The following is a 228,756-nucleotide window of genomic DNA, read 5'->3' as shown; positions in this document are numbered from 1 at the left end:
TGGTGGGGCTCGGCGGGCTCCTGCACCGCCCCGAGGTGGCGGATGTCCGCGCGGTGCTGGAATGCGCCCACGACCCCGGCCGCGGTGACGCCCTGATGCGCCTGCTGACCGGGCCCCGGCTCCGTCTCGGCGCCCGGGACCTCGCAGTGCTGGGCCGCTGGCGCGACCGGATGGGCTCCCGGCTGCGCCGGGAGGGGGAGGCACCGGGCGGCCAGGACGAGGCCGAGACGGTCTCGCTGGTCGATGCGGTCGACGACCTCCCGCCGCAGGACTGGACCGATCCCTCGGGACGCGGCCTGTCCACCACCGGCCGGGAGCGGCTGGCGCAGGTCCAGCAGCTCCTGCGGGAGATGCGCCGGCTGCTGCCGCTGCCGCTGCCGGACCTGGTCACCGCCGCGACCCGGCTGCTGGAGGTGGACCTCGCGCTGCTCGAGCGGGAACCGGACTCCCGGGCGCTCGCAGATCTCGAGGCCTTCCGCGACCATGCCGCCGCCTTCGACCGCACCGCGCGCCGCGGCGGGCTCGGCGCCTACCTCGACCTGCTCGAGATCAGCGAGGACGAGGAGGCCTCTCTCGCCGTCACCGCGGCCCCCGAGGCCTCCCGCGATCCCGCCGCGGTCACGATCGTCACCCTGCACTCGGCCAAGGGCCTGGAATGGGATCTGGTCGCGGTCGCCGGTCTCACCGAGGGCAGCGTCCCCTCCTACGACCTGCGCCGTGCGAAGACCGACGAGGCCGGACGGGTGCGGGTCCCGGCCGACGGCTGGCTCGGCAAGCTCGCCTCCGCCGCGGTGCCCACCGCCCTGCGCGGCGACGCGGACACCCTCCCGGAGCTGGCCTGGGCCGAGGCGGACACGCAGGTCGATGCCGAGTCCCTGATCCAGGAGTACCGCTTCGCCCAGGGCGAGGAGTCGCTGGCCGAGGACCGCCGGCTGATGTACGTCGCAGTGACCCGGGCCCGCAGCCGCCTGCTGCTGAGCTCCGCCGCCTGGCGCAGCGGCCTGGCCTCCGCCCGGCCCCGCTCGCGCTACCTCGCCGAGGTCACCGAGCTGGTGCCCGAGTCCTTCCGCACCGTGCAGGAGGTCCCCGAGCACAACCCGTTGGAGAGCGAGCGACCGCAGTCGTCCTGGCCCCCGGCCCCCGGAGAGAGCGAGCAGGCCCGGGCCCGTGCGGCGGAGCTGCTCGCCTCCGTCGCCGGGCAGGAACGGGCACCGGAGGATCCTGAGCTCGCGGAGCTGGTGCGGCGCGCGGTGGTGGACCTCGAGCAGCAGGCGGCCCCGCCCGTGGTCCACTCCCCGCCCCGGCTCTCCGCCTCCCAGGTGGTCCACCAGGCCCGCAGCCCCCGGGATGCGGCACTGGAGCTGCTGCGCCCCCTGCCCCGCCGGCCCTCCGCCGCCGCGGCGCGCGGCACCGCCTTCCACGCCTGGCTGGAGTCCCGCTTCGAGGGCGCGACCCTGCTGGATCTCGAGGACCTGCCGGACCTCGAGGAGACGGAGAGCGCAGACGGCACCGGCCTCGACGACCGCGCCCTGCGCGAGGCCTTCACCGCCTCCGAGTGGGCCGAGCGCTCCCCGCTCGCGGTCGAGCAGCCCGTCCACACCCGGGTCGGACAGATCGCGGTGCGCGGCATCATCGACGCCGTCTTCGCCGATCCCGAGGGCACGGACGGCAGCGCGGGCGTGCTCATCGTGGACTGGAAGACCGGCCGCGTGCCCCCACCCGCCCAGCTGCGGCAGCGCGCCCTGCAGCTCTCGCTGTACCGGCTCGCCTGGCACGAGCGCACCGGCCTGCCGCTGACGCGCATCCGCACCGCCTTCCACTTCGTGGCCGACGGGGTCACCCACGAGGTGCGCCGCCATCCCTCGCGCGAACGGATCGCGCAGCAGCTGGCGGGGGAGTGAGCGTCGCTCAGACCGACCCGTCCTCCCGCGCGCGCATCTCCTCGTAGGCCCGCTCGGCCTCCTCCCGCGCGAGCTGCGCGAGATCGGCATCGAGGTCGGCGATCATGCCGCGGGCGTCGGCGACGATCTCCTCATCGCCCACCTCCAGACCGTGGGCGAGCCATTCCGCGACGGCGAACTCGCCGAGGGCCTGTGCCCGCTCCACCAGCCGCGGATGCGTCGGGGTGGGCAGCTCCTCGCGGTAGGCGGCGTAGAGCTCGTCGAACCGCTCCGGGGCCAGCGAGGAGATCAGCCAGGCGAGGTCGGAGGCGGCGTCGGCGACCTTGGAGGAGGACCAGTCGCGGATCGCACTGACCTGTTCGTCGGCCGTGAACAGGCTCTCCTCGGAGAGGTCCCCGTGCACGAACTGCGGGGTGACCTCCCACAGCTCCTGGTCCTCGAGCAGCGCCTGCCAGCGCTGGGAGACCGCGGCGGGCAGGTGCCCGGCAGCGGTGACGGTGTCGATCCGGGCGCGATGGGCGGCCAGCATCGCCTCCGGGGTGAAGGTCTCCACCCCGGCCGCCTCGGCGGCGTAGCGCGGCACGGTGTGGATCCGGGCCAGCTTCTGGCCCAGGGACCCGGCGAGCACCGGACTGCCGGCGAGATCATCGAGCATCAGCGGGCGACCGACGGGGGCCTCCGTGACCGCGCAGCGCCCGCCCTCGGAGAGCTTCACGAAGCCGAGCACCGGAGGGATCACGCTGCGCAGCGAGGTGCCGGTGAGCGTGTCGGCGACCTTCAGGTCCCGCTCCAGACGGACCCCGGCGGCGGTCGAGCCGGGGGAGAGGACCATCACGCGTCGGCCGTCCTCGCCCACGATGCCGGCGACGTCGAGATCCTCGGCGGGGGTGGCGATCGGCATGGTCCGTGCCGGGACCAGCCCGGGGACCGCCGCCGCCGCAAGAGCAGCCAGGGAATAGGAGTTGCGATGCACGCGACCACCGTACCCGGCCAGGGTGCCTGCTCCACGTAGGCTCAGAGCATGGCGAAGCTCCGTGGTCCCCATCTCAGCACCCCCCTCACCCTCCTCGGCTCCGACCGGGACGCGCTGCAGCGCAGCGACCCGGGAGCGGTCGCCCCCGGTGAGGACGCCCGCTACCTGGTCACCCGGGCCGGGGCGGTCACCCTGCGCGAGGACGACGACGGCACCCTCCATGCCGTCCTGGCGGAGGCGGATCCCCGCGACGGCGCCCTGCAGCCGCTGGTGCTGCTGGGCCGGCGTGACGGATTCCGCGTGCTCGCCGCCGAGATCGCCGAGCCCAGCCCCGAGCTGGACGCCCCGGGTCGTGATCTGCGCGACCTCCGGCGCGTCGCCGATCAGCTGGCCGACAGCGACGCGGACCTCGCGGCCGCCGCCGTGGCGATGGGTGCCTGGCATCGTTCGATGCGCCACTGCCCGCAGTGCGGCAGCGCGCTGGAGCCGGAGATGGCCGGTTGGGTGCTGCGCTGCCGCGAGGACGGCACCGAGCAGTTCCCCCGCACCGATCCCGCCGTGATCATGGCGGTGCGCGACGGGCAGGACCGCCTCCTGCTGGCCCGCAACGCCCACTTCCCCAGCGGCTTCCACTCGGTGCTGGCAGGTTTCGTCGAGCCGGGCGAGAGCCTCGAGAACGCGGTGGCCCGCGAGGTCGCCGAGGAGGTCGGGATCACGGTCGAGGAGGTCGAGTACGTGGGCAGCCAGCCCTGGCCCTTCCCCCGCTCGCTGATGCTCGGCTACCGGGCCTGGGCGCCGGACGCCGGCGAGCTCGCGCTGCAGGAGGAGGAGATCGCCGAAGCCCGCTGGTTCAGCCGCGAGGAGCTCGCCGCCGCCCTGGAGGCGGGGGAGATCGCACTGCCCGGCACGGCCTCGATGGGCCGCGCGCTGATCGACGACTGGTTCGGCCGCTCCGCGCAGCGGTGAGCTCAGGTCTCGGCGGATGCTCGACGGGGTGGGGTGGGGCACCCGCCGTCCACAGCGGCCCGCAGGATGTCGCACCGTCCTGGCAGGATGATCGGTGATGACCGACCACGCCGCCCCCACCGACCGCGCCGCCGGCGGCGCCGACAGCAGTGCGCCGGCGCCCACCGACGCGGAGTCCCTGCTCACCGCGCTCGATCCCGAGCAGCGGGAGGTGGCCCGCAGCTTCGGCGCCCCCATGTGCGTGCTCGCCGGTGCCGGCACCGGCAAGACCCGCGCCATCACCCACCGCATCGCCTACGGCGTCGCGACCGGCCAGCTGAACCCCCGCCACGTGCTGGCGGTGACCTTCACCGCGAAAGCCGCGGCCGAGATGCGCTCCCGGCTGCGTGACCTCGGTGTGCCCGCGGTCCAGGCGCGCACCTTCCACTCCGCCGCCCTGCGCCAGCTGCGCCACTTCTGGCCGCGCGTGGTGGGCGGTCCGATGCCCGAGCTGCTGACGAACAAGTTCGCGGGCATCGGGGAGGCCTGTCAGCGGCTGCACCTGAGCGTCGACCGTGCGGCGCTGCGCGACATCGTCTCCGAGGTCGAATGGTCACGGGTCTCGATGCTCACCCCGGAGTCCTACCCGGAGGCCGCCCAGCAGGCCCGCCGGCCGGGCGTCGCGGGCTTCGACGCCCGCTCCATCTCCCGCATCCTCACCCAGTACGAGGAGGTGAAGAAGGAGCGCGGGGTGATCGACTTCGAGGACGTCCTGCTGCACATGGTCGGCTTCCTCACCGAGCGCGGCGATGTCGCCCGGGAGGTGCGAGAGCAGTACAAGCACTTCGTGGTCGACGAGTACCAGGACGTCTCCGCCCTCCAGCACGCCCTGCTGCGGCTCTGGCTGGGCACCTCCGACGATCTCTGCGTGGTCGGGGACGCCGCCCAGACGATCTACACCTTCGCCGGTGCCCGAGCCTCGTATCTGCTCGACTTCCGCTCCGAGTTCAAGCGCGCGCACGTCATCCGGCTCGAGCGGAACTACCGCTCCACCCCGGAGATCGTGCGGATGGCCAACACCGTGCTGGACGGGGCGCAGGGCCGCACCCGCGAGACCCGCCTGACCCTGGCCTCCCAGCGCGAGCCGGGCCCGCCGCCGCTGGTCGAGTCCTTCCCCGACGACTCCGCCGAGGCCGACGGCATCGCCGAGCGGATCGTCCACCTGATGACCGAGGGGCGCAGCGCCTCCGAGGCCGCGATCCTGTTCCGCACCAACAGCCAGTCCGAGGCCTTCGAGCAGGCGCTGACCTCCCGCGGCATCGGCTACCTGGTGCGCGGCGGCGACCGCTTCTTCGAACGCCAGGAGGTGCGCCGGGCCATGGTCTCCCTCCGCGCCGCGTCCCGGGTCGAGCAGCTCGATCCGGCCCGCGCGGTGCGCGACATCCTCTCCCAGCAGGGGTGGACGCCGACGGCCCCGGAGACCACCGGTGCCGTCCGCGACCGCTGGGACTCGCTGAACGCCCTCGTCGGCCTCACCGACACCATCACCGCCCGGCCGGGCACCACCATGACCGAGGTGGTGCGCGAGCTGGAGGAACGGGCGGAGTCGCAGGCCGCCCCGGTCGTCGACGGGGTCACCCTCGCCTCCGTGCACGCCGCCAAGGGCCTGGAATGGCCGGTGGTGTTCGTGGTCGGCGCCAGCGACGGCCTGCTGCCGATCTCGATGGCGAAGACCCCGGCCGAGGTCGAGGAGGAGCGTCGTCTGCTCTACGTCGCCCTCACCCGGGCCCGGGATCTGCTCACGGTGAGCTGGTCGGCCGCCCGCACCCCCGGGGCCCGCGGTTCGCGCAGGGCCTCCCGCTTCCTCGACGGGGTCCTCGCCCATCCCGAGTCCCCGCGGACCTCGCCGGGTGCGGGACCGCGCCGCACCGGTCGCCGCTCCGCCACCGTCTATGCGGAGTGCCGGGTGTGCGGGCAGGGCCTGGTCGCGCCGCGGGAGCAGCGGCTGGGCCGCCATGAGGGCTGCCCGTCGACCGCCGGGCAGGGGGTGCACGCCACGCTGCGCGCCTGGCGGCGCGAGCAGGCACGGCTGCGCGGGACCCCGCCCTACGCGATCCTCACCGATGCCGCGCTGACCGCGGTCGCCGAGCGTGCCCCGCGCAGCGAGCAGGAGCTGCTCGAGGTGCCGGGGATCGGCCCCGGCAAGGTCGCGAGCTTCGGCACGGAGCTGCTCGAGCTGCTCGCGACGGACGCCGAGAAATCCTGAAACCGCAGGTCAAAAAATAGTTTCGCCTTCCCGTGAACGGGTGTAGAGTCACACTCGTCAATCGTCCGCAGTCGTGGCCCGGGACACCGGGACGCGCGCTTTTGAAAGGGGGTGGCCTCAGTGATCGATATCCGGAATCTCGCAGGAGCAGGCCTGCGCCCCCTCGGCGCGCCCTCCCTCCTGTCGCGCGAACGGGGCCATGCCCCCGCGGTGCTCAGCCTGAGCTGACGAGGTCCTCCCTCGCTTCGGGTGCGGCACCGCTGCCGCGCCCCCGCCCCTCGGGCGGGTCCATCCTGACGGACCTCCGAAGCAGCGAGACGATGACTTCTCTTCTGACCACTTTCCCGAACCCCGCGGACACCTCCGCGACGATGCTCCCGTGCCATGACGCGGACGCCGCCGACCTCTTCTTCTCCGAGCGCCCCGCGGACCTCGAACGGGCCAAGTCCCTGTGCGCCGGCTGCCCTCTCATCGAGGAGTGCCGTCAGGGCGCCCTCGAGAGGGCCGAGCCCTGGGGTGTGTGGGGAGGCGCGATCTTCGAGAACGGCCGCATCATCGCCGTCAAGCGCGGCCGCGGCCGGCCCCGGAAGAACCGGGACCAGGAGGTCGCATGACCCGGGTCGAGCTCCGGCTCACCCGGTCCCTGCCCATCGCGAACATCGACGAGGGCCCCGGACCGCACGGTCCGGGGCCCTCGTCGATGCTGCACGAGGCAGCACATCGCTCAGCGGTGCGTCAGGCCTTGCCGAGGATCCGGTTCAGCTTGGTGCCGCACTCCGGGCACACAGCCTTGGCCATGCGGCGGCCGTTGGAGACGACGACGTTGCCTTCGGCCTCCCGCTTCTCACGGCACTTGACGCAGTAGAACTCTCCGGCATAGGTCTCGTCGGCCATATCCGCTCCTCGTTGCTTGTCGGTGATGTGCATTCCCGGATGCGCGGCGATGGCTGCGACGCCGGGACCGATCCACTGTAACGGCGCGGGAACTCGCTGCACGAATCGGGACGGTCGGATGTGGCCCGATCGGGGCGACCCGCCGCGCGCTTCGGGGGCAAGGGGCTCTGCGAGGAGCCGAGGAAGTGCGCGCGACGAGCCGACATCGGGGGCCCCGTGGACGGCATCAGGCCTCGAAGGGCCGTGGAACCCCGGGGGCGCTCAGCACCACGCGCACCTTCCCCGTGTGCGTCCTGCTAGTTATCCCGGGATCCCACGTGGAGGGAAACTTAGCCCCTGCGGTCACGACAGGTCAAAGTGCGTCAGGGGACCGGCTGTGGACAACAGGTCTCCTCCTGTGGACAGTGTGTCGATGAGCGTGTGCACAGTGTGGAGGAACAGATGATCTCGCCGGTCACGACGTTCTGACCGGCCATATCCCGATGCACAGATGTGGATGAATATTTTTCGTCGGCAGCACGTGCGAGGCTGTGACCCATGAACGATCTGGTCCTCCACGAGCACGTCGCCGGTCCTCGCGGTGAACGGGTGCTGGTGCGCCGCAGCGCCCGCCGTCGCCGCACCGTCTCGATCTCCCGTCGGGACGGCGATCTGCTGATCGCGATCCCTGCGACCTTCAGCGCGCGGCAGGAGCGGCAGTGGGTGACCAAGATGGTCGATCAGCTGGTCAGCAAGGAGGCCCGTCGGGCACCGGCGCGGCGCAGCGACGACGCCCTGCTGCGGATGGCGCGAGAGGTCAGCGAGCTCCACCTCGGCGGGCGGGCACATCCCTCCTCGGTGACCTGGTCCTCACGGCAGAATCAGCGCTGGGGCTCCTGCACCCCCACCGACGGCACCATCCGGCTCTCGCATCAGCTCCAGGGCATGCCGGACTACGTGGTGCGCTCGGTGATGATGCACGAGCTCGTCCACCTGCTGGTGCCGGGACATGGACCGGAGTTCAGGGCCCTGATGGCGAACTATCCGCTGGCGGAGAAGGCACAGGGCTTCCTCGACGGCGTCTCCTGGTCGAAGAACCTGCCGGGCAGCGGCCCCGAGGCCGATGACGGGGTCGACGACGGGGCCGACGACGGGGCCGCTGGGGCGGCCGCGGGCACGTCGCCGGCTCAGTCGGCCCGGCGCGCCAGGTAGAGCGCCAGCCCTTCGAGGGTCCCGGCCAGATCCGGCACCGTCCCGTCGGGCAGCGCGGTCTCGCGCTCGGGACCGAGCCCGTGCAGGGGCCACGGCACCCATCGCACCGCGGGCGACTCCTCGCTCATCGTGAGCGGCAGTTCGGCGGCCGGTGCCGGGGCGCGCAGCAGGTACTGCACGTCCCAGTGCTCCCAGCAGGCGCCGAAGGCCGCCTCGAGGGCGTGCCGGTGCAGCATCGCCGGTCCGTCGCCGATCCGCTGCAGACCGCCGAGCCCGATCTCCTCGGCGACCTCCCGGCGAGCGGCCTGCTCGAAGCTGGTCTCGCCCTCCTCGAGGTGGCCTCCGGGCTGCACCCAGAAGCGACCCTTGCGATGCCACAGGAGCGCCACGTGATCCCCGGGACGGTCGATCACGATCGCGCTCGCGGTGAGATGCCGCGGACCGCCGTCGCGGTGCATCAGCCGGGGATCGCCGGCCAGCAGCTCCTGGAACTCCTGGGCGACCGCCGGCCCCGAGACCGCCGCCTCGGCGCGCACCAGCTCGGCGAGCGCCGCCTCCGGGACCGCAGGGCCCCTGGCCGAGGGGCCCCGGCCGTCGGGCTCAGCGCTCATCGTCCCCGTCGGTGGAGGTGCCGCGTCCCTCGTCCCCGTCACCGCGGTCGTCGTCGAAGCGGTGCAGTCCGCCCTGCTCGTCCTCGCGCGGCGCGCGCTCCTGCCCGTCGCCGGACAGCAGCTTCTCCAGCTCGGCATCGAAGTCCTCGGGCAGGGCGACATCCGCCAGCCCATCGACCTCGTCCTCGGAGGCCCGGGGCTGCGGGGCCTGCGGACGGCCCGAGAGGACCTCCGGGGTGGGCAGCAGGTCCGGGTGGTCCCACTTCGCCTCGCGGCCGGCCTCGCCCTCGGTGTCCCGCACGCTCTCCCACCAGGAGAGCGCCTCCCGCACGCGCCGCGGTCGCAGCTCGATGCCGACGGTCTTCGAGAGCATCTCCTCGGCGGGCCCGCCGGAGGCGCGGCGCCGCCGCAGCACCTCGCGCATCGCCTCGAGATCGGGCAGCTTCCCGTCCAGCGCCTCGGTGGTGACGTGATCCACCCATGCCTCGACCAGGGCGAGGGTGGTGGCCAGCTCCTCGAGCGCACGCTCCTGCGAGGCGCGCCGGGTGAACACGAACATCTCCTCCGGGCGGCGGGCCTGCATCGCCTCCGGGTCCGACAGGTCCAGGTCGCGCACCATCTCGTCGAGCGCATCGAGGTCCAGGGTGATGCCGCGGGAGTAGTCCTCGATCGCGGAGAACAGCGCCTTGCCGAGCCAGGGGGTGGAGGCGAACAGCGCGGCATGAGCGATCTCGCGCGCTGCCAGGAAGATGCGGGCGGCGCCCGGGTCCAGGGAGTGCGCGGAGATCAGGTCCTCGACGTTGGCGGCGACCAGCGCCGGTTCCCCGTCGCGACCCAGCGGCAGGCCGAGGTCCGTGGTGCCCGCCGCCTCCCGGGCGAGGGAGCCGATGGCGTGTCCGAACTGGACCCCGAACATCGTCCCCCCGATGCGCTCCATCATGGCCGCCGGATCCCCGCCGGGCATCGGCATCCCGGCTCCGCCGAGCTCGCCCATCTGGCCCAGCTGGGCCGCGATCGCCTCGCCGATGGCGCCGGCCATGTACTTCGCGACCGGTTCGACGATCGGCTTCCAGCGCGGCAGCGTGCGGTGCAGCCAGGTCCCGCGGCTGTACACGCCCAGCTCGGTCGAGGGCACGTCGACCGAGATCACGGGGTCCAGCCACAACCGCGCCACCTGCGCGGCCTGGCGCAGCTCGGTGATCGTCGAGTCCGTCGGGCCCGGGTCGCCCGGGGTGCCGCTCGGGTCGGGCGCGCCGGGGATCCCGGCCTGGCCGGCCGCGGTCCGCCGCGCGATGTCCTCGGCCATGTCCCAGTTCACCGGGCTCTCGCCCTGGGCGGCGAACATGTTCTGCATCTGCGCGGCGGCCGCCCGCAGCTGGGCGGGATCCTGCGGCAGGTTCGCCTGCTGCGCGAGCGCCGACAGGTCCAGCCCGTCCAGGGCCCCCTCGGGGAGGGCGTCCCCGAAGGTCTCCTTCAGGAAGCGCTTCAGCGCCTCTTCGTCCATGTCACCGGGTTCACCCGGGATCGGGGCATCACTCATGGCCACCTCCAGCAGTCCGTGGGACCGCCAGCCTACCGATCCCTCCTGGGGGTCAGCGGCGAGTGGGGCACAATGTCGGGGTGATCGATGCCCCCGCCCGTCCCGCCCGCGCCCGACGAGCTCGAGCGCTCCTCGCCCGTTCGATCGATGATGCGCAGCTCGCCCGGCCGGTGACGGCACTGCTCTCCCTGGTGGTGCTGTGCGTGATGATCCTGGGCGGATCGCTGCTGCCGGTGCCCTATGTCATCGAGCGGCCGGGCCCGGCGATCGACGTGCTCGGCGAGTACGAGGACGAGGAGATCCTGGTCATCGACGGTGCCGAGACCCACCCGACCGAGGGGGCGCTGATGATGACCACCGTCTCCGTGGACGGCGGGCCCGGGTTCCGCGTCACCCCCGTGGAGGTCGTCGCCGCCTGGTTCGACCGCTCCAAGACGGTGCTGCCGAAGGAGGTGGTCTTCCCCGAGGGTCGCACCCGTGAGCAGACCACCCTGGCCAACACCGCGGCGATGAGCTCCTCCCAGCAGGGAGCCGTCGCCGTCGCCCTGGACGAGCTGGGCATCGAGTACCGGGATGTGGTGATGATCGCGGGAGTCCTGACCGACGGCGCGGCCGAGGGCACCCTCGAGGGCGGCGACGTGATCGTCTCGGTCGGCGGCGAGAGCGCCGGCGGGGTCGACGGGTACCAGCGGCTGATCGAAGCCGTCCCGGACGGGGAGCCGATCCCGATGACCGTACGGCGCGACGGCGAGGAGCTCGCGCTCCAGGTCCCCACGGCGCCGGTCGACGGCGCTCCCCGGATGGGCGTGATCCTCGCCCCGGGCCACGAGTTCCCGATGGACGTCGAGATCTCGGTGGGGGACATCGGCGGCCCCAGCGCCGGGATGATCTTCTCCCTCTCCGTCTACGACGAGCTGACCCCCGGGGCGCTGACCGGGGGCCACGACATCGCGGGCACCGGCACCATCGCCGCCGACGGCGCCGTCGGCCCCATCGGCGGCATCCGGCAGAAGATGGTCGGCGCGTCCGAGACCGGCGCCGAGTTCTTCCTGGCCCCCAGCAAGAACTGCGACGAGGCCGTGGGCCACGTGCCCGACGAGCTGGACGTGGTCGCGGTCTCCACCTTCGAGGACGCGCTGACCGCCACCGAGACCATCGCCGACACCGGCAGCACCGAAGGCCTTCCCACCTGTGAGGACGTGACCACCCGATGAGCAAGAAGAACCGTCGCCGCACACCCCCGAGGCCCACCGTGGTCTTCGACTTCGGGGGAGTGCTGAGCGCCGGCCACGACCCGGTGCCGGACGTCCACGAGCTCCTCGGCGGCGATGCCGAGGTGCTGGGCGAGGCCCTGTGGACCCAGCGCGACGCCTACGACCGCGGCGCGGTCAGCGCGGCCGAGTACTGGAGCGCGGTCGCCGCCGCCGTCGGCATCGAGCAGCTCTCCGCGGACGAGATCACCGAGCTGCAGGCCGCGGACGACCGCTATTTCCTGCGCCTGGACCCGGCAGCGCGCTCGCTGATCCATGACCTCGCCCGCAACCAGGTGCGCCTGGCACTGCTGTCCAATGCCTCCGAGGCCTTCGGCGAGTCGGTGCGCCGCGCCGACTGGTTCGAGGCCTTCACTCTCGCCGTCATCTCCGGCGAGGAGCGGACCGTCAAGCCGGGCCGGGAGCTCTTCGAGGTGCTGCTAGACGTCCTGGCGCACGAGACCGGGGGAGTGTCGATCCCCTCCGCGATCATCTTCTTCGACGACCGCCAGGAGAACGTCGACGCCGCGAGGGCGCTCGGCATCGACGCCCACCTGTGGCCGCGCAACGGCGAGGAGCACCCCGAGGGCACGGAGCACGGCGCGGCGACGGCACGCCGCGTCCTCGCCGGACGCGGCATCTCCCTGGACTGATCCGAGCCCGCACGGCCCGGAGGGTCGTCCCCGTCATGTTCCGGGCTCCGCGGCGCCGGGACGCGCAGGGATGCGGGTAGAGTCGGACGTCGTGACGTATCCCGTGCGGCACCGCTCTGCGGCGCGCCGGTGAGAATCCGCAGAACCCCCACTCCCGAACAGGAACACGAGTTGGCTGAATTCATCTTTTCCATGCACAAGGCCCGGAAGGCCGTGGGCGACAAGGTCATCCTCGATGACGTGTCCATGAGCTTCTACCCGGGGGCGAAGATCGGCATGGTCGGCCCCAACGGCGCCGGCAAGTCGACGATCCTCAAGATCATGGCGGGGCTGGACCATCCCTCCAACGGCGAGGCCCGCCTCAGCCCCGGCTACAGCGTCGGCATCCTGCTGCAGGAGCCGCCGCTGGACGAGTCCAAGACCGTCCTGGAGAACGTCCAGGAGGGCATGGGCGCGCTCTTCCAGAAGGTCCAGCGCTTCAACGCCATCGGCGAGGAGATGGCCGAGCCCGATGCGGACTTCGACGCGCTGATGACGGAGATGGGCTCGCTCCAGACCGACATCGATGCCGCGAACGGCTGGGACCTGGACTCCCAGCTCGAGCAGGCGATGGACGCCCTGCGCTGCCCGCCCGGCGACGAGCCCGTCACCCACCTCTCCGGTGGTGAGCGTCGCCGCGTGGCGCTGTGCAGGCTGCTGCTCCAGAAGCCCGACCTGCTGCTGCTGGACGAGCCCACCAACCACCTCGACGCCGAGAGCGTGCTCTGGCTCGAGCAGCACCTGCAGCAGTACGAGGGCGCCGTCATCGCCGTCACCCACGACCGGTACTTCCTGGACCACGTCGCCCAGTGGATCGCCGAGGTCGACCGCGGCCAGCTCTACCCCTACGAGGGCAACTACTCCACCTACCTGGAGAAGAAGGAGGAGCGGCTCAACGTCCAGGGCAAGAAGGACCAGAAGCTCGCCAAGCGCCTCAAGGAGGAGCTGGAGTGGGTCCGCTCGAGCGCCAAGGGCCGTCAGGCGAAGTCCAAGTCCCGTCTGGCCCGCTACGAGGAGATGGCCGCGGAGGCCGAGCGCACCCGCAAGCTCGACTTCGAGGAGATCACCATCCCGCCCGGTCCGCGGCTGGGCAACCAGGTCATCGACGCCAAGGACATCACCAAGGGCTTCGGCGAGCGGGTGCTCATCGACGGGCTCTCCTTCTCCCTGCCGCCCAACGGCATCGTCGGCGTCATCGGTCCCAACGGCGTCGGCAAGACCACGCTGTTCAAGACCATCGTCGGCCTGGAGCCGCTGGACGAGGGGGAGCTGAAGATCGGCCAGAGCGTGAAGCTCAGCTACGTCGACCAGAACCGCGAGAACATCGATCCGGACAAGAACCTCTGGGAGGTCGTCTCCGACGGCCTGGACTTTATCCAGGTCGGCAAGGTCGAGATCCCCTCGCGCGCCTACGTCTCCCAGTTCGGCTTCAAGGGCCCGGACCAGCAGAAGAAGGCCGGGATCCTCTCCGGTGGTGAGCGCAACCGCCTGAACCTGGCGCTGACCCTCAAGCAGGGCGGCAATGTGCTGCTGCTCGATGAGCCCACGAACGACCTGGACGTGCAGACCCTCGGCTCGCTCGAGAACGCCCTGCTGGAGTTCCCGGGCTGCGCCGTGGTCGTCTCCCACGACCGCTGGTTCCTGGACCGCGTGGCCACCCACATCCTGGCCTTCGAGGGCACCGCGGAGAACCCGGCGAACTGGTACTGGTTCGAGGGCAACTTCGAGGCCTACCAGGCCAACAAGGTCGAGCGTCTCGGCGAGGAGGCCGCGCGCCCGCATCGCGTGACCTACCGTCGCCTCACCCGCGACTGACGGCGACCCCGCGGCCGGCCGCCGGTCATCGGAGACGACGGACCCCTGCTCACCGGGCGTGAGCAGGGGTCCGTCGTCGTCCGGGGCCGTCTGGTCCCGGAGCCTGCTCAGACCGGTGCGGGATCGCCCGCCTGCGGGTCCAGGCTCGCGACCAGCTTGGCGGAGGGGGAGCCGGACTCGTTGCCCGGGGCCATCTCCCGGGTCACGAAGAGGCGCTGGTCGGTCGTGGTCGAGGTGAACTCGATGGTCCCGTCCTCCCCGAGCTCGAGCACGCCCAGGCTGCGCTGGACACCGTCGGTCTCGCCCCACAGCTCGAGGACCTCGCCCTGCCGGCCCGCGACCCCCTCGGCGCGCAGCGCGAGGCCGTCCTCGGTGAGGACCGCCTGCCAGGTGCCGTTGTCGCTGATCCCCGTGATGAGCTGAGCCCCGGGGGTCAGGGCGCGATCGGCCCAGGTCGCGGTGAAGGCCTCGGAGGCCTCGAGCTGACGGTGGCTCTCCAGCAGCAGTGCCCCCAGCACGAGCGCGGCGATCAGGGCTGCGGCGGCGAGCGATCGGGAGATCCACGGGAGGCCCCGGGCCCGCCGCTGCTCCCGCCGTCGGCTGCGCCGGGAGCGCTCCTTCTCATCGGTGGAGCGGAAGGCGAAGGCCGGGGCGGTCGCAGCCGGCTGCGAGCCCTGCGGCGGTGCGGCCGCAGAACCGGGGGTGGGCGGTGAGCCGGCGGACGGCTCTGCGGCGCTGCCGTGCAGCCCTCCCGCCACCGGTGGGGGGCCGACGACGCGGCGCTGGGTGTCGGTGCCGAGCACCGGGGTGGAGTAGGTGCCGCGGTAGGCCGCTTCGGCGTCCGCCGGAGTCGACGTCGCGGAGGTGCCGAATCCCTCGAGCACGGCGAGGCGCAGGTCCCTCGACGGGGGCACCGCGGTGAGCAGGGCGAGACGGGCGGCGGCCTCGATCGCACGGCGGTGGATGCCGGCCGTCTCCGGGGACCGCGTCAGCTCACGCAGGCGCAGCCGTTCGCCCGCGTCCGCCAGGGCCAGCGCGTCCAGCGAGCTCAGCCCCCGGGTCTCGGCATCGCCAGGGCCGCCGAAGGGCACCAGCGCATCGAGCACCCGGGAGAGGGTCACAGCCGGCTGCTGTCGCGCGGTGCCCATGAAGGGGAACCGCCCCTGAGCAGCGGATTCGACCAGGGCGCGCTGCGCCGGCGGAAGCTCCAGCAGCACCCGCAGCACGTCGACCTCCCGCCGGTCGCTGGTGCGATCGGTGGCCGGGCCCGGACCGGCCAGCGAGCGGACGTCGCCGGTGGGGCGGGTGGCCACGGCGGCACGTCGGGCGCGATCCAGCACCGCGGCCTCCCCGGGCAGTCCGCTGGTGGCGAGGTGCCCGGCATCCCGCAGGCAGGAGCGGAGCACGCTCACGGCGAGCTTCTCCGCACGGGCGGCGGAGCCGGTGACATGGACGGCCAGCCCGTGGATGCGCGGGCCCAGCACGTCGACCAGGGCCGCGGCGGCCCGCTGATCCCCGGCCGCGGTGCGTCGCAGCAGGGTCCGGACCGGGTCGAGTCGTTCCCCGAGATCGACCGTGTCCTCCCAGATGGCCGGCATCTCGTCGGTGCGTGCGTCGCTCCCCATCGGGCGCCTCCGTGCGTTCTGTGCTCAGTGCGGGGCACCGCCCCCCGCGGTGCCGCACCATTGTCGCAGGCAGTGCACCCGGGCGCGGAGGCCCGGGGGACGGAGCGCGGCAGCGGGCGGGCACCAGCCTCCAGAAAGTTCTTGCAAGTTCTGACGGACCCTGAGCTGCCCGTGGCGCCCAGCATCACAGCGAACTCCCATCACCGCTGGTGAATCGGGAACATGAGGAGTGTGACCTGGAGTCTGCGTGGCGCAAGTTCGCCGCAAGTTCGCGCGCCGGTCGGGTACCTTGGGGCCATGAAGCCGCTCTCCACGATCACGGTCTCCTCCGACCTCCCGGATGTCCTCGCGCCGCTGCGCGAGCTGGCGCTGAACCTGCGCTGGACCTGGCGTCGACAGACCGTCGATCTGTTCCGCTCCCTCGACCCCCGCGCCTTCGTGGCCAGCGGCGAGAACCCCATCGCCATGCTCTCGCTGGTGCCCGCCGGCCGTCTGGCCGAGGCCTCCCGCGACGAGGCCTTCCTCACGCGGATGCGCTCCGAGGTCGGCGACCTGCGCACCTACCTCGACTCCGGCCGCTGGTTCCAGCGGACCGTCCCGGGGGCGCAGGGCGGCGGTGACGGCACCTCGGTCGCCTACTTCTCCATGGAGTTCGGGATCACCCCCACCCTGCCGATCTATTCGGGAGGACTCGGCATCCTCGCCGGCGACCACCTGAAGTCCGCCTCGGACCTCGGCGTGCCGCTGGTCGCCGTCGGCCTGCTCTACCAGTGGGGCTACTTCTCCCAGTCGCTGGACCGCAGCGGCTGGCAGCAGGAGGAGTACCGGCTCAACGATCCCTCGCAGCTGCCCGTCGAGCCCGTCCGCGGCGCCGACGGCGAGCAGCTCACGGTCGCGGTCACGCTGCCCGGGGCGCGCGAGGTCGCGATCGCCGTGTGGACGGCGCAGGTGGGCCGGGTCCCGCTGCTGCTGCTGGACACCAACGTCGAGGTCAACGACGAGCAGGACCGGCAGATCACCGACCGGCTCTACGGCGGCGATCACGAGCATCGCATCCTCCAGGAGATCGTGCTGGGCATCGGCGGCGTCCGCGCCGTCGAGGCGTACAGCGCGCTGGGGGGCGCCCCGGCGCCGTCGGTGTTCCATCTCAACGAGGGCCACGCCGGCTTCTCCGGCCTGGAGCGGGTGGGACGGAGGATGCAGGCCGGCACCGGCTTCTCCGAGGCCGTGGCCGAGGTCCGGGCGGGCACCGTGTTCACCACCCACACCCCGGTGCCCGCCGGCATCGACCGCTTCGACGCCGCGCAGCTGCGCGGCCACCTCGACGCCGACGGATCGGGTCTGTCCCGCCTGATCCCCTCCCTGCCCGTCGAGGCGGCGCTCGCCCTCGGCATCGAGGAGGGCGGGGACGTGTTCAACATGGCCCAGCTCGGCTTCCGCATCGCGCAGCGCTCCAACGGTGTGGCCAAGCTCCACGGTGCGGTCTCCCGCGCGATGTTCCAGGACCTCTACCCGGGCTTCGACGTGCCCGAGGTGCCGATCGGCTCGGTCACCAACGGCGTCCACCGCCGCACCTGGACCTCCGACCATATGGACGATCTGTACACGAAGGCCCTGGGCGACGTCGACATCTCCTCGCTCAGCGACTGGAGCGCCCTGTCGACCCTCACCGATCATGAGCTCACCGAGACCCGCGATGCGCTGCGCGCGGAGCTGGTGACGATGGCGCGCCGTCACGTCAGGGACTCGTGGCTGCGTCGCGGCGCCGTCGAGGCCGAGCTCGCCTGGACCGACCACATCCTCGACCCGCATGCCCTGACCATCGGCTTCGCCCGACGGGTCTCGACCTACAAGCGGCTGACCCTGATGCTCTCGGATCCCGAGCGCCTCCAGCGGATCCTGCTCGACCAGACGCGTCCGGTGCAGATCGTGGTGGCGGGCAAGTCGCACCCCGCGGACCGCCCCGGCAAGGAGTTCCTCCAGCAGCTGGTGCAGTTCGCCGACGACCACGGGGTCCGCCATCGCATCGTCTTCCTGCCCGACTACGACATCCGCATGGCCTCCGTGCTGATCGCCGGCTCGGACGTCTGGCTGAACAACCCGGTCCGTCCGGAGGAGGCCTCCGGCACCTCCGGGATGAAGGCCGTCCTCAACGGCGGCCTCACCTTCTCCGTCTCCGACGGCTGGTGGGACGAGCTGAAGGACGATGACGCGGGGTGGACCATCCCCACCGCGGACGTCGAGGACCAGGTCCATCGCGATGCGGTCGAGGCGGAGGCCCTCTACGAGATCCTCGAGCAGTCGATCGTGCCGCTGTTCTACGAGCGCGATGCCCGCGGCATGCAGCGCGGCTGGATGACGAAGGTCCGCTCCTCGCTGGTGACGGTGGCGCCGCAGATCACCGCGGCCCGCATGGTCCGCGACTACGTCACGGACCTGTACCTGCCTGCCGCCAGGGCGGCCTCCGCCTTCACCGCGGACCCCGCGCGGGCCGGCGAGTTCACCGCCTGGAGGGCCGAGGTCCAGGACGCCTGGTCGGCCGTGTCCATCCAGCACGTCAGCCTCGAGGGCGCCCGGGGCGCCGCAGCCTCCACCGGCGACGAGCTCACCCTGGTCGCCGACGTCGAGCTGGGCCGGCTGCGCGACACGGACGTGCTGATCGAGGCGGTCCTCGGTGAGATCGGTGCCGGGGATGAGATCATCGAGCCTCAGCTGATCCCGCTGCAGCGCGGGGAGGACGGCCGCTGGGCCGCCCGCTTCGCGCTCGCCGCTCCCGGCGAGGTGGGCTTCACCGTGCGGATCACCCCGCAGCACCCGGTGCTGGCCTCCCGCGCCGAGCTCGGGCTGGTGGTCACCGCCTGAGCGGCGCCTCTGTCCGAGAGGCTCCGCAGCGCCCCGTTCGAAAGGACTCGACCCCGTGCCGACCCGTCGCCAGCTCCTGCTCTCCACCGCTGCGATGTCCCTGGCGGGGGTCGGGGCCCTCTCGGGCTGCGCGGACGACGCGCCCGTCGAGCTCGAGGACGGGGAGGCGCTGCGGATGCGGGTGTGGAGCGAGTCCGCGGCGACCGCCTACGAGGACTCCCTCGCCGCATTCACCGCGTCCACCGGCATCGAGGTGGCACTCGAGGTGCTGGGCTGGGCGGACTACTGGACCCAGCTCCCGCTGGACGTGGCCTCCGGTGAGCTGCCCGATGTGCTCTGGATGAACACCGCCAATCTCGCCCAGGCGCACGGCAGCGGGGCGCTGCTGGAGATCGGCGAGATCGTGGGCGACGGTGCCGCGGACTGGGAGAGCGCGGCGACGGACCTCTACCGGCTCGACAAGGGCCTGTGGGGGGTGCCGCAGCTGTGGGAGCAGAGCATCCTGGTGGCCCACGAGGGTCTCGTCGCCGCGGTCGAGGGTGATGCCTCGGCACTGACCTTCGATGCCGGAGCCGCCTCGGATCCGCTGCGGGAGCTCTCCCGCGCCCTCACCGTCGACGGCGAGGGACGCAGGCCCGGGGAGGCGGACTTCGACCCGGCCGCCCGCAAGACCTTCGGGTTCAGCGCCCATCCTGATCGCACTGCGGTGCTCGGCCCGTTCATCGCCGCGCAGGGCGGCAGCTGGCAGGACGAGGACGGCACCCCCATCTTCGCCTCCGACGAGGGCATCACGGCCGTGCAGTACCTGGCCGATCTCGCCTCGTCCCACCTGGCCCCGGCCGGGAAGGACACCGTCGCCGACCCGACGCTGTGCCGGACGCTGTTCCTGCAGGGCAAGCTCGGACTGCTGCAGACGGGGACCTACGATCTGCACGCCCTCGCCCAGGAGATCGACGACGCCTTCACCTGGGGGATCCATCCGGTGGTCGCGGGACCCGAGGGGGCGCGTCCGCTGGTGCACTCGATCGCCGCTCTCGGCGTCGACCCGGGGGACGAGGACCGGGAGGCGGCGATCGGCGAGCTGCTGCGCTGGCTCGGCGGCGTGGAGGGCCAGCGTCCGCTGGCCGAGAACCGGCTGGGGATCCCCGCCCACCGGGACCTGCGCGGGGCGTGGGAGAAGAGCTGGGACGCCGCCGGCGTGGACGTCTCGGTGATCGAGGTCCCCGAGGCCGTCGCCCTGCCCGAGATCGGGGACCGCTCGGCGATCGCGACCGGCACGGCGATGCCGATCATCGCCGAGGTCTTCCTCGGGGAGACCGACGCCGCCGAGGCCCTGCCCCGCGCGCAGCAGGCCGCGCGGGAGGCCATGGGCTGAGTGCCGGGGTGCGGCGGCGAGGGGGCGTGACAGCCCTGCTCCGATCGGGAAGACTCGGGTGCACGACCGTCCGAGCACTGAGGGAGGACCCGCCATGCCCGCAGCATCCCACCCCGCCCAGGAGGCCCTCCTGGCCCGGATCCGCTCCCTGCTCCCGCCCGGCAGGCCCGTCCGGGAGGTGGCGATGTTCGGCGGCCGGGCGGTGATGCTCGAGGAGGCGATGCTGGTCTCCGCCGGACGCGACGGCTCGCTGCTGGTGCGGATCGACCCGGCACGGCACGCCGAGCTGCTGACCCGGGACGGTGCCCGCCAGGCCGTGATGGGCACCGAGCGGACGATGGGGGAGGGCTGGCTCGAGGTGGAGCCCCGGGTGCTGGCCGAGGACGTCCAGCTGGGCCGCTGGCTGCAGGACGCGCTCGAGCACCACGATCGCTGAGCTCAGCCCTTCTGCCGCGTCCTGATCATGCCCTCCTGGGTGACCGTCGCGACCAGGTCGCCGCTGCGGTCGAACACCTGACCGTGGGTGAGCCCGCGCCCGCCCGAGGCGGACGGGGAGCGCTGCACGTACAGCAGCCATTCGTTGGCGCTGACGTGCTGGTGCCACCAGATCGCGTGGTTGATCGTGGCCATCTTCAGCCCGGGTGTCATCCAGCTCAGGCCCTGGCGGCGCAGGATCGGCTCGAAGGGCGTGTAGTCGCTGGCGAAGGCCAGGATCGCATCGTGCAGCAGCGGCTCGGCCTCGACGGGGGCGAGGGTGCGCATCCACACCATCTGCGCATCTGCGGTGTCGGAGGCGGGATCGGGCCGCAGGTAGATCGGATCGGTGACGTGCCGGATGTCGATGGGGCGCTGGGTGGCCCAGTACCGGGCCACCGGATGGTCGATCCCGGCGAGCGCCTCGGCCGTGGTGGGCAGCCCCTCGGGGTCCGGTGCCTCCGGTGCCCGTTCCTGGTGCTCCAGGCCGTCCTGGCTCTCCTGGAAGGAGGCGGTCATCGCGAGGATCGTGCGCTCCTCCTCATCGGCCTCCTTCCCGGGCTGGGTGGCCAGCACGCGCCGCACCGAGAAGGAGCCGCCGTCCCGCAGTGCATCGACCTGGAAGCGGATCGGATGCGCGGGGTCGCCCGGAGCGAGGAAGTAGGAGTACATCGAGTGGATCCGGCGCTCCGCGGACACCGTGCGCCCCACGGCGGTCACCGCCTGGCCCATCACCTGGCCGCCGAAGACGTGCCCGCCGGGATGCGGTGAGGAATCGCCCTGGTAGGCGGCGACGGTGGCGGGAGTGGAGAACTCTCCGGACGGCGCGACCTCGCGCAGGTCCAGCAGGTCCACCAGACCGGCGGCGATCTCCGAGGGGTCGGTGCGGGGGAACGTCATGGGCCCGATCGTACTGGTCGTGCGGCTTACGATGAGCACCATGTCGTCCCATAACGCTGCCGATGCTCCCGATCTCACGCCCGGACCGTTGGACATCCCGATCCCGGTCCGCTGGACGGATCTGGACGCCTACGGCCATGTGAACAACGCCGCCATGGTGCGTCTGCTCGAGGAGGCGCGCATCGCCGCCTTCTGGCAGCCGCCCGCCGAGCAGGTCGCGCTCGGGGCCCCGCGGCCCCCGGCGGCGCTGCCGATCAGCGGTGCCGGCGATGCTCTCAGCACCGTCATCGCCTCGCAGCGGGTCGAGTACGCCCGCTCCCTCGGCCACCGCCGCGACGGCGTGCTGGTGCGGCTGTGGCTCTCCCGGATCGGCGGGGCGAGCCTGAGCGTCGACTACCTGGTGCTCACGCGCGATGATCCCGAGGCCGCCGCGCCCTACGCCCGCGCCCGCACCGTGGTGGTGATGGTCGACGCGGCCTCCGGGGCACCGGTGCGGCTGGAGCAGGAGACCCGACGGATGCTCGAGCGGTTCTCCGGGGAGCCCCTGCGCTTCCGCGACTGAGGCGGGGGAGCCTCAGCTCAGCCTGCCCGGCACGTCCTGCCCGGCGGCCGGGGCCCGGCCGCCGTCGACGGTGTTGAGCAGCGAGTGCGCGGCCCGCTCGAGGTAGTCCCACAGCGTCTGCTCGTGCAGGGGCGCCAGCTCCAGGGTGTCCAGCGCGGTGCGCATGTGGCGCAGCCACGCATCCCGCGCCGAGGGGGAGACCGGGAACACGGCATGGCGCATCCGCAGTCGCGGGTGGCCCCGCTCCGCGCCGTACGTCTTCGGGCCGCCCCAGTACTGCTCGAGGAAGGTGCACAGGCGGTGCTTCGCGCCGGTGAGGTCCTCCTCGGGATACATCGGGCGCAGCTCGGGATCCTCGGCGACGCCCTCGTAGAAGCGGTCCACGAGCCGCGCGAAGGTCTCGTGGCCGCCGACGGCCTCATAGAAGCTGATCCGTGCGGGCTGCGGGGTGGAGCTGGTCATGTGCACGATCCTCCCATGACGGGGGCGGGGAGCGGGGAGATCAGGAGCGCACGGTCTCGACGAAGCGGGGCAGGGCGAAGGCGATGTCGGAGGCGGCGAAGCCGGCGCGGATGCGGGCACGCAGCTCGCGCTCCACGCCCCACTGCTGCCCGGGAGCGGTCTGGATCGTGACCCGGCGCTGGTAGCGGTTGCCGTCCACGTCCAGGATGCCCGTGAGGGCTGCGGGGGCGAGCACGGTGTCGCTCCACTCGGGATCCTCGAAGATCTCGGCGGAGACCTTCTCCACCACCTGGGTGACCTGCTCGTCGTCGGCCTCCGCGTCGATGTCGAGGATCACCACGGCGGTCGAGAAGCCGCGGGCGTAGTTGCCCACGCGGATGATCTCGCCGTTGCGCACGGTCCACAGCACCCCGTCGATGCCGCGCACCTGGGTGGCGCGCAGGTTGATCGACTCGACGGTGCCCTCGGCGTACTCGAGGTCGACCCAGTCGCCCACGGCGACGATGTCCTCGAAGAGCATGACCACACCCGCGACCACGTCCTTGATGATGGTCTGCGCACCGATGCCGGCCGCCAGGCCGACCACGCCGAGGCTCGCGATGACCGGTGCGATGTTCACGCCGATCTCGGAGAGGATCATCATCGTGGCGATCGCCCAGATCATCACGTGCGCGATGTTCCGCGCGACGTTCGACAGCGTGCTCGCGCGCTGTTCACGGCGGGCCTGGGCGGCCCGCTGCGACTTCGGGTCCCGGCGGATGACGGTGCCGGTCACGGTCGAGATCTTCGCCCCGGACTGCACCATGGTCCGGAAGAACCGGCGCAGGAACCAGCCGACGGCGAGGCTCAGCAGCGTGGCGGCCAGCATGATGATCACGATCTTGATGCCGCTGCTGAGCAGCCATCGCATCAGCTGGTCCATCAGGCTCAGCGCGTCGTCGGCGGTGGGGGCGGCCAGCAGCGGGCCGAGGTCCTGGGGGTCGTCCAACATGCCCTCGACGATAGTGCCCGACGATGCTGATGTCTGGGTCCGTCCTGGGCGAGGTGGGTCACCGTCCCGCCTCGCCCCCGAGGGCGTTCACCTCACTGGACGTCCGCGGCGCGGACCTTCTCCTGCCGGGCCACCGTGTCCCGGCCCTCGATGATGATGCGGCGCAGGCCGAAGGGCGCCTCCTCGGCGTCCGCCAACCAGGCGTCGGCGGCGTCGAGCACGCCCTGCCCGCCGTAGGAGTGCGGGAAGTAGCCGCTGACGAGACGGGTCGCGATCTCGTTCGAGCGCTCCGCCCACACCGCCCGGATCACGTCGAAGTAGCGCTGGCGGTAGGGGGCCAGCAGCGTCTCGTCGGTGACCCGGCGGAAGCCCTGGATCACGGCGGTGACCGATTCGTTGGCCAGGGTGTCCTTCTCGACCGTGCGACGCCACGCCTTGGCCTTGGAGACCTCGGTGGGCAGTGCGGCCCGGGCGGTCAGGGCGTGCTTCCGGCCCGACTGGGTGTCGTCCGCGGCGAGCTGCTCGTCGATCCCGGCGGCATCGATCCCGCCGAGGACCGCCAGCGAGATCACCAGCTTCCAGCGCAGGTCCGTGTCGATGTCCCGGCCGGGCAGGGCGATCGTGCCGCCCAGCAGCCCCTCCAGGGTGTGGCGGTGCTCCTCGGAGCGGGCCAGTCGGGCGAAGGACTCCACGTACTGCAGCTGCTCGTCGGAGCCGTCCGCGGCCGCCCGGGTGAGCTCCCAGACGGCGGTGGCCGCACTCTCGGTGCGCCGCTCCCGCTGGTCGACCGCGGCGTAGGCGCCCGCCACCGTCTCCAGCTGCTGCAGCAGGGTGCGCACCACCGAGGAGGAGTCCTCCCCGGTGAGGTTCGCGAGCACCAGCTGCTGGTAGCGGCGGCTGGGCAGCTCCCCGTCGCGCACCATGTCCCAGGCGGCGGACCACAGCAGGGTGCGGGCCAGGGAGTCGTCGAGGTCGCGCAGGTGCTCCATCGCCACCGCCAGGGACTGCGGATCCAGGCGGACCTTCGCGTAGGCGAGGTCGCCGTCGTTGAGCAGCCAGAGGTCCGCGCGCTTCCCGGTCAGCTCCGGGACCTCGGTGAGCTCGCCGTCGACGTCCAGCTCGACGGTCTCGGTGCGCACCAGGGCATCGCCGCGCAGCGAGAACCCGCCCACCTGCAGACGGTGCGGGCGCAGGGTCCGGTGCTCCTCGGGGGCGCTCTGGGAGATCGCGAACCGGGTCACGGTGCCCTCGCCGTCGCGCTCGATCACCGGGCGCAGGGTGTTCACCCCGGCCCGCTGCAGCCAGAGATCGGCCCAGCGGGAGAGGTCGCGGCCGCTGGTGGCCTCGAGCTCCACCAGCAGGTCGGTGAGCTCGGTGTTCCCCCAGGCGTGCTTGGCGAAGTAGGCGCGCACTCCGGCGAAGAACTCCTCGCGCCCCACATAGGCGACCAGTTGGCGCAGCACGGAGGCGCCCTTGGCGTAGGTGATGCCGTCGAAGTTGGTCTCGACCGCCTCGAAGTCGACCATGTCGGCCACCACGGGGTGGGTCGAGGGCAGCTGGTCCTGCTGGTAGGCCCAGCCCTTCTCGGACAGCGCGAAGGTGGTCCAGGAATCGCTCCAGCGGGTGGCCTCGGCGCTCGCGAGCGTGGAGGCGTACTCGGCGAAGGACTCGTTCAGCCACAGATCGTCCCACCAGCGCATGGTGACCAGGTCCCCGAACCACATGTGGGCCAGCTCGTGGAGGATCGTCAGGTCGCGGCGCTCGCGCACCGCATCGGAGACCTCGGAGCGGAACACATACGCTTCGACGTACGTGATCGCCCCGGGATTCTCCATCGCGCCCATGTTGTACTCCGGGACGAACACCTGGTCGTACTTGCGGAACGGGAAGTCCCGGTCGAAGGCCGCTTCGTAGAAGTCGATGCCGGCCGCGGTCACGTCGATGACGTTCTGCGCATCCACGTGCTCGGCGAGGGAGGCGCGGGCGAAGACGCCCATCGGGATCGTGCGCCCGTCGCGGGTGGTGATCTCCCCGGTGCCGCCCTGGTAGTTCCCGGCGATCAGCGCGACCAGGTAGGTGGAGATCCGCTCGGTGGGATCGAAGGCCCAGGTGGCGACGCCGTCCCCGACGGGGCTCGGCTCCGGGGTGGGGGCGTTGGAGATGACGCGCCAGTGGGCCGGGGCGGTGACGGTCAGGGCGAAGGCGCCCTTGAGGTCGGGCTGCTCGAAGCAGGCGAACATGCGCCGGGCGTCGGAGACCTCGAACTGGGAGTAGAGGTAGACCTCGTCGTCGACCGGGTCGACGAAGCGGTGCAGCCCCTCACCGGTGTTCATGTACCGGCCGGTGGCCAGGATCCGCACGGCGTTCTCGCCCTCGGCGAGGGAGGGCAGCTGCACCCGGGCGCCGTCGAAGCGGGAGGCCGGATCGGACAGCAGCTCGCCGTTGAGCTCGATCTCCTCGACGGACGCCGCGATGAGGTCCACGAAGGTGGGTCGGGCGGCGGTGGAGGAGAAGCGGATCGTGGTCTCGGTGAGGAACGTCCGCTCATCGGTGGTCAGATCCAGGCGGATGTCGTAGGAGTCGGTGCTGAGGAACGAGGCGCGGCTGCGGGCCTCGTCGCGAGTGAGGTTCTCGGATGACATGGGCTCCATCCTGCCACCCGACGGCGGTGGAGAAGACCCTTGTGCCCCGCTGTCCGGTCAGCGCGCGCTCAGCGCCTGGTGAGGTCGAGATCCCAGGAGTAGTGCTCGGGGAGCCGGGGGAGCGGCCAGGAGGGATCCGGGAAGAAGTACTCGTAGCCGGCGGAGAAGGGGTACCGCCAGTCGGCGATGTGCTGCTCCGCCTCCCGGCCCGCGGCCCGGATCCCGTCGATCTCCTCGGCGGAGAAGTACTCGGTGCGCTCGGCGCCCTCGAGCTCGTCCTCGTCCTTGTAGTGCCAGTCGCGACGCGGCAGCACCACCAGGTCCAGGACGAGATCGCGGGTGCACACCCCCTCCTCGGTCCGTTCGTACGGGGTCTCGAGGTTCACGTAGTAGCAGCCCAGGGTGCCGTCGTCCTTGAAGAACAGCCAGATCGAATAGGGAGTCTCCGGCAGGCCGATCATCAGGATGCCGTTGCCGGTCCACAGCTGCTTGGACTGCACGCGCGGGGCGGTGAACATGCCCTCGTCGCCGGCGCGGCGCAGCGCCGCACCGGTCTCCAGGACGGGCAGCAGCACCTCGGTGCCGGGCGCGATCCAGACCACCACTCCGCGGTCGTCGTCCAGCACGACGGTGCCGGGGCGGACGGTGCGGGTGGGGTGCTGAGGGGTGTAGTAGGTCCAGGTCACCTGGTCGCCGGGCGACCAGCGCGGGGTGGAAGACATGGTGGGGTCCCGGCCGGATCGGCCTCCACGGACGCCCCGTGCCGACCGGCCACCGGAGAGGGGCTGCGCTGCCCGTGAAGGGGTAGGCGTATGGGCCGACCATACCGCCTGCCCCGGGACCTCGTGGGCGACTCGCCGGTCCGGGCCCGGTCAGGAGATGGAGGCTCCGCGCAGCTGCGCCGCCAGCGGGCAGTCCATGGGATCGGCATGTCCCAGGCCCACCCGGTTGAGGTACCGGATGATGATCCCGTAGGAGGTCAGCAGGTTCGTCTCGGTGTAGATGATCCCGCGCTCGGCGCAGAACTGCTTGACGATCGGCTTCGCCCGGCGCAGGTTCGCCGAGGGCATGCGGGGGAACAGGTGGTGCTCGATCTGCAGGTCGAGCCCGCCCATCGCCCAGTTCATCAGCAGACCGCCCTTGATGTTGCGGCTGGTGAGGACCTGGCGGCGCAGGAAGTCGACCTGGAGGCCCTTCGGGATCAGCGGCATGCCCTTGTGGTTCGGGGCGAAGGAGGAGCCCATGTAGATGCCGAACACGGCCATCTGCACGCCCAGGAACGCCGCGCCCATGCCCAGTCCCAGGGTGGCCAGCACGATGGCCGGGAAGCCGATGACGCGCACCAGCACCAGTGCGAGTTCGATCCGGCGGTGCTTGGCCTTCTTGTTCTGGACCAGCGCCGTGATCCCCTCGTAGTGCAGCACGAAGCCGAACAGCGTGAGGATCGGGAAGAACGCCCAGCCCTGTCGCTTCGCGAACCAGGCCAGGAAGCCGGTGCGGTCGGCCATGTCCGCGGGGTCGAACACCAGGGTGCCGGCGGCGATGTCGCCGTCGCGGCCGACGGTGTTGGGGTTCGCGTGGTGCTTGTTGTGCTTGCGGGTCCACCAGGCGATGGCCAGGCCCACCACGAGGTTCCCGATGATGCGGGAGAACCAGGCGTTGCGGCGACCGGAGGAGAAGACCTGCTGGTGCGCGGCGTCATGGCCGAGGAACGCGGCCTGGGTGAACAGGATCCCGAACAGCGCCGCCACGGCGAGCTGCCACCAGGTGCTCCCCAGCGTCAGCAGCAGCACGAAGGCGCCGACGAGGGCGAGCGCGAGCACCGCCGTGCGCACCATGTAGGACCGCACGTTGCGCCCCATCAGCCCGGCGTCCTTCACCCGCTCGGAGAGCTCGAAGTAGTCCCGGGTCTGGGCATCGGCCCGAGGGCCCCGGGCAGGGGTGGCGCGGTCGACGCGCGTGGCGCGCGTGGGGCGCGATGTAGCAGTGGTGGTCATGCCCTCGACGCTAGAGCGCCGGGCGAGGCATGCGCGTCCCTCGCGGGAGCGAACCTGCACCCCCTACCGGGGTAGGGGGTCGGCGAGCGGGATCCGGGCGGTGACGGCGAAGCCGCCGTCGGCCGTCGGCCCCACCTCGACCGTGCCGCCCAGCGCCCGGACCCGCTCCTGCGTGCCGGACAGCCCCAGCCCCGAGCCCGGGATCGACTCCTGCGGATCGTGGGGGCGCTGGTTGCTCACCTCGACCAGGAGGGCGCCGCCGGAGGGTGCGACCCGCACCCGGATCGCCGCCCCGCGGGCATGGCGCAGCGCATTGCTCAGCCCCTCCTGGACCACCCGGTACGCGGTCAGGCCCACGGTGGGCGTCACCTCCGGCGGCGAGATCTCGGCGGTGATGGTCGCGCCCGAGGCACGGGTGGAGCGGAGCAGCTCCGCGAGGTCCTCGAGCCCCGGCATCGGCACCTCGTCGAGCACCTCGTCGGTGCGCAGGATCGCCAGCAGGGAGCGCATCTCTCCCAGGGCCTGTCGGGAGGAGGCGGCGATGTCCTCGAACTCCCGCTCGGTGCCCGCATCCAGGCCGGGCAGTCGGAACTTCGCCGTGCCCGCCTGCACCGTGATCACGGACATGGAGTGGGCGACGACGTCGTGCAGCTCGCGGGCGATGCGGCTGCGCTCCTCGAGCTCGTAGCGGCGCCGCACCTCCTCGGCGCTCAGCGTCTGCGCCCGCTCGATCTGCCCGCTGACCAGCACCCACTGTCGCACCGTGATGCCCAGCAGCACCACGCCGCCGCTGACCGCCAGCAGCACCACGCCGTTGGTCATCACCTCGCGCAGGCTGCCGCCGGGCATCGCGGAGGCATCGGTCAGCAGCAGCGCGACGAACGTGAGGAGCGCCCCGGCGGACCAGGTGGAGACGGTCCAGTACCACCGGTGGAGCACGGCGAGCACGAGCAGGGTCAGGCAGTGGGCGAGCAGGGCGGTGACCGGCCACGGCCAGGGCGCGGCCGCCTGGGCGGGGAGGGTCACGAGCATCATCGCCGCGATCGCCACCACCGACAGCGACAGCCCGGCCCAGGGCCAGCGCACCGCCAGCAGGGCGGCGACCGCGGCCGCGACCGTCACCAGCATCGCCGGTGCCGGATGCACCTCGTAGAGGGCTGCGGTGACGGGCCAGGCCACCACTGCCAGCACGAAGGCGAGGAAGGCGATCGTCATCCGGGTCCAGGCGCTCTCCCGCAGGCGGGCGTCGGCCTCCGCCGAGCGCGGCGGCGGGATCGCCCCGCGCAGGCTGGAGCCGGGCACCGCCCCGCCGAGCAGCGGCGCGGTGACCACGACGTCGAGCAGCGCCAGGGCGTGCACCATCGCCGGGAAGGAGAGGGCCAGCACCAGGCCGACGACCATGACCAGTGCCCACTGGCCGGGCAGGACGTCGTTCCGCTCCGGGAGCAGGGGCGACCACGCCCACCAGGTCAGCCCGCCCACCGCGCCGGTGATCCAGGCGATCGTGACCCCGGCGGTGAGCACCCGGACCGGGAGCGCGATCACGGCCTCGAAGGCCAGATCGAGCCAGCGCCGGGAGTCCGTGACCAGCCGCAGCATCCCGATGGCGCCGCGGCCGCGGGGCCGGTACCGCGGCGTGGTGACCTCGATGCCCCAGCGGTGCAGCCGGGCGCGGTCCAGCCGGGCCCAGGCGGAGGCGAGGGTCAGCGCCGGGGGGAGCAGGAGCACGCCCGCCCAGATGATCGAGAGCGCCGCCGAGACCGCGATCAGGGGCAGCAGCATCAGGGCGGCGAACAGCGTCAGCGGCAGTCCGGGGATCACCAGGGCCAGATCATGGCGGAGCCGGCGCAGCGCGTGACGATCAGGGATCAGGAACATCCACGCTCCTTCCAGCTGGGCGGGGATACGGTGTCGCCATGGAGCAGCCGGCGCGCACAGACATCCCCCTCATCCGGGTGCTGATCGTCGACGACCAGTCGATGATCCGCGGCGGCTTCGAGGCGCTGCTGAACGCGCAGGACGGCATGGAGGTGGTGGGTACCGCCTCCGACGGTGAGGGCATCGCCGCAGTGGTGGAGGAGCTGCGACCCGATGTGGTGCTGATGGACATCCGGATGCCGCAGGTCGGCGGGCTCGAGGCCACCCGGACGGTGCTCGAGCTGCCCGGGACCCCGCCGAAGATCATCATGCTGACCACCTTCGATGCCGATGAGTACGTCTTCGCCGCCCTGCGCGCCGGGGCCAGCGGGTTCCTGCTCAAGGATTCCACACCCCAGGAGCTGGTCCAGGCGGTGCGGGTGGTGGCCGCGGGGGAGTCGCTGCTCGCCCCACGGGTGACGCGCGCGCTGATCGCCGACTTCGTGGCCCGCCCCGAGCGCTCCCACGGTGGGGAGGCGAACCTGTCCGTGCTCACCGAGCGGGAGCTGGACGTGCTGCGACTGGTCGCGCGAGGTCTCGCCAACCGGGAGATCGCCGATTCGCTGGTGATGGCGGAGCAGACGGTCAAGACGCACGTCTCGCGGATCCTGGGCAAGCTGATGCTGCGCGATCGCACCCAGCTGGTGGTCGCCGCGTACGAATCCGGGCTGGTGCGGCCGGGGGAGTGAGCCGGCGCTCAGCTGAGCGCCGACCACAGCAGTGCGGTGGCGCCCGCGAAGGACAGCACCGCGATCAGCAGCAGCACCACCCCGGTCGCGGTCACCCCGCCGCGGCGGGGCGCAGGGCCGGACTGCGGTGCGGGAGTCGCCCGTGTCGGGCCCTGGACGAAGCGCTCGGTCGTGTTCCCGGACGGAGGGGTCATCGTCCCCACGGCCGCGGCCGGCTGCTGCACGGGCGGGGCACCGGCGGCGGAGGGGGCCGGCGGGGGCGAGGTCGCGGATCTCGATCTGGCGACCAGCCGCTCATGCAGGCGCGGTGCCATCCCGGCGAGGGTCTCGGGGCCCTCCAGGGGCACCTCCGGCAGCGCATCGGGAGCCTCGATCTGGTCGAGGATCAGGACGGGCCCGCCGTCGGCGGTGCGCACCCAGGCCGCCGGCGGGGACGTGGGCAGGGGGATGTGGTCCCGGGCCTGTGCCGCGGTGGGGCGTGCCGCCGGGTCGATGAGGAGCATCCGCTGCAGCAGCGCCTCGAGGGGCCGGGCGGCCGGGTCGGTGCAGTGTGCGAGCACCTCGCGCAGACGGGCGGGGAGCTCAGTCGGCTCGAGCCGCTCCCGCGGCGGCAGCGGTCCCAGCGCCTCGAGCGCGCAGGCCGCGGCCGCCCAGACGTCCTGCGCGGCCGAGGTGCCCGCCCCCTCGAGGATCTCCGGGGCCATGAACCCGGGGGTGCCGTGGGCGAAGCCGGTCTCCGTCAGCCGCACATCGGTCTCGTGCAGCGCGATCCCGAAGTCGGCCAGCAGCAGGTGCGGGGCGCCGTCGCCGGTGGCCTCCAGCAGCAGGTTCGCGGGCTTGAGGTCGCGATGGACCCAGTGCGATTCGTGCATCGCCGCGAGCGCGTCCAGCAGCTGGCGCAGCAGCTGCGCGACCAGCGAGGGGGACAGCGCACCGTGCTCGGCGAGGACCCCGGCGAGGGTGCCGCCATGGACCAGCGGCATCACCAGCACGATCGTGTCGTCCTCCGCGACCCAGGTGTACGGAGGCAGCAGGTGCGGGTGGCGTCCCAGGCCCTGCGCGGAGCCGACCGTCTGCTCGCGCACGAAGCGCAGCACGTCGGCGCCGTCGCGCTGACGCATCACCTTGGCCGCGCAGACCGCTCCGTACCGGCGGTCGATCGCACGCCACAGGGAGCCCGAGGCGCCCCGGGCGAGGGGATGGAGCAGCTCGATACGGCCGGCGATGACATCGGACATGATGACCGTCATGCTAGGGCACCGGTGCGCCCCGGGCGCTCCGGGAGCATCGGATCTGGCACCCTGGGCCCTGAGCCGTCCGGCCGTCGTCCCCGACCCCAGGAGTACGCATGACCCGCCCAGCGCGAGCACGCGGAGCACTCGCCCGCGCCACCGGGACGGTCGCGGCCGCACCGGTGGCGGCGCTGGCACTGACCCTCGCGCTCGCCCTGGGCGGAGCCGTGCCCGCGGCGCAGGCGGACCCGGCCGACGAGGCCGCGACGCCACCGGCCCACGCGTACCAGGCAGCCGGTCCCGAGGTCGCCGGCGCCGCCTCCCAGGCCCAGGCGCCGCTGCTCCTGCCCGGGGTCCATCTGGACACCTTCGCGCTCGGCGGGCAGAGCGAGGACGAGAGCACCGGGACCGCGAAGTACTACCGCATCGCCGTCAGCAGCGGTCAGCGGGTGCATGCCGCCGCGACCGTGGCCGCCCCGCCGTATGCCGACGGCATCCCCGAGACCGCGGACCAGCTGTCGATGGAGATCACCTTCCTCACCGCCGGCGGAGAGGCCTGTGAGGACAGCGGTGAGGACGGGAACGGCCCGTGGCGCACCGGGGACGGCCCCATCACCTCGAGCGCCGTCTCGGGAGTCGTGGGCTGGGACGGCTGTCCCGGGGAGGAGCTGTTCCTGCGGGTCACCCGGACGGGGACGCGCGCAGGGGACAGCCCGCTCCCGGTCGAGATCCAGGTCGCCGTCGAGCCCGCCGGGGTGGGCGGCGGATCGCCCGCGGTCACCGAGGAGGTCGAGGACTCCGGTGCCGGCCCGGTGCCGCCCGCCCGGGACGAGCCCTTCGAGGCGGGCCGCTCCTTCGCGACGGCGCCCGAGGTGGCACCGGGCTCCTACGTCATGGAGCTGGTGCCCGGCGAGGTGGGGGTCGTGCGGATCGACGTCCGGGAGGGCCAGCGGCTGCGCTGGCGCGTCGAGACGACATCCCAGCCCGAGGGCGCCGGGGAGCTCGCGCTGCGGGCCTTCAACGCCGTGCGGGAGCAGGTGACCGTCCACGGCGGCAGCTGGGTGATGTCCCCTGATGACCGGGTGACCGGCGGGGGCATGACCACCCCGGTCGACCGCGGCAACCGCGGCTCCGAGCTGCCCTCGGTCGCGACGGCCTGGCTGCCGGGCACCCACTACGTCACGCTGCAGCGCCTGCAGCGCCCCGCCGACGCCGAAGCGGCCGGCGCCGAGCCCGTCACCGTCGTGCTCACGCTCGAGGTCGCGGGGGCGGTGGCCGAGGACGCTCCCGAGGGATCGGTGCTCGAGCTCGGGGAGACCACCGTGACCACCGGCCCGCTGTCCTCGGTCGGGATCGACGCCTCGTGGGGCCGGCTCGCGATGTTCGGCGGCGCCGGGCTGCTGGCGCTGCTCGGCCTGCTCACCGGCATCGCCGGCATGCTGGTGCTGCGGATGCGCCGCGGCTGAGGATCAGCCGGCGTCTGTTGGCTGTTCTCCTGCCGTTCGTGCCTCAGCACGTCGATCAGGCTGCGGCCTCTGCCTGGTCTCCTGCCGTTCGTTCCTCACAGCACGTCGATCAGGAAGTCCACGCCTCCCAGAGGCGTGCGTAGTCCCCGCCGCGGGCGATCAGCGCGTCATGGGTGCCCTGCTCGACCACGGCACCGTCGGCCATCACCAGGATCTGATCGGCGATCCGCGCCTGGGAGAGGCGGTGGGCGACGATGATCGTGGTGCGGCCCCGGGCGACCTCGAGCGCGGCGCGCTCCAGGACCCGGGCCCCGGAGGAGCCCTCCTCGGCCGTGGCCTCGTCGAGGATCAGCACCGCCGGGTCCCGCAGGGCGACCCGGGCCAGGGCCAGCTGCTGGGACTGCTCGGCGGTGAGGCGCTCGCCCTTCTCGCCGACCTCCGTGTCCAGACCGTGGGGGAGCCGGTCCACCCAGGCCAGCGCGTCGACCCGGCGCAGAGCCCGGCGCAGCTCCTCGTCCTCCGCCCCGGGTGCGGCCAGCTGCAGGTCCTCGCGCAGGGTGCCGCGGAAGACGTGCACGTCCTGGCTGACGATCGCGGCGTGCGCGCGCACGGCCTCGAGATCGGCATGGACGAGGTCGACACCGCCGTGCAGCACCCGGCCGTGACGCGGGGCCAGGGTGCCGGCCAGGATCGCGGCGAGGGTCGACTTGCCGGCGCCCGAGGCGCCCACCAGCGAGACCACCTCACCCGCGGCGATGTCGAGGTCGATCGGTCGCAGCACGATCCGCTCGGCCCCGTCCGCATCCTCGCCGTAGGCGTGGGAGACCTGCTCGAGCCGGATCGAGGCGTCGGCGGGACGCTCCGTGCCGGGGGAGGAGGCGGGGTCGATCGAGGTGATCACCCCGATCATCCTCGCGAGGCTGGCCAGCGCCGACTGCACCTCGTCGAGGTTGAAGATCACCGCCATCATCGGCCAGAACAGGGTGACCAGGTAGACCGCTGCCGCGGTGACCAGCCCGATGGGGACCCCGCCGACCTGCACCATCACGAAGCCGAACAGCAGCACCATCGCCAACGCCAGGTTCTCGGGCACGTTCAGGCCCATCACCAGGCGACTGACCAGGAACATCACCCGCATGTTCAGCAGCGAGGCGGTCTCCGAGAGGACTGCGACATGGCGCGTCTCGCGCCGCTCGATGCCGTAGGCGTGCACGGTCGGGATGCCGTGGATCGCCGAGAGCAGCCCTTGGGCCCGGGCTCCCATCGCGATCCGCTCCCGACGGTAGAGGGGCCCGGTGCGCCGCAGGTACCAGAGGGCGGCGAGCACGTACATCGGCACGATGATCACCACCATCAGCAGCAGCCAGGGGGACAGCGTCGCCATCCCGACCAGGGTGATCAGCACCAGGAAGCCCAGCTGGATCAGGTTCGGGACCAGGTTGTTCACCGCGCGCGCGGCGACGTCCACGTCATCGGCGACCCGGGAGAGGGCATCGCCGATCCCGGTGGCCTCCATGGTCTGCGCCGGCAGGTCCAGCGCGCGATCGATGACGTCCTCCCGCATCCCGGCGAGGATGCGCTGACCGAGCGCCGAGATCATCGACCAGCCCAGCGCCATCAGCACCGCCTGGATCACACCCACGGCCAGGATCTGCCCGCCGAGCGTCCAGATCCGGTCGGTCGGCCCCCCGGCGGTGACCACGTCCACGGCCGAGCCGATCAGGCGGGGGAGGATCGCCGCGGCGACCGCACCGCCGATCGTGATCACCAGGGTGAGCAGCGTGGCGACCCGGTGCTCCCGCAATCGGGCCGCCATGAACCGCAGCGAGGTGCGGGCATCCGCGATCGGCAGCAGCTGCGCATGCTCGGCCAGCTGGCGGCGGGCCGTCGCGTCATCGCCGAGCACCTCCTGCAGCGGGCGGTTCCAGTCGAGCTCGCTCATCGCCGCACCGCCTCCCGGTACTCCTCGTGCCCCATCAGGTCCAGGTGGTCCCCCTCGGTGACGACCAGGCCGTCGCGCAGGAACACCACTCGGTCCGCCGCCTGCAGCAGGGCCGGCGCGCGGGTCACCAGCAGTGTCGCCCGGTCGGTGCGGCGGCGGGCGGCGATCAGCGCCTCGGCGATGTTCTGCTCGGTGACCGCGTCGACGGCGGTGGTGGGATCGTGCAGCACCAGCACCGGAGCGTCCGCGGCCACCGCCCTGGCCAGCGCGATGCGCTGGCGCTGCCCGCCCGAGAGGTTCGTGCCGCGATCCAGGATGCGGCTGTCATAGCCCTCGGGCAGGATCCGCAGCAGATCCCCGGCGCCGGCGGCGTGCAGGGCGGCGTCCGCCCAGGCGTCGTCCTCGATCGCGGTGCCCTCGGGGGCACGGGTCGCCAGCTGCTCGCGCAGAGTGCCGTCGAAGAGATCCACGACGTGGGGCTCGACCAGCAGGTCCGCGCGCAGGCCCAGCCTGCCCGCGGGTGTCAGCGGCGTATCGCCGATGCGTGCCCCGGCCTCGGCGCGGCCGTTGACGGCGTCGACCACGGCGTCCGCATCCCGGGCGTCGGCACAGGCCAGCGCCACGATCTCGCCGTCGGCGACCGAGAGCTGGGGGAGGTGCAGGCCGCCGGCGGCACCGCGTCGACCCTGCCGGGCACCGGTCTCGCCGCGGTCGTCGCGCTGGGTGGTCAGCACTGCCAGTGCCAGCTCCGGCTCGTCGACGGTGCGTCCGAGGTCCGTATAGAGGTCGCGCACGCGTCGCGCCGAGGTGGACATGCCCGCCCACCACACCGGGGCGCCGGAGAGACCCTGCAGCATGCCCATCACGTAGCGGGCCACGCCCACCACCGAGATCAGCACGCCGAGCGAGAGCGTTCCCTCGAGGGTGCGCAGCGCGGCGAGCACCACCACCACGGCGAGCATGCCCCCGGTGACCAGGGTGGTCAGCCCCGAGGAGATCCCCGAGTAGCGGGCGTTGATCAGCGCGGCCTGCAGCGCGGAGCGCGAGCGGCGACGGTAGGTGGCCCGGGCCCGGCGCTGCACGCCGAGGCCCTGCAGCACACGCAGTCCGTGGACCAGGTCCGTGGCGGTGGCGGCGGCCTCCGCGGCCTGCGACTGCTGGTCGTCGTAGCGGGCGGACAGGGTCGGGGTGATCACCCGGATCACGACCACCATCACCGCGATCCCGAGCAGCATCGCCAGCCCCAGCCACACGTCCATCGCCGCCAGGTATCCGGCCGCGGCCAGCACCGTCAGCAGCGAGGGCACCACCCACGGGAGCATGTCCATCAGGTCGGAGGCCTTGTCGGCGTCGGAGGTGGCGATCGAGAGCACCTCGCCGGCCGGGCGCCGCACCGGGCGCGAGCGGGGGTCGAGCACCGCGCCGGTCAGTCCCACCCGCAGGCGATGCCGCTCGAACATGCACGCCTTCTGCGTCTGGAGGAAGCACCAGGCCCACAGGACCACGCCCGCCAGACGGAGCAGGATCAGCCCCAGCGCGCCCAGCAGCGTGAGAGACAGGTCCCCGGCGAGCACGCCGTGGTCGATCACCAGGCCCAGCACGATCGGTGTCAGCAGCTCGACCCCTTCGGAGAGGGTCGCCAGCGGCAGCACGACGGCGAGCATCCGGCGATGGGCGCGCACGATCGAGGCCATCACCCCGGGCGCGGCGGCGCGGGGCGGAGCGGGCGCCGCGACGGCGGCGGAGCGGGAATCGAGCACCTCATGATCCAACCCGTCCCACCGGTGCAGTGCAATCTTTTTTGTCTCCCGGCGGTGTGGGCCCGGTCACCGCACCGACCAGCGCCCGCGCAGCGGTGACCAGTGACAGAATGGCCGCATCACCCCCGAACCGAGGAGTCTCCTTGTCTGTGCGCACCGTCGAGCTGTTCGTCGATCCCGTCTGCCCCTACGCCTGGATGACCAGCCGCTGGCTGCTGCATGCCGCCGAGGTCCGCGACATCGCCCCGAAGTACTCGGTGATGTCCCTGTCCGTCCTCAACGAGGGCGCCGAGCTCGATTCCGGCTACCGGGCGATGCTCGACGACTCCTGGGGCCCGGCGCGCCTGTCGATCGCGATCGACCGCGCCGAGGGCAATGCGGCCTTCTCCCGCTGGTACACCGCCTGGGGCGAGCGCTACCACGTCGGCGGGGAGCACCGAGACCGCCGGGCGACGGCAGTGGCCGCGCTCGCGGACGCGGAGCTGCCCGCGTCCCTGATCGAGGCCTACGACCCGGTCGCCGGCGATGAGACCGACGTCGCGCTGCGCGCCTCCCACGAGAAGGGGATCTCGCAGGTCGGCAACGACGTGGGCACCCCGGTGATCTCCTTCGGGGACGGCACCGCGTACTTCGGCCCGGTGGTCTCGCCCGCGCCCAAGGGCGAGGATGCCGGGAAGCTGCTCGATGCGCTCTCGACCATGGCCTCGCTCGAGGGCTTCTTCGAGCTCAAGCGCTCCCGCGGCGACGGCGTCGACTTCAGCTGACCCCCGCGTCCGCGCCCGTTCCGGCCCACCGAGAGAGAGACCCCCTGACATGCGCGTGCACATCGGCACCGACCACGCCGGCTTCGAGCTCAAGAACCGCCTGGTGGCGGTGCTGCAGCAGAAGGGGCACGAGGTCACCGACCACGGCGCCCACGCCTACGACGCCCTGGACGACTACCCGCCGTTCTGCACGGACGTCGGGGAGGCCGTGGTCGCGGACCCGGAATCCCTCGGCATCGTGATCGGCGGCTCCGGCAACGGCGAGCAGATCGCGGCGAACAAAGTCGCCGGCGTCCGCGCGGCCCTGGTGTGGAACGAGGACACGGCCCGCCTGGCTCGTCAGCACAACGACGCCAACGTCATCTCCGTCGGCGCGCGCCAGCACTCCGAGGACGAGCTCGAGGCGCTGATCGATCTGTTCCTCGCAGAGCCGTTCCCGGGCGAGGAGCGCCACCAGCGCAGGATCGACCTCGTGGGCCTCTACGAGCGCACCGGCGGGTACGCGAGCTCCGCCTCGTCGACGACCGAGTAATGCCGGAGGGGCATACCGTCCACCGGCTGGCCGCCGCTTTCGAGCGCGCCTTCGGCGGACAGCGGGTGCGGACCTCGAGCCCGCAGGGCCGGTTCTCCGAGGCGGCCCAGCTGGACCAGATGGTGCTGCTGGGCGCGGAGGCGGTCGGCAAGCACCTGTTCCTGCCCTTGGCCCCCACGGAGGACGTCGACCCGGGCGCGCCGGTGGTGCGGCACGTCCACATCCACCTGGGCCTGTACGGCTCCTGGACCTTCGCCGGTGAGCCCGGCTTCGCGGACGCGCATGCGATCGGCGCGCCGCGGCTGCGGAGGGGCGAGCAGGAGGAGGAGCTGGACGCTGCGGGAGTCACCGACTGGCGCCGCCTCGTGCCCCGGCCGACGGTGCGCCTGCGCATCGCCGGGGCCCGGGGGCTCGCGGACCTCACCGGTCCCACCGCCTGCGAGATCCTCGACGCCGACGGGCGCAGGGCCGTGCTGGAGCGGCTGGGCCCGGATCCTCTGCGCCCCGATCCCGTCGGCCGGGAGCGCCGCCGCTTCATCGAGGCCGTGCGCCGGTCCCGCACCACCATCGGAGCGCTGCTGATGAACCAGAAGGTCGTCGCCGGGATCGGCAACATCTACCGCGCCGAGCTGCTGTTCCGGGCCCGCCTCGACCCGCTGGTGCCGGGGAAGGACCTCAGCACCGGGATGCTCGCACAGATGTGGGAGGACCTGGTCGCGCTGATGACCTACGGCGCCCGCACCGGACGGATCGTCACCACCCAGCCGGAGCACCGGGAGCTCGAGGCGCGGATCGTCGAGCGCTCCCGCGGCACCCGGCAGAACGGGGACGAGGACCCGGACGTGGTGCCCCGGGAAGAATCCTTCTACGTCTACCACCGCCAGACCCTGCCCTGCCGGCTGTGCGGCACCACCGTGCGCTCGGCGGACCTCGCCGCCCGCACCGTGTTCTGGTGCCCGCGCTGCCAGAGCCGGCGCCGCCGCCGGGCGAGCTGGACCCGCGAGAACCCGGCCGCTCCCTGGGCGCTGGCCTCGGAGACGGCCGACGGGAAAGCTGCGTGAGCACCCCACCGCTTCCACCCCCGCCCGCCACGACCGCAGAGGGATTCCTCCCCGTCGGCGACGGACACGAGATCTTCTGGGAGGAGTCCGGCAGCGCCGACGGCGTGCCCACCCTCTACCTGCACGGCGGGCCGGGAGGCAGGCTCACCCCCGGCTATCGGCGGCAGTCCCCGGCCGGCCGTGCCCGGGTCATCGGCGTGTCCCAGCGGGGCGCCGGCCGCTCCGTGCCCGGGGCGGGAGCGCCCGGAGCTGTTGACCTGAGCACGAACACCACCGCGCACCTGGTCGCCGATCTCGAGCGGCTACGTGAGCATCTGGGGGTCACGTCCTGGGTCGTCCAGGGCGTCTCCTGGGGAAGCACCCTCGCCCTCGCCTACGCCCAGGCCCATCCCGAGCGGGTGCTGGGCGTGGTGCTGTTCGCCGTCACCTCTACCTCCCGTCGCGAGGTCGACTGGATCACGGAGGGGGTCGGCGCGCTCTATCCCGAGGCGTGGGATGCTCTCGCCTCCGTCGCCGAGACCCACGGAGGTTTCGACCGTCGTGACCGCTCCTCGCAGCGGCTGCGCCTGGTCGAGGCCTACCGGCGGATGCTCACCGGGCCGGACGGGGCCCTCGTCGATCACGCCGCCCGGGCCTGGATGACCTGGGAGGACGCGCACATCGGGATCGGCGGGGGAGGTCCCGCACAGCCGCATCCCGTGGAGGGGGATCGGAGCGTGTCCGAGTACGAGCGCGGCTTCGCCCGGCTCGTCAGCCACTACTGGGCCCACGACGGGTTCGTCGCCGACTGGGCGGGGGACTGGGGTGCCTCGCCCGGCGCAGGACTGCTCGGCGGGATGCCCCGCCTCGCCGGGATCCCCGGCGTGTTGATCCATGGCCGCCGCGACGTCTCGGGCCCGGCCCTGACCGCGTGGGAGCTGCATCGCGCCTGGCCGGACAGCGAGCTGGTGCTCGTCGAGGAGGAGGGTCACGGTGGACCGCTCATGGTCGACGCCTGGCGAGAGGCCCTCGGCCGTCTCCTCGGATGACGGCCCACCGTTCTCTCACGTCCGTTCCTCAGCGATCGAGCTCCGAGCTCTCCACCCCGATGTCCTCGCTCCAGATCTCCGGACGCTCCACGATCATCCGCTCCATCAGGGCCCGACAGCGCGCATCGTCCAGGACATCGACGCTCACCCCGCGCTCGCGCAGCAGCGCCTCGGACATCTCGAAGCTGCGGTTCTCGCCGACGACGACGCGCGGGATCCCGTACAGCAGTGCGGTGCCTGCGCACATCAGGCACGGCGACAGGGTCGTGTACAGGACGCTCTCGCGGTAGACGCCGGCGCTGAGCCGTCCGGCACGCTCGATGGTGTCGGTCTCGGCGTGCAGGATCGCGGAGCCCTTCTGCACCCGCTGGTTGTGCCCGGCGGCGAGGACCCTGCCCTGGTGGACCAGGACGGCACCGATCGGCACCCCGCCCTCGTCCCAGCTCATGGACGCCTGCTCGATCGCGAGGTCGAGGAAGCGCTGATCGTCCTCGGCGGTGGGGGACTGGGCCATGGGGGTCCTCTCGACGGTGGAGCGGCGTCCCTGCAGGATACGTCCGGGGGCGGGGTGCCGTACCGTGACCGCATGAACGACACGGACTCCAGCACCTGCGCGGTGCTGCGCCGGGCGGCCCTCGCCGAGATCGACCCGCGCACCCTGTACTTGCTGGCGAAGCTGCGCCAGGACGTCTTCGCGATCGAGCAGAGGGCCACAGATCCGGATCTCGACGGCCGGGACCTCGAGCCCGGCACCACGCTCATGTGGCTCGAGCTGCCGAGCGCGGAGGCCGCGGCGATGGGCCTCGCGGGCACACCGGTCGCGCATCTTCGGGTGCTGCATGAGCCGGACGGCATCGTGCGGATCGGTCGGGTGGCGGTGCACGGTGCGCACCGCCGCAGCGGGTATGGACGGCAGCTCATGACCGGAGCGCTCGAGCACCTCCGGGCGACGTCGCCGGGCGCTGGGGTGCACATCGATGCGCAGGCCTACCTCGAGCAGTGGTACGCGGCGATGGACTTCGAGACCGTGGGGGAGCCGTTCATGGAGGCCGGGATCGAGCACGTCGCGATGGTGCTGAGGCCCTCCCGGGCCTGACCCGGGCCGAGAACCCGGCCTATGCCCGGCGCGCCTGGATCAGGGAGAGGATCTCGGCGCGCTCGAAGTACGTCGCCGTCTCCAGTGCGCTGGGGCGGCCCAGGTCCGGATCGGCTCCCGCCTCCAGGAGCACCCGGGCGGCGTCGGTGAAGCCCTTGAAGGCCACGCCCGCGAGGGGGCTCTGGCCGCGGTCGTTCATGAGGTCGACATCGGCTCCGCGGGCGGCGAGCTCCCGGACCAGCTCGGCATGCCCGTGATAGGCGGCGAGCATCAGCGGGGAGTTCCCGGCCCCGTCGCGCAGGTTCACCGGGGCGCCCTGGTCGACCAGCGACAGGAGGGCGGCGGCGTCGCCGGTGCGGGCGGCGTCGAGCAGCGAGTGGGCCAGGGCGATGACGGCCTCGTCCTCGGCGCCGGCGGGGTTCTCAGGGCTGGTGGGCTGGGGCGGGGTGTCCTCGTTCACCGTTCCAGGGTACGACGTGCTCATCCCGCCAGGATCCCCGCGATCAGCGGCCAGACCAGGAAGCCTCCCGCGATCAGGGCGCCGAGCAGGTCCGCGCGGCCCAGCGTGCTGGGCTCGGCCCAGGTGCGGCGGTCCGCCCCGGCGAACCCGCGGGCATCCATCGCCAGGGCCTGCTGCTCCGCCCCGCGCAGCGTGTCCACCAGCAGTGCGAGCGTGGTCCCGGCGAGCAGCCGCGGGGACCGCGCGCCGCCCAGGCCCCGCCGCCTCCGGGCCCGGGCGATGATGTCCCACTGCCGGCCCAGGTGGCCGACCCGCACCAGCGCGGTCACCGAGGCGACGACCGGCCGGGCGGGCAGGCGCAGTCGCTGCCCCAGCGCGTCACCGAGCGCGGTGGCCTCCACACTGCCCAGCGCCAGCACCCCGGGGGCCACGAAGGCCGTGATCCGGGCGGCCTCCTTGAGCCCCAGCAGCCACGCCTGGGTCGACAGCGGTGGGGCATCGCCCAGCAGGGCCGTGGTCCAGGCGAGTCCCGCCGCCGAGAGCAGGATCGGGAGCAGCCGCAGGGCGCCGCCGCGCAGCGTCCGCACCGCCAGCGGCGCCAGCAGCACCGTCGGGAGCAGGGCGAGCAGTCCGCCCTGCCAGGTCTGGACGGCGAAGGAGCCGATCGCGGCGAGGATCCCGATCAGGGACAGGGTCAGCGGGTTCAGGGCGTCGGCCGGGATCCGGCGGCGCGGGGCAGGAGGCGGTCCGGCGGGATCCGGGGCCGGCAGCTCGAACCGGTCGGCGGCGGCCGCGATCAGCTCGGGGTCGTGGGTGGCGACCAGCACGGCGCAGCCGCGATCCGCGGCGTCGGCGAGCAGCGCCTGCACATCCCGGCGCCGCCGGGCGTCCAGGCCGACGGTGGGCTCGTCCAGCACCAGCAGGTCCGGGGACTGGGCGAGGGCGGCGGCGGTCGCGAGTCGGCGCTGCTCCCCGCCGGAGAGGCGGTGCGGGTGGGCACCGGCGAGGTGCGCCAGACCGGCGCGCTCCAGCAGCTGAGCGGCGAGCTCGGGATCGGTGGCCCAGGGGGAGGCGCTCAGCTCCGCCCGCACGGTGGTGGCGACGAAGGAATGCTCGGGGTTCTGGGGGACCGCCGCGATCCGTGCGGGCTCCGGCCGCTGGACCTCGCCGGTCGCAGGGGCGTCCGCGTCGAGCAGGGTGCCCAGCACGGTGGTCTTCCCCGCCCCGGAGGGGCCGGTGAGCACGCTGAGGCGACCGGCGCGCACCTCGAGGTCCAGGGGAGAGGTCAGCCCGCGGGCGGGGACGGTGACGCCGCACAGCGAGGCGACGACCGGCCCCGCCCCGGCTGATCGCGCCCCGGCTGATCGCGCAGCGCGCGTCTCCTCGGGGGCCAGCACCCCGATCTCCTGCAGCAGCTCGCGCTGCTCGCGCAGCACATCGCTCGGCGCCCCGTCGGCGAGGATCTGCGCCTGCTCGCCGAGCACCACCAACCGGTCCACATGAGCCAGCCAGGGCCCCAGCCGGTGCTCGGCGACGACCAGTCCGGCTCCGTCGGCGGCGGCGAGGATCGCCTCGCGCACCAGCTCGGCGGTCTCGGGGTCGAGCATGCTGGTGGGTTCGTCCAGCAGCAGCAGCTCGGGGCCCAGGGCCAGGCTGCCGGCCAGCGCGATGCGCTGCTGCTGCCCGCCGGAGACCTCGAGCGGCCCCCGCTCGGGATCCAGCCCCACCTGCGCCGCTGCGAGGGCCGCGGCCACCCGCTCATGGATCTCCGGCCGGGGCAGCGCGGCGTTCTCGGGCCCGAAGGCGACATCGCGGAAGACCGTCGCGGCGACCAGTGCATGGGAGGGGTTCTGCAGCAGCAGCCCGGCCTCCCCGGGCCGGGACGGCGGGGACAGCAGACCGGTGCCCTCGCCGGACTCCTCGTCCAGCAGCCCGGCGAGGGCACGCAGCACGGTCGACTTCCCGCTGCCGCTGGCACCCGCCAGCAGCACCCGCTGCTCGGCCGGGATCGTCAGGTCCAGCGAGGCGATCGTCGGCCGGGAGCGCGTCAGGGGTCGCCAGCTCAGACCGGTCAGCTGCCGACCGGTCGTGGCGGGGGAGCGGGGGAGGGCGATCGCGGCCGCCTGCTCAGGCCTCGGCGACCCGGGCGTGCTCGCGGCCGGCGGCGAGGGCGTCCACCGCGCCGGTGGAGACCAGCGCCCGGGTCGCCGCCCAGCCGAGCCCGCCGCACAGCAGCGCCCCGGAGAGCACGAAGCAGGCGAGCATCACGCCGGAGAAGGCCCAGCTCATCTCCTGGTAGTAGGCGAACTTCTCCCATCCCCACTCCAGCAGCGCGGCGAGCACGCCGCCCAGCACGGCGACCGGCAGGGTGAAGCGCCGGTAGCGGGTCAGCAGGAACGCGAGCTCGACGCCGCCGCCCTGCATCAGACCGGAGATCGCGGTGCCCCAGCCCCACTGGCTGCCCAGCAGCATCGAGAGCACGGCGGCGATCATCCCGGCCAGCAGGGCGGCACCGGGCTTGCGCACGATGAGCCCCGCGAGCATCGCCGGCAGGAACCAGATCCCGGCCAGCAGGCCCTCGGCGGGCTTGAACGCCGCGGTGAGCGGCCCGATCAGCGTGTACAGCTGGCCGTAGCCCAGGTACGCGACGCCGAAGGCGGCGCCGATCAGAACGGTGACCAGCAGGTCCACGGTGCGGAAACGAGTCATCACTTCTCCTTCCCTCTGGAAGGGGCGCGGGCACCGGCGGCGCTCCACGGATATCCCGACTCCCTACGCCGGTGTGAGCCGGATCAGGTTCGAGGGTCTGCGCAGGATGCGCACTCTCAGCACCTCGCGGTGCTCCCCTGTCAGTGGATGACGAGAGGTGAGTCTACCCGCTCAGCGCCGGGCGCGGATCGCCTGGTCGACGGCGGCCGCCGTGGCCTGCGGGTCCTCGGGGGAGAGGATGTAGTGGGTGGAGCCGCGGCCGATGATCTCGACCATCGTCCCCGACCGGGTGACCAGCATCCGGTAGGGCTGCTGGACCTGATCGAGGGTGAAGATCTTCCGCGACCCGACGGGGGTCAGCTCCGCGGGCTGCGGGGTCGTCGCCCGGCTGCGACGCCATCCATAGCCGCCGAGGGTCACGCCCACCCGCGAGCGCGGCAGCTCGCGCAGCTGGACGGTGCGGAAGTCCGCCAGCGGCCAGGGCTTGCGGGGCAGGAACCCTCCGAGGCTCACCGTCAGCCCGTGCTCGTCCACGATGAAGCGGGTCCACTGCCCCATCCAGGTCCACACCGCGAGGCCCAGGAACAGCACCGCCACCAGCAGGACGCCCGTCGGCGTGGAGCGCTGAGCCATCAGCATCGCGAGCACGGCCCCGGCCACCAGCGTGATCGCGATGCGGGTCCAGCCGATGGAGGAGGGCCGCGTGCGGCCCACGTAGAACGGGGGCTCGGGCCTCACCAGATGCTCACCCTCTCCTCGGGGGCGCGGTACATCGCATCACCCTCACGGACGTCGAAGGCGGTGTGGAACTCCTCGAGGTGGCCGGCGACCGTGTTGCAGCGGAACTCCATCGGGGCATGGGGATCCACCGCCAGACGGCGGATCGCCTCCTGGGTGCGATTCTTCCCGCGCCACACGGTGGCCCAGGACCAGAACACCCGCTGCAGGCCGGTGAAGCCGTCGATCTCGGTCTCCACCTCGGTGGCGTCGCGGCTGGCCAGGTAGGCCTTCACCCCGATGGACAGCCCGCCCAGGTCGCCGATGTTCTCACCGATGGTCAGCGCACCGTTGACGCGGTGGGCGTCATCGAGCTCCCGGGGGGAGAGTGCCGAGTACTGGGTGATGAGCTGCGCGGCCCGCGCGTCGAAGGACTCGCGGTCCTCGGGCGTCCACCAGGAGCGCAGGTTGCCGTCGCCGTCGTACTTCGAGCCCTGGTCGTCGAAGCCGTGGCCCACCTCGTGCCCGATCACCGCGCCGATCCCCCCGAAGTTCACGGCGTCGTCGGCCTCGGCGTCGAAGAACGGCGGCTGCAGGATCGCGGCGGGGAAGACGATCTCGTTGGCGCCGGGGTTGTAGTAGGCGTTGACCGTCTGCGGGGTCATGTGCCACTCGGTCTCGTCGATCGGCCCTCCCACCTTGGCGAACTCGTAGGCGGCCTCGAAACGGCGGGATGCGCGGGCGCTGGCGACCAGGTCGCCGGGGACGATCTCGAGGCCGTCGTACTCGCGCCACCGCTCGGGGTAGCCGATCTTCGGGGTGAACTTCTCGAGCTTGGCCAGTGCCTTCTGGCGGGTGGCCGGGGTCATCCACGGCAGGTCCTCGATGGAGTCGCGGTAGGCATCCATCAGCGCGTCGACCAGCTCGGTCATGCGCTCCTTGTGGGAGGCCGGGAAGTGGCGGGCGACGTACTCGCGGCCCACGGCGAATCCGACGGCACCCTCGACGAAGGCGACGGCGCGCTTCCACCGCTCCCGCAGCTCCTCAGCCCCCGAGAGGATCTTCCCGGAGAAGGCGAAGTCCTCGTCGACCAGGGCTGCCGGGCCGTAGGGGGCGTAGGAGGAGACGGCGTGGACGGCCAGCCACGAGCGCAGCACCGCGAGGTCCTCCCCGGCCAGCAGCTCGGCGGCGGCGGCGACGAACTCGGGCTGACCGATCGAGATCACCTCGAGGACCGGGGCCGGAGCGCCGGTGCCCTCGAGATAGGCGTCCCAGGGGAAGGCGGGAGCCAGCTCACCGCGCTGCGCGGCGTCCATCGGGTTGTAGGACTTCTCCCGGTCGCGCAGTCGCACCACGTCCAGGTGGCACGCGGCCAGCCGGGTCTCGAAGTCCATCACGGCGGCGGCGAGGTCCTCGGCGCTCCCGGCGATCAGCCCGTCGCGTCCGGGGAGCGCGGCGAGGCGGGCGAGGTTCGCGAGGTGCCGGGCGTAGGCCGTGCGGATCTCGGCGTAGCGCTCCTCGCGATAGTAGGACTCGTCCGGCAGGCCCAGCCCGCCCTGGTGGATCTTCACCTGGTAGCTCGTCGAGTCCATGTCGTCCGTCCAGACATAGGCCAGCAGCGCGGAGGCGCCCGAGTCCGGGGCGGCCATGGCACGCACGATCCCCTCGAGATCCGTGGTGGCGGTGACGGTGCCCAGCAGGTCCTCGAGCACGGCGAGGCCGGCCCGCTCGATCGCCTCGGTGTCCAGGAACATCCGGTACAGGGCGCCCACCCGCGCATGGTCGGTGGCGGGGACCCTGTCACCGCGCGGATCGCGGGTCTCCTCATCGGCCGCGGCCTCCTCGACGATCTCCCGCACCCGCTCCTCGGAGAGGTCGCGCAGGGCGTGGAAGGCGCCATCGCTCGAGCGGTCCGCGGGCATCTCGTGCTCGCGCAGCCACCGGCCGTTGACGTGACCGAAGAGGTCGTCCTGGAGGCGGACGGAGGTATCGACCTGGTCGAGGGAGAGTCCGGAGCGGCGGGCGGGCGTGGAGGGGGCGGGGGCAGTGGTCATCATTGGCTCCTGCGGGGTGGGGCGGACGGGAAGGATCAGAGGGCGAGCAGCCCGAAGGCGGCGAGCGCCAGGGTGAGCAGCCCCAGGCCCACGGGTACATAGGCCCAGGGGCTGCGGGAGCGCTCGGCCGGCGAGCGGCGGTGCAGCACCAGCGTGGAGAGCCCCACGCCGATTGAGAGCACGATCGTGCCGATCGCCAGCACCGGCGAGAGGATCACCAGCACCGTGGCACCGACCTGGAACATCACGGTGCCGGCCACGTCGAGCAGGCGCATCAGCACGGTGGAGCGGGCGCCGATCCGGTGCGCCAGCATCGTGGAGATCGCCTCCTTCGACCACTCCCCGGGACGGGCGATCCGCTGCCGGGTGGTGATGGTCTGGGCGGTGGCGAGGATCAGCCAGACCAGCGCGCAGCCGGCACCGACCCAGATGCCGAGCTCCGGGCGGACGTCCGCCGGCCACAGCAGGATCGCCATCAGCACCGCCGCGACCCGCAGCAGCTCCTCGACCGCGCTGCGCACCGCCAGCAGGCCCGGGTTCACGGCCAGCTGGGTGCGGGTGCGAGCCACGAACAGGCTGGTGGCCACCAACGAGATCAGCTGCGCGGCACCCAGCCCGATGCCCAGCAGCAGCGGGACCGGGGTGAGCGGCGCGAAGGGCAGGATCGCCAGCACCAGGACGAGCGCCAGCACGGGGATCAGCAGTGCCTGGATCGACAGGCCCTTGACGAGGTCCCGGACCAGGTCCGCGCCGGTGGGCGGATGGTCGTGGCCGGTGTGGTCGTGGGGGTCGTCGAAGTGCGGTGCGGAGGCCGCGGGGGTGTCGGTCATGGGGCTCCTTCTGGGTCCTCACCAGGGTACCGGGGCCGGACCGTGTGCAGTCCGCTGCCACCGGTGTGGAACCATGGGCGCGTGACGACGGATGCCATGAACTCCCCCTCGGAGGGCCTTTCTCCGGCCCAGCGCCAGCGTGCCGTCGGCACCGTCGTGGCAGCGGCGGCAGGAGATGCACTGGGTGCCCCCTACGAGTTCCAGCCGCCGGTGCCCGCTTCCGAGGACATCGACATGATCGGGGGCGGGGTCCTCGATTGGCAGCCGGGGGAGTGGACCGACGACACCGCGATGGCGATCGTGGTGCTGGAGGCGTCCCTCGCCGCCTCCGACGGGCATGACCTGCGGGTCGAGACGGCGCAGGACCACATCACACGGGAGTGGTACTCGTGGTCGCTGGGCACCCCGGACATCGGCACGCTCACCTCGCAGGTGGTCCGCACCGCGGCGGAGCTGGCCCGGGAGGACGGTCATTACGCGCCGCGGGCGAAGGATTTCCGGAGCGCCGCGGCCACCGCCCATGAGCAGCTTCCGGCCTCCGCGGGCAACGGGTCGCTGATGCGGGTGCACGTGACCGTGCTGCCGTACCTGCTGTCCCCAGTGGAGGACGCGGTCGAGGCGATCACCGCGGTGTGCCGCTTGACACACGTGCATCCCGACACGATCGAGGCGAACGTCCTGTGGGGACTGGCCGTGCGCCACGCCGTCCGCACCGGCGAGATCGATGTGCGGGTGGGGCTTCAGCGGCTTCCCGCCGACCGCCGCGCGGTGTGGCTCGAACGGATCGAGGAGGCGGAGCTCTCGACGCCGGTGATGTTCCGCCGCAACGGCTGGGTGGTCGGTGCCTTCCAGGCCGCCTGGGCGGCGATCGCCGGCGTCAGCCCGATCCCGGAGGGCAAGTTCGCCCAGCGGGATGCGCTCGGCGCGGCACTGCGGTCGGCGGTGCGCGCCGGCTACGACACCGACACGATCGCGTGCATCACCGGGGCACTGATGGGGGCGGCGCTCGGTCCCAAGGCGGTGCTGCCGGAATGGCGACGGATGCTCTTCGGGTGGCCGAGCTACGAGGTCGACGAGCTCAAGGGCCTGGTCGAGCGCGTGATCGCGCCGATGGTCCGCGACGACGGCGAGGGGAATCGCGCGTGAGGCGGGCGTCGTGGGAGCTGCGGATCCTCAGCTGGAACCTGTGGGAGCTGCGCGGGGACCTCGCCGCGCTGATCGGGGCCGCCGAGGACCTGCAGCCGGACGTGCTGCTGATCCAGGAGGCGCCGCGCTTCGTGCTGCCCACGGCCCGGCTGCAGTGGCTGGCCCGCCGCATCGGCCGACGGGTGCTGCTCGGCGGCGTCGGCGGTCGAGGCCTGGCGATCCTCGTCACCGACGAGGTCGCGGCCCAGGTGATCCGCCGCGGCGCGCACCCCGTGGCGCAGACGGTGTCGGATCTGAACTCGACCTATCCGCGCGGGATCGCCGCAGTGCGGCTCTCGGTCCCCGGCGGCGGCGCCGTGGTGGTCGCCGCGACGCATCTGGCGCTCCAGGAGGACAACCGGCAGCGGCACGCGGAGCACCTGGCCGCGCTGGTGCGCGGTGCCGGGGCGCCGGTCATCGTCGGCGGGGACCTCAACGAGACGGCCGACGGCGCGGCGCGCCGCTTCCTCGCGCCGCTGCTCAGGGATCCGGTGGACGATGCAGATCCCGCAGGCCACACCTTCCCGGCCGCGTCCCCGAGCCGTCGCATCGACGCGGTGCTGGTCACAGACGGGATCCGGGTGCAGGACGCCCGCGCCGTGCACTCCACCCGCACGGTCGAGGAGGCCCGGCTCGCCGGGGCCTCGGACCACCTGCCCACGCTGGTGGACGTCTCGCTCTGAGTCTCGGCCCGTCAGTCCCGCACGTGCAGTCCGGTGCGCAGCCGCACCACGTCGTCCTGCCCGCCGACATGGCGGATCGCGATGCCGCCCGGCTCCTCGCCGACGACGGTGAGCTGGGTGCGGTAGGAGTCCACCGCGCGCAGCACGACCTCCGCTGTGCCGGGATGGTCGCGCTCCCGGATGCCGGAGCCGGCCCCCGTCCCTGACCCGGTCCCTGCCCCGGTCCCGGAGCCGTCCGGGAGCACGCTGGCGATCTCGACCAGCGGGATCCCGGCGCGGGCACAGGCCGTGACGGCGACGTGATGCGCCCGGACGTGGTCGGGGTGCCCGTACGTCCCCTCGTCGTCGTACCCGATGACGGCATCCGGCCGCACCGCCTCGAGGAGCGCCACGAGGTCGGCGACGGCGTCCTCGAGCGGGCGGAGGGAGAAGCTGTCGGGCCCGGCGCTCTCCGAGGGGCCCGCGAGGCCCTCCTGCACCCACCGCATGCCCGAGTCCCGGTACCGGCGCGGCGCGGCACCGGGGGACAGGGCCGGGGCGGTGCCGAGCCAGTGCCGTTCGGCGACGCCCAGGGTGGAGGCCGCGGCGGCGATCTCAGCCTCGCGGACCTCTTCGAGAGGCCGGGACTCCTCGGCGTCGAGCGCCCCGGGCACGATCTCGCCCTCCTCCCCGCGGGTCGCCGTGACCAGCACCACCCGGGTCCCGGCCGACGTCAGCGAGGCGAGAAGGGGCCCGGTCGAGAGGGACTCGTCGTCCGGGTGCGCGTGCACGGCGAGGACCGTCGCGGCCTCGTCCAGCACCCGCCAGGGATCGGGGACCGGGACCGGGGCCTGGATCGCGGGATGCGCGATGACGGCGGCATAGAGTCCGGCGAGGGACTCCGCCGCGGCATCCCAGGTACGGGTCGCGGCGAACTCCCGAGCGGAGCGCACCGCGGTGCGGTAGCGGCCCGCGTCACCGAGCAGGGACTGCAGCGCCTCGGCCCAGACGTCGGGGTCACGGCTCTCGAGCACGAGCCCCTCGGGACCGACGGCCTCCTGCACCCCGCCCGCGCAGCGCCAGGCGAGCACCGGTGTGCCGCTGGCCTGGGCTTCCAGGGCGACCAGTCCGAAGGTCTCGGACCAGCTGGTCAGCAGCAGCGCACCCGCGCAGCGCATCGCCTCGGCCAGCTCGTCGCGACCCAGGGAGCCGACGAACTCCACCCGGTCCCCGACCCCGAGCTCGTCCGCCAGTGCCCGCAGCTCCTCGAGGTAGTCCGCGAAGTCCTCCGAGGTGCCGCCGGCGAGCACGAGTCGGGCACCGAGCGCCGGATCCAGGCGGGCGAGGACCTCGAGGGCGAGATCGGGCCCCTTCAACGGCTGCAGCCGGGCGGTGAACAGCACCGTGGGACCGAGCCGTCGCTCCTCCACATCGGGGCAGGGGCAGAAGCGTTCGATGTCCACGCCGGGACGGACCACGCTCAGCCGGGAGCCCGGGACCCCGTACCGCTCACCGACCGTGCGGGCCTCGGCCTCGGACACCGCGACCACCAGGTCGGAGCCGGTGGCGGCGAACTGCTCGCCCGGGATGCGGCCGTGGGACTCGGCGGGCTCCCCGGCATCGAGCGACCCGGCCCCCTCCGGGGCCGCCACCGAATGGAAGGACTGCAGATGCGGGATGCCGAGCTCGCGTGCGACGGGGAGGGCGGCGACCCCGCTGAACCAGTGATGGGAATGGACGAGGTCCCAGCCCCCGGCGGGGTCGTCGGCGGTGAGCACCGTGTGCAGGGCGGTGCGGAACGGTGCGATCGCCTGTTCCATCGCGCTCTTGGCCAGCGGCGCTGCAGGGCCCGCGTCGAGATGGTGCAGCCGCACCCCGGTGGTGATCTCGATGATGTCCGGGGCCAGGGGATCGCTGCGCCGGGTGAAGAGGTCGACGCGGTGCCCGAGGCGGGCGAGCGCGAGGGACTGCTCGAGCACGACCACGTTCATGCCGCCGGCATCGGCCCCGCCCGGATCCTCGAGGGGGGAGGTGTGCAGGGAGACCGCAGCGATGCGCAGGGAGGGGGCCGACATGCCCGCCATCCTAGGCGGGCGGTGCGGCCCAGGGTCGGCACAGCGGGGATCCGGTCGCCGTCCGGATTCCGGGGAGGGCGCAGTATGCCCGGGTGTTCGCCAGTGACGAAACTTGACGCGTCCTGCGTCACGGCAAGTTGAAATGGGCATCTGCATGATAGAGCCTGAAATGCATGGAGACGGCGGAGAAAGTTGACTGGGCAGCATTGAACGCCCATGCGGCGGGCCGCCCCGCTCGCCGCCTCGTGACCCAGGCGATCGCAGCGGTCGGTGGCGACCGCCAACCGGGGGTCGTGCTCGACCTCGGCGCTGGTGCCGGTGCCGACTCCCTGCAGTTCGCCCGTCACGGCTGGACGGTGCATGCCTACGACAGCGATGACACCCTCGCCGCCCGACTGGTGGAGAACGAGCGGATGTCCGGCTCGGTCCAGTTCCACCACACCGACATCGCGGACGTCCCGGTCTTCCCCTCCGCTCAGATCGTGTACTCGACCTACACGCTGGGCCTGCTGGGCCCGACGGCGCTGCCGGAGGTGTGGCGCAAGCTCGTGGCCTCGTTGCCGCGCGGCGGCGTGATGGCGGTGGACTTCTTCGGCACCAACGATTCCTGGGCGGAGCGTCCTGACGTGGCGACCCTGCCGCTCGAGGAGATCGACGCGATGTTCAGCGACTTCCAGGTGATCGATCGCTCGATGCGTGACGAGGACGGCCGCTTCCTGTCCGAGAAGAAGCACTGGCACGTCATCTCCACCCTCGCGCGCAAGCTCCGCTGAGCGGGCCCCGCCGACCGCTCATCCGGAGCGCGGGCCGAGCCGCCCGAGGCTCGCGGTGAGCATCCGATCGCGCCATCCGGCGGCCGATGACGTCATGGCCACTCGCAGCGTCGCCTCCGAGGCCAGCCGCCACCCCTGATCGGGCAGGGCACGGCGTGCAGCATGCCTCCGCAGCGAACGGCGCACTCCTGCCGCCGTTGCGTACGGAGCGGATCCGCGCCCCCGCTGCGCACGCACCGCGAGGGCCAGGGACTGCGCATCCTGGAGGGCCGTGTTCGCGCCGTGTCCGAGATTCGGTGCCATCGCGTGCGCCGCATCGCCCAGCAGCACGACGTTCTGCCGGACGGGCCACACCGGCCCCACCGTGTGGATGCCGTGCACGAGGGTGCGCTGCGGGGTGGCCGCCGCAAGGACCGCGTCGATCACCGCGCGATGCCCGCCCACCGTGCGTCGCAGATGTGCGAGGTCCTCGCGCCGGGAGCCGGTGCGGTGCTCGGGCACGCAGGCGAACCAGTTGGTGCCGATCCCGGCCAGGGGAGTGATGCCGAACAGCCAGCCCCGCCCCCAGGTCTCCGAGATCTCCGGCGGGGCGAGCGGCGTGGTCCCGCGCAGCACGGTCACGCCGTGGGAGCGGGCGGCCGCCCAGCCGGACCCGCCGGAGCGGCGCACGAGGGAGTGGACGCCATCGGCCCCGATCAGGAGGTCGGCCCCCTCACGCAGGGGACGGATGTCCTCGACGCGTCGCCTGGTGGTGGTGACGGCACCAGGGAGGGCGTCCAGCAGGATGCGTACCAGCTCGGAGCGGGAGGTGAGCAGAGCATCGCCCGCCGGGACGGTTGCGAGGACCTGCCCGTCGGAGGTGCGGAGCGTGCCGACCTCGGGGGCTGCTGAGAGCGTCCGCACCTCCCGCAGCACTCCGAGCCGGGCGAGCACGGACTGTGCGGGAGGGAACAGCGCGAGCGCGGTCCCGACGGCGGGAGTCGCGAAGTGCTCGTCGATCAGCTCGACCCGGTGCCCGTCCGTGGCGAGCAGGATCGCGGCGGCGAGCCCCGATACGCCGGCGCCGAGGATACGGATCGTGAGGGGGACGGACATGGTGCTTCTTCCACGAGGGTCACGAGGCGCGTGACGACAGATCGCCGCGGCCGTGATGACCAACCCTATGTCGGTGGCGGATCCGGCGGAGGATCGGAGGCCGGTGCCGGGCCCGGTGGCGCCTCCGGTGGTGGCGGGGCGAGCATCGGGGGAGTCCAGGAGATTCCCTGCGCTCCGTGCGGACTGGTCCAGAACCAGGCCGTGGGCGGCGACGATGCTGGGGGCGGCGCCGATGGCGTGCCCGGCGTGCCCGGCGTGCCGTCGGATGTCGGGGCCGATGCCGTGCTCGGTGCGCTCTCGCCGCTCAGGGGCGCGAGCACCCACAGTCCGTGCTCCTTGAGCAGGTTGCAGCGCACGCACAGCCCTTGACCATTCGCGTAGCTGGTCGCCCCGCCGCGGTGGAAGGGGAGGACATGGTCGCTCTGGCGGATCATCGCATTGCACCATGGGGTGCGGCAGGTGATGTCCCGCCAGCGGATCATGCGGGCCAGCCCGGCGGGAAACGCTCGGGAGCGCGACTCCATCGCGACCAGTTCTCCGGTGGTCGGGCTCGTGTAGAGGCGCCGGTAGAACGCGGAGACCTGTTCGTCGGGATGCTCGTCCTCACCATGGCGCAGGTGCCCCGGAGGCCTGCCGAGCAGGGAATCACGGGCGATGTGCGCCGGGATGATGCCGTACCCCTCGAGGTGAGCGCTCTCGGCGTCGTCGTCACGTCCCAGCAGGGCGGTGTCGGAGATGACGATGCCGACGTCGAGCCCGGGCTGCGGCCGCGGACGGCGAGGAGCCTGTGGCGCCTCATGAGAGGGCACCGGGACTGCGGAGGGGCCGCGGGTGAGCACGGCGTCGACCAGCAGGTCCGCCTCGAGGGCTTGGACGGAGTTCTTCTCCCCGGCGGCGCGCAGGGATCCGGCACCGGAGTGCAGGGCCTGCATCATCCCCACGGCATCGATGCCGCGCAGGACGGCGGTGACCCGGGCCATCCCGTCCGCCAGCGGTGTCATGGTCACATGCCGCTCCCGCGCGGCGCGCTCCGCGCGTTCCCGGGAGGTCTCGGGCTCCAGGCGCTGGACCATCTTCTCGATGTCCGAGCGCAGGCGCTTGTGCCCTTTCCCCTGGAGGGTCTGCGGATCCTGCTGGATGAGCTCGTCGATCCGACGGCAGGTCTCGGGCGAGGCCTTCGAGAGCGCGCCCGCGACCGTGGAGGCCTGCTGTGCGGTCACGGCGCCCTCCCAGAGGGAGTCGACCGTGCCGGGCATGTGCTGGAGGAGACGCCGAGCGGAGGCGAGGGAGAAGGAGGACGCGGCTGGGGAGATGCGGCGGGCCAGCGCGATCTCGCTGTGGGCACCTCTGCCCTGGTGTGACGCCGGGAGCCCGCGCTGGGCATCTGCGCGACGGATGCGCTGCTCCGCGGCGACCTGCCAGGTCGCATCCATCGCGGAGAGCGAGGAGCGCAGCTGATCGATCCCGGAGAGGACGGCGAGCGCCTCCTCAGCGGATCCGGCGGCGGTGTCGGGCAGGGGGTCGCGCACCGATCGGGTACGGGTGAAGGCCACGAGCGTGGCGCTGAGCACCTGTGCGAGCACGACCCGCGCCGCCGGGCTCGCCTCGACGTCGATCAGGGTGGAGGCCGCGGAGGCCAGGACGTCCACCGAGGGCGAAGCGCCGTCCCGGTGAGGCGCATCCTCACCGGGGCGGTCCCCGTCGTCGCTCGGTGTCGTCGATTCCATACCCGTAATCGTAGTCACGTGCGATATGCGTTGCCACCCCCAGCGCGGAATCTGTGGATAACTCCGCACGACGGCACAGAATGTGGAAGAAAGTGTGGAAAAGAATGTGGATGAAGATGCTCGGTGGAGGAACGGTCATCTCGGTGGGCGCAGTGCCCGCAGGGTTCGTGGGTGCGGGAGATCGCTTCGACGGTGCAGCCCCACCACGAGGAGCAGCGCGAATACAGGTGAGAGAACAATTTCGGGGCGCTGTCAAGAATGCCGGTGAGGATTGTGGATGATGCAGGGGTGGGGAGGAATGATCGTGCGATCTCCCACCGGGCAGGATCGCGCTCCGGGCGAGCAGTCTCTCAGCGAGCCAGCAGGGTCAGCACCGCGGTCACCCGGCGGTGCACGCCCGCATCCTCGCTGAGCCCGAGCTTCGCGAACAGGCGCTGCGTGTGCTTCTCCACCGCGCCGCCGCTGATGTACAGGCGCTGCGAGATGCCGGCATTGGTCAGCCCCTCACCCATCAGCTCCAGGACCTCGCGCTCGCGCGGTGTGAGCTCGTCCAACGGGGTGCGCCGACGCGAGGAGATCACCTGCCCGACCACGTCCGGGTCGATCGCCACGCCGCCGGCGGCCACCCGCTCGATCGATTCGAGGAAGGCCCTGATGTCGAAGACGCGGTCCTTGAGCAGGTAGCCCGTGGACTGCACCCCGGATTCGATCAGCTCGGTCGCATAGCCCACCACCACGTACTGGCTCAGCAGAACGATCGGCGCCTGCGGCCACTGCGCGCGGATCTGCTGGGCAGCCCGCAGGCCCTCATCGGTATGGGTGGGGGGGCATCCGGATGTCGGAGATGATCAGATCCGGGCGCAGCTCCAGCGCACGCGCCACCAGCTCGGTCCCGGTCGCGGCGGTGCCGACCACCTCGTGGTCGGCCTCCTCGAGCACCAGGCGCAGGCCTTCCCGGATCAGCGCGGAGTCGTCCGCGATCAGGACGCGCACGGGATCACCGCCTCGATCCGCGTGCCGTGGCCCGGCGGCGACGTCACCGTGAGCCGGCCCTCCAGGGAGGCGACGCGGCCGGTGAGGCCGGCCAGACCCCCGTCGGCGCGCATCTCGGCGCCCCCGCGCCCGTCATCCTCGATCCTCACCCGAGCATCATCGCCGATCCGGGCCAGCTCCACCCGGACGCTCCGGGCCCCGGAATGCTTGGCGGCATTGGTCAACGATTCGGAGACGACGTAGTACACACCGATCTCGACATGCTCGGGCAGCTCCAGCTCGGGGGCCTCGACCGTGGCGGGGATCGGGGAGATCGCCGCGAGCTCCGTGAGGGCGGCGGCGAGCCCGCGGTCCACCAGCACCGGCGGAGCGATGCCGCGGGAGAGGCGGCGGAGGTCATCGAGGGTCAGGCCCAGCTGCTCACGGGTCTCCCGCAGCACTGCCCGTGCCTTCTCAGGATCCTTCTGGGCGAGCGACTCCACCCGCGCGAGGTCCATCGAGGCGCGCACCAGGCGCTGCTGGGGCCCATCGTGCAGGTCCCGCTCGAGACGCCGCAGAGCGGCGGATTCCGCGGAGCGGCCCGCGGCGCGGGACTGCTCCGTGCGCAGCAGGCGCTGCTGATCCCGGTACCGCGAGCTCAGCAGACCGCGCGCGACCGATCGGTGCAGCGCGGTGAGCCCGCGCACCACCGGACCCAGCGTGAGCAGGAACAGCAGCCCGGCGAGGAACTGCAGGCTCACATCCACCGCCAGCGTGTACGGCTCAGCGACCCCCATCAGCGCAGCCAGGCCGCTGTCCTCCGCGGGTGGGAGGGTCTGCTCCAGGACCAGGGTCGCCACCGGCCCGCCCACCGTCGCGAGAGCGCCCACCGTCCAGGCCAGCGCCAGCGGGACGGTGATCAGCGCGAGCAGGAAATTGACCAGCACCCAGAGCGAATCCAGCCAGCTCTGGGGGTCCGTCAGCGGCGTGAGCAGGCGGCGCACCCTGCCGGCGCCCGCCGGAGCCCGGACCGGTGCCGGAGTGGGAAGCACGGTGCCCAGGATCGTGGACTGCAGAGTTCGTTCTGCCTTCGCGAAACCATGCGCCACCAGCACCCCGGCCACCAGGATCGGCAGCCCGATCCAGACGACGACGGTGGCCGCGCCGGCGGACAGCAGGCCGATCACGAGGGAGAAGCCGACGGCTCCCAGCACCGTGGCGAGGAAGCCGTAGGCGAGGAACCGTCCGATCCGGGCCGCCCAGCGGCGGATCGACCAGGGCCGAGCAGGCGCGGCGGGAGCAGAGGTGGGCGGGGTCTGCCCCTGGAGGGAGTCGGGCACGGTCACGGTGGTCATGTCTCCACTCTGCGGGGGCGGGGCCGCGCGTCCCATCCTGGCACCGGGCCGGTCGATGTCGGGCTGGCCCGACATCGGTGACGCTCCGCCTGCTCAGCCCTGCTCGCAGATCTCCTTGAGCGTGGCGAGGTCCTCGGCGACCGCCTCCGCATCCTCCGCGAACTCGCTCGCGGACATCGTGCCCCGGCGCAGGGTGAACACGACCTCGCAGCGGGAATCGTCCAGCGCCAGCACCCGCAGCGGGTTGAGCACCGATTCTCCGCTGGGGAGGGTGACGGTGTGGTCCATGACCCCGTACTCGTTCTCCGGGACGAAGCTGATCAGCACCCGTCCCATCGGGGAGTTCATCGACCACTGGGAGACCTCGCGCTGCACCTCACCGCCGGCGAGTCCGGCGGCCCAGCGCGGGAGGTTCCGCGGGTCGCTCGCGAATTCGTACACCCTGCGCCAGGGGCGTTCGATGATGATGTCGAGATGGCGGGAGGCGTCGGCGGAGGCCGTCGCGTCGTCGATCTGCTGTGCACTGTCGTTCATGTCGGCGACGCTAGCAGGGGCGGCCGACGGGTGGGCGTCAGCGCCGCGCCTCGACCTCCCGCAGGGCGCTCAGCGCCGTGCGGACGACGGCGCCGAGGCTCGTCGGCTCCCGCAGCGTCGCGCCGTCCGCCGAGGGGGACACCACCACCCAGCGCGGCTCCCCGCGCCGGCGCATCCGGCCGATCTCGATGCTGCGCCCCGCGGGCAGCGGGATCAGCAGCGCACCGCTCGGGCCGACCAGCAGGCGATGGTCGAGATCAGGCCGTCGTTCCAGCAGGAGGGCGCGGATCGTCTCCCGCTCGGTGTGGGCGGTGCCGCCCGAGGCGGGGTGCGCGAGGATCGAACCCGAGGAAGACATGTCCCGAGCCTAGGGACGGGGTGGGACAGTCCGCGGGCCCGGGATCTGAGCCGGGGGCCGCCCCGGCCCTCAGTCCCCGAGGATCGCTCCGGTCGAGGCCGACTTCACGAGCTTGACGTACTTGCCCAGCACGCCCTTGGTGAACTTCGGCGGCAGCGGCTCCCAGCCCTCGCGGCGACCGGCGAGCTCGTCCTCGTCGACCAGCAGGTCGAGGCTGCCGGTGCCCACGTCGAGCCGGATCCGGTCCCCGTCGCGCACGAAGGCGATCGGCCCGGCGTCCACCGCTTCCGGCGCGATGTGGCCGACGCACAGCCCCGTGGTGCCGCCCGAGAAGCGGCCGTCGGTCATCAGCAGCACGTCCTTGCCGAGCCCCGCCCCCTTGATCGCACCGGTGATCGCGAGCATCTCGCGCATGCCCGGTCCGCCCTTGGGGCCCTCGTAGCGGATCACCACCACGTCGCCGTGGGTGATCGTGCCGTCGTTCAGGGCGTCCAGCGCATGCTGCTCGCGCTCGAAGACGCGGGCGGTGCCCTCGAAGACATCGGCCTCGAAGCCGGCGGACTTCACCACCGCGCCCTCCGGGGCGAGGCTGCCGTGCAGGATCGTGATCCCGCCGGTGGGGGCGATCGGCGCCGACGCAGGACGGAGCACCTTCCCGTCGGCCGGGCGCGGGGCGAGCACCTCGAGGTTCTCGGCGATGGTGGAGCCGGTGACGGTCAGGCAGTCGCCGTCCAGCAGCCCCTCGTCCAGCAGGGTCTTCATCACCACCTGGATGCCGCCCACGTGGTCGACGTCGTTCATGACGTACCGGCCGTAGGGCTTCAGATCGGCGAGGTGCGGCACCTTCGCGCCGATGCGGGCGAAATCGTCGAGGCTGAGGTCGACATCGGCCTCGTGGGCGATGGCGAGCAGGTGCAGCACCGCGTTGGTGGAGCCGCCGAAGGCCTGGACCACCGCGATCGCATTCTCGAAGGCGGCCTTGGTCATGATGTCGTGGCTGGTGATGCCCTGCCGCAGCATCTCCACCACCGCCTCTCCCGCGCGACGCGAATCCGCGTCGCGCCGACGATCGGCCGACGGGGGAGTGGCCGAGCCGGGGATCGACATCCCGATCGCCTCGGCGACCGTCGACATGGTGTTGGCGGTGTAGTAGCCGCCGCAGGCGCCCTCGCCGGGGCAGATGGAGCGCTCGATGCGGCCGACGTCCTCACGGCTCATGAGCCCGCGCGCGCAGGCGCCGACGGCCTCGAAGCCGTCGATGATGGTGACCTCCTTCTCCTCACCGGTGGAGAGGCTCACCCGGCCCGGCATGATCGTGCCCGCGTAGACGAACACGCTGGCCAGATCCAGGCGGGCGGCGGCCATCAGCATGCCCGGCAGGGACTTGTCGCAGCCGGCCAGCAGCACCGAGCCGTCCAGCCGCTCGGCGCTCATCACCGTCTCGACGCTGTCGGCGATCAGATCGCGGGAGACCAGCGAGTAGTGCATGCCGTCGTGGCCCATCGAGATGCCGTCGGAGACCGAGATGGTGCCGAACTGCAGCGGATACCCGCCGCCGGAATGCACGCCCTCCTTCGCCGCCTGTGCGAGCCGGTCCAGCGACAGGTTGCAGGGCGTGATCTCGTTCCAGGAGCTGGCGATACCGATCTGGGGCTTGTCCCAGTCCGCGTCCCCCATCCCCACCGCACGGAGCATGCCGCGGGAGACGGTCGCGCCGAGCCCGTCGGTGACCTGACGGCTGCGGGGCTTGATGTCCGGGGCCGAGAACGTGGCGTCGGCGGCAGGGGCGGGGGCAGAGGAATCGTCGGTGGTCATGGATCGACTCTATGCCTCGGCCGCGGACAGGGGGAAGGGAACAGCGGGGGCCGCGCCGTCGCGCCGATCGCGGAGCCCGACGGCTCACCGCAGGGAGCTGTCGCGACCCGTCTCCAGCCGGCTGTAGCGGCTGAGCTGGGTGACGTGCTCCGGCGTGAGGTCCTGCAGGGTCTGGACCTGCAGCAGCTTCATCGTCCGCTCCACTTCGTCGGAGAGGATCTCGATCGTCCGGTCCACGCCCGCGCGGCCGCCGGCCATCAGGCCGTAGAGGTAGGCCCGGCCGATGAGGGTGAAGTCGGCGCCGAGGGCGATCGCGGCGACGATGTCGGCCCCACTGCGGATACCGGTGTCGACGATGATCTCGAGGTCCTTGCCGACCTCGCGGGCCACCTGGGGCAGCAGATGGAAGGGCACCGGGGCGCGATCCAGCTGGCGACCGCCGTGGTTGGACAGCACGATCGCGTCGACCCCGAGATCGGCGAGCTTCTTCGCGTCCTCGAGGGTCTGGACGCCCTTGACCGCCAGCTTCCCGGGCCACAGCTCGCGGATATATGCGAGATCGTCGAAGTCGATGCTGGGATCCATCGCCGAGTCCAGCAGCTCCCCGACGGTGCCGCCGGTCTCGCTGAGCGAGGCGAACTCGAGCTTCGGCGTGGTCAGGAAGTCCCACCACCACCAGGGGCGCGGGATCGCGTTGATCACCGTGCCGGCGCTCAGCTGGGGCGGGATCGAGAAGCCGTTGCGGGAGTCGCGCAGTCGGGCTCCCGCCACCGGGGTGTCCACGGTGAAGAACAGCGTGTCGTAGCCGGCCCTCGCCGCCCGCTCCACGAGCCCGTAGGAGATCTCCCGCTGCCTCATCACGTACAGCTGGAACCAGTTGCGGCCCAGCGGGTTCGCGGCCTGCACCTCCTCGATCGACGAGGTGCCGAGGGTGGAGAGCGTGAAGGGGATCCCGGCGGCCCCGGCCGCACCGGCCCCGGCGACCTCGCCCTCGGTCTGCATCAGGCGGGTGAAGCCGGTCGGGGCGATGCCGAACGGCTGCGCCGAGCTCCCGCCCAGGATCTGGGCGGTGGTGTCCACCTGGGAGACGTCGTTCAGGATCGAGGGATGGAACTCGATGTCCTCGAAGGCCTGGACGGAGCGCTCCATCGAGATCTCGCCCTCGGCGGCACCGTCGGTGTAGTCGAACGCGGCGGCGGGGGTGCGGCGCTTCGCGATCGTCCGCAGGTCGTCGATGGTCAGTGCCGCGCTGAGTCGGCGGTGCTTCGGATCGAGGTCGAGCTTCTTGAACTTCATCAGTTCGAGGAGCTCTGCGGGGCGGGGCACCTGACGCTGGACCACGGGGTTCTCCTTGCTGGGGGTGCGGGCGGGGCTGATCATCGTGCCGACCGCGCTGTGGTCTGACCACATGTCGATCACCACGGATGCTAGATCCTTCGTCGGCGGAGGGCAAGGCGGCGGAGAGCACGGCGTGGAGGGCAAGGCTGCGGAGGGCACGGCCGTGCCGCGGAGCCCTCTGTGCTAGAACAGGGCCATGGTCGACACGACGAATGGCGATGAGGTCAGACCGCAGGCTGGTCGTTCCGCCGCGGCGGACGCCGCCTGGACCCCGGTCACCCGCAGCAGCACCTACGAGCTGGTCATCGACGCGATCGAGGACCAGATCATGAGCGGCGCCCTCGCCGTCGGCGACCTGCTGCCGCCCGAGCGGGAGCTCGCCGCCCGCCTCCGGGTGAGCCGTGCGGGAGTGCGCGAGGCGATCCGGGTCCTCCAGGCCTACGGGGTGCTCCGCTCCGAGGTGGGATCCGGTCGCGGCGCGGGAACGTTCGTCGCCGCGATGCCCAGCGCCGCCCTGGAACGATTCCTCCGTCTCCATGTGGCCCTGTCGAACTTCGGCCGGCACGAGGTCATCGAGACACGGATCCTGCTCGAGCAGGCGAGTGCCTCGCTCGCCGCGGAGCGCGCCGACGCCGACGCCCTCGCCGAGCTCGAACGACTGCTGAGGGTGATGGACGATCCCGGCGTGAGCCGCGAGGACTTCAATGATGCGGACACCGCCTTCCACCTCGCGATCGCCCAGGCCGGGGGCAATGCGCTGTTCTCCGCCATGACCGGGGCGATCCGCGCCTCCCTGCGCGCCCCGATCCTCGATGCGCTCACCGAGGTCGCGCGCTGGGAGGAGATCGCGGACTCCCTGAGGGCGCAGCATCACGAGATCCTCCGGGCGATCTCGGAGGGACGGGCCGAGGAGGCGGCGGAGCTCACCGCCGCGCACATCCGTCATGCCGTCGCCGCGCTGCCGGAGCTGGGCACGGACCGAGCCGGCAGCTGAGCACCGTCCGCTGCGACATCGGGAGCGCGGGATCTCTCAGGACTGGGGGAACGGTGCGGCACTGAGGCCGTGCCGGCCGTGCACCCCCTCGTACGCGGCGATCGCGGGCGGCTGCCAGCCCTCGAGCGCCGCCTCGTCGACCGTGAAGATCTCGACGCCGAGCGGATGACAGTGCTGGAGCTGCTCCTCGGTGCTCGCCGCCTCCGGCCCCCACATGTGCACCGAGAGATCGCCGCCCGGGCAGGTGGAGAGGGCGCAGAGGAGGTCGATCTCGGCGAAGAACTCGAAATGATCTCCCGGACCGGCGGGGCAGGTGTCCATGAAGTACTCATGGTCGGCATTCAGTCCTGCGAACTGGAAGACATTGAGCACGTCATGGATATCGAATTCGGTGAGCCCATGCTGCTGGACCGCGCGGGTCAGGTTCGAGTGGCAGTGGTAGTCGACATCGTTTCCGGTGAGCAACCGGTTGATGTACGGGTCGCAGCGAGTCCCCAGGAGGTCATGGATGACCTCGGCGTCAGGATGATCGGCGAGGGTATCGGCGATGACGGTCGCCAGCGGACGCAGGGACGGGAGCGTGGACCAGAAGCGGTCGTGCGTGGTCATCGAGGAACGGTGCAGCTGGCGCGTCCGGGCCGCCCAGAAGCGCTCTCGCGGATTGTGGAGATTCCACAGGTTGAGGTCACCGACCTGCGGGCCCTCCACCGAGGAGAGGCGCACGATCGCACCGGCCGGGACCTCCCAGGCCCTGCCGGATCGGACAGGGACCTCGAACTGGTCGATGCTGGTGCGGTCGGCGCCGGCGATGCGGTCGTACAGCGCGGTGTCGAGATCGAGCGGCCCGCCGGGCACGGACTGATAGGCGGCGGGCTGCGTGTAGTGACGGGCTCCCGTTGCTGTCATCGCACCTCCTGCTTTTCTCCCTTGCGGTGTGCCTGTGCACGCCGGGTCACGCGCCGGGCACCGGCCGCTCGTCCGGGCCGACGTAGGCCGACAGCGGGCGGATCAGTGCGTTCGCGGCGCGCTGCTCCATCACATGGGCGGTCCAGCCCGTGACCCGCGCGGCGATGAACAGCGGGGTGAACAGCTCGGTGTCGAAGCCCATCAGGTGATAGGTGGGGCCGGCGGGGTAGTCGAGGTTCGGCTTGATGCCCTTGGCCTCGTCCATCGCCTGCTCCAGGCCGTTGTACAGGCCCAGCACCTCGGGCCGGTCGAAGTGGGCGATCATCGCATCCATCGCCTCCTTCATGGTGGGCACCCGCGAGTCGCCGTGCTTGTAGACGCGGTGCCCGAAGCCCATCACCTTCTTCTTCTGCGCGAGCGCGTCCTCCATCCAGGCCTTCGCCCGGGCCTTCGCCTCGGCCTCGGACTCCTCGGGGCGGATGCCGATCTCGTCGAAGGTGTGCATCACGGCCTCGTTCGCCCCGCCGTGCAGCGTGCCCTTCAGCGCGCCGATCGCACCGGTCACGGCCGAGTGCATATCCGACAGGGTCGAGGTGATGACGCGCGCGGTGAAGGTCGAGGCGTTGAAGGAGTGCTCCGCGTACAGCACCATCGAGGTGCGGAAGGCGTCGACCACCTCGGGGGCGGACTCCTCGCCGAAGGCCATCCACAGGAAGTTCTGGGAGTAGTCCAGGTCCTCGCGCGGAGCGATCGGCTCGGTCGGCCCGCCGGCACGGCGGCGCCGCTGCTCGTAGGCGATGATCGAGGGCAGCTGCGCGTACAGGCGCCGTGCCTTCTCCAGCTCCGCCTCGGACGAGGAATCCTGTGCTGCGCCGTCCATCGCGCCGAGCACGGAGACCGCAGTGCGCACTGCATCCATCGGGTGGCACGTGGTCGGCAGCGAATCCATCGCGGCCCGCACCTGCGGCGACAGGTCGCGGTGGCTGCGTTCGTGGCGGGTGGCCTCGGCGAGCTCCTCGGTGCTGGGCAGCTCCCCGGTCCACAGCAGGTGTGCGACCGCCTCGAAGGGCTGCGTCGCGGCCAGGTCCGGGACCGGATAGCCGCGGTAGAGCAGCGAGTTGGTCTCCGGGTTCACCTTGGAGATGGCGGTCGTATCGGTCACGACGCCGTTCAGACCCCTGTGGATCTCGGTGCCGTCTATGGTCTCGGCGTTCATCTCTCACTCCTTCGTGGACGGCGGTGTCTGGCCGGTGTGATGTGCGGTGGGGACGGTGAAATCGAAGACCGAGCTGTCGAAACGGTTGTAGGACTCATAGTCCACCAGTTCGTACAGACGTGCACGCGTGAGCATCTCGGGGACCTGCGATTCCTGGGTGCCCTCGGCGGCGATCGTGTCCAGGACGCGCTCGGCCGCGCCCATGGCGGTGCGCAGCAGGGTGACGGGATAGATCACCATCGCGACCCCGGCCTCGCCGAGCTGCTCGCGGGTGAACAGTGCGGACTTCCCGAACTCGGTCATGTTCGCCAGCACCGGCACCTCGAGCGCCGCGCACACCTGCTCGAACTCGGAGAGATCCCGCAGGGCCTCGGGGAAGATCGCCTCGGCCCCGGCGTCGACCAGCGCCTTCATCCGGTCGATGGCGGCGTCCAGGCCATCGGTGCCGCGCAGGTCCGTGCGCGCCATGACCAGGAAGTTCTCATCGCGGCGACCGTCGGCCGCGGCGCGGATGCGCTTCGTGGCGGTGGGCAGGTCCACCATGGTCTTGCCGTCGAGGTGGCCGCAGCGCTTGGGGTTGACCTGGTCCTCGATGTGGCACCCGGCAAGGCCCGCATCCTCGAGCTCCTGGATCGTGCGGGCCACGTTCATCGGCTCGCCGAAGCCGGTGTCGGCATCGATCAGGCAGGGCAGATCGGTGGCGCGGGCGATCTGGGCACCGCGTCCGGCGACCTCGCTGAGGGTGCTCAGGCCCACGTCCGGCAGGCCCAGCTCGTTCGCGATCACCGCGCCGGAGATGTACACCCCGGGAAAGTTCTTCTCCTGGATGAGCTTCGCCGACAGCGGGGTGAAGGCGCCGGGGAACGGCTGCGCCGCTCCGGGGGTGAGGAGGGCGCGCAGGTCCTGGCGCTTCTGTGCGGGGGTCCTCGTGCTGGACAGCATCAGAACAGTCCCTTCGGCCCGGCCGACGGATCGATCACGCCGGGAGCTGCCTGGATGTTCAGCCTGCCCAGTTCCCCGGCCGGCAGCTGCGCGAGCTGCGCCGCGGTCTCGAGGAAGCGGTCGATCTCGGTCTCCTCCACCAGTCCGTCGGCGAGGGAGCGGAACTTGTGCACATACTGCTCCCGACCGAAGGGTCGGGCGCCGAGCGGGTGGGCGTCGGCCACGGCGATGCTGTCCTCGATCACGGTGCCGTCCCTCAGGGTGATGACCACGGTGCCGCCGAAGGCCTTCTCGGTCAGATCCAGGGAGTGGTACCGCCGAGTCCACTCCGGGTCCTCCTCGGTGGTGACCTTGTGCCACAGCGCCACGGTGTCGGGACGGGCCGCGCGCTCGGGGGCGTAGGAGCTTGCGTGGTGCCAGGAACCGTCCTGCAGGGCGACGGTGAAGATGAACGGGATCGAGTGGTCGAGGGTCTCCCGCGACGCGGTCGGGTCGTACTTCTGCGGGTCGTTCGCGCCGGAGCCGATCACGTAGTGGGTGTGGTGCGAGGTGCGGATCAGGATCGAGGCGACGTTCGTGGGATCCGTGGCCTCGGGGTGCTCGCTGTGGAGCCTGCGGGCCAGGTCGATCCAGGCCTGTGCCTGGTACTCCGCGGAATGCTCCTTGGTGTAGGTATCCAGGATCGAACGCTTGGACTCGCCGCTCTCCGGCAGCGGCACCGTGTAGCGGGCGCCCGGGCCGTCGAGCAGCCAGGCGATCACGCCGTCCTCCCCCTCGTAGATCGGCACCGGGGAGGTCTGGCCGCGCATCGCCCGGTCCGCGGCCTCGACGGCCAGCTTCCCGGCGAAGGCGGGGGCGTGGGCCTTCCAGGTGGAGATCTCTCCCTTGCGGGACTGACGGGTGGCGGTGGTGGTGTGCAGGGCCTGGCCGATCGCCTGGAACACGGTCTCGGTGTCCAGGCCCAGCAGGGTGCCGATCCCGGCGGCGGCCGACGGGCCGAGGTGGGCGACGTGATCGATCTTGTGCTCGTGCAGGCAGATGGAACGCACCAGGTCCACCTGCAGCTCGTACCCGGTGGCGAGGCCGCGGATCAGGTCGCGGCCGGAGCGGCCGGTGTGCTCGGCGACCGCGAGGATCGGGGGGATGTTGTCCCCGGGGTGGGAGTAGTCCGCGGCGAGGAAGGTGTCGTGGTAGTCCAGTTCACGCACGGCCACGCCGTTGGCCCAGGCCGCCCACTCGGGGGAGGTGTGCTGCGCGACGCCGAACACGCCTGCCCCGGACCCGCCGGTGGAGACTGGGTGGCTGAGCGCCTGCGCGCGGGCGGAGACGATCGGGGCGCGGTTCAGCGAGGCGATCGCGACGGAGGCGTTGTCGATGATCCGGTTGATGATCATCTCCTCGACATCGCTCTCGACCTCGACGGGGTCGACGGCGACCTCGGCCATCTTCCAGGCCAGCTGGCCCTCGTGGGGCAGGTTCTCGTCGGAGCGGTGGACGCGGACGTCGTGGTCTCTCATGATGCGGACTCCTGGGTGATCGGGGACGGTGTCGGGTGGTCGGTGCCCTCGCCCTGCAGATGGGCGAGTGCCTGGTGGAGGTGGACGATCGTGGTGGCGGCGGCGAGGTCGGGATCGCCGGTGGCGATGGCGCGCGAGATCGCGGCGTGCTCGCGCGCGGAGTCGGCGAGGCGCCCGGGGGAGTTGCGCGCCAGGCGGCGCAGACGGCCCAGGTGCAGGCGCAGTCCGCGCAGCGACTCGGCGAGGTAGGGGTTGCCGCAGGCGGCATCGAGCTCCGCGTCGAGCTCGGCGGTCAGGGCGTAGTAACGGCGGGGATCCGTGCCGGCGGCGAGCTGGGCCGTGGCCTGCTCGAAGCGCGCAGCGAGAGCGGTGAAGCGAGTGCGCAGCCCGGGACCGTCCTCGGGATCTTCGGTGCGCTCGGCCGCGCGACGCCCGGCGAGGGTCTCCAGTGCGATGCGGAGGTCGAAGAGCCGCGGGGCCTCATCGAGGGACACGGCGCTGACGACGAGTCCGCGTCCGCGAGAGGTCTCGGCCAGGCCGTCGGCGATCAGGCGGGCGAGGGCTTCGCGCAGCGGGGTGCGGGAGATCCCCAGGCGTGCGGACTGCTCGACCTCACCCAGCACGGTGCCGGGTTCGAGGAGGCCGTCGACGATCTCCTGACGGAGCGTCGAGTGGGCGCGGTCGCTGGCACGCATGCATCCCAGTGTATACAGCGGAAGGCCCAACGAGGGGGTTGCTCGAGAAAGCGGGCCAGGATGCGCAACTTTGTATACAAGAGGAGTGGGTTCAGATCTTCCGATGCGTGGCGTCCGGGTCCGGGGGACCTTCGGTGTCCGGGGCCCGCTCGGGGATCCAGGGGTCTTCGCTCTCGTCGACGGGGACATCGCCGTCGACGAGACGGGATTCGAGGGACTTGGCGAAGACCGGGACGGGGTCGGAGATGACCTCGATGGTGCCGTCGATGTCCTGCCATCCGCCGCCGGCGACGGAGAACTGCCCGGAGAAGGTGGTGGTGAGGGTGATGTCGTACCAGCCCTCCTGGCCGTAGGCGGAGGAGACGACCTCGGAGGGGAACGGTTTTCCGGGATTGGTGGTGGTGATGGTGTTTCCGTCGCCGAGGTCCCAGTGGTACGAGACCGGGGTGGCGCGGATCGCGACCGGAGTGCCGAGCAGCTCGGTGTTCAGCAACTGGGGCTCAGGATCGGCGTAGAGAACGTTGACCATGTTCACCGGGAGCCAGCCTTCGGGCGGTCCGGCGTGGGCCTGGAGGGGCTTCACGGGGAGCCGGGCGAAGTCCTCCTGAGTCACGATGATGACGACTGGTGGTGCTTCCTCGTACTCGGGGGTACCGGGCAGGGCGCAACGGACCCCGAGGTCGACGGGCTCGGCATCCGGATTGTTGTTGTCGATGCGGGTGCCGCGCTGGGTGACGCCTTTGATGGGGGTGGTGGAGACGTTGCCGATCTCCAGGACGTCGCCCTGGCCAGCGATCTGGCTGCCGCTGTCGGCTTCGCAGGAGTCGGGGTGCGGAGTGCAGGACCAGGACCCGCCGTTGAGGTTCGCGCCGCAGCCGGAGAACTGCGAGACCGGGGTCCAGATGTAGCTGTAGCGGGGTAGTTCGGGAGGGGTTGAGGCGGTGCTTGCAGGTGGCCTATCAGATGTTGTGTCTGGTGTATCGAGTCGACCGTTCCACGCCTCTCTCGCGGAAACCTCGGTTGAACTCGCATCTTTATTGGTAGATCCCTCAAAGTCTTCGTCCGCATGAGCGTGCGGGGAGACGCAGATCGTCGCAATGATTGCCGAAGCAACGCTGGCGGCGCGAAGGAAGGATTTGGTGCCCGCTCTATCAGGCATGTTTGTTTGTCCCCCATTCAGCGTCGAGTCCTCCGACGATCCACTGACCGTCGACCCAATCCATGCCGCCGACGGTGATGTACTCAATCTGGGGAGCTTCTATGCGCCCTGTGAAGTCTTCATCGGGTCGTGTATGGGGCGTGATGGAGAAGAAGTACCCGACCTCGTGCTCATATTTTGTGGACTGATGCAGGGTTGTGTCGACATTATTGATGGTGAACTCGCTCCAGTACTGCCCGTGCTCATGCAAATCCGCGAGATCTTGATTCAGGTCGTCGCAACCACTGCAGGTAGGGGCCTGGAGTTTCGCCAGCTCGTCGGTGACTCCCGTTTGGTGAGCCCACATCGACACAGCGATGTAGTACCGAAACGCCTGCTCCGCCCCCTCCGGCGTGTGCTCATCCATCCCCGCAAAATTGGCCGGATCCGGTGCCGGGATGTCAGGTGCCTCGGCCCTGGGCTGATCGGTCGGCTCGCCGCCCCCGTCGCTCGGCTCGGCGTCGCCCCCGCCATCGCTCGGTGTGCCGATGTCGATGCTCGGTGGGGCAGTGGTGACGGGGCCGTCGGTCGGTTCGCCGCACGCGGCGAGGCCCAGCAGAAGGGCGCTGGTCGCGGCGGCGCTGAGGAGGCGGCGGTGCATGGGGACTCTTCCGGGAGTGCGTCAGATCACGCCAACGGTATCCAGGAACCACCCTCCGCGCACGGGTTGAGCGAGATTGTGGACAACCTCAGCGTCCGAACGCCTCCGCGGTCTCCGTCGGATCCAGCACCGCTCCGGGGTGGGGGCCGGCCTTCATCCAGGCCTCCCGCCACTCTCCGACCTCGGGCGAGGAGAGCGCTCCGCCCGCCACCAGCACCATGTTCCCGTCGGCCGGTGTGGTCAGCAGCGAGGCGAGGGTCAGGGTCCACACGCCGGAGAGGCCCGCCTCGGCTGCGGCGTCCTCGAGCTCACGCACCTGCGTGGCGAGGAAACGCTGCCCGGCGTCGTCGCCGACATTGACCAGCAGCAGGCCGTCGGCCTCCAGATGTGCGAGCGCCTCGAGATAGAAGCCCTTGGTGGCCAGGTGCCCGGGAGACTCCTCGCCGGAGAAGACGTCGAGCACGATCGCATCGAACCGTCGGCCCTCCATCGCGGAGAGCTCCTCGCGGGCATCGCCGATCACGATCTCCAGGTCGGTGCCCTCCGGCATCGGCAGTGCGGTGGTGACCAGCGTGGGCAGCTCTCGCTCGATCTCGACGACCACCTGGGCGGACCCCGGACGGGTGGCCTGCACGTACCGGGCCAGTGTGAGCGCCCCGGCACCCAGGTGTGCGATCCGGATCGGTCGCCTGCGCGGCCATGCCGTATCGAGCACGTTGGCCATCCGCCGCAGGTATTCGTGCACGAGGTGCGTGGGGTCCTCGAGGTCGACATGCGACTGCTCGATGTCACCGATCTGCAGCACCCACCCTCCGGAGATCTCGTCCTTCACGATCCAGGCCGGCTGGTCGGAGACGCTCAGCTGAGCACTGCGCTGCGCGCCGGGGAGGAAGTCGTGGGAGGCCATCAGGACATTGTGCGCGACGTTCGCAGTCTCGGAGCCCGTGGTCAGCCCCGTCACCGGGAACAATGGGGCCATGCACACCCTCACCCTCGCCGGCCGACGCTTCACCCTCCGCCGCGCGGTCGCCGCGGATCTGCCGGAACTGGTCGCGCTGCTGGCCGATGACGTGCTGGGCCGGGAGCGCGAGGGCACCGACCTCGCACCCTATGAGCAGGCCTTCGCCGGGATCGATCGTGATCCGAACCAGCTGCTGCTGGCGGTCCGGGACCAGGAGACGGCGATGGTCGCGACGATGCAGCTCACCCTCATCCCCTCCCTGTCCCGAGGCGGCGCTACTCGGCTCCAGCTCGAGGCCGTGCGCGTCGCGGGCTCCACCCGCGGCAGCGGCCTCGGCACAGCCCTGTTCTCCTGGGCGCACGACTGGGGCAGGGCGCAGGGAGCGATGCTCGCCCAGCTGACCACCGACGCCTCGCGCGCCGATGCGCACCGCTTCTACGAACGGCTCGGCTATGTGCCGAGCCACGTGGGATTCAAGCTGCCCCTGTGATCCGGACCCTGCGGTTCAGCGCTGCGGCCCGGAACGCACGTGGATGTGCAGGTGCTTCGAATCCTGGTAGTCGCCGAGGTTCGTGAGCACCGCGGCGGCGCCGTGCTCGTGCTCCACCTCTCGCGCCACCTCCGCCACCACCCGCAGCAGCGCCCGCAGATCGGCCTCGTCCTCCGCGCCGGCCGCAGTCAGCGAGGCGATGTGCCGCTTCGGGACCACCACCAGGTGCACCTCCCAGAACGGGCGGGTGTGGTGATAGGCGAGGACCAGTTCGTCCTCGTGGACCACCTCGAGCGCTCCCGGGTTCGGGATCGCGACGTCGCAGTAGAAATCGGTGCCGCGGTAGGCAGGGACGGACAGTGGTGCGGGCATGCCTCGAGTATGCCCGTCGTTCCAGCGCCGCGGGCGATCTCGGATATCGCCAGCGGGCCCCTGCTGGGCGCTCTATGGTGGCGGCAACCCCAGGATGTGACGCAGGTGACAAGGAGTGTGGGATGCCGATCTACGAGTTCCGCTGCGAGAGCGCGCACGAGTACGAGCGCTCTGTCCCGATGAGCGCCCGCGACCAGGACCTCAGCTGCCCCCGCTGTGGAGCGCAGGCGCGCAGACGGATCAGCGCGCCCCGGCTCGGCACCCTCGGCTCGTCGGCCGGGAAGCTGCTGGAGAGCACGGCCGCCAGCGCGCATGCACCCGGCGTCGTCGACCGCGTCCCCGGCTCCCGACGGACCGGGGGGACCCCCGTCACGACTGACCCGCGCCACGCTCGCCTGCCGCGCCCCTGAGCCGGCATCGGACCTGACGGGGCCGTGCAGAGGACCCGTCGCTGTGGAAGGAGAAGCATGCCCAAGAACGTGTTCCCCCTCGACTCCGCGAAACCCTTCACCGAGCAGAAGATCCTCGGTCACAACCGTTGGCACCCGGACATCCCGCCGGCCGTCAGCGTCAACCCCGGCGACGTCTTCCGCATCGACTGCCGCGAATGGTTCGACGGCTACATCAAGAACGACGACTCCGCCGAGGACATCGCCACCGCGCCGCTGCACACCGTCCACACCCTCTCGGGACCGTTCCGCATCGAGGGGGCGAAGCCCGGGGACCTGCTGGTCGTGGACATCCTGGACGTCGGCCCGATCCCGCAGGAGGACTCCGGTCCGCTGTCCGGGCAGGGCTGGGGCTACACCGGCATCTTCGCCAAGCGCAACGGCGGCAGCTTCCTCACCGACCAGTTCCCCGACGCCTACAAGGCGGTCTGGGACTTCCGCGGTGACAGCACCACGTCACGGCACGTCCCGGGCGTCGAGTTCACCGGCATGATCCACCCCGGCCTGATGGGCACCGCCCCCTCGCCCGAGCTGCTGAAGACATGGAACTCCCGCGAGGCGGCGCTGATCGCGACCGATCCGGACCGGGTGCCCGCCCTGGCCCTGCCACCGGAGCCCCACGGCGCGATCCTCGGCGGCGTCGGAGAGGCTGACCGTGACCGGGTGGCCGGCGAGGGTGCCCGCACCGCGCCGCCGCGCGAGAACGGCGGTAACCAGGACATCAAGAACCTCACCAAGGGCACCCGGATTTTCTACCCGGTGTTCGTGGACGGGGCGAACTTCTCCGTCGGCGATCTGCACTTCTCCCAGGGCGACGGCGAGATCACCTTCTGCGGCGGCATCGAGATGGGCGGGTTCCTGGACCTCCATGTCGACGTCATCACGGGAGGCATGGAGAAGTACAACGTCTCCGAGAATGCGATCTTCATGCCGGGCAACACTGCCCCGCAGCACAGTCAGTGGCTGTCCTTCTCCGGCACCTCGGTGACTCTGGACGGGGAGCAGCGTTACCTGGACTCGCATCTCGCCTATCAGCGAGCCTGCCTGCACGCGATCGACTATCTCTCGACCTTCGGCTGGTCGAAGGAGCAGGCGTACCTGCTGCTCGGGGCGGCGCCCATCGAGGGCCGGTTCTCCGGCGTGGTCGACATCCCCAACGCCTGTGCCACGGTCTACCTGCCGCTGGACATCTTCGACATCGACATCCGACCCGGCAGCGGCGAGGTGCCGAGGATCGATCCGGGGATCGGGGCGCCGCGCGCGAGCGTCAGCTGAGAGCGCAGGGCCCGTGGGCGGGCATCCGGGCCGACGGGGGAGCGTCGGCCCGGATGCCCGTCGTAGGCTCGCAGGGACCGGATCGCCGACGAAGGGCACATCATGGCCGACAGCCCACAGGAGCCCGCCGACCTCGACGCCACGGCCGCGGCGCTCCGTGAGGAGCTCGCCGGGCTCGAGAACGAGCGGGTCCGGGAGATCAACGCCAAGCGCGGCGATGACCATGCCGTGAACCTCACGGCGCTCCGCGGGATCGCGAAACGGCTCAGGACGCAGCCTGAGCTCGCTCGAGTCCTGTGGCACGGCGGCGGCTCCGCCGAGAAGCTGCTCGCGCTGCTCATCTCCCGCCCGAAGCAGTACACCGAGCAGGAGCTGGAGGCGATGCTGCGCGAGGCCGGCACCCCCAAGGTCCAGGACTGGCTGGTGAACTACCTCGTGAAGAAGAGCCCCCACCGGGAGGCTCTGCGGGAGGCATGGTTCGCCGACTCCGATCCGGTGGTCGCGAGCGCCGGCTGGGCGCTGACCAGCGACCGGGTGGTGAAGAAGCCCGAGGGGATCGATCAGGTCGCGCTGCTGGACCTCATCGAGGTGCAGATGCAGGACGCGCCGGAACGTCTGCAGTGGGCGATGAACGAGTGCCTGGCGCAGATCGGGATCACGAACCCCGAGCTGCGCGCACGGGCGCGGGACATCGGGCAGCGCCTGGAGGTGCTCAAGGACTACCCGACACCGCCGAACTGCACCTCACCGTTCGCGCCGATCTGGATCGATGAGATGGTCCGCCGCGGGCGCGCCGGCTGAGGAGCTCGTCCTCCACTCGGTGTCCTCGACCGCGAGGACCGGCAGCGCGCAGACGACGGGGGCGAGGAGGGGAAGCGGAGGTGGGCGTGAGCCCGCGAGGCTCATGCCGACAGCAGCCGTGGGGGAGACGCGCCACAGCAGTCAGTACCCCGCCGCCGCTGACAGAGTGCTGCACGGGCGGCACCTTGTCGAGCTCAGGTCGCCGTGTCCGTGCCGATCCCGCCGCTGGCCCGGATCCCGGACCGGCGGATCAGGGTGGCGGTCGCCGTCGCCGAGAGGACGTAGAAGGTGAGCATCACCACCGACAGTGCGACCGCCGTCGAGCCGACGAACCCGAGCAACGGGGCGGCGAGGGCACCGGCCAGGCTCATGCTGGCAGTCAGGAACGCGGCGGCTGTACCGCTGCGCTCGCCGTGGTGGGACAGCGCGATCGTCTGACTGTTCGGGATGATCAGCTGTTGGCAGGCCAGCGCGCCCCAGACCGGGATCAGCAGCCCCCACATCCCTCCGATGCCCGATGCGGTCAGTGCGGTCATCACCACCCCGCAGGCCATCACCCCGCCCAGCCCGAGGATGAGCACCTGGCCGGTGGACAGCCAGCGCAGCAGGACCGGATTCACCTGGCTCATCACGATCATCCCGATCGTGCCGGCGGAGAACAGATAGCCGAACTCACCGGCACCCAGGCCGTAGCCGTCCTGCAGGATGAAGGACATCCCGGAGACGTAGGAGAACGAGGCGGAGAACATCAGCGCCTGGGTCAGCAGCGCACCGATGAAGATCCGGTCGCGCAGCAGCGTGCCGAGAGTGCGGGCCATCGCACGCGGCCGGGCGGGGATGCGGGCGTGCGCCGGCAGCGTCTCCGGCAGCGCCACGGCGCAGACGATCACCACCACCAGGGACGTGGCGGCGAGCACCAGGAAGATGCCGCGCCAGCCGGTGAAGGACATCATGAACCCGCCCACCGCCGGCGCCAGCACCGGCGCGATCCCGGTCACCAGCATCAGCCGGGAGAACATCGTGGAGGCGCCGCGCCCGGTGAACAGGTCCCGCACGATCGCCATCGCGGTGATCGCTCCGGCCGCGGCCCCGAATCCCTGCAGCACCCGCAGCGCCATCAGCACGCTGATCGACGGTGCGGCGATCATCGCCAGCGAGGAGAGCACGTGCACGCTGACACCGAGCATCATCGGTCGGCGCCTGCCCACGGAGTCCGAGAGCGGGCCGATCACCAGTTGTCCGGCCGCCATCCCCAGCAGCGACCCGGTCAGCGTGGCCTGCACGCTCGCCGTGGAGGTGAGGAACTCGTCCGCCAGCTGCGGCAGCGCGGGCAGGTACATGTCCACGGTGGCCGGTCCGAGCCCGGTCATGATGCCCAGCAGCACGGTGATACGGATCAGCTGCCATCGGGTGAGCTCGTGGACCGGGGGCAGTGTGCGGCGGTGTCGCAAGGGGGTGGCGGGGGGAGACGCCATGAAGATGTCCTACTGGGCAGGAACCGGGAGTGCCTTCAATCTAGCCATGAGCGGCGGCTGTGGCGAGGGCCGGCACCAGGAGGTCAGTCACGTTCGGTCGGACCGACATGCCGGGGACCTGACACGCGCCGGCCGGGATGCCCGGAAGTTGCCGAGCAGACCCGGAACCCGCAACAGGTGCCCTCCGTCACATCTTCGGCGCACGGGAATGAACCTGGTCGACCCAGAGTTGAGCCTGGTGTACTCAAGTTCAGTGATCCTCAGATTGACAACATCGATCCGGAGTTCTCTACTTGAGCCCGTACAGCTCACGGTGTGCCGCCGGCCCCACGGTCGGCAGTGCACGAACCCGTTGCGGCGCTCCCGTCGCAGAAAGGCAGGCCCCCATGTCCCGTGTCGTCGGAATCGACCTCGGTACCACCAACTCCGCCGTCGCCGTCCTCGAGGGTGGCCAGCCCACCGTCATCGCGAACGCCGAGGGCTCCCGCACCACCCCGTCGGTCGTGGCCTTCTCCAAGCAGGGCGAGGTGCTGACCGGTGAGGTCGCCAAGCGCCAGGCCGTCACCAACGTCGATCGCACGATCGCCTCCGTCAAGCGCCACATGGGCACCGACTGGAGCCAGGAGATCGACGACAAGAAGTACACCGCGCAGGAGATCTCCGCGCGCATCCTGGGCAAGCTCAAGAAGGACGCCGAGTCCTACCTGGGCGAGGCCGTGACCGATGCGGTCGTGACCGTCCCGGCGTACTTCTCGGACTCCGAGCGTCAGGCCACCAAGGATGCCGGCACCATCGCCGGCCTGAACGTCCTGCGCATCATCAACGAGCCCACCGCTGCGGCGCTCGCGTACGGCCTGGAGAAGGGCAAGGACGACGAGCAGATCCTGGTCTTCGACCTCGGCGGCGGCACCTTCGACGTCTCCCTGCTCGAGGTGAGCAAGGACGAGGAGGGCTCCACCATCCAGGTCCAGGCCACCGCCGGTGACAACCGCCTCGGCGGCGACGACTGGGACCAGAAGCTGGTGGACTGGCTCGTCTCGCAGGTCAAGAACAAGGACGGGGTGGACCTGTCCAAGGACAAGATCGCTCTGCAGCGCCTGAAGGAGGCCGCCGAGCAGGCCAAGAAGGAGCTGTCCGCCTCGACCTCCACGTCGATCTCGCTGCAGTACCTGTCGATGACCGAGAACGGTCCGCTGCACCTGGACGAGAAGCTCAGCCGGGCCCAGTTCGAGGACATGACCTCGGATCTGCTCGATCGCACCAAGGCACCGTTCCACCAGGTCATCAAGGATGCGGGCATCTCCGTCTCCGACATCGACCACGTGGTCCTGGTCGGCGGTTCCACCCGCATGCCGGCCGTCACCGAGGTCGTGAAGGACCTCACCGGAGGCAAGGAGCCCAACAAGTCCGTGAACCCGGACGAGGTCGTCGCCGTCGGCGCCGCCCTCCAGGCCGCGGTCATCAAGGGTGAGCGCAAGGACGTCCTGCTCATGGACGTCACCCCGCTCTCCCTCGGCATCGAGACCAAGGGCGGCGTGATGACCAAGCTCATCGAGCGCAACGCGGCCATCCCCACCAAGACCTCCGAGGTCTTCTCCACCGCCGAGGACAACCAGCCCTCCGTGGCGATCCAGGTGTTCCAGGGCGAGCGCCAGTTCACCCGGGACAACAAGATGCTCGGCACCTTCGAGCTCACCGGCATCGCCCCGGCACCCCGCGGCATCCCGCAGGTCGAGGTCACCTTCGACATCGACTCCAACGGCATCGTGCACGTGACCGCCAAGGATCGCGGCACCGGCAACGAGCAGTCCATCCAGATCACCGGCGGCTCGGCCCTGTCCGACGAGGACATCGACCGCATGGTCAAGGACGCCGAGACCCACGCCGCCGAGGACGAGGAGCGTCGCAAGAACGCCGACGCCCGCAACACCCTCGAGCAGCTCGTCTACCAGGGCGAGAAGCTCCTCAAGGACAACGCGGACAAGATCGAGGACGCTGACAAGACCAAGGCCGAGGACGCCATCAAGGAGTCCAAGGACGAGCTGGCCAAGGAGGATGCCTCGACCGAGGACCTCGAGGCCAAGCGCGACTCCCTCAACGAGGCCCTGCAGGCCGTCGGCACCGCGATCTACTCGCAGGCCGAGGGCGCTGAGGGTGCCGAGGGCGCCGAGGCCGGTGCCGAGAACGCCGACGCCTCGTCGTCCGACGACGACGTGGTCGATGCCGAGATCGTGGACGAGGACGAGGAGAAGAAGTGATGACCGAGGACCCGAGCACGCCTGACGACGCGCAGCGTCCCGAGGACGAGCCCAGGTTCTCCTTCACCGACAAGCGCAAGGTGAACCCGGAGGACGGCTCCGTCCGTCCCTCCGGGGGCACCCCCGCAGCCGAGGGCCAGGGGGCCGATGAACCGGTCGACCCCTTCGACGCCGAGGCGGCGGCGCTGTTCGAGCAGGCCGCCCAGGACGGGGACGACTCCTCGCTCCCGGCCGACGCCGGGCGGGTCGCCGAGCTCGAGGGCAAGATCACCGAGCTCACCGAGCAGCTCAAGCGCGACCAGGCCGAGTACGTCAACTCGCGCCGCCGGATCGAGGGCGCCGCCCAGGTGAGCAAGGAAGCGGCGATCGCCGGCGTCCTCGGCTCGCTGATCGGGGTCCTGGACGACGTGGAGCTGGGCCGCCAGCACGGCGACATCGTCGAGGGCACGCCCTTCCACGCCATCGCGCAGAAGCTCGAGGAGGTGCTCGGCTCGCACGGCCTGAAGCGCTTCGGCGCCGTCGGGGAGGAGTTCGATCCGAACCGCCACGAGGCGCTGATGCACGAAGCCGCCGATGATGTCGAGACCGCCACGATCTCGCTCGTCATGCAGCCCGGCTACGCGATGAACGAGCGGATCCTGCGACCCGCTCGTGTCGGCACCCGCGGTCCCGCCTGACGGCGACCTCCTGAGCGATCCGCTCACCCACGGTGCGGGGCCTGTCGGTCCCCGGCAGGCCCCGCACCCGCTCCACCCCATACATTCGATCCCGCAGCTGAGGCTCCCGGAAGGAGACGCACATGTCCGGACAGGACTGGCTCGACAAGGACTTCTACGCGGTCCTCGGCGTCTCCAAGGACGCCGACGCGGCCGAGATCAAGAAGGCCTACCGCACGCAGGCCCGGAAGTACCACCCCGATCACCACCCCGACGACCCCAAGGCCGAGGAGCGGTTCAAGGAGATCGGCGAGGCCTACTCGGTCCTCAACGACCCGGAGCAGCGCCAGCAGTACGACGCCATCCGTGCCATGGGCTCCGGCGGCGCCCGCTTCTCCGCGGGCCAGGGCGGCCCCGGCGGTGCCGGCTTCGAGGACATCTTCTCCTCGATGTTCGGCGGCGGTGCCCATCCCGGGGCCCGTCCCGCTCCCGGGGGCGGCGGCGCCAATCCCGACATCGACGATCTGCTGAAGATGTTCGGCGGCCAGGGCGGCGGTTTCGGCGGCGGGGGCGGCGCGGCCGGATTCGCCCCGAACCGCGCCCCGGCGAAGGGCTCGGACACCTCCGCCCGCACCCGCATCAGCTTCCGCGATGCGGCGCTGGGCACCGATCTGAAGCTCACCGTCGACGGCCGCGCGGTCACCACCCGCATCCCCGCCGGAGTGCACGACGGCCAGAAGATCCGCCTGCGCGGCAAGGGACGGCCCGGCCCCGGCGGCGCCCCCGCCGGCGACCTGCTGCTGACTCTCGAGGTCGAGGAGCACCCGGTGTGGAGCGCCGAGGGCACCAACCTGAAGCTCACCGTGCCGATCGCCTTCGACGAGGCGGTGCTGGGTACCACCCTGGCCGTCCCGCTGCTCGACGGCGGCACCGTCTCGGTGAAGGTCCCGCCGGGCACGCCCTCCGGCCGTACCCTGAGGGTGCGCGGCAAGGGCCTGGTGACCAAGAAGTCCACCGGGGACCTCCACGTCACCGTCCAGGTCGCGGTCCCCACCCATGTGGAGGGCGCCGCGAAGCAGGCCGTCGAGGACCTGCGGACGGCGCTGGCCGAGGAGGATCCGCGGGCCGGGCTCAGCGAGGTCGCCGCCCGCTGAGCCCCGATCGCCACCACCGGATCCTCGAGAGGAGCACCCCGATGCACAGCTCGCACCGCCTGGACGACCGGGCCCCCGTGTTCGTGATCTCGGTGGCGGCGGAGCTCTCCGGGATGCACCCCCAGACCCTGCGCCAGTACGACCGGCTGGGGCTGGTGATCCCGCAGCGCACGCGCGGCCGCGGCCGCCGTTACAGCACCCGCAACATCGCGCGCCTGCGGGAGATCCAGGGACTCTCCCAGGAGGACGGCATCAACCTCGCCGGGATCAAGCGGATCCTCGAGCTGCAGGACGAGGTCAGCGCGATGCAGGACCAGCTCGAGAGCGTCCGCGAGCGGCTGGAGAGGATGACCCCCGCCCAGCGCCGGGTGTTCTCCGCCGACCGGGACGGGGAGATCAACGCCCTGCGCCGCGGCGAGCGACCGAAGCGTCGCAGCAGCAGCGCGCTGGTGCTGTGGCGGCCTACGCGTCGCTCGTGACCGGGTTCGCGGGAAGCACCCCGGCGAGGCGGTAGATCTCCTGCAGCTGCTGCGCCACCTGGTCGAGGTCGACTCCCTCCGCGGCGCGGCGACCGGCCGCGGTGAGATCCGCGAGCTCCCCGTCGAGCAGGGCTCGCAGCCTCTGGACCACCTGGCCCGCGAACTCGGGTCCGTCCCCGGTGACCTGATGCGTGAGCACCCCGTCCGGCATCGCGTCGCGATACAGCGGGATGCCGCGCACCAGGGCGGGGATCTCGCAGGCCAGTGCCTCCCACAGCACGATCCCCTCGGTCTCCTCCGTGGTGAGGAAGCAGAAGGCATCGGCGCCGCAGTAGGCCTCACGAAGCTGCTCGGCCTGCACGTACCCGGGGAACAGCGCGTTCGCGGGAGCACCGGCCAGCGCCCGCTGCACCTCGGCCGTCAGCAGCCGCGGATCGGTGCGCCCGTACCAGACGAAGGTGACCTCGGGCATCGCCCGGGCCACCTTCACCCAGTCCAGGATCCCCTTGCGCCGCAGCTGCATCCCGACGCTGATCACCACCGGGGCGTCCGCGGCGAGCCGGAGGGAGGACCGCAGCCGCTCCCGGGCCGAGGGGTCCGGGTGGAAGAAGCCGGTGTCGACCCCGTTGGAGAGCACCCGGATCGGTGCCCGCAGGCCGTACTTCGGCGCGGAGATCAGCTCCTTGGAGTACGCGCTGGGCGTGACCACCGTGTCCCCGCGGCGGTAGAGGTGCGCGATCCAGCGCCGGAACAGCGGCGCCAGGGCGTTCGAGCCGGGGAAGGAGTCGCGGAAGTCGTCCTCGGTGGAGTGCGCCCACACCAGCGCCGGTCGCCTGCGCAGCCGTGCCCAGCGGGCCAGCAGCAGCGTGTCCGGGAACGGGGTGTTCAGATGGACCACGTCGAAGGGCCGCAGCGGGTTGGTGACCACCTCGTGGCCCAGCGACCGCACCGCCGATTCCTGGTGGCGGATCGCTGCGCCGATGCCCGACTCGCGGGCGAGGGACGCGAGGCCGCGCGGCAGCAGCACCCGCAGCGGCGGAGTCTCGCCCCGGGCCTGTTCCGGGGTGACGCGGCCGGCCCGGAGGCGCCGACGGGCGCGGGATCTTCTGACCATCTCGGGGTTTCCGTTCACCAGGGCAGGACGCGCAGCACGAGGGCGCTGATGCCGAGTCCGTAGGCGATCAGGGCCCACGGCTTGCACAGCAGGATGATCAGCACGTAGGTGCGCCACCGCATCCGGGTGGTGCCGGCGAGGTAGCAGAGCAGGTCGTCGGGGGCGACCGGCAGCGTGATCGCGAGGGCGAAGGCGCGCGTGAAATGGCCGCTGCGGGTCCATCCCAGGAACTTCTCGACCGTGCGGGGGCGGAAGAGGCGCTCGATGAGTCCCAGCCCCACATGCCGGGCGATCGCGAAGTTCAGCAGGGAGCCGGCGCTGACCGCGAGGTAGTTGTACACGGTCCCCTCGACCGGTCCGAACAGGAGGGGGCCGGCGATCACCAGCAGCCCGGCGGGCACGAGGGGGAAGACCACGGAGGCGGCGGAGGCGAGGAGGAAGGCACCCGGCCCCCAGGCGCCCAGGGAATCGATGAACTGCTGCAGGTTCGCCAGCGACCGCAGCACCCCGGTGTCCAGACCCCACCACACCAGCGCGATGGCGAGCCCGAGCCCCAGCAGCGGGGAGAGCTGTGCGGCCAGCCGCAGCGGATCGCGACGGACGGGCGCTGCCGCCGCCGGGGACGGGACGGCGGGCCGTGCCGCCGCCGGGGACGGGACGGCGGGCCGTGCCGCCGCGCCGATCTCGGCAGGGGGCGCCGTGCGGAGGCGGGGGATGGTCCCGGTGGAGGTGCTCACGCAGGCACCGCTTCGCGCCCGAGGAGCAGCGGCGCCCGCCGCTCACGCGCCTGCTGGTAGACGCCGAGCACGCTGCGGCCGAACTCCTGCGCGCCGCAGGTGGCCCGGGCGTGCTCGAGGGCCGCGTGCGCCATCTGCGTGCGACCGCGCGGATCGTCGAGCAGCGCGTTCAGCCGGGCCGTGAACTGCGCGGGACCCTCGAACTGCCAGCCGGTGACGCCTTCGACCACGACGCTCGCGAGCGAGGGGTCGCGACGGCACAGCAGCGGCAGACCGCTGGCCATCGCCTCGATGAAGGTCAGCCCCTGGGTCTCGCTCAGGGACGCGCCGACGAACACGTCCCCCATGCGGTACCAGCGCGGGATGTCGGCCGGGGCGACGACCCCGGTGAAGCGGACCCGGTCCGCGATGCCGAGCGCCTGCGCACGAGCCTCGAGCTCGGCCCGGTACGGTCCCTCGCCGACCAGGACCAGCACGGTGTCCGCGCGGTCCGCGACGGAGATCAGCTCCAGGACCTCGTCGAGATTCTTCTCCTTGGCCAGGCGCGAGACGGACAGCAGCACCCGCTGGCGGGGACCGATGCCGAGCGCGGCGCGCAGCGCGCGGGCATCGGCGTGCTCCTCCTCGCTGCCAGCCGGCCGGAACCGGTCCAGGTCCAGCCCGGTGGGGATGACGTGCAGCGGGCGGTGCACCCCGTAGCCGGCCAGGAGCCGGGCCACCTTGGTGGTCGGCACGATCACGGCATCGGTCCTCGAGAGCACCCGGCGGGAGAAGGACTCCACGACCTTGCGGCCCATGGTGCGGCTGGGGGAGTAGTAGTGCGTGTAGTCCTCGTAGATGGTGTGGTAGGTGTGCACCAGCGGCACCGCGAGGGTGCGGGCGATGCGACGGGCCCACACGAAGGTGGAGAACTCGGCCTGGGAGTGGACGACATCGGGGCTCCACCGCAGGATGTCGCGCAGGGCGCGGCGACCGGAGGGCATGCCGATGCGGGCGCGGTCGTAGACCATCGACGCGGAGACTGAGCCGAGGCGGTAGACCCCGTCCTCGTTCCGGGTGCGGATCCCCTGCGAGAGGGTCAGCACCCGGACGTCGCAGCCCAGGGCGAGGAGCTCTCGCCGCAGCGTCTGGACCGAGGCGACCACACCGTTGACGACGGGCTCCCACCAGTCGGTCGTCAGCAGCACCCGCAACGGGCGCCCGGAGCCGGTCGCCGACGGGTCGGGGCGCATCCTGTTCACGTTCACCCCTCGAGCTTCGCACCCGGTGCGGGGCACCGCGTCCCCCGAGCGCATGAGAGGGCTCAGACCATGGTCTGATCTCTGCGCTCGCCGCATGCTGCGGGTAGTCCTGGCCTCCATGGGTCGAGCCTACGATCGGTACCCGGGGCGGGACACGTGGCACGCCCGACCGGTCGCGGAGAGTTTCCCCCTAGTATTTCACCCCGACACCTGGTAGCGGGCCGTGAACGTCGCCGAGGCGAGCTGCTGGGAGAAGATCGCGAAGCGGGCCGTGACGTGCGGGGTGTCCGCGGTGACCCCGAGCGTCCGCATCGGCAGGGCGTGCACCGAGAACTGGTAGCGGTGCGGGCCGCCGGGCGGCGGCTCGGGCCCGTCGTAGCCGGGGTTGCCGACGTCGTTCACCGCCTGGGTCAGCGAGGGGTCGTCCCGGGCCACCCCGAGGGGCAGCGAGGTGGTCGTGGCAGGGATGTCCCAGGCCACCCAGTGCCAGTACCCGGAGCCGGTGGGGGCGTCGGGGTCGAAGCAGGTCACGGCGAAGGAGCGGGTGCCCTCCGGAGCATCCGACCAGCTGAGGTCGGGGGAGAGGTTCTCCCCGCCGAGCGACTCCACCAGCTGCTGGGGAGCGACCACGGTGCCGTCGGGAGTGGCGTTCGAACGGATGGCGAAGGAATCCTGAGCAGGCATGTCTGCAGTGTAACCATCGCCACACCGGCGTGCGAACGGTGCGGGGGCAGTCGGCTCAGAACCCGTCGGCCGACGGACGCGGGTAGTGCTGGAGGAACTTCTTGACCTGATTGGCCTGGGCCGCGAGCACGTACGCGCGGCGCTTCACGCCCTCGACGGAGTAGGCCAGCGGGTGCACCGTGCGCTGCCTTCCGATCGCCCGCACGCGCGCCCGCAGGTCGGCATCGAGGAGGTACCGGCGCAGCAGCGCCCAGGGCACGATCGAGTACAGGACCTCGCGGTGCGTGAGCATACGCGGCAGCGCGCGATTCTCGACGAGATCGGCGACCACGGGCTCTGCGACGTTCGCCCCGGCCGCGGTCATGTAGTAGTTGTTGCGGCCGATGCGCGGGTTGACCTCGAAGAACTTCGCCACCCCGTCGCGCGGGTCGATCTTCACATCGAAGTTCGCGTACCCGCGGTAGCCGGTGTGCTCGAGGAAGCGCACCGACTGCGCGAAGACCTCGGGGAGATCGGTGGTGAACATCGCGGCCGGGTTCCCGAGCGCGCCGGGGGTGTGCTCCTCGAGCAGCACCTGCGCGCCGCCCAGCAGCGTCACCTCGCCGCGGGTGTCGACGTAGGCGGTCACCGACAGCATCGCCGTGTCGTCGCCGGGGATCATCTCCTGGAGCACGAAGCGGTCCCGGTATCCGGCCGTGGTCAGCCGCTGCACCAGGTCCAGCAGCTGCGGGCGGTCCGCGATCTCGAAGACCTTGCGCTTGCCGGGGAAGGAGACGTCGTTGTACGCCGAGGAGCGGGACGCCTTCGCCACCAGCGGCCAGCCCAGCTCCAGCTCCGGCACCTCGGGGGCGGTGCCGGCGGCGAAGTCCAGCACGACGGTGCGCGGGGTGGGCACGTCGATCTCCGTGCACACCTCGGAGAAGCTCGCCTTGTCGGCGACCGCATGCAGCACCTCGTCGGCCAGCAGCGGCAGATGGAAGTAGGTGCCGAGCAGCTCCCGGTGCGCGGCCAGCAGCGCCACCAGGAAGTCGGCGTTGGCCAGCAGGATCGGACGGGTGCCGCCGGGCCGGGAGGCCTTGTCCGCCCCGACCTTCACCAGCGCCCGCACCATCTCGTCCTCGGTGGCGTCCATGCCCAGCTCGACCGTGCGCAGGATCGAGGAATCGGCGACGGGACCGGCGACCTTGCGGGTGACCACCGTGGCGATGGTCCGGTACTTCTCGTGGAAGGCGCGGGCGAGGGCGTAGATCCCGATGTCCCCGCCGAGCAGCACCAGGTCCACCCCCGGGGTGGGGGCGTCGGCGAAGGAGGGGGCGGGGGTATCGGGCATCGAAGCGGGTCCTTCCCGGATCAGAATCCGGTGTCGGTGGGTCGGGGATAGACGGCGCGGTACTTGCGCACGAAGTTCAGGCCCGAGACGACGGAGTAGGCACGCATCCACAGGCCCTCCGGACGGTACCGGAAGGGATTGCGCAGCCCGGTGCGCGCCACGCGGCGGATGTGCCCGCGCAGGGCGGGATCGCGCAGGTAGCGCAGCACCAGCGCCACCGGGAGGATCGAGTAGAGGATCTCGCGGGTGACGACCACCCGGCCGAGGTCCCGGTCGTGGATGCGGTCGGCGACCACGTGGCGCGCCACGCTCTCCCCGGCCGCGGTGACGTAGTAGTTGTTGCGGCCGATGCGGGGATTGATCTCGAAGAAGCACTCAGCGCCGGTGCGCGGATCGATCTTCACGTCGAAGTTCGCGAAGCCGACGTAGTCCACGGCGTCCAGGAAGCGCTCGGCGGCCGCGGTGAGGCTCGGGAAGTCGCCGGTGACCATGGCGGCAGGGCGCCCCAGCGCCTCGGGGGTGTGCTCGCCCAGCAGCACCTGGGCGGCGCACAGCAGCGTGACCTTCCCGCGCGCGGAGCGGTAGGCGGTGATGGAGCGCTGCGCGGTGTCGTCCCCCGGGATCAGCTCCTGGAACAGGAAGCGTCCGGTGAACCCGGCTGCGCGCAGTCGGCGGACCAGGTCGAGATGCTCCTCGCGGCTCTCGAGGAAGAAGACCTTGCGTTTGCCGGGGAAGTCGACGTGGTGGTACTCGGCGGTGTTCGCGGCCTTGCCGACCACCGGGAAGGTCCAGGGCAGCTCCTGCTCCCCGTTCCAGCCCGCCTCCTCCGCGCGGGCGAAGTCGACGATCACGGTGGGCACCGTGCCGATGCCGAGCCCGTCGCAGATCTCGGCGAACTCCGCCTTGTCGGCCAGGCGGGACAGCAGCGCGCCGTCCACCTGGGCGAGCAGATAGTGCTCCTCGAGCTCGCCGCGGAAGCGGTCGATGAACTCGATCAGGGAGTCGGCGTTGGTCAGCAGCAGGGCCGGGCGTCCGGCAGGACGTGCGGCGGCCAGCTCCAGCAGCGCGTCGCGCATCTGCTCGTCGGTGGCGTCGGCGCCGAGGACCAGCTGGTCACTGGTGACCGTGTGCTGGTTCATCGCGACGGGGACCCGCATCACCGTGGTGCATCGCATGCCGTACTGGCGGTGGAAGGCGATGGTGAGGTTCAGCGAGTTCAGTCCGGCCCCGAGGACGACGACGTCGAACCCGGGGTCGACCGGTGAGGAGGGCGGGCGCATGGAGGCGATCCTAGCGGCGCGAGCACGTCGGGCCGCGGAGACGCTCGCTCGTCCGCGGCCCGGCGTGACCGGTCCGACTCCCGTGGCGGGAAGCGGACCCGGGGCTCACTCGGTGCGCAGCCAGACCGCCGTGTCGGCGGGCAGGGTGCCCGGCTCGAGGGGGGCGGAGGCCACCAGCACCTCGGCCGCGGCGAGCGGCCCCGGCGGCAGGACCACGGCGGCGTCGGTGGTGTTGACCAGGACGGTGACCTCCCCGCGGGAGACCCCGAGCACGCCGCCCGGCAGGTCCCGGAGGAAGGTGACGCCGCCGTCGGGGCGGCCCAGGCCGAGCTCGCGACGCAGGTGCAGCGCGGTGCGGTACATCTCGAGCGTCGAACCGGCCACGCCCTCCTGCGCGTCGACGGCCAGCTCCCCGAAGACCTCCGGCTGCGGCAGCCAGCTCCGACCGGTGGAGGAGAAGCCGAGGGCCGGTGCGTCCCGGACCCAGGGCAGCGGCACGCGGGAGCCGTCGCGGCCGGGCACTCCGGCACGCAGGTGGGCGGGATCCTCCCGCAGCTCGTCGGGGATGTCGCGGACCTCGGGAAGGCCGAGCTCCTCGCCCTGGTAGAGGTAGGCCGCCCCGGGCAGGGACAGCATCAGCAGGGTGGCCGCGCGGGCCCGGTGCAGTCCCAGCTCCGCATCGGGCACCTCGTCGCGGGCCAGACCCTCGCCGAACGCGTGGTCGGGGGCGAACCCGTAGCGACTGGCGTGGCGGATCACGTCATGGTTCGAGAGCACCCAGGTGGTGGGGGAGCCCACGGCGTCGGCCAGGGCGAGCGGCTTCTCGATCGCCGCGCGCATCGTCTGCACGCCCCAGCGCGCCTGCAGGAATCCGAAGTTGAACGACTGGTGCGCCTTGTCGTCGCCGATGTACAGGGGCAGCCGCTGCTCGGGGATCCATGCCTCCAGGACCAGCATGCGATCGCCCTCGTAGGAGTCCAGGATGGGCCGCCATTCGCGGTAGATGTCCAGCACCCCGTCGTTGTCGAAGTAGACCGGCACCTCGCCCTCGGGGATGTCGATCAGTCCCTCGGCGTTCACCGTGGCGTCGGGCAGGCCCTCGGGCTTGACCATGCCGTGGGCGACATCCACGCGGAAGCCGTCGGCGCCGCGGTCCAGCCAGAACCGCAGCACGTCCCGGAACAGCTCGTGCACCCGCGGGTTCTCCCAGTTCCAGTCCGGCTGGCTGGTGTCGAAGATGTGCAGGTACCACTGTCCGGGGGTGCCGTCCGCCTCGGTGATCCGGGTCCAGGCGGGGCCGTGGAAGATCGAGGTCCAGTTGTTCGGCGGCAGCTCGCCGTCCTCGCCCTTGCCCTCGGCGAAGACGTACATGTCGCGCTCGGGGGAGCCGGGGCCCGCCGCCAGCGCCTCCTGGAACAGCACGTGCTGATCGGAGGAGTGGTTGGGGACGATGTCGACGATGACCCTCAACCCCAGCTCGTGGGCGCGGCCGATCATCTCGTCGGCGTCGGAGAGGGAACCGAAGCGGGGGTCGACGTCGATGTAGTCGGCCACGTCGTAGCCGCCGTCCTTCTGCGGAGAGGTGTAGAACGGCGAGAGCCAGATCGCGTCGACGCCGAGATCGCGCAGGTAGGGCAGACGCTCGGTGACGCCGGGCAGATCTCCCATGCCGTCGCCGTTCGAGTCGGCGAAGGAGCGGGGATAGACCTGGTAGACGACGGCATCGCGCCACCACTGCTTCTCGGGGGTGCTCTCCTGCTCGGAGGGCCGCGGAGCGGCGAGGGGAGCGGTGAGGGGCGACGTGGTCATCAAGGGTCCTTCCGGTGGTGCAGGGGGTGCGGGGCACCGTCTCCTCCCGGCCCGCGTCGGCGGGTCGGGGGTGACGGCGAGGTTCAGGGGGCGCGCGAGGCGCGGATCATGTTCGCGCCGGCGTCCGCTGCGCGCAGGCGCAGCCGCAGGGCGCCGGCGCGGAGGTGGGGCGGCAGGACGGCGGGGCGGCGGATGTCGCAGGGCCGGCGGTCAGCCTCGGTGTTCTTGCTGGTCTCCTACCGCTCCTTCGTCGCAGTACGTCGATCAGCCCTTCACAGCACCGGCGGTCGAGCCGCCGACGATGTACCGCTGCAGGAACTGGTAGAGGATGATCACCGGGATCATGACCATCACGGAGCCGGCGGCGAAGACGCCCAGGTTGTTCGAGCGGTCCGAGGAGAACATCCCGTACATGCCCACCGCGAGGGTCTTCTTCGAATCGTCGGTGAGGAAGATCGAGCCGATCAGGAACTCGCTCAACGAGAGCACCAGGGCCAGCAGCAGCGTGGTGGCCAGGATCGGGGTCATGGACGGCACCAGGATCTTGCGGAAGGTCTGCCAGTGGGTCGCCCCGTCGATGATCGCCGCCTCGTCCAGCGACTTCGGGATCGTGTCGAAGAAGCCCTTGAGCAGCCACACCTGGCCGAAGGCGCCGCCCATCAGCACCGCGATGTAGCCGGCCAGGGTGTTCAGGCCCAGCATCGGCACCGCCTCGCCCAGGCCCGCGATCATCGTGTACACCGCGATCATCGACAGGATCGCGGGGAACATCATGATCAGCAGCACCGCGAGCATGCCGCCGCGTCGACCGCGGAAGCGCAGACGGCTGAAGGCATAGGCGGCCAGCAGCGAGAGGAAGACCTGGCCGGTGGCGACGACGCCGCACACGATGATCGTGTTGAGGTACCAGCGCAGGAAGTTCGCGCGCTCGCCGCTGAGCATCGCGACATAGTGCTCGAGGGTGACCCCTTCCGTGGGGAGCAGGCCGGCGGCGGCGATCGAACCGCTCTCGTTCAGCGACGCCGAGATCACGAACATGATCGGGAAGATGGCGAAGGCGATCGCCGCCGCGCCGACGACGTGCCGCCAGCCGAGTTCGGCGAACCAGCGGCTGAAGGGCATGCGATGCTTCGCACCGCGCTGCGGAGCTGTGGTGGAGCTCATGGTGGACCCCTTCCGCGGGCTCAGTTGATGTCTTCGAGGACGTTGGTGAATCGGAACTGGATGGCGGCCAGGACGCCGGTGAGGACGAACAGGCACACCGAGACCGCGGAGGCGAAGCCGAAGTCGGCTCCGGAGCCGCCGAAGGCGATGCGGTAGACCATCGAGATCAGGATGTCCGTGGCGCCGCGGCCGGAGCCGTCGGGGAACGGACCGCCCTCGGTGAGCAGCTCGATCGCGTTGAAGTTGTTGAAGTTGAAGGCGAAGGACGAGACCAGCAGCGGGGCCACGGCCACCAGCAGCAGCGGCAGCACGATCTTCCTGGTGGCCTGCAGGGGCGAGGCGCCGTCCATCCTGGCGGCCTCCGTCAGCTCGTCCGGGATCGCCTGCAGCGCGCCGGTGGAGACGATGAACATGTAGGGGAAGCCCATCCACAGGTTCGTCAGCAGCACCGCGACCTTCGCGAGGCTCGGATCCCCGAACCAGTCCAGGTCCAGGCCGAGCATCTCGTTGATCAGGCCGAAGTCGCGGTTGTAGAAGTTCGACCACACCAGCAGCGAGATGAAGCCGGGGATCGCGTACGGCATGATCAGCACCGACCGGTAGAACCGGCGGCCCTTCAGCCGCTGATCGTTGAGGATCACGGCGAGGGCGAAGCCCAGTGCGAAGGTCAGCAGCACCGAGCCGCCCGCGAACACCAGGGTCCACACGAAGGCCGAGAAGAACTGCCCGGCGACCGTGGCGTTGGTGAACAGCCGCTCGTAGTTGGACAGGCCCACGCTCTGCAGCCAGCCCTGGGAGAACGCCCGCTCGCCCGAGGAGTCCACGAAGTACTGGGAGTCCCCGACCTCCCCGACGGTGTACTCCTCGCCGGTCGAGGTGTCCGTGATGGTGTCGGTCGCCTCGTCGTACTGCAGCACGGTGGTGCCCACGAAGGCCTGGTTCACGCCGAGGGGGCGGACGGCCGAGGAGTCGTCGACCGGGACCGCGAGCTCCATCAGCTCGTTGTAGATCGTGTTCACCTGGCCGGCGTCGAGCACGGTGAGGCCCTCGACCTCGGTGACCCGGCCGTCGGCCACGGTGACCGCTCCGGAGTCGACCTCTTCGAGCGGCGTCTCGGCATCACCGTGGTAGACGGTGCCGTCGTCGGGATTCACCAGGTAGAGCTCGAACGGTCCCTCGGTGGGGGAGCCGGAGGTCGCCACCGTCATCGTGTACCGCGGCGAGTCGGCCGACTGCTGGACGGAGCTGGCGACGATCGAGCCGATCGCCTGCTCCTTGGTCCCGCGGGTGCCGTCGCCGTAGTTCGTGAACGAGTACCCGATCGTCAGCACGATCGGGAGGATCAGGAACACGGAGAGGAAGAAGGTGCCCGGGAAGAGGTACTTGCCTGGCACGAAGCGCTTCGTGGAGTACAGGGCGAAGATGGCGATGGCGGCGAGCACCAGCACCGCCAGCCACATCCAGGACTGCTGGGAGATCAGCACCGGTGCGATGAAGACCGTCACCGCGAGGGTGATGCCGAGCACCGCGATGCGGGTGACCACGGCCGGGACCGAGGTGGACCGGGTCCGGTGCGCGGGGGCATGCGTCGAGGTCATGAGGCGACTCTGCCTTTCGAGGGACAGTAGAGGAGTCAGGGTGGCGGGTGGTGGGGCAGGCAGCGGAGCGATCCGCCGCACCGGCCGCAGGGCGGCGGGGGCGGCGGATCACTCCGGTCGGATCAGCCGATCGCGGCGGTGATCTCCTCGCCCGCGGACTCCATGGTCGGGTGCGGGTCCGCGCCGCCGACGATGTTCGCCTGGGCGATGCCCAGCGGTTCCCAGATCGCGGACATCGCCGGGATGGCGGGCATCGGCTCCGCGGACTCGGCGGCCTCGGCGAAGATCATCACGTGCTCGTCCGAGCTCGCGATCTCCTCACGCAGCTGGAGGTTCACCGGGGGCAGGGGATTGGCCTCGTACATGGCCTTGGCGACGTCGGGCGAGCTCGCGATGTCGGTCATGAACTGCTGGGCGAAGCCGGCGTTGGCCGCATTCGAGGCCACGTAGAACGAGTTCACACCCGCGAACGGCGCCGCCGGCTCCATGCCCTCGAAGCCGGGGACAGGGGAGACGGTGAAGTCGATGCCCGAATCGCGCACGTCGGCCAGGGCCCACGGGCCGGAGATCAGATACGCCGCCTTGCCCTCCGCGAACAGGGAGATCGAGTTGTCGCCGGTGATGGAGTTCTTCAGCACGCCCTTCTCGCCGAGCTCGGAGATCTTGTCCGCCGCGACGAGGGAGCCCTCCTTGCCCACGCCCAGATCGGAGGGGTCGAGGTTGCCCTCGGCGTCCTTGCCGAACAGGTAGCCGCCGGCCGAGGTGTAGATCGGCTGCATGTGGTACGGGTCGCCGGACTCGCCGATCGGGAGCGAGAGGATGTTCTCGGCGCCGCCGGCCTCGGCGGCGGAGATGAGCTCCTCGATCGAACCGGGCTCCGCGACGTCCGTCAGCTCGTTGTTGGCGAACAGCGCGAGGGTCTCCACCGCGTAGGGCACGCCGTAGGTCTGCCCGTCGTAGGTGACGGCCTCGACGCCGACCGTCGCGATGGTGTCCGCCACGTTCGAGGGAAGCTGCACCGGCGAGATCGCGCCGTTCTGCACGAGGTTGCCGATCCAGTCGTGGGCACCCATGGTGACGTCCGGGCCGTTGCCGGCCTGGTTGGCGGTGACGAAGTTCCCCTGCAGCTCGTCCCCGGGGACGACCTCGACGACGACCTCGATGCCGTTCTCCTCGCCCCAGGCCTTCGCGGAGGGCTCCAGCGCGGGAGCCTTCTCCTCGTCGGCCCAGATGACCAGCTGGCCGGCCGAGGAACCGCCGGCGGCCCCGCCGCCGTCGGAGGCACCGCCACCGGTGCCATCGCCGGTGCCGCCATCGGTGTCCGAGCCGCCGCAGGCGGCGAGCAGGGTGGTGCCGGCGGCGAGGCCGCTGAGGGCGAGGAAGCTCTTTCGACGAATCTGCACGTCTTCTCCTTTGAATCGTGGAGCTGCCGCCTCTCGTGGCGGCGCTCGATGCCCCCACACTAGAACGAGGACCCCTCCCTGTGCAAGAATGCGCAAGAACTTGCAGGTATCGATTCGGCCACGGGCGACGACGCGCGCGGTCCGGGAGGGGGAGGGCATGGCACGACTCATCGACATCGCCCGGGCCGCCGGGGTCAGCGAGGCGACGGTCTCGCGGGTGCTCAACGGCAAGGCCGGGGTGAACGAGGCGACCCGCCAGGCCGTGCTGGATGTGGCACGTCGTCTGGGACGGGATCTGGGCCCGGGGGCGAGCGGTTCGGGGCCGCTGGTCGGCGTGCTCGTCCCGGACCTGGACAACCAGGTCTTCGCGGCCTGGGCCGAGCGCATCGAGGCCGAGCTCTTCGAGCGCGGCGCCACCGCCCTGGTGGCCATTCGGGCCCGCACCGTGGAACGGGAGCGAGAATTCTTGCAGAGGTTCTTGCACTGCGGGGTCGACGCGATCATCGTCGTCTCCGGGCACCATGCCCAGCACCGCGGGCCGGTCGACCACTATCGCGAGATCATCGCCGGCGGGACACCGCTGGTGCTCATCAACGGGGTCCGGGAGGAGCTCGACGCCGCCTTCCTCTCCAGCGACGAGGAGCACGCGGTGCGCGCCGTGCTCACCCACCTGCAGGAGCTCGGGCACCAGCAGGTGGGGTTGGCCGTGGGCGATGAGCACACCTGGCCGGTGCGCGAGAAGCTGCGGGTCTTCGAGGCCGTCACGGCCGACTGGGGCGAGCGGCCTCAGCCGGTCTCCTTCACCGACTTCTCCTACGCCGGGGGATACGAGGCGGCCAGGGATCTCGTGGACCGCGGGGCGACGGCGATCCTCTGCGGGTCCGACGTGATGGCCGCCGGCGCGCTGGAGGGGGTCCGCTCCCAGGGGCTCAGCGTCCCGCGCGACGTCTCGGTGGCCGGGTACGACGACGTCTTCTGGGCATCGCTGACCAGCCCGCCGCTGACCACCGTGCGCCAGGCCGTCGGCTCCATCGCCCGCGCCGCCGTGCGCACCGCGCTCGGGGGCGGCGAGGACTCGCGCCGCCCGGCACGGACCGAGGTCGTGGTGCGACCCCAGCTGATCGTGCGCGGCTCGACCGCGGCGGCGCCCGAGGAGGCCGCTAGCATGGTGTGGTGACCGCACCGAACGACACCCGCACCAGCTACGACACCGCCCAGCAGCGCAGCGACAGGATCTGGTCCCAGATCGGGTCCGACCCCTCGGGGCTGCGCATGCTCACCGGCGACCGCCCCACCGGCGCCCTGCACATCGGCCACTACTTCGGCTCGCTGCGCAATCGCGTCCGGCTCCAGGACGCCGGGGTGGAGACGTGGGTGATCGTCGCGGACTACCAGGTGATCACCGACCGCGAGGTCATCGGCGACATCAGGGGGTCGGTGCGGGAGCTGCTGACCGACTACCTGGCCGTCGGCATCGATCCGGAGCGCTCGACGATCTTCACCCACTCCGCGGTGCCGGCGCTGAACCAGCTGATGCTGCCCTTCCTCTCCCTGGTGACCCAGCCCGAGCTCGAGCGCAACCCCACGGTGAAGGCCGAGCTCGCGGCCGCCGGGAAGTCCGCGATGGGCGGGCTGCTGCTGACCTACCCCGTCCACCAGGCCGCCGACATCCTGTTCTGCCACGGCAACCTGGTGCCGGTGGGCCGGGACCAGCTGCCGCACATCGAGCAGACCCGCGTCATCGCCCGCCGCTTCAACGAGCGCTACGCCGGCGGGGAGGCGTTCTTCCCCGAGCCCGATGCCCTGCTCTCCGAGGCCCCGACCATCCTGGGGCTGGACGGCGAGCACAAGATGAGCAAGTCCCGCGGCAACACCGTCATGCTGCGGATGGATGCCGACGAGACGCTGAAGAAGATCAAGAAGGCCAAGACCGACGCCGACCGGCGGATCACCTACGACCCGGAGGGCCGCCCCGAGGTCGCCAACCTGCTGACCATCGCCGCGGAGGCCAGCGGTCGGGCCCCGGAGGAGATCGCCGAGGAGATCGGCGATCGCGGCGCCGGCACCCTGAAGCTCCGCACCGCCGAGGTGCTCAACGAGCATCTCGCGCCGGTGCGCGCCCGGCGGGCAGAGCTGGAGCGGGATCCCGGATACCTCTTCGAGGTGCTCCGCGCGGGCAACGCGACGGCGAACGCCGAGGCCGAGGCGACGCTCGCGAAGGTCCGCGAGTTCATGGGGATGGTCTACTGAGGCGCTGATCGGGCACCTCGGCGACGCGGATCCTGCGACGCCCAGCATCTGCACGGACGAAAAGGTTATGATCGAACAAAGGTCACCTTAGAGCCGCCGGCTCGTGCAACGTCGAGGAGAAGCATGCCCATCTACGAGAACGTCTCCGAACTGGTCGGCCGCACCCCGCTGGTCAAGCTGAACCACCTCGGCGACGAGGTCACGGCCACCATCGTCGCCAAGCTCGAGTTCTACAACCCCGCCAGCTCCGTCAAGGACCGCATCGGCGTGGCCATGATCGATGCCGCCGAGGCATCCGGCCAGCTGCACAGCGGCGGCACCATCGTGGAGGCCACCAGCGGCAACACCGGCATCGCGCTGGCGATGATCGGCGGCTCCCGCGGCTACAAGGTGGTCCTGACCATGCCCGAGTCGATGTCCAAGGAGCGCCGGATGCTGTTGCGCGCCTATGGCGCGGAGCTGATCCTCACCGAGGCGTCCAAGGGGATGAAGGGCGCGGTCGAGAAGGCGGAGGAGATCGCCGCCGAGACCGGCGCGGTCCAGGTCCGCCAGTTCGACAACCCCGCCAACGTCGACGTCCACCGCCGCACCACCGCCGAGGAGATCTGGAACGACACCGACGGCACCGTGGATGCGGTGGTCGCCGGCATCGGCACCGGCGGCACCATCAGCGGCGTCGGCCAGGTGCTCAAGGAGCGCAAGCCCGAGGTGAAGATCATCGCCGTGGAGCCGGCGGAGTCCGCGATCCTCACCGGCGGCCAGCCCGGCCCCCACAAGATCCAGGGCCTCGGCGCGAACTTCGTGCCCAGCATCCTGGACCGCGAGATCTACGACGAGGTCATCGACATCGACGCCGAGGCCTCCATGGACCGGGCCCGCTCCGTGGCCCGCACCGAGGGTCTGCTGGTGGGCATCTCCTCCGGCGCCGCCATCGAGGCCGCCGTCCGCGTCGGCTCCCGTGAGGAGTTCGCCGGCAGGACCATCGTGGTGGTGGTGCCGTCCTTCGGCGAGCGCTACCTCTCCACCCCGCTGTACGCCGAGTACGCGGACTGACGAGACGGCCGCACCCATGGCGAAGAACCCGCTGGATCGGGTGATGGACGCCGTCGCGACGGTCCGGGAGGACCTCGCGGCGGCGCACCGTCGCGACCCCGCCGCCACCGATGACCTGGCGATCCTGCTGACCTCTCCCGGTCTGCACGCGATCTGGACCCATCGGGTCGCCCATCGGCTGTGGGCGCGCGGGGCGCGGCTGCCGGCACTGGTCCTCGCCCAGGGCGCCCGGTCGGTCACCGGGGTCGAGATCCACCCCGGGGCGAGGATCGGTCGCCGCTTCTTCATCGACCACGGCATGGGCGTGGTGGTGGGGGAGACGGCCGAGGTCGGCGACGACGTCATGCTCTACCACGGGGTCACGCTCGGCGGCCGCTCGATGGATCGCGTCAAGCGCCACCCCACGGTCGAGAGCGGGGTGACCATCGGGGCGGGCGCCCGGGTGCTCGGACCGGTGGTCCTCGGCGAGGGCGCGCAGGTCGGCGCCAACGCCGTGGTGGTCAAGGACGTGCCTGCCGGGGCCACCGCCGTCGGGATCCCCGCCACCGTGCGGGCGGGCGGCGCCCACCCCGACGTGCAGATGGATCCCGCGATCTGGATCTGAGGCGATCCTCCGGGACCGGGCCCGTCAGGCGAGGAAGGGATCCAGGAACGAGGTGCCGCCCACGCGGTGGAGCCGTCGCTCCCAGTCCGGCAGCACCTCGTGGGCGTCCTCGGCGATGACGTGGTCGAAGAGCGTGCGGGAGCCGACGGGAGGAGCGATGTCGATCAGCACCGTGGTGGCGCCGTGGGAGGCCGCCAGCGGTGCCAGCTGCGCGGAGGGGAACACCACCCCGCTGGTGCCGACGGCCACGAAGAGATCCGCCCGCTGCGCCAGCCGCATCGCGAGCTCGAGGGCGTGCTGCGGCAGCTGCTCGTCGAAGAGCACCACGTCAGGCCGGGTCGGTGCGCCGCAGAGCGGGCAGGCGCCGGGCACCCCGTGGTCCTCGGCGCGCGCTCCCTCGCCCGGCGACAGCGGCGCCGACCAGGTGCACCGCAGCTCGAGGCACACCGCACGCAGCGCGCTGCCGTGCAGCTCGGCGACCACCTCGCTGCCGGCCGCCTGATGCAGGCCGTCGATGTTCTGCGTGATCACCGGGGCGCCCAGCCGGGCGATCGCCCGATGGCCCGGGGTGGGACCGTGGCCACGGGCGATGCGCGCCATCCCGCCCCACACCCGCCACAGCTGCGGCAGCGAGCCGGGCAGCAGGTCGGCATGCATCGCCTCCTCGGTCTCGGGCTCGAGGGCCCACAGACCGTCCGGACCCCGGAAGGTGCCCAGACCCGTGCGGGCGCTGATCCCGGATCCGGTGAGGAAGACGATCTCCCGGTGCGCCGCGCCCGGGGTGAAGCGGCCCCCTGCGGTCACCACTCCTCGTGCTCGCGGGAGTCCCAGGCGGCGTCCTCGCCCAGATCGAGCGAGGCCAGCAGGGTGCGGTCCTCCGCGTCGAGGCGGAGGGCCTCGAGGGACGCGTTGTCCCGCTGGCGCTGGGGATCCTGGGACTTCGGGATCACCACGATGTCCTGATCGACCGCCCAGCGCAGCGAGACCTGCGAGGGGGTGACGCCGTGCTTGCGCGCGATGCGTTGCAGGGCGAACTGCCCGGAGAGCCCCTCGCGCCCGCCCAGCGGGCCCCAGGCCTGGGTGACGATGCCGTGCTCGCGGTGGAAGGCGACGGCCTCGGGACGGGGCAGGGCGGGGGAGAGCTGGATCTGGTTCACCGCGGGGGTCACCCCGGTGGCGTCGATCAGCTCCTGCAGCTGCTCCGGCCGGAAGTTCGAGACCCCGATGTGCAGTGCCCGACCCTCCTCCTGGAGGTCGATCAGGGTGCGCCAGGTCTCCAGGGCGAGGCCCCGGGAAGGGTTCGGCCAGTGGATGAGCACCAGCGCGGCCCGTTCCAGACCCAGTCGGCGCAGCGAGGCCAGGAAACCCTCGCGAGCGGCCTCCCGGCCCTGGTCCCCGCCGGCGATCTTCGTGGTCACCAGCGCCTGGTCGGGATCCACGCCGCTGTCGCGCAGCCCCGCGCCCACCGCGGCCTCGTTGCCGTACTGGGCCGCAGAGTCGATGAGCCGGTAGCCCGCGCGCAGGGCCGCGGCGATCGCGCGGGCACCCTCGACGCCCTTCATGCTGGAGGTGCCGAAGCCGATCAGCGGGAAATCGGTGCCGTCGGCGAGCGTGGTGGTGGGGATGGACGGCGCGGTCGCAGTCACAGGGTCCTCCTGGGGCGGGTGGTCACGGACCCGACCAGCGTAGCCATCGTGCGCTCGACCGTGCACGCCGTGCCGCCCGCCTGCGGTGCTGCGCTCTGTTAGCGTGCACGCAGCGCCGAGAGGACGTGCCCTCACCGCCGAGGGTGCGCAGGTCGAGAACCGAGGAGTTCGTATGGCAGTGGCAGCAGAGCACCGGACCGGAGTGCACGACGAGATCTCACCGCTGCGCCGCGTGATCGTCCACGGACCGGGGCCGGAGCTGGAGCGGCTGACCCCCGATTCCCGGGAAGGGCTGCTGTTCGACGAGGTGCTCTGGCTCGACCGGGCCCGGGCCCAGCACCGGCAGTTCAGCGATCTGCTGCGCGGCGAGGGCGTCGAGGTGCTCGAGCTGACGCGTCTGCTCACCGACCTCCTGGAGGATCCCGCCCTGCGCCAGGAGCTGCTGACGCGCGCCCTGGACCCGGGCGTCCTGGGGGACATCGCCGTGCAGGACCTCCACGAGGCCCTCGCCGATCTCGCCCCCGGTCCGTTGGTCGACGTGCTCATCGGCGGCATCACCGTCGGCGAGCTCGGCGCCCTGGGGGTGAGGCCGCGCTCGATCGCCCTGCACCGGGCGGGGGAGGAGCAGCTGGTCCTGGACCCGCTGCCCAATCACATGTTCACGCGGGACCCCTCGGCCTGGATCGGGGACGTGGTCTCCGCCAGTCCCATGCGCCATCCCGCCAGGCGCCGCGAGAGCCTGCATCTGGAGATGATCTACCGCCACCACCCCCGGTTCGCCGGCGCCTCCGGGCCCCGCCGCATCGTCGGCCGGGACGGCGCGGGAGCCGCGACGGTGGAGGGGGGCGACGTGATGATGCTGTCCCCGCGGGTGGTCGCGGTCGGCATGTCGGAGCGCACCAGCACCGTCGGCGTCGAACGGCTGGCTGCGGATCTGCTCGCGGACGGCTCCGTGGAGCGGGTGGTCGCGATCGCCCTGCCGCACCGTCGCTCGATGATGCATCTGGACACCGTCACCACCCTCGTCGACGAGGAGTCGATGCTCCGGTTCGGGGCGCTGGAGCCGCTGGAGACCTTCGAGATCGAGCGTCCCGGGGACCGGCTGGTCTCCCGTGCGCGTCCCGCCGCCGAGATGGACCAGGTGCTGGCCCGCGGGCTCGGGGTCCCCGCGCTGCGCGTGCTGACCCCGCCGTTGGATGCGTACGCCGCGGCCCGGGAGCAGTGGGACGACGGCTGCAACGTGCTCGCCCTGGCCCCCGGGAAGGTCGTCGCCTACGAGCGCGCCGCGGCCACCAACGAGTACCTGCGCGCCCAGGGCGTCGAGGTCCTGGAGTTCAACGGCGACGAGCTGGGGCGCGGTCGCGGCGGTCCCCGCTGCATGAGCTGTCCCGTCGCGCGCGGCTGAGAGCCGCTGTGGCCCGGTGCGAAGCGGCCAGCCGCGGATGTTCGGGGCCGGCACTCAGCGCCGGGTCGGAGGCGGCGGATCGGCCGCGGTCTGCAGAGGCTGGGCGTGCTCCGGCAGCGGATCGTGCAGAGCACGCTCCAGCAGCAGCTGCTGGGCGCCGAACTCCTCGAGCCCCTTGCGCACGGTGAACCCGAGCTTGCGCAGCAGGGCCACGCTGCGCTTGTTGCGGGTCTGGGTGATGGCGATGACCTGCTCGTCCTCGAGCTCGTTGCGTGCCCAGCCGAGCAGGGCGATGCACGACTCCGCCGCATACCCCATGCCGGTCCACTCCGGGAGCAGCGCATAGGAGAGCTCGAGCTCCCCGCGGTCGTAGCCGAGGGTGATCGAGCCGATCATGATGTCGTCCTCGGCGAGGGCGAGCACCCAGCGCCCCCAGGTCAGGCCCAGCGGCGAGAGCTCCAGCGCCTGCCGGGACGCATAGTCCACGGCACCGCCGAGGTATTCACGGGTCACCGGATCGGTCATCAGCCGGATGACCGATCCGCGATCGTCATCGCCCGGCGGCCGGATCACCAGCCGCGGGCTGTGGATCCGTACCGGCCACTCCGTGGTGCCTTCCTTTGTCACGATCCCCACGGTACCCGCTTCCCGGGCCGGCACCGCAGGCCGTCCGGTCGGCGAGGGGGTTCCTCACCGAAGCCTGCTCAGGTTCCGCTCCGGTCCCAGCGCACCGGCGACGGGGACCGCGCACGAACGGTATGGTGAGTCTGCGCCACAGCGAGGTGGCGCACCGGTCGCCGCGACTGCGTGAAGGGCGATGAAGAGCCTGCCCGCCGACCGCCCACGGACGAGTAAGGAGCCTTATGCCCGACCAGGACCTGCGCAGCACCGCCCTCGCGGCGGTCCACGAGGCGCTCGGCGCGACGTTCACCGACTTCGCCGGCTGGCGCATGCCCGTGCGGTACGACTCCGATCTCGCCGAGCACCGGGCCGTGCGCGAGAGCGCCGGCATCTTCGATCTCAGCCACATGGGCGAGATCCACCTGCGCGGCCCCCAGGCCGGGGACGCCCTGGACCACGCCCTGGCCGGCAAGCTCTCGGCGATGTCCGTGGGGCGCGCGAAGTACTCGCTGCTGCTCACCGAGGACGGCGGTGTGATCGACGACGTCATCACCTACCGGCTCTCCGCGGAGCACTTCCTGGTGGTCGCCAACGCGGCCAACGCCGAGGTCGATGCCGCCGAGCTCAGCGCCCGTGCGCAGGGCTTCGACGTCGAGGTCGACGACGCCTCCGCCCGCACCTCGCTGATCGCCGTGCAGGGTCCGGCGAGCGAGCAGATCCTGGGCGACGCACTGCTCGGCAGCGACAGCGGGGTCGAGTCCCTGGCTGCCGCGGACCTCAGCGGGATGAAGAACTACCGCTTCGCCGAGAGCACCTATCGCGGGGAGCCGATGCTGATCGCCCGCACCGGCTACACCGGTGAGGACGGCTTCGAGCTGTACGTCCCGAACGAGCTCGCCGCCGGGCTCTGGGAGCAGCTGACCGCAGCCGGCGGCGACCGCCTGGTCCCGTGCGGACTCGCCTGCCGCGACACCCTGCGCCTCGAGGCCGGGATGCCGCTGTACGGCAACGAGCTGGGCCGCGACCTGTACCCCGCCCAGTCGGGCATGGGCCGCGTGGTCGCGCTGACGTCCAAGGGCGACTTCGTCGGCCGCGCCGGCATCGAGGCCGCGGACATGTCCGACCGCCCGGTCCTGGTGGGCCTGGCCGCCGACGGCCGTCGGGCCGCGCGGGCCGGTGCCCAGGTGCGCGATGCGGACGGACACGAGGTCGGAGCGATCACCTCCGGTGTCCTGTCCCCGACCCTCGGCCACCCCATCGCGATGGGCTTCGTGTCCGCGAGCGCCGCCGAGGTCGGCACCGTTCTGGTGGCCGACGTGCGCGGCAAGGACCTCCCGGTGCGCGTCGTGACGACGCCGTTCTACTCCCGCGACTGAGGCACGCCCCCGATCGACCCCACCGTTCCCCGAGATCTCCTGTCCCCAGAAAGGACCTTTCCCATGTCCGCAGAACTCCTCTACAGCAAGGACCACGAGTGGGTCCGCGTCGACTCCGAGGGCGTCGCCGTCGTCGGCGTCACCGATTTCGCCTCCGAGCAGCTCGGAGACGTCGTCTACGTGGATCTGCCCGAGGTCGACGACGAGATCAGCGCCGGCACCGAGATGGGCGAGATCGAGTCCACCAAGTCGGTCTCCGATCTCTTCTCGCCGATCTCCGGCACCGTCACCGAGGTCAACCAGGCCGTCGTCGACTCCCCGGAGCTGGTCAACTCCTCGCCCTTCGAGGAGGGCTGGCTGGTCAAGGTCAGCTACGAGGCCCTCCCGGACGACCTGATGAACGCCGCGGACTACACCGCCTTCACCCAGTCCTGACCGCTGCGGAGGCGGCCGCCGTGCGCGGCCGCCTCCCGCCGGTGCCACGCGCCGCCGTGCGGCCGCCACGCATCACCACACACACGAAACTCCCAGGGGCCCCACTCCATGACCGCATCGTCTGCGCACGCTCACGATTCCTTCGTCCGCCGCCATGTCGGCACTGATCCCGACGCGCAGCGTCACATGCTCGAGGTCCTGGGCTACGAGTCCCTGGACGCCATGCTCACCGCCGCCGTGCCCAGCACGATCCTGCTGGACCAGGGCGCAGGACCCCGGAGCATCGAGTCCGTGGTGCCCGCCGGCATCACCGAGACCGCCGCGCTCGACGAGCTGCGGACGTTCGCGGACCGCAACACGGTCCACCGCTCCCTGATCGGCCTGGGCTACCACGGCACCCACACCCCCGCGGTGATCCAGCGCAACGTGCTGGAGAACCCTGCCTGGTACACCGCCTACACGCCGTACCAGCCGGAGATCTCCCAGGGCCGCCTCGAGGCGCTGCTGACCTTCCAGACCATGATCTGCGACCTCACCGGGATGGACATCTCCAATGCCTCCACCCTCGACGAGGCGACCTCCGCCGCCGAGGCGATGCTGCTCGCCCGCCGCAGCGTCAAGCGGAACGGCAACGTGTTCCTGGTCGACGCCGACACCCTCCCCGCCACCAAGACGGTGCTGCAGGGCCGGGCCGACGGCCTCGGCATCGAGCTGCGCGAGGTCGACTTCGCCGTCGACGGTGCTCCGGAGGGCGAGTACTTCGGCGCGCTGATCCAGTACCCCGGCGCCTCCGGACGGGTCTGGGATCCGCGCGACGTCATCGCCGAGATCACGTCCACCAAGGCTCTGGCGATCGTCTCCGCCGACCTGCTGGCCCTGACCATGCTCGCCTCGCCCGGCTCCCTCGGCGCGGACGTCACCGTCGGCACCTCGCAGCGCTTCGGCATCCCGCTCGGCTTCGGCGGCCCGCACGCCGGCTTCGTCGCCGTGCGCAAGGGTCTCGAGCGCCAGCTGCCCGGCCGCCTGGTGGGCGTGTCGAAGGATGTCGACGGACATCCCGCGTACCGGCTGTCCCTGCAGACCCGCGAGCAGCACATCCGCCGGGAGAAGGCCACCAGCGCGATCACCACCGCCCAGGTGCTGCTGGCCGTGATGGCGGCGATGTACGCCGTCTACCACGGCCCCGAGGGACTGACCCGGATCGGCCGCACCGTCGCCGATCGCACCGCCTCGCTGGCCGATCTGCTGCGCCGCAGCGGCTTCGAGCTGGTGGGCGAGAGCTTCTTCGACACCCTCGAGGTGCGCACCACCGGCCAGGCCACCGAGATCTGCGCGTCCCTCCGCGACGCCGGGTTCCTCGTGCGCACCGTGGGCGACGACCTGGTGCACCTCTCGCTGGACGAGACCATCACCGCAGCGGACCTCGAGAAGATCGCCGCCGCCTTCGCCCCGCACGCCCCGACCCCGGGCCAGGAGCTGGCCGAGGTCGGCTCGGGCGGCGGCTGGGACTCCCTGGTGCGGGAGGACCCCTTCCTCCAGCACCCGGTGTTCTCCTCCTTCCGCTCCGAGACCGCGATGATGCGCTACCTGCGCCGCCTCGCGGACCGCGACTTCGCGCTGGACCGCGGGATGATCCCGCTGGGCTCGTGCACCATGAAGCTCAACTCCGCCACCGAGATGGCCGGCATCACCTGGGCGGGCTTCAACGCGGTCCATCCGCTCGCGCCCCGCGAGGACGTGAGGGGCTATCTGGAGATGATCACCCAGCTGGAGACCTGGCTCGCGGACCTCACCGGATACGACACCGTCTCCCTGCAGCCCAACGCCGGCTCCCAGGGCGAGTTCGCGGGACTGCTCGCGATCCGCGCCTACCACGCCTCCCGCGGGGAGAGCGGCCGCGAGGTCTGCCTGGTGCCCAGCTCCGCCCATGGCACCAACGCCGCCTCGGCCGTGATCGCCGGGCTGCGGGTGGTGGTGGTCGCCTCCGACTCCCGGGGCAACATCGACCTCGACGACCTGAAGCAGAAGATCAAGGACCACGGCGACGAGCTCGCCGCGATCATGATCACCTACCCCTCCACGCACGGCGTGTACGAGGAGGAGGTGCGCACCGTGTGCGAGCTGGTCCACGATGCCGGCGGCCAGGTGTACGTCGACGGCGCGAACCTCAACGCACTGCTGCAGGTGGCCCGTCCCGGCGAGTTCGGCGGCGACGTCTCCCACCTGAACCTGCACAAGACCTTCTGCATCCCGCACGGCGGCGGCGGCCCAGGGGTCGGCCCGGTGGCGGCGAAGTCGCACCTGGCGCCCTTCCTGCCCGGGCACCCGGAGATGCAGCAGGAGGAGCACCCGGTGATCGGCCAGGGCAGCCGCCCCCATGGCGGCCCGCCGGTCTCGCAGGCTCCCTACGGCTCCGCGTCGATCCTGCCGATCACCTGGACCTACATCCGGCTGATGGGACCGGACGGCCTGCGCCATGCCACCGGTGCCGCCGTGCTCGCGGCGAACTACATGGCCCGCCGCCTCTCCGAGTCCTTCGAGATCCTCTACACGGGGGACAACGACCTGGTGGCCCACGAGTGCATCGTGGACCTGCGCCCCTTCACCGACCGCACCGGGATCACCGTGGACGACGTGGCCAAGCGGCTGATCGACTACGGCTTCCACGCCCCGACCATGTCGTTCCCGGTGGCGGGCACGCTGATGGTGGAGCCGACGGAGTCCGAGGACCTCGCCGAGATCGACCGCTTCGTCGACGCGATGCTGATGATCGCCAAAGAGGCGGAGGAGGTCGTGGCCGGCACCTGGCCGGCGGACGACAACCCGCTGGTCAACTCCCCGCACACCGCCGCCTCGATCGCCACGGGGGAGTGGACCCATCCCTACTCGCGCGAGGTCGCCGTCTACCCCGGCAGCTGGACCGCGCTCGAGGACGACTCCGTCCACGACAGCGCCCAGATGCGGATCCAGTCGAAGTACTGGCCGCCGGTGCGCCGTGTCGAGCAGGCCTTCGGCGACCGCAACCTGGTGCCCACCTGGCCGCGTGACTGAGACCCGGCCCGTGTGAACACCTGTGACGCCCCGGTTTCCGACCGGGGCGTCACCCTTCGTAGGCTCGGTCCATGACCGAGATCCTCACCACCCACGCCGGCTCCCTCCCTCGCAGCCCCGAGCTGATCGAGGCCAACGCCGCCCGCCCCGTCGGCGCCGACGGTCTCACCCCCGAACCCACCGCCGAGTTCCGCGAGGTGCTGCGGCAGGCCGTGGTGGACGTGGTGGCGAGGCAGCGGGAGATCGGCATCGCGATCCCCAACGACGGCGAGTACGGGCACCTGATGGGCTCGGCCGTGAACTTCGGCTCCTGGTGGTCCTACATCTTCGACCGCGTCAACGGCCTGGAGATCACCGGGGAGGACATCTTCTCCTCCGAGCCGGTGCGCTCCGCGCCCGGCGACGTGCGCCTGACCACCTTCCCGGACCGCCGCGACTGGACCCTCTTCGCCGAGGCCTACCAGGATCCGACCTCCGGCATCACCGTCGGCTCCCAGCCCACCTTCCCGGCCGCGACCGGCGCGGTCGGCTACTCGGACACCGGGCGTGCGCTCATCGCCCAGGACATCGCCAACGCGCGCGCGGCCTTCGACGCCGCCGGCTACGAGCACGGCTTCCTGAACTCCCTCTCACCCGGCTCGGGCAGCCGCATCGTCGATGCCCACTACGGAGATGTCGACGCCTTCCTGGATGCCTGGGTCGCGGTGATGCGGCCCGAGTACGAGGCGATCGCCGCCGCCGGCCTCACGGTGCAGGTCGACGATCCCTCGATCGCCGAGAACTGGGACCAGATCAACCCCGAGCCGAGCGTCGAGGACTACCTCGCCTTCACCCGCAAGCGGGTCGACGCCGTGAACCGCGCCCTGGTGAACGTCCCCACGGCGCAGACTCGCTTCCACCTCTGCTGGGGCTCCTGGCACGGACCGCACACCACGGACATCGAATTGCGCCACCTCGCTCCGCTGCTGCTGGAGATCGACGCGAAGTACGTCAGCTTCGAAGCGGCGAACGTGCGCCACGAGCACGAATGGACCGTGTGGCAGGAGCTGACCCTGCCCGAGGACAAGGTGCTGGTGCCCGGCATCGTCTCCCATGCCACCAACGTCGTCGAGCACCCGGAGCTGGTGGCCCAGCGCCTGGAGCGCTTCGCGCGGCTCGTCGGGCCCGAGCGCGTGATCGGCTCGACCGACTGCGGACTCGGCGGACGCATCCACCCCCAGATCGCCTGGGCGAAGCTGGAGTCCCTCGTGGAGGGTTCGAAGATCGCCTCGCGGCGGGTCTGAGGACCTCCGCGCCCGTCGGCCGCCCCGCGGCGGTGCGACGGCCGACGGTCAGGTCGCACCCAGATGGGCGAGCACCCGCTCCGCGACCAGCTGCGGATTCCTGTCGATCGCCTCGTGCCCCTGGCCGGGCAGGTCGACGATCTCGGCATTCGGCAGCGCGGCGGCCAGCTGCCGGGTCACCGCAGACGCCCAGGGCCTGCTCTCGGTGCCGAGCAGGAGCATCACCGGCTGGCGGACGTCCACGGCCAGACCGGTGAGGTCCGCGCCGCGCAGCGCCTCGGCTTCCCGCACCATCGTCCGCCGGACGATCGGCAACGGGTCGCCGCCGCCGGCTCGCTCACGCAACGCCTGGACCTCCTGCGGGCTGTAGCCGATCACGTCCACCAGGAAGCTCACCATCGCCGGGCCGGGCCGGTCCTGGGCGATGAGAGCGCGCATCCGCTCGAGCCAGTCCGCGGTGACCGTCGGCGGTCCGGGCGGCTCGTAGAGCACCAGGCGCCGCATCGGGGCCCCGGCGGCCGCGGCCCCGAGCGCGCACAGCGCACCGAAGCTGTGGGCGAGCACATCGATCGGTGACCCCTGCCGGTGCGCGAGGTGTTCGGCGACGGCGAGCACATCGCGCTGCTCGGCCGCGAGGGAGTACTGCTCCCCGTCCCCGCTGGATCCGCGCCCGCGCCGGTCCATCGCGGTGATCTCGACGTGCTCGGTCAGCAGCGGCAGCAGGGGGTCCCAGCGGTCCGCGGTGCCCATGCCGCCATGGACCAGCAGGAGGGCGGCCCCGTCCCCGATGGTGCGGAGGCCGAGGCGTATTCCGTCGGCCCCGACCGCCGTCGTGCGGTCCCGACCCGGAGGAGTGTGCATATCCGCTCACCTGCTGTGCGGCACGGGGACGGCTGCAGCCGTCCACCTGGGAGTCCCAGCGTAGTCCTGTGCTGCGGTCACCACAGCACGCAGCCGGGACCGGGCCGGAGTTCTCGAGGAGTTCACCCGGGCGCCGTCCGGGGGCAAGGTCGCGGTGACCGTACCGACACCCTGCTGGCGCATCATCGAGGGCGTGAGGATCCTCGTCGTCTCCGAATCGTTCCTGCCGCACCTGAACGGCGTCACGGGCTCGGTGCTCCGCGTCCTCGACCACTTCGCCGCCACCGGCGACGACCTCGGTGTCATCGCCCCGCGGTGGCCGGGTGCCACCACCTCCCTGCCCACCTCCTGCGGCCGGCAGGTGCCGGTGCGCCGCATCGCCTCCGCCCCCATGCCCGGCTGCGGGGACGTGCGCATCGCCACCACCAGCGCCTCGGCGCTGCGCCGACGCATCGACGAGTTCCGGCCCGACGTCATCCACCTCGCCTCCCCGATGATCCTCGGCGGCCGCGCCGCGGTCGCGGCGCAGCGGGCCGGCGTCCCCACGGTCGCCGCTTATCAGACCGATGTCCCCGGGTCCACCGCGCGGTACGGCATGCCGTTCCTCCAGAGCGCCACCTGGCAGCTGCTGCGGGACGTGCACAACCGGGCGACGGTGAACCTAGCCCCGTCCCACGCGAGCCGCGACCAGATGCTCAGCCACGGCATCGAGCGGGTGGACCTGTGGCGGCGCGGCGTGGACACCTCGCTGTTCTCGCCGGCGCTGCGCAGCGAATCGCTGCGCGCCGCCTATGCGCGGCCCGAGGAGAAGCTGGTGGCCTACGTGGGTCGCCTCGCTCCCGAGAAGCAGGTCGCGGACCTCAGGATCATCCATGACATGCCCGGGGTGCGTCTGCTGATCGTGGGCGACGGACCGGAGAAGGACAGGCTGCGACGGCTGCTGCCCCGGGCGCACTTCGCCGGGTTCCGCACCGGCACCGATCTGGCCGCCCACCTCGCCAGCGCCGATCTGTTCATCCACCCCGGCGAGCTGGAGACCGTCGGCCAGACCCTCCAGGAGGCCATGGCCTCCGGACTGCCGGTGATCGCCCCGCGCCGCGGGGGACCGGTGGACCTGGTCGCCCCCAGCCGCACCGGCTGGCTCTTTACCCCCGGCATGCTCGACGAGCTGCGCGACCGCGCGCGCGATCTGCTGTTCGACGACGCGAAGCGGAGAGCCTTCGGCAGAGCGGCCGAGGAGTCCGTGCGCCGACGCATCTGGCCGGTGGTCGCCGAGCAGCTGCGCGGCTACTACCTCCAGGCGATCGAGCAGCACGGACGCATCGGAGCGCTCCGCTGACACCCCGGCCTGCGCCGCCCCGAGCCGCTGTCACATTCCGCCACAGAGCTCGCCCGACGTCCCGCAGGTGCGGTGAACTGGGTCCAGTCGTCGACCGGCGGCCCGGAACCTCGCTCCTCTGCGGAAAGGACAACATCATGGCGCAGCGCACTCGTCGCCCGCTCATCGGCGTGACCGCGGGGACCCGCACGATGATGTCGGGCGCCTGGTCGGGCCATGACGCCGTCTGTGTCAACGAGCAGTACGTGCGCGCCCTGCGCGAGGCCGGTGCCCGTCCCGTCATCCTCGCTGTGCAGGACGAGTGGAGCGACGAGGAGATCGCCGAGCTGGACGGTCTCGTGCTCACCGGCGGGACCGACCTCGATCCGGCCGCCTGGGGCGCGGACGCCCTGGCCACCGACATGATCCCGGATCCGGAGCGGGACGCGTTCGAGACTGCGCTGTACCGCGCCGCCCGCCGCAACGACGTGCCCGTGCTGGGGATCTGCCGCGGACTGCAGATCATCGTCGTCGCCGAGGGCGGTGCGCTGCACCGCCACCTGCCCGTGGATCTGCCGGCGCATCCTGCCACCGGCCTGGAGCCCACCGCGGTCGAGGCCGAGGTGGAGGCCGCCAGCGACCTCGCCCTCGCCCTCGGCACCCGCGCCGAGGTCACCGCGTTCCACCACCAGGGCGTGCGTGCCGTGCGCGGGGACCTGCGGATCGTGGCCCGCCACGCCAGCGGTCTCCCGCTCGCCGTGGAGGCGGAGACCGGCTCGAGCGTCCTGGGGGTGCAGTGGCATCCGGAGATCGACGGGGAGTGCGGCGCGGCGCTGTTCGAGAGCCTGCTCACGGCGATCCACCACCGCGAGGTGTCCGCTCCCGTGGGCTCCCTGGTCTAGGATGGGCACGATCGCCCGCAGCACGTGCGGGATCGAGCGGATCTGAGTCGGAAGAAGAGGGATCATGAGCAACGAGCACGTCACGGACGGGCCCCGCGCACAGGTGCACGAGGACGAGAACGTGACCTCGAAGGGCAACAGCGTCGGCCTGTCGATCGTGCTGTTCGCCGTGCTGTTCTGCCTCTTCGCCGGTGGGCTGTACGTGATGAGCCTGATCACGATGGAGGATCCCCATGTGCTCGTCTTCTGCGGCGGCCTGGCGATGTGCATGGTCTCGCTGTACGCCACCTTCGACCTGGTGCCGCGCTTCTTGAACCGGTGACCACCCGCTGAACCTCCCTCGTGCCCGGCGCCTCACGGCGACCGGGCACGAGCATGTCCGGGGCAGGTCCCCGAGCGCGGCGGCTGCGGTTCAGCGGGAGGGCCGCACCGCCTCGAGACGCACGATCGACTCCAGCGCCACCACGATCATGTCCTCGAAGGTCTCCTGACGCTCCTGCGAGCTGGTCTTCTCCCCGGTGAGGAGATGATCCGAGACGGTGCACAGCGCGAGCGCGCGACGGGAGAACTGCGCCGCCAGCGTGTACAGCGCCGCGGTCTCCATCTCGACCCCGAGCACCCCGTACCCCGCGAGGGTCTCCGTGATCTCCGTGTCGGGGCTGTAGAACTGGTCGGAGGAGAAGAGCCCACCGGCCGTCACCGGCAGCAGCCGCTCCTCGGCGACCTCGGCCGCCAGCCTCGCCAGGGTGAAATCCGCCGTCGGGGCAAAGGAGACCTGGCCGAAGCGCGGCACGTTCATCGCGGAGTCGGTGGAGGCGGAGACGCCGAGGATGACGTCGCGCACGCTCACCGTCTCCGACAGCCCGCCGCAGGTGCCCACGCGGACGATGGCCTCCACGTCGAAGTCCTGGAACAGCTCCTGGGCGTAGATGGCCATCGAGGGCTGCCCCATGCCCGAGCCCTGGGCGGAGACGCGGACCCCGCGATAGGTGCCGGTGAAGCCGAGCATCCCGCGCACGTCGTTGTACTGCACGGGATCCTCGAGGAAGGTCTCGGCGATCCAGCGGGCACGATAGGGGTCGCCGGGCATGAGCACGTAGGGGGCGATCTGGCCGGGCGCGGCGCCAAGATGTGTCGACATGGTGCCAGGGTACGGCGCTGGGCGCTCCGGCGTCGGGCGCAGGCGCCGGGGCGCGGGGCGGTGCGGCCGGGCACCGGCGACGAGGCCCCCGCCTGCTGGTCGACGACGAGCGGATGGTCCACAATGGTGTCTCGTGAACGCTCACGCGCCGTCCTCCGGCGACCTCACCCGACCCGCCGTCCCCGCCTCAGTGCGCCGTGCCCGCTGGGCCGTCTCCCTGGTCTTCTTCCTCAACGGCGCCTCGTTCTGCGCGATCATGCCGCGCTACCCGGAACTGGTGGACACGATCGGGCTGAGCAACACCGCCTTCGGACTCGCGATCGGGCTCGGACCGATCGGCGGGCTGCTCTCGGGCCTGTTCGCGGCGCGACTGATGGGCGGCTTCGGCTCGGCGCGTGTCGCGGTGGCCGCACAGATCATCGCCTCGACCTCCCATCTGCTGGTCTACACCGCCGGGAGCTGGCTGTGGCTGGCGCTCTCCCTCGCCCTCGCGGCCGCCGCCGATGCGATCACCGATATCTCGATGAACTCCCACGGGATGCGCGTCGAGCGTCGCTACCGCCGCTCGATCATGAACAGCTACCACGGCTGGTGGTCCCTCGGGGCGGTCGTCGGCGGTCTGTTCGGTGCGGCCGCCGCCCAGCTCGGGCTCCCGCTGTGGGGCCAGGGCATGATCGGGCTGCTCCTGTTCGGCGCCCTGGCCGCGGGATCCTTCCGCTTCCTGCTGCCCGGTCACGACTCCGCAGAGCGCACGCCCGCGCCGGGGACCGCCGGCCCGTCGGCCGCCTCCGCGGGCGAGGTGCCCGCCGATGCCTCCCCGCACGGGCTGCGCATCGCGGGGATGAGCCTGCATGCGCTGGTGCTGGTGAGCGCGCTCGGCATGGTGCTGGTGTTCGCCGGCTCCACGGAGGATGCCGGGAGCACCTGGGGCGCCCTGTTCATGACCGAGACCTTCGGAGCCGCCCCCTTCCTGGCCGGCATGGCCTTCGTCGCGATGCAGGGAGCGCAGACCATCGGCCGCTTCACCGGGGATGCCGTCGTGGACCGTCTGGGGGACCGTGCCACCGCCCGTCTGGGGGCCCTGGTGGGGATGACCGGGATGAGCCTCGCGCTGCTGATGCCCTCAGCCGCCATGGCAGTGATCGGCTTCGCCGCCGCCGGCTGGGGCGTGGCCACCCTGTTCCCCGCCGCCTTCCGTGCGGCCGACGAACTCCCGGGCGTACCCCCCGGCGTCGGCATCACGGTGGTGGGGTGGTTCGCACGCCTCGGCTTCTTCCTCACACCGCCCCTGGTGGGAGCCCTCGCAGATGCCATGACCCTGCGCTATGCGCTGTGGATGGTCCCGGTGTACGCGCTGGGCATCCTGCTCTTCTCCACCGTGCTCAGCACCCGGGATCGGCACGCAGCGGCCTGAGCACTCCGCTCCCGGACCGGGGGGTCAGAACCGGCTGACGTCCCCGGCACCCTCCCGGGCGATCACCAGGTCGCCGCCGGACAGGTCGACGACCGTGGTCGGCTCCGTGCCCACCTCACCGGAATCGATGATCGCCTCGACCTGCTCGCCCAGCAGGTCCTGGACCACCCAGCCCTCCGTGGGCGGCTCCTCCTGCTCCGGCAGCATCAGGGTGGAGGAGACGATCGGTGTGCCGAGCGCCTCGACCAGGGCATGCGCCACCCGGTGATCCGGGATCCGCACCCCGACCGTGTGCTTCTTGGGATGCGCCATCTTCCGCGGCACCTCCCGGGTGGCCGGGAGGATGAAGGTGTACGGACCGGGGGTGGAGTTCTTGACCAGGCGGAAGGTCGGGTTCGAGACCAGCACGAACTGTCCCAGCTGCGAGAAGTCCGCGCACACCAGCGTGAAATGGTGGTCCTTGCCGACCTGCCGGATCCGGCGGATGCGCTCGAGCCCCTCGGCGTTGCCGAGCGTGCAGCCCAGTGCATAGCAGGAGTCCGTCGGGTAGGCGATCAGGCCGCCTTCCTCCAGCACCGCCACCGCCTGCTCGATCAGGCGTGGCTGCGGATCCTGCGGATGGATATCGAGATACTTCGCGGAGCGACGTGACCTGGCCATACCCGATGGTACGCCGGAGCCTTTCGGCACGTCGATCAGGCGACGACCACGAATTCTCGGCCGATCCACTTGGTGCGGCGCAGCCGGACCACGGCGCTGACCGGCAGCGGGCCCTTGATGTGTGGGTAGCCGCGACCCTTGCCGTCCACATCGGCCTCGATGTCCACGGCGATGCCGGCCGCCTCGACACGGGCCACGTCGATCTCGAGGATCACCAGAGCTGCGGGGCGATCCGGGTAGACGCGCTTGGCGACCTTCGAGACCTGCTCGGGCCAGGAGGCATGGAGGAAACCTTCGTCGGCGAGCTCGCGATCGCGCGTGGCGCGGGTGTACGAGCCCGACCGGACCGCCGCCTCCCAGGCGGACAGTTCGGTGATGTGCCAGATCAGGGGCGCGGGCATGACCGGCAGTGTACCGTGATCGGCATGGATGAGACCTCCGCCGAGCCGGGCGCGGTGCGCCTGGTCCACAATGCCGATCGGGACCGCTACGAGGCGCTGGACGGGGACGAGGTCGTCGCCGTCCTCGCCCATGAGGATGAGGATCCGCCGGACGGCGACGGCCTGGCCGTCGGCGTGCGTCTGCGGGACCTGCGCTCCACCGTGGTCGCCCCCGAGCGCTCCGGTGCCGGGATCGGCTCTGCGATCGTGCGATTCGCTCTCGACGACATCCGTGGCCTGGGCATGACCGTCCGTCCCACCTGCTGGTTCGTGCGCGGATGGATCGAACGCCACCGCGAGTACGCGGACCTGCTGGAGACCACCGCCCACCCGAAGGACGGAGGCGGACGATGACCTACCGGATCCTCACCATCTGCACCGGCAACATCTGCCGATCCCCGATGGCCGAGTACGCCCTGCGCGAGGCCATCGAGCAGGCGGGCCTGGCAGAACACGTCGAGGTCGCCTCCGCAGGCACCTCCGGCTGGGAGGTCGGGAACCCGATCGACCCCCGCGCCGGTGACCTGCTGCGCCGTCACGGCATCGGAACCGACGGCCACCGGGCCCGGCAGATGGACAGCGCCGAGCTGCAGGCGGCCGACCTCGTGCTCACGCTCGACCACGACCACGTCGGCCCCGTGCAGCAGGCGCTGGGCACCTCCCGGGCCGCGAAGACGGTGCGGATGGTGCGGGACTTCGCGCCGCGCCCCGTCGAGGACACCGGCATCCGCGACCCCTGGTACGGGGACGAGGGCGACTTCGACACCGCCTGGCAGCAGATCGACGACGCGCTCGCCGGGATCGTCGACCACGTGCGCAGCGCCGTGCCCGAGGCGGAGCGGCGCAGAGCGGGGGAGCAGCGGTGAGCGGGCAGCCCGAGACACCACGCGGCGCGCTGGAGACGGCCGCCGCCCTGCGCACCGGAGAGCTCGACGTCGAGGATCTCGCCGAGCACACCCTCGACGCCGCACGATCGACGGGCGCCGCGGTGGGGGCCTTCGCCCATCTCCTGGAGGAGCTCACCCGCGAGCAGGCCCGAGCCGTGGCCGAAAGGCTCGAGGAGTCCCGTCGCGGCGGGGCTGTCCAGGAGCTCGCCGACCGGCTGCCGCTGCTCGGGGTGCCGCTGCCGATCAAGGACCTCACCCAGGTCGCCGGGGCACCCTTCGAGGCGGGCAGCGCGGCGCTCGCCGGGAACATCGCGACGCTGACCGACGGGGTCGCCCAGCAGATCCTCGACGGCGGCACCCTGACCATCGGCAAGACCTCGACCCCGGAGTTCGGACTGCCCTGCTACACCGAGCCGGCCACCGGGGCTCCCGCCCGCACCCCCTGGGACCTGGACCGCACTGCCGGCGGGTCCAGCGGCGGCGCGGCCGCAGCGGTGGCCAGCGGGATCGTCCCGCTCGCCCACGGCTCCGACGGCGGCGGGTCGGTGCGCATCCCCGCCGCCTGCTGCGGCATCGTCGGTCTCAAGCCCTCTCGCGGAGTCATCTCCCCGGGCCCGTACGGCAGTGAGGGGATGGGCCTGGTCACCGACGGGATCCTGACCCGCAGCGTGCGGGACGCCGCCGCCGGGCTCGATCTGCTCGCCGGTCCGCGCATCGGGGACTTCGCCCCCGCGGCCCCCGCTCCGGACTCCTACCTCACCCGCCTCGACAGTGAGGGCGCGCCGAGCGGGCCGCTGCGGATCGGCGTGCTGCGCGCACCGCTGGCCGCGGAGACCACCGTCCACCCGGCCGCCCTGCGCGGCCTCGAGCGGGCACTCGAGGTGCTGCGCGGGCTCGGCCATGAGCTCACCGATATCCCGGCCCCGTTCACCCCCGAGGACTGGACCGCCTTCATGCCTCTGTGGACCGTCGGCGCGGCCTCGATCCCGTTGGACGAGGCGCAGGAGGGGACGCTCCTCGAGCTCACCCGCTGGCTGCGGGAGCGCGGTCGCAGGTACAGCGGCGTCGACCTCGCCCGAGCCTTCACCGGTGTGCAGACGCTCTCCAGGCGCACCCTGGAGGCCTTCGCCCCCTTCGACGTCGTGATCACCCCGGCACTGGCTGGTCCTCCTGCCCGCCCCGCGGAGCTGCAGCTGGCCGACGGCGGCGCCGACTTCGACGCCCAGCGCGCCTTCACGCCCTGGACCAGCACCTGGAACATGCTCGGTGCCGCCGCGATCGCCATCCCGCTGCACCGGGAGGTCGTCGACGGGGCCGAGCTGCCGTTCGGCGTGCACCTCGGCGCGACCCGGCACGGAGACGACGCCCTGCTGCTGTCCGTGGCCGCGCAGCTGGAGGCCCACGACCCGTGGCCGCTGGTGCGCACGCCGCACGGCGCATGAGCGGCCTCGCCGGAGCGGACGGGCCGCAGACCATCCGCCTGGACGTGTGGCTGTGGAGCGCCCGGCTGCTGCCCACCCGCTCCGCGGCGACGGCCGCCTGCCGGGGCGGGCACGTGCGCCGCAACGGGGAGCCGGTCAAGGCGGCGCAGAAGATCGTGGTCGGAGACGAATTGCGGGTGCGCTCCCGGGGCCGGGAGCGGATCGTGATCGTCACCCGGATCCTCACCACCCGGGTGGGCGCGCCGATCGCTCGCGAGGCGTACGAGGACCACAGCCCGGAGCCGGCGCCCCAGCTGGCCGCGGCGCCGCCCCGCCGGGAGCGCGGCACCGGCAGGCCCACCAAGCGTGAGCGCCGGCAGTTCGACCGGCTGCGCGGCCGCGATTCCTCTCGCGGCCCGGACTCGGATCCGCACCACGAGCACTGAGCGGGAGAGCGCCCCGAGGCTCAGCGTGCGAAGGCCAGCAGCTCCTGCCGGTTCGCGGTGAGCCGCAGCAGGAGGTTCCGCTCGATCCCGACGACCTTCGGGTTCGCGCCGTCGGCCAGCAGTCGTTGACGGATCGAGGCGAGGTCCGCGCTCTCCCGGATGAATCTCTTCATCACGGGCTTGGCACCGATCTGCGAGGCCCAGCGTTTGCCCTCGGCCCGACCCCTCCAGGTGGCGAGCATGTCCACCTCCTCATGGGTGAGCCAGCCCTGGTTGGCGTAGTCGCCCAGCCGGACCCTGGTCAGTCGCGACTCGTCCCAGATCAGCACGCCGATGACGATCAGCCACAGCAGCACCAGGAGGCCCTGCCCGCCGTACATCAGCACCGTGGGGAGCCCGAGCACGGCGGAGAAGTTCCATACTGCGTGCAGCAGCATCCCGGGGATCAGCGCCGGCAGGAACACCAGGAAGCCCATGACGCTGCCCCACTTGCGCACGACGACGCCGACGATGATGCCCGTGGCCGCTGTGTAGATCGCGTGGCCGAAGATGCCCATCACGCCGCGCCAGAAGAAGCTGAACAGCACGCCCTCGGCGCCGGCCCCCTCGAGTCCGCGGGTGTAGTAGAGGATGTTCTCGGTGAAGGCGAAGCCGCCGCCGATCAGCGCGCCGTAGATCAGGCCGTCCAGCGGCCCGTTGAAGTAGCGACGGGCGAGCAGCATCAGCAGCAGCAGCCCGAGACCCTTGGTGATCTCCTCGACCAGGGGTGCGCTGAGCACGGGGCCGACGAACTCCGCGGCGGCCTCGCTGCCGGTGACCATGTAGACCAGGAGCCCGTTCAGGGTGTTGAGGATGTAGCTGATGCCGGCGGCGATGGCCGCACCCCAGAACACCGCCACGAGCAGCAGGGGCACAGGCTGCGGATCCCAGCGATCTGCCAGGAACATGACCAGCGCGATGGTGAGCAGGGAGATCGAGGCGAGGAAGGCGGTGACCGGCCACCACACCGGGTTCGAGCTCGACGTGGTGACGAACTGGAGGAAGAGGTAGCCCAGGACCAGCAGCAGGGAGATGCCGAGCACGAGGACGGCGAGCCACACCATGATGTTCACGGTGGGCGTCCGGGTGGCATTCTGGGTGACGTCCTGGACCCGGCGGGTCTGGGTCGACCAGGCGGACTGGGGCTGGGCCTGAGCGGGGCGCTGGATCTGGGCCGGTGCGAAGCGGGCTGCGGTGAGCCCCGATGCGGGCCGTACCGAGGTGTCGTACGCGCGGGGGTTGCCGTAGTCGAGGTAGCGCGGCGGGGGCTGGGAGGACGGCGCACCGGGAGCGCCCCCGGGGGCGCCGGGCCGCGGACGGCCGTTGGGCATGTACTGGCTGTTCTGCGGCGGTGTCGGGGGCTGAGTCATGGGGGCCTCATTTTCGACGGCGGCGGGACGAGGGAGGAGGGGCGCGAGGTCGGCGCCGGTGGTGCCGCGGGACGACGGCTCCTGGTGCGAGTGCGATGCTACAGGCGTGCGCTCCCCTCATCGCCGAGAGGAACAGCGGCGGGGGACGGGATGTGGACGCAGGGACAGCATCGGACCGAGATCTGCTCGGACCGCACATAGGTTGAGTGGAATAGACTCAACTTGCCTGTCGTTGACCGTGTCAGATGTCGTGGAGTTCAGGTCCACGACGCCAGAGCACTCAGGAGAGGAGCCCCGTGGAGTTCCAGTTCACCACCCGGTCACAGGAGGCCGTCACCGCCGCCGCGGAGAAGGCCGTCGAGCTCGGCAATCCTCAGATCAGCTCCCTCCACCTGCTGTGGGCGCTGGCCGGGCAGGCCGACGGCATCGGTCGTGCCGCCCTCGAGAAGGTCGGCGCGGAGCCCGGGGACGTGATCCGCCGCAGCGCCCAGGCGATCGATGCGCTGCCGCGTGCCAGCGGCGGATCGTCCCCCACCTTCGTCGGCACCGGGTTCGACGCCCTCGAAGCGGCCCGCCGGGAGGCGGATGCCGCCCACCGCACCTACCTGTCCACCGAGCATCTGATGATCGGCATCGCGCTCGGCAAGGACCCGGCCGCCCGACTGCTCACCGCGGTCGCTGCGACACCGAGAGCCCTGCGCGATGCCGTCCAGGAACTGACCACAGGAGATGACCGCATGACCCAGATGGATTCCCAGCACCCCGAGGGCGCCTTCCAGAGCCTCGAGAAGTTCGGCGTCGACCTCACCGAGCTGGCCCGGGAGGGTCAGCTGGACCCGGTGATCGGCCGCGACGGCGAGATCCGCCGCGTGGTGCAGGTGCTCTCGCGCCGCACCAAGAACAACCCCGTGCTGATCGGTGAGCCGGGAGTCGGCAAGACCGCCGTGGTGGAGGGGCTGGCACAGCGGATCGTCGCGGGCGACGTCCCGGACTCCCTGCGCGGCAAGCGCCTGGTCTCTCTCGATCTGTCCTCGATGGTCGCCGGCTCGAAGTACCGCGGCGAGTTCGAGGAGCGGATGAAGGCCGTGCTCGACGAGATCCGCAGCAGCGACGGTCAGATCATCACCTTCATCGACGAGCTGCACACCGTGGTCGGAGCCGGCGGCTCCGGCGACGGTTCGATGGACGCCGGCAACATGCTCAAGCCCATGCTCGCCCGCGGCGAGCTGCGGATGGTCGGCGCCACCACCCTGGACGAGTACCGCGAGAACATCGAGAAGGACCCCGCGCTCGAGCGGCGCTTCCAGCAGGTGCTGGTGGGCGAGCCCAGCGTCGAGGACACGGTGACGATCCTGCGCGGTCTCAAGGACAAGTACGAGGCCCACCACAAGGTCACCATCACCGATGCCGCGCTGGTGGCGGCCGCGGCCCTGTCCTCGCGCTATATCTCCGGCCGGCAGCTGCCGGACAAGGCCATCGACCTGGTCGACGAGGCGGCCTCTCGTCAGCGCATGGAGCTGGACTCCTCGCCCGAGCAGCTGGACATCCTGCGCCGCCAGGTGGATCGGCTGAAGATGGAGGAGCTCGCGCTCGCCGGCAGCGAGGACCCGGGCAGCCTCGCCCAGCTGGAGTCCGTGCGCTCGCAGCTGGCCGACCGGACCGAGCAGATGGACGAGCTCTCTGCCCGCTGGGAGCGGGAGAAGGCCGGCCTGAACCTCGTCGGCGATCTCAAGGCGCAGCTCGAGCAGCTCCGCATGCAGGCCGATCGGGCGCAGCGTGACGGTGATCTGACCGCCGCCTCCAAGATCCTGTACGGGGACATCCCGGCGCTCAAGGAGCAGCTGCGCGATGCGGAGGAGCAGGAGTCCGACGAGCACAGCGAGCAGCAGCGGCCGATGGTCGCCGATCACGTGGGGCCCGATGACATCGCCGAGGTGGTCGAGGCCTGGACCGGGATCCCGTCCGGCCGGCTGCTGCAGGGCGAGACCGAGAAGCTGCTGCAGATGGAGCAGATCATCGGTCGGCGCCTGATCGGTCAGCAGCGGGCGGTCGCCGAGGTCTCGGACGCCGTGCGCCGGGCCCGGGCGGGGATCTCGGATCCGCACCGCCCCACCGGCTCCTTCCTGTTCCTCGGACCCACGGGCGTGGGCAAGACCGAGCTCGCCAAGGCCCTGGCCGAGTTCCTCTTCGACGACGAGCGGGCCATGATCCGCATCGACATGTCCGAGTACGGCGAGAAGCACACCGTCTCCCGGCTGGTCGGCGCGCCTCCGGGATATGTGGGCTACGACCAGGGCGGGCAGCTCACCGAGGCGGTGCGGCGCAGGCCGTACTCGGTGGTGCTGCTCGACGAGATCGAGAAGGCGCACCAGGACGTGTTCGACGTGCTGCTGCAGGTGCTCGACGACGGTCGGCTCACCGACGGTCAGGGACGGACCGTGGACTTCCGCTCCACGATCTTCATCCTCACCTCGAACCTCGGGGCCGTCGCCCTGCAGGACCAGACCCTCACCGAGAAGGAGAAGCACGATCGGGTGATGCAGGTGGTGCGGGCCTCGTTCAAGCCGGAGTTCCTCAACCGCCTGGACGACATCGTCATGTTCGACGCCCTGGATCGGGACGAGCTGGGCAGCATCGTCGCGCTGCAGGTCCAGGAGGTCGCCGAGCGTCTGCGGGAGCGCCGCATCACGCTGGCCGTGGAGGAGTCCGCCACCCGCTGGCTCGCTGCGGAGGGCTTCGACCCGCTGTACGGGGCGCGTCCGCTCAAGCGCCTGGTGCAGAAGGAGATCGGCGACGGTCTCGCCCGGCTGATCCTGCGCGGCGAGGTGCAGGACGGGCAGAGCGTCGCGGTCACCGTCGATGAGCGGGACCACGGCCTGCGGCTGGTCGTGGCCGGGGACGACGGCGAGGCGGAGCCCGCCCGGCGGGAGTGAGGCTCCCGGCCGGGGCGCATGCAGTGCCCCGGCCGGCGTCTCAGGCCTGCGGGTCCCAGGGCATCGGCGCGTACGTCCGGCGCAGGTCATAGTAGAACTCGGGATCGGTGAGCTCTTCCTGGGTCTGCTCCCAGCCCTGACCGACCTCGCGGAGCGACTCCTCCACCGTCCGGAGGGTCTCGGCGGATCCGGGACTGAACGGCTCCGTCAGATCAGCGCCGGTCCCGATCAGATCCGAGGCGGTGTCCGCGATGGCGGGGGCCGCGGTCGCGGTCAGGAGGTCCGCGGACATCCCGGCGTTCCTGAACAGCCCTCGTTCGAGGGCGCGGACCGCACCGCCCGCATCGCCCTCACCGATCTCGGAGAGCACCTCCCCACCGGTCTGGGCCACATTGGCCAGCCCGCGGTCCACGGCGGAGGTCACCTGCCCGAGCACGGACTTCTCCCCGAACATCACCCCGGAGAGGTCGTGCGGAACGCGGGCCAGGGAGACCAACGGCGTGAAGGCGCCGTAGCCGTTGTCCACGAGGGTGGTCTCCACCCGGTCGTACACCTCGCCGATCGCCTCATGGCCGCTCATCAGCGTCTGAGCGATCCCCACGATGGGGACGTCGCCCAGCAGGCCTTTGCGCTGCCGCTCCGCCTCGGCCAGGATCTCCGGGTCCAGGGCGAAATCCTCACCGTCCGGGAGCTCCGGTCGGTGCTTCGGGAAGGCGAACGGGTCCTCGGCCATGATGGGGACGCCGATCCCGGGCACGGGATCGCCCGCAGGCGGGCCGCTCAGGTCCGGCAGGTGATCGAAGTCCTCGAGGATCCAGGGCGGGGTGGCCCGCACGCCGAGCGGATCCCCGACCCCGGACCGGGCGGGGGACCCTTCCGCCTGGGAGCAGAGGTCCTGCTCCGCGGCCTCCTGCCCGAGCAGCTCCCCGAGCTCCCGGAGCCGCTCGATGAGATCGATGACGAACTCGACGAGGTCGAGGGTGCGCCGGCGGTGCTCCTCCGCGTCGGGGCCGCACCAGTCGGTGATGCGCGTGCACAGCGCCACCTGCTGGATCAGGGCTCGGAGCCGCTCGGCACGGGCATCGACGACGGTGGACAGCTCGGTCAGGCGCTCGGTCTCGCATCCCCAGAAAGTGTTCATGGCGCGACCGTAGGCACCCTCGGCCCCCGGCCACCGGACGATGCCGATGAATGTGGACGGCCCGGCCGTGGGGAGGAACCGTCCCCGTCGGGGGTCGCGGGCGACCGCGCACACGGTCAGGCCATGCTCACACCACGATGTTGACGATCTTCGGGGCGCGGATGATCAGCTTCCGGACGCTCTGACCCTCCAGCAGCTCCTGCACCCGTGCCTCGGCCATCACGGCCGCCTCCAGATCGGCCTCCGAGATCTCCGGGTCGACCTCGATGCGGTGGCGCACCTTGCCCTTGACCTGGACCACGCAGGTGACGCGCTCGGCCTTCAGCAGCTCCGGATCCGCGATCGGATAGGCGACGCGGGAGATGCTCCCGGTGTGCCCCAGTCGCGTCCACAGCTCCTCGGCCAGGTGCGGCGCGAACGGTGCCACCATCAGCACCAGCGGCTCGACCGCCTCCCGGGGCGCGGATCCGGTGGCGATCAGCCGCTTGGTCAGCTGGTTCACCAGTTCGATGAGCTTCGCGATCGCGGTGTTGAAGTGCATCCGCTCCATGTCGCGGACGACTCCGTCGATGGCGCGGTGGGTGGCCTGCAGCGTGGCGAGATCCGCGGGATCGTCGGAGAGGGTCAGGCGACCGGTCTCCTCATCGACCACCAGGCGCCACAGCCTCTGCAGGAAGCGCTGGGAGCCGACCACGGCACGGGTCTCCCACGGCCGGGACAGGTCCAGCGGGCCCATCGACATCTCGTACACGCGCAGCGTGTCCGCGCCGTACTCCTCGTACATGTCGTCGGGCGCCACCGCGTTCTTCAGGGACTTGCCCATCTTCCCGTACTCCTGGGTGACGCTCTCGCCCAGATAGGTGAAGGTGCCGTCGGGCTCGGCCACGACCTCTTCCGCCGGGACGTGCACGCCACGGGCATCGGTGTAGGCGAAGGCCTGGATGTAGCCCTGATTGAACAGCCGGTGGAACGGCTCCTGGCTGGAGACGTCCCCGCGGTCGAACAGCACCTTGTGCCAGAACCGGGCGTACAGCAGGTGCAGCACCGCGTGCTCCGCCCCGCCGACGTACAGGTCGACCCCGCCCACGCCGCCGTCCTCGCGGGCACCCAGCCAGTACTTCTCGTTCTCGGGGCGCACCAGGACCTCGTCCTCGGTGGGGTCGATGTAGCGCAGGTGGTACCAGGAGGATCCCGCCCACTGCGGCATCGAGTTCGTCTCGCGCAGGTAGCGCTTGGGACCCTGGCCCAGATCCAGCTCGACCTCGGCCCATTCCGTCGCGCGCGACAGCGGGGTCTGCGGCTCGGTGTCCGCATCCGTCGGGTCGAAGGTCGTGGGGGAGAAGTCCGCGACCTCCGGCAGGTCCACGGGCAGCATCGAGTCCGGCAGCGGGATCGGCACCTCGGGCGCGTCCGGGTCGTAGACGATGGGGAAGGGCTCACCCCAGTAGCGCTGGCGGGAGAACAGCCAGTCGCGCAGGCGGTAGGTGGTGCGGGCGCGGCCGAAGCCCTGCTCCTCGGCGTACGCGGTGGCCCGCTGCTTCGCCTCGTCCTTGTCCAGGCCGTTGAGATCCAGGCCGGCGCTGGCGGAGTTGATCTTCTCGCCCTCTCCGGTCCAGGCGCCGCCCTCGAAATCGGCGGGCGGGCGCACGGTGCGGATCACCGGCAGGTCGAAGCGGGCGGAGAACTCGAAGTCCCGCGCGTCCTCGGCCGGCACGGCCATGATCGCCCCGGTGCCGTACCCGGTGAGCACGTAGTCCGCGGTGAACACGGGCAGCTCACGGCCGTCCATGGGGTTCGTCGCGAACAGACCCGTGAACACCCCGGTCTTCTCGCGGTCGTCCGCTGTGCGCTCGTCCTCGTCCATCGAGGCCGCCCGGGCCTGGTAGGCGGCGACCGCAGCGCGCGGGCCCGGCGCCCCACCGGTCCAGGCCTCCCTGGTGCCGGCGGGCCACTGCTCCGGCAGTGCCGCGCCGTCAGCCAGCAGCGCGTGCTCGGGGGAGAGCACGCAGAAGGTCGCACCGAACAGGGTGTCGGCGCGGGTGGTGAACACGTCGAAGCTCGCCTCCCCGCCGTCCTCCAGCCCGGAGGCGCGGAAGGTCACCTGAGCGCCATGGCTGCGACCGATCCAGTTCCGCTGCATCGCCCGGATCGACTCCGGCCAGTCCACCCGGTCCAGATCCTCGAGCAGCCGGTCCGCGTAGACGGTGATGCGCATGTTCCACTGCCGCAGTCGGCGCGTGAACACCGGGAAGTTCCCGCGCTCGGAGCGTCCCTCGGCGGTGACCTCCTCGTTGGCCAGCACGGTGCCCAGACCGGGGCACCAGTTCACCGGGGTCTCGGAGATGTAGGTCAGGCGGAAGGAGTCCGCCAGCTGCGCGATCTCTTCCGCGGAGGCCGCAGGCACCTCGGCGGCGCTGCGGTCGGTCCACTCGGCGGGCAGCTCGATGCCCTGCCGGTCCGCGAGGACGAACGGGTCGACGGCGCCCGCGCGCAGTGCGTCCCGCAGCTCGGCGATCGGGCGCGCGCGGCCCGCGTCGCCGTCGGTGTTCGGCGCCTCGGGGTCGTACCAGGAGTCGAAGATGCGCAGGAAGATCCACTGCGTCCACTTCACGAACTCGGGATCCGTGGTCGAGAGCGACCGTCGCGGGTCATGGGACAGGCCCAGCCGGTGCAGCTGGCGGCGCATGGTGGCGATGTTCGCCTCGGTGGTGGTGCGCGGATGGGTCCCGGTCTGGACGGCGTACTGCTCGGCCGGCAGGCCGAAGGCGTCGTAGCCCATCGTGTACAGCACGTTCTTGCCCAGCATGCGCTGGTGGCGGGCGACCACGTCGGTCGCGATGTAGCCCAGGGGATGCCCCACGTGCAGGCCCGCCCCCGAGGGGTACGGGAACATGTCCATGATGTACATCTTCTCGGCGGCCGCGCCGCCCGAGGTGGCTGCGGCCTCCTCCAGCGACTCCGCCGAGCCCCGCAGCGCGCCGACGGGGTTGTCGGCGTGGAAGGTGCCGTCCTCGTCCCAGCGCTGCTGCCAGCGGCGCTCGATCTCGTCCGCCACGGCGGCGGTGTATCGGTGCGGGGCCTCGCTCATGGGGAATCGTCCTCCGAAGGATCAGTGCGGCAGATGCCGCCAGGCGTCTCGTGACATGAAAAAACCCTCGCGCAGGCGAGGGGAGCCGCATCGGTGCCTCACGTGTGCACCGCTCACGCTCTCAGGAGCGCGGGGTGGGCGCGGGCCTTGTCCGACGCGGCTGCATAAGCAGGAGCCGTCGAGTCACCCGGCCATCCTACCGCGCCGCGGACGGTGCCCCGGATCGGGGCCGGGCACCGGGGTCCCGCACGCCGAGCGCCCGCGCCTCGAGCACTCAGACCCCCAGCACGGCGGAGATCAGCAGCAGCACCAGCACGGTGCCGATCGTGGTGATCAGCACGGTGTCACGGGCGAGGTTCTCCGAGGCCCGGTAGCGGGCCGCCGCGACGTACACGTTCTGCGCCGTGGGCAGGGCGGCCATCACCACGACCTCGAACAGGGAGCTGCCGCGCAGGCCCAGCAGCAGCCCCACCCCCAGCGCGATCATCGGCATCAGCAGCAGCTTCGCGCTCGAGGCGAGGGCGATCAGCCCGCGATAGCCGTCGTCCTTCGCCAGCGGGCGCGAGCCGTACAGGGACAGCCCGTAGGCGAGCAGCATCGCCGGGATCGCCATGTTCGCGAACGAGCGCACGGGCTCCAGCGCCAGGTCCGGGATGCTCACCCCCGCCACCACCAGCAGCAGGCCCACGGCGGAGGCGATGATGGTCGGGTTGGCGACGATGCTGCGCAGCACGCCGGCAGCTCCGGGGGCGTCCTCCTCGGTGACCCGGTGCAGCACGAACAGGTACAGCGGCGTGTACACCGCCTGCTGGAACAGGATCACGGGCAGGGCGTGGGAGATGTCGCCCAGCACGTACAGGGCGATGGGGAAGCCCATGTTCGCCCCGTTGACCACCGAGCCGCTGATGGCGGTCATCACCAGGTCGGGCCCGCGGCGGGAGGTGAACAGGGACACCACGAGCAGCAGGATGCCGCCGGTGGCGAGACCCGAGATGCCGGCCACGGCCATCGGCAGCGAGAGCACCTCGCCCACATCGGACTCGAGCAGCCCCACCAGCACCAGGGCCGGTGAGGCGATGAAGAAGGTGGACCGGTTCAGCACGTAGCGGCCATGCGGTCCGAGCACACCGGTGCGGCCCACCACCCAGCCCGCGCCGATCATGGACCAGACGATGAAGAACCCGGCGAGGACTCCGGTCACAGCGGTGCGGAGGAGCGGAGGGCAGTCACCCGAGTGATCCTAGCGCGCCGGCGGAAAGGGCCTTCCCCCGGGGTCGTCACCCGGACCCGCGATCTCCGGCCGTGCGGTGTGTGACTGCCCGGTGCGCATCGGTGCGCACCCGGGGGAGTCACCGCATGCCGTGCGAGGTGCGACCGTCGATCTGGTCGGCCATGCCGGGGACCGGCTGGGCGCCGTCGGCGCCCAGTGCGACGATGCGGTTGTCGCGGTCCACGTGGACCACCCGGGGGCGATGGTCGGCGATCTCGGTCTCGTCCAGCTGCCCGTAGGCGATGATGATCACGAGGTCGCCGGGCGCCACCAGATGGGCCGCCGCGCCGTTGATGCCGATCACGCCGGTGCCGCGCTCGCCCTCGATCACGTAGGTGACCAGGCGGTGACCATTGGTGATGTCCACGATCGTGACCTGCTCGTTCTCGACCAGGCCTGCGGCCTCGGTGAGAACGGGGTCGATCGTGACCGAGCCGACGTAGTGCAGGTCTGCCTGCGTGACGGTGGCTCGGTGGATCTTCGAGGACATCAGAGTGCGCAACATCGCTTCCATTATCCCACTGATGGTCGATGCTGGATGATGGGGGTGTCCGTTTCGTCAGGAGGATCACCATGCCCAAGGCCCGTCGCCGCTCAGCTCACCGCTCCGAGCGGTTCGAGGACATGGCGCTGCCCGATGAGCTGCTGGGAGTCCTCGCCGGTCAGGGGCTCGAGCGCGCGTTCGAGATCCAGTCGGCGATCCTGCCCGACGCCCTCGCCGGGCGCGACGTGCTGGCACGGGCCGAGACCGGTTCCGGCAAGACGCTGGCGTTCACCCTGGCGATGACCGCCCGCTTCCGCGGCAGGAAGGTCCACAAGCGTCGGCCCCTGGGCGTGGTGCTGGTCCCCACGCGGGAGCTCGCCGTGCAGGTCGTGGACACCATCCACCCCTTCGCCCGGGCCGTGGGCACGTCCGCGCAGCTGGTCTCCGGCGGGATGAACATCGAGAAGCAGGCCGACGCCGTGGCCCGCGGGGTCGGGATCGTCGTCGCCACGCCGGGCCGCCTCATCGACCTCGCCGAGCGGGGAGCTCTCCAGCTGGATCTGGTGGAGACGACCGTCATCGACGAGGCCGACCACATGGCCGATCTCGGGTTCCTCCCCGACGTGCGGGACATCCTCGCCGCGATCCCGATGGGCACCCAGAAGATGCTCTTCTCCGCGACCCTGGACGGGCAGGTCGAGGGGATCGTCGACGCCTTCCTGGTCGATCCGGTCACTCACGAGACCACGCCGGTCACCGCCGCCGTGAAGACCATGGACCATCACGTGCTCGCGATCGCCCCCGAGGCCAAGCGGACGGTCACCGCCCAGCTCGGGGCCCGCACGGGCCGCACCCTGATGTTCACCCGCACCCAGCTGGGGGCCGAGCGCGTGGCGCAGGAGCTCATCGAGGTGGGGGTCCCCGCCGCGGCGCTGCACGGCAACAAGCAGCAGGGCCTGCGCACCAACGTGCTGGCCGGGTTCCGCGAGGGTGCCTTCCCGGTGCTGGTCGCGACCGACGTCGCCGCCCGGGGCCTGCACATCGACGACATCTCCATGGTGGTCCACGTCGATCCCTCCGACGACGTCAAGGAGTACGTGCACCGCTCGGGCCGCACCGCCCGCGCCGGCGCCGCCGGCAGCGTGGTCACGCTCGCACTGCCCCACCAGCTGCGCTCCTCGCGGCGCATCCTCGGTGAGGCGGAGGTCGAGCCCCGCTGGGTCGAAGACGTCACCTCCGCCGAGCATCCGGCACTCACCGAGCTCGGCGGCCGTGCCCCGGTCGGGGAGCCGGCTGCGGATCCGGCCGCGGTGAAGTACAAGGGTGCACCCCGCAAGCTCGACCTCACCAGGTCCCGTGGTGCCGATGCGCGCAAGGCGGACGAGCGCCGCGCGAACGAGGAGCGGCGCGCCTCCTGGGAGGAGGAGCCCGACGGTCGGGACCGGCGCGACGGGCAGGGGGGAACCGGCGGCGGCCGTGGCTCAGCAGCAGGCGGACGCGGCACCGCAGGTGGACGCGGCACGTCCGGCGGCGGCCGGGGCCGAGGTGCCGCGGCGGCGGGCTCGCGCCAGGGCGGGGCGCGCTCGCAGAGCGGTGGCGAGGGTCGAGGACGCTCCGCGAGCACCGGGAAGGGCCAGGGCCGCGGTCGCTCGGGCGCGCCGTCGCGCGCCCCGCGCCGCCGTGGCGGACGATGAGGAGACGAGCGGCCGCGCACTGACGAGCGGCCGGGACGCCGAGGAGGCACGCGATGAGCATCAGCACGTTCGACATGTTCAAGATCGGCATCGGACCGTCGAGCTCGCACACCGTGGGACCGATGCGCGCCGCGGCGATGTTCGCCCGGGAGGCGCTCGCGGACCCCGCGCTCGGAGCGCGCGTCGCGGACGTCGCGGTCCATCTGTACGGCTCGCTCGCGGCCACCGCCGCCGGCCACGGCACCCTGAACGCCGTGGTGATGGGGCTCGAGGGGGAGGACCCGGAGACCGTCGATCCCGTCGCCGGCCTCGAACGGGTCGCGCGGATCGAGGAGCAGGGCGGGCTGCGACTGGACGGGACGCTCCCGATCAGCCTGCGGCCCTCCTCGATCGTGCTGCATCCGCTGACCTTCCTGCCGCAGCACTCCAACGGGATGACCTTCCTCGCCCTGGACGACCGCGGCGAGGAGCTGCTGCGGCGGCCGATGTTCTCCGTCGGCGGCGGCTTCGTGGTCGACGAGGCGGACATGGAGCGGTCGATCGCCGAGGTCGCCGCCGAGGACGAGGGCAAGACCATCTTCACCACCGGGGACGAGCTTCTGCGGGTGTGCGAGGACCGGGGGATCTCCGTCTCCGAGGCGATGCTGATGCGGGAGCGGCAGTGGCGCAGCGACGAGGAGATCCGTGAGGGCCTGCTCACCATCTGGCGCGCCATGCACGACTGCATCGAGCGGGGCACCCGTACCGGCGGCACCCTTCCCGGTGGCCTCGAGGTCAAGCGTCGTGCCTCCTCCTGGTACGACTCGCTCTCGGCCGAGGACCCGGTGCGCCTGCCGATGAACGCTTTCGAGTGGGTCTCCCTCGCGGCGCTCGCGGTCAACGAGGAGAACGCCGCCGGGGGCCGTGTCGTCACCGCGCCCACGAACGGTGCGGCCGGCATCGTCCCGGCGGTGCTGTACTTCGCCACCACGTACATCGAGGGCGTGGATCCCGACGAGATCGCGGTGCGCTTCCTGCTCACCGCCGGGGCGATCGGCTCGCTGTACAAGGAGCACGCCTCGATCTCCGGCGCCGAGGTGGGCTGCCAGGGCGAGGTCGGCTCGGCCTGCTCGATGGCGGCGGCGGCCCTGTGCGAGGCGATGGGCGGCAAACCCGCCCAGGTGGAGAACGCCGCCGAGATCGCGATGGAGCACAACCTGGGCCTGACCTGCGACCCCATCGGCGGGCTGGTGCAGATCCCCTGCATCGAGCGCAACGCCATGGCAGCGGTCAAGGCGATCACCGCGGCCCGCTTCGCGCTGCGCGGCACCGGCGAGCACTTCGTGTCCCTGGACACGGTCATCGAGACCATGCGCCAGACCGGCAAGGACATGAACGAGCGCTACAAGGAGACCGCGATGGGCGGGCTCGCGGTCACCGCGGTCCCGGTCAGCGTGCCGGACTGCTGAGAACTGCTCATCCCGGTCCCGTCCGACGGGTCCCCGAGCGACGAAGACGCACTTCGCACGGCACCGAGGCCGGGCCCAGACGGTCCCGCACCAGCGACTGCAGCGACTCCGGGGTGGGGAGCGCGAGGTCGTCGGGCGCCGGCGCGAGCTCGACCTCCGCGATCGTGCGCATCCCGGTGCGCTCATCCCCGACCATCCGCAGGCGCGCCTGCGTCACGGCCGGATGGGCGCGCAGGACGCGCACCACCGCGCCCGGATCGGGCAGCATCGCCGACCTGGACAGCGCCCCCTCAGAGCTCCCGAGCACCTGCGTGATCACCCCGGCGGTGAGCGTTCCCGGATCGGTGACCAGCTCGCGCCCGCCGGTGAACGGGGTCCGGGCACGCAGGAGACCGTCGATCTCGCGCAGGTGCACCCCACGCAGCGGCCGGCCGTCGACCGCCAGCGGTCCGGTCGCATCGCTGCCGTAGACGTCGTGGACGCGGGCCCGGAACTGACGGGCGAGATCCGCGCGCAGGGCGGGGGAGAGGGCATCGGAGCCCGAGACCACGCGGGAGATGTGCAGCGGGCGACCGCGTCCCTGCTCCCGTTCCGCCAGCAGCAGGTCGCTCAGGTGCACGGGGATGCCGGAGAGCAGGTCCGGGCAGGCGCGATGCAGGAGCGCGATCCGCTCGGGCCCGGGCAGATGGCTGAGGTCCACCAGCGGTGCGCCGATCGCGAGGGCGCCCAGGGCGACCAGCAGGCCATGGCCGTGCACTCCGGGCGTGAGGCAGGCGACGCGGCGTCCCGGCCCCAGTCCGATGCGTCGGGCGAGATCGGACAGGGTCAGCAGCTGGGCAGGGGTGAGCGGTCCCCGTCGTTGCAGGCGGGGAGCGCCGGCGCCGCCGTCCGAGCGGTGCGTGAGCACGCCGTTGCCCGCCAGGACCGTGACCAGCACCTGCCGCAGCGGTGCGGTGGCCGGCAGACTGCTGAGGGCGGTGTGCGGCCGGCGCCGGCGACGCCGGTGCAGCTGCACCAGATCGAGCAGCTCGCCCGCATCCAGCGTGCCGTGGCAGTCCTCGAGGACGATCGTCCGGGGACGCAGGGCGACGCGGGCTCGCAGGACGGCCGCGGCGGGGAGCAGCTTCATCGCCGGCACCTCGCTGGGCTCACCACGAGCCCCGTCGGTACGCGCTGGGGTACAGCGCCGCATCGCGCACCCCGAGCTCGTGCGCGGCCCGCTGCGGCCACCCCGGCTCGCGCAGCGCGGCCCGGCCCACCGCGACGAAGTCCGCATCGCCGCGGTCCAGCACCGCCTGGGCACCGGTCGGCTCGGTGATCAGACCGACGGCGGCCACCGGCATCGTCACCGCGTCACGCAGGGTGCGGGCGAAGCCGACCTGGTACTCGGGACCGACGGCGATGTCAGCGATCACCGCGCCCCCGGTGGAGACGTGGAGGGCATCGACCCCGACCCCCTCGAGCTCCCGGGCGAGCTCGACCGACTGCTCGATGTCCCAGCCGCCGTCGATCCAGTCGGTCGCGCTGAGCCGCACGATGAGGGGACGGCCCGCCGGCCACTGCTCCCGCACCGCGGCGGCGATCTCGAGCGCGAGGCGGCGACGTCCCGGGCCGTCGCCGCCGTAGTCGTCGGTGCGGGTGTTCACCAGCGGGGAGAGGAACTCGTGGACCAGGTATCCGTGGGCGAAGTGCAGCTCGACCGCGTCGAAGCCGGCCTCCTCGGCACGCCGCGTCGCGGCGACGAAGTCCTCGACCACGCCGGCGATGTCCGCTGGGCTCAGCGCATCGGGCGCGTCGAGCCCCGGGAACGGGTCCGAGGTCGGGCCGACGGCGCGCCAGCCCGCGGCGAACTCCGGCACCGTGCCGCGCCGTCCGCGGAACCGGGGCAGCGCGGGCCAGGTCGAGGCCTTGCGGCCGGCATGGGCGAGCTGGACGGCGATCCTCGCGCCCTGGTCCTGGCAGAACCCGGTGATGCGGCGCCAGGCGGCGACCTGGGCGTGGTTCCACAGTCCGGTGTCCTGCGGGCTGATCCGTCCGTCGGCGGAGACGGCGGTGGCCTCGGTGATGATCAGACCGAAGCCGCCGGTGGCCCGCGCGCCCAGGTGCACCAGATGCCAGTCGGTGGGGATCCCGTCCTGCTCCTCCACCATGTACTGGCACATCGGGGCGAGCCAGATGCGGTTGCGGATCTCGAGCGCGCCCAGACGTGCCGGGGCCAGGAGGGCACGCGGGGCGTCTGCGGGATCGGGGACCATGGTCCCCTACGGTATCCGCCGCCACCGGCTCCTGCCTGCGCGTCCGTGGGTGGGTCCCGGAGGGCCGCGGATGCTCTGGCCGGCCCGGTACCGTCACGTCGAGGGCGTGCCCCGCGATGACCACGGAGTGCGACGGGGGCGCGTGACGTGCATCTCCTGCGATACGGTGTTCGCGTCCATCCGCCCCGGTGAGCCGGGGCCCGCGAAGCAGGAGCACTGATGTCTGACGACGCCGCCACCGGGATCGAGAACCTCTCCCAGGAGACTCGCACCTTCTCTCCCCCCACCGAGTTCGTCCAGAACGCGGTGGCCCGTCCCGCGATCTACGAGGAGGCCGAGCGGGACCATCTCGCGTTCTGGCGCTCACGGGCGAGCCTCCTGAGCTGGGAGACGCCCTTCACCGAGACCCTCGACTGGTCGAATCCGCCCTTCGCCCGCTGGTTCGCCGACGGCACCCTGAACGTCGCCTACAACTGCGTGGACCGCCACGTCGAGTCCGGCCACGGCGAGCAGGTCGCCCTGCTGGCCGAGTACGAGGACGGCTCCGACGCCACCTTCACCTACGCCGATGTCAAGGACGAGATCTCGAAGATGGCGAACGTCCTCGCCGATCTCGGGGTGAAGACCGGCGACCGGGTCGCGATCTACATGCCGATGATCCCCGAGGCGGTGTTCGCGATGCTGGCCTGCGCCCGCATCGGCGCCCCCCACTCGGTGGTGTTCGGCGGCTTCAGCGCCGAGGCGCTGCGCTCCCGCATCGAGGACGCCGAGGCGCGCGTGGTCATCACGGCGGACGGCCAGAACCGCCGCGGCAAGCAGCTGCCGCTCAAGCCCGCGGTCGACGACGCGCTCGCCGGTGGTGGAAAGAGCGTCGAGAAGGTCCTGGTGGTGCGCCGCACCGGCGGCGACGTCGAGTGGACCGAGGGCCGTGACGTGTGGTGGCACGAGGCGCGCGAGAGCGCCTCGGCCGAGCACGCCCCGGTGGCGGTGGAGGCGGAGCATCCGCTGTTCATCCTGTACACCTCGGGCACCACCGGCAAGCCCAAGGGCATCATCCACACCACCGGCGGGTACCTCACCCAGGCCGCGTACACCCATCGGAACGTCTTCGACCTCAAGCCGTCCTCGGACGTCTTCTGGTGCACGGCGGACGTCGGCTGGGTCACCGGCCACACCTACGTGGTCTACGGCCCCATGGCCAACCGCTCCACCCAGGTCATCTACGAGGGCACCCCGGACTTCCCGCATCAGGGCCGCTGGTGGGAGATCATCGAGAAGCACAAGGTCTCGCTGTTCTACTCCTCGCCCACCGCGATCCGCTCCGCGATGAAGTGGGGCGAGGACATCCCCGCGAAGTACGACCTGTCCTCGCTGCGCCTGCTGGGCAGCGTCGGCGAGGCGATCAACCCCGAGGCATGGATGTGGTACCGCCGCGTCATCGGCGGCGATCGCTGCCCCATCGTGGACACCTGGTGGCAGACGGAGACCGGGTCGATCATGATCTCCCCGCTGCCGGGCATCACCGACACCAAGCCGGGCTCCGCGCAGGTCGCACTGCCCGGCATCAGCGCGGATGTGGTCAACGACGCCGGGAAGTCGGTCGCGAACGGCGAGGGCGGCTACCTGGTGCTGGATCAGCCGTGGCCGGGCATGCTGCGCGGCATCTGGGGCGACCCGGAGCGGTTCAAGGAGACCTACTGGTCGCGCTTCGAGGGCCTGTACTTCGCCGGCGACGGCGCCAAGCGTGACGACGACGGCGACATCTGGCTGCTCGGCCGGGTGGACGACGTCATGAACGTCTCCGGGCACCGCCTGTCGACCATGGAGATCGAGTCCGCGCTGGTCAGCCACGACTGGGTCGCCGAGGCCGCCGTGGTCGGGGCGAACGACGAGACCACCGGGCAGTCCCCGGTCGCCTTCGTGATCCTGCGCGGAGGCAACGACGAGGAGCTCGCCGAAGCCGGCGGCGACGAGAAGATCTCCGAGCTGCTGCGCGCCCATGTGGGCAAGGAGATCGGCCCGATCGCCAAGCCGAAGAAGGTCCTCCTGGTCACCGAGCTGCCCAAGACCCGGTCCGGGAAGATCATGCGGCGGCTGCTGCGGGACGTGGCCGAGAACCGTCAGGTGGGCGACACCCAGACCCTCGCCGACGCCTCGGTGATGGATCTGATCCAGGAGGGGCTCTCCGGCAAGAGCTGAGCCGGACGTCGCGGGCCGGGCCCCGCGGCGTGACAGCGGGGCGGGCGCTGCGGTCGATGACCGCGGCGCCCGCCCCTTTGAGGCGCGACCGGGACGGCGCCTCAGCGGGTGATGTCGATGGTCCCGAGCTCGGAGTCCACGGTGAGGGTGCCGACCGCCTCGCCGGCGCCATCGGACAGGCCCGGTGCCGTGTGCACCTCGCCGAGCTGGGACTCGGCCCGGATCTGCCACCGTGCGGTGCCCGGCACCGCGACCTCGACATCGCCGAGGTCGGTGGTGATGGAGACCTGACCCGCGGCATCCGTGGGCAGCAGCAGGTCGACGTCGCCGACCCCGGCGGCGAGCTCGATGGTGGCGGGGGCGGGGGAGTCGAGCTCGAGGTCGATGTTCCCGGCCTCGGTGGTCGCGCTCACCCCGTCGGGGGCCGAGAGCGGTCCCAGGCGGAGGTCGCCCGCGGTGCTGTGTGCATCCAGCGAGAGGAGATCACCGTCGACGAGCACGTCACCGACATCGGTGTGCACGGCGAGCGCGAGCTCCAGACCGGTCGGGACGAGCAGCAGCACGTCCCGGGTGCCGTCCGACCACGGCGGGCTGAAGGAGCGGGTGGGCTGACGGACCTCCACCGTCGTCCGGTCGGCGCCCGTGGTCTGTGTGACCCGGGCCGGCACCTGGGCGTCGGCGGCCGGGAGCGTCGTGGCGCCCGGTGCGACCAGGGCGAGGGTCAGCTCATCGACATCCCCGGAGGGCAGCACGCGCACGGTGCCGATGCCGGAGGTCAGGGTCAACGCCGCGGGGCTGCCGAGCTCGGAGATCGCGGGCACCGCGGTGAAGCCGCGTCCGGCGAGCCAGGTCGCGGTCGAGAGCAGCGCGAGTCCCAGTACCACCAGGAGCACGATCGCAGCGCCCACCAGCGTGGTGGCGCGGCGCAGGCGGCGGTCGCCGTCGGGCGAGGGCGGCAGGCGGTGGCCGGGGATGAACAGGGGCGCCGGTGCGGAGGGCGGAGCCTGCGCGGTGCCCGGGTGCCGCCCCATGCCCGCATCCGACGCCGTCTGCGGCAGAGGACCTGCGTCCGCCATCATCGCTCCTCGGATTCCAGGTAGCGCAGCACTGCCATCACGCGGCGGTTCTCCCCGTCCACCGGTGGCAGGTCGAGCTTGGTCAGGACCGAGGAGATGTGCTTCTCGACGCTGCCGGCGGAGACGAACAGGGTGTCGGCGATCGCCTGGTTGGACCGCCCCTGGGCCATCAGCGACAGCACCTCGCGCTCGCGCGGGGTCAGGCCCTCGAGGGTCCGGCGGCGCCTCGAGCGGACGAAGATCTGCTGGACCACTTCGGGGTCCAGCCAGGTGCCGCCGGCTCCCACATCGGCCACCACCTCGAGGAAGTCCTCCACATCGGCGACGCGATCCTTGAGGACGTAGCCCAGGCCCCGCGGGGAGTCGGCGATGAGATCGGAGGCGTAGCGCTCCTCGACGTACTGCGAGAGCACCATCAGCGCCACCTCCGGATCCTGGCGACGGATCAGCATCGCGGCCCGCACGCCCTCGTCGGTGAAGGTCGGCGGCATCCGCACGTCGACCACCGCGAGGTCGGGCCGGTGACGGGAGATGGCGGAGACCAGGGCCGTGCCGTCGCCGACGGCGGCGACCACCTCGTGCCCCGCCTCGGTCAGCAGCCGTTCGAGACCTGCGCGCAGCAGCACGGCATCATCGGCGATCACGATCCTCATCGGGACGTCTCCTCGGTGGTGGGCCGGGCCAGGGCCCGGTCGGCGGTCGGCCCGCTGGTCAGGGGGATCTCGGCGTGGAGGTCGGTGCCGACGCCGGGCGGGCTGGACAGCTCGAGCACGCCGCCGGTGGCGCGGACCCGGTCGGTGAGCCCGGCCAGCCCGGTCGAGAGCCCGTCGCGGTGGACCCGCGCCCCGCCGCGCCCATCGTCCCGGATCCGCACGTGCAGCACCTCCGGGCCCCGGGTGACGGTGACCTCGGCCCGGGTCGCCCCGGCGTGCTTGGCGATGTTGGTCAGCGCTTCGGCGACCACGAAATAGGCCACCGCCTCCCGCTCCCGATCCAGCACCGGCCCCTCGGCGGTGCTCAGGTCCACCTCCAGCCCGACCGGGATCCGCGAGCGGGCGGCCAGTGCCGACAGCGCCGCGTCCAGGCCCCGATCGGTGAGCACGGCGGGGTGGATGCCGCGGGCCAGCTGGCGCAGGTCCGTCATCACGGCCTTCGCCTCCGCATGCGCGTCACCGACCAGCCGTTCGGCACGGTCGGGGTCGGCCCGGATCGCGCTCCGGGCGATGCTGAGCGTCATCGCGAGGGTGACCAGGCGCGGCTGGACGCCGTCGTGGAGGTCGCGCTCGATCCGCAGCCGCTCCTGGGCGGCGGCGTCGACGGCGCCCTGGCGCCGTTCGGCCAGCTCGGCGACCTGCTCGCGCAGATCGTCCTCCGAGCCGGAGATCAGGACGCGGGCGAGTCCTCGATCGGCCAGCGCCCCCAGGCCGAGCATCACCGCGGCCAGCAGCACGCTGACCGAGGCGAGCACCGCGAGAGCGACTCGCGACAGCTCCCGCGACCCCAGCTCCACCGGACCGTGGACGAGGGAGATCTCCGCGCCCTTCCAGCCGCACCACAGCAGCGCCACGAAGGCGAGGAAGAACAGGCCGGTGACCAGGATCGCCAGGTGGTGATGCAGGACCCCGCGCCAGAACGCACCGGTCCCGAGCTCGTACCAGCGGTTCTGCAGCCAGCCCGCGGCACCCCGGCGGCGGGAGCGGCGCTGGGCCGGCAGGATCACCCGCAGGCCGTGGATGGCGACCGCTCGGCGCCGCTCGATGCGCGCGATCAGCTGCATCAGCAGCAGCCAGGGGAGCAGCAGCAGGAGACCGCTGCCCAGGGCCGGCAGTGTGCTGATCCCCGCCACGAGCAGTGCCATGCTGACCCAGAACCAGGTGCACAGCAGCAGCCCGCCGACCGCCACCGAGGCGATCGAGGCGGGGGACAGCCGAGGGCGCGGTCGGTCCCCGTGCCCGGTGAGGGAGTCGGTCATGCCTTGACAGTAGGCCCCGCGAGGGAACCTCTCCCACCGGGTCCGCCCTCCGGGGATGTGGGGGAAATCCCCCATGCGGCGAGGATCCGTGACGCACATCCGTGGTCATTCAGCGGGATGCGGCGGACAGATGCGGTTCAATGGGGAGATGAGCAGTGACGCCATTCCTTCCGACGATTCCCTCGATCCCGCCGTCGACGCCGGATCCTCCGCCGATGGCGAGGACCGCGGCACCCTGCGCGATGTCGCGAACTCCCTGGGCATCTCCAGCGCGGTCGCGCTGCGTGCCCTGCGCGGCTCCGACGAGATCAAGCCCCAGATGGCACGACGGGTGAGAGAGACCGCCGAACGGCTCCGCTTCCCGCTCGAGGAGCTCAGCGGCGAGACCGAGCATCGCGGCGTCGTCGCCGTCCTGGTCAACACGATGCGCAACACCTGGATCTCCGATCTGGTCCGCGCCATCCGCATCGAGCTGGCGGCCACCGGGCGCACCGCCGTGGTGGTCCCGACCCGGCGCCGGATCCCCGAGTACCCGGTCGCCGCCGACACCGATGCGATCGAGGACCTGGTCCACCTCGGGGTGGACGGCTTCCTGATGGTCTCGGACCTGGCGGACATGGACCACGTGCTCGAATCCACCGCCGGCCGTCCCTTCGTCGGCATCGGCTGCTCGAAGAGCTTCACCGGCCGGTTCGACACCGTCCGCATCGACGACGAGGTCGGCCAGGGGCTCCTGGTCGACCACCTCGTCGGACTCGGCCACCGCGAGATCGCGCACGTGGGCGGGGTCGGTGCGGCCGTCGCCCGGGAGCGGGCGGACGCCTTCCGCTCGGCGATGGCGCGTCACGGCCTCGACGAACTGGCCCGGGTCGAGCCCGGCGACTTCACCGAGCAGGTCGGCCAGACCGCCGGCTCGATGCTGCTGCGCGGCAGCCAGGTCCCCACCGCCGTCACCTGTGCCAACGACGTCACCGCGGTCGGGGTGCTCTCCGCCGCCCGCGACGCAGGCCACTCCGTGCCCGAGGAGCTCGCGGTGGCCGGCTACGGCAACACCTCGCTGGCGTCCTCCGGGGTCTCCCAGCTCACCAGCGTCGACCCCAACTCCGACCGCCTCGGAGCACTCGCCGCCCAGTTCCTCGTCGAGCGCGTCTCCGGCCACGAGGGCACGACCCGTGACGTGGCCGTGGCACCCTCGATCGTGGTGCGCCGCTCCACCTCTGCGGGGCCCCGCCCCGAGTCCACCCGGCGCAAGCGGGTCTCCGTCGACTGATCGTCGACGGCTCCGAGCGTCCGACCTGCGAACGATCTTCTCCCTGCGATAGGCTCCGACCATGATCAACACCACGAACGACCCGAGTACGCCGCCCACCCAGCGGTCCATCGGCGAGCTCGTCCAGTCCATCCGCGACGAGCTCCTCGGTGTCGTCCACCACGAGATCGACATCGCGAAGAAGGAGGTCACCGCCCTCGCGGTCAAGGCCGGCATCATCGCCGCCTGCGCGGCGGTGCTGCTGTTCCTCCTGCTCTCGGCCTGGGTGATGCTGCTGTTCGCGGCGGCCACCGGGCTCCAGGCGCTGGGGCTGCCGTACTGGGCGGCGTACCTGATCGTCGCGGGCGTCTTCGTCGTCATCAGCGCCATCCTCGGACTGGTCGCGTTCCTGGTCTCGAAGAAGCTCAAGGCACCCGAGACCACGATCGAGACCGCGCAGTCGGCGGTCCAGGCGGTCCAGGGCAAGCGTCGTCACAATGCCGTCTCCTACGACGACACCTTCGAGGAGCTCTACGGCAAGCAGGTCAGCGCCCGCACGGAGTGAGAGTCCACCGGGGTGACAGCAGCGGCGGAGGCTGACCGCACCGCCGAGCGTCCGAGCTCCACGCGCGCCGTGGACCGTCGGTCGTCCCACCTGGCAGTACCCTGGGGCACGTGACTCTCCATCTGCACGACACCGCCACCCGCACCACCGCACCGCTGATCCCGGTGCGCGAGGGGGCGGTGTCGTTGTATGTCTGCGGTCCCACCACGCAGGGAGCCCCTCACCTGGGTCATCTGCGCACCTTCCTCGCCTTCGACGTGCTGGTGCGCTGGCTCGAGCGCAGCGGTCTCGACGTCACCCACATCCGCAACGTCACCGACATCGACGACAAGATCCTGGTGAAGTCCGCCGAGGCGGGAGACCAGTGGTGGGCCTGGTCACTCCGCTTCGAGCGTGAGTTCCAGGACGTGCTGGACCGCATCGGCAACCGCCGTCCGTCCTACGAGCCGCGCGCCACCGGGCACGTCCCGGAGATGGTCGAGCTGATGCAGCGGCTCATCGAGCGTGGCCACGCCTATGCGGACGGGAACGGTTCGGTCTACTTCGACGTCGCCTCCCACCCGGACTACGGCGCGCTGACGCGCCAGTCCCTCGAGGACATGCAGGACGCCGGTGAGGAGAGGGAGCCCGGAAAGCGGGACCGCCGCGACTTCGCGCTGTGGAAGGCCGCCCGGTCCACGGAGCCGGACACCGCCTCCTGGGACACCCCCTTCGGCCGCGGCCGGCCGGGCTGGCACCTCGAGTGCTCCGCCATGAGCCGCAAGTACCTGGGCGAGACCTTCGACATCCATGCCGGAGGTCTGGATCTGCGCTTCCCGCACCACGAGAACGAGCAGGCGCAGTCCCATGCCGCCGGCTACGGCTTCGCCCGTCGTTGGATGCACTCCGGCGTGCTCACCGTGGACGGGCTGAAGATGGGCAAGAGCCTGGACAACTTCGTCACCGCTGCCCGTGCGCTCGCCGAACACCCCACCCCCGCGGTGCGGCTCGCGCTGGTCAGCGGGCACTACCGCGCCACGGTCGAGTACAACGCGACCGCGATGGCCGAGGCGGAGACCGTCTGGGAGCGCTTCCGCGCGACCGCGGTCCGGGCCGCCCAGCGGCTCGGCCCGCACCCCCTCGCCGCTGTCGATGCAGAGCTGGCCGCGGTGGAGCTGCCCGAGGACTTCGTCGCCGCGATGGATGACGACCTCACCGTCCCGGAGGCGCTCGCCGTCATCCATCGTGAGCAGTCCACGCTCAACACGCTGCTGGCCGCGGGGGGCGCTGCGGACCCGGAGGAGATCTCCGGCTCCCTGGGACGGCTCCGGGCGATGCTCGACGTGCTGGGGCTGGACCCCCTCGGCGAGCAGTGGGGGCAGGCCGACGGCACCGCCGAGGGCGCGCACGAGGCGCTGGACGCACTGATCACCGCGCAGTTGGCCGCCCGGGAGGCGGCACGCGCGCAGAAGGACTGGGCCCGGGCGGATGCGCTGCGCGATGCGCTGAGCGAGGCCGGGATCCGCATCGAGGATGGGGCCGACGGCGCCCGCTGGACCCTCGTGAACCGAGACTGAGCAGGACTGAGGAGACGAACGATGGCAGGGAACAGCGCGCGCCGCGGTGCGGTGCGCAAGGGCAAGAAGGGCGCGACCGTCGGTTCCGGCGGTGTGCGTCGCCGTGCGCTCGAGGGCAAGGGACCGACTCCGAAGGCCGAGGACCGTCCGAACCACAAGGCGTACAAGGGCGCCTCGTCCTCCGCAGGCACCGCTCCGCGGCGCGGCGGCGGGGGCAAGGGAGTGCGGAAGACGCCCGGCAGCGACCAGGTCGCCGGCCGCAACGCGGTGCTCGAGGCGCTGCGTGAGGAGGTGCCCGCCACCCGGCTGACGGTGATGGTCCGCCTGGAGACCGACGAGCGGGTGGGCGAGATCATGCGCCTGGCCACCGCCCGTGGCCTGCCGGTCGCGGAGGCCTCGCGCACAGATCTGGACCGCATGACCGATCACGCCGTCCACCAGGGCGTGGCGCTGACCATCCCGCCGTACGAGTACGCGGAGGTCGACGAGCTGCTGCGGATCGCCGCGGACCGCTTCGAGCCACCGCTGCTGGTCGCCCTGGACGGCATCACCGACCCCCGCAACCTGGGCGCGATCCTGCGTTCGGCCGACGCCTTCGGAGCCCATGGCGTGATCCTGCCGGAGCGCCGCAGCGTCTCGATGACCGCGAGCGTATGGAAGGTCGCCGCCGGTGCGGCCGGTCGGGTCCGCGTCGCGCAGGTCACGAATCTCAACCGGACCCTGACCTCGCTGAAGGAGAAGGACGTGTTCGTGCTGGGCCTCGATGCCGAGGGCGACGTCACCACCCGCGGGCTCGAGCTGGGCACCCAGCCGACCGCGCTCGTCGTCGGGGCCGAGGGCAAGGGGCTGTCCCGCCTGGCCCGCGAGATCAGCGACCAGGTGGTGTCGATCCCGATGGCCGGGCGCTCAGAGTCGCTGAACGCCTCGGTCGCGGCCGCGATCGCCCTCTACGAGATCTCCGGCGTGCGCGAGGGCCAGGGCCTGGGCTGATCGACGTGCTGGCGAGGGACGAGCCGGGAGGAGAGCAGCGGGTCAGCGGGGCTGATCGACGTGCTGGCGAGGGACGAGCCGGGAGGAGAGCAGCGGGTCAGCGGGGCTGATCGACGTGCTGGCGAGGGACGAGCCGGGAGGAGAGCAGCGGGTCAGCGGGGCTGATCGACGTGCTGGCGAGGGACGAGCCGGGAGGAGAGCAGCGGGTCAGCGGGGCTGTGCGGGCCCCGGTGCCGGCTCCGACTGCGGCACGGTCGGCGCCGCGATCGCCCGTCCGTTCAGCGTGCGCACCGGGATGGTCACGTACGGCAGGGTCAGCTGGATGATCGGGCCGAGCCCGAGCGCGTAGACCACCGTGGCGACGCCGAGCGCTCCACCCAGCAGCGTCCCGGTGATCAGGACGATCACCTCGAGCACGATGCGGACCGGCCCGACGGGCCGATTCAGCACCCGGCCCAGCCCTGTCATCAGCCCGTCGCGGGGCCCCGCCCCGAGCTGGGCGCCGATGTAGACCGCGCCGCTGATGCCGTTGAGGACCACCCCCAGGAGCATCATCGCCACGGCGAGGGGGAGCCCGCGGGCCTCGGGCAGCACCAGCATGCCCAGGTCGATGCTCACCCCCACCCAGATCGCATTCGCGATCGTCCCGATCCCGATCCGTTCGCGCAACGGCAGGAAGAGCAGCAGCACCACGAAGCTCACGCTGACGCTGAGCGTGCCGACGGTGAGGTCGAGCCGATCGGCGAGGGCTGTGTGCAGGACGTCCCACGGTGCCCCGCCCAGGCCGGACTCCAGCAGCAGCGCGAGGGAGAATCCGAACCCGGTCAGCCCCACCATCATCTGGAGGGCCCGCAGCGGCAGCCGATCCACGCCCAGCTGGTCACGCAGGCTGAGGTTGTCCAGGCGGGCGGCCGACGGTCGAGGATCGCGGGTCATGGAATCGGAGAGCTCCTCTCGGGAGTCCTGAGCGTCCACGAGACTCAGGAATCGAAGATCGGCAGCGCCGAGGTCTCGGTGGTCACCAGGGACTTCTCATCCGGCCGGTGGATGAGGACGTTGAGGATGTAGTGGCGCACGGTCTCGTCGAGGCTGACGTCATGGCCCTGCTTCTCGGACAGGAACCACTTGTGCTCGAGGATCTCATGGAAGAACTCGGGGGGCTCGAGCTTGGAGCGCATGGACCGGGGGACCGCGCGCACCACCGGCTCGTACTGCCGCTGGAGCCACTCGTGCGCCACGAACTCCTCGTCCTCGAGCTGCTGTTCGGTGTCGGCGCGATACTGATCGAGGTCGTTGAGCAGCCGGCGGGCCTGGTTCTCCTGGGCATCGATCCCGGTCAGCCGCATCAGCCGGCGCGCATGGTGCCCCGCGTCGACGACCTTCGGCATGATCGACAGCGTGGTGCCGTCGAGGTCGGTGGTGATCTCCAGCTCCCCCACGTCGAAGCCCAGCTCGTTGAGCTTCTCGATCCGGGCGGAGACCCTCCAGCGCTCGTCGGCGGAGAACCGTTCGCGGGAGGTGAGCGTCTCCCACAGCTCCTCGTAGCGGGAGATCAGGTCGTCGCCGACCGCGACCGGATCGGCCTCGGGATCGAACATGTCACCGGCCTGCAGGTCCATCAGCTCGCCGATGATGTTGGTGCGTGCCAGGTCGAGGTCGTAGTGGCGCTGACCGGTGGAGAGCTGCTCGTGGAGGGAACCGGTCTCGACGTCGACGAGGTAGGCGGCGAAGGCACCGGCATCGCGACGGAAGAGCGTGTTGGACAGGGAGACGTCACCCCAGTAGAAGCCCTCCAGGTGCAGACGCACCAGCAGCACCGCGAGCGCGTCGAGCAGGCGATGGGCGGTGTCCGGGCGCGAGACCTGGCTGAACACGGCGCGGTAGGGCAGGGAGAACTGCAGATGGCGCGTGATCAGCACCGCGTCGAGCTCCTCGCCCGACGGTGTGGTCCGGCCGGAGACGACGGCGAAGGACTCCACGGCGGGAATCTCCAGGCGGCCCAGCACCCGCAGCATCTCGTACTCGCGCTGCGCGAGGGCGTGGGAGATCTCCTTGAGGGCGAGGACGCGGCCCGAGACGCGTGCGAAGCGCACGACGTGACGGGAGATGCCGCGGGGGAGGGCGGCGAGGATCTCGTCGGGCCACTGCTCGAGCGGCGTCTCCCACGGCAGGTCCAGCAGGGCCGGATCTGCGCGGGAAGCGGTGATCTCCAGAGGTGCCATGGGGCCATTGTCTCCTGAGCCGAGGAGCTTCGCACCGTCGGGACGAGAATTCACGTCATCTCGACGCGAAGGTCACCTCGGGCCTGTGCCTGTGCCTGTGGTCGTCGAGAGGCGGAACGACGGCGACGGGCGCCCGGCAGAAGCCGGACGCCCGTCGCGCAGTGCCGCGGAGGTGGTCAGTCGCCGAGGCGCTGGCCGCTCTTCGTGTCGAACAGGTGCGCGTGCTCCGGGGAGGGGCGGAAGTACACCGTCTCGCCCTTGCTCGGAGGACGGCGGGCGTCGACCCGGGCGATGAACGGCTTGTCCGTCTCCTCGCTTCCGGCACGACGGCCGTAGATGAACGCATCGGCGCCGAGCTCCTCGACGAGGTCGACCTCGATGGCGAGACCATGGTCGTCGGAGGCGATCTCCAGGTCCTCGGGACGCACACCCACGGTGACCTTCGTCTGATCGGTCTCCGAGAGGGTGGAGCGGTCGACGGGGATGACCGCGCCGCCGAACTCGACGCCCTGATCGGTCAGCGGGGCCTCGAACAGGTTCATGGCCGGGGAGCCGATGAATCCCGCGACGAACACGTTGTTGGGGTGGTCGTACATGCGGCGCGGGGGATCGATCTGCTGCAGGACGCCGCGATCGAGCACCGCCACACGGTCACCCATCGTCATCGCCTCGGTCTGGTCGTGGGTGACGTAGACCGTGGTGACGCCGAGACGACGCTGCAGCGAGGCGATCTGGGTACGGGTGGACACGCGCAGCTTGGCGTCGAGGTTCGACAGCGGCTCGTCCATGAGGAACACCTGGGGCGAGCGGACGATGGCGCGGCCCATGGCGACACGCTGACGCTGACCGCCGGAGAGTGCCTTCGGCTTGCGATCCAGGTACTCGGAGAGGTCCAGGATCTCGGCGGCGTCCTCGACGCGCTTGCGGATCTCGGCCTTGGGCTTGCCGGCGATCTTCAGGGCGAAGCCCATGTTGTCGGCGACGCTCATGTGCGGGTACAGCGCGTAGTTCTGGAACACCATCGCGATGTCACGATCCTTCGGCGGGACGTCGGTGACGTCGCGATCGCCGATCAGGATGCGGCCGGCGTCGATCTCCTCGAGACCGGCGAGCATGCGCAGGGAGGTCGACTTGCCGCAACCGGAGGGGCCGACGAAGACGAGGAACTCGCCGTCACCGATCTCGATGTCGAGGCTGTCGACGGCGGGGCGCTCCTGGCCCGGGTAGACGCGGGATGCGTTGTCGAACGTGACTGTTGCCATGGTGGTTCTCCTTCACCGGCAGGTACGTGCCGGACGGTCCGTTGTGAAGTGATGAGCGGCCGGTTCGAGGTCGTTCCCACAGGAGGTGCTTCTTCGCACCGGCTCGGGGAAGTGTAGCGCAGCTCTCCTCTGTGCGGGCGATGCCGCACGGCGCGTCTCACCTGTCGGGACCGACTTCTGAGGCGTGGAACCGCCGGGCGCGGTGGAGGCTGCGGGATACTGGCGTGGTGGACATCAACGAGCTGACCCGGAAGATCCTCGATCGTCGTGCGAAGGAGGGCGATCCGCTGCGGATCGTGCAGGCCGGGCACCCCGCCCTGCGGCGCCGTGCGGTGCCCGCCCGCGGACGGATCGACATCGAGCTGCTGTGCGAGCTGGCCGAGGCGATGACCGCGACGATGCGCGCAGCGCCGGGGGTGGGGCTGGCCGCCCCTCAGGTGGGACTCCCGCTGAGCTTCTACGTGGTCGAGGACGGCTTCGCCAGCGAGCCGGGCGAGGACGCGGACGACGATCTGCTCGAGCGGCGCCCGCTCGCGCTGCGTGCGCTGCTGGATCCGGTGCTGGAGCCGCTCGGGACGCAGCGGGTCTTCGCCTTCGAGGGGTGCCTCTCCGTCGACGGCTGGCAGTCGATCGTCCCGCGTGCGCGCCGGGTGCGACTGAGTGCGGTGGAGCTGCTGCGGGACGGCCGACTGGTGGAGGTCGAGGAGGAGCACCTGGGCTGGACCGCGCGGATCCTCCAGCACGAGACCGACCATCTGGCCGGGACCCTGTGCCATGACGTGTCCGTGCCCCGCTCCTTCATCGACGCCGCGTACACCGGACACTACGGCGACCTCTCCGAGGCGGTCCGTCGCCTCGGGCTGACCGGTGAGATCGCCGACCTCGCCCCGGGCGAGGTGGTGACCGGCTGATCGACGTGCTGTGACTCTTCTATGTCTGTCAAACCGGCTGGAGTTGCCGGGCGGCTTGGTTGAGGAGTCGGTAGACATGGCGGGCGAGGTATCGCTTGAGGATGCGACGCACGTCGCGAGTGCTGTGGCGCTCGTCGACATGCGTCGCGATGTAGTCCCGGGTCCGCTGATCGTGCTGGGAACGGTTCAGGATCACGCTGTAGAGAGCTCTGTTCAGTTGCCTGTCGCCGTACCGGTTCAGCCGGTGTTTGTTGGTCTTGCCCGAGGCTGCCGGCAGCGGGCTCACGCCCGCGAGGGAGGCGAATGCGGCCTCGTCCCGGACGCGTCCGGGATGAGACCAGGCCACGTAGCAGACCGCGGCGTTGACGGGCCCGAATCCGGTCTCCTCGGTCAGTGCGGCGGCAGGGCAGGAGCCGACGAGGTCGCGTAGCTCGCGCTCGTTGGCCTTGATCCGCTGGCCGAGATCTCGGATCTGCCGGGCCCGGTCGCGGGCATACCGCCGCGCGACAGCCAGGGCGATGTCCTCCCGGCGCTCGCGCCATGCCGTCATGGTCTCGAGCTGGGCCTTGGTCAGCGAACGACGCGCGTCGATACCCAGGTCCTGGGTCCGCAACAGGGCGGTCAACGCATTGATCGCCGCGGTCCGCTCCCGAGTCATGTGGTCTCGCGCGGTCAGAAGGATCTGGAGCGCGCTGCGGATCCCCTCGAACGCGCGGGGGTGTCGGAGATGGTCGATCGCCAGGGGCAATGTCGAGCGGGCGATCTGCTGGGCATCCAGGGGATCGGACTTTCCGGCCGGGGCTTGGGCGCGTTTGTCCATCCGCGGCGCTTCGACCACGACGTACCCCGTGCCGGTCACGCGGGAGGTGAGTTGCGCCCCGTAGGCCGCGCAGCCTTCGATCACCCACAAGGTCCCGAGGTCACCGTCGGTGCGACGAGAGGCCCAGGCGATCGCGCGGTCCAGGCCCGGACCGGTGGTGGGAAACTCGCGCGAATGCAGCAGCGCGCCGGTATCGGCCGCCAGAATCGCGTAGGTGTGGGTGCGGGAGTGGGTGTCGACGCCTATCACGTAGGGATGGACGTCTGCGACGATGGGCATGGCGGTGGTCCTTCCTTCAGCCAGGTCAAGGGCACGACCGTCGACGGTCGGCACCGGCCTGGGGATGGATCACTTCGAGGCAACTCTGTGATGAGTCACGACCCTCCGGGACGAGGGACGGACAATCTTCTGATCAGGCCATTGCAGTGGACCAGGACGGTGCCGGCCGCCCCACACCATCGCGGACAAGTCACAGCAAGAGCATCCACACGGAGCCAGAGGCACGATGAGTCACGCGACAGCGCGGAACGGTCGACACCAGCCTGCCAGCCAGTCCCAGACCAGCCACCAACGATCCTCACAGAGGGACGAACGGTAGGAGAGCAGCCAGCGGGCGCCGGCTGATCGACGTGCTGTGACGGACGAACGGTAGGAGAGCGGCCAATGAGCGCCGGCTCGAGCTCCTGGCCCAGCCCTCAGGCCGGGCACGGTCCGACGCTGTACCTTGACCCTGATCACGACCCGACAGAACGGAGCAGACGGTGGCCCAGAGCGACCAGAGCACCCCGCCCATCCCGCAGAGCGAGCTGACCGAGGACGGTGAGTTCATCGAACAGCTCGACGAGCGCTGGCTCTCGGTGCTCGACGCCGCGCTGAGGGTGCAGGCGCCGCTCGCTCGCAGCTATGTGGAGAAGCTGCGGGAGAAGCACCCGGAGGCGACCGACCGCCAGCTGCTGGAGCACGTCACCCAGCGGTTCGTCGGCCTCACCACGGCCACCGGCGCGGGCATCGGCGGCGTCGCGGCGCTGCCGGGGCTGGGCACGGTGGCCGCGCTCGGCCTGACCATCGGCGAGGGGGTGTCCTTCGCGGAGGCGTGCGCCTTCCTCACGCTTGCCGCGGCGGATATCCACGGAGTGGACATGGCGGCGCCCAGCACCCGCCGCCTGGTCCTGATGGGGGTGCTCAGCGGTGAGCGCGGCACCGAGATCATCGCCAAGGCGATGGGCCGGCGGGGCCTGCAGTGGAACATCGTGCTCGGGGGCCGGGCCGGCTTCCTGCCAGGCCTGGTCAGCACGCAGATCTCCCGGTACGTGCGGCGCCGCGTCGTGGCGCGCGCCGGCAGGCTCTGGCTCGCGCGGCTGCTGCCCTTCGGCATCGGCGCCGTGCTCGGCGGGCTCGGCGCCCGGGCGGTCGCCCGCTCCGTGGTCGAGGCGATGCTGGAGATCTTCGCGCACGGCGCGACGCTCGAGGGTGAGCTCACCGATCAGCGGGGAGAGCTCGCGGGCAGAGCGGTTCCGCCGGCCGGCTGACGGTCGCCCGACGGTCCTGCGCACGACGGCGCGGTGCACGGAGGGCCGGTCCCCGCGGGGACCGGCTCTCCGTGCGGGGTGGGGACCCGGTCCGCGAGGGACCGCTCCGGGAGCTCAGACCTCCAGGGTGAAGTCGTTGGCGTGCTCCGTGCCGACGGCGCGCTGGTAGGAGCGGCGGATCTCCGCCTCCGCATCGCTGCGGCCCTCCCAGTGCGCGCCCTCGACGCTCTTGCCGGGCTCGAGGTCCTTGTAGACCTCGAAGAAGTGCTGGATCTCCAGGCGGTGGAACTCGGAGACGTCGGTCAGCTCCTGGCGTCGCACCTGACGCTGGTCCCCGACGGGCACCGCGATGATCTTGTCGTCGCCGCCGGCCTCGTCGCGCATGCGGAACATGCCCAGCGCGCGGCAGCGGATCAGGCAGCCCGGGAAGGTGGGTTCCTCGAGCAGCACCAGGCAGTCCAGCGGATCGCCGTCCTCGCCGAGGGTCCCTTCGATGAATCCGTAGTCGTCCGGGTAGCGGGTGGCGGTGAACAGCATCCGGTCGAGCCGGATGCGTCCGTTGTGGTGGTCCACCTCATACTTGTTCCGATTTCCCCGAGGGATCTCGATGGTCACGTCGAATTCCACGACACCGCTCCATTGCTCGGGCCCCGTAGGCCACTGGTAAAGACCTCGACACCATATCGTGGGGACCATGGGAGCGAGCGCCACCGAGCAGATCTGGCGCACCACCGCGATCGTGATGTGCGCGGCGGTGCCGACGAGCTTCTATGTGCTCGGAGATATCACGGACGCCTTCCCCGGCGTCCTCACCGTGCAGAGCTCGGCGGAGGGCCCGAGCTTCGGACCGCGCGCGGTCGCCGAGGATTGGGAACGGGTCGCGGCGGAGGAATCCGTGCCGACCTCGGTCCCGGGCGTGGCCCCGGTGGATCCGGCTGACCTCGAAGAACGCATGGCTGCCCCAGCGGACCTGCCGGTGGTCGCCGGAGGCTTGGCGTTCAGCGTCGTCGCTGCCGAGACCGGAGGGACCCTCGCCGAGCGCGATGCCGGCACCGCGCTGGTGCCCGCCTCGACCCTGAAGCTGCTCACCGCCGCCGCGGTGCTGCGCGAATACAGCGGGGATGAGGTCCTGTACACCCGAGCCGCCGTCCAGGACGGTGTGATCACCCTGGTCGGCGGCGGTGACATGACTCTCAGCGAGGACGATCTGCGCGAGCTCGCGACCGGGGCGGCGGCGCTGGCTGCGGAGCAGGGCACCAGCGAGGTCTCCGTGGCCCTGGACGACAGCTATCTCGACGGCGGCCCCAACCCGGCCTGGGGGAACAACGGCCGGGACGGCGGCTGGGTGACCCCCACCGCCTCCCTCGCCCTGGAGGAGGGATGGCTCGACGGCGAGCAGTACGGCCCCAAATCGGCCACCCCGGCCCGGGACGCCGCCGCACGCTTCGCCGAGCTGCTCCGCGAGGCCGGGCTCACGGTCGCCGACGAGATCACCGGTGCCCGGGCGCCGGAGGAGGCGCCGACGGTCGAGATCCACTCCGAGACGCTCGCCGAGCTGGTGCGCCACACCCTGCTGATCTCCGACAACACCACCGCCGAGCTGCTCGCGCATCTGGTGGCCCTCGCCCACGGCGCGGAGACCACCCCGGTCGCGGCCGCCGCCGCGGTCGAGGCGGAGATCCGGGAGCTCGCCGCGGAGATCGGGGTCGCGCCGGAGGCGGTCGCCTCCCTCGAGATCCGTGACGGCTCCGGGCTCTCCCGGCAGAACCGGGTGTCGCCCGCCCTGCTCTCGGCGGTCCTGGCCGAGGTGGCCTCCGGAGAGGTGCCCGCTCTCGAGCAGATCCTCTTCGACGTGCCCATCGCGGGACTGTCCGGCACCCTGGCCGACCGTTTCGATGCGGAGGGGACCGAGGATGCGAGCGGTCTCGTGCGCGGCAAGACCGGCTACCTCGGAGGTGCGGCGACCCTGGCCGGCGTGACGGTGCTGCCCGACGGTCGGACCGTCGGCTACTCGATCGCGGTGCACGGCTTCGACGGCGTCGACGCGGTCGCCGCCCGCGCAGCGGTCGACCAGGTCGCCGCCGAGATGGTGCAGGTGGACTGATGCCCGGACCTCCCCCCGTCGTCGCCCGCTCCCGCACCGCCGTCCGCGCCGCGCTGACCACCCGGCTCGCGCTGCTCGCCGACGACACCGCCGTCGGCCGGACGGCGCCGCGGGTGCTGGTCGGCCTCAGCGGGGGAGCGGACTCCCTCGCACTGCTGGCCACCACCGTCTGGGTGGCCTCACGGATGGGCCTGGAGACCGAGGCGGCGATCGTCGACCATGGCCTGCAGGAGGGCTCCGCGCAGGTCTCGGAGCGGGCGCTGGTCCAGGCGCAGCAGCTCGGCGCCGAGGCGCGGATCCTGCGCGTCACGGTGGACGCCCAGGCGTCCGGCGGACTCGAGAACGCCGCTCGCACGGTGCGGCACGAGGCGCTCGAGACGCTGCGTGAGGAGCGCGGAGCGCTCGCACTGCTGATGGCCCACACCCTCGACGACCAGGCCGAACAGGTGCTGATGGGGCTGGCGCGCGGTGGTGGGCCCCGCTCCCTGGCCGGGATCCCCCGCGCCCGCGGCGCCCTGCTGCGGCCGTTCCTGGGCAGCGGGCGGGACGAGTCCACCGCCCTGCGCCGGGCCGACACCGAGGAGATCTGCCGCCTGCACGACCTGCACTGGTGGGAGGACCCGATGAACGCCGACGAGACGCTGCTGCGCTCCCGGGTGCGCCATCGGGCCCTGCCGCTGCTGCGGGAGATCCTCGGGGAGCACCTCGACGAGAACCTCGCCCGCACCGCCGATCTGGTGGGCCCCGACGCCGATCACCTCGACGCCGAGGCGACCGCGCTGGCGGACTCGCTGCGCCGCGACGGCGGCGAGCTCCGCGAGGAGCGGGACCTGCTGCTGCTGGACGTCCATGCGCTGGCGGCCGCCCCCGGCCCGCTGCGCACCCGGATCCTGCGCGACGCCTCACGTTCCGCTGACCGCGCAAAACGCCGGGGCTCCGACCCGGGGTCCTCGAAGTCCCTGCTCCGACGGCAGGTGCTGGCGATCGATGCCCTGGTGGTCTCATGGCACGGTCAGGCAGCCGTGCCCGTTCCGGGTAGGATCGAGGTCGCTCGCCGCGACGGCCTGTTGGTGTGGCGCCGCATCGATTCGTGAACCGCGGCTCGCGCACCCCACCACGTTCCATGGAGGAGATCCGCGTGCCCCAGACGCACCCCCACCCCGATGTCGACCGCGTGCTGCTGGACGAGCAGCAGATCCGCGAACGGCTCGCCGAGCTCGGAGAGCAGATCGCCGAGGACTATGCGGACGAACCGCCGATCCTGGTCGGCGTCCTCAAGGGGGCGGTGATGGTGATGGCGGATCTCGCACGTCAGATCGACCTCAAGGTCGAGATGGACTGGATGGCGGTCTCCTCCTACGGCTCGGGCACGAAGTCCTCGGGCGTCGTGCGCATCCTCAAGGACCTCTCCGGGGACATCACCGGCCGCAACGTGCTGATCGTCGAGGACATCATCGACTCCGGCCTGACCCTGAAGTGGCTGCTGTCCAACCTCCGCTCCCGCGGCCCCAAGAGCGTCGAGATCGCGGCCCTGCTGCGCAAGCCCGACGCCGCACGCGTCGACATCGACGTGAAGTACATCGGCTTCGACATCCCGAACGAGTTCGTGATCGGCTACGGCCTCGACTTCGCCGAGAACTACCGCAACCTCCCCTACGTGGGCGTGCTCTTGCGCTCGATCTACGAGGACTGATCCCGTGGCAGATTCCGCCAAGAACCCCAAGAGCTCGGGCAGCAAGAAGCGTCGTCCCTTCTCCGGGCTCGCCCTCTGGATCATCATCGCCCTGCTCCTGGGCATGGCCATGTTCTCCCTGTTCGGGCGGGACGGCTACGAGCAGATCGACACCCAGCAGGGCCTCGAGCTGCTGCAGGGCAGCACCGTCGAGCAGGCCAAGATCATCGACGGCAATCAGCAGCGCGTCGACCTGGTCCTGTCCGAGGACTTCGTCGACGGCGAGGAGAGCAAGGGCACCCAGGTGCGCTTCTCCTACGTCGATGCCCGCGGCGAGGAGATCGTGCAGGCCGTCGCGGAGGCGGCTCCCGAGAAGGGCTTCACCGACGAGATCGCCAGCAGCTCCTGGTGGTCCTCGCTCCTGCTCACCTTCCTGCCCCTGCTGCTCTTCATCGGCCTGTTCTGGTTCCTGATCATGAACGCCCAGGGCGGCGGCAAGGCGATGCAGTTCGGCAAGTCCAAGGCGAAGCTGTTCAACAAGGAGGCCCCGAAGGTCACCTTCACGGACGTCGCCGGTGCCGAGGAAGCCGTCGAGGAGCTCGACGAGATCAAGCAGTTCCTGGTCGACCCCGGCCGCTACCAGGCCGTCGGCGCGAAGATCCCCAAGGGCGTGCTGCTCTACGGCCCGCCCGGCACCGGCAAGACCCTGCTCGCCAAGGCCGTGGCCGGCGAGGCGAACGTGCCCTTCTACTCGATCTCCGGCTCCGACTTCGTGGAGATGTTCGTGGGCGTCGGCGCCAGCCGTGTGCGCGACCTGTTCAACACTGCGAAGGAGAACGCACCGGCGATCATCTTCATCGACGAGATCGACGCCGTCGGCCGCCATCGCGGCGCCGGCATGGGCGGCGGGCACGACGAGCGCGAGCAGACGCTGAACCAGATGCTGGTGGAGATGGACGGGTTCGACGAGAACCAGAACGTCATCCTCATCGCCGCCACCAACCGTGTGGACATCCTGGATCCGGCACTGCTGCGCCCCGGTCGCTTCGACCGTCAGATCGGCGTCGAGGCACCGGACATGAAGGGTCGCCTGCACATCCTCGGCGTGCACTCCAAGGGCAAGCCGCTGGCGCACGATGTCGATCTCGAGCACGTCGCCAAGCGCACCATCGGCATGTCCGGCGCCGACCTCGCCAACGTGCTGAACGAGGCGGCCCTGCTCACCGCCCGCTCCGGCAATCAGATCATCGACAACCGCGCCCTGGACGAGGCCATCGACCGCGTCTCCATGGGCCCGCAGCGGTACTCGAAGGTGATGACCGAGCGCGAGCGCCAGATGACCGCGTACCACGAGGGCGGGCACGCCCTGGTCGCGGCGGCGATGAACAACTCCGCCCCGGTCACCAAGGTGACGATCCTGCCGCGCGGCCGGGCCGGCGGCTACACCATGGTGGTGCCCACCCAGGATCGCAACTACCAGTCCCGCAACGAGCTGCTGGACCGGCTCGCCTACGCGATGGGCGGCTACGCGGTGGAGGAGAGCATCTTCCACGACGTCACCACCGGGCCCAGCTCGGACCTGCAGAACGCGACCAAGATCGCGCGCGCCATGGTGATGCAGCTGGGCATGAGCGTGACCGTCGGCCAGGTGGCTCTCTCGGGCGAACAGGATGAGGTCTTCGTCGGCATGCAGCAGGGGCAGCCCCCCCGCTTCAGCGCCGAGACCGCGAGCCTGGTCGACCAGGAGGTCCGCGAGCTGCTGGACACCGCGCTGGACGAGGCCTGGTCGGTGATCGTGGAGAACCGCCACGTGCTGGACCACCTGGTCGATGAGCTGCTGGAGCGGGAGACCCTGAACGAGCACGAGCTCGCCGAGATCTTCCGGGACGTGAAGAAGCAGCCGCCGCGCGACGTGTGGGTCTCGAGCTCCGAGCGTCCCGCACTGGCCGCGCCCTCGGCCGGCAGCACCACCACCGCGACGGGGACCGAGTCCCACGACGCCGGCGAGCCGCTCCAGCCGAACCCGCCCGAGCTGCCCCACCCGGGTGGTGACGACCCGCAGATCCCCGGCGCCCCGCACAGCGGCGAGCCAGGACCGGGCGGTGGCGGCTACGGCGGCGGCTACGGGTACGACACCGGCGACGGGACGGGGCGCTGAGATGGCCGTGGACCAGCCCCGCATCGAGGCCGCCGTCCGGGAGATCCTCTCCGCGATCGGCGAGGACCCGGACCGTGACGGCCTGCAGCAGACGCCGGCGCGGGTGGCCCGGATGTACACCGAGGTCTTCCAGGGCCTGCAGCAGGATGCGAGCGTCCCGCTGTCGACGACCTTCGACATCGATCACCAGGAGCTCGTGCTGGTGCGCGACATCGCGTTCTACTCGATGTGCGAGCACCATCTGCTGCCCTTCCACGGTGCCGCCCACATCGGATACATCCCCGGCGGGGGAGTGGTCACCGGTCTGAGCAAGCTCGCGCGGCTGGTGAACGTCTACGCCCAGCGCCCTCAGGTGCAGGAGCGACTGACCTCCCAGATCGTCGACGCACTGATGGACGAGCTCGGCGCCAGCGGGGCGATCGTCGTGATCGAGGCCGAGCACATGTGCATGTCGATGCGGGGTGTGCGTGCGGCCGGGGCCCGCACGGTGACCAGCGCGGTGCGGGGCATGCTGCGGGAGAACGCCAGCACCCGCGGCGAGGCCATGGCGCTCCTGCACGGGTCATGAGCGTCCGGGCCATGAGCACAGCGAGCAGTCCGCTCCGCCGCCCCGCCGGGCTCCCGGACCGCCTGGACGGTGAGGGCACGCTGGTGATGGGCGTCCTGAACGTCACTCCGGACTCCTTCTCCGACGGCGGTGCGCACGACGCCCCGCCCGCCGCGATCGCGCATGGCCGGCGCCTGGTGGCCCAGGGGGCCGCGATCGTCGACGTCGGCGGGGAGTCGACCCGGCCCGGTGCCCCGCGCGTGGACGAGGACGAGGAGCTGCGCCGGGTGCTGCCGGTCGTCTCGGCGCTGGCCGCCGAGGATGTCGTGGTCAGCGTGGACACCATGCGCGCCGCCGTCGCCGCGGCGAGCGTCGAGGCGGGCGCCCTGATCGTCAACGACGTCTCCGCCGGGCGCGCGGACGTGGACATGGGCGGCGAGGCGGCACGGCTCCGCACCCGCCTGGGCACCCCGCCGGTGTTCATCGCGATGCACTGGCGCGGCCACAGCGACGTGATGAACGAGCTGGCCCTCTACGAGGACGTGGCGCGCGACAGCGCGGCCGAGCTCGCCGAGCGCCTCGCGGCGCTGCGCGAGGCGGGGGTCGAGGACCGCTTCCTCGTCGTGGACCCCGGTCTGGGATTCTCCAAGACGGGGGAGCAGAACTGGGAGGTGCTGGCGGGCTGGGACGCGATCGCCTCCCATGATCTGCCGATCCTCATCGGCGCCTCCCGCAAGCGCTTCGTGGGCGCCCTCGGTGTGGACCGTGATCTTGCGACCGCGGCGATCAGCGCCTACAGCGCCGAGCACGGCGCGTGGGCGGTGCGGGTGCATGAGGTCGCCTCCTCCGTCGCCGCGGTGCGGGTCGGCGACAGGCTGCGCCGGAGCATCCGCCGATGAACGCGGAGAGGGGAGGGCCGGTCGTCGGCCCGGAGCGTCTGGACCGCATCGAGGTGACCGGGATCCGCGCCTGGGGCCATCACGGGGTGCTGGAGGCGGAGACGCAGCTCGGTCAGCAGTTCCTCGCCGATATCACCCTCCACCTGGCCACCGGACCGGCGGGCCGCACCGATGCGCTCTCGCGCACCGTGAACTACGCCGAGGTGGCGCACGCCGTCCACGAGGAGCTCACCGGCGGCCCTCATGCGCTGGTCGAGACCCTCGCGGAGCGGATCGCCCAGCGGATCCTCACCGACACCGGCCATCCGCTGGTGCGTCGGGTCGGGGTCCGGATCCACAAGCCGGCCGCACCGGTCGGGCTGCCCGTCGGCGACGTCACCGTGAGCATCCAGCGGGACGCCGCCGGGGTCGACGCGGTGCTCGCGCTCGGCACCAACCTCGGTGACCGCGCCCGGCACCTCCACGGCGCGCTCGAGCTGCTGGCCGGGACGGACGGCATCGAGGTGGAGTGGACCGCTCCGGTGCTGGAGACCGCTCCCGTCGGCGGCCCGGCGGACCAGGGCGCGTTCCTGAACTCCGTGATCGGGGTGCGCACGAGCCTGGGCCCGTTCGGGCTGCTCGAGGCGGCGCAGCGCGCGGAGCACGCCGCCCGCCGCGAACGGCTGGTGCGCTGGGGGCCGCGCACCCTCGACGTGGATGTGATCACCTACGGCGACTGGACCAGCGCGGACGAGGCCCTCGTCGTGCCGCATCCGCGCGCCCACCTGCGCGCCTTCGTGCTGGCCCCCTGGCACGCCGCGCGTCCCGACGCCGAGCTGCCGGGGCACGGCCCGATCGGCGCACTGCTGGCGACCGCCGAGGATCGCGAGGGGCTGCGTCCCGGCCCCGAGGTCGAGGGGTACGGGATCTTGTGAGACCCCTGAACGTGCCGGTCCTGGTGCTGATCCTCGTGGTCGGTGCAGGCTTCGGGGCGCAGATGCTGGAGGCCCTGGCCGCCCGCGGCCATGCCCTGCCGATCGCCGGCTGGCTCACCACGGTGGTGCTGCTGGTGCTGGGCGCTGTGCTGCTGCTGTTCGGCCTGCCGCTGCGGCGCTACATGCTCGAGAGCGCCGAGCGCAGCGAGCATCCGAGCTTCGCCCCGCGCCGCCACCAGATCGACCTGCCCACCGCCTATCGCACCGTGCTGCTCGCCCGGGCCTGTGCCTACACCGGGGCCGTGGTCGGCGGGATCTTCGTCGGGCAGGCGCTGTTCCTGCTCCTGACGGGCACCGGGGATCCGTGGCGGGGGATCCTGCCCACCGCGGCGGCCGCTCTCGCCGGGATCGTGCTGGGGGTGCTGGGCGTGGTCGTCGAGCGCTGGGGCCAGCTGCCGCCCGATGACGGGGACGGGACCCGTGAGCGGGCGGGGGCCGGCAGCTGAGCCGGGGGACGGCCGCCGATCGTCGACCTTCGGCGGATCCGGCGCCGACCCTGCGCAGGATGCGAACGGGCCCGGAGATGACACGATGGTGCCCATGAGCTCCACCCCTGATCCCGCCGCGCCGACCGTCCCGGCCATCGCGTCGGACCCCGTGCCGGGCACGCCGCGGGCCACCGCGCCGCCGGCCGGCCCCGATGCCGGGGCGCCCCGTCCGGCGCTGCCGGACGATCCCGAGGGGCTGCTCGGCGCGGGCGCCCTGCGGCCGGTCTCGACCTCGCTGATCCCTGCCCGCTACGTGGCGGGCATCGTCGGCGACGTGATCTGGGCGCTGATGATCGCCGGCGCGATCACGGCGGCCGCGCTGACCGGGATGTGGTGGCTCGCCGCACTGGGCCTGCTGCCGCTGCTGATCCTGCTCCAGCACCTGCTGCTCACGCCGCGCCGGGTGCGGGCCATCGGCTATCTCGACGCCGAGGAGGACCTCACCATCGCCAGCGGCATCATGTTCCGCTCCGTCCAGACCATCCCGTACGGCCGGGTGCAGTCGGTGAAGATCGACGAGGGACCGGTGGATCGTCGGTACGGGCTCGCGAAGCTGACGGTGAGCACGGCCAACGGCGCCTCGACCGTCGTCCTGCCGGGACTGCCGAAGGCGGAGGCGGAACGCCTGCGCGCGCTGCTGACCGCTCGTGGCATCGAGACCATGGCGGCGCTGTGAGCACCCCCGATCACGGTGCCGCCGAGTCCGACTCCCCGTCCGCGCCGGCTCCCGCCGCCGAGCCCGGATCCACGGCCGCGCGCCGCCGCACCCACCCGATCACCCCGTTGGTGACCGGATGGAAGATCGTGGTGGGCGTCATCGCCGTGCTCACCGCACAGAACATCGCCCGCCTGGCCGAGGACTTCACCGTGATGCGCGCCCTGATCGGGATGGGCGTGCTGGTGGTGGTCGTCGTGATCGCCATCGTCCTCTCGGCGCTCAGCTGGTGGTTCACCACCTATGCGGTCGACGAGGCCGGGGTCTCCCTGCACCGCGGCATGATCAGCCGGTCACAGGAGTACGCCCCCCGTGCCCGCATCGAGTCGGTCTCGGTCGAGCGGCCGCTGCTGGCGCGCCTGCTGGGCCTGGCGAAGGTGCGGGTCGAGGTCGCCGGCGGCGGTGACTCCTACCTCGACATCGAGTACATCCGCTCCGGGGACGCCGAGCAGCTGCGCCGCGGCATCCTCGACGTCGCCGCGCTCGATGCCCCGGCACGGGAGCCGGATCGGGACCCGGCGGCCGGCTCGGAGGCGGCCTCGCCGGCGGGGGATCGGCGAGCTCCGTCGCAGGCCCCGGCAGCAGCCGACCCGCGGGCGGGTGCGGAGGGACCGGCCGGACACCCGCGGGAGGGATTCCTCCACGATGACGTCACCGACGGGGAGCTGATCGCGCAGATCCCGACCCGGCGCCTGGTCCATTCGCTGCTGCGCGACCCGGGCTTCCTCCTCAGCATCCTCGTGGGCGTCGTCGGCGTGCTGGCGGCGATCGGCCTGACGATCTGGCAGGACGGCGTGTCCTTCGCGATCCTGGTGGCCCTGCTGCCCACCGCGATCGCGATCCCGAAGTACGTCTTCGGCCGCATCGAGTCCGGGTGGGGCTTCGTCTCCCGCATCACCGAGCGCGGCCTGCGGATGCGGCGCGGGCTGGCCAACACCCGCACCGACAACATCGCCGCGGGGCGCATCCAGCGCTTCGCGCTGCGCCGGCCGCTGCTGTGGCGCGGGCCCGACTGGACCGGGGTCAGCGTCACCGTCGCCGGCATCGAGGACAGCGAGGAGAACGGGGCCGCGCACGTGCTGCCGGTCGGCACCCGCGAGGAGCTGCGGGCGACGCTCGGCCACCTGGCCGCGCCGCTGGGCACCCCGGACGATCCCGGGACCATCGAGCATCTGCTCTCCGCTCCGGCCCGGGAGATCGACGGGCTGCGCACGCCGGTCCGCGGCTTCTGGATCGCCCGACGGACCCGCGTGGCGGTGCTCCTGCCGGGGGCGCTGATCCAGCGCAGCGGGATCCTCACGCGGCACCTGGAGATCATCCCCCGGGAACGGCTCCAGGGCCTCACCGTCCAGGACGGCCCCTTCGCCCGGAAGCTGGGGGTCCTGGACCTGCAGGTCGGCGTCGCCGGCGAGACCATGCAGCTGTCGGACCTTCCCCGCCGTGACGTCCTCGCGCTCCACGCCGTGCTCGCCCGCGACGCCGCCACCCTGCGCCGCTATCGGGACCGGGAGCACTGGCCGCAGCCCGCACTGGCGATCGGCGGCGCCCCGGCGGGACCGGCCGGGGGACCGCAGTGACCCCGCCGCGGCTGGGCATCGGGGTGATCGGAGCGGGCCGGGTGGGGGCCGTGCTCGGCGCCGCGCTGCGCGCCGAGGGCCACGCGATCACCGGCGCCTACGCCGTCTCCGACGCCTCCCGGGACCGCGCCGCCGCGCTGCTCCCGGGCGTGCCGCTGCTCGACGTCCCCGCCCTCGTCGAACGCAGCGAGATGCTCCTGCTGGCGGTGCCCGACGACCAGCTGGCACCGCTGGCCGCCGGCATCGCGGCGACCGGCATGGTCCCCGGCGGGCAGCTGGTCGTGCACACCTCCGGACGCTTCGGCACCGAGGTGCTGGCGCCGCTGGCGCGGGCAGGCAGTGCGACCCTCGCCCTGCACCCCGCGATGACCTTCACCGGCACCCGGTCCGACCTCGCTCGCCTGATCGGCTGCCCGATGGGGATCACCGCCCCGCCCGAGCTGCTGCCCGTCGCCGCCGCCCTCGCGGTCGAGCTCGGCGGCGAGTCCGTGGTGATCGCCGAGGGCGACCGACCGCTCTACCACGCCGGTCTCGCACACGCCGCCAACCACCTCGTCGTGCTCGTGGACCAGGCGCGCGAGGCCCTGTCCCGGCTGGGGATCGAGGACCCCGGAGCCTATCTGCGCCCGCTGCTGGAGGCCGCGCTGGACGAGTCCCTGCGCCACGGTGCGAAGGCGCTGACCGGGCCCGTCGTGCGGGGGGACGCCGGCACCGTCGGCGCGCACCTCGACGCGCTGGCGGACCTCGACGCCACCGGGACGCCGGGGGAGCGGGGCGATGTCTCCGACACCTACCGGGCGCTGGCGCTGGCGGCGCTGTCCCGTGCCAGACTCCCGGAGGACACCCGGGAGAGGATCCGGGTGCTGCTGGAGGCCCGGCCGCCGAGGGAGGACGAGGCATGACCCAGGACCCGCCGCGCGAGGACGCCGGCCCCGCAGCCACGAGGCTCATCACCACCAGGGCCGAGCTGCGCGCACGGCGCGCCGCGATGGACGGCACCGTCGCCGCGGTGCTCACCATGGGAGCGCTGCACGCCGGCCACCTGGCGCTGGTCGAACGGGCCCGGGAGCTCGCCGACCACGTGATCCTCACCGACTTCGTCAACCCCCTCCAGTTCGGCCCCGGCGAGGACTACGAGGCCTACCCGCGCACCCTCGAGCAGGATCTGGCCCTGGTCGACGGGCTCGTCGACGTGGTCTTCGCTCCGTCGGTCCAGGAGCTGTACCCGGTGCTGCCGCCGATGGTCTCGGTCACCGCCGGTGCGGCGGGCAGGATCCTCGAAGGGGCGGCGCGGCCCGGCCACTTCGACGGCGTGGTGACCGTGGTGGCCAAGCTGCTGCAGCTGACGGCCCCGCACCTCAGCGTGTTCGGGCGCAAGGACGCCCAGCAGCTGGCGATCATCCAGCGCCTGGTCGGCGACCTCGACCTGCCGGTGCGGATCGAGCCCGTCGAGATCCAGCGCGAGCCGTCGGGCCTGGCCCGCTCCAGCCGCAACGCCTATCTCGGCGAGGCGGGCCGGGAGCAGGCGCTGGCCCTGTCCCGCACGATCGCCGCCGCGCGTGCCGCCGCGCCCTCGGCGGGAGCGATCCGGTCCGTGCTGCGCGAAGCCCTCGAGCGTGCCGAGATCGACTGGGACTACGCCCATGCCCTGGACCCGGCCACCCTCGAGCCGATAGGCCCCGAGCACCGCGGGGAGGTGCTGGTGGTGCTCGCCGGCACCGTCGAGGGCACCCGACTGCTGGACGCCGCTGTGGCGGTGGTGACAGCACCCTGATCCGAGAGGCGTTCCCAGCGGCAGTGATGAGACAATCGGCCCATGAGCGAGATTCCCCCTGCCCTCGACACGACGGACACCTCCGACCAGGTCGCGGTCCGCAAGTCCAAGCGGGAGCGGCTGCTGGCTCGCGGCGAGGAGGCCTATCCCGTCTCGGTGCCGGTGACCACCACCATCGCCGAGGTGCGTGCGCAGTACGACCACCTCGACGCCGGTGAGGAGACCCAGGACGTCGTCGGCGTCGCCGGCCGTGTCGTCTTCCAGCGCAACACCGGCAAGCTGGCCTTCCTCACGCTCCAGGACGGAGCCGGGCAACGCCTGCAGATCATGGCCTCGCAGGCGGTCATCGGCGAGCAGCGGCTCGCCGCTCTCAAGGCCGACGTCGACCTCGGCGACCACGTCTTCTTCCACGGCCGGGTGGGCGCCTCCCGCCGCGGGGAGCTGAGCGTCTTCGCCGAGACCTGGCAGATGGCGGCCAAGGCCGTGCGCCCGCTCCCGGTCCTCCATACCGGTCTCTCGGAGGAGTCGCGGGTCCGGCACCGCTACGTGGACCTCATCGTGCGCCAGGAGGCCCGGGACGCCGTGCGCCAGCGGGCCCAGGTCATGCATTCGCTGCGCAGCTCGTTCCACGATCGCGACTTCGTCGAGGTCGAGACGCCGATGCTGCAGGTGATCCCCTCCGGTGCCGCGGCCCGGCCGTTCGTCACCCACATGAACGCCTTCGACCTGGATCTCTATCTGCGGATCGCCCCGGAGCTGTTCCTCAAGCGGGCGGCCGTGGGCGGCTTGGAGAGGGTCTTCGAGATCAACCGCAATTTCCGCAACGAGGGCGCGGATTCCACGCATTCCCCCGAGTTCGCGATGCTCGAGGCATATCAGGCCTACGGGGACTACGACACGATCGGTGATCTCACCCGGCGGCTCGTGCAGGAAGCGGCCGAGCATGCCACCGGTTCCCAGACCGTCACCCTCGCCGACGGGTCGGAGTACGACTTCTCGGGGGAGTGGGCGCAGATCACCATCTACGGATCCCTCTCGGAATCTCTCGGCGAGGAGATCACCCCGGACACCTCCCCGCAGCGGCTTCGCGAGATCGCCCGCGGTCTCGAGCTCGATCTCGATCATCCGAAGTTCGGCCACGGAAAGCTCGTCGAGGAGCTGTTCGAGAATCGCGTCGGCGATCATCTCTACGAACCGACCTTCGTGCGTGACTTCCCGGTCGAGACGAGCCCGCTGGTGCGGGCGCACCGATCGCAGCCCGGTGTGGTCGAGAAGTGGGACCTCTACGTGCGCGGGTTCGAGCTCGGCACCGGGTACTCGGAGCTGGTCGACCCGGTGATCCAGCGTGAACGGTTCGCACAGCAGGCACAGCTCGCCGCCCAGGGCGATGACGAGGCGATGCGCCTGGACGAGGACTTCCTCGAGGCGATGGAGTACGCACTGCCGCCGACGGGCGGCATGGGCATGGGCGTGGACCGACTGCTCATGGCGCTGACGGGCCTGGGAATCCGCGAGACCATTCTCTTCCCGCTCGTGAAGCCGGAGGTGTGAGATGGATTCCGGGTTCTGGTTCGAAGCCGGGGCGGTGCTCCCTTCCCTCGGTGTGGGACTTCTCTTCTGGTTCGTGATGCGTGCGGTGATGCGCGCGGACAGACATGAACGCGACGTCGAACGCGAAGCGGAGCAGGAATACCGTGAACTGCACGACAACGATGAACAGAATCACTCCGCCTGAATCGATATCGGAACCGTATTGAAATCCGGCTCCTTTCAGCTGATACTGGGTGCGGATGGCGAACTCATCAGAGTTCGCACGAAGAACGTCATCAGACCAGCAAGGGAGAACCCCTATGGCACGGAAGACCTACGTGGAGCTCATCGACGATCTGACCGGTGACAAGGCCGACGAGACGGTGAACTTCGCCCTGGACGGAGTCGCTTACGAGATCGACCTGTCAGAGGCGAATGCCTCGAAGCTCCGTGAGGAGCTGGGCAGCTGGGTGGAGAAGGCGCGCCGGGTGGGCGGTCGTCGTTCTCGCGGGACCGCTCCCGCACGCACCAGCTCCAACGATTCCGCAAGGATCCGCGAGTGGGCCCGTGAGGCCGGCTACGAGGTCCCGGACCGCGGGCGCATCTCCGGCACCATCCGCAAGGCGTACGAAGAGGCCCACGCGGAGTGATCGCGAGCGCTCCCCGACCGGGGCGCGCACGCGCACGGCACAGGCCCGTCACCGATCGGTGACGGGCCTGTGCTCATGCCGGGATCGGGCCGCTGCTCACCAGCCTCGCAGGGTCCAGGACGCGGCATGCTCGGCACCCGGGGCCAGCCGCACCACATCGGTGCCGCTGCGGAAGGCATCGGGCGGGCAGGTCATCGGCTCCACGGCGAGGCCGAGCCGGTTGTTCTCCGGCTCCGGACGGTCACCGGTGTGGATCTGCAGCCACGGGCACTCCGGTCCCGCGGTCAGCTCCACCCCGGTGCCGCCGGGGGCGGAGACGGTCACCACCACCCGGTCCTGGGCGTCGCGGCCGAGATCGGTGAAGGCGTGGTCGAGGAACAGCGCACCGAGGGTCTTCGCGCTGCGGAAGTCGAGCTCGCCGTCGGGGGTGACCGGGGCGGTGCCGGTGGGCAGCAGTCGGTCCTCGGTGACGGTGAGCACGGTCCCGGCGGTGACCTGCAGCGACCATGTATCCAGCGGCTCCGTCCCGGCGACCAGATACGGATGGGGGCAGGCTCCGTAGGGGGCGTCCCGGGCACCGAGGTTGCGGGCGGTCACGGTGGTGCTGAGGCCCTCCTGCGGATCCAGCGCGTAGTGCACCGTCAGCAGCAGGTGGAAGGGGTATCCCGGGGACGGGAAGAGCTCGGTGCGCAGCACCAGCTCGTCCTCCGAGAGGGTCGCCGGGGTGAAGGCCTGGAAGGAGATCAGGCCGTGGAGCGCATTGCCGCGCTCCGGTTCGGTGAGCGCGGTGCGGAGCTCCTGGCCTTCCCAGGTGTACGTGCCGTCGCCGATCCGATTGGGCCACGGCGCGACGATCGCCCCGCGGTGGAACTGCATCGGACCGGTCTCGGGGCTGCGCACCAGCAGGTCGCGACCGCCGACGGTGAGGGATTCGAGGGTCGCTCCCACCGAGGAGATCTCGGCGCGGTAGGTCCCGGCCTCGAGGGCGAACAGCTCTCCGCGGTCGCGGGCGGTGCCCCTGTCGGGCAGGTCGAGGCCGGCAGTCGGGGCGGCGTCGTTCATGGACTCTTCTCCTGGGGGTCGGCGGGTGCGGCGCGGGGCGTCGTCCCCGGTGTCGCGGACGGGGCGGGGTCAGGTTCCGGTTCGATCAGGATCACCTCGAGGCGCCGGGGGCCGTGCATGCCCTCGACCCGTTCGAGGTCGATGCCACTGCTCGCGCTGGGACCGGAGATCAGGGTCCAGGCCGCCGCCGGGGTCTCCGCCATGCGCTCGATCGCCTTGGGCACGCCGACCACCACCTGCTCGGACTCGACGACCACCACGTGGTGGTCGGGCACCAGGCTGATCGCGCGACGTCCTGCCCGGTCATCATTGCGCAGCACGATGGTGCCGGTCAGGGCGATCGCCGTATGGCAGCCGGTGAGCACCGCGTCGATCGCCTCGAGCTGGTGCGGCGTGGCGGTGCCGTCGTCGACCACCAGCGAGGCGTCCACCTGCTCGTGCCAGGCGGCGGGCAGACCGGAGGGGACCACCACGCTGCGCGCCCCGCCCAGCGCGGCGGCGATCACTGCCGGCGCGGTGTCCGCGGTGGCGCGATGGACGGTGGCGGTGCAGTCCTCGAGCCGTTGCACCAGCACGCTGCGCGCCTTCTCGGGAGCGGTGCGGAGCTCCTGCTTGTCATCGGCCCGCTGGTAGGTGCGCGGCACGTCCGCGGCCTCGGTGACCTCATCGCGGCGCGGGACCGCCAATGCGGTCCGCACCCGGGCGAGGATCTCCTCCTTGGCGCTCATCCCCGGGGTGCGTGCGGGGCGGGAGTCCGTCCACCCGCTCATGAGCTCTCCTCGTCCCCGGTGTCGGGCCGCCCCGGCGGTGCGTCCTCGGCCGTGCCGCCGTCGGCCGCCGGCCCCGCTGCGGCCCGGTCCTTCTCGTGCTGGTCCCACCAGGTGCGGAAGGAGGCACCGGGCTTGGGCAGGTCACGGTGGTCGGTCCAGCCCGGCATCAGCGGCAGCACACCCGGTAGCGTGCCGATGTTCTTCCCGGGCAGCACCGAGCTGAGCGGACCGGCCGAGCGCACCGCGAGGTCGTACGCACGGGGCGAGGACATCAGCCTGCTCGCGCCCTGGAGCGCCAGGTCCCAGCTGCTGTGGAAGTCGCCGCGGGTCCGGCGACGGCGGTCGACGTCCTCCGCCCGCAGATGCACCAGGACCTCGGGGATGTTGATCTTGACGGGACACACGTCGTAGCAGGCACCGCACAGGCTCGAGGCGTAGGGCAGCGTCGAGTTCGGATCATCGCTGCCATGCATGCCGGTCATCTGCGGCGAGAGGATCGCACCGATCGGACCGGGATAGGTGGAGCCGTAGGCGTGCCCACCGGTGCGGTTGTAGACGGGGCAGACGTTCAGGCAGGCAGAGCACTGGATGCAGTGCAGGGCGCTGCGTCCCTCCGGGTCCTCGAGCACTGCGGAGCGGCCGTTGTCCAGCAGCACCAGATGGAACTCCTCGGGGCCGTCCCCCTCATGGACGCCGGTGAACAGGGTCGTGTACGGGGTCATCCGCTCCCCGGAGGAGGAGCGGGGCAGCAGCTGCAGGAACACCTCGAGATCCTGGAAGCTCGGCACGATCTTCTCGATGCCGACCACCGAGATGAGGGTCCTCGGCAGCGTCAGGCACATGCGGCCGTTGCCCTCGGACTCGACGACCACCAGGGTGCCGGAGTCGGCGACGGCGAAGTTCGCCCCGGAGATCGCCACCGAGCCGGGCAGGTCCAGGAACCTCTCGCGCAGGAAACGGCGGGCCGCCGCGGCGAGCTCGGCCGGTTCGTCGGTGATCGACCCCTCCAGGTCCGGCATGGCCGCCAGGAAGATCTCCCGGATCTCGGACCGGTTGCGGTGGATCGCGGATCCCAGGTGATGGGACGGGGTGTCCGCGGCGAGCTGCAGGACGAGCTCGGCGAGGTCGGACTCGATCGCCCGGATCCCGGCGCGGGCGAGCACCTCGTTGAGTCCGATCTCCTGGGTCGCCATCGACTTGACCTTCAGCACCTCCTGGGCACCGCGCTCGAGCGCCAGGCGGGTGACGATCTCGCCGGCCTCCTCGGCATCGCGCGCCCAGTGCACCACGCCGCCGGCTGCGGTCACGGACGCCTCGAGCTGCTCCAGCAGGTCCGGGAGGTGGTCGGTGACGTGCCACTTCAGGGCACTGCCGGCAGCGCGCAGCTTCTGCCAGTCACGCACCTCGCGGACCGCCGAGGCGCGCTTGGACTGGAGCGTCGAGGTGGCTGCGCGGAGGTTCTCGCGCAGCGTCCGGTCGCCGAGCTCCTCACGGGCCGCCTCGGGGAAGCCGCGATCGCCGCGCAGCAGCGAGCTCGGGGAGGCGTGCTGCGGACGCACGGTCGGGATGCCGAGATCCACCGAGTTCACGGCGCCATCTCCTCCCGCTCGTTCCTCGCAGTCCGTCGACCGACGCTGGCGTTCATGATGCCCTGCCCAGGATCGTCTCCGACGGGACGAAGGGGTCCTCCCTGGTCGAGGCGAGGATCTGTGCGAGGTGCACGGAGCGCGGCGAGGCGCCGGTGCGGCGCAGCTTGCCGCCGATGTTCATCAGGCACGAGGCATCGCCCGCGACGACGAACTCGGCACCGCTGCGCACCACGTTCGCGGCCTTGTCGCTCACCATCGCATCACTGGTGGCATCGTTCTTCACCGAGAAGGTGCCGCCGAAGCCGCAGCAGGTGTCGGATTCGGGCAGGTTCTTCATCTCCAGGCCCTCGACCGCGCGCAGCAGCTTCAGCGGCCGTGCCCCCACCTTGAGGAAGCGCATCGAGTGGCAGGTGGGATGGTAGGTCACCGAGTGCGGGAAGTACGCGCCGACATCGGTCACCTTCAGCACGTCCACCAGCAGCTCCGAGAGCTCGTAGGTCTTCGCCGCGACCGCCGCGGCACGCTGCTCGAGCTCGCTGTCGCCCTCATGCCGGGCCACCAGCTCGTGCTGGTCCCGGACGCATCCGGCGCAGGAGCCGGACGGCATCACGATCGCGTCGACGCTCTCCAGCGCGGGCTCGAAGGTGTCGACGAAGGAGCGCACGATGGGCGCCGCCTCGGTGTAGTAGCCGGAGTTGGTGTGCATCTGGCCGCAGCAGGTCTGACGCCTGTCGAACACCACCTCGTGGCCGAGCCGCTCCAGCAGGATCACGGTCGCCCGAGCCACGTCCGGGGCCATCACATCCACCAGGCACGTGGTCATCAAAGAGATGCGCATCCGCCGACCTTCCTCCTCGCCGCGGTTCCGGCCCGATCCGATCGTGTCCACCACCCTCTGTCGAGGACTGGTGGGTCCTGAGATGCCCTCAGGAGTGCGTCAGGCCCAGCGCCTCGGCCGTGTGGTCCAGCAGCCGGTGGGCCTCGTCCGGGTGCTCCGACAGCGACCGTCCCCAGCTCGGCACCATCTGGGTCAGCGAGGGCCGCCAGGCTTCGATGCGCTGCGGGAACATCTTCTCCAGCAGGCCGAGCATGATGCTGGTCGAGGTCGAGGCTCCCGGGGAGGCTCCGAGCATGCCGCCGATGGAGCCGTCAGCCGCGGTGACCAGCTGGGTGCCGAACTGCAGCACGCCGTGCTTGGCCTTGTCCGGTGCGATGACCTGGACGCGCTGACCGGCGGTGACCTCCTCCCAGTCGGACGCGCGCGCCGCCGGCATGTACTCCAGCAGAGCTTCGAAACGCTGCTGATGGGTCGCCGCCAGCTGCGAGCCGAGGTAGACCATCAGGTCGAGGTTCGGCGGGGCGACGGCCATCATCTGGGTGATGTTCGAGGGCTTCATCGATTCGAGCAGGTCGGTGTAGCGGCCGGCCTTGAGGAACTTCGGCGACCAGCCGGCGTACGGGCCGAACATGAGGGACCGCTTCCCGCCCACATAGCGGGTGTCGAGATGCGGGACGCTCATCGGCGGTGCGCCGACGGCGGCCTTGCCGTACACCTTCGCATCGTGGCGGGCGATGGTCTCCGGATCGGTGCAGCGCAGCCATTGACCGGAGATCGGGAATCCGCCGAAGCCGCGGATCTCGTCGATCCCGGACTTCTGCAGCAGGGTCAGCGCGTAGCCGCCTGCGCCGACGAAGACGAACGGGGTGCGCACCACGCTGATCGAGCCGTCCGCGGTGGAGCGGACCATCACCCCCCAGTCCGTGCCCATGCGGCGCAGATCCACGACCTCGGACCCGGTGGAGACGGTGGTGCCGGTGCGGGTGGCGAAGCCGAGCATCTGACGGGTCAGCGCACCGAAGTCGATGTCGGTGCCGTCGGTCGAGCGGGTCGCCGCGATGGTCTCCGTGACCGGTCGCCCTTCGGCGACCAGCGGCGCCCACTCCGCCAGCTGCGCATGCTCGGTGGTGAACTCCATGCGGTCGAAGAGAGGGTTCGAGGTGAGCGCCTCGTGCCGCCGGCGCAGGTAGTCGACGTTCTCCATGCCGTGCACGAAGCTCATGTGCGGGACGGCGTGGATGAACTCGCTCGGGTCACCGATCCGGTCGTTCTCCACCAGATGCGCCCAGAACTGCCGGGAGATCTGGAACTGCTCGTTGATCGTGATCGCCTTGGCGGGGCTGACGGAGCCGTCGACATCCTGCGGCGTGTAGTTCATCTCGCACAGGGCGCTGTGTCCGGTGCCGGCGTTGTTCCAGCCCTCGCTGGATTCCTGACCCGCGGTGTCGAGCTTCTCGAGCACGCGGATGTCCCATGTCGGCTCGAGCTCGCTGAGGAGGGCCGCAAGGGTCGCACTGGCGATCCCGCCCCCGATCATCACCGCATCGGCGCGCTCGACATCCACCCTGAGGTCTGCCATGTCTCTCCGTCCCTCGTCCCCGCACTGGCGCAGGTCCCTCGATCGGTCCCATGAAGCCTAGCCCTCACGACCGGGTCCCGGCGATTCCGGCATGCCCGATCCGGCCCTCACTCGTCGTCGGGAGTGTCCAGGAGCGCGTCGACGCGGCGGCCCACCAGCGTGGAGGCGGCTTGGACGGCGGCCCCCGGACCCGCCAGGATCCTCGACCGCGGGATCACTGCGCAGGCCGCGCGGAGCCTCCGGGGAGCGCCGGCTGGAGAGTGGACGTCCGCCAGCAAACACCCGATCTCTGCCAGAATATGGGGGTGACTCCTGTGGACACCGCACCGAACGAGATCCTCACCCCCACGCCGCAGCAGCTCGCCTGGCAGAAGGCCGGGCTCGGCATGTTCTTCCACTTCGGCGTGAACACCTTCGCCGGGAAGGAGTGGAGCGATGGCACCATTCCCGCCTCGGCCTTCGCTCCGACCGCTCTCGACGCCGACGAGTGGGTCCGTCTCGCTCGCGATCTCGGCGCCGCCCATGTCGTGCTGACCGCCAAGCACCACGACGGGTTCTGCCTGTGGCCGACGGAGACCACCGACTACTCCGTCGCCTCCTCCCCGTGGAAGGACGGCAGGGGAGACGTCGTCCGTGAGGTGGCCGACGCCGCGCGTCGCTACGGCCTCCGCCTCGGTCTGTACCTCTCGCCCTGGGACCGCCACGAGCCGACGTACGCGGATCCTGCCGCCTACGACGAGTTCTACCTGCGCCAGCTGCGCGAGCTGTGCACGAACTACGGGGGCCTGGTCGAGGTGTGGTTCGACGGCGCCGGATCGGCCGGCCGCACCTACGACTGGGGGGCGATCGGCGCGGTCCTGGACGAGCTCCAGCCCGACGCCATGGTCTTCAACATGGGACCGGCCACGATCCGCTGGATCGGCAACGAGGACGGCCTGGCGGCCGACCCCTGCGAGTACGTCACGCGGTCCACGGACCTGAACAACTACGACGAGGACGTCATCGGCCTGACCGAGGCGCAGTACCTGCCGCCGGAATGCGATGTCTCCCTGCATCGCGGCTGGTTCTGGCAGGAGGACGAGGGACCGAAGTCGCTCGAGCACCTGCTGGCGATCCACGATCGGTCCCTCGGGCTGGGAGCGAACCTGCTGCTGAACGTCCCGCCGAACCGGCAGGGACGGATCGATGCCGCGGACATCGCACGTCTGGAGGAGTTCCGCGCCGCACTGGATGCCCGCTTCGGGGCTCCGATCCCCGCGGAGCTGACGCCGCAGGGAGACGCAGTGGGCGCGGAGCTCCCGGCGGGGACACGGTGGGACCACTTCGAGATCCGTGAGGATGTCACCGCCGGGCAGCGCGTGCGCGGTCACCGCGTGCTCGACGCCGAGGGCACGGTGCTGGCAGAGGGCGGCACCATCGGGGTGCGGCGGATCCACCGGCTGGAGGAGCCGGTGAGGACCGGTCCGCTCCGGATCGAGATCGACGGCGCCGATGCGGTGATCGAGGCGGTCACGGTGCATGACGCGGGCGACGCCGCCGTCCCCGCCCTGCCGGAGGCCTACCGGGCGACCACCGACGCCCCGCTGGACTGACTGCCGGCCCGCGTCGGCGCGACGCGGCGCACCGAGGGAGGGCTGCGATGCGGACGTTCTGCACCGCGGCCGCAGCTGCCACGTGCTGACGCCGGCCGGGGATGATGCCTACGAGCAGCGCCTCGCCCTCGATGTTCCAGAGCGGATGGACGACATCCCTCAGCTGAAGGAGATCGCATGATGAACGATGCCCACTGGTTCGACGAGGCCCGCTTCGGCCTGTTCGTCCACTTCGGGATCTTCGCCGTCCCGGCACGTCACGAATGGGTGATGAGCCGGGAGCACCGCGATCCCGAGGACTACGCGCGGTACGCGCAGGAGTTCGACCCGGATCGGTTCGATGCCCGCGACATCGCTCGCCGTGCGCGGGAGGCCGGCATGCGGTACGCGGTGCTGACCACCAAGCACCACGACGGGTTCTGCCTGTGGGACAGCGACCTCAGCGCGTACACGACGCAGGCGGTGTGCGGCCGCGACCTGGTGGAGGAATGGGTCCGGGCGCTGCGCGACGAGGGGCTCCGCGTCGGTCTCTACCATTCGCTGATCGACTGGTCCCACCCCGACTTCACGATCGACCAGAACCACCCGCTGCGGGACCATCCCGACCGCGATGCGCTCGATGCCGGTCGCGACCTGTCCAGGTATCGCACCTATCTGCACGGCCAGGTGCGGGAGCTGCTGACCCGCTACGGGCAGATCGACTATCTCTTCTTCGACTTCACCTATCCGGGCCCCGACGGGAAGAGCGCGGAGGACTGGGATGCCCGCACCCTGCTGGCGATGGTGCGAGAACTGCAGCCGGACGCCCTGGTGAACGACCGGCTCGGCATCCCCGGGGACCTGGTCACGCCGGAGCAGTATCAGCCGGCCCGGCCCATGACCGGCGCGGACGGCGCTCCGCTGCGGTGGGAGGCCTGCCAGACCCTCAACGGGTCCTGGGGCTACGACCGGGACAACCTCGAGTTCAAGAGCCCCGAGCTGCTGGTGCGGATGCTCGTGGACTCGGTGTCGACGGGCGGGAACATGCTGCTGAACATCGGGCCGGACGGGCGCGGAGGCCTGCGCCGCGAGGACACCGCCGCCCTGGCCCGGATCGGGGAGTGGATGGAGCTGCACGAGGACTCCGTCCGCGGCGCCGGTCCGGCGCACGGGTTCATCGCCCCTCGCGGCACCGTCCTCACCCGGCGCGGTGACCGCCTGTACGTGCACCTGACGACCTGGCCGATGCAGCATGTGCATCTCGCCGGGGCCGCCGACCGCGTGCGTTTCGCGCGCCTGCTGCATGACGGCTCGGAGGTCGCCCACCGGGTCATCGACCCGGAGCAGAAGGCGTCGCAGATGACGCTCGGTTCCCTGGGCCGCGACGTGGTCACCTTCACCCTCCCCGTGCGCCGGCCGGACGTCGCACTGCCCGTGCTGGAGATCAGGCTGGAGCCGGAGGTCGCGGCCGGGTGACGGAGGGGCCGCCCCGGTGCGGTGCCGACGCCCTGCGCACCGGGATCATCCGTCGGCCGGAGCGGTCGCAGCCCTCACACGGTGGGCGGGGGATCCCGACGCTCGGAGACGCTGTGCCCGGGGGCGTTCTGGGTGTTCACGACGGTCTTGCGCGAGCGCAGCATCAGCAGCAGCCCGACGATGAACAGGACGGCTCCCGCGACCATCAAGATGGTGCCGAGCATCGCGGAGTCCACACCCGGCAGGTTGATCTCCAGGGCGAAGCGCGCGATGGCTCCCAGGACGAAGAGGATGATTCCGCCGACGATGGCGCCCATGACGTGCTCCTTGAGGAAGGGGGTGTGGCCCACGCCATGATACGACTCGCGCCGACCCGCCCCACTGGATCCGACCGACGGGTCGGGAACCCGTGTCGGGAACCGCCGGCCGACGGCGGAGCGGGTCATCATGCCGCGGCGAACCGGCGTCACGCCTGCGGCGAACAGGCTCTGCTTCGACGGGAGCGGCGCGTACGCTCGAGCCATCACCACCACCGGACGGGGGAGGACCATGTTCGAACGCTTCACCGATCGTGCCCGCCGCGTCGTCGTCCTGGCACAGGACGAGGCACGGCTGCTGAACCACAACTACATCGGCACCGAGCACATCCTGCTCGGTCTGATCCATGAGAACGAGGGTGTCGGCGCCAAGGCGCTCGAAGCCCTCGGAGTCACCCTCGACGCCGTGCGCGAGCAGGTGCGGGACATCATCGGCGAGGGCAACCAGACCCCCTCCGGTCACATCCCCTTCACGCCGCGGGCGAAGAAGGTGCTCGAGCTGAGCCTCCGCGAGGCGCTGCAGCTGGGCCACAACTACATCGGCACCGAGCACATCCTGCTGGGCCTGCTGCGCGAGGGTGAGGGCACGGCCGTCAAGGTGCTCTCCCGTCTGAAGGCGGAGCCGTCGGCCGTGCGCCAGGAGGTCATCGAGCGCCTCTCCGGATACCAGGGCAAGGAGCCGGCCACCGCCGGCGGTCCCACGGAGGGACAGCCCGCCGGCTCGCTGGTGCTCGACCAGTTCGGCCGCAATCTCACCCAGGCCGCCCGGGAGGGCAAGCTCGACCCGGTCATCGGCCGGGATGGCGAGGCCGAGCGGGTGATGCAGGTGCTCTCGCGCCGCACCAAGAACAACCCGGTGCTGATCGGCGAGCCCGGTGTCGGCAAGACCGCGGTCGTCGAGGGGCTGGCGCAGGCCATCACCGCCGGTGACGTCCCCGAGACGCTCAAGGACAAGCAGCTCTACACGCTGGATCTCGGGTCCCTGGTCGCGGGCTCCCGCTACCGCGGTGACTTCGAGGAGCGCCTGAAGAAGGTGCTCAAGGAGATCCGCACCCGCGGCGACATCATCCTGTTCATCGACGAGATCCATACCCTCGTCGGGGCCGGGGCCGCCGAGGGCGCGATCGACGCCGCCAGCATCCTCAAGCCGATGCTGGCCCGTGGTGAGCTGCAGACCATCGGGGCGACCACGCTCGAGGAGTACCGCAAGCACATCGAGAAGGATGCTGCGCTCGAGCGCCGCTTCCAGCCGATCCAGGTCGACCAGCCCTCGGTCGCCCACACCGTCGAGATCCTCAAGGGTCTGCGCGACCGCTACGAGGCGCACCACCGGGTGACCATCACCGATGCGGCCCTGGTGGCCGCGGCGAACCTCGCCGACCGGTACGTCAACGACCGCTTCCTGCCGGACAAGGCGATCGACCTGATCGACGAGGCCGGAGCGCGCCTGCGCATCCGTCGTCTCACCGCGCCGCCCGAGCTCAAGGAGTTCGACGCCCGCATCGAGGAGACCCGCAAGAAGAAGGAGGAGGCGATCGACGGGCAGGACTTCGAGCTCGCCGCCTCCCTGCGCGACCAGGAGCAGACCCTCAAGGCCGAGCGCGACGAGAAGGAGCAGGCCTGGCGGCACGGCGAGTCCGATGCGGTGACCACGGTCAGCGAAGAGGTCATCGCCGAGGTGCTGGCCGCCTCCACGGGGATCCCGATCGTGAAGCTCACCGAGGAGGAGTCCTCGCGGCTGCTCCACATGGAGGACGAGCTGCACAAGCGGGTCATCGGGCAGAACGAGGCCATCAAGGCCATCTCCCGGGCGATCCGTCGCACCCGTGCCGGGCTCAAGGACCCCAAGCGTCCGGGGGGCTCGTTCATCTTCGCCGGCCCCACCGGCGTCGGCAAGACCGAGCTGGCCAAGGCGCTCGCCGAGTTCCTGTTCGGTGACGAGGAAGCCCTGATCCAGCTCGACATGTCCGAGTTCGGCGAGAAGCACACCGCCTCGCGCCTGTTCGGCTCGCCCCCCGGCTACGTCGGCTACGACGAGGGCGGTCAGCTCACCGAGAAGGTGCGTCGCAAGCCGTTCTCCGTGGTGCTCTTCGACGAGGTGGAGAAGGCCCATGTGGACATCTTCAACTCGCTGCTGCAGATCCTGGAGGACGGCCGTCTCACCGACTCGCAGGGCCGGGTGGTCGACTTCAAGAACACGATCATCATCATGACCACCAACCTCGGCACCCGGGACATCGCCAAGGGCGTGTCCCTGGGCTTCACCGCGGGCGGCGACCTCTCCACCGACTACGAGCGGATGAAGTCGAAGGTCCACGAGGAGCTCAAGCAGCACTTCAAGCCCGAGTTCCTCAACCGTGTCGACGACGTGGTGGTCTTCCCGCAGCTGTCGATGCAGGAGATCGTCGAGATCGTGGATCTGGAGATCGCCAAGCTCCAGACCCGCCTGCACGACAGGGACATGGCCATCACCCTCACCCCGGCCGCGAAGGATCTGCTGGCCGAGAAGGGCTATGACCCGGTGCTCGGTGCACGTCCGCTGCGTCGCACCATCCAGCGCGACATCGAGGACACGCTCTCGGAGCGGATCCTGTTCGGTCAGATCCATGTCGGCGACGAGATCATCGTCGACGCGGAGGGGGAGGGCCTGCTCGGCGAGCTGACCTTCGCCCGCCGGGCCGAGGGGGGTCAGTCCATGCCGATCTCCGAGGAGATCGACATCGATTCGATGACCCAGGCGCGTGCGGAGGACCTCACCCACGCCGACGGTGCGAGCTCCCCGGATGCCGACAGCGCGGAGGCCAGCACCTCCTGACCGGTGGGGCCGGCCCCGTCCCGGGCGGGGCCGGCCCCACCACCCGTCCCGGCGCCGCTGCCGGGACACGGACATCACCGGGCCTGAGCTGATCGGGTCCGGGCACTCGCTTCGACGAGCCCGGGAGGTCCGGGGGGAACGCGCCGGGGCCTTCGATGGAGAGGACGCATGGGCGAGACCATCGACTGGTTGCTGTCCCTGACGGGGCAGATGGAGGACTGGATCCTCGGCATCGCCGATGCCTGGTGGGTCCACCTCATGGTGTACCTGTTCGCCGCGTTCGACGGCTTCTTCCCCTCCGTGCCGAGCGAGTCGACGATCGTGACCCTCTCCTCCCTGTGGTCGAGCTCGGGACGGCCCTCGATCATCTTCGTCGGACTGGCGGCGTGGATGGGGGCCTGGACGGGCGACAACCTGGGATATCTGATCGGCAGCAAGGTCGGCTGGGAACGCTTCCGATTCCTGCGCGAGGGCCGGGGCCGCGGAGCTGTCGAGGCCGCGGACCGAGGTCTGCAGAAACGGGCCCTGGTCTTCCTGATGACCGCCCGCTACATCCCCTTCGGCCGCACTGCGGTGAACCTGGTCGCCGGCGCCGTGCACTACCCCCACCGCAACTTCTGGCCCCGCTCGCTGCTGTCGACCTTCGTGTGGGCCGTCTACTCGTGCGCGATCGGTGCGATCGCCGGCGCCTGGTTCGACGACCACAGCCTGGTCGCCATCACGGTCGCGCTGTTCGCCGCTCTCGTGATGGCCCTGGTCATCGAACGGCTGATCACCGCTCTGCATCGGGTCCTGGACCGCCGGACAGAGCGCCGGGAGGCAGCGGCGGAGCTCGGGGCGGAGGCTGCTGCCGCCGACGCGGAGCAGCGGGAAGCCCCCACCTCGGCCGGCGCTGCCGAGGCGGCCGATCCGAGCGGCGAGCGACCCACCCAGAGGCCGCAGACCATCGGGACCAGCGCGGAGTCGCCGCTCAGCCCGTCACAGGGAGAGGACAGCTCACGATGAGCATCACCATCCGTCCCGCGCTGCCCGCCGATGTGCGCGCCATCAACCGTCTCGTCGAGCCGATGACCCACACCGGGGTCCTGCTCGGCAAGGACCTGGTGTCCTATTACGAGGCGGTCCAGGAGTTCCTGGTGGCGGCCGATGAGCATGGGGAGGTGCTCGGCTGCGGGGCGCTGCACGTGATGTGGGAGGACCTCGCCGAGGTGCGCACCCTCGCGGTGCATGAGGGCCTGCGCGGCACCGGCCTGGGACACCGTCTGCTCGACGCCCTGCTCGAGAGGGCGCTCCAGCTCGGCCTGCAGCGCGTGTTCTGCCTGACCTTCGAGGTGGACTTCTTCACCCGTCACGGTTTCGAGGTGATGAGCGAGGCCGTGGATCCCGACATCTACAGCCAGCTGCTGCGCTCCCCGGACGAGGGCATCGCGGAGTTCCTCGACCTCGCCCGGGTCAAGCCCAACACCCTCGGCAACACCCGCATGATCAAGGCACTGCTCGCTCCCGGCTGACGGGAGCCCGGTGCCCACGGGTCGATGCGCGCCGAGGGCGGCTGCGCGTCGAGGAGATCCTCAGGGAAGACGCAGCCGTGACCCCTCGCGGACCGCGAGCCCGTCCGCGATCAGCGTGCGGATACCTCGTCGCACCCGGTCGGCGTCCTCCGCATCGAGCGCGAGCAGCTGGTCCTCCGCCGCGGAGCCGTCCCGGCGCAGCAGCGCCATGATCATGCCGCGCATCTGGCGGTCCGTGCCCTCGAAGGCCTGCCGGCGGCGGGTGTCCTCGGCGGGCGCAGGACGTCCCGCGGCGAACCATGCACACCCGCCGTCGGCCAAGGGGCACTGCTGGCAGCGTGGCGAGCGGGCCGTGCAGACCAGCGCGCCCAGCTCCATGACCGCCTGGTTCCAGGCCACCGACCGCCGGCGCGGGACCGGCAGGCTGCGCGTGGCCACGACGCGTTCCGCAGCGCTGTAGGAGCGGTCGGGCAGGGCACGACCGCGCACGCTCCGTGCCAGCACCCGACGGATGTTGGTATCGACCACGACCGCGCGCTCCCGGTGGGAGAAGGCGGTGATCGCGGCGGCGGTGTACTCGCCGATCCCCGGCAGCGCTCGCAGAGCCTCCTGGCCGCGGGGGACCCGCCCGCCGTGCTCGCGCACGATGACGCGTGCGCAGTCCTGCAGCCGCAGCGCCCGTCGGGGATAGCCGAGCCGGTCCCAGCAGCGCAGCACCTCGGCGGTCGGGGCGTCGGCCAGATCGGCCGGTGCGGGCCAGCGCTCCATCCACTCCTGCCAGCGGGGGAGGACCCGCACCACCGGGGTCTGCTGCAGCATGACCTCGGAGACCAGGATCGCCCAGGCCGAGACCCCCTCGTGCCGCCAGGGCAGGTCACGGCCCGCCGCGGAGAACCAGGTGATCACGGCATCGACGGACTCCTCGTCGACACCGGTGGGATCAGGCGCCGAGGCACCGTTCACGATGCTCAGGACTGCGGGCTGGACCCGTCGCGCTGCGCGGTCAGCGCGTCGCGGATCTCGGTGAGCAGGATGATGTCCTCGGAGACGGCGGTCTCCTCCTCCTCGGGGAGGCCGCGGCGCTTGCGGTCGAGCTTGCGCGCGGAGGAGATCGGGAGCACGAAGACGAAGTAGACGACTGCCGCCGTGATCAGGAAGGCGATGATCGCGGAGAGCACCGCGCCGATGTTGACGATGGTCGCGTCATTGCCCTTGATGATCGCGAACGCGAGACCGACAGGGTTGTCGCCGCCGAAGACGTTGATCACGGGCTGGATCAGGTTGTCCACGAATGCACCGATCAGCGCGGTGAACGCGCCGCCGATCACGACACCGACGGCCAGGTCGATGACGTTGCCCTGCATGACGAAGCTCTTGAAACCCTTCATGGGGTCATCCTTACGAGGCGAGGGGCGAGGGGCCGCAGAGCGGCCCGAGACGGATATTAACCGATGACCGTCACGACGACAGCCCCGACCCCCAGAGCATGAGCCACTTCTCGTGCCCGCTCCTGCGCGACGATGACGAGCACCTCGGCCGTGCCCGTGCTGCCGGCCCCCAGCACGGGCGCGGGGGCCGCGGACTCCGGGACCTCCAGGACCCGGGCGTCGATGCCCGAGGACCCGAAGAGGGTCGGATCCGTCGAGAGCAGCTCGACCCCCGCGCCGGGCGGCAGGTGCGGCACGAGCACTGCGGGCACGGGCACCGCCATCAGCACGGACCCCTCGGGGATCGCGGGGGCGCCGGCGGCCACGAGCATCCCCGGCAGCAGGAGCGCTCCGGCGTCCAGAGGGATCCGCAGGGTGCGGCCCCGTACGGCGTCGACCTCGAGTGCGGCGCCCGGAGGGACCAGCTCCTCAGCGATGCGGGTGGTGCTCAGGTGGGAGGGGGCCAGCACGGTGCCGGGTGCCAGCGCAGCATCGGCGATGACCACGTCGACCCCGCGCGCCGACGGCGGCAGCAGCGCCGGCAGCAGAGCGGCCACGAGTGCCGCGACGGCGAGGGCGGCCAGGAGCCTGCGGCGCCGACGCAGGGCGCGGCGCCAGGCGGGCAGATGTGCGCGGAAGCGGGAGAGCATGCCTCGACGCTAGGCGGCAGGGCCGCCCGGTCGGGTCGGTGCGCCGCGACGGTGGACGACGGGGCACTGGGGAGGAGAGGTCGCCGCCGGGGCGGACCCCCTCCCGCGCGATGCGGCCCGTCGGTTCAGGACGCCGCGGGGGCGGGCTGCGTGCTCGGGGTGCTCGTGGCGGAGGTTCCGGAGGAGGTGCTCGCGGCGGCGCCCGTGCTCGCGGAGTCCCCGGTGCTGGTGGAGCCGCCGGCGCCTGCAGCGGTGGCACCGGCCGCGGCGGCCGAGGAGCCCGAGGTCGAGGAGTCGGTGGAATAGAAGCCGGGCCCCTTGAAGACGATGCCCACCGAGTCGAAGACCTTGCGCAGCGCGTCCTGGGTGCACTCGGGGCAGGCCCGCAGCGAGTCCTCGCTGAAGCTCTGGTACTGCTCGAAACGATGTCCGCAGTTCTTGCAGGCGTAGACGTACGTGGGCACGCGGGTTCCTCCGGGGTGGTCGAAGTGCTCGGCCGCGCGCAGGCGACCGCGCGACAGAGTCTACGACTGCGGGCCGCTCAGGAGAGAGCGGACGTGACCAGCGAGACGAGTCCGTCGGCGGTGAGCACCTCCGGGATCCGCACATCATGCGCCTCGCACGGCAGCGCACCCGGCGCCAGCAGCTCCTGGGGATGGATCACCGCGATGATCCGCGCTCCCTCGGGCAGGGTGCGCAGAGCACGGTCGTAGTAGCCGGCTCCGTGCCCGATCCGGGTGCAGGAACGGTCCACCGCCACGGCGGGCGCCAGCACCAGCATCGCCTCCTCGAGCGCCCGGGTGCCGAGCCTCTCGCCGGTCGGTTCCTGTCCGAAGCCCCGACCGGGGGAGTCCACGAACGTGGAGTCGCCGTCCCAGGAGATCCACTCGAGCTCCCGCCCGGCAGCCGCCGGGAACACCACCCGAGCACCGGCGCGTGCGAGCCGGCCGGCCAGTGGCAGCACATCCGCCTCGGAGGGGGTGGGGTGGTAGGCGGCGACCAGCGGGGCCGGAGCGCCCGCCGCGGAGGCGGCGCCCACCGCCCGCTCCACCTCGGCGATCAGCGGCGCGGCATGGGCGAGGAGCTGCTGAGCCTCCCGTGCGCGGCGGGCGGCACCGTCCTCGCCGGCGTACGCGGCGGCCCGGCGGGACCGCAGCTGCCGGCGCAGCTGAAGCTTGCGTGACCTCGTCGTCTCCTCGTCCATGGCCCCAGACTCGCACAGAGGCCCGGGTCCCGGGTGCTGCGAGCAGGAGAACCGGCCCGGCGCCGTCTACGATGACGCGATGGTTCACGTGTGGCCGCTGGCCCTGCATGACGGGGAGCTGACGCTGCGCCCCCTGCGCCGTCGCGACCGCGCGGCCTTCGAACGGCTGCGGGAGCGCAACGCCCGCTGGCTGCGCCCCTGGGACGCGACAGATCCCGAGCACGGCCCGCGACCGATGGATTTCCGCACCCTGCGCCGCTGGAGCCAGGAGCAGGCGCGGCTGGGTCTCGCACTGCCGCTGGTGATCACCGTCCAGGGTCGGCTGGCCGGCCAGATCACCGCCGGCCCCATCCAGTACGGTGCGCTGCGCTCGGCGGTCCTCGGGTACTGGATCGGCCAGGACGAGGCCGGTCGTGGCGTGGTGCCCCGCGCGGTGGCGCTGCTGATCGATCACCTCTTCGCCGAGCTCGGGCTGCACCGGATCGAGGTCACCGTGCGGCCCGAGAACGCGGCGAGTCTGCGCGTGGTGGAGAAGCTGCACCTGCGTCCGGAGGGTGCGCGCCGGTCGGCGATCCATGTCGACGGGGCCTGGCGCGATCACCTGGTCTTCGCGCTCACCGCGGAGGAGGTCGCCACCGGGGACGACGGCCGCGGGGTGCTGAGACGACTCCGACGCGAGTTTCCCGCCGACACGCCCACAACGTGACCAGGGGAATCACAGCGGTGTCACTAAGCTGTGGGAGTGGAGTCGATCAATCTCGGAGCCGTCCTCTTCGGCATCCTGCTGCTGCTGTGGCTGGCCTATGCCCTGCCGCGCACCGCGAACCGTCGTGAGGTGATGGGCCGCGCCCGCGCGGCCGACGAGGCCGAGATGTCCTCCCAGGCGCGGGACCTCTCCGCGGCCGTCCACGCCCGCCGCTCGTCCCCCGAGGTGAACCCGCCCATGTCCCAGGACCGTCTGCTCCTGCGCCCCGCCGATCCCACCAGCCGCCCGCGTTTCGACGCCGAGCCCGGCACCCGCATCGATCCCGCCGACGAGCGTGCTCGCTCGCGTCGGGTCCTCGGCGTCATGCTCGGCACCCTGCTCGCGGCCACCGCCGCCCTCGTCGTCCTCGCCATCGCGCAGGTGGTGGTGTGGTGGGTGCCGGCGCTCGCCGTCGTCGGCGTGAGCGCGTACCTGGTGGGGCTGCGCCGGGTGGAGCTGGAGCGCCGCGCCCGGACGACCCGCGCCGCCACCCGCCTGCGCCGTCAGCGTGCCGAGGCCGAGACCGCGCGGCGCCGGCTGTCCGGCGAGCGCGAGCGCACCCCGGCACCGGCGGCGGGGACCGCTGCCGGCGCAGCGATCGAGCCGCCGCACGCCGATCTGGAGACCACCTCCCAGCGGGCGGCGCAGCAGGTGTCCCGCCCGGGGGAGTGGACTCCGCGGCCGGTGCCCCTGCCCACCTACGCCCTCCGCGGCGAGGTCGATGATCTCGCCAGTCGCCACGCGGCCCACCGCCGGAGCATGCTCGCCACCTCCGTGCCGCTGGAGAGCGGACGGGTCGAGGAGCTCGAGGCCGTCGATGAGGACTTCGCCCCGGCGCAGGACCTCCAGCTCGACGAGATCCTCGCGCGGCGCCGGGCCTGAGGGCGGCATGGTGACGGGTGCCGGCCGCGCCATCGGCGATCTCGAGGCGCTGCTCGCCCGCGAGGGCTATCACGAGCGCCCGCTGGCGGTGCTCTACCTCGACGCCTTCGACGCCAATGCGGCGGACCTCGCCCGCCGCGCCGCCGGCACCCCGCTGCGCGTCGCCTCGAAGTCGCTGCGGGTCAGGGGCCTGCTCGAGCGGGTGCTGGCCCGGCCCGGGTACGCCGGGATCCTCGCCTTCACCCTGCCCGAGGCGCTGTGGCTGGTGGAGCACGGAGCCCGCGACGTCCTCGTCGCCTATCCGACCGTCGAGCGCGGGGCGCTGCGTCGGCTCGCGATGCTCCCCGCCGCGCTGGAGGCCATCACCCTGATGGTCGACGAGACCGCGCAGCTCGAGCTGATCCTCGACGCCACCTCGGACCTCCGCGCCCGCCGGGTGAGTCGACCGATCCGGGTCGCCCTCGAGCTCGACGTCGCCTATGCGCCGCTGCCCGGGGTGCGCTTCGGGGCGCTGCGCTCACCTCTGCGCAGCCCCGGTCAGGCCGTGGCGCTGGCCCGCCAGGTGCAGGCCCGGCCCGCTCTCGAGCTGGTGGGGCTGATGGCCTACGAGGGGCAGATCGCCGGGGTGACCGACGCGGCCGCCACGGCATACGGCGCGGCGGTGCGCACCATGAAGCGACTGTCCCGTCCGGACATCGCCGAGCGCCGTGCCGAGGCGGTGGCCGCGGTGCGGAGGATCGCCGACCTCGAGTTCGTCAACGGTGGCGGCACCGGCTCGATCGAGTCCACCGCCGCCGAGGAGGCGGTCACGGAGATCGCGGCCGGCTCCGGACTGATCGGGCCCGGCCTCTTCGACCGCTATCGGGACTTCGCTCCGCATCCGGCACTGCTGCTCGGAGTGAGCGTGGTGCGCCGCCCCGCCCCGGGCGTGGCGACCCTGCTCGGCGGCGGCTGGATCGCCAGCGGCGTGCCGGGGCCGGACCGCCTGCCCACGATCGCTCATCCGCCCGGCCTCTCCTTCGCCCCGCAGGAAGCGGCGGGGGAGGTGCAGACCCCCGTCCTCGGCCCCGCCGCCGAGCGGCTGCGGGTGGGCGACACGGTGTGGCTGCGGCACGCCAAGGCCGGGGAGCCCGCAGAACACTTCGCGCACTATCTGCTGGTCCGCGGCGACGAGATCGTCGGATCCCACCCCACGTACCGAGGAGAGGGTGCAGTCTTCCTCTGAGCGGTCCTCTCCCACCCGGGACTCCGGGGACCGCGACCCCACCGAGCCCCCGAAGGAGCGGCCGATGCCGGAGAGCACCATGACCCTGCGCACCTGGAGCGGAGCCGTGTCGTGGACACCGCAGCAGGTGCTGCGTCCCACCTCGCAGGAGGGGGTGGTCGCCGCCGTGCAGGCCGCCCGCACCCGCGGATGCTCGCTGCGGGTGATCGGCGGCGGCCACTCCTTCTCCGCCCTCGCCGCGACCGACGGGATCACGCTGTCGCTGGACGGTCTCCACGGCCTGGTCTCCGCGGATCCCGAGACCGGTCTGGTCACCCTGCGCGGAGGCACCCGGCTGTGGGCGGTCGCCGAGCTGCTGGCGCCCTACGGGCTCGCGCTGTCGGTGATGGGAGACATCGACCGGCAGTCGATCGCCGGCGCGATCCAGACCGGCACCCACGGCACCGGCGCGGCCTTCACCGGCTTCGCCGGCATGGTGCGCGCCCTGCGGCTGGTGCTGGCCGACGGCTCCGTCGTGGACACCTCGCCCAGCCAGGATCCGGAGCTCTTCGAGGCCGCCCGGCTCGGACTGGGCAGCATCGGCGTGATCCTCGAGGTCACCCTCCAGTGCGTCCCCGCCTATCGCCTCGAGCTGGTCGAGAGCACCGAGGCCCTCGGGCCGACGGTGCGCTCCTTCCTCGCCGACTCCGCACGCGCGGACCATCATGAGTTCTTCTGGTTCCCCCGCACCGACCGGGCGACCGTGCGCACCATGCGCCGGCTGCCCCCGGCCGCTCCCCGGCACCGAACTGCCCGCGCGGTCGAGCTGCTGCAGCAGGAGGTGCTCGGCAACGGCGTCTGGGAGCTGCTGTGCCGCAGTGCTGCGCTGGTCCCGCCGCTCAGCCGTCCTGTCGCCGAGCTCGCCTCGCATGTGTTCGCCGGTCCCCGGGTGGTCGACGACTCCGCCGCCGTCTTCGCCGCGCCGCGACGGGTGCGCTTCCACGAGTCCGAATGGGCGCTGCCCGCCGAGCGGTTCGAGGAGGCGTTCGCGGCGCTGCGCGCCCGCTTCGACGCGGAGGGAGTGCGCGTCACCTTCCCGCTCGAGATCCGCCGCGCCGCGGCCGACGAGGTGTGGCTGTCCACCGCCCACCACCGCGACACCGTCTACATCGCCGCCCACCGCCACCACGCGGAGGAGGCCGGGCCCTACCTGCTGCTGGTGCAGCGCACCCTCGCCGCCTTCGGGGCCCGCCCGCACTGGGGGAAGATGCACTGGCTGGGCGCAGCCGAGCTCAGGGAGCTCTACCCCTGCTTCGAGGACTTCCGCGGCGTGCGCGCGGCCGCCGACCCCGACGGGCTGCTGCTGAGCCCGTACCTGCGCCACCTGCTGGTCTGACCAGGCACGGGTGGCCGGGGAGCGGACCGTCCGCCCCCTGTCCGTCCGCCCGGGTCCACGCGGTTCGGGCTAGCCTGACGAGGATGAACACCTCCGTGCCCCCCACCTCTCCCGCCGCCGTCCCCTCGCCCTCGCACCTGCTGGACATCGCGCTCGCCGCCGCTCATGCGGCCGCTGAGCACCTCCGTGGCCTGGACCGCGACGACCTGGCCCGGGAGTACAAGACCTCCAGCCACGACATCGTCACCGAGCACGACCGCGCCAGCGAGGAGATCATCGTCTCCGAGCTGCGTCGCCTGCTGCCCACCGCCCGCATCGTCGGCGAGGAGGGCGGTGAGCGTCCCGCCGAGGAGACCGCGGCCGGGGACACCGGGCCGGTGGTGAGCTTCTTCGTCGACCCCATCGACGGCACCAGCAACTTCGCCGCCGGACTGCCGCTGTTCTGCATCTCGATCGGTGTCGCCGTCGACGACGAGCTGGTCGCCGGCGTCATCGACGCCCCGGTCCTGCATCAGGTGTTCGCCGCGGCCGATGGCGATGCCACCCTGAACGGAAAGGTGCTGCGACCGCGCGCCACCAGGGCGCCGGCCGACGCCCTGGTGCTCTCCGGATACCCCGGCCAGCGCACCGGCGCTCAGTTCCCGGCCTTCGCCGCGAGCTCGGTGCGCACTCTGGAGGACTCGGTCTCCGCGGTGCGGCACCTCGGCTCGGCCGCGCTCGAGCTCGCCTATGTCGCCGCCGGCTGGGCCGACGCGACGGCGCTGACCGCGATCAACTCCTGGGACGTGGCCGCGGGCTTCCACATCCTGCGCCGGGCCGGCGGCTCGCTGCGCACCTGGCCGGGCACCGAGGTCGTCCGCCGCCCCGACCATCTGCAGCCGGCCTACGTGGCCTGCACCGGGCAGGAGCGCCTGAGCGTCCTGGACGAGCTGCAGCAGGAGCTCCAGGAGCTGCGCACCGCGGGACGGTGAGCGTCGTGGCATCGCCGCTGTGACCTTCGTCAAGGGCGCGTCCCCGATGCGACAGCACCGCGGCGGCGATGCTAATCTGTTCTGGTCGCACCGCGACAGGGGGCTATGGCGCAGTTGGTAGCGCGTCTCGTTCGCAATGAGAAGGTCCGGGGTTCGAATCCCCGTAGCTCCACCGCACGTCCTGAGCCGCGTCATCGTTCACGAACGATGACGCGGCTCAGGCGTTTCCTGCCCGGGTTCGCGGTGCGTGATGGGGGCAGCGGCAGGACGACCGGTGCGGACGGGTCCGTCCGCCTCACGCGACCGGGTCACCGCCCCTCACTGCCCGGGCCGGTTGCTGCTAGCGCAGCGGGTCGAAATGCTGCATGACCGCCGGCGGCCGACCGCCGGTCAGCTGGCTGGCGAGCATCTTGCCGGTCAGGGGGCCGAGCGCGATCCCCCACATCCCGTGCCCGCCCGCGATGCTGACCCGGGCGTCCCGGGTGCTGCCCACCAGGGGCAGGCCGTCCGCGGTGCAGGGCCGGGACCCGACCCACTCCTCCTGACGGTCCTCCCAGTCGATCCCCTGATACATCGGACGGACCGCATCGATGATCGCCCGGATCCGACGCGGGTCCAGGGGGGCGTCGGCGGGACGGAACTCCATCATGCCGGTGACGCGGAAACGGTCGCCCAGCGGCGTGCAGGCGACCCGCTGGGTGGGGAAGTACAGCGGGTGGGTCGGCATCGTCTCGGGGCGGACGGTGAAGCTGTAGCCGCGACCGGCCTGCACCACCTGGCGGACACCGAACCGGCGGGCGAGGCGACCCAGCCACGCTCCGGTGGCGATGACGACGTGATCGGCGCGCACCGAGTCACCGGAGCGGTCCAGCACCTCGACCCCGGCACCGCGCTGGCGGATGTCCGTGACGTCGACGCCGCGTCGGATCTGCCCGCCGCGGTCCTCGACCGCCTCGGCCAGCGCGGCCAGGTACCGCGGCGGATCGATGAAGCGCTGCCCGTGCAGCGCGATGCCCGCGGTGACGCCATCGGCCAGGACGGGCTCGTGCTCGCGCATCTGGTCACCGCTGAGCAGGTCGTACTCGACCGTGCCCCCGGACCGGGCGACCCCGTCGAACTCGCGCACCATCGCCAGCCGGTCCTCCTCCGTGGCGAAGGCGGCCAGGAACGGGCGTGCGGGGTGGGTGGGCTCGGCGATGTCGAGCTCGTCGAAGGCGTCCAGCGCGACCCGGTTGACCTCGGTGAAGATCCCCATGGCGCGCCGCCACCTGCCCGGCGTGCAGTTGCGCGCGAAGCCGGCCAGGAACCTCAGCAGCCGCGGATCGGCGGTCACCGGGACGTACAGCGGCGAGGTGGGGTCGAGCATCGCGGTGAGTCCGTACTTCAGCACCGACGGCTCGCTGAGGGGCAGGGTCAGGGCGGGGGTGAGCCACCCCGCGTTCCCCCAGGACGACCCGGCCGCGACGTCGTCCCGCTCCAGCACGGTGACCTCGACACCCTGCTCCTGCAGATGCCACGCCGTGGTGAGACCGGACATGCCGGCACCGATGATGGCGATGTGCCCAGGACTCTTCTTCGACACCGTCGTCGACTCCGCTCTCACGACCGAATACCCCATTATCCAGCAACGAGGCTACACCACGACGCCCGTCGACCGGACGCTGCAAGCACGCGGATCCGCCGTGCTGCCGAGACCGGTCCCGCCGCGGCGAGCTCCTGTTCGTCGTGGCCGCGCGGGTCGTAGGCTGAGGGCATGCACCCCACCACGCTGCGCATCGGCTTCATCCCCGGCGTCGAGCCCGATCGCTTCCTGCGCCGCTGGAAGTCGGGCCGCTGCGGTGCCTGGCTCGAGCTGGTCCCGGTCCCGCTCTCCCGTCAGCACGAGGCACTGACGGCCGGAGAGGTCGACATGTGCTTCGTCCGCCTGCCGCTGCGCGCCGAGGAGCTGCACCTGGTGCCCCTGTGGGAGGAGCGGGCAGCGATCGTGGTGGGCGCCGAGGACGTGCTCAGCCTGCTCGACGAGATCGGCCCGGACGACCTGGCGGGGGAGACCGAGATCCCCGCCGCCCACGCCGATGACGCCGCCGAGCGGATCGCCGTCGCCGCGACGGGCGTCGGCTTCACCCGGGTGCCGCTGTCGCTGGCGCGGCTCCACCACCGCAAGGACGCCGTCTCCCGCCCGCTGCGCGACGCGGAGCCCACCCGCATCGCCCTCGCCTGGCCGCGAGAGGCGGACGACCCGCTGCGCCAGGAGTTCGTCGGCGTCGTGCGCGGCCGCACCGCCCGCTCCAGCCGCTGAGCACCCCGCAGACCCCCTGACACGCACTCACGCACACAGCCCGAAGGAGCATCACCGATGACCGAGCAGCCCCGTATGAACGTCGAGAGCTTCAACCTCGACCACCGCACCGTCGCCGCGCCCTACCTGCGCATCGCCGATCGCAAGGAGCTGCCCGGCGGCGACGTGCTGACGAAGTTCGACGTGCGCTTCACCCAGCCCAACCTCGAGCACCTGGACACCGAGACCGTCCACTCGCTCGAGCACATGATGGCGGAGCACATGCGCAACCACTCCGAGGACGTCCTGGACGTCTCACCGATGGGCTGCCGCACCGGCTTCTACGTGCTGCTGAGCGGTGACCGCACCGTCGAGGGCTTCGCCCCGGTCCTCGAGGCCACGCTGCGCGATCTGCTGGCGGCCGACGAGGTGCCCGCCGCCAACGAGATCCAGTGCGGCTGGGGAGCCCACCACAGCCTCGAGGGCGCGCAGAGAGCCGCCCGCGAGTTCCTCGACCAGCGCTCGGTGTGGGACCGGGTGACCGCGGACTGACCGGGGCCGCGGGCCCGGCCGGCCATGGGTCAGCCCCGGCCCAGTCCCTCGCGCACCGCGGCCAGCAGGCGCGCCGTGCGCTCATCGGTCGCGATGTCGTCGATCGACACCGGGGCGCCGGCGGCATCCGCCAGCGGGATCCGCCAGTTCGGGTACTCCTCGTCGGTGCCCGGCTGGTTCTGGATGCGCCGCTCGCCCACGCAGTCCACGAGGGAGACGCCCAGCAGCATCGACGGGGTGCGCGCCAGGTGACGGTGCAGCGCGAGCACCGTCTGCTCGATGTCTGCGCCGCCCTCGCTGCGAGCGTCCAGCAGGCCGTCGCGGCGCAGCACCTCCAGCACCCGTTCGCGCCCGGCCGCGTCGGCCTCGAGCTCCTCGGCCAGGTCCCGCTCCAGCAGACCCAGCTCGTGGCGCAGGGCCACATGATCACCCGCCAGGTAGCCCGCCGTGGGCGGCAGATCGTGGGTGTTCACCGAGGCCATGCACAGCGTGCGGTAGTCCTCCGCCGGCAGCGGATCGCCCTCCCCGTCGTCCTCGAACCACAGGATCGAGGTGCCCAGGATCCCGCGATCCACGAGGTAGTCGCGCACCCACGGCTCGAAGGTGCCGAGGTCCTCGCCGACCACCAGCGTGCCCGAACGCTGCGCCTCCAGGACGAGGATGCCGATCATCGCCTCGTGGTCGTAGGAGACGTAGGCGCCGTCGGCCGCTCCGTGCCCCTCCGGGATCCACCACAGCCGGAACAGCCCCAGCACATGATCGATGCGCAGCGCTCCGGCGTGGCGCATGAGCGTGCGCAGCATGTCCCGCCACGGCCGGTAGCCGGCCTCGCGCAGATGCTGGGGGTGCCACGGCGGCTGGTGCCAGTTCTGGCCCTGCTGGTTGTACTGATCGGCGGGAGCGCCGACGGCCGCCCCCTCGGCCAGGACGTGGCGCAGCCGCCAGGAGTCCGCACCGACCTGCTCCACCCCGACGGCGAGGTCGTGCATGATCCCGATCCGCATCCCGGCCTCGCGGGCCGCGGTCTGGGCGGCGCTGAGCTGCTCGTCCAGCTGCCACTGCGTCCAGACATGGAAGTCGATCCGCTCCGGCAGCTCCCGACGGGCCTGCTCGAGGGTGGCCTGATCGAGGTCCTGCAGGCAGGCCTCGTCGGCCGTGCCGCGCACCGACTCCGCGATCGCGGACCACAGGGCGAAGTCCTCCAGGCCCTGACCCTCGCGGGCGCGGTAGGCGTCCAGCAGCGCCCTGCGCCCTGCGGTCAGCGGCACCGCGAACAGCTCCTCGAGAGCCTGCAGCTTCGCGCCCAGCACCTCGTCGCGCTCGAGACGGTCCACGCGGTCGTTCCACCCGGAGACCTGGCCGCGCAGCAGCCCCACCCGCTGGCGGGCGAGATCGGTGAGCTCGCGGTACTCGGGCACGTCCTCGATGCGCAGGTACAGCGCACTGGTGAAGCGACGGGTGACCGGGAGATAGGGGGAGGGCTCGACCGGCGGGGTCGGGTAGGAGGCGTGCAAAGGGTTCACCAGCAGGAAGTCCGCACCGTGGCGGGCGCCGCCGATCGCGGCCAGATCGCGCATATCGGCGAGGTCGCCGATGCCCCACGAGCGCTGCGAGCGGACCGAGTAGAGCTGCGCCTGGAGCCCGAAGGCCCGCTTCGCGGCGTACTCCTGAGGGACCCGCACCCGTGCCGGGGTCACCACCACATCCGCCTCACAGGGGCCCTGTGCGGTCTCCGCGACCAGCCGGTGCCAGCCCAGCGGCAGCCCGGCGGGCAGGTGGAAGCGGGCCCGACCGCGCAGCGTGCCGTCGAGATCGAAGGGCGCGGTGTGGTCCTCGGCCTGCGCGAGATCGCGGCTGCCGCCGTCCTCGAGCAGCAGCTGGGCCCGGACCGCGGTGCCGTGGTCGACGTGGACGGGCACCGTGGTGGCGGCGTCCTCGCGCAGCACCGTCACCGGCGGCAGGGTGCGGGCCCAGGGCCCGCGCTCCTGCTCGCGCCGCACGGCCGCGATGTCCTCGTCGGAGGCCACCGGCGCGCCGAGGGCGGCCAGGATCGCGTGGAGGGTGTCGTCGGCGACGTCCTTGAGCGCGCCGTCCCACCCCCAGTACTGGGTGCTGACGCCGAGGTCGCGGGCAAGATCGCGCAGCGCTGAGGAATCCGGGGACATGCGGCAAGCGTAACCGGCGGGGGACGCGGTCGAGGCGGGGCGTCCGCCGTGGTCAGGTCCAGGACGGCAGCCACATGCGGTAGCGCCACTGCTCCAGATCGAGCACCTGGCCGGTCCAGACCGGCCAGAAGAACGCCGAGACCAGCACGATCAGCACCAGCAGCGAGCCGACGAACAGTCCGCCGGCGAGCCGTCGCTCCCGCTCCGCGTCCGCCGGGCCGATCACCAGCGCCATCACGTAGGCCAGGCACAGGATCAGCCAGGGCGCGAAGGCGACGGTGTAGAACGTGAAGATCGTCCGCTCGCTGAAGAACAGCCACGGCACATAGCCGGCGAGGATCCCCGACAGCGCCGCCCAGGCGCGCCCGTCCCGGCGCACCACCGCGAGCACCAGCGTCACCAGGATCGCGAGGGTGCCCAGCCACCAGATCAGCGGGTTGCCGACCGAGAGGATGTGCGCCCCGCACTCGGCGACCTCGCAGCCGTGCTCGCCGAAGTCGTAGGAGCGGTAGTAGAAGTTCGTGGGCCGCAGCTGCAGCAGCCACCCCCACGGGTTCGCCTCGTAGGGATGCTCGGAGTCGAGGCCGACGTGGAAGCTGTAGGCCTGGACGTGGTAGAGCCACAGCGACAGCAGCGAGTCCAGGACACCGTGGCCGGTGGCCATGCCCTCCTCCGCCGCGAGGTGGCGGTTGTACCCGACCGCGGAGACGAACCAGCCGGTCCAGGAGGCCACGTAGGTCACCAGCGCCGTGCCCACCACCGCGAAGAAGGCGGGGATCGCATCCCGGAGGAGCCCGCCGAGCAGCCAGTCGCGCTGGGCGGCGGTGCGGCGGGCCCACCAGTCCCACAGCACCGTCATGATCCCGAAGACCGCCACGAAGTACAGTCCCGACCATTTCACCGAGCAGGCCATGCCCAGCAGCAGGCCCGCCGTCAGCCGCCAAGGGCGCAGACCGCCGGAGACCCCCAGCGGGGGCGATGCCGCGGAGCTGCTGTGCAGGCTCGCACTGGCCAGCGCGAGTCGTTCGCGGAAGCGATCGCGGTCGATCAGCAGCGCGCCGAACGCCGCCAGCGCGAAGAACATCAAGAAGGGATCGAGCAGGCTGGTGCGGGAGTGGACCAGAGGCACCCCGTCGACGGCGAGCAGCAGGCCGGCGATCAGCCCCGCGGTGGTCGAGCGCAGCAGCCGTCGCCCGATCCGGGCCAGCAGCAGCACCGCGATCGAGCCCAGCACCGCCGAGGAGATCCGCCAGCCCCAGGGATCGTCGGCCCCCAGCAGCAGCATGCCGCCGCCGATCAGCCACTTGCCCAGCGGGGGATGGACCACGTAGGCGCCCTCGGGCAGGTAGGTGTCCACGTCCCCGGCCTCGAAGGCGGCGTCCGGCTCCTCGGGCCAGGACATCTCCACGCCCTGCTGGGTGAGGGTGTAACCGTCCTTGACGTAGTAGGTCTCGTCGAAGATCAGCTCGCCGATCGAGCCCAGGCCCCACAGCCGCAGCACCAGGGCGAGCCCGAACACGGCCATCGCGCCGGCCCAGGCCAGCCGGGAGGCGGGCAGGTCGAACGCCCGCAGCCGCCGACGGTAGGAGGCGAGCACGGCCCCCGGCTCGTCGTCGACGGCGACGCGATGGGCGCGGGATGTCGCTTCCTCCTCCGTGGGCACTCGGACATGCTAGGTCATCGCGGGGAGTCGGCCGGAGAGGGGCCGGGGACCGGAGCGAGCAGAGGCGGCGGGGATCGCTAGCATGGCGGGATGCTCGAGCCCGGAGTCCTCACCCTCGCCGCCACCCCGATCGGCAACCCGCTGGACGCCTCGGTGCGCCTGATGCGGGCCCTCGGCGAGGCGGATCTGATCGCCGCCGAGGACACCCGCCGGCTCCATCGCCTGGTCCGGGAGCTCGAGGTGGCCACCCGCGGCACGATCCTGTCCTACCACGAGCACAACGAGGCCGAACGCACCGGGACGCTGCTCGAGGCACTGGCGGAGGGGCAGCGGGTCCTGATCGTCACCGACGCCGGCATGCCCGTCGTCTCCGATCCCGGATTCCGTGCGGTGCGCGCCGCGACCGAGGCCGGACACCGGGTGACCGTGCTCCCCGGACCCTCCGCCGTGCTGACGGCGCTCGCGGCCTCCGGCATCGCCCCGGACCGCTTCACCTTCGAGGGCTTCCCGCCGCGCCGGGAGGGTCGTCGGGCCGGCGCGCTCGCACCGCTCGTGACCGAGGAGCGCACCATGGTGTTCTTCGAATCGCCGCGACGCACCGCCGCGACCCTCTCCTCGATGGCGGCGGCCTTCGGCGGAGCGCGCCCGGCCGCCGTGGCCCGCGAGCTGACCAAGACCTACGAGGAGATCCGGCGCGGCAGCCTCGACGAGCTCGTCACCTGGGCGCAGGAGGGCGAGGTGCTCGGCGAGGTGGTGATCGTGGTGGCGGGCGCGGAGCCGGTGGCGGCGAGCGCGGAGGACCTGGTCGCACAGGTGCTGGCCCGAGCAGCGGCGGGGGAGCGGCTCAAGGCCGCGGCGAAGGAGGTCGCCCGGGCCCATGCGGGCGTCGGCGCGAGCGAGCTCTACGACCTGGCGCTGCAGAGGAGGTGAGCGCGGCGACGACGCGATGGTGGATGACGCGGAGGTGGGTGCGTCGCGGTGCGCATGCCTGTCCGGCGCCCGTCGGCCGCAGGAACGACGCCACCAGGAACGACGAAGACCCCGACACCAGGTGTCGGGGTCTTCGGGATCAGTCAGTCGATCAGTTCTCGATCTCGAGGAGGCCGCGCTGGTACGCCTTCGCGAGGCGACGCGGCACGGCGGCGGTGCGGCCACGGACCGTCACCTGCACGAGGTCAGGGTTGTGGGCCTTCCACTGCGAGCGACGGGAGTGCGTGCGCGCACGGGACATCTTGAACTTGGGCACTGCCATGGGACGCTCCTTGACGGTCCGGAGGGTGAACGTGCGTTGGCATCCGCCCGAGCAGCGACCCGAACCCGGTCCAACGGACTCGGGGCGCTCGGGTGCACGAAGGGACGCGCAACGACGCCCCATCTTGCCATATCCCGGGATCCTCCGCTCCCTCCAGGCCCGCTTCGTGCCCGTGAGCTATCACACCGCGCAGGACGGCGGCCAGGTCCCGGGACCCGTCGGGGCCGCCCCGAGGGGCACGGTCCGGTCACGCCCGGGGGCCGGAGGGCCACCGTGGTCCGGGACGCTCCCGGGCCCTCCTACCATGGTCGCATGTCGTCACCGCACGAGACCCCGTCCTCACCCGCCGCCCCGCCACCGGTGCGCGACCGCGAGGACATCGACCCCCGGGGGAAGAAGCGCGACCGCTCCTGGCCGCCGGCGCCCGAACCGCTGCCCGTCCCGGTGATCGACAACCACTGCCATCTGGACTTCGCCGACGGCGACGAGCAGCTCAGCGTCCACGACCACGTCGCCCGGGCCGCGGCCGTCGGCATCGATGCGCAGATCACCATCGGCTCCGACCTCGAGGCCGTGCGCTGGACCGCCGCGCTGCTCGCCTCCCCGCAGTGCCCTCCCTCGCTGCGCGGCGGTGTCGCCGTGCACCCCAACGAAGCGGCGCTGCACGCGCGCGGGCGTGACCACGAAGGCCGGGAGCTGATCGGGCTCGCCGCGGCGATCGACGAGGTCTCCGAGCTGCTGCGCGGACCCGGGATGGTCGTCGTGGGCGAGACGGGACTGGACTGGTTCCGCACCTCGCGGCAGGACGAGCAGGCCCGCACCGCCCAGATCGAGGCGTTCCGGGCACACATCGCGCTCGCGAAGGAGCTGGACCTGCCGCTGCAGATCCACGACCGTGACGCCCATCGCGACGTGCTCGAGGTGCTCGAGGCCGACGGCGCCCCGGAGCGCACCGTCCTCCACTGCTTCTCCGGCGATGCCGAGTTCGCCCGCGAGTGCGTGGACCGCGGCTGGTTCCTCTCCTTCGCCGGCACCGTCACCTTCAAGAACGCCGCGGACCTGCGCGGTGCGCTCGCGGAGGTGGGCCTCGGCCAGGTCATGGTCGAGACCGACGCCCCCTTCCTCACCCCGGTCCCGTACCGGGGCCGGCCCAACTCCTCCTACCTGATCCCGCACACGATGGCGACGATCGCCGAGGTGACCGGTACCGACCTCGAGCAGGCCTGCCGCACGATCCGGGCCACCACCCAGGACGTGTACCGCTGGCCCGAGGTCGTGGCCGCATGACCGGCGCCGACGCCGCGCACGCCGGGATGCTGCTGTCCGCCCGGGACATCCGCGAGCTCGCCGAGGCCGCCGGGATCCGGCCCTCGAAGCAGCGCGGACAGAACTTCGTGATGGACCCGAACACGGTGCGCACCATCGTGGGTCGGGCCGGGGTGGAGCCGGGTCAGGCGGTGCTCGAGGTGGGGCCGGGTCTGGGCTCTCTCACCCTGGGCCTGCTCGAGGCCGGGGCCGACGTGGTCGCCGTCGAGCTGGATCGGGGACTGGCCGAGCTGCTCCCGCTCACGCTCCGCGCCCGCGGCGTCGAGGACGAGCGCTTCCGCCTCGTGCACGCCGACGCCCTGCAGGTCACCGAGCTCCCCTCGCTCCCGAGCGCCGGGCAGCCGACGGCACTGGTCGCGAACCTCCCCTACAACGTCGCCACCCCCATCCTGCTCACGATGCTCGGGCGCTTCCCCGCAGTGCGCACCGCCCTGGTCATGGTGCAGTCCGAGGTGGTGGACAGGCTCACCGCAGGCCCGGGTTCACGCACCTACGGCGGGCCCAGCGTGAAGACCGCCTGGTACGGCCGGGCGGTGCAGGCCGGCAGGATCTCCCGGCAGATCTTCTGGCCGGTCCCCAATGTCGATTCCGCACTCGTCGAGCTGGTCCGGCACGAGCAGCCGCTCGGCACCGATGCCGAGCGGGAGGCCGTGTTCACCGTGGTCGACGCCGCCTTCGCCCAGCGGCGCAAGACGCTGCGCGCCGCCCTCGCCGGCTGGGCGGGCTCCGCGGCGCGGTCCGAGCAGATCCTGCGGGCGGCCGGCATCGACCCGGGTGCCCGGGGCGAGACCCTGGGCATCGAGGAGTTCCGCGCGATCGCCCGTGCGCAGACGGAGACTCCCTGATGCCGCCCGCGCGTCAGCGGGTGGTGGTGCGCGCCCCCGGGAAGATCAACCTGTCCCTGGGGGTCGGTGCCGTCGACGACCGCGGCTATCACGCCCTGGCCACCGTGTTCCAGGCAGTGGATCTCTACGAGACGATCACCGCCACCCGGGCCGACGGGATGAGTCTCGAGGTCAGCTCCCAGGTGCCGGGGACCGTCCCGCTGGACGAGTCGAACCTGGCCCTGCGCGCGGCGGAGCTGCTGCGCACCGAGTGCGATCTCCGCGACGGCGCCGCGCTCCACATCCGCAAGCAGGTCCCGATCGCGGGAGGCATGGGTGGGGGATCGGCCGACGCCGCCGCCACCCTGGTCGCCCTGGACCGGCTGTGGGGCCTGGGCTTGGGCGGCGAGCGGCTGCGTCAGCTCGGCTCCCGGCTCGGCGCCGACGTGCCCTTCGCGATGCTCGGGCACACGGCGCTCGGCCGCGGCAACGGGGCGGACCTCACCACCGTGCTCACCCATGGGGAATGGACCTGGCTGCTCGCCGTCCCCGGCGGGCACCTCTCCACCCCGGCGGTGTTCCGCCGCTTCGACGAGATCGCCGCCGGTGGCGGGCGCACCCCTGCCACGCGACCCACGGTCGACGAGCGCCAGCTCCAGGCCCTCAGCGGCGGCAACATCGACCTGCTGGCCGAGACCCTGCACAACGACCTGCAGGCCGCGGCCTTCGCCCTGCACCCCGGACTGGAGCCCGTGGTCGAGGCCGCCGAGCAGCTCGGCGCCCCGGCCGCGCTGGTCAGCGGATCGGGCCCGACGATCGCGGTGCTGGTGGAGGACGAGATGCAGGCCAGCTCGATCGCGGCGGGGCTGATGAGCGAGTCGCTGGTGGAGTCGTGCCTGGTGGCCCGCGGGTCGGCACCGGGAGCGAGCGTGCTCGAGGAGGAGTGACTCCGCGATCCCCGGTGTCCTCCGGCGCGGTCTCCCCGCGGTGGATGGCCGGGATCGAAATCACCGGTCCTCCCTCTCTCATCGGACGTGCCGAACCTCGGTGAGGGACAGGCTCTCCTCGACGCAGCGAGCGCCATCGGCGGTGAAGCCGTTGCGCTCGTAGAACCGACGCGCTCGAGGGTTCTCCTCGAGGACCCACAGCTGCGCCGGCGTATCGGGCCTCAGCACCGCATCGAGCAGCGCCTGCCCTGCTCCGGTCCCGTGGTGAGCCGTCAGGACATAGAGGGATGACAGCTCGACCTCACGCACGGGTTCGTGCGCCCCGATCGTGCGCGCCGGAGTCGTCATGGCGAACCCGATGATCCGTCCCGCGGACTCCGCCACGGTGACGGCCGCGCCGCCGTCGAGCCGACGCCGCCAGCTCTCCGTGCGACGTGACAGCGTGTCCCTCTCCCAGTGCCGCGCAGGGAGCAGCTCGGAGTACGTCTCGACCCACGCCGTGCGGTGCACGAATGCGCATCCCTCGGCATCGCCGGAGGTGGCGGGCCGAAGGTGGAACGGCGGATCCGTCATGACTCCAGTATCCGTGGATCTTCGAACGCCGTGCAATCCCTCCCCGGCGCGGACCCCGCCCGCACTCGCTCCCGTGACGCGACCTCCGGGGAGAAGGCGGCGAAGGAGAGCACCCCGGACGAGGCAGGGGAGGGTGGGGACACACCGTTCGGTGCACCACCGACATGCCTCGGTGCACCACCGACAAGCCTCGGCGCGACGGTAGGAGGTGGTTCGTGAATATCTCGCACGGGATCTCTGCACTCCTCCGGAAAGGAATGATGAGGCTGTATGACGTGCTTCATTCGCTCGGAGAAACAGGTATGAGCGCGTGTTTCCTGCGAAATGTTCCGGAGTAGTGCGTGCAGGTCGAGCGCGGGTGTGCCCGTCGCGGCGCTGCACGTGGGTGGCAGAGGCGGCGGACCGTCGGTGACCCGGCCCCGGAAAGCCAGGAGCCGGTCCCTCTGCTGGTCCCCATCCCGCTCCTTCCTCCACTCTGACGTGCACTTCCGCTCCCTCCTCCGGCTGCGCTCCTGCTCGCGGTCGGGGCTCGGCATCGGTCGCGCCGCCGCCCATGGACGACGTCTCGGAACTCGAGCGGAGGGCAGCGCTCGATGGGCTCCTGCGGTGCTCACCTGAATGCGGAGGAATGTCGGGGGCGTCGCACCGTTCCTCCCCAGTGGAAGTTATCCACAATAAGTAGCTACTCACGAGTAGGCTCTCCCGAGCCCTTCCCTTCATCGAATCTCTGTGCGAAAATATGAGGTATGGCACACGATCCGCACGACACGAGCGAAGAAACCCCGGGAGTCGGTCACGACGCTTCCGGGGTCGTGCCGCTGCGTGCGACCTCGGGGAGGGGCCCCGAGGGGTCGATCGCTGCACAGGAGCGCTCCGGAGCGCGAAGCGCATTGACGATCGATGCGGGTGTCGGCGAACTCCGGATCGGTGACGTCGACGTGACCGCTGCGCGTGCCGTGCTCGCCGAGATCGGTGCGGACGGTGCCGTCTCGCTCGATCGACTGTCGGCGACTGAGACCGTCGCAGTGCTGAGTCGGCTCCAGGAGCTGTCCGGTGCGGTGGCCGCGGTCCAGGCACGGGCGCTGATCCGCCTGGAGGAGTCGGTCAAGGAGGACTGTCGGCGTCGTGAGGAGACGCCGAAGCAGGCGCTGAAGATCGCACGGTCCGAGGTGTCGACGGCGCTGAAGCAGTCCAGGTCCTGCGCCGGTCAGTCGATGGCCTCCTGTCGCCGCCTCGTCCGCTCGATGCCCGGCATGCTCGCAGCACTCGCCCACGGCCGGATCGTGCCCAGCTCCGCGCACAGAGTGGGGCGCACGATGGCGCCGGCGAGCCCCGAGCAGCGCGCGCAGGTCGATCAGATCCTCGCCGCCCACCTTCCCTACCTCGAGGACTGCGGTCCAGAGGAATGGGCCGGTGAGGCGGAGAAGGTGCTGCACGGACTGGATCCGCACGGGGCCGCAGACCGTCATCGCACGGCGAAGAAGGATCGCAGTGTCACCGTGCGCCGCGGCGAGCACGGCATGTGCACGGTCACCGCGCACCTGTCCGGGCTCGACGGCGCCCGCATCCGCAAGGGACTCTCGATCGCCGCGGAGAAGGCCCGCGCCCACGGTGATCGGCGGGGCCACCAGCAGATCATGGCGGACCTCTTCGCCGATGCGCTGATCGGTCGCGGCGAGGGGATCGATCCGTCCACTCTGGACATCGGCGTGATCATCACCGACCGCTCCCTCCTCGCCCCCGACCATGCCGACGCCGCCACCATCGAGGGCTACGGCGCGGTGCCCTATGAGCACATCCGCGAGGAGATGCGCGAGGCGATGAGCGCCGCGGACCAGGATCCGGAGCTGGCGCCGGCGCTGCGCCGGCTCTACACCGACCCGGAGGACGGCCAGCTCGTCGCCGTCGAATCCACTGCCCGCAGCTTCCCGCCGGCGCTCGCCCGCTTCCTCCGGATCGCCCACCAGACCTGCCGGGCGCCCCACTGCGATGCGAGCATCCGCCAGAACGACCACATCGTCCCCTGGGCGCAGGGTGGTCCCACCTCCCTGGACAACGGCAACGGACTCTGCGCCGCGGACAACCAGAAGGAGGAGTCCGGGCAGAGCGCGCGCGTCGTCCGTGACGAGAACGGGAAGCGCCGCACCGTCGAATGGACCACCCGCTACGGGCAGAAGTCCCACCGCCGCGGCATCAATCACGACCCGCTCGGCACGGGGGCGAGGCTCCTCGGCAGCACCGCCGGCGCGGAGCACTCCGCGCTCGATGCCGACTCCGGCCCGCCCCAGGACGAGCCGACACCAGGGACGTCCCGAGAATCCGGTATTCCACGCCGAGACCACAGCGGAGACCAGATCCAGGGCACTGCTGTTGACGAGCCCGAAGGCGCACTCCGTCGCGCTCTCGCACTGATCGATCCGCACCTGGTGGAGCACGATTCCCTCAGCGACCGCCACCGGCTCGCGCGGGGGCGGCGGGATCACGTCTTCCTCCCGCACCTCACGCTCATCTCCCGCAGGCCATGGCGCGGTCCTGAAGCCGGCGCGGCGTAGCGCGAGTGACGACGAGGCGCAGCCGGAGTGACGACGCGCATCCGAGGTGGCGACGGGGCGCAGCCGGAGTGACGACGAGGCGCAGCGTGAGTGGCGGTCCGGCTCAGCCGAGCAGCTCGGACAGCTCCAACCAGCGCTCCTCGAGAGCTTCGATCTCGCCCTCGACCTCGCGCAGCTGTGCCGTGATCTCCGCGAGACCCACGTAGTCGGACTGGTCGTGGTCGGCCAGCTTCGTGTGCAGGGACGTCGTCTGCCGCTCGAGCTTCTGCATCCGGCGCTCGACGGCCCCGAGCTCCTTCTGCGCCGCATGCGACTCCGGCCCGGAGAGGGTCGACGCCCCCGCGGCCGACGAGCCGGCTGCGGGGGCGGACGCCGGTGACCGGCCGGAGCCGCCGGAGCCGGCACCACCGGCACCACCGGCACCGCCCGCGCCACCGGAACCGGCCGCACCGCCGATGCCCGTCGGCCGCGCCCCTGCCGCCGTCTGCGCAGCCCGCAGCTCCAGGTACTGCTCCACCCCGCCCGGCACGTGCCGGACCGTGCCGTCGAGCACCGCGTACTGGATGTCGGTGACGCGCTCGAGCAGGTAGCGGTCGTGGGAGACCACCAGCAGCGGACCGGGCCAGGTGTCCAGCAGGTCCTCCATCGCCGCGAGCATGTCGGTGTCCATGTCGTTCGTCGGCTCGTCGAGCACCAGGATGTTGGGCTCGTCCAGCAGGGTCAGCAGCAGATCCAAGCGGCGCTGCTGACCGCCCGAGAGCGCCCCGACCTTCACCTTCTGATGCGCTGGGGTGAACCCGAGCCGCTCCAGCAGCTGCCCGGGCGTGACCTCGTCCTTCCCGGAGCGGAAGGTGGTGCGGTACCTGCCCACCACATCGCTGACCCGCGAGTCCAGATGCTGCTGCAGGCCCTCCAGCTGCTGGGTCACCTGCCGCACGGTGACGGTCTTGCCCTTCTTGACCCGACCGGCCTGCGGCTCCAGCTCCCCGGTGATCAGGGCCAGCAGCGTCGACTTGCCGGCGCCGTTGGGCCCCAGCACCCCGATGCGGTCCGCGGGACCGATGTGCACGGTGACATCGCGCAGCACGGTCACGTCCCCGTAGCCGGCATCCACGTCGAGCACATCGATCACGTCCCGGCCCAGGCGCGAGGTCGCCAGCTGGGTCAGCGCGACGGAATCACGGACCGGCGGCTCGCCTGCGATCAGCTCGTTCGCGGCGTCGATGCGGAACTTCGGCTTCGACGTCCGGGCGGGGGCGCCGCGGCGCAGCCAGGCCAGCTCCTTGCGCATCAGGTTCTGCCGCTTCGACTCGATCGCCGCGGTCTGGCGGTCCCGCTCGACCCGCTGCAGCACATAGGCGGCGTAGCCGCCCTCGAAGGGCTCCACGATCCCGTCGTGCACCTCCCACATCCGGGTGCAGACCGCGTCCAGGAACCAGCGGTCGTGGGTGATGACCACGAGGCCGCCGTCCTTGCGGCTCCAGCGGCGACGCAGATGCTCCGCGAGCCAGGAGATGCCCTCGACGTCGAGGTGGTTCGTCGGCTCGTCCAGCAGCAGCACGTCCCAGTCGCCCACCAGCAGCTCTGCCAGGTGCACGCGGCGCAGCTGCCCACCGGAGAGCGCGGTGAGCGGGGACTCGAGGTCGATGCCCTCGAGCAGCCCGGACAGCACGTCCCGGATCCGTGGGTCCGAGGCCCACTCGAACTCGGGCCGATCGCCGACCACGCGGTGGCGGACGGTGGTGTCGGCGGTCGCCTCGTCCTGCTGGCTGAGCACCCCGACCCGCACCCCGCCGCGCACGGTGACGCGGCCCTCATCCGGTGTGGTCAGGCCCGCGAGCAGGCGCAGCAGCGTCGACTTCCCGTCGCCGTTGCGCCCCACCACGCCGATGCGGTCGCCCTCGTCGATGCCGACGGTGATGTCATCCAGCAGCACGCGGTCGGGCAGGGAGACGTGCAGGGACTGGGTGCCGAGCAGATGAGCCATACAGAGAGGTCCTCAGGGAGTGCGGAAGGTGCGGACGGACGGGGCGACGGTCTCACCGCCGCGGCTCACCGCTGGGGAGGGTCGTCGACCTCGAAGGTCAGCAGCAGGGAGCGCAGGGTGCCGGCGAGGGCGGAGCGCCCGTCGGGGGCCAGCGGCGCGAGCAGCTCCTGCTCCGCCTCCAGCAGCTTCTCCATCGCCGCATCGACCCGGGCGACGCCGTCGGCGCGCAGGCGCACCTCGACCGCGCGACCGTCATGCGGGCTGCGGTTCTTGCTCACCAGGCCCCGGGCGACCAGCTTGTCGATCCGCGTCGTCATGGTGCCGCTGGTCACCAGCGTCTCGTGCATCAGCGCGCCGGGGGAGAGGGCGTCGTCGCCGCTGCGCCGCAGTGCCGAGAGCATGTCGAACTCCCACCCCTCCAGCCCCGCGTCGGTGAAGGCGCCGCGCCGGGCGACCTCGAGATACCGCGACAGCCGGGAGATGCGGGAGAACACCGCCAGCGGTGCGACGTCCAGATCGGTGCGTGCCGCACGCCAGCCCGCGACGATGCGGTCGACCTCGTCGTGGCGCGGTGCGGCGGCGTCTGGCGTGGTGGGCATGAGGCGAGTCTAGGGGCCGGGCCGCCGCCGGCTCCCGTCAGCTGCTCCCGTTCTCGCGCAGCGAGGGCTTCTTCTGCAGGGCGCTGAGCCCGTACCAGGAGAGGTTCACCATGCGGGCGGCGACGACCTCCTTCGCGGGCCGGCGCGTCTCCAGCCACCACTGGCCGGTGTACGCCACCATCCCGACGAGCATCTGGGCGTACAGCGTGGCATCGCGCGGCGGGTAGCGGTGCAGACGCAGCTGCGTGGCGAGGATCTCCTCGACCCGCTGCGCGACATCGGTGAGCAGGGAGGAGAAGGTGCCGACGGCATGGCTGACGGGGGAGTCCCGCACCAGGATCCGGAAGCCGTCCTCGTTCTCGTCGATGTAGGAGAGGAAGGCGAGCGCCGCCCGCTCCATCAGCACCCGGGGATGGGAGCGCTGGTCCTTGAGGGAGTTCTCCAGATCGCTGAGCAGGGTGGAGACCTCACGGTCCACGACGACGGCGTACAGGCCCTCCTTGCCGCCGAAGTGCTCGTACACGATCGGCTTGGAGACCTTCGCGCGCGCCGCGATCTCCTCGACGGTGGTCATGTCGAAGCCCTTCTCGGCGAACACCCGCCGGCCCACCGTGACCAGCTGCTCACGGCGCTCCGTGCCGGACATGCGCGTCGTCCGTGCGCGAGAGACTTCCTTCTCCACCATGGCGGGAGTCTCCCACAGGTGACCCACCGGTCAGCGACGGCGAGCGACGGCGAGCGACGGCGAGCGACCGTGAACGGCGGTGGGCGTCGACCCGGCGCGGCCCCGGAGTCCTGCCCGGCTGAGGGGCGCTGCGGCCGGGGGAGGGCGAGCCCCGGGAGGGGGTCCGACGACCACCGGCCGGGCGGTAGGATCGGGCCGCGCCCGCGGCGCCGCCAGTCCCACCGGCGCCCGGTGGACGCGACTCGACGGCGCGCCGAGGGACGCGATCCGCCATGGTGTAATCGGCAACACCTCAGATTTTGGTTCTGAAGTTTCAGGTTCGAGTCCTGATGGCGGAACGCCCATCGCCCTGAGGGTGATGTCGCAGGACGACCGCGGCGACGCCGCATGCCCCACCCGTCGAAGACCTCGAGGAGCCGCTGACGTGGGAATCGAAGAGACCACCGCCCCCGCCGCCGTGATCGTTCTGGCCGCCGGTGCCGGGACCCGGATGAGATCCCGGAGACCGAAGGTCCTCCACGAGATCGGGGGCAGATCGCTCCTCGTGCACGCCGTCACCGCGGCCGAGGGCACCGGGCCCGCCGAGCTGGTGGTCGTGCTCCGCCACGAGCGGGACCGCGTCGCCGAGCACCTCGCCGAGCATGCCGCCGAGGTCACCGTCGCCGACCAGGACGAGATCCCCGGCACCGGGCGCGCCGTCCAGTGCGGCCTCGAGCAGGTCACCGCGAGCGAGGGCACCGTCCTGGTCACCTACGGGGATGTGCCGCTGCTGGACCCCGCCACCCTGCGCGAGCTGGTCTCCGCGCACGAAGGTGCCGGGGCCGCCGCCACCGTGCTCAGCGCCCGCGTCCCCGACCCCGCCGGCTACGGGCGCATCCTGCGCAGCGAGGACGGCTCCGAGGTGCTCGGGATCGTCGAGCACAAGGACGCCGACGACTCCCAGCGCGCGATCGACGAGATCAACTCCGGCATCTACGCCTTCGACCTCGCCGTGCTGCGCGACGCGCTCGGGCGCATCGGCACCGACAACGCCCAGGGTGAGATGTACCTCACCGATGTCCTCTCGATCGCCCGGAGGGACGGCCGCTCGGTGCGGGCCGTGGTCACCGACGACGTGATGATGGTCGAGGGCGTCAACGACCGGGTCCAGCTCGCGCAGCTCGGCGCCGAGATGAACCGCCGCACCCTCGAGCGCCATATGCGCGCCGGCGTCACGATCGTCGACCCCGCCACCACCTGGATCGACGCCGACGTCAGCATCGGGCAGGACGCCATGATCCTTCCCGGCGTCCAGCTGTACGGAGCCACCGACATCGGTGAGGAGGCCGTGATCGGCCCCGATTCCACCCTCCGCGACACCGAGGTGGGCGCCGGGGCCGAGGTGGTCCGCTCCCATGCGCTGCTGGCCGTGATCGGCGCCCGCGCCGCCGTCGGCCCCTTCTCCTACCTCCGCGCCGGGACGGACCTCGGGGCGGCGGGGAAGATCGGCGGCTTCGTCGAGACGAAGAACGCGAAGATCGGCGAGAGTGCGAAGATTCCGCACCTCAGCTACGTCGGCGACGCCGACATCGGCGAGGGCACCAACATCGGTGCCGGCACGATCGTGGCGAACTACGACGGGGTGGACAAGCACCGCACCACCGTCGGCCGCCAGGTGCGCGTCGGCGCCGACAACGTCCTGGTGGCGCCGGTCACGATCGGCGACGGGGCGGCGACCGGGGCCGGGACCACGGTGCGCAAGGACGTCCCTGCGGGGGCGCTGGGCGTCAGCGCCGTCTCGCAGCGGAACATGGAAGGATGGACCCTGCGACGCCGTGCGGGGACTGCGGCCGAGGCCGCGGCACGCGCGGCCCTCGGCGCTGACGATGAGTCCGCTGCCAGGACGCCTGCAGGAACTGCCGCCGACGAGCACAAGGAGCACGAGCAGCGATGAGCGGAATCGTCACCACCGGGGAGAAGCGCCTGGTCCTCGCGTCCGGACGGGCCCACCCGGTCCTCGCGCAGGAGGTCGCCGACGAGCTCGGCGTCGAGGTCCTGCCGATGGACGCCTGGGACTTCGCCAATGGCGAGATCTACGTGCGCTACGGCGAGTCCGTGCGCGGCACGGACGTCTTCGTGCTGCAGTCGCATCCCGCCCCGATCAACACCTGGGTGATGGAGCACCTCATCATGATCGACGCGCTCAAGCGGGCGTCGGCCAAGCGGATCACCGCGATCGCGCCGAGCTTCCCGTATGCGCGTCAGGACAAGAAGCATCGCGGACGCGAGCCGATCTCCGCGCGGCTGATGGCCGACATGTACGAGACCGCCGGGGTGGATCGCATGATCTCCGTGGACCTGCATGCCCCGCAGGTGCAGGGCTATTTCGAACGGCCCGTCGATCACCTGATGGCGCTGCCGATCCTCGCCGCCTACATCCAGGACAAGTACGGCCAGGAGGACCTCGCCGTGGTCTCCCCGGATGCGGGTCGCATCCGGGTGGCGGAGCAGTGGGCGAAGAAGCTCGGCGGCGTCAACCTCGCGTTCATCCACAAGTCCCGCGACCCCAAGCGGCCCAACCAGGCCGTGGCCAAGCGTGTGATCGGCGACGTCGAGGGCAAGACCTGCATCCTGGTCGACGACATGATCGACACGGCCGGCACCATCGTGCAGGCGGCTGACGCCCTGGTCGCCAACGGGGCGGACTCGGTGGTCATCGCGACCACCCATGCGATCCTCTCCGATCCCGCCACCGAGCGGCTGAAGGCCAGCTCGGTCCGGGAGGTGATCTGCACCAACACGCTGCCGGTCCCGCCCGAGAAGCAGTTCGACCGCCTCACCCAGCTCTCGATCGCGCCGCTGCTCGCGCGGGCGATCCGCGCCGTCTTCGACGACGGCTCGGTCACCAGCATCTTCGACGGCGAGGTGTGAGCAGCGCTCCCCAGGGGACGGGACGGCGAGGCCGGAGGTCTCCCCGAGGCGGCGCCCCTCACATCGCCTCCGTCCCGGCTCGGGGAGCGTGCTACTCTCACCTGGTCACTTCGGCGAGGGAGCGGGCGCCAGCCCCTCCGTGATCGACGCGGTGCGGAAATCCGGGAGCGGATCACCCCTCCCTGTGCCCCGTGGCGTCGCTCATCGTCGAGCCACCCCTCTTCGAGGAGCACACCCCATGGCTGAGAAGCTGAACGTCGAACTGCGCGAGAACTTCGGCAAGGGCGCCTCGCGTCGCCTGCGCGCCGAGAGCCGCATCCCCGCCGTCCTCTACGGACACGGCGAAGCCCCCCTCCACCTCTCGCTCCCCGGGCACGACACCGCCCTGGCGGCCCGCAATCCCAACGCGCTGCTCGAGCTCTCCCTCCCGGACGGCGCCACGCACCTCGCGCTCATCAAGGAGATCCAGCGCCACCCGCTGAAGCGCTCCCTGAACCACCTCGACCTGATCACCGTCCGCAAGGGCGAGAAGGTCGAGGTCGAGATCCCGGTGATCCTCACCGGCGAGCCCGTCGCCCCGGCCGCGGCCTTCGTCGACCTGCAGACCCTGACCCTGCTGGTCGATGCGCTCCACGTGCCCGAGCAGGTCGAGATCGATGTCGAGGGCACCGAGGACGGCTTCCAGGTCTTCGCCGGCGACGTCACCCTGCCCGCGGGCAGCGAGCTGATCTCCGACGTCGAGCTGCTGGTCGCCAGCGTGGCCCTGCCGCGCGTCGAGGCGTCCGAGGACGAGGAGGCCGAGGAGGCCGCTGAGGCGCTCGCCGAGGAGGAGTGACCGCTGCGGAGCGCGCGAGGCGGAGACCCTGCCCTCGGCCCGCTCCGTTGCTCACACCCCAGGGACCGGGGCGTCGCGCTCAGCGCGGCGCCCCGGTACTGTGTCCGGGGTCGTGCACCCTGCCGCGTCGCGGCACCGCCCAACGGCACCGCCCCGCGGGGAGCGCCCGGCGAGGACCAGGATCGGCGGGCGGCGCCGACCGGGATCAGGCCGTGCCGGCAGCAGCTTCGGCCGGCACCGAGGCAGCAGCGAGGAGCAGCCCATGACCGTGAGTGCACACCGGCCCGGCCCGTACCTGGTGGTGGGCCTGGGCAACCCCGGCCCGAAGTACGCCGGGACCCGGCACAACATCGGTCAGATGGTCCTCGACCACATCGCGGGGGCCGCCGGCGGCCGCTTCGCCGCCGCCCGCCGCGCCCAGGCCGTCGTGCTCGAGGGGCGGCTCGGGCTCCCCGGTGCCGATGCACGCGTGATCCTCGCCAAGACCACCACCTTCATGAACGTCTCCGGCGGCCCCGTCAAAGCGCTGGCCGCCTACTACGACATCCCGCCGGAGCGGATCGTCGCCGTGCACGACGAGGTGGACATCCCCTTCGACGCGGTGCGGCTCAAGCTCGGCGGCGGCGAGGGCGGCCACAACGGCCTGCGCGACATCAGCCGGGCCCTGGCCACGAAGGACTACCTGCGGGTGCGGGTGGGCGTCGGCCGACCGGCCGGCGGCCGCGACACCGCCGATCACGTGCTCGCCCCCTTCAGCACCACCGAGCGCAGGTCCCTGGAGCTGCTCGTCTCCGATGCGGCCGACGCCGTCGAGTCCGTGATCCTCGAGGGCCTCACCGCCGCCCAGCAGCGCTTCCACTCCCGAGAGGTCCGATGACTACGCAGACCACCGCCCCCGCGCCGACCACCGAGCACCCCCCGCTGCGCCCGCTGCTGGAGCAGCTGGCCGGCGGCCGTGACCTCACCGCGGTCCGAGACCTGGTCGCCGAGGGCACCGAGAGCGGCGAGGGCGGCAGCATCGTCGCGGCCACCGGCCTGTTCCCGTTCCTGGTGGCGGATCTCGCCCGCCGGGCCACCGCCGAGCAGCCGCTGGTGATCGTCACCGCGACCACCCGTGCCGCCGAGGATCTGCGGGCCGCGCTGTCAGCCCTGGTGGGCACCGCGCACCTGGTCGAGCTCCCGGCCTGGGAGACCCTGCCCCACGAGCGGCTCTCCCCGCGCGCCGACACCGTCGCCAAGCGGCTGTCGACCCTGCGCCGCATCGCGCATCCCGAGACGGAGGACCCGGCGCACGTGGTGCTGATGCCGGTGCGCTCCCTGCTGCAGCCGATCGCGAAGGGCCTGGGCGACCTGCGCCCGGTGCGCGCGGCGGTCGGGGACACCTATCCCCTCGAGGAGATCGAGCGCGACCTCGTCGATGCCGCCTACGTCCGCGTCGACATGGTCGAGAAGCGCGGCGAGTTCGCCGTGCGCGGCGGCATCCTCGACGTCTTCCCGCCCACCGAACCGCATCCGGTGCGGGTGGACCTCTTCGGCGACGAGATCGATGACGTCCGCTACTTCTCCGTCGCCGACCAGCGCTCCCTGGACCCTGCCCCGCGGGGTCTGGACGCCCCGCCCTGCCGCGAGATCCTGCTGTCCCCCGAGGTGCGTGAGCGCGCCCGCGCCCGCGCCGAGGAGCTGCCCGGGGTGCGGGACCTGCTGCTGCGGATCGCGGACGGCATCGCCGCCGACGGCATGGAGTCCCTCAGCCCGGTGCTGGTCGGGGAGATGGAGCAGGTGGCCGACGTGCTGCCCGCCGGCGCCCGCTTCCTGGTCCTGGACCCGGAGAAGGCGCGCGCCCGGGCCGACGAGCTGGTCGCCACCACCGAGGAGTTCCTCGCCGCGGCCTGGTCCAGCGCCGCCGCCGGCGGCGGACTGCCGATCGATGTGGGCGCGGCGAGCTTCGTGCCGCTCTCCGAGGCCAAGGGGCATGCCCGCGAGGGCGGCCGCGCCTGGTTCACGCTGGCCGCCTTCGGGCTCGACACCGACGTCGACCTCACGACCGCCTCCTCCACCCATCCCGGCTACTCCGGCAAGCCCGGGGACGCCGCGAAGGACCTCGAACGGCGCCGCACCGAGGGCTGGTCCGTGATCTCGACCATGGTCGGGCCCGGCGGCGCGCGGCACGTCGCCGAGAACCTCCGCGCCGAGGGGCTGCCCGCCGTCTTCACCGCCGAGCTCGACGGACCCGTCGCGCCCGGCGAGGCCGTGGTCACCGTCGGCCCCTTCGTCGAGGGTCTGGTCGATACGGATCTGCAGCTGATCCTCTCCGCCGAGCGGGACCTGACCGGCAAGTCCGGGGCGCGTCGCGGCGAGGAGCGCAAGATGCCCTCGCGGCGCCGCAACGTCGTCGACCCCCTCCAGCTGCGCCCCGGGGACCACGTCGTCCACGCCCACCACGGCGTCGGCCGTTTCGTGGAGATGACCAGCCGTGCCGTGGGCGTCGGTGCCAAGCGCACCACCCGCGAGTACCTCGTCATCGAGTACGCGCCCTCCAAGAAGGGCCAGCCCGGCGACCGGCTCTACGTGCCCAGCGACCAGCTCGATCAGGTCACCAAGTACGTCGGCGGCGAGGAGCCGAGCGTCAACCGCATGGGCGGCGCCGACTGGGCGAAGACGAAGTCCAAGGCCCGCAGGGCGATCCGCGAGATCGCCGACGAGCTGGTGCGGCTGTACTCCGCCCGCCAGTCCGCGCCCGGGCACGCCTTCGGACCGGACACCCCGTGGCAGCGGGAGCTCGAGGACTCCTTCGAGTTCGTCGAGACCCCCGACCAGCTCTCCACGATCGAGGACGTCAAGGCGGACATGGAGAAGTCCGTCCCCATGGACCGGCTGATCCTCGGCGACGTCGGCTACGGCAAGACCGAGATCGCGGTGCGCGCCGCGTTCAAGGCGGTCCAGGAGGGCAAGCAGGTCGCCGTGCTCGCCCCCACCACCCTGCTCGCGCAGCAGCACCTGGACACCTTCGCCGAGCGCTACACCGGCTTCCCCGTCGTGGTGCGCGGTCTCTCCCGCTTCCAGAACCCGGCGGATTCCCGGGCCACCATCGAGGGCGTCGCCGACGGCAGCGTCGACGTCGTCATCGGCACCCACCGTCTGCTCACCGGGAACGTGCGGTTCAAGGACCTGGGGCTGCTGATCATCGACGAGGAGCAGCGCTTCGGCGTCGAGCACAAGGAGACGCTCAAGGCGCTGCGCACGCACGTGGACGTGCTGTCCATGTCCGCGACCCCGATCCCGCGCACCCTCGAGATGGCCGTCACCGGCATCCGCGAGCTGTCGATCCTGGCGACCCCGCCGGAGGAGCGCCACCCGGTGCTGACCTACGTCGGAGCGCAGGAGGACAAGCAGGTCACCGCAGCCATCCGCCGCGAGCTGCTGCGCGAGGGGCAGGTGTTCTACATCCACAACCGGGTCGAGGACATCGACCGGGTCGCCGCTCACCTGCGCGAGCTGGTGCCCGACGCCCGGGTCCGGGTCGCCCACGGCAAGATGAACGAGCACCAGCTGGAACGGGTCATCGTCGACTTCTGGGAGCGGGACTTCGACGTGCTGGTGTGCACCACCATCGTCGAGACCGGCCTCGACATCGCCAACGCCAACACCCTCATCGTCGAGCACGCCGACAAGTTCGGCCTCTCCCAGCTGCACCAGCTGCGCGGCCGGGTGGGGCGTTCCAGCGAGCGGGCCTACTCCTACTTCCTCTACAACGCGACCAAGCCGCTCACCGAGCTCGCGCACGATCGCCTGACCACCCTGGCCACCAACACCGATCTCGGTGCCGGCATGAAGGTGGCGATGAAGGATCTCGAGATCCGCGGCGCCGGCAACCTGCTGGGCGGGGAGCAGTCCGGACATATCGCCGGCGTCGGCTTCGACCTCTACGTGCGGATGGTGGGGGAGGCCGTCGCGGCCTTCCGCGGCGAGAGCGCCGCGCCCGAGAAGGAGATCCGCGTCGAGCTGCCGCTGGACGCCCACGTCCCGCACGACTACATCGGTTCCGAGCGACTGCGACTGGAGGCCTACTCGAAGCTCTCAGCAGTGCGGGAGAGCTCCGAGATCGACCAGATCCGCTCCGAGCTCATCGACCGCTACGGCACCCCGCCCGCGCCGGTCGAGGTGCTGCTGGACGTGGCCAGGTTCCGGATCGACGCCCGCGCCGCCGGGGTCGACGAGATCCAGGCCCAGGGCAAGATGATCCGCTTCGCCCATCTGGAGGTGCCGGACTCCGCGGCGATGCGGATGAAGCGTCTGTACCCGGGCACCGTGCTCAAGCCCGCTGTGCGTCAGGTGCTGGTGCCGCGCCCGATGACCTCCCGCCTCGGAGGCACCGAGCTGCGGGACCACGACCTGCTGGAGTGGGCGCGGGAGGTGCTGCGCACCCTCGTCCCCGCCGCGGCGGAGACGATCAGCGCACCCGCGGTCCGGACCGCGGCCGAGTAGCCTCGCTCCTGTGAGCGACGCGCAGAGCATCCCCGTGCCCGAGATCCCCGAGCGCGATCCCGCACCCGGGAGGTCGACCCCGGAGCCGGCGCCTCCCGAGCAGCGCGGTCCCGGACGGGCGGACCTCCGGCGGGACGGCGCTGACCGCACTGTCCGCGGCAGCGCCCTGCTGCGGGCGGTGGAGGTGATGGAGGCGCTGCGCGCGCCCGCCGGCGACGCCTGGACCCATCAGCAGAGCCACGCCTCGCTCGCCCGCTACCTGCTCGAGGAGACCCACGAGGTCCTCGAGGTGATCGACGACCCCGCGGACCACGCACCCGGTGCGCTCGCCGATGAGCTCGGCGACCTGCTGTTCCAGATCCTGTTCCACGCCCGGGTGGGCCAGGAGGAGGAGCCGGCCTGGGACATCGACGACGTGGCCCGCGCCTTCATCGCGAAGATGGAGCGGCGCAATCCGCACGTCTTCGGCCAGCAGCGCGAGCGGGCACTGGCGGACCCCGAGGACGTCGAACAGATCATCGCCCAGTGGCATGCGGTCAAAGCCGCGGAGCAGGAGTCCGCGGGGGCCCTCGAGAGGGGCTGGTTCGACGGCATCCCCGCCCGGCTGCCGGCCCTGCAGACCGCCGCGAAGGCGGTGCACCGTGCGCGCTCCGCGGGACGGCTCGAGGAGCTGCTGGCGGCCGCGGACGAGGCGTCCCGTGCCGAGGACGCCCAGGAGTGGGGCGCCGGGGTGGCCCGGGCACTGCTGGATCTCGCCGTGGCCGCCGAGTGCCGGGACGACGATCCCGAGACGGCTCTGCGCACGCTGCTGGCCCGCACCCGGACCCGCATCGCCGACCCGGAGCAGGATCCGGGACTCTCGGCCTAGACTGACCCCTGGACGGTCAGCGCCGACCGGCCGTGACATCACTTCACCCGAAGGAAGGAACAGCCCATGGCAGCCCTGATCGATGCCCTGCTCGCCCGCGAGATCCTCGATTCCCGAGGAAACCCCACCGTCGAGGTGGAGATCCTGCTCGACGACGGAACCTTCGCCCGCGCCGCGGTCCCCTCCGGCGCCTCCACCGGCGCCTTCGAGGCCGTCGAGCGTCGGGACGGCGACAAGGACCGGTACCTCGGCAAGGGCGTCCAGGACGCCGTCAGCGCCGTGATCGCCGACATCCAGCCGAAGATCCTGGGCATGGACGTCCAGGAGCAGCGCGCGATCGACGCCGCCATGCTCGAGCTCGACGGCACCGAGAACAAGGGCTCCCTCGGTGCCAACGCGATCCTCGGCGTGTCCCTGGCCGTGGCCCGTGCCGCCGCCGACTCCGCCGGAACCCCGCTGTACCAGTACGTCGGCGGCCCGAACGCCCACCTCCTGCCGGTGCCGATGATGAACATCCTCAACGGCGGCTCCCACGCGGACTCCAACGTCGACATCCAGGAGTTCATGATCGCGCCGATCGGTGCGGAGACCTTCTCCGAGGCGATGCGCGTCGGCGCCGAGGTCTACCACGCCCTGAAGGCCGTGCTCAAGGAGCGCGGCCTGGCCACCGGCCTCGGCGACGAGGGCGGCTTCGCGCCGAACCTCGACTCCAACCGCGCCGCCCTCGATCTCATCGTCGAGGCCATCGGCAAGGCAGGCTTCGAGGCCGGCAAGGAGGTCGCGCTCGCGCTCGACGTCGCGGCCTCGGAGTTCTTCGAGGACGGCTCCTACACCTTCGAGGGCGCCAAGAAGACCTCCGCCGAGATGGTCGAGTACTACGCCGAGCTCGTCGACGCGTACCCGCTGGTCTCCATCGAGGACCCGCTGGACGAGGACGACTGGGCGGGCTGGAAGGCCATGACCGATCGTCTGGGCACCACGATCCAGCTGGTGGGCGACGATCTCTTCGTCACCAACCCCGAGCGGCTCGCCCGCGGCATCGCCGAGGGCTCCGCGAACTCGCTGCTGGTCAAGGTCAACCAGATCGGCTCGCTGTCGGAGACCCTCGACGCCGTGGACCTCGCGCACCGCGCCGGCTTCACCGCGATGATGTCCCACCGCTCCGGTGAGACGGAGGACACCACCATCGCCGACCTCGCCGTGGCCACCAACTGCGGTCAGATCAAGTCGGGCGCCCCGGCGCGCGGCGAGCGCGTGGCCAAGTACAACCAGCTGCTCCGCATCGAGGAGGAGCTCGGCGACGCCGCACGCTACGCGGGCGCCGCGGCCTTCCCGCGTTTCACCTCCTGAGTCCCCAGGTTCGAGGTTGTAGCCTCGTGCCATGAGCAGCAGACGACCGGGCGCCCCGCGATCGACGAGGCGCCCGGTCCCTGCGTCCGGGGGCAGGCGCTCCGGGGCACGGACCACCTCGCGACCGGCCGCCGGCACCCCGCGGGGCGGGGCCTCCAGGGCCTCGCGCACGCGAGGACCCGCCGCGGCCTCCCGGCCCGCCGCGACCCCGCCCGGCGCGACGGAGGAGGACGGCCCCGGCATCACCATCACCCGGCGCACTCTCGCGCTGGTGGCCCTGGTCGTGATCGCCCTGGCCGCGCTGGTGCCCACGGTCAACACCTATGTCGCCCAGCGGCAGAAGCTCTCCGAGCTGCAGGCGCAGGTCTCCCGGCAGGAGCAGCAGGTCGAGGCGCTGCGCGAGCAGGTGGCCCGCTGGGAGGACCCCACCTACGTCGCCGCCCGTGCCCGCGAGCGGCTGCTGTTCGCGATGCCGGGGGAGACCCAGTACCGGCTCACCGACACCTCCGGGCACGACGTCCCCCTCACCGAGGCCGAGCAGGCCGAGGAGGCCGCGAAGGAGGGGGAGTGGTTCTCCGTGCTCTGGGAGAGCGTGGAGGGCTCCAGCCGGCTCACCCCCGAGGACATCCCCGACGAGACGGGGTCGACCGACGACGACGTCTCCGAGCAGGACCCCGCCGACACCACCGATCAGGACACCGACCAGTGAGCACCCTTCCCCCTCTTCCCTTCGAGTCCCCGGCCACCGCACGGGACCACGAGGTGATGCGCGCGCAGCTCGGACGGGAGATGCGCGGCGTCATCTCGATCGCCCGGCGCTGCAGCTGCGGTCGACCCGCCGTGGTCCGCACCTCCCCGCGGCTCGAGGACGGCACCCCGTTCCCCACCTCGCTCTACCTGACCCTCCCGTGGCTCACGCTGGAGATCTCGCGCCTGGAGGCGACCGGCCTGATGGCCCAGCTCACCGAGCGGGTGGAGCAGGATCCCGCGCTCGCCTCCGCCTACCGCGGTGCGCATGAGCGCTATCTCGCCCGCCGCGCGGAGATCGGTGATGCCCAGGAGGTCCGACACGTCAGCGCCGGCGGCATGCCCACCCGGGTGAAGTGCCTGCACGCCCTCGCCGGTCAGGCCCTCGCCGAGGGGCCCGGGACCAATCCGATCGCCGACGAGGTGCTGCTCCTGGTCGACGGAGCGCTGCCCGAGCTGCTCTGCCGCTGCGAGGACGGGGAGGAGACCCGATGAGCGCCCCCGTCGCCGCGATCGACTGCGGCACCAACTCGATCCGCCTGCTCATCGCTCGCCGGGACGAGGCCTCCGGGGCTCTCGTCGACCTGGAGCGGCGGCTGGAGATGGTCCGGCTCGGACTGGGCGTGGACCGCACCGGACGCTTCGACCCGGTCGCCGTCGAGCGGACGCTGGAGGCCGCCCGTCGCTACCGCGCACTGATCCAGCACCATGGCGTGGCCACCCAGGACATCCGCTTCGTCGCCACCTCCGCGACCCGTGACGCCGCCAACCGTGACCTCTTCATCGAGGGCATCCACGAGATCCTCGGGATCGTGCCCGAGGTGATCAGCGGAGGCGAGGAGGCGGCGCTCTCCTTCCGCGGGGCCGTCAGCACCATCGCGGATCTGCCCGCGGGGCCGCGACTGGTCGTGGACATCGGCGGGGGCTCCACCGAGCTGGTGCTCGGCGAGGCGGCGCCGACCCACCGGATCAGCATGGACATGGGCTCGGTGCGCCTGACCGAGCGCCATCTGCTCACCGATCCGCCCACTGCGGCCGAGATCGGCGCGGCCACCGTCGAGATCGACGCCCTCCTGGACCGGGCCGCCGTCGAGGTGCCCCTGGACCAGGCGACCTCGCTGGTCGGCGTCGCCGGAACGGTGACGACCGTCACTGCCGTGGCGGCCGGGATCCAGGACTATCGTCCCGACGTCACGCACGGGGCGTCCCTGACGATCGATGGACTGGGCGACATCTGCCGCACGCTGCTCACCGAGACCCGCGCCGAACGCGCCCGGCGGACGGTCATCCATCCAGGTCGCGTGGATGTCATCGGCGCCGGTGCCCTGATCTGGTCGCGCATCGCCGACCGTGTCGCGGGGGCCGGGACGCTCACGTCCGCACGCACCAGCGAGCATGACATCCTCGACGGGATCGCCCTGGATCTGCTGGACCGAGTGCCCTGACCTCGACCTGTTCGCCGGGCGGTCGCTTTTGTGTCCGAGCCTCCGCGGTTCTACTCTGTAGATATGACTAATACTTTCGGCGGCAAGCCCCATGTCCTCATCCTCGGAGGCGGTTCCGTCGGCTTGACGACGGCATCCGAGCTGCGCAAGACCCTCGGTGCGGAGGTCGCGATCACCGTCGTCGACCCGCGTCCGTACATGACGTACGCGCCGTTCCTCCCCGAGGTCGGCGCCGGCAGCATCGACCCGCGCAACGTCCTCGCGCCGCTGCGCAAGGTCCTGCCCGGGGCCAAGGTCGTCACCGGTTCGGTCTCCGCGATCCGCAGCACCGAGAACACCGTGGTGGTGGACCTCGAGGAGGACGAGCAGCTCGAGATCGCCTACGACTACCTGGTGGTCGGCCTCGGCGCCGTCCCCCGTCTGCTGCCCATCCCCGGCCTCGCGGAGAACGCGATCGGCTTCAAGCAGATCGAGGAGGCGACCGCAGTGCGCGACCGCATCCTCGCCAACCTCGCCGAGGCCGCGACCACCAAGGATCCGGCGGTCCGCAAGCGTCTGCTCACCTTCACCTTCATCGGTGGCGGCTTCGCCGGCGGCGAGGCCGTCGCCGAGACCGAGGACCTGGTCCGCGATGCGCTGCGCTACTACCCCGACCTCCACGCCTCGGACATCCGTTTCGTGCTCGTCGACGGCGCACCGTTCATCTTCCCCGAGCTCGCCGAGGACCAGCGCGCCTACGTGCTGAACCAGCTGCGTGAGCGCGGCATCGAGGTCAAGCTCGAGACCTTCCTCAACTCCGCCGAGAACGGCGTGATCAAGACCAGCGACGGCGATGAGTTCGAGTCCGACCTGCTGGTCTGGAACGCCGGCGTGAAGCCGGCCCCGGTGCTCGCCGACTCGGAGGTCTCCGATCTCCCGATCGTCACCGAGCGCGGCCCGCTGATGGGCAAGCTCGAGTCGCTCGCGGACCTCCGAGTCAACGGCGCCGAGGGCCCGCTGGACAACGTCTTCGCCGCCGGTGACTGCGCCGCCGTGCCGGACCTCGCCTCGGGCGAGGGCAAGTTCTGCCCGCCGAATGCCCAGCACGCGGTCCGTCAGGCCAAGCGCGTGGCCGACAACATCGCGCGCTCCGTCCAGGGCCGCCCGCTGGTGGACTACTACCACCGCAACCTCGGCGTGATGGCCACCCTCGGCATGTACAAGGGCGTGGCTCTGCTGCAGCTGGGCGAGAAGGAGATCGACGTCCGTGGTCTGCCGGCCTGGGTGCTGGCCCGTTCGTACCACGTGTACGCGATGCCGACCCTCGGCCGCAAGGCCTCCGTGATCGCGGGCTGGGCGACCAACCTGATCTCGCGCCGCGACATCATCGGCATCCCGGAGGCCCAGACCCCGCGCGCGGCCTTCGAGTACGCCGCGAACACCGGCAAGAAGAAGTGAGCCGAGCGGGTTCTCCTGCCTGAGCCGGAGCACCCGACCCGGTGACGCGAACGCTGCCGCACACGAGCTGTGCGGCAGTGTTCGTGCGTCGTTCGTGCGTCGCACGCACGGCGTGAGGAGTCGACCGTCTCACGTGCCGACGCACACCCGGGGCCGACGTGTATGACCAGGTATGCTCGGATGCACGCGAGAACACGCGGGAACGATCAACGGTGCGCCGTGGCGCGGCACCGGGGCAGAAGGGCAGGACCGCATGGAGATCCACATCGTCCAGAACGCCGAGAGGGGCGCGGAGGTCGTCGCGGATGTCTTCGTCCGCACGCTGCAGGAGGCCGGGGAGTCGGGCACGGTCCTGGGCCTGGCCACCGGCTCCTCCCCGGTCCCCGCCTATGCCGAGCTGATCCGTCGCCACCGCGAGGAGGGGCTCTCCTTCGCCCGCAGCCGCGCCTTCCTGCTCGATGAGTACATCGGTCTGCCCGCCGGTCACGAGCAGAGCTACCACCACTTCATCCGCGAGAACTTCACGTCGCACATCGACATCGACGACGCCGCCGTCGTCTCCCCGGACGGCGCCTCGGCCGATCCGGTCTCCGAAGCGGCGTCCTACGACCGCCGGCTGCGCGAGGCAGGGGGAGTGGACCTGCAGATCCTCGGCATCGGCTCCAACGGCCACATCGCCTTCAACGAGCCCGGCAGCTCGCTCGGCTCCCGCACCCGGGTGATCGGCCTCGCACGCTCCACCATCGAGGACAACGCCCGCTACTTCGACACCGCGGACGACGTCCCGGTCCGTGCGCTCAGCCAGGGGCTGGGCACCATCCTCGAGGCGCGACGGATCGTGCTGACCGCCACGGGTGCGGGCAAGGCCGAGGCCGTCGCCCAGCTCGCCGAGGGCGCGATCAGCGCCCGCTGGCCCGCGACCGCGCTGCAGATGCACCCGGACGTGACCGTGGTGGTCGACGAGGCGGCCGCCTCGAAGCTCGAGCTCGCGGACTACTACCGCTACTCGCGACGGCTCGAGGCAGAGCACCCGCTCCTGGCCCTGGGCTGAGCCCGGGCGGGCCCGCGCACCTCCCGGACATCGCAGGGTGTCCGGCGCCGAGGGCGGATACGATCTCTCCCATGCAGCCGGCCGACCCCTCCTCCCCGTCCACGCTCCCCACGGCGGTCGACACCTCGCCCCGGTCGGGACTGGACCGCTTCTTCGCGATCTCCGAGCGGGGCTCCACGGTGGGCCGGGAGATCCGCGGCGGTCTCGTCACCTTCTTCTCGATGTGCTACATCGTGGTGCTGAACCCGCTGATCATCGGGACGGTCCCGGATTCCACCGGGATGTATCTGGGCGGGGGCACAGAGCCGAACCTGCCCGCCGTCGCCGCCGGCACGGCGCTGATCGCCGGTCTGCTGAGCCTGGCGATGGGAGCCTGGGCGAAGTTCCCCCTCGCGCTCGCCGCCGGACTCGGGCTCAACGCCTACCTCGCCTATTCCGTGGTCTCCCTGCCGGGCATGACCTGGGGCGGGGCGATGGGCATGGTGCTGCTCGAAGGCGTGGTCATCCTGGTGCTGGTGCTCAGCGGCTTCCGCAGGGCAGTCTTCAACGCGGTCCCACCGTTCCTCAAGACCGCCATCGCCGTGGGCATCGGCCTGTTCATCGCCTTCCTCGGGCTGTTCAACGCGAAGTTCGTGACCACCGCCGCCGGGACGCCCGTGCAGCTGGGCCACGACGGCTCGCTGACCGGCTGGCCCACCGTCGTGTTCGTCGCCGGGCTGCTGCTGATGCTGGTGCTGTGGATCCGCAAGGTGCCGGGAGCGATCCTCATCGCGATCGTCAGCGCGACCGTGCTCTCGCTGGTCATCGAGCGAGTGCTGCACCTCGGCGCCTTTGCCCCGGCGGACGGCACGGATCCCGGCAACCCCGGCGGCTGGGCGATGAACGTCCCGGCGATCACGGGGTCCCCGGTCCAGCTGCCCGACTTCGCCACGCTCTTCACGGTCGACCCGATCGGCGGCATCACGGCCGCCGGCATCATCGGCGCCGCGGTCATCGTCTTCTCCCTGCTGCTGGCGGACTTCTTCGACACGATGGGCACGATGGTCGGGGTCGCCTCCGCCGCGGACCTCCTCGAGGAGGGCGGCGACATCCCGGGCTCCCAGCGCATCCTGGTCGTCGACTCGGTGGCCGCGATCGCGGGCGGCGTCGGCGGCGTCTCGTCCAACACCAGCTTCGTCGAATCCACCTCGGGCGTGGCCGAGGGCGCCCGGACCGGGCTCGCCGCGGTGGTCGTCGGCACGCTCTTCCTGCTCTCGACCTTCCTCTCGCCGCTGGTCGCGATGGTCCCCTACGAGGCGGCGACCCCGGCACTGGTCATGGTGGGCTTCCTGATGATGACCCAGATCACCGATATCGACTTCACCGACGTCGAGGTCGCGGTGCCCGCCTTCCTCACCATCATCCTGATGCCCTTCGCCTACTCGATCACCGTCGGGATGGGCGCCGGCTTCGTGATGTACGTGCTCATCCGGGTGGTCCGCGGCAAGGCCCGCCAGGTCCACTGGCTGATGTACCTCATCGCGCTGCTGTTCGTCGTGTACTTCCTGCGCGGGGCGATCGAGGGCGTCCTGCTGTGAGCTCGCACGGCGCCGGGGACGGGACGACGGAGCCGATCGGTTCCGCGCCCGAGGGCGAGGAGGCGGCCGAGCTCGCCGCGGAGCTGCAGCGGGTGCTGCTGGTCTCCTCCCGGATCCTGCGCTCCCACACCGCCTCGGAGGAGGTCTCCGCTCCGCAGTTCTCGGTCCTCGCCTACCTCCACCGGATGGGGGAGTCGACGCCGAGCGCGCTCGCGGAGTTCGAGCACGTGAGCCCGCCGGTGATGACCCGGAGCCTCGGACGGCTCGAAGGGGCCGGTCTGGTGCGCCGCGCCACGCACCCCGTGGACGGGCGCCAGGTGAGGGTCACCCTCACCGAGGAGGGCGTGCAGCTGGTGCTCGCGGGCCGGGAGCACCGCCACACCTGGCTCCGCGACCGGATCGACGGTGCCACGCCCGCGCAGCGAGCTGCCCTGCGCGGTGCCTCCGAGGTGCTGCGCGAGCTGCTCATCCCACCGCGGGACTGACTGCTCGCGGCCGAGCGGCGGAGGGATGGCCGGACCGCGTCCCGTGGCAGTCCGGCCGGCCCTGACCGGGGTCGCCTCAGGCGCCCGCGGTGCTGTCCAGCAGGTGGTCGAGCACCGTGATCAGCGCCGCCACATCCTCCTCGCCGACGGCGGGGAAGGTCGCGATCCGCAGCTGGTTGCGGCCGAGCTTCCGGTACGGCTCGATGTCGACCACGCCGTGGGCGCGCAGCACCGAGGTGATGGCCGTGGCATCGATCGACTCGTCCACGTCCACGGTGGTCACCACCTGGGAGCGCGCGGCCGGATCCGCGACGAACGGTGTGATCTCCTCGCGACGTGCGGCCCAGGCCTGCAGCATCCCGCTGGTGGTGCGCGTGCGCTCATCGGCCCATGCCAGGCCGCCCTGCGCGAGCATCCACTCGATCTGCTCGGCCAGCAGCACCAAGGTGGCGACCGCAGGCGTGTTCAGGGTCTGGTTCTTCCGCGAGTTGTCGATCGCGCTGGTGAGCGAGAGGAAGGACGGGATCCACCGCGAGGTGTCCTGCGCCAGCCGCTCGGCGCGCTCGATCGCGGCGGGGGAGAGGATGCTCAGCCAGAGCCCGCCGTCGGAGGCGAAGGCCTTCTGCGGGGCGAAGTAGTACGCGTCGGTCTGCGTGATGTCGACGCTCGCCGCCCCCGCGACCGAGGTCGCATCCACGAGCACCAGCTGGTCCGCTCCCGCGCCCTCGGGACGCCGCACCGGCACCATCACGCCGGTCGAGGTCTCGTTGTGCGGCCAGGCGTAGGCGTCGACCTCGGCGGAGGCGACCGGCTGCGGGACGGATCCCGGCGCGGAACGCAGGACCTCGGGCTCGGCGAGGTGGGGTGCCCCAGCGGACTCCGCGGCGAACTTCTGGGAGAACTCCCCCAGCACGAGATGCTGCGAGCGGCGCTCGATCAGCCCGAAGACAGCCACGTCCCAGAAGGCCGTGGACCCGCCGTTGCCGAGCACCACCTCGTAGCCCTCCGGCAGGGAGAACAGCTCGGCGAGGCCCGCGCGCACCCGAGCGACGAGATCCTTCACCGGCGCCTGGCGGTGCGAGGTGCCCATCACCGTGGTCGAGACGGACCGCAGGGCGTCCATCTGCTCCGACCGGATGCGCGAGGGACCGGAGCCGAAGCGACCATCCCTGGGCAGCAGATGCTGGGGGATGGTCAGGGCGCGGAGGGCATCGGTGCGAGCGGTGCGGGCTGCGGTCATTCGGAGACTCCTCATGATGGGTGGGCCGAGGGCGCCGACCGGACGGACGCCCGCGACCATTCTTCCAGCGGACCGCCGATCGGCCGAGAGCCGTCCGTGGGCGCTCACCGGACATGGGAGGATCAGAGCATGAGCCGTGCTGATCTGGAGAAGCAGCCGTACGACGTCGCCACGATGTTCGACGGCATCGCCAAGCGCTACGACCTGATGAACGACGTCGCCGCGATGGGACAGGTCGGGATGTGGCGCGACCTCATGGTCCAGGCGCTGGAGATCGAACCCGATGCACAGGTCCTCGACCTCGCGGCCGGCACCGGCACCTCGACCGCCGCGATCGCCCGCGCCGGCGCCCGCGTGGTCGCCGCGGACTTCTCCCTGGGCATGATGAGCGAGGGTCGGCGGCGCGGGGCACCGGTCCCGTTCGTCGGTGCCGACGGGCAGCACCTCCCGTTCGCCGAGGGCTCCTTCGACGCCGCGTCCATCTCCTTCGGCCTGCGCAACGTGCATGAGCCGCGACAGGCTCTGGCCGAGATGGTGAGGGTGGTCCGTCCGGGCGGACGAGTGCTGGTCTGCGAGTTCTCCACCCCCGCCTGGGCACCGTTCCGCACCGTCTACGAGAAGTACCTGCTGCGCGCGCTGCCGGCGGTCGCCGGCCGGTTCGCCACCGCGGTGGATGCCTACGAGTACCTCGCCGAGTCGATCCTCGAGTGGCCGGACCAGGAGGAGCTGCGCGGATGGTTCCGAGAGACCGGCATGGAACGCACCCAGTACCGGAATCTCAGCGGCGGGATCGTCGCCCTCCACCGCGGTGTCGTGCCCGTCTCATGAGGACCCGGACGGCGCCGACCCCGGAGCGGCCCGCGACCCCGGTTCAGCGTCGTGACCTGCACGAACAGCCAACCTGCGGCGGTGTGGTCGAGGACACGTCCCAAAGGGTCGTTCTGGCTTGACGGGGGTGTCGGGGGTGCGTAATGTTCTTCCTCGTGCCCCGGACAACGGGAACCAGGAACGGCCAGCGTGCCGGACCGAGATTCTCGCACTGGCCAGGCATGACTGGTCTTCCGAGAGAGGATCGCGGCGCGGATCACACCGCACGGATTTGACTCGGAGAACTGAGCCGCAGTAAGTTAGCGGAGTTGCCTCGGAGCGGATGACCCGGAAGGGTTCGAAGCACTGAGTGCGCGTGTTGCTTGATATCTCAATAGCGTGTCTGTTTATTGATGCCATTTGTTTGAATGGCAAGTATACGGATGATACAGCAGTTTAATTTGCTGGTTGTTTGTTTATTTTGTCAGGATATTGTTTTTCATGTTTTTTCATGGAGAGTTTGATCCTGGCTCAGGACGAACGCTGGCGGCGTGCTTAACACATGCAAGTCGAACGATGACGACGGGGCTTGCCCTGTCTGATTAGTGGCGAACGGGTGAGTAACACGTGAGTAACCTGCCCTTCACTTCGGGATAACCTCGGGAAATCGTGGCTAATACCGGATATGAGTTCCTGCCGCATGGTGGGTGCTGGAAAGATTTATCGGTGAAGGATGGACTCGCGGCCTATCAGTTTGTTGGTGAGGTAATGGCTCACCAAGGCGATGACGGGTAGCCGGCCTGAGAGGGCGACCGGCCACACTGGGACTGAGACACGGCCCAGACTCCTACGGGAGGCAGCAGTGGGGAATATTGCACAATGGGCGAAAGCCTGATGCAGCGACGCCGCGTGGGGGATGACGGCCTTCGGGTTGTAAACCCCTTTCAGTAGGGAAGAAGCGAAAGTGACGGTACCTGCAGAAGAAGCGCCGGCTAACTACGTGCCAGCAGCCGCGGTAATACGTAGGGCGCAAGCGTTGTCCGGAATTATTGGGCGTAAAGAGCTCGTAGGTGGCTTGTCGCGTCTGCCGTGAAAACCCGAGGCTCAACCTCGGGCGTGCGGTGGGTACGGGCAGGCTAGAGTGTGGTAGGGGAGACTGGAACTCCTGGTGTAGCGGTGAAATGCGCAGATATCAGGAAGAACACCGATGGCGAAGGCAGGTCTCTGGGCCATTACTGACACTGAGGAGCGAAAGCATGGGTAGCGAACAGGATTAGATACCCTGGTAGTCCATGCCGTAAACGTTGGGCACTAGATGTGGGGGACATTCCACGTTCTCCGCGTCGTAGCTAACGCATTAAGTGCCCCGCCTGGGGAGTACGGCCGCAAGGCTAAAACTCAAAGGAATTGACGGGGGCCCGCACAAGCGGCGGAGCATGCTGATTAATTCGATGCAACGCGAAGAACCTTACCAAGGCTTGACATGCACCGGACGGCTCCAGAGATGGGGTTTTCTTCGGACTGGTGCACAGGTGGTGCATGGTTGTCGTCAGCTCGTGTCGTGAGATGTTGGGTTAAGTCCCGCAACGAGCGCAACCCTTGTTCTATGTTGCCAGCACGTGATGGTGGGGACTCATAGGAGACTGCCGGGGTCAACTCGGAGGAAGGTGGGGACGACGTCAAATCATCATGCCCCTTATGTCTTGGGCTTCAAGCATGCTACAATGGTCGGTACAATGGGTTGCGAAACTGTGAGGTGGAGCGAATCCCAAAAAGCCGGCCTCAGTTCGGATTGGGGTCTGCAACTCGACCCCATGAAGTCGGAGTCGCTAGTAATCGCAGATCAGCAACGCTGCGGTGAATACGTTCCCGGGCCTTGTACACACCGCCCGTCAAGTCACGAAAGTCGGTAACACCCGAAGCCAGTGGCCCATCCTCGTGAGGGAGCTGTCGAAGGTGGGATCGGTGATTGGGACTAAGTCGTAACAAGGTAGCCGTACCGGAAGGTGCGGCTGGATCACCTCCTTTCTAAGGAGCATCACCAATTATGGTGGCCATTTTCTCACCCGAGTGTGGTGGGGATGGTTGCTCAAGGGTGGAACATCAATGAATGGGCACTTCGCTGGTCATACCGGCTCCAGTACGGCCTTCGGGTCTGGAACGAGTGGTGTGACTGGTTCGAGGTGGAGACACGCTATTGGGTTGTGAGGCTGCACGCGGCCCCGACGACGCCTACCTTCGGGTGGGTCTTTTCTGGGGTGTGTGGCTGGTCCTCCCTTGCATCGCTGCCGCTGTGGCGGGGTGGTGTGGGTGTGGGGTTGTTTTTTGAGAACTGCATAGTGGACGCGAGCATCTTGTAAGCAATATTTGTAGAGCGCGAAGAGTCTTTGTGTTGCCGTAAGTTTTAAAGGGCGCACGGTGGATGCCTTGGCAAGAGGAGCCGACGAAGGACGTGGGAGTCTGCGTTAAGCCTCGGGGAGTTGACAACCTAGCTGTGATCCGAGGATGTCCGAATGGGGAAACCCACCACGAGTCATGTCGTGGTACCCATCACTGAATGTATAGGTGGTGTGGAGGGAACGCGGGGAAGTGAAACATCTCAGTACCCGCAGGAAGAGAAAACAATAGTGATTCCGTGAGTAGTGGCGAGCGAAAGCGGAGGAGGCTAAACCTGGTCTGTGTGATACCCGGCAGGGGTTGCAGGTCGGGGGTTGTGGGACGTATCAGAACTGTCTGCCGGCGGTTCGGCGTGGACGTGCAGTGGTAGTCGAAGTCGTGTTGAGTGCGATGGCGTAGAGGGTGTGACCCCCGTAGACGAAACTGCTGCATGGCGTGATGCTGTTCCCGAGTAGCACCGGGCCGTGAAATCCGGTGTGAATCTGCCAGGACCACCTGGTAAGCCTGAATACTACCTCTTGACCGATAGCGGACAAGTACCGTGAGGGAAAGGTGAAAAGCACCCCGGGAGGGGAGTGAAATAGTACCTGAAACCGTGCGCTTACAATCCGTCGGAGCCTTTTGGGGTGACGGCGTGCCTTTTGAAGAATGAGCCTGCGAGTTAGTGGTCGGTGGCGAGGTTAACCCGTGTGGGGTAGCCGTAGCGAAAGCGAGTCTGAACGGGGCGTTCAGTCGCCGGCTCTAGACCCGAAGCGAAGTGATCTATCCATGGGCAGTGTGAAGCGCGGGTAAGACCGCGTGGAGGCGCGAACCCACTTCAGTTGAAAATGGAGGGGATGACCTGTGGATAGGGGTGAAAGGCCAATCAAACTTCGTGATAGCTGGTTCTCCCCGAAATGCATTTAGGTGCAGCGTTGCGTGTTTCGTACCGGAGGTAGAGCACTGGATAGGCGATGGGCCCCACCGGGTTACTGACCTTAGCCAAACTCCGAATGCCGGTACGTGAGAGCGCAGCAGTGAGACTGTGGGGGATAAGCTTCATAGTCGAGAGGGAAACAGCCCAGAACATCAGCTAAGGCCCCTAAGCGTGTGCTAAGTGGAAAAGGATGTGGAGTTGCTGAGACAACCAGGAGGTTGGCTTAGAAGCAGCCACCCTTGAAAGAGTGCGTAATAGCTCACTGGTCAAGTGATTCTGCGCCGACAATTTAGCGGGGCTCAAGCACACCGCCGAAGCTGTGTCACTCAGACCTTGTGTCTGGGTGGGTAGGGGAGCGTCGTACAGCCAGCGAAGCTGCGGGGGAACCCAGTGGTGGAGGCTGTACGAGTGAGAATGCAGGCATGAGTAGCGAAAGACGGGTGAGAAACCCGTCCGCCGATTGATCAAGGGTTCCAGGGCCAGGTTTATCCGCCCTGGGTTAGTCGGGACCTAAGGCGAGGCCGACAGGCGTAGTCGATGGACATCGGGTTGATATTCCCGAACCGATCGTAGGAGGACCCATACCGAGGCAGTCGATGCTAACCACCCGAGCTGTTCCCATACCCTTCGGGGTGTGGAGAGTGGTGAGGCTGGGAACCAAGGTTGTAGTAGGTCAGCGCGAGGAATGACGCAGAGAGGTAGCTTCCGCGGACTTAATGGAATAGTCCGTCTAAGCGTGCAGCCCGGCCCCGGGTAATGCTGGGGCCATGAGGGTGAGACGTGATGGGGATCCCGTATGGGCGTAGGTGAGTGATCCTGTACTGCCAAGAAAAGTTCCGGCGTGACGAATACGGTCGCCCGTACCCTAAACCGACTCAGGTGATCAGGTAGAGAATACCGAGGCGTTCGAGAGAATCGTGGTTAAGGAACTCGGCAAAATGCCCCCGTAACTTCGGGAGAAGGGGGGCCCGAACCGTGAGAGCGGTGAGGGCCGCAGAGACCAGGGAGAAGCGACTGTTTACTAAAAACACAGGTCCGTGCGAAGTCGTAAGACGCTGTATACGGACTGACGCCTGCCCGGTGCTGGAAGGTTAAGAGGACCGGTTAGAGCTCTTCGGAGTTCGAAGCTGAGAATTTAAGCCCCAGTAAACGGCGGTGGTAACTATAACCATCCTAAGGTAGCGAAATTCCTTGTCGGGTAAGTTCCGACCTGCACGAATGGCGTAACGACTTCTCCACTGTCTCAACCGCGAACTCGGCGAAATTGCATTACGAGTAAAGATGCTCGTTACGCGCAGCAGGACGGAAAGACCCCGGGACCTTTACTATAGTTTGATATTGGTGTTCGGGACGGCTTGTGTAGGATAGGTGGGAGACTGGGAAGCATTCACGCTAGTGAGTGTGGAGTCATTGTTGAAATACCACTCTGGTCGTTCTGGATTCCTAACCTCGGTCCGTGATCCGGATCAGGGACAGTGTCTGATGGGTAGTTTAACTGGGGCGGTTGCCTCCTAAAGAGTAACGGAGGCGCTCAAAGGTTCCCTCAGCCTGGTTGGCAATCAGGTGTTGAGTGTAAGTGCACAAGGGAGCTTGACTGCGAGACAGACATGTCGGGCAGGTGCGAAAGCAGGAACTAGTGATCCGGCACCTCATTGTGGAATGGGTGTCGCTCAACGGATAAAAGGTACCCCGGGGATAACAGGCTGATCTTGCCCAAGAGCTCATATCGACGGCATGGTTTGGCACCTCGATGTCGGCTCGTCGCATCCTGGGGCTGGAGTTGGTCCCAAGGGTTAGGCTGTTCGCCTATTAAAGCGGTACGCGAGCTGGGTTTAGAACGTCGTGAGACAGTTCGGTCCCTATCCGCTGCGCGCGTTGGATATTTGAGAAGTCCTGTCCCTAGTACGAGAGGACCGGGATGGACTGACCTCTGGTGTGCCAGTTGTTCTGCCAAGGGCATGGCTGGTTGGCTACGTCGGGAAGGGATAACCGCTGAAAGCATCTAAGCGGGAAGCCTGCTTCGAGATGAGATATCCATACACCCTTTGGGTGTGAGAGGCCCCCAGTAGATGACTGGGTTGATAGGCCAGATGTGGAAGCACAGCAATGTGTGGAGCTGACTGGTACTAATGGCTGATGACTTACAACAACATTTCTTCGTGCTTGTTGTTTACTGTGTGTGTTTGCGTCCACTGTGCGGTTCTCGAGAAACAACCTCGACAACCCGGGCATTCCCTTGTGGGCTGTGTGGGGTGTGGGGGCTGGTGAGTCTCAACGTGTTACGGCGGTCATAGCGTCGAGGAAACGCCCGGTTCCATTCCGAACCCGGAAGCTAAGCTCGATTGCGCCGATGGTACTGCACTCGGAAGGGTGTGGGAGAGTAGGTCGCCGCCGGACATCTTCACTGGGAGTGGAGGAGTGCTGGAACCCCTGCGGGGTGTTCGCCTCCTCCACTCCCTTTTTTCATGCCCGCACGCGGTCGGGCAGCGGGTTCGGGCAGCACGGGCGTGCAGAGTGCGGAGGCCGGGCACGGAGTACTGCTTCGGTGCAGGTCACAGCCCGGCGTAGGGTCGCTTCCTGACGCCTGGTGCCCGGTGGGAGCTGGTGAAAGCTGTCACGGATAGCGCTGTTACCCGGTGGTCAATCTGCCGGTTTCGCTTAGGATCCTGGGAGAAAACGGCATAGTGCGAGACGAACGAAGAGACGGACGGTCCAGGGTGGCTGAGGACAGCAACAGCAAGGGCGACCGCGGCCACGGCGACGAGAGCCGGAGTGGGCAGCGGCGCGATGAGCGCGCGTCGACGAGGGCGCCCCGCAGCACGTCGGGAGGCGGTCGCGGACGGTCCCGCACCGAGGGTGCGTGGGAGAACCGCGGGCCTCGACGTGAGCGTACGGACCGGACCGGCGGGGCAGCCGGCGACTCTGCTCGCTATGGCGGCGGGCCCCGTCGCGACGAGCGAGTCTCCTCGAGGTCCGATCGTCCGCAGCGCTCCGAGGACTCCCGCGGATACCGTTCCGGTGCGGGCGAGTCCCGTCCCCACCGCAGCAGCGGGAGACCCCAGGGATCGACGCCGGACTCCCGGGGCCGTCGCGATGATCGTCCGTGGGAGAAGCGCACTCCGCGCGATGACCGTTCGGGAGGCACCCGTGAGTCCCGCTCCGCCGGCGATCGCCAGGACCGCCCGCGTCGAGATGACCGTCCCTGGAGCCAGGATCCGTCGCGCCGTGAGGATCGTCCCCGCCGTGAGGACGGCCCGCGTCGAGATGACCGCCCCTGGCGCGACTCGGGCGCGCGTCGTGATGATCGTGCCCGTCGTGATGATCGTCCCCGTCGTGATGATCGCCCCCGCCGTGATGACCGTTCGCTGAGGACGGACCGTCCGGTCCGGGACGATCGGCGCGAGAACCGGCCGGGCCAGGAGGAGCGTGCTGATCGACCACTCGAGCCGCGCATCCCCGAGAGCATCACCGGTCGCGAGCTCGACAAGGACGCGCGTTCGGAGCTGTT

Annotated in this window: 200 protein-coding genes, 2 tRNA genes, 3 rRNA genes and 1 riboswitch (1 of these 206 only partly in view); of the genes, 111 read left to right on the top strand and 94 right to left on the bottom strand. The window is 71.2% G+C overall.

Going from position 1 to position 228,756, the window contains the following annotated elements:
* Positions 1–1,901, top strand: the 3' portion of a protein-coding gene (locus CFK38_RS13800) for an ATP-dependent DNA helicase (protein WP_096803585.1). 1,405 nt of this gene lie to the left of the window's left edge; only the last 1,901 of its 3,306 coding nucleotides appear in the window; the start codon falls outside the window, past its left edge; the stop codon is at positions 1,899–1,901.
* Between the two features lie 7 nt (positions 1,902–1,908).
* Here CFK38_RS13800 and CFK38_RS13795 read toward each other — a convergent pair whose 3' ends face one another.
* Positions 1,909–2,874: a phosphotransferase gene (locus CFK38_RS13795; protein WP_096803584.1), complete on the bottom strand. Its 966-nt coding sequence runs from the start codon at positions 2,872–2,874 to the stop codon at positions 1,909–1,911.
* Positions 2,875–2,922: 48 nt separating this feature from the next.
* On the opposite strand from CFK38_RS13795, the gene nudC reads away from it, so the two are divergent.
* The 3 genes from nudC (at position 2,923) to CFK38_RS13780 (ending at position 6,699) form a co-directional block, all read left to right on the top strand.
* Positions 2,923–3,840, top strand: coding sequence for an NAD(+) diphosphatase (gene nudC, locus CFK38_RS13790; protein WP_096803583.1), 918 nt, complete (start codon positions 2,923–2,925; stop codon positions 3,838–3,840).
* 97 nt (positions 3,841–3,937) lie between these two features.
* The gene (locus CFK38_RS13785) at positions 3,938–6,085 is read left to right on the top strand and encodes an ATP-dependent DNA helicase UvrD2 (protein WP_096803582.1); all 2,148 of its coding nucleotides are present in this window, start codon (positions 3,938–3,940) and stop codon (positions 6,083–6,085) included.
* A gap of 320 nt (positions 6,086–6,405) precedes the next feature.
* A complete protein-coding gene (locus CFK38_RS13780; protein ID WP_096803581.1) occupies positions 6,406–6,699 on the top strand; it encodes a WhiB family transcriptional regulator in 294 nt (97 codons plus the stop codon).
* A 121-nt stretch (positions 6,700–6,820) separates the two neighbouring features.
* Here the strand turns inward: CFK38_RS13780 and CFK38_RS17310 are convergent, their stop codons facing one another.
* Positions 6,821–6,979 (bottom strand): DUF5679 domain-containing protein, encoded by a 159-nt coding sequence (locus CFK38_RS17310; protein WP_010551122.1) that lies wholly within the window; start codon positions 6,977–6,979, stop codon positions 6,821–6,823.
* 537 nt (positions 6,980–7,516) lie between these two features.
* Here CFK38_RS17310 and CFK38_RS13770 point away from each other — a divergent pair.
* Positions 7,517–8,170, top strand: a complete 654-nt coding sequence (locus CFK38_RS13770) for a M48 metallopeptidase family protein (protein ID WP_096803580.1) — start codon at positions 7,517–7,519, stop codon at positions 8,168–8,170.
* Here the strand turns inward: CFK38_RS13770 and CFK38_RS13765 are convergent.
* Both CFK38_RS13765 and CFK38_RS13760 read right to left on the bottom strand, forming a co-directional pair.
* Complete coding sequence (locus CFK38_RS13765) at positions 8,146–8,781, bottom strand: NUDIX hydrolase (RefSeq protein ID WP_096803579.1); 636 nt, start codon at positions 8,779–8,781, stop codon at positions 8,146–8,148. The two genes, CFK38_RS13770 and CFK38_RS13765, sit on opposite strands and share 25 nt — an antisense overlap.
* Positions 8,771–10,321 carry a zinc-dependent metalloprotease gene (locus tag CFK38_RS13760; RefSeq protein WP_245851077.1) on the bottom strand — a complete coding sequence of 517 codons (1,551 nt, stop codon included), beginning with the start codon at positions 10,319–10,321 and terminating at the stop codon, positions 8,771–8,773. Before CFK38_RS13760 ends, CFK38_RS13765 begins: the two co-directional genes overlap by 11 nt.
* Before the next feature lie 80 nt (positions 10,322–10,401).
* On the opposite strand from CFK38_RS13760, the gene CFK38_RS13755 reads away from it, so the two are divergent.
* The 3 genes from CFK38_RS13755 to ettA all read left to right on the top strand — a co-directional run bounded on the left by CFK38_RS13755 (position 10,402) and on the right by ettA (position 14,078).
* Complete coding sequence (locus tag CFK38_RS13755) at positions 10,402–11,535, top strand: YlbL family protein (protein ID WP_245851076.1); 1,134 nt, start codon at positions 10,402–10,404, stop codon at positions 11,533–11,535.
* Entirely contained in the window at positions 11,532–12,224 is a 693-nt protein-coding gene (locus tag CFK38_RS13750) for an HAD family hydrolase (RefSeq protein WP_096803577.1), read from the top strand. Before CFK38_RS13755 ends, CFK38_RS13750 begins: the two co-directional genes overlap by 4 nt.
* Before the next feature lie 171 nt (positions 12,225–12,395).
* On the top strand, positions 12,396–14,078 hold the full coding sequence (gene ettA / locus CFK38_RS13745) for an energy-dependent translational throttle protein EttA (protein ID WP_096803576.1): 1,683 nt from the start codon (positions 12,396–12,398) through the stop codon (positions 14,076–14,078).
* 107 nt (positions 14,079–14,185) lie between these two features.
* Here ettA and CFK38_RS13740 read toward each other — a convergent pair whose 3' ends face one another.
* Positions 14,186–15,703, bottom strand: a complete 1,518-nt coding sequence (locus CFK38_RS13740) for a hypothetical protein (protein ID WP_096803575.1) — start codon at positions 15,701–15,703, stop codon at positions 14,186–14,188.
* A gap of 297 nt (positions 15,704–16,000) precedes the next feature.
* On the opposite strand from CFK38_RS13740, the gene glgP reads away from it, so the two are divergent.
* From glgP to CFK38_RS13725, 3 genes are all read left to right on the top strand, one after another.
* Entirely contained in the window at positions 16,001–18,565 is a 2,565-nt protein-coding gene (glgP, locus tag CFK38_RS13735; RefSeq protein WP_096803574.1) for an alpha-glucan family phosphorylase, read from the top strand.
* 55 nt (positions 18,566–18,620) lie between these two features.
* Positions 18,621–19,940 carry an extracellular solute-binding protein gene (locus CFK38_RS13730; protein WP_245851075.1) on the top strand — a complete coding sequence of 440 codons (1,320 nt, stop codon included), beginning with the start codon at positions 18,621–18,623 and terminating at the stop codon, positions 19,938–19,940.
* Positions 19,941–20,034: 94 nt separating this feature from the next.
* Entirely contained in the window at positions 20,035–20,376 is a 342-nt protein-coding gene (locus CFK38_RS13725; protein ID WP_096803573.1) for a TfoX/Sxy family protein, read from the top strand.
* Positions 20,377–20,378: 2 nt separating this feature from the next.
* Here CFK38_RS13725 and CFK38_RS13720 read toward each other — a convergent pair whose 3' ends face one another.
* The gene (locus tag CFK38_RS13720; protein ID WP_096803572.1) at positions 20,379–21,314 is read right to left on the bottom strand and encodes an acyl-CoA thioesterase; all 936 of its coding nucleotides are present in this window, start codon (positions 21,312–21,314) and stop codon (positions 20,379–20,381) included.
* Between the two features lie 40 nt (positions 21,315–21,354).
* On the opposite strand from CFK38_RS13720, the gene CFK38_RS13715 reads away from it, so the two are divergent.
* Complete coding sequence (locus tag CFK38_RS13715) at positions 21,355–21,876, top strand: acyl-CoA thioesterase (protein WP_096803571.1); 522 nt, start codon at positions 21,355–21,357, stop codon at positions 21,874–21,876.
* Positions 21,877–21,888: 12 nt separating this feature from the next.
* On the opposite strand, the gene CFK38_RS13710 is transcribed toward CFK38_RS13715, so the two are convergent.
* The 6 genes from CFK38_RS13710 to CFK38_RS13685 form a co-directional block, all read right to left on the bottom strand.
* Positions 21,889–22,338 carry a globin gene (locus CFK38_RS13710; protein ID WP_096803570.1) on the bottom strand — a complete coding sequence of 150 codons (450 nt, stop codon included), beginning with the start codon at positions 22,336–22,338 and terminating at the stop codon, positions 21,889–21,891.
* Positions 22,339–22,378: 40 nt separating this feature from the next.
* A complete protein-coding gene (locus CFK38_RS13705; RefSeq protein ID WP_096803569.1) occupies positions 22,379–23,329 on the bottom strand; it encodes a mechanosensitive ion channel family protein in 951 nt (316 codons plus the stop codon).
* 92 nt (positions 23,330–23,421) lie between these two features.
* On the bottom strand, positions 23,422–25,971 hold the full coding sequence (gene pepN / locus CFK38_RS13700; protein ID WP_096803568.1) for an aminopeptidase N: 2,550 nt from the start codon (positions 25,969–25,971) through the stop codon (positions 23,422–23,424).
* A 68-nt stretch (positions 25,972–26,039) separates the two neighbouring features.
* Positions 26,040–26,693: a ribonuclease FAU-1 family protein gene (locus CFK38_RS13695; RefSeq protein ID WP_096803567.1), complete on the bottom strand. Its 654-nt coding sequence runs from the start codon at positions 26,691–26,693 to the stop codon at positions 26,040–26,042.
* A gap of 150 nt (positions 26,694–26,843) precedes the next feature.
* Positions 26,844–27,968, bottom strand: a complete 1,125-nt coding sequence (locus CFK38_RS13690; protein WP_096803566.1) for a fatty acid desaturase family protein — start codon at positions 27,966–27,968, stop codon at positions 26,844–26,846.
* 63 nt (positions 27,969–28,031) lie between these two features.
* Complete coding sequence (locus CFK38_RS13685; protein ID WP_096803565.1) at positions 28,032–29,846, bottom strand: sensor histidine kinase; 1,815 nt, start codon at positions 29,844–29,846, stop codon at positions 28,032–28,034.
* Positions 29,847–29,884: 38 nt separating this feature from the next.
* On the opposite strand from CFK38_RS13685, the gene CFK38_RS13680 reads away from it, so the two are divergent.
* Positions 29,885–30,574 (top strand): response regulator, encoded by a 690-nt coding sequence (locus tag CFK38_RS13680; protein WP_096803564.1) that lies wholly within the window; start codon positions 29,885–29,887, stop codon positions 30,572–30,574.
* An 8-nt stretch (positions 30,575–30,582) separates the two neighbouring features.
* Here CFK38_RS13680 and CFK38_RS13675 read toward each other — a convergent pair whose 3' ends face one another.
* Positions 30,583–31,812: a serine/threonine-protein kinase gene (locus CFK38_RS13675; protein ID WP_172895800.1), complete on the bottom strand. Its 1,230-nt coding sequence runs from the start codon at positions 31,810–31,812 to the stop codon at positions 30,583–30,585.
* A gap of 110 nt (positions 31,813–31,922) precedes the next feature.
* Here CFK38_RS13675 and CFK38_RS13670 point away from each other — a divergent pair, with 110 nt between their 5' ends.
* Positions 31,923–33,272, top strand: coding sequence for a hypothetical protein (locus CFK38_RS13670; protein ID WP_096803562.1), 1,350 nt, complete (start codon positions 31,923–31,925; stop codon positions 33,270–33,272).
* A gap of 109 nt (positions 33,273–33,381) precedes the next feature.
* Here CFK38_RS13670 and CFK38_RS13665 read toward each other — a convergent pair whose 3' ends face one another.
* Complete coding sequence (locus tag CFK38_RS13665; RefSeq protein ID WP_096803561.1) at positions 33,382–35,214, bottom strand: ABC transporter ATP-binding protein; 1,833 nt, start codon at positions 35,212–35,214, stop codon at positions 33,382–33,384.
* Positions 35,211–36,974, bottom strand: coding sequence for an ABC transporter transmembrane domain-containing protein (locus CFK38_RS13660; protein WP_096804372.1), 1,764 nt, complete (start codon positions 36,972–36,974; stop codon positions 35,211–35,213). The genes CFK38_RS13665 and CFK38_RS13660 overlap by 4 nt, the downstream gene beginning before the upstream one ends.
* Positions 36,975–37,117: 143 nt before the next feature.
* Between CFK38_RS13660 and CFK38_RS13655 the strand changes: the two genes are divergently transcribed.
* The 4 genes from CFK38_RS13655 to CFK38_RS13640 are packed head-to-tail and all read left to right on the top strand — an operon-like array spanning position 37,118 to position 40,359.
* Positions 37,118–37,738, top strand: coding sequence for a mycothiol-dependent nitroreductase Rv2466c family protein (locus CFK38_RS13655; protein WP_096803560.1), 621 nt, complete (start codon positions 37,118–37,120; stop codon positions 37,736–37,738).
* A 49-nt stretch (positions 37,739–37,787) separates the two neighbouring features.
* The gene (locus tag CFK38_RS13650) at positions 37,788–38,270 is read left to right on the top strand and encodes a ribose-5-phosphate isomerase (RefSeq protein WP_096803559.1); all 483 of its coding nucleotides are present in this window, start codon (positions 37,788–37,790) and stop codon (positions 38,268–38,270) included.
* A complete protein-coding gene (locus CFK38_RS13645; RefSeq protein WP_096803558.1) occupies positions 38,270–39,331 on the top strand; it encodes an Fpg/Nei family DNA glycosylase in 1,062 nt (353 codons plus the stop codon). The genes CFK38_RS13650 and CFK38_RS13645 overlap by 1 nt, the downstream gene beginning before the upstream one ends.
* Positions 39,328–40,359, top strand: a complete 1,032-nt coding sequence (locus tag CFK38_RS13640) for an alpha/beta fold hydrolase (protein WP_096803557.1) — start codon at positions 39,328–39,330, stop codon at positions 40,357–40,359. The genes CFK38_RS13645 and CFK38_RS13640 overlap by 4 nt, the downstream gene beginning before the upstream one ends.
* A 28-nt stretch (positions 40,360–40,387) precedes the next feature.
* Here CFK38_RS13640 and CFK38_RS13635 read toward each other — a convergent pair whose 3' ends face one another.
* Positions 40,388–40,873 (bottom strand): nucleoside deaminase, encoded by a 486-nt coding sequence (locus CFK38_RS13635; RefSeq protein WP_096803556.1) that lies wholly within the window; start codon positions 40,871–40,873, stop codon positions 40,388–40,390.
* 72 nt (positions 40,874–40,945) lie between these two features.
* Between CFK38_RS13635 and CFK38_RS13630 the strand changes: the two genes are divergently transcribed.
* Positions 40,946–41,455, top strand: coding sequence for a GNAT family N-acetyltransferase (locus tag CFK38_RS13630; RefSeq protein ID WP_096803555.1), 510 nt, complete (start codon positions 40,946–40,948; stop codon positions 41,453–41,455).
* A 19-nt stretch (positions 41,456–41,474) separates the two neighbouring features.
* Here the strand turns inward: CFK38_RS13630 and CFK38_RS13625 are convergent, their stop codons facing one another.
* The 6 genes from CFK38_RS13625 to CFK38_RS13600 all read right to left on the bottom strand — a co-directional run bounded on the left by CFK38_RS13625 (position 41,475) and on the right by CFK38_RS13600 (position 48,225).
* Positions 41,475–41,939, bottom strand: a complete 465-nt coding sequence (locus tag CFK38_RS13625; RefSeq protein ID WP_096803554.1) for an ankyrin repeat domain-containing protein — start codon at positions 41,937–41,939, stop codon at positions 41,475–41,477.
* On the bottom strand, positions 41,936–43,936 hold the full coding sequence (locus CFK38_RS13620) for an ATP-binding cassette domain-containing protein (RefSeq protein WP_275542299.1): 2,001 nt from the start codon (positions 43,934–43,936) through the stop codon (positions 41,936–41,938). The genes CFK38_RS13625 and CFK38_RS13620 overlap by 4 nt, the downstream gene beginning before the upstream one ends.
* Before the next feature lie 106 nt (positions 43,937–44,042).
* Positions 44,043–44,624, bottom strand: coding sequence for an ECF transporter S component (locus CFK38_RS13615; protein WP_096803552.1), 582 nt, complete (start codon positions 44,622–44,624; stop codon positions 44,043–44,045).
* A 43-nt stretch (positions 44,625–44,667) separates the two neighbouring features.
* Positions 44,668–44,773, bottom strand: a riboswitch (TPP riboswitch).
* Between the two features lie 22 nt (positions 44,774–44,795).
* Positions 44,796–45,362: a hypothetical protein gene (locus tag CFK38_RS13610; RefSeq protein ID WP_096803551.1), complete on the bottom strand. Its 567-nt coding sequence runs from the start codon at positions 45,360–45,362 to the stop codon at positions 44,796–44,798.
* Complete coding sequence (locus CFK38_RS13605; RefSeq protein ID WP_096804371.1) at positions 45,359–47,395, bottom strand: M13 family metallopeptidase; 2,037 nt, start codon at positions 47,393–47,395, stop codon at positions 45,359–45,361. Before CFK38_RS13605 ends, CFK38_RS13610 begins: the two co-directional genes overlap by 4 nt.
* A 35-nt stretch (positions 47,396–47,430) precedes the next feature.
* On the bottom strand, positions 47,431–48,225 hold the full coding sequence (locus CFK38_RS13600) for a hypothetical protein (RefSeq protein WP_096803550.1): 795 nt from the start codon (positions 48,223–48,225) through the stop codon (positions 47,431–47,433).
* An 81-nt stretch (positions 48,226–48,306) separates the two neighbouring features.
* Here CFK38_RS13600 and CFK38_RS13595 point away from each other — a divergent pair, with 81 nt between their 5' ends.
* Both CFK38_RS13595 and CFK38_RS13590 read left to right on the top strand, forming a co-directional pair.
* A complete protein-coding gene (locus CFK38_RS13595; RefSeq protein WP_245851061.1) occupies positions 48,307–49,371 on the top strand; it encodes an ADP-ribosylglycohydrolase family protein in 1,065 nt (354 codons plus the stop codon).
* The gene (locus CFK38_RS13590) at positions 49,368–50,093 is read left to right on the top strand and encodes an endonuclease/exonuclease/phosphatase family protein (RefSeq protein ID WP_096803548.1); all 726 of its coding nucleotides are present in this window, start codon (positions 49,368–49,370) and stop codon (positions 50,091–50,093) included. Before CFK38_RS13595 ends, CFK38_RS13590 begins: the two co-directional genes overlap by 4 nt.
* An 11-nt stretch (positions 50,094–50,104) precedes the next feature.
* Here the strand turns inward: CFK38_RS13590 and CFK38_RS17625 are convergent, their stop codons facing one another.
* Complete coding sequence (locus CFK38_RS17625) at positions 50,105–52,147, bottom strand: glycosyltransferase (protein ID WP_245851059.1); 2,043 nt, start codon at positions 52,145–52,147, stop codon at positions 50,105–50,107.
* Positions 52,148–52,320: 173 nt separating this feature from the next.
* Between CFK38_RS17625 and CFK38_RS13575 the strand changes: the two genes are divergently transcribed.
* Positions 52,321–52,920 (top strand): class I SAM-dependent methyltransferase, encoded by a 600-nt coding sequence (locus tag CFK38_RS13575; protein ID WP_096803547.1) that lies wholly within the window; start codon positions 52,321–52,323, stop codon positions 52,918–52,920.
* A gap of 18 nt (positions 52,921–52,938) precedes the next feature.
* Here the strand turns inward: CFK38_RS13575 and CFK38_RS13570 are convergent, their stop codons facing one another.
* The 9 genes from CFK38_RS13570 to CFK38_RS13535 form a co-directional block, all read right to left on the bottom strand.
* Positions 52,939–54,015: an FAD-dependent monooxygenase gene (locus CFK38_RS13570; RefSeq protein ID WP_096803546.1), complete on the bottom strand. Its 1,077-nt coding sequence runs from the start codon at positions 54,013–54,015 to the stop codon at positions 52,939–52,941.
* A 65-nt stretch (positions 54,016–54,080) separates the two neighbouring features.
* Complete coding sequence (locus CFK38_RS13565) at positions 54,081–55,742, bottom strand: HNH endonuclease (protein ID WP_096803545.1); 1,662 nt, start codon at positions 55,740–55,742, stop codon at positions 54,081–54,083.
* 350 nt (positions 55,743–56,092) lie between these two features.
* On the bottom strand, positions 56,093–56,476 hold the full coding sequence (locus tag CFK38_RS17910; RefSeq protein WP_420835784.1) for a response regulator transcription factor: 384 nt from the start codon (positions 56,474–56,476) through the stop codon (positions 56,093–56,095).
* A 73-nt stretch (positions 56,477–56,549) separates the two neighbouring features.
* Positions 56,550–56,735 carry a response regulator gene (locus tag CFK38_RS17905; RefSeq protein ID WP_420835783.1) on the bottom strand — a complete coding sequence of 62 codons (186 nt, stop codon included), beginning with the start codon at positions 56,733–56,735 and terminating at the stop codon, positions 56,550–56,552.
* Positions 56,723–58,069 (bottom strand): sensor histidine kinase, encoded by a 1,347-nt coding sequence (locus CFK38_RS13555; RefSeq protein ID WP_096803544.1) that lies wholly within the window; start codon positions 58,067–58,069, stop codon positions 56,723–56,725. Before CFK38_RS13555 ends, CFK38_RS17905 begins: the two co-directional genes overlap by 13 nt.
* A gap of 93 nt (positions 58,070–58,162) precedes the next feature.
* Complete coding sequence (locus tag CFK38_RS13550; RefSeq protein ID WP_096803543.1) at positions 58,163–58,603, bottom strand: SRPBCC family protein; 441 nt, start codon at positions 58,601–58,603, stop codon at positions 58,163–58,165.
* Between the two features lie 37 nt (positions 58,604–58,640).
* Positions 58,641–58,961, bottom strand: coding sequence for a response regulator (locus tag CFK38_RS13545; RefSeq protein ID WP_096803542.1), 321 nt, complete (start codon positions 58,959–58,961; stop codon positions 58,641–58,643).
* A gap of 69 nt (positions 58,962–59,030) precedes the next feature.
* The gene (gene ilvD, locus CFK38_RS13540) at positions 59,031–60,776 is read right to left on the bottom strand and encodes a dihydroxy-acid dehydratase (protein ID WP_096803541.1); all 1,746 of its coding nucleotides are present in this window, start codon (positions 60,774–60,776) and stop codon (positions 59,031–59,033) included.
* Between the two features lie 84 nt (positions 60,777–60,860).
* On the bottom strand, positions 60,861–62,117 hold the full coding sequence (locus tag CFK38_RS13535) for an alpha-hydroxy acid oxidase (RefSeq protein ID WP_096804369.1): 1,257 nt from the start codon (positions 62,115–62,117) through the stop codon (positions 60,861–60,863).
* 193 nt (positions 62,118–62,310) lie between these two features.
* On the opposite strand from CFK38_RS13535, the gene CFK38_RS13530 reads away from it, so the two are divergent.
* Positions 62,311–63,108, top strand: a complete 798-nt coding sequence (locus tag CFK38_RS13530) for a FadR/GntR family transcriptional regulator (protein ID WP_096803540.1) — start codon at positions 62,311–62,313, stop codon at positions 63,106–63,108.
* 36 nt (positions 63,109–63,144) lie between these two features.
* On the opposite strand, the gene CFK38_RS13525 is transcribed toward CFK38_RS13530, so the two are convergent.
* The 8 genes from CFK38_RS13525 to CFK38_RS13485 all read right to left on the bottom strand — a co-directional run bounded on the left by CFK38_RS13525 (position 63,145) and on the right by CFK38_RS13485 (position 71,090).
* Positions 63,145–64,014 carry an urea carboxylase-associated family protein gene (locus tag CFK38_RS13525; protein WP_096803539.1) on the bottom strand — a complete coding sequence of 290 codons (870 nt, stop codon included), beginning with the start codon at positions 64,012–64,014 and terminating at the stop codon, positions 63,145–63,147.
* A 46-nt stretch (positions 64,015–64,060) separates the two neighbouring features.
* A complete protein-coding gene (locus tag CFK38_RS13520) occupies positions 64,061–65,230 on the bottom strand; it encodes a bifunctional 2-methylcitrate synthase/citrate synthase (protein WP_096803538.1) in 1,170 nt (389 codons plus the stop codon).
* A 3-nt stretch (positions 65,231–65,233) separates the two neighbouring features.
* Positions 65,234–66,172, bottom strand: a complete 939-nt coding sequence (gene prpB, locus CFK38_RS13515; RefSeq protein ID WP_096803537.1) for a methylisocitrate lyase — start codon at positions 66,170–66,172, stop codon at positions 65,234–65,236.
* Positions 66,172–67,689 (bottom strand): MmgE/PrpD family protein, encoded by a 1,518-nt coding sequence (locus tag CFK38_RS13510; protein WP_096803536.1) that lies wholly within the window; start codon positions 67,687–67,689, stop codon positions 66,172–66,174. The genes prpB and CFK38_RS13510 overlap by 1 nt, the downstream gene beginning before the upstream one ends.
* Positions 67,686–68,384 carry a GntR family transcriptional regulator gene (locus tag CFK38_RS13505; RefSeq protein ID WP_096803535.1) on the bottom strand — a complete coding sequence of 233 codons (699 nt, stop codon included), beginning with the start codon at positions 68,382–68,384 and terminating at the stop codon, positions 67,686–67,688. The genes CFK38_RS13510 and CFK38_RS13505 overlap by 4 nt, the downstream gene beginning before the upstream one ends.
* A gap of 91 nt (positions 68,385–68,475) precedes the next feature.
* Complete coding sequence (locus CFK38_RS17620; protein ID WP_245851057.1) at positions 68,476–69,543, bottom strand: PKD domain-containing protein; 1,068 nt, start codon at positions 69,541–69,543, stop codon at positions 68,476–68,478.
* Positions 69,536–70,183, bottom strand: coding sequence for a DUF6318 family protein (locus tag CFK38_RS13490; protein ID WP_096803533.1), 648 nt, complete (start codon positions 70,181–70,183; stop codon positions 69,536–69,538). The genes CFK38_RS17620 and CFK38_RS13490 overlap by 8 nt, the downstream gene beginning before the upstream one ends.
* Positions 70,184–70,271: 88 nt before the next feature.
* Positions 70,272–71,090 carry a spermidine synthase gene (locus CFK38_RS13485; RefSeq protein WP_096804367.1) on the bottom strand — a complete coding sequence of 273 codons (819 nt, stop codon included), beginning with the start codon at positions 71,088–71,090 and terminating at the stop codon, positions 70,272–70,274.
* Between the two features lie 70 nt (positions 71,091–71,160).
* Between CFK38_RS13485 and CFK38_RS13480 the strand changes: the two genes are divergently transcribed.
* The gene (locus CFK38_RS13480; RefSeq protein ID WP_096803532.1) at positions 71,161–71,634 is read left to right on the top strand and encodes a GNAT family N-acetyltransferase; all 474 of its coding nucleotides are present in this window, start codon (positions 71,161–71,163) and stop codon (positions 71,632–71,634) included.
* Positions 71,635–71,649: 15 nt separating this feature from the next.
* On the opposite strand, the gene CFK38_RS13475 is transcribed toward CFK38_RS13480, so the two are convergent.
* A complete protein-coding gene (locus tag CFK38_RS13475) occupies positions 71,650–72,006 on the bottom strand; it encodes an HIT domain-containing protein (protein ID WP_096803531.1) in 357 nt (118 codons plus the stop codon).
* Positions 72,007–72,128: 122 nt separating this feature from the next.
* On the opposite strand from CFK38_RS13475, the gene CFK38_RS13470 reads away from it, so the two are divergent.
* The 3 genes from CFK38_RS13470 (at position 72,129) to CFK38_RS13460 (ending at position 74,531) form a co-directional block, all read left to right on the top strand.
* Positions 72,129–72,416, top strand: coding sequence for an FmdB family zinc ribbon protein (locus CFK38_RS13470; RefSeq protein WP_096803530.1), 288 nt, complete (start codon positions 72,129–72,131; stop codon positions 72,414–72,416).
* 57 nt (positions 72,417–72,473) lie between these two features.
* Complete coding sequence (gene fmdA, locus CFK38_RS13465) at positions 72,474–73,730, top strand: formamidase (RefSeq protein ID WP_096803529.1); 1,257 nt, start codon at positions 72,474–72,476, stop codon at positions 73,728–73,730.
* Positions 73,731–73,832: 102 nt separating this feature from the next.
* A complete protein-coding gene (locus CFK38_RS13460) occupies positions 73,833–74,531 on the top strand; it encodes a DNA alkylation repair protein (RefSeq protein WP_096803528.1) in 699 nt (232 codons plus the stop codon).
* A gap of 194 nt (positions 74,532–74,725) precedes the next feature.
* On the opposite strand, the gene CFK38_RS13455 is transcribed toward CFK38_RS13460, so the two are convergent.
* On the bottom strand, positions 74,726–76,006 hold the full coding sequence (locus CFK38_RS13455) for a multidrug effflux MFS transporter (RefSeq protein ID WP_096803527.1): 1,281 nt from the start codon (positions 76,004–76,006) through the stop codon (positions 74,726–74,728).
* Positions 76,007–76,392: 386 nt separating this feature from the next.
* On the opposite strand from CFK38_RS13455, the gene dnaK reads away from it, so the two are divergent.
* From dnaK to CFK38_RS13435, 4 genes are all read left to right on the top strand, one after another.
* A complete protein-coding gene (gene dnaK, locus CFK38_RS13450) occupies positions 76,393–78,264 on the top strand; it encodes a molecular chaperone DnaK (protein WP_096803526.1) in 1,872 nt (623 codons plus the stop codon).
* Complete coding sequence (locus tag CFK38_RS13445) at positions 78,264–78,941, top strand: nucleotide exchange factor GrpE (protein WP_096803525.1); 678 nt, start codon at positions 78,264–78,266, stop codon at positions 78,939–78,941. The genes dnaK and CFK38_RS13445 overlap by 1 nt, the downstream gene beginning before the upstream one ends.
* A gap of 122 nt (positions 78,942–79,063) precedes the next feature.
* Positions 79,064–80,074, top strand: a complete 1,011-nt coding sequence (locus CFK38_RS13440) for a DnaJ C-terminal domain-containing protein (RefSeq protein WP_096803524.1) — start codon at positions 79,064–79,066, stop codon at positions 80,072–80,074.
* A gap of 41 nt (positions 80,075–80,115) precedes the next feature.
* Complete coding sequence (locus tag CFK38_RS13435; protein WP_096803523.1) at positions 80,116–80,553, top strand: heat shock protein transcriptional repressor HspR; 438 nt, start codon at positions 80,116–80,118, stop codon at positions 80,551–80,553.
* Here CFK38_RS13435 and CFK38_RS13430 read toward each other — a convergent pair.
* From CFK38_RS13430 to CFK38_RS13385, 10 genes are all read right to left on the bottom strand, one after another.
* Positions 80,537–81,685, bottom strand: a complete 1,149-nt coding sequence (locus tag CFK38_RS13430) for a glycosyltransferase family 4 protein (protein WP_245851055.1) — start codon at positions 81,683–81,685, stop codon at positions 80,537–80,539. The genes CFK38_RS13435 and CFK38_RS13430 overlap by 17 nt on opposite strands.
* Positions 81,682–82,404: a TVP38/TMEM64 family protein gene (locus CFK38_RS13425; protein ID WP_157773494.1), complete on the bottom strand. Its 723-nt coding sequence runs from the start codon at positions 82,402–82,404 to the stop codon at positions 81,682–81,684. The genes CFK38_RS13430 and CFK38_RS13425 overlap by 4 nt, the downstream gene beginning before the upstream one ends.
* The gene (locus CFK38_RS13420; protein ID WP_245851306.1) at positions 82,401–83,636 is read right to left on the bottom strand and encodes a glycosyltransferase family 4 protein; all 1,236 of its coding nucleotides are present in this window, start codon (positions 83,634–83,636) and stop codon (positions 82,401–82,403) included. The genes CFK38_RS13425 and CFK38_RS13420 overlap by 4 nt, the downstream gene beginning before the upstream one ends.
* 207 nt (positions 83,637–83,843) lie before the next feature.
* Positions 83,844–84,329: a YbhB/YbcL family Raf kinase inhibitor-like protein gene (locus tag CFK38_RS13415; protein ID WP_096803520.1), complete on the bottom strand. Its 486-nt coding sequence runs from the start codon at positions 84,327–84,329 to the stop codon at positions 83,844–83,846.
* Between the two features lie 55 nt (positions 84,330–84,384).
* Positions 84,385–85,659, bottom strand: coding sequence for a carboxylate--amine ligase (locus tag CFK38_RS13410; RefSeq protein WP_096803519.1), 1,275 nt, complete (start codon positions 85,657–85,659; stop codon positions 84,385–84,387).
* Between the two features lie 20 nt (positions 85,660–85,679).
* A complete protein-coding gene (locus tag CFK38_RS13405) occupies positions 85,680–86,939 on the bottom strand; it encodes a carboxylate--amine ligase (protein ID WP_096803518.1) in 1,260 nt (419 codons plus the stop codon).
* A gap of 105 nt (positions 86,940–87,044) precedes the next feature.
* On the bottom strand, positions 87,045–88,748 hold the full coding sequence (locus CFK38_RS13400) for a glycoside hydrolase family 13 protein (protein ID WP_096803517.1): 1,704 nt from the start codon (positions 88,746–88,748) through the stop codon (positions 87,045–87,047).
* Positions 88,749–89,012: 264 nt separating this feature from the next.
* Complete coding sequence (locus CFK38_RS13395; RefSeq protein ID WP_096803516.1) at positions 89,013–89,912, bottom strand: sugar ABC transporter permease; 900 nt, start codon at positions 89,910–89,912, stop codon at positions 89,013–89,015.
* A 20-nt stretch (positions 89,913–89,932) separates the two neighbouring features.
* Positions 89,933–91,510, bottom strand: a complete 1,578-nt coding sequence (locus CFK38_RS13390; protein WP_096803515.1) for an ABC transporter permease subunit — start codon at positions 91,508–91,510, stop codon at positions 89,933–89,935.
* A gap of 122 nt (positions 91,511–91,632) precedes the next feature.
* Positions 91,633–92,913: a sugar ABC transporter substrate-binding protein gene (locus tag CFK38_RS13385; protein WP_096803514.1), complete on the bottom strand. Its 1,281-nt coding sequence runs from the start codon at positions 92,911–92,913 to the stop codon at positions 91,633–91,635.
* 157 nt (positions 92,914–93,070) lie between these two features.
* On the opposite strand from CFK38_RS13385, the gene CFK38_RS13380 reads away from it, so the two are divergent.
* The 4 genes from CFK38_RS13380 (at position 93,071) to epsC (ending at position 96,820) form a co-directional block, all read left to right on the top strand.
* Complete coding sequence (locus CFK38_RS13380; RefSeq protein WP_157773493.1) at positions 93,071–94,090, top strand: LacI family DNA-binding transcriptional regulator; 1,020 nt, start codon at positions 93,071–93,073, stop codon at positions 94,088–94,090.
* Positions 94,087–95,163 (top strand): tryptophan--tRNA ligase, encoded by a 1,077-nt coding sequence (trpS, locus tag CFK38_RS13375; protein WP_096804365.1) that lies wholly within the window; start codon positions 94,087–94,089, stop codon positions 95,161–95,163. Before CFK38_RS13380 ends, trpS begins: the two co-directional genes overlap by 4 nt.
* Positions 95,164–95,286: 123 nt before the next feature.
* A complete protein-coding gene (gene cysK, locus CFK38_RS13370; RefSeq protein ID WP_096803512.1) occupies positions 95,287–96,216 on the top strand; it encodes a cysteine synthase A in 930 nt (309 codons plus the stop codon).
* A 16-nt stretch (positions 96,217–96,232) separates the two neighbouring features.
* Entirely contained in the window at positions 96,233–96,820 is a 588-nt protein-coding gene (epsC, locus tag CFK38_RS13365) for a serine O-acetyltransferase EpsC (protein WP_096803511.1), read from the top strand.
* A 24-nt stretch (positions 96,821–96,844) separates the two neighbouring features.
* On the opposite strand, the gene CFK38_RS13360 is transcribed toward epsC, so the two are convergent.
* Together CFK38_RS13360 and CFK38_RS13355 are read right to left on the bottom strand one after the other, a co-directional pair.
* Positions 96,845–97,624, bottom strand: coding sequence for an SIR2 family NAD-dependent protein deacylase (locus tag CFK38_RS13360; protein ID WP_096803510.1), 780 nt, complete (start codon positions 97,622–97,624; stop codon positions 96,845–96,847).
* Positions 97,621–98,466, bottom strand: a complete 846-nt coding sequence (locus CFK38_RS13355; protein ID WP_096803509.1) for an aldo/keto reductase — start codon at positions 98,464–98,466, stop codon at positions 97,621–97,623. The genes CFK38_RS13360 and CFK38_RS13355 overlap by 4 nt, the downstream gene beginning before the upstream one ends.
* 172 nt (positions 98,467–98,638) lie before the next feature.
* On the opposite strand from CFK38_RS13355, the gene CFK38_RS13350 reads away from it, so the two are divergent.
* The gene (locus tag CFK38_RS13350) at positions 98,639–99,871 is read left to right on the top strand and encodes an arginine deiminase (protein WP_096803508.1); all 1,233 of its coding nucleotides are present in this window, start codon (positions 98,639–98,641) and stop codon (positions 99,869–99,871) included.
* Between the two features lie 54 nt (positions 99,872–99,925).
* Here CFK38_RS13350 and CFK38_RS13345 read toward each other — a convergent pair whose 3' ends face one another.
* Positions 99,926–100,498 carry a GNAT family N-acetyltransferase gene (locus tag CFK38_RS13345; protein ID WP_245851053.1) on the bottom strand — a complete coding sequence of 191 codons (573 nt, stop codon included), beginning with the start codon at positions 100,496–100,498 and terminating at the stop codon, positions 99,926–99,928.
* A 236-nt stretch (positions 100,499–100,734) separates the two neighbouring features.
* Between CFK38_RS13345 and gcvT the strand changes: the two genes are divergently transcribed.
* From gcvT to CFK38_RS13325, 4 genes are all read left to right on the top strand, one after another.
* On the top strand, positions 100,735–101,868 hold the full coding sequence (gcvT, locus tag CFK38_RS13340) for a glycine cleavage system aminomethyltransferase GcvT (RefSeq protein ID WP_096803507.1): 1,134 nt from the start codon (positions 100,735–100,737) through the stop codon (positions 101,866–101,868).
* Between the two features lie 63 nt (positions 101,869–101,931).
* A complete protein-coding gene (gene gcvH, locus CFK38_RS13335) occupies positions 101,932–102,303 on the top strand; it encodes a glycine cleavage system protein GcvH (protein WP_096803506.1) in 372 nt (123 codons plus the stop codon).
* Between the two features lie 108 nt (positions 102,304–102,411).
* Positions 102,412–105,354: an aminomethyl-transferring glycine dehydrogenase gene (gcvP, locus tag CFK38_RS13330; protein WP_096803505.1), complete on the top strand. Its 2,943-nt coding sequence runs from the start codon at positions 102,412–102,414 to the stop codon at positions 105,352–105,354.
* Between the two features lie 71 nt (positions 105,355–105,425).
* Positions 105,426–106,637, top strand: coding sequence for a cobalamin-independent methionine synthase II family protein (locus tag CFK38_RS13325; RefSeq protein ID WP_096803504.1), 1,212 nt, complete (start codon positions 105,426–105,428; stop codon positions 106,635–106,637).
* A gap of 48 nt (positions 106,638–106,685) precedes the next feature.
* Here CFK38_RS13325 and CFK38_RS13320 read toward each other — a convergent pair whose 3' ends face one another.
* On the bottom strand, positions 106,686–107,498 hold the full coding sequence (locus CFK38_RS13320) for an alpha/beta fold hydrolase (protein WP_096803503.1): 813 nt from the start codon (positions 107,496–107,498) through the stop codon (positions 106,686–106,688).
* 193 nt (positions 107,499–107,691) lie between these two features.
* Here CFK38_RS13320 and CFK38_RS13315 point away from each other — a divergent pair, with 193 nt between their 5' ends.
* From CFK38_RS13315 to CFK38_RS13305, 3 genes are all read left to right on the top strand, one after another.
* Positions 107,692–108,837 (top strand): glycosyltransferase family 4 protein, encoded by a 1,146-nt coding sequence (locus CFK38_RS13315; protein WP_096804363.1) that lies wholly within the window; start codon positions 107,692–107,694, stop codon positions 108,835–108,837.
* Positions 108,838–108,974: 137 nt separating this feature from the next.
* Positions 108,975–109,718, top strand: coding sequence for a gamma-glutamyl-gamma-aminobutyrate hydrolase family protein (locus CFK38_RS13310; RefSeq protein WP_096803502.1), 744 nt, complete (start codon positions 108,975–108,977; stop codon positions 109,716–109,718).
* 64 nt (positions 109,719–109,782) lie between these two features.
* Positions 109,783–110,040: a hypothetical protein gene (locus CFK38_RS13305; protein ID WP_096803501.1), complete on the top strand. Its 258-nt coding sequence runs from the start codon at positions 109,783–109,785 to the stop codon at positions 110,038–110,040.
* Positions 110,041–110,130: 90 nt separating this feature from the next.
* Here CFK38_RS13305 and deoD read toward each other — a convergent pair whose 3' ends face one another.
* A complete protein-coding gene (gene deoD / locus CFK38_RS13300; protein WP_096803500.1) occupies positions 110,131–110,859 on the bottom strand; it encodes a purine-nucleoside phosphorylase in 729 nt (242 codons plus the stop codon).
* Positions 110,860–110,992: 133 nt separating this feature from the next.
* Between deoD and CFK38_RS13295 the strand changes: the two genes are divergently transcribed.
* Positions 110,993–112,273, top strand: coding sequence for an MFS transporter (locus CFK38_RS13295; RefSeq protein WP_096803499.1), 1,281 nt, complete (start codon positions 110,993–110,995; stop codon positions 112,271–112,273).
* 24 nt (positions 112,274–112,297) lie between these two features.
* Here the strand turns inward: CFK38_RS13295 and CFK38_RS13290 are convergent, their stop codons facing one another.
* A complete protein-coding gene (locus CFK38_RS13290; RefSeq protein WP_096803498.1) occupies positions 112,298–112,933 on the bottom strand; it encodes an L-threonylcarbamoyladenylate synthase in 636 nt (211 codons plus the stop codon).
* Between the two features lie 35 nt (positions 112,934–112,968).
* Positions 112,969–113,334: a DUF952 domain-containing protein gene (locus CFK38_RS13285; RefSeq protein WP_096803497.1), complete on the bottom strand. Its 366-nt coding sequence runs from the start codon at positions 113,332–113,334 to the stop codon at positions 112,969–112,971.
* Between the two features lie 24 nt (positions 113,335–113,358).
* Between CFK38_RS13285 and CFK38_RS13280 the strand changes: the two genes are divergently transcribed.
* The 4 genes from CFK38_RS13280 to CFK38_RS13265 are packed head-to-tail and all read left to right on the top strand — an operon-like array spanning position 113,359 to position 116,127.
* Positions 113,359–113,727, top strand: coding sequence for a GNAT family N-acetyltransferase (locus CFK38_RS13280; protein ID WP_096804362.1), 369 nt, complete (start codon positions 113,359–113,361; stop codon positions 113,725–113,727).
* Complete coding sequence (locus CFK38_RS13275; RefSeq protein ID WP_096803496.1) at positions 113,724–114,239, top strand: low molecular weight protein-tyrosine-phosphatase; 516 nt, start codon at positions 113,724–113,726, stop codon at positions 114,237–114,239. The genes CFK38_RS13280 and CFK38_RS13275 overlap by 4 nt, the downstream gene beginning before the upstream one ends.
* Complete coding sequence (locus tag CFK38_RS13270) at positions 114,236–115,702, top strand: amidase (RefSeq protein ID WP_096803495.1); 1,467 nt, start codon at positions 114,236–114,238, stop codon at positions 115,700–115,702. Before CFK38_RS13275 ends, CFK38_RS13270 begins: the two co-directional genes overlap by 4 nt.
* Positions 115,699–116,127, top strand: a complete 429-nt coding sequence (locus CFK38_RS13265) for an RNA-binding S4 domain-containing protein (RefSeq protein WP_096804361.1) — start codon at positions 115,699–115,701, stop codon at positions 116,125–116,127. Before CFK38_RS13270 ends, CFK38_RS13265 begins: the two co-directional genes overlap by 4 nt.
* Before the next feature lie 20 nt (positions 116,128–116,147).
* On the opposite strand, the gene CFK38_RS13260 is transcribed toward CFK38_RS13265, so the two are convergent.
* Positions 116,148–117,536, bottom strand: coding sequence for a PrsW family intramembrane metalloprotease (locus CFK38_RS13260; protein ID WP_096803494.1), 1,389 nt, complete (start codon positions 117,534–117,536; stop codon positions 116,148–116,150).
* Positions 117,537–117,832: 296 nt separating this feature from the next.
* Here CFK38_RS13260 and CFK38_RS13255 point away from each other — a divergent pair, with 296 nt between their 5' ends.
* Entirely contained in the window at positions 117,833–120,469 is a 2,637-nt protein-coding gene (locus CFK38_RS13255) for an ATP-dependent Clp protease ATP-binding subunit (RefSeq protein WP_096803493.1), read from the top strand.
* A 40-nt stretch (positions 120,470–120,509) separates the two neighbouring features.
* Here the strand turns inward: CFK38_RS13255 and CFK38_RS13250 are convergent, their stop codons facing one another.
* From CFK38_RS13250 to panD, 4 genes are all read right to left on the bottom strand, one after another.
* Positions 120,510–121,610: a hypothetical protein gene (locus CFK38_RS13250; RefSeq protein WP_096803492.1), complete on the bottom strand. Its 1,101-nt coding sequence runs from the start codon at positions 121,608–121,610 to the stop codon at positions 120,510–120,512.
* Between the two features lie 127 nt (positions 121,611–121,737).
* The gene (leuS, locus tag CFK38_RS13245; RefSeq protein ID WP_096803491.1) at positions 121,738–124,698 is read right to left on the bottom strand and encodes a leucine--tRNA ligase; all 2,961 of its coding nucleotides are present in this window, start codon (positions 124,696–124,698) and stop codon (positions 121,738–121,740) included.
* Between the two features lie 274 nt (positions 124,699–124,972).
* Entirely contained in the window at positions 124,973–125,899 is a 927-nt protein-coding gene (locus tag CFK38_RS13240; RefSeq protein ID WP_096803490.1) for an AEC family transporter, read from the bottom strand.
* 148 nt (positions 125,900–126,047) lie between these two features.
* Complete coding sequence (gene panD, locus CFK38_RS13235) at positions 126,048–126,473, bottom strand: aspartate 1-decarboxylase (RefSeq protein ID WP_096803489.1); 426 nt, start codon at positions 126,471–126,473, stop codon at positions 126,048–126,050.
* A 68-nt stretch (positions 126,474–126,541) separates the two neighbouring features.
* On the opposite strand from panD, the gene CFK38_RS13230 reads away from it, so the two are divergent.
* The gene (locus CFK38_RS13230) at positions 126,542–128,146 is read left to right on the top strand and encodes a DEAD/DEAH box helicase (protein WP_096803488.1); all 1,605 of its coding nucleotides are present in this window, start codon (positions 126,542–126,544) and stop codon (positions 128,144–128,146) included.
* A gap of 53 nt (positions 128,147–128,199) precedes the next feature.
* A complete protein-coding gene (locus tag CFK38_RS13225; protein WP_096803487.1) occupies positions 128,200–129,594 on the top strand; it encodes an L-serine ammonia-lyase in 1,395 nt (464 codons plus the stop codon).
* A gap of 7 nt (positions 129,595–129,601) precedes the next feature.
* Here CFK38_RS13225 and CFK38_RS13220 read toward each other — a convergent pair whose 3' ends face one another.
* The gene (locus CFK38_RS13220) at positions 129,602–130,723 is read right to left on the bottom strand and encodes an AMP-binding protein (protein ID WP_096803486.1); all 1,122 of its coding nucleotides are present in this window, start codon (positions 130,721–130,723) and stop codon (positions 129,602–129,604) included.
* 19 nt (positions 130,724–130,742) lie between these two features.
* Positions 130,743–131,849, bottom strand: coding sequence for an NADH:flavin oxidoreductase/NADH oxidase (locus CFK38_RS13215; RefSeq protein ID WP_096803485.1), 1,107 nt, complete (start codon positions 131,847–131,849; stop codon positions 130,743–130,745).
* Between the two features lie 219 nt (positions 131,850–132,068).
* On the opposite strand from CFK38_RS13215, the gene acs reads away from it, so the two are divergent.
* Complete coding sequence (acs, locus tag CFK38_RS13210; RefSeq protein ID WP_096803484.1) at positions 132,069–134,048, top strand: acetate--CoA ligase; 1,980 nt, start codon at positions 132,069–132,071, stop codon at positions 134,046–134,048.
* 101 nt (positions 134,049–134,149) lie between these two features.
* Here acs and CFK38_RS13205 read toward each other — a convergent pair whose 3' ends face one another.
* Genes CFK38_RS13205 through CFK38_RS13195 form a run of 3 tightly spaced genes read right to left on the bottom strand, consistent with a single transcriptional unit; the run spans position 134,150 to position 137,096 of the window.
* Entirely contained in the window at positions 134,150–135,079 is a 930-nt protein-coding gene (locus CFK38_RS13205; protein WP_096804360.1) for a DUF4097 family beta strand repeat-containing protein, read from the bottom strand.
* 44 nt (positions 135,080–135,123) lie between these two features.
* Positions 135,124–135,777 (bottom strand): response regulator, encoded by a 654-nt coding sequence (locus CFK38_RS13200; RefSeq protein WP_096803483.1) that lies wholly within the window; start codon positions 135,775–135,777, stop codon positions 135,124–135,126.
* The gene (locus CFK38_RS13195; RefSeq protein ID WP_096803482.1) at positions 135,774–137,096 is read right to left on the bottom strand and encodes a sensor histidine kinase; all 1,323 of its coding nucleotides are present in this window, start codon (positions 137,094–137,096) and stop codon (positions 135,774–135,776) included. Before CFK38_RS13195 ends, CFK38_RS13200 begins: the two co-directional genes overlap by 4 nt.
* A gap of 148 nt (positions 137,097–137,244) precedes the next feature.
* Here CFK38_RS13195 and CFK38_RS13190 point away from each other — a divergent pair, with 148 nt between their 5' ends.
* From CFK38_RS13190 to rlmB, 4 genes are all read left to right on the top strand, one after another.
* Positions 137,245–138,366 (top strand): LacI family DNA-binding transcriptional regulator, encoded by a 1,122-nt coding sequence (locus CFK38_RS13190; RefSeq protein ID WP_157773490.1) that lies wholly within the window; start codon positions 137,245–137,247, stop codon positions 138,364–138,366.
* Positions 138,367–138,427: 61 nt separating this feature from the next.
* Positions 138,428–138,910: a phage holin family protein gene (locus CFK38_RS13185; protein ID WP_096803480.1), complete on the top strand. Its 483-nt coding sequence runs from the start codon at positions 138,428–138,430 to the stop codon at positions 138,908–138,910.
* Between the two features lie 110 nt (positions 138,911–139,020).
* Positions 139,021–140,466 (top strand): cysteine--tRNA ligase, encoded by a 1,446-nt coding sequence (gene cysS, locus CFK38_RS13180; RefSeq protein ID WP_096803479.1) that lies wholly within the window; start codon positions 139,021–139,023, stop codon positions 140,464–140,466.
* 21 nt (positions 140,467–140,487) lie between these two features.
* Positions 140,488–141,456, top strand: coding sequence for a 23S rRNA (guanosine(2251)-2'-O)-methyltransferase RlmB (gene rlmB / locus CFK38_RS13175; RefSeq protein ID WP_096803478.1), 969 nt, complete (start codon positions 140,488–140,490; stop codon positions 141,454–141,456).
* 207 nt (positions 141,457–141,663) lie between these two features.
* Here the strand turns inward: rlmB and yczE are convergent, their stop codons facing one another.
* The 3 genes from yczE to CFK38_RS13160 form a co-directional block, all read right to left on the bottom strand.
* A complete protein-coding gene (gene yczE / locus CFK38_RS13170; protein ID WP_096804359.1) occupies positions 141,664–142,392 on the bottom strand; it encodes a membrane protein YczE in 729 nt (242 codons plus the stop codon).
* 44 nt (positions 142,393–142,436) lie between these two features.
* A complete protein-coding gene (locus tag CFK38_RS13165) occupies positions 142,437–143,678 on the bottom strand; it encodes a DUF4032 domain-containing protein (protein WP_096803477.1) in 1,242 nt (413 codons plus the stop codon).
* A 176-nt stretch (positions 143,679–143,854) separates the two neighbouring features.
* Entirely contained in the window at positions 143,855–144,940 is a 1,086-nt protein-coding gene (locus CFK38_RS13160) for an ABC transporter ATP-binding protein (protein WP_096803476.1), read from the bottom strand.
* 227 nt (positions 144,941–145,167) lie between these two features.
* On the opposite strand from CFK38_RS13160, the gene CFK38_RS13155 reads away from it, so the two are divergent.
* On the top strand, positions 145,168–145,851 hold the full coding sequence (locus CFK38_RS13155) for a peptide deformylase (protein ID WP_157773489.1): 684 nt from the start codon (positions 145,168–145,170) through the stop codon (positions 145,849–145,851).
* Between the two features lie 28 nt (positions 145,852–145,879).
* Here CFK38_RS13155 and CFK38_RS13150 read toward each other — a convergent pair whose 3' ends face one another.
* A complete protein-coding gene (locus tag CFK38_RS13150) occupies positions 145,880–146,950 on the bottom strand; it encodes an IS110 family RNA-guided transposase (protein ID WP_096803474.1) in 1,071 nt (356 codons plus the stop codon).
* A 482-nt stretch (positions 146,951–147,432) separates the two neighbouring features.
* On the opposite strand from CFK38_RS13150, the gene CFK38_RS13145 reads away from it, so the two are divergent.
* A complete protein-coding gene (locus CFK38_RS13145) occupies positions 147,433–148,200 on the top strand; it encodes a hypothetical protein (protein ID WP_096803473.1) in 768 nt (255 codons plus the stop codon).
* Positions 148,201–148,314: 114 nt separating this feature from the next.
* Here the strand turns inward: CFK38_RS13145 and CFK38_RS13140 are convergent, their stop codons facing one another.
* Positions 148,315–148,827 (bottom strand): inorganic diphosphatase, encoded by a 513-nt coding sequence (locus CFK38_RS13140; protein ID WP_096803472.1) that lies wholly within the window; start codon positions 148,825–148,827, stop codon positions 148,315–148,317.
* 67 nt (positions 148,828–148,894) lie between these two features.
* Here CFK38_RS13140 and CFK38_RS13135 point away from each other — a divergent pair, with 67 nt between their 5' ends.
* From CFK38_RS13135 to CFK38_RS13065, 15 genes are all read left to right on the top strand, one after another.
* Positions 148,895–150,304 carry a D-alanyl-D-alanine carboxypeptidase/D-alanyl-D-alanine-endopeptidase gene (locus CFK38_RS13135; protein ID WP_096803471.1) on the top strand — a complete coding sequence of 470 codons (1,410 nt, stop codon included), beginning with the start codon at positions 148,895–148,897 and terminating at the stop codon, positions 150,302–150,304.
* A complete protein-coding gene (gene tilS / locus CFK38_RS13130; RefSeq protein ID WP_096803470.1) occupies positions 150,304–151,398 on the top strand; it encodes a tRNA lysidine(34) synthetase TilS in 1,095 nt (364 codons plus the stop codon). Before CFK38_RS13135 ends, tilS begins: the two co-directional genes overlap by 1 nt.
* 44 nt (positions 151,399–151,442) lie before the next feature.
* Complete coding sequence (gene hpt, locus CFK38_RS13125) at positions 151,443–151,997, top strand: hypoxanthine phosphoribosyltransferase (protein ID WP_096804358.1); 555 nt, start codon at positions 151,443–151,445, stop codon at positions 151,995–151,997.
* A gap of 4 nt (positions 151,998–152,001) precedes the next feature.
* Entirely contained in the window at positions 152,002–154,134 is a 2,133-nt protein-coding gene (gene ftsH, locus CFK38_RS13120; protein ID WP_096803469.1) for an ATP-dependent zinc metalloprotease FtsH, read from the top strand.
* Position 154,135: 1 nt separating this feature from the next.
* Entirely contained in the window at positions 154,136–154,702 is a 567-nt protein-coding gene (gene folE / locus CFK38_RS13115) for a GTP cyclohydrolase I FolE (protein ID WP_096803468.1), read from the top strand.
* Positions 154,703–154,713: 11 nt separating this feature from the next.
* A complete protein-coding gene (gene folP, locus CFK38_RS13110) occupies positions 154,714–155,580 on the top strand; it encodes a dihydropteroate synthase (RefSeq protein WP_096803467.1) in 867 nt (288 codons plus the stop codon).
* Positions 155,577–156,494, top strand: coding sequence for a 2-amino-4-hydroxy-6-hydroxymethyldihydropteridine diphosphokinase (gene folK, locus CFK38_RS13105; protein ID WP_096803466.1), 918 nt, complete (start codon positions 155,577–155,579; stop codon positions 156,492–156,494). Before folP ends, folK begins: the two co-directional genes overlap by 4 nt.
* Positions 156,491–157,000, top strand: coding sequence for a DUF3180 domain-containing protein (locus CFK38_RS13100; RefSeq protein ID WP_096803465.1), 510 nt, complete (start codon positions 156,491–156,493; stop codon positions 156,998–157,000). Before folK ends, CFK38_RS13100 begins: the two co-directional genes overlap by 4 nt.
* Positions 157,001–157,094: 94 nt before the next feature.
* Positions 157,095–157,718 (top strand): PH domain-containing protein, encoded by a 624-nt coding sequence (locus CFK38_RS13095; RefSeq protein ID WP_096804357.1) that lies wholly within the window; start codon positions 157,095–157,097, stop codon positions 157,716–157,718.
* Positions 157,715–159,334, top strand: a complete 1,620-nt coding sequence (locus CFK38_RS13090) for a PH domain-containing protein (protein WP_096803464.1) — start codon at positions 157,715–157,717, stop codon at positions 159,332–159,334. Before CFK38_RS13095 ends, CFK38_RS13090 begins: the two co-directional genes overlap by 4 nt.
* Positions 159,331–160,236, top strand: coding sequence for a Rossmann-like and DUF2520 domain-containing protein (locus CFK38_RS13085; RefSeq protein WP_096803463.1), 906 nt, complete (start codon positions 159,331–159,333; stop codon positions 160,234–160,236). Before CFK38_RS13090 ends, CFK38_RS13085 begins: the two co-directional genes overlap by 4 nt.
* Positions 160,233–161,108 carry a pantoate--beta-alanine ligase gene (gene panC / locus CFK38_RS13080; protein ID WP_096803462.1) on the top strand — a complete coding sequence of 292 codons (876 nt, stop codon included), beginning with the start codon at positions 160,233–160,235 and terminating at the stop codon, positions 161,106–161,108. The genes CFK38_RS13085 and panC overlap by 4 nt, the downstream gene beginning before the upstream one ends.
* Before the next feature lie 42 nt (positions 161,109–161,150).
* Positions 161,151–162,659: a lysine--tRNA ligase gene (gene lysS, locus CFK38_RS13075; protein WP_096803461.1), complete on the top strand. Its 1,509-nt coding sequence runs from the start codon at positions 161,151–161,153 to the stop codon at positions 162,657–162,659.
* Position 162,660: 1 nt separating this feature from the next.
* Positions 162,661–162,843, top strand: coding sequence for a hypothetical protein (locus CFK38_RS13070; protein ID WP_096803460.1), 183 nt, complete (start codon positions 162,661–162,663; stop codon positions 162,841–162,843).
* A gap of 115 nt (positions 162,844–162,958) precedes the next feature.
* Positions 162,959–163,288 carry a histone-like nucleoid-structuring protein Lsr2 gene (locus CFK38_RS13065; RefSeq protein WP_096803459.1) on the top strand — a complete coding sequence of 110 codons (330 nt, stop codon included), beginning with the start codon at positions 162,959–162,961 and terminating at the stop codon, positions 163,286–163,288.
* 96 nt (positions 163,289–163,384) lie between these two features.
* Here CFK38_RS13065 and CFK38_RS13060 read toward each other — a convergent pair whose 3' ends face one another.
* The 5 genes from CFK38_RS13060 to CFK38_RS13040 form a co-directional block, all read right to left on the bottom strand.
* Positions 163,385–164,350 carry an aldose 1-epimerase family protein gene (locus CFK38_RS13060; protein ID WP_096803458.1) on the bottom strand — a complete coding sequence of 322 codons (966 nt, stop codon included), beginning with the start codon at positions 164,348–164,350 and terminating at the stop codon, positions 163,385–163,387.
* Positions 164,347–165,120 carry a LutC/YkgG family protein gene (locus CFK38_RS13055; protein ID WP_096803457.1) on the bottom strand — a complete coding sequence of 258 codons (774 nt, stop codon included), beginning with the start codon at positions 165,118–165,120 and terminating at the stop codon, positions 164,347–164,349. Before CFK38_RS13055 ends, CFK38_RS13060 begins: the two co-directional genes overlap by 4 nt.
* A complete protein-coding gene (locus CFK38_RS13050; RefSeq protein WP_096803456.1) occupies positions 165,117–166,709 on the bottom strand; it encodes a lactate utilization protein B in 1,593 nt (530 codons plus the stop codon). Before CFK38_RS13050 ends, CFK38_RS13055 begins: the two co-directional genes overlap by 4 nt.
* Positions 166,710–166,761: 52 nt before the next feature.
* The gene (locus CFK38_RS13045) at positions 166,762–167,547 is read right to left on the bottom strand and encodes a (Fe-S)-binding protein (RefSeq protein ID WP_096804356.1); all 786 of its coding nucleotides are present in this window, start codon (positions 167,545–167,547) and stop codon (positions 166,762–166,764) included.
* An 88-nt stretch (positions 167,548–167,635) separates the two neighbouring features.
* Positions 167,636–169,126, bottom strand: a complete 1,491-nt coding sequence (locus CFK38_RS13040; protein WP_096803455.1) for a malate:quinone oxidoreductase — start codon at positions 169,124–169,126, stop codon at positions 167,636–167,638.
* Between the two features lie 305 nt (positions 169,127–169,431).
* Between CFK38_RS13040 and CFK38_RS13035 the strand changes: the two genes are divergently transcribed.
* Together CFK38_RS13035 and CFK38_RS13030 are read left to right on the top strand one after the other, a co-directional pair.
* Positions 169,432–170,718 carry an alpha-L-fucosidase gene (locus tag CFK38_RS13035; protein WP_245851051.1) on the top strand — a complete coding sequence of 429 codons (1,287 nt, stop codon included), beginning with the start codon at positions 169,432–169,434 and terminating at the stop codon, positions 170,716–170,718.
* 177 nt (positions 170,719–170,895) lie between these two features.
* Positions 170,896–172,173 (top strand): alpha-L-fucosidase, encoded by a 1,278-nt coding sequence (locus CFK38_RS13030; RefSeq protein ID WP_096803454.1) that lies wholly within the window; start codon positions 170,896–170,898, stop codon positions 172,171–172,173.
* 74 nt (positions 172,174–172,247) lie between these two features.
* Here the strand turns inward: CFK38_RS13030 and CFK38_RS13025 are convergent, their stop codons facing one another.
* Entirely contained in the window at positions 172,248–172,523 is a 276-nt protein-coding gene (locus CFK38_RS13025) for a DUF6458 family protein (protein WP_245851049.1), read from the bottom strand.
* Between the two features lie 199 nt (positions 172,524–172,722).
* Here CFK38_RS13025 and CFK38_RS13020 point away from each other — a divergent pair, with 199 nt between their 5' ends.
* The 3 genes from CFK38_RS13020 (at position 172,723) to CFK38_RS13010 (ending at position 176,816) form a co-directional block, all read left to right on the top strand.
* Positions 172,723–175,305 (top strand): ATP-dependent Clp protease ATP-binding subunit, encoded by a 2,583-nt coding sequence (locus CFK38_RS13020; RefSeq protein WP_096803452.1) that lies wholly within the window; start codon positions 172,723–172,725, stop codon positions 175,303–175,305.
* A gap of 168 nt (positions 175,306–175,473) precedes the next feature.
* Positions 175,474–176,310, top strand: a complete 837-nt coding sequence (locus CFK38_RS13015) for a DedA family protein (protein WP_096803451.1) — start codon at positions 175,474–175,476, stop codon at positions 176,308–176,310.
* Positions 176,307–176,816 carry an amino-acid N-acetyltransferase gene (locus CFK38_RS13010; RefSeq protein ID WP_096803450.1) on the top strand — a complete coding sequence of 170 codons (510 nt, stop codon included), beginning with the start codon at positions 176,307–176,309 and terminating at the stop codon, positions 176,814–176,816. Before CFK38_RS13015 ends, CFK38_RS13010 begins: the two co-directional genes overlap by 4 nt.
* A 60-nt stretch (positions 176,817–176,876) precedes the next feature.
* On the opposite strand, the gene CFK38_RS13005 is transcribed toward CFK38_RS13010, so the two are convergent.
* The 5 genes from CFK38_RS13005 to CFK38_RS12985 form a co-directional block, all read right to left on the bottom strand.
* The gene (locus CFK38_RS13005) at positions 176,877–177,779 is read right to left on the bottom strand and encodes an HhH-GPD family protein (protein ID WP_096803449.1); all 903 of its coding nucleotides are present in this window, start codon (positions 177,777–177,779) and stop codon (positions 176,877–176,879) included.
* Between the two features lie 5 nt (positions 177,780–177,784).
* The gene (gene mscL, locus CFK38_RS13000; protein ID WP_096803448.1) at positions 177,785–178,204 is read right to left on the bottom strand and encodes a large conductance mechanosensitive channel protein MscL; all 420 of its coding nucleotides are present in this window, start codon (positions 178,202–178,204) and stop codon (positions 177,785–177,787) included.
* A 56-nt stretch (positions 178,205–178,260) separates the two neighbouring features.
* The gene (locus CFK38_RS12995; RefSeq protein WP_096803447.1) at positions 178,261–178,893 is read right to left on the bottom strand and encodes an SAF domain-containing protein; all 633 of its coding nucleotides are present in this window, start codon (positions 178,891–178,893) and stop codon (positions 178,261–178,263) included.
* A gap of 125 nt (positions 178,894–179,018) precedes the next feature.
* Complete coding sequence (locus CFK38_RS12990) at positions 179,019–179,357, bottom strand: FmdB family zinc ribbon protein (protein WP_096803446.1); 339 nt, start codon at positions 179,355–179,357, stop codon at positions 179,019–179,021.
* Between the two features lie 77 nt (positions 179,358–179,434).
* On the bottom strand, positions 179,435–180,097 hold the full coding sequence (locus CFK38_RS12985; protein WP_096803445.1) for a 5-formyltetrahydrofolate cyclo-ligase: 663 nt from the start codon (positions 180,095–180,097) through the stop codon (positions 179,435–179,437).
* 79 nt (positions 180,098–180,176) lie between these two features.
* On the opposite strand from CFK38_RS12985, the gene CFK38_RS12980 reads away from it, so the two are divergent.
* From CFK38_RS12980 to CFK38_RS12955, 6 genes are all read left to right on the top strand, one after another.
* On the top strand, positions 180,177–180,803 hold the full coding sequence (locus CFK38_RS12980; RefSeq protein ID WP_096803444.1) for a GNAT family N-acetyltransferase: 627 nt from the start codon (positions 180,177–180,179) through the stop codon (positions 180,801–180,803).
* A gap of 36 nt (positions 180,804–180,839) precedes the next feature.
* Positions 180,840–181,724, top strand: a complete 885-nt coding sequence (locus CFK38_RS12975) for a hypothetical protein (RefSeq protein WP_096803443.1) — start codon at positions 180,840–180,842, stop codon at positions 181,722–181,724.
* A 7-nt stretch (positions 181,725–181,731) separates the two neighbouring features.
* Positions 181,732–182,949, top strand: a complete 1,218-nt coding sequence (locus CFK38_RS12970) for an alanine racemase (protein WP_096803442.1) — start codon at positions 181,732–181,734, stop codon at positions 182,947–182,949.
* 64 nt (positions 182,950–183,013) lie between these two features.
* On the top strand, positions 183,014–184,324 hold the full coding sequence (locus CFK38_RS12965) for a D-arabinono-1,4-lactone oxidase (RefSeq protein WP_096803441.1): 1,311 nt from the start codon (positions 183,014–183,016) through the stop codon (positions 184,322–184,324).
* A gap of 83 nt (positions 184,325–184,407) precedes the next feature.
* On the top strand, positions 184,408–185,295 hold the full coding sequence (locus tag CFK38_RS12960) for an inositol monophosphatase family protein (protein WP_096803440.1): 888 nt from the start codon (positions 184,408–184,410) through the stop codon (positions 185,293–185,295).
* Positions 185,296–185,394: 99 nt separating this feature from the next.
* Positions 185,395–185,467: transfer RNA gene (locus tag CFK38_RS12955), tRNA-Ala, on the top strand.
* Between the two features lie 168 nt (positions 185,468–185,635).
* Here CFK38_RS12955 and CFK38_RS12950 read toward each other — a convergent pair.
* Positions 185,636–186,877, bottom strand: a complete 1,242-nt coding sequence (locus CFK38_RS12950) for an NAD(P)/FAD-dependent oxidoreductase (RefSeq protein ID WP_245851047.1) — start codon at positions 186,875–186,877, stop codon at positions 185,636–185,638.
* 171 nt (positions 186,878–187,048) lie between these two features.
* Between CFK38_RS12950 and CFK38_RS12945 the strand changes: the two genes are divergently transcribed.
* Positions 187,049–187,594 (top strand): LysR substrate-binding domain-containing protein, encoded by a 546-nt coding sequence (locus CFK38_RS12945; protein ID WP_096803438.1) that lies wholly within the window; start codon positions 187,049–187,051, stop codon positions 187,592–187,594.
* A gap of 57 nt (positions 187,595–187,651) precedes the next feature.
* Complete coding sequence (locus CFK38_RS12940) at positions 187,652–188,125, top strand: S-ribosylhomocysteine lyase (RefSeq protein WP_096803437.1); 474 nt, start codon at positions 187,652–187,654, stop codon at positions 188,123–188,125.
* Positions 188,126–188,154: 29 nt separating this feature from the next.
* Here the strand turns inward: CFK38_RS12940 and malQ are convergent, their stop codons facing one another.
* Both malQ and CFK38_RS12930 read right to left on the bottom strand, forming a co-directional pair.
* Entirely contained in the window at positions 188,155–190,290 is a 2,136-nt protein-coding gene (gene malQ, locus CFK38_RS12935) for a 4-alpha-glucanotransferase (RefSeq protein ID WP_096803436.1), read from the bottom strand.
* Positions 190,291–190,342: 52 nt separating this feature from the next.
* Positions 190,343–191,953 (bottom strand): dolichyl-phosphate-mannose--protein mannosyltransferase, encoded by a 1,611-nt coding sequence (locus CFK38_RS12930; protein WP_096803435.1) that lies wholly within the window; start codon positions 191,951–191,953, stop codon positions 190,343–190,345.
* 90 nt (positions 191,954–192,043) lie between these two features.
* Here CFK38_RS12930 and rsmI point away from each other — a divergent pair, with 90 nt between their 5' ends.
* Positions 192,044–192,883 carry a 16S rRNA (cytidine(1402)-2'-O)-methyltransferase gene (rsmI, locus tag CFK38_RS12925; protein ID WP_096803434.1) on the top strand — a complete coding sequence of 280 codons (840 nt, stop codon included), beginning with the start codon at positions 192,044–192,046 and terminating at the stop codon, positions 192,881–192,883.
* A 151-nt stretch (positions 192,884–193,034) separates the two neighbouring features.
* On the opposite strand, the gene rpmF is transcribed toward rsmI, so the two are convergent.
* Positions 193,035–193,205 carry a 50S ribosomal protein L32 gene (gene rpmF, locus CFK38_RS12920; protein WP_096803433.1) on the bottom strand — a complete coding sequence of 57 codons (171 nt, stop codon included), beginning with the start codon at positions 193,203–193,205 and terminating at the stop codon, positions 193,035–193,037.
* Positions 193,206–193,517: 312 nt separating this feature from the next.
* Here rpmF and CFK38_RS12915 point away from each other — a divergent pair, with 312 nt between their 5' ends.
* The 3 genes from CFK38_RS12915 to CFK38_RS12905 are packed head-to-tail and all read left to right on the top strand — an operon-like array spanning position 193,518 to position 196,302.
* Positions 193,518–194,492, top strand: a complete 975-nt coding sequence (locus tag CFK38_RS12915; protein ID WP_096804354.1) for a TatD family hydrolase — start codon at positions 193,518–193,520, stop codon at positions 194,490–194,492.
* A complete protein-coding gene (gene rsmA, locus CFK38_RS12910; protein WP_096803432.1) occupies positions 194,489–195,376 on the top strand; it encodes a 16S rRNA (adenine(1518)-N(6)/adenine(1519)-N(6))-dimethyltransferase RsmA in 888 nt (295 codons plus the stop codon). Before CFK38_RS12915 ends, rsmA begins: the two co-directional genes overlap by 4 nt.
* Positions 195,376–196,302 (top strand): 4-(cytidine 5'-diphospho)-2-C-methyl-D-erythritol kinase, encoded by a 927-nt coding sequence (locus CFK38_RS12905; protein WP_096803431.1) that lies wholly within the window; start codon positions 195,376–195,378, stop codon positions 196,300–196,302. Before rsmA ends, CFK38_RS12905 begins: the two co-directional genes overlap by 1 nt.
* 78 nt (positions 196,303–196,380) lie before the next feature.
* Here CFK38_RS12905 and CFK38_RS12900 read toward each other — a convergent pair whose 3' ends face one another.
* Entirely contained in the window at positions 196,381–196,875 is a 495-nt protein-coding gene (locus tag CFK38_RS12900; RefSeq protein WP_096803430.1) for a GNAT family N-acetyltransferase, read from the bottom strand.
* A 938-nt stretch (positions 196,876–197,813) separates the two neighbouring features.
* Here CFK38_RS12900 and CFK38_RS12895 point away from each other — a divergent pair.
* On the top strand, positions 197,814–199,427 hold the full coding sequence (locus CFK38_RS12895) for an HNH endonuclease signature motif containing protein (protein WP_245851046.1): 1,614 nt from the start codon (positions 197,814–197,816) through the stop codon (positions 199,425–199,427).
* 103 nt (positions 199,428–199,530) lie between these two features.
* Here CFK38_RS12895 and CFK38_RS12890 read toward each other — a convergent pair whose 3' ends face one another.
* The 3 genes from CFK38_RS12890 to CFK38_RS12880 form a co-directional block, all read right to left on the bottom strand.
* Positions 199,531–201,414: an ABC-F family ATP-binding cassette domain-containing protein gene (locus tag CFK38_RS12890; protein ID WP_096803428.1), complete on the bottom strand. Its 1,884-nt coding sequence runs from the start codon at positions 201,412–201,414 to the stop codon at positions 199,531–199,533.
* A 65-nt stretch (positions 201,415–201,479) separates the two neighbouring features.
* On the bottom strand, positions 201,480–202,013 hold the full coding sequence (locus CFK38_RS12885; protein WP_096803427.1) for a MarR family winged helix-turn-helix transcriptional regulator: 534 nt from the start codon (positions 202,011–202,013) through the stop codon (positions 201,480–201,482).
* 37 nt (positions 202,014–202,050) lie between these two features.
* Positions 202,051–202,659 (bottom strand): TetR/AcrR family transcriptional regulator, encoded by a 609-nt coding sequence (locus CFK38_RS12880; protein ID WP_172895798.1) that lies wholly within the window; start codon positions 202,657–202,659, stop codon positions 202,051–202,053.
* A gap of 305 nt (positions 202,660–202,964) precedes the next feature.
* Between CFK38_RS12880 and CFK38_RS12875 the strand changes: the two genes are divergently transcribed.
* The 15 genes from CFK38_RS12875 (at position 202,965) to CFK38_RS12805 (ending at position 219,888) form a co-directional block, all read left to right on the top strand.
* A tRNA-Gln gene (locus CFK38_RS12875) sits at positions 202,965–203,036 on the top strand.
* Positions 203,037–203,122: 86 nt separating this feature from the next.
* The gene (gene glmU / locus CFK38_RS12870) at positions 203,123–204,631 is read left to right on the top strand and encodes a bifunctional UDP-N-acetylglucosamine diphosphorylase/glucosamine-1-phosphate N-acetyltransferase GlmU (protein ID WP_096803425.1); all 1,509 of its coding nucleotides are present in this window, start codon (positions 203,123–203,125) and stop codon (positions 204,629–204,631) included.
* Complete coding sequence (locus CFK38_RS12865) at positions 204,628–205,608, top strand: ribose-phosphate diphosphokinase (RefSeq protein ID WP_096803424.1); 981 nt, start codon at positions 204,628–204,630, stop codon at positions 205,606–205,608. Before glmU ends, CFK38_RS12865 begins: the two co-directional genes overlap by 4 nt.
* Before the next feature lie 238 nt (positions 205,609–205,846).
* Positions 205,847–206,443, top strand: coding sequence for a 50S ribosomal protein L25/general stress protein Ctc (locus tag CFK38_RS12860; RefSeq protein ID WP_096803423.1), 597 nt, complete (start codon positions 205,847–205,849; stop codon positions 206,441–206,443).
* A 262-nt stretch (positions 206,444–206,705) separates the two neighbouring features.
* Complete coding sequence (gene pth, locus CFK38_RS12855; protein WP_096803422.1) at positions 206,706–207,320, top strand: aminoacyl-tRNA hydrolase; 615 nt, start codon at positions 206,706–206,708, stop codon at positions 207,318–207,320.
* Complete coding sequence (gene mfd, locus CFK38_RS12850; protein WP_096803421.1) at positions 207,317–210,928, top strand: transcription-repair coupling factor; 3,612 nt, start codon at positions 207,317–207,319, stop codon at positions 210,926–210,928. The genes pth and mfd overlap by 4 nt, the downstream gene beginning before the upstream one ends.
* 10 nt (positions 210,929–210,938) lie before the next feature.
* A complete protein-coding gene (locus CFK38_RS12845; RefSeq protein ID WP_245851044.1) occupies positions 210,939–211,796 on the top strand; it encodes a MazG nucleotide pyrophosphohydrolase domain-containing protein in 858 nt (285 codons plus the stop codon).
* A gap of 66 nt (positions 211,797–211,862) precedes the next feature.
* Positions 211,863–213,146, top strand: a complete 1,284-nt coding sequence (eno, locus tag CFK38_RS12840) for a phosphopyruvate hydratase (protein WP_096803420.1) — start codon at positions 211,863–211,865, stop codon at positions 213,144–213,146.
* A gap of 31 nt (positions 213,147–213,177) precedes the next feature.
* On the top strand, positions 213,178–213,855 hold the full coding sequence (locus tag CFK38_RS12835) for an FtsB family cell division protein (RefSeq protein WP_157773487.1): 678 nt from the start codon (positions 213,178–213,180) through the stop codon (positions 213,853–213,855).
* Positions 213,852–214,388 carry a DUF501 domain-containing protein gene (locus tag CFK38_RS12830; protein ID WP_096803419.1) on the top strand — a complete coding sequence of 179 codons (537 nt, stop codon included), beginning with the start codon at positions 213,852–213,854 and terminating at the stop codon, positions 214,386–214,388. Before CFK38_RS12835 ends, CFK38_RS12830 begins: the two co-directional genes overlap by 4 nt.
* Positions 214,385–215,338, top strand: coding sequence for a Ppx/GppA phosphatase family protein (locus CFK38_RS12825; RefSeq protein WP_096803418.1), 954 nt, complete (start codon positions 214,385–214,387; stop codon positions 215,336–215,338). The genes CFK38_RS12830 and CFK38_RS12825 overlap by 4 nt, the downstream gene beginning before the upstream one ends.
* 63 nt (positions 215,339–215,401) lie before the next feature.
* Positions 215,402–216,775 carry an NAD(P)/FAD-dependent oxidoreductase gene (locus CFK38_RS12820; RefSeq protein ID WP_096803417.1) on the top strand — a complete coding sequence of 458 codons (1,374 nt, stop codon included), beginning with the start codon at positions 215,402–215,404 and terminating at the stop codon, positions 216,773–216,775.
* Positions 216,776–217,028: 253 nt separating this feature from the next.
* A complete protein-coding gene (nagB, locus tag CFK38_RS12815) occupies positions 217,029–217,826 on the top strand; it encodes a glucosamine-6-phosphate deaminase (protein WP_096803416.1) in 798 nt (265 codons plus the stop codon).
* Positions 217,827–217,897: 71 nt separating this feature from the next.
* Complete coding sequence (locus CFK38_RS12810; RefSeq protein WP_096803415.1) at positions 217,898–219,403, top strand: NCS2 family permease; 1,506 nt, start codon at positions 217,898–217,900, stop codon at positions 219,401–219,403.
* A complete protein-coding gene (locus CFK38_RS12805) occupies positions 219,400–219,888 on the top strand; it encodes a MarR family winged helix-turn-helix transcriptional regulator (RefSeq protein ID WP_096803414.1) in 489 nt (162 codons plus the stop codon). The genes CFK38_RS12810 and CFK38_RS12805 overlap by 4 nt, the downstream gene beginning before the upstream one ends.
* Positions 219,889–219,964: 76 nt before the next feature.
* On the opposite strand, the gene serC is transcribed toward CFK38_RS12805, so the two are convergent.
* A complete protein-coding gene (gene serC, locus CFK38_RS12800) occupies positions 219,965–221,128 on the bottom strand; it encodes a phosphoserine transaminase (RefSeq protein ID WP_096803413.1) in 1,164 nt (387 codons plus the stop codon).
* Between the two features lie 129 nt (positions 221,129–221,257).
* On the opposite strand from serC, the gene CFK38_RS12795 reads away from it, so the two are divergent.
* The 5 genes from CFK38_RS12795 to CFK38_RS17305 all read left to right on the top strand — a co-directional run bounded on the left by CFK38_RS12795 (position 221,258) and on the right by CFK38_RS17305 (position 228,617).
* Positions 221,258–221,956: a demethylmenaquinone methyltransferase gene (locus CFK38_RS12795; RefSeq protein WP_096803412.1), complete on the top strand. Its 699-nt coding sequence runs from the start codon at positions 221,258–221,260 to the stop codon at positions 221,954–221,956.
* A gap of 487 nt (positions 221,957–222,443) precedes the next feature.
* Positions 222,444–223,963: ribosomal RNA gene (locus CFK38_RS12790) — 16S ribosomal RNA — on the top strand.
* Positions 223,964–224,330: 367 nt separating this feature from the next.
* A 23S ribosomal RNA gene (locus CFK38_RS12785) occupies positions 224,331–227,397 on the top strand.
* 131 nt (positions 227,398–227,528) lie between these two features.
* Positions 227,529–227,645: ribosomal RNA gene (gene rrf / locus CFK38_RS12780) — 5S ribosomal RNA — on the top strand.
* The 16S, 23S and 5S rRNA genes sit together here, the layout of an rRNA operon.
* Before the next feature lie 795 nt (positions 227,646–228,440).
* The gene (locus CFK38_RS17305; RefSeq protein ID WP_172895748.1) at positions 228,441–228,617 is read left to right on the top strand and encodes a hypothetical protein; all 177 of its coding nucleotides are present in this window, start codon (positions 228,441–228,443) and stop codon (positions 228,615–228,617) included.
* The last annotated feature ends 139 nt before the right edge of the window (positions 228,618–228,756 follow it).

It is taken from the genome of Brachybacterium vulturis (genome assembly GCF_002407185.1).
Lineage (GTDB): Bacteria > Actinomycetota > Actinomycetes > Actinomycetales > Dermabacteraceae > Brachybacterium > Brachybacterium vulturis.
Note: the sequence above shows the minus strand (reverse complement) of the source record. Positions and strands in the feature narration are given on the sequence as shown.

Excerpts from the sequence above, each read along its gene's own strand:
- nudC (WP_096803583.1), top strand. The coding sequence starts at position 2,923 with ATGGCGAAGCTCCGTGGTCCCCATCTCAGCACCCCCCTCACCCTCCTC.
- CFK38_RS13785 (WP_096803582.1), top strand. The coding sequence starts at position 3,938 with ATGACCGACCACGCCGCCCCCACCGACCGCGCCGCCGGCGGCGCCGAC.
- CFK38_RS13780 (WP_096803581.1), top strand. The coding sequence starts at position 6,406 with ATGACTTCTCTTCTGACCACTTTCCCGAACCCCGCGGACACCTCCGCG.
- CFK38_RS17310 (WP_010551122.1), bottom strand. The coding sequence starts at position 6,979 with ATGGCCGACGAGACCTATGCCGGAGAGTTCTACTGCGTCAAGTGCCGT.
- CFK38_RS13770 (WP_096803580.1), top strand. The coding sequence starts at position 7,517 with ATGAACGATCTGGTCCTCCACGAGCACGTCGCCGGTCCTCGCGGTGAA.
- CFK38_RS13765 (WP_096803579.1), bottom strand. The coding sequence starts at position 8,781 with ATGAGCGCTGAGCCCGACGGCCGGGGCCCCTCGGCCAGGGGCCCTGCG.
- CFK38_RS13760 (WP_245851077.1), bottom strand. The coding sequence starts at position 10,321 with ATGAGTGATGCCCCGATCCCGGGTGAACCCGGTGACATGGACGAAGAG.
- CFK38_RS13750 (WP_096803577.1), top strand. The coding sequence starts at position 11,532 with ATGAGCAAGAAGAACCGTCGCCGCACACCCCCGAGGCCCACCGTGGTC.
- CFK38_RS13740 (WP_096803575.1), bottom strand. The coding sequence starts at position 15,703 with ATGGGGAGCGACGCACGCACCGACGAGATGCCGGCCATCTGGGAGGAC.
- glgP (WP_096803574.1), top strand. The coding sequence starts at position 16,001 with ATGAAGCCGCTCTCCACGATCACGGTCTCCTCCGACCTCCCGGATGTC.
- CFK38_RS13725 (WP_096803573.1), top strand. The coding sequence starts at position 20,035 with ATGCCCGCAGCATCCCACCCCGCCCAGGAGGCCCTCCTGGCCCGGATC.
- CFK38_RS13720 (WP_096803572.1), bottom strand. The coding sequence starts at position 21,314 with ATGACGTTCCCCCGCACCGACCCCTCGGAGATCGCCGCCGGTCTGGTG.
- CFK38_RS13715 (WP_096803571.1), top strand. The coding sequence starts at position 21,355 with ATGTCGTCCCATAACGCTGCCGATGCTCCCGATCTCACGCCCGGACCG.
- CFK38_RS13710 (WP_096803570.1), bottom strand. The coding sequence starts at position 22,338 with ATGACCAGCTCCACCCCGCAGCCCGCACGGATCAGCTTCTATGAGGCC.
- CFK38_RS13705 (WP_096803569.1), bottom strand. The coding sequence starts at position 23,329 with ATGTTGGACGACCCCCAGGACCTCGGCCCGCTGCTGGCCGCCCCCACC.
- pepN (WP_096803568.1), bottom strand. The coding sequence starts at position 25,971 with ATGTCATCCGAGAACCTCACTCGCGACGAGGCCCGCAGCCGCGCCTCG.
- CFK38_RS13695 (WP_096803567.1), bottom strand. The coding sequence starts at position 26,693 with ATGTCTTCCACCCCGCGCTGGTCGCCCGGCGACCAGGTGACCTGGACC.
- CFK38_RS13690 (WP_096803566.1), bottom strand. The coding sequence starts at position 27,968 with ATGACCACCACTGCTACATCGCGCCCCACGCGCGCCACGCGCGTCGAC.
- CFK38_RS13685 (WP_096803565.1), bottom strand. The coding sequence starts at position 29,846 with ATGTTCCTGATCCCTGATCGTCACGCGCTGCGCCGGCTCCGCCATGAT.
- CFK38_RS13680 (WP_096803564.1), top strand. The coding sequence starts at position 29,885 with ATGGAGCAGCCGGCGCGCACAGACATCCCCCTCATCCGGGTGCTGATC.
- CFK38_RS13675 (WP_172895800.1), bottom strand. The coding sequence starts at position 31,812 with ATGTCCGATGTCATCGCCGGCCGTATCGAGCTGCTCCATCCCCTCGCC.
- CFK38_RS13670 (WP_096803562.1), top strand. The coding sequence starts at position 31,923 with ATGACCCGCCCAGCGCGAGCACGCGGAGCACTCGCCCGCGCCACCGGG.
- CFK38_RS13665 (WP_096803561.1), bottom strand. The coding sequence starts at position 35,214 with ATGAGCGAGCTCGACTGGAACCGCCCGCTGCAGGAGGTGCTCGGCGAT.
- CFK38_RS13650 (WP_096803559.1), top strand. The coding sequence starts at position 37,788 with ATGCGCGTGCACATCGGCACCGACCACGCCGGCTTCGAGCTCAAGAAC.
- CFK38_RS13645 (WP_096803558.1), top strand. The coding sequence starts at position 38,270 with ATGCCGGAGGGGCATACCGTCCACCGGCTGGCCGCCGCTTTCGAGCGC.
- CFK38_RS13635 (WP_096803556.1), bottom strand. The coding sequence starts at position 40,873 with ATGGCCCAGTCCCCCACCGCCGAGGACGATCAGCGCTTCCTCGACCTC.
- CFK38_RS13630 (WP_096803555.1), top strand. The coding sequence starts at position 40,946 with ATGAACGACACGGACTCCAGCACCTGCGCGGTGCTGCGCCGGGCGGCC.
- CFK38_RS13625 (WP_096803554.1), bottom strand. The coding sequence starts at position 41,939 with ATGAGCACGTCGTACCCTGGAACGGTGAACGAGGACACCCCGCCCCAG.
- CFK38_RS13615 (WP_096803552.1), bottom strand. The coding sequence starts at position 44,624 with ATGACTCGTTTCCGCACCGTGGACCTGCTGGTCACCGTTCTGATCGGC.
- CFK38_RS13605 (WP_096804371.1), bottom strand. The coding sequence starts at position 47,395 with ATGACCACTGCCCCCGCCCCCTCCACGCCCGCCCGCCGCTCCGGACTC.
- CFK38_RS13600 (WP_096803550.1), bottom strand. The coding sequence starts at position 48,225 with ATGACCGACACCCCCGCGGCCTCCGCACCGCACTTCGACGACCCCCAC.
- CFK38_RS17625 (WP_245851059.1), bottom strand. The coding sequence starts at position 52,147 with ATGTCGGCCCCCTCCCTGCGCATCGCTGCGGTCTCCCTGCACACCTCC.
- CFK38_RS13575 (WP_096803547.1), top strand. The coding sequence starts at position 52,321 with ATGGAGACGGCGGAGAAAGTTGACTGGGCAGCATTGAACGCCCATGCG.
- CFK38_RS13570 (WP_096803546.1), bottom strand. The coding sequence starts at position 54,015 with ATGTCCGTCCCCCTCACGATCCGTATCCTCGGCGCCGGCGTATCGGGG.
- CFK38_RS13565 (WP_096803545.1), bottom strand. The coding sequence starts at position 55,742 with ATGGAATCGACGACACCGAGCGACGACGGGGACCGCCCCGGTGAGGAT.
- CFK38_RS13555 (WP_096803544.1), bottom strand. The coding sequence starts at position 58,069 with ATGACCACCGTGACCGTGCCCGACTCCCTCCAGGGGCAGACCCCGCCC.
- CFK38_RS13550 (WP_096803543.1), bottom strand. The coding sequence starts at position 58,603 with ATGAACGACAGTGCACAGCAGATCGACGACGCGACGGCCTCCGCCGAC.
- CFK38_RS13545 (WP_096803542.1), bottom strand. The coding sequence starts at position 58,961 with ATGTCTTCCTCGGGTTCGATCCTCGCGCACCCCGCCTCGGGCGGCACC.
- ilvD (WP_096803541.1), bottom strand. The coding sequence starts at position 60,776 with ATGACCACCGACGATTCCTCTGCCCCCGCCCCTGCCGCCGACGCCACG.
- CFK38_RS13530 (WP_096803540.1), top strand. The coding sequence starts at position 62,311 with ATGGTCGACACGACGAATGGCGATGAGGTCAGACCGCAGGCTGGTCGT.
- CFK38_RS13525 (WP_096803539.1), bottom strand. The coding sequence starts at position 64,014 with ATGACAGCAACGGGAGCCCGTCACTACACGCAGCCCGCCGCCTATCAG.
- CFK38_RS13520 (WP_096803538.1), bottom strand. The coding sequence starts at position 65,230 with ATGAACGCCGAGACCATAGACGGCACCGAGATCCACAGGGGTCTGAAC.
- prpB (WP_096803537.1), bottom strand. The coding sequence starts at position 66,172 with ATGCTGTCCAGCACGAGGACCCCCGCACAGAAGCGCCAGGACCTGCGC.
- CFK38_RS13510 (WP_096803536.1), bottom strand. The coding sequence starts at position 67,689 with ATGAGAGACCACGACGTCCGCGTCCACCGCTCCGACGAGAACCTGCCC.
- CFK38_RS13505 (WP_096803535.1), bottom strand. The coding sequence starts at position 68,384 with ATGCGTGCCAGCGACCGCGCCCACTCGACGCTCCGTCAGGAGATCGTC.
- CFK38_RS17620 (WP_245851057.1), bottom strand. The coding sequence starts at position 69,543 with ATGCCTGATAGAGCGGGCACCAAATCCTTCCTTCGCGCCGCCAGCGTT.
- CFK38_RS13490 (WP_096803533.1), bottom strand. The coding sequence starts at position 70,183 with ATGCACCGCCGCCTCCTCAGCGCCGCCGCGACCAGCGCCCTTCTGCTG.
- CFK38_RS13485 (WP_096804367.1), bottom strand. The coding sequence starts at position 71,090 with ATGGCCTCCCACGACTTCCTCCCCGGCGCGCAGCGCAGTGCTCAGCTG.
- CFK38_RS13480 (WP_096803532.1), top strand. The coding sequence starts at position 71,161 with ATGCACACCCTCACCCTCGCCGGCCGACGCTTCACCCTCCGCCGCGCG.
- CFK38_RS13475 (WP_096803531.1), bottom strand. The coding sequence starts at position 72,006 with ATGCCCGCACCACTGTCCGTCCCTGCCTACCGCGGCACCGATTTCTAC.
- CFK38_RS13470 (WP_096803530.1), top strand. The coding sequence starts at position 72,129 with ATGCCGATCTACGAGTTCCGCTGCGAGAGCGCGCACGAGTACGAGCGC.
- fmdA (WP_096803529.1), top strand. The coding sequence starts at position 72,474 with ATGCCCAAGAACGTGTTCCCCCTCGACTCCGCGAAACCCTTCACCGAG.
- CFK38_RS13460 (WP_096803528.1), top strand. The coding sequence starts at position 73,833 with ATGGCCGACAGCCCACAGGAGCCCGCCGACCTCGACGCCACGGCCGCG.
- CFK38_RS13455 (WP_096803527.1), bottom strand. The coding sequence starts at position 76,006 with ATGGCGTCTCCCCCCGCCACCCCCTTGCGACACCGCCGCACACTGCCC.
- dnaK (WP_096803526.1), top strand. The coding sequence starts at position 76,393 with ATGTCCCGTGTCGTCGGAATCGACCTCGGTACCACCAACTCCGCCGTC.
- CFK38_RS13445 (WP_096803525.1), top strand. The coding sequence starts at position 78,264 with ATGACCGAGGACCCGAGCACGCCTGACGACGCGCAGCGTCCCGAGGAC.
- CFK38_RS13440 (WP_096803524.1), top strand. The coding sequence starts at position 79,064 with ATGTCCGGACAGGACTGGCTCGACAAGGACTTCTACGCGGTCCTCGGC.
- CFK38_RS13435 (WP_096803523.1), top strand. The coding sequence starts at position 80,116 with ATGCACAGCTCGCACCGCCTGGACGACCGGGCCCCCGTGTTCGTGATC.
- CFK38_RS13420 (WP_245851306.1), bottom strand. The coding sequence starts at position 83,636 with ATGCGCCCCGACCCGTCGGCGACCGGCTCCGGGCGCCCGTTGCGGGTG.
- CFK38_RS13415 (WP_096803520.1), bottom strand. The coding sequence starts at position 84,329 with ATGCCTGCTCAGGATTCCTTCGCCATCCGTTCGAACGCCACTCCCGAC.
- CFK38_RS13410 (WP_096803519.1), bottom strand. The coding sequence starts at position 85,659 with ATGCCCGATACCCCCGCCCCCTCCTTCGCCGACGCCCCCACCCCGGGG.
- CFK38_RS13405 (WP_096803518.1), bottom strand. The coding sequence starts at position 86,939 with ATGCGCCCGCCCTCCTCACCGGTCGACCCCGGGTTCGACGTCGTCGTC.
- CFK38_RS13400 (WP_096803517.1), bottom strand. The coding sequence starts at position 88,748 with ATGACCACGTCGCCCCTCACCGCTCCCCTCGCCGCTCCGCGGCCCTCC.
- CFK38_RS13395 (WP_096803516.1), bottom strand. The coding sequence starts at position 89,912 with ATGAGCTCCACCACAGCTCCGCAGCGCGGTGCGAAGCATCGCATGCCC.
- CFK38_RS13390 (WP_096803515.1), bottom strand. The coding sequence starts at position 91,510 with ATGACCTCGACGCATGCCCCCGCGCACCGGACCCGGTCCACCTCGGTC.
- CFK38_RS13380 (WP_157773493.1), top strand. The coding sequence starts at position 93,071 with ATGGCACGACTCATCGACATCGCCCGGGCCGCCGGGGTCAGCGAGGCG.
- cysK (WP_096803512.1), top strand. The coding sequence starts at position 95,287 with ATGCCCATCTACGAGAACGTCTCCGAACTGGTCGGCCGCACCCCGCTG.
- epsC (WP_096803511.1), top strand. The coding sequence starts at position 96,233 with ATGGCGAAGAACCCGCTGGATCGGGTGATGGACGCCGTCGCGACGGTC.
- CFK38_RS13350 (WP_096803508.1), top strand. The coding sequence starts at position 98,639 with ATGGCAGTGGCAGCAGAGCACCGGACCGGAGTGCACGACGAGATCTCA.
- gcvT (WP_096803507.1), top strand. The coding sequence starts at position 100,735 with ATGCCCGACCAGGACCTGCGCAGCACCGCCCTCGCGGCGGTCCACGAG.
- gcvH (WP_096803506.1), top strand. The coding sequence starts at position 101,932 with ATGTCCGCAGAACTCCTCTACAGCAAGGACCACGAGTGGGTCCGCGTC.
- gcvP (WP_096803505.1), top strand. The coding sequence starts at position 102,412 with ATGACCGCATCGTCTGCGCACGCTCACGATTCCTTCGTCCGCCGCCAT.
- CFK38_RS13325 (WP_096803504.1), top strand. The coding sequence starts at position 105,426 with ATGACCGAGATCCTCACCACCCACGCCGGCTCCCTCCCTCGCAGCCCC.
- CFK38_RS13320 (WP_096803503.1), bottom strand. The coding sequence starts at position 107,498 with ATGCACACTCCTCCGGGTCGGGACCGCACGACGGCGGTCGGGGCCGAC.
- CFK38_RS13310 (WP_096803502.1), top strand. The coding sequence starts at position 108,975 with ATGGCGCAGCGCACTCGTCGCCCGCTCATCGGCGTGACCGCGGGGACC.
- CFK38_RS13305 (WP_096803501.1), top strand. The coding sequence starts at position 109,783 with ATGAGCAACGAGCACGTCACGGACGGGCCCCGCGCACAGGTGCACGAG.
- deoD (WP_096803500.1), bottom strand. The coding sequence starts at position 110,859 with ATGTCGACACATCTTGGCGCCGCGCCCGGCCAGATCGCCCCCTACGTG.
- CFK38_RS13290 (WP_096803498.1), bottom strand. The coding sequence starts at position 112,933 with ATGGCCAGGTCACGTCGCTCCGCGAAGTATCTCGATATCCATCCGCAG.
- CFK38_RS13285 (WP_096803497.1), bottom strand. The coding sequence starts at position 113,334 with ATGCCCGCGCCCCTGATCTGGCACATCACCGAACTGTCCGCCTGGGAG.
- CFK38_RS13280 (WP_096804362.1), top strand. The coding sequence starts at position 113,359 with ATGGATGAGACCTCCGCCGAGCCGGGCGCGGTGCGCCTGGTCCACAAT.
- CFK38_RS13275 (WP_096803496.1), top strand. The coding sequence starts at position 113,724 with ATGACCTACCGGATCCTCACCATCTGCACCGGCAACATCTGCCGATCC.
- CFK38_RS13265 (WP_096804361.1), top strand. The coding sequence starts at position 115,699 with ATGAGCGGCCTCGCCGGAGCGGACGGGCCGCAGACCATCCGCCTGGAC.
- CFK38_RS13260 (WP_096803494.1), bottom strand. The coding sequence starts at position 117,536 with ATGACTCAGCCCCCGACACCGCCGCAGAACAGCCAGTACATGCCCAAC.
- CFK38_RS13250 (WP_096803492.1), bottom strand. The coding sequence starts at position 121,610 with ATGAACACTTTCTGGGGATGCGAGACCGAGCGCCTGACCGAGCTGTCC.
- leuS (WP_096803491.1), bottom strand. The coding sequence starts at position 124,698 with ATGAGCGAGGCCCCGCACCGATACACCGCCGCCGTGGCGGACGAGATC.
- panD (WP_096803489.1), bottom strand. The coding sequence starts at position 126,473 with ATGTTGCGCACTCTGATGTCCTCGAAGATCCACCGAGCCACCGTCACG.
- CFK38_RS13230 (WP_096803488.1), top strand. The coding sequence starts at position 126,542 with ATGCCCAAGGCCCGTCGCCGCTCAGCTCACCGCTCCGAGCGGTTCGAG.
- CFK38_RS13225 (WP_096803487.1), top strand. The coding sequence starts at position 128,200 with ATGAGCATCAGCACGTTCGACATGTTCAAGATCGGCATCGGACCGTCG.
- CFK38_RS13220 (WP_096803486.1), bottom strand. The coding sequence starts at position 130,723 with ATGAAGCTGCTCCCCGCCGCGGCCGTCCTGCGAGCCCGCGTCGCCCTG.
- CFK38_RS13215 (WP_096803485.1), bottom strand. The coding sequence starts at position 131,849 with ATGGTCCCCGATCCCGCAGACGCCCCGCGTGCCCTCCTGGCCCCGGCA.
- acs (WP_096803484.1), top strand. The coding sequence starts at position 132,069 with ATGTCTGACGACGCCGCCACCGGGATCGAGAACCTCTCCCAGGAGACT.
- CFK38_RS13205 (WP_096804360.1), bottom strand. The coding sequence starts at position 135,079 with ATGGGGCGGCACCCGGGCACCGCGCAGGCTCCGCCCTCCGCACCGGCG.
- CFK38_RS13200 (WP_096803483.1), bottom strand. The coding sequence starts at position 135,777 with ATGAGGATCGTGATCGCCGATGATGCCGTGCTGCTGCGCGCAGGTCTC.
- CFK38_RS13195 (WP_096803482.1), bottom strand. The coding sequence starts at position 137,096 with ATGACCGACTCCCTCACCGGGCACGGGGACCGACCGCGCCCTCGGCTG.
- CFK38_RS13190 (WP_157773490.1), top strand. The coding sequence starts at position 137,245 with ATGAGCAGTGACGCCATTCCTTCCGACGATTCCCTCGATCCCGCCGTC.
- CFK38_RS13185 (WP_096803480.1), top strand. The coding sequence starts at position 138,428 with ATGATCAACACCACGAACGACCCGAGTACGCCGCCCACCCAGCGGTCC.
- rlmB (WP_096803478.1), top strand. The coding sequence starts at position 140,488 with ATGGCAGGGAACAGCGCGCGCCGCGGTGCGGTGCGCAAGGGCAAGAAG.
- yczE (WP_096804359.1), bottom strand. The coding sequence starts at position 142,392 with ATGACCCGCGATCCTCGACCGTCGGCCGCCCGCCTGGACAACCTCAGC.
- CFK38_RS13165 (WP_096803477.1), bottom strand. The coding sequence starts at position 143,678 with ATGGCACCTCTGGAGATCACCGCTTCCCGCGCAGATCCGGCCCTGCTG.
- CFK38_RS13160 (WP_096803476.1), bottom strand. The coding sequence starts at position 144,940 with ATGGCAACAGTCACGTTCGACAACGCATCCCGCGTCTACCCGGGCCAG.
- CFK38_RS13150 (WP_096803474.1), bottom strand. The coding sequence starts at position 146,950 with ATGCCCATCGTCGCAGACGTCCATCCCTACGTGATAGGCGTCGACACC.
- CFK38_RS13135 (WP_096803471.1), top strand. The coding sequence starts at position 148,895 with ATGGGAGCGAGCGCCACCGAGCAGATCTGGCGCACCACCGCGATCGTG.
- tilS (WP_096803470.1), top strand. The coding sequence starts at position 150,304 with ATGCCCGGACCTCCCCCCGTCGTCGCCCGCTCCCGCACCGCCGTCCGC.
- folE (WP_096803468.1), top strand. The coding sequence starts at position 154,136 with ATGGCCGTGGACCAGCCCCGCATCGAGGCCGCCGTCCGGGAGATCCTC.
- folP (WP_096803467.1), top strand. The coding sequence starts at position 154,714 with ATGAGCACAGCGAGCAGTCCGCTCCGCCGCCCCGCCGGGCTCCCGGAC.
- folK (WP_096803466.1), top strand. The coding sequence starts at position 155,577 with ATGAACGCGGAGAGGGGAGGGCCGGTCGTCGGCCCGGAGCGTCTGGAC.
- CFK38_RS13095 (WP_096804357.1), top strand. The coding sequence starts at position 157,095 with ATGAGCTCCACCCCTGATCCCGCCGCGCCGACCGTCCCGGCCATCGCG.
- panC (WP_096803462.1), top strand. The coding sequence starts at position 160,233 with ATGACCCAGGACCCGCCGCGCGAGGACGCCGGCCCCGCAGCCACGAGG.
- lysS (WP_096803461.1), top strand. The coding sequence starts at position 161,151 with ATGAGCGAGATTCCCCCTGCCCTCGACACGACGGACACCTCCGACCAG.
- CFK38_RS13070 (WP_096803460.1), top strand. The coding sequence starts at position 162,661 with ATGGATTCCGGGTTCTGGTTCGAAGCCGGGGCGGTGCTCCCTTCCCTC.
- CFK38_RS13065 (WP_096803459.1), top strand. The coding sequence starts at position 162,959 with ATGGCACGGAAGACCTACGTGGAGCTCATCGACGATCTGACCGGTGAC.
- CFK38_RS13060 (WP_096803458.1), bottom strand. The coding sequence starts at position 164,350 with ATGAACGACGCCGCCCCGACTGCCGGCCTCGACCTGCCCGACAGGGGC.
- CFK38_RS13055 (WP_096803457.1), bottom strand. The coding sequence starts at position 165,120 with ATGAGCGGGTGGACGGACTCCCGCCCCGCACGCACCCCGGGGATGAGC.
- CFK38_RS13045 (WP_096804356.1), bottom strand. The coding sequence starts at position 167,547 with ATGCGCATCTCTTTGATGACCACGTGCCTGGTGGATGTGATGGCCCCG.
- CFK38_RS13040 (WP_096803455.1), bottom strand. The coding sequence starts at position 169,126 with ATGGCAGACCTCAGGGTGGATGTCGAGCGCGCCGATGCGGTGATGATC.
- CFK38_RS13030 (WP_096803454.1), top strand. The coding sequence starts at position 170,896 with ATGATGAACGATGCCCACTGGTTCGACGAGGCCCGCTTCGGCCTGTTC.
- CFK38_RS13020 (WP_096803452.1), top strand. The coding sequence starts at position 172,723 with ATGTTCGAACGCTTCACCGATCGTGCCCGCCGCGTCGTCGTCCTGGCA.
- CFK38_RS13015 (WP_096803451.1), top strand. The coding sequence starts at position 175,474 with ATGGGCGAGACCATCGACTGGTTGCTGTCCCTGACGGGGCAGATGGAG.
- CFK38_RS13010 (WP_096803450.1), top strand. The coding sequence starts at position 176,307 with ATGAGCATCACCATCCGTCCCGCGCTGCCCGCCGATGTGCGCGCCATC.
- mscL (WP_096803448.1), bottom strand. The coding sequence starts at position 178,204 with ATGAAGGGTTTCAAGAGCTTCGTCATGCAGGGCAACGTCATCGACCTG.
- CFK38_RS12995 (WP_096803447.1), bottom strand. The coding sequence starts at position 178,893 with ATGCTCTCCCGCTTCCGCGCACATCTGCCCGCCTGGCGCCGCGCCCTG.
- CFK38_RS12985 (WP_096803445.1), bottom strand. The coding sequence starts at position 180,097 with ATGGACGAGGAGACGACGAGGTCACGCAAGCTTCAGCTGCGCCGGCAG.
- CFK38_RS12980 (WP_096803444.1), top strand. The coding sequence starts at position 180,177 with ATGGTTCACGTGTGGCCGCTGGCCCTGCATGACGGGGAGCTGACGCTG.
- CFK38_RS12970 (WP_096803442.1), top strand. The coding sequence starts at position 181,732 with ATGGTGACGGGTGCCGGCCGCGCCATCGGCGATCTCGAGGCGCTGCTC.
- CFK38_RS12965 (WP_096803441.1), top strand. The coding sequence starts at position 183,014 with ATGCCGGAGAGCACCATGACCCTGCGCACCTGGAGCGGAGCCGTGTCG.
- CFK38_RS12960 (WP_096803440.1), top strand. The coding sequence starts at position 184,408 with ATGAACACCTCCGTGCCCCCCACCTCTCCCGCCGCCGTCCCCTCGCCC.
- CFK38_RS12945 (WP_096803438.1), top strand. The coding sequence starts at position 187,049 with ATGCACCCCACCACGCTGCGCATCGGCTTCATCCCCGGCGTCGAGCCC.
- CFK38_RS12940 (WP_096803437.1), top strand. The coding sequence starts at position 187,652 with ATGACCGAGCAGCCCCGTATGAACGTCGAGAGCTTCAACCTCGACCAC.
- malQ (WP_096803436.1), bottom strand. The coding sequence starts at position 190,290 with ATGTCCCCGGATTCCTCAGCGCTGCGCGATCTTGCCCGCGACCTCGGC.
- rsmI (WP_096803434.1), top strand. The coding sequence starts at position 192,044 with ATGCTCGAGCCCGGAGTCCTCACCCTCGCCGCCACCCCGATCGGCAAC.
- rpmF (WP_096803433.1), bottom strand. The coding sequence starts at position 193,205 with ATGGCAGTGCCCAAGTTCAAGATGTCCCGTGCGCGCACGCACTCCCGT.
- CFK38_RS12915 (WP_096804354.1), top strand. The coding sequence starts at position 193,518 with ATGTCGTCACCGCACGAGACCCCGTCCTCACCCGCCGCCCCGCCACCG.
- rsmA (WP_096803432.1), top strand. The coding sequence starts at position 194,489 with ATGACCGGCGCCGACGCCGCGCACGCCGGGATGCTGCTGTCCGCCCGG.
- CFK38_RS12905 (WP_096803431.1), top strand. The coding sequence starts at position 195,376 with ATGCCGCCCGCGCGTCAGCGGGTGGTGGTGCGCGCCCCCGGGAAGATC.
- CFK38_RS12900 (WP_096803430.1), bottom strand. The coding sequence starts at position 196,875 with ATGACGGATCCGCCGTTCCACCTTCGGCCCGCCACCTCCGGCGATGCC.
- CFK38_RS12890 (WP_096803428.1), bottom strand. The coding sequence starts at position 201,414 with ATGGCTCATCTGCTCGGCACCCAGTCCCTGCACGTCTCCCTGCCCGAC.
- CFK38_RS12885 (WP_096803427.1), bottom strand. The coding sequence starts at position 202,013 with ATGCCCACCACGCCAGACGCCGCCGCACCGCGCCACGACGAGGTCGAC.
- CFK38_RS12880 (WP_172895798.1), bottom strand. The coding sequence starts at position 202,659 with ATGTCCGGCACGGAGCGCCGTGAGCAGCTGGTCACGGTGGGCCGGCGG.
- CFK38_RS12865 (WP_096803424.1), top strand. The coding sequence starts at position 204,628 with ATGAGCGGAATCGTCACCACCGGGGAGAAGCGCCTGGTCCTCGCGTCC.
- CFK38_RS12860 (WP_096803423.1), top strand. The coding sequence starts at position 205,847 with ATGGCTGAGAAGCTGAACGTCGAACTGCGCGAGAACTTCGGCAAGGGC.
- pth (WP_096803422.1), top strand. The coding sequence starts at position 206,706 with ATGACCGTGAGTGCACACCGGCCCGGCCCGTACCTGGTGGTGGGCCTG.
- mfd (WP_096803421.1), top strand. The coding sequence starts at position 207,317 with ATGACTACGCAGACCACCGCCCCCGCGCCGACCACCGAGCACCCCCCG.
- eno (WP_096803420.1), top strand. The coding sequence starts at position 211,863 with ATGGCAGCCCTGATCGATGCCCTGCTCGCCCGCGAGATCCTCGATTCC.
- CFK38_RS12835 (WP_157773487.1), top strand. The coding sequence starts at position 213,178 with ATGAGCAGCAGACGACCGGGCGCCCCGCGATCGACGAGGCGCCCGGTC.
- CFK38_RS12825 (WP_096803418.1), top strand. The coding sequence starts at position 214,385 with ATGAGCGCCCCCGTCGCCGCGATCGACTGCGGCACCAACTCGATCCGC.
- CFK38_RS12820 (WP_096803417.1), top strand. The coding sequence starts at position 215,402 with ATGACTAATACTTTCGGCGGCAAGCCCCATGTCCTCATCCTCGGAGGC.
- nagB (WP_096803416.1), top strand. The coding sequence starts at position 217,029 with ATGGAGATCCACATCGTCCAGAACGCCGAGAGGGGCGCGGAGGTCGTC.
- CFK38_RS12810 (WP_096803415.1), top strand. The coding sequence starts at position 217,898 with ATGCAGCCGGCCGACCCCTCCTCCCCGTCCACGCTCCCCACGGCGGTC.
- serC (WP_096803413.1), bottom strand. The coding sequence starts at position 221,128 with ATGACCGCAGCCCGCACCGCTCGCACCGATGCCCTCCGCGCCCTGACC.
- CFK38_RS12795 (WP_096803412.1), top strand. The coding sequence starts at position 221,258 with ATGAGCCGTGCTGATCTGGAGAAGCAGCCGTACGACGTCGCCACGATG.
- CFK38_RS17305 (WP_172895748.1), top strand. The coding sequence starts at position 228,441 with ATGACCGTCCCTGGAGCCAGGATCCGTCGCGCCGTGAGGATCGTCCCC.